The following is a 230,686-nucleotide window of genomic DNA, read 5'->3' as shown; positions in this document are numbered from 1 at the left end:
CATGATGCAAGATCACTTAGAAATATAACGAATATCATGTATTCAAAAGAAGATCTGATCTATAAGGCATTACAGGTTGAAGTGGCAAGAGAACATCGATACTGTCAAAAGGTTGAAGAATCATTTATACAGAAGCTGAATAAAAGCAAGCCTAAGAATTTAAGCCAGTTGAAATCTCTCTGGTACAACGGAGAAACAAGAAGAAGTCACTCCCACTATGATAACAGCAGGTATCATGCGTTGAATCTTCATAGTGTCTTTCAGAAGGGAACGATTGAATTCAGACTGTTCAATGGAACACTTCATGCAGGAGAAATCAAATCGTATATCCAGTTTTGTCTTGCTATTTCTCATCAGGCATTGACTCAAACAAAAGCGAGCAGAAGAAAAACACATTCATCAAATGAGAAGTATACATTCAGAACATGGCTGTTAAGACTAGGACTCATTGGGGATGAATTCAAAACTGCAAGGCATCATCTTTTAAAAAACTTAGATGGCTGTATTGCATGGAAAGATCCTCAACAAGCACTTGCACAGAAAGAAAGACTGAAAGCACAAAGAGAACTTGTACTGGAAAATCCTGTTCAAAATATTGAAAATACTGAAGAACTGGAACATGAAGGTATGTCCATGCAACAGCAGATGTAGAGAGGAGGTATCGTTATGAAAAAGTATTATATAGCTTATGGAAGCAATCTTAATCTTGAACAGATGAAAATGAGATGTCCAGATTCCAAACTCATAGGAACAGGGATGCTGAATAATTATCAATTGCTGTTTAGAAGCAACAATAGACATAATGCAGTTGCGACTGTAGAACCATGTCTTGGAGAAAAAGTTCCTGTTGGTATATTTGAAATATCAGAAAGGGATGAAAAATATTTAGATATCTATGAGGGATTTCCAAATCTTTATACGAAAAAACATATGACGATTCATAGTCAAAATATCAAAGATGAAGCTATGGTCTATGTAATGAATGATGGCTTTGATTACGGAATACCAAGCCAGTATTATCTCAATATCATTAGACAGGGATATAAAGACTGTCATTTGGATATGAAGTATCTTGATAACGCTGTTAAGGAAATCAGTGAAATTGTTGAAGAAATGGAAATCAAAGAGAAGTATCCATTAGGATATAAGGATATCAGACCATAATGAGTGTTAAATTAGCGAAACTTCTAGCAGTATTTGTTGGAAATAAGGATAGTACCATAGGAAAAATAGGAAAGGGTGCTGTGATAGCCATTATATCACTTTTTGTTGCAATCACTGTGCTTATAGGTGCAATCTTTTCTGATGGGATCAATTTTAATCAGAATATCGTCACTGATTTATTTGAAGGAAATCCCATCACAGAATTTCAGGGAGAACAGGCTCAATTCATCAATGATGTTCAACATGGACTATCACTGATTGATACAAAAATGAATGAAACCAATCAGACATTTACAAATGGAGCAACCCTCAACGCCTATCAGGTTAAAGGATATTTTATAGGATTGATGTTTTCCAAACAGAAGATGAACTTCGATGAAAATAAGGGAACGCTTTGGGTGAAGAGCTTTACGATAGAATCCAATGAAAATGAAGTTAAAAAAATTGTACCTACTTCTGTGAACTCGACGATCTATTCTCATTTGGAATCCAATTTATCAATGACCCTAAATGATGATACAAGAGAAGCAATGGAAAGAGTCTATGGTGGACTGATAGGAAATAATGGTGGAACAGTGACAACATTATCTAAAGAAGAAATGGATAAACTGTTAAAAAGTCTTCCTGAAGGAACAAGTGAATTAAGAAAGAATATTGTTTTACAGGCTGGCGATGCAGTTGGGAAAATTCCATATTACTGGGGTGGGGCTGCAAGCTGTGCAGGATATGAAGGCAATCACTTTGGTACAGTTATAACACCAGATTATAAAGGAAGAAACAGAAAAGGACTGGACTGTTCGCACTTTGTGGACTGGGTCTACTGGACAGTGATGAACAACAATCTAGGGAATACCAATACAACTGGTCAGATCAAAATGTGTAAAAAAATATCAGCAGGAGAATTATTACCTGGTGATCTGGCATTCCTTATGGATAGGCAGGGCAATACAACTCATGTAGGAATTTATGCAGGAAGAAATGAAAAAGGTGAGATGGTATGGATACATGAAAATTCACATGACAATAATGTTGCAGTTAATACTGTGTCTTATTGGAGTGGATATTACAGATTAAATATAATGGAAGGAAGATAAATAATGACAGATAAACAATTAGAAAAATATATGAGAGGAACATATCTTGGTGTTGTAAAAGGAAATTATGATACCTATTGCCGATTGAATTCAAAGGAAATCAATAACTTTGTTCAGAATGCTGGGAAATATGCAGATCTGGTTATTATAAAGTTAAGAAGCAATGAAATCATGTTTGATACGAAAGGACAGTTCATTCATCAAATTCTTCCTGAACTTTCTGAAACTGCAAGAACCAGTTATGAAGGACAGAAGATTATCAATCAGATTGCTTCAAAGCTGAATGAGATGATTGATGATTCAATAGAGGAAAAACCAATCAAAAAGGTTGAAAGATTTATAAAAGAAGCCTTTGGTCAGGAAATGATTGAAAATGATATAGTGGATTCACTCAAAGAATCAGAACAAAATGTTTCTTTTCAAGGTCATATCTTTTAGGTGTTGAAGATGGAAAAAGAAAAATTAAAGCTCACTGGAATATTAGAAGAAAGATTCCAGCATTATGATGAAGTGCTGGAAAATGGATGTAATGATCCCTTATGGGCTGATGGAGTCAATCTTAATCTGATAAGAAATCATATCATTATCGCCAAAAGAAACATAGAAGAAGTATTTTCAGTAGAAGATTATCCAGATGTTTATTACAGAATGACACCCAAGAAAATAGATGATGATTACATGGCAAAACCAGATAAAATACGAGAAAAGGCAAAAGAAGTATTAGATATGTTCAATAGCTACTTCTATCTGGAAGAACTCAAAAATGCCAGTTATTATCTTGATAAAAATCAATTGCTGGAAACTGGAATAGGAAGTGTACTATGTTTAATACAGTATCTGGATGAGGCTATAAAGGAAGATGATCTTGTTGGCATGAGAAGATTATCCAAAAATTCAGATTATAAAATGAAGGAATTTGAGAAAGCCTATGAAAATCTACGTGAAATCAATATGGAAGAAGAAAGACAAATTTCGCTGTTTGAAATGATGATGTAGAAGCAAAAAGAAAGAAGGTGCAAAAATGAATGAGAAACAAATTCAAAGGATCAAAGAACAGTATCCTCAGGGAACAAGAATAGAACTTAATCACATGGATGATCCTTATCATCCTGTGCCAGAAGGAACATTAGGGACTGTCAAGCATGTTGATGATGCTGGTCAGATCCATGTCAAATGGGACAATGGAAGAGGTTTAGCCATTATTCCAGAGGTAGATCACTTCAGTATTGTTAAAGAAAATAACAAGAATGAAATGATTGAAGTTATAGTTGTTGAACCAGACAAACATCCTAGAGTTGAAAGAATCACTAATGATTTAACAACTATGCAGACAATTGTAGGTGGAGATATCGAAGAAATCGGTTTAGATGATCATACTGTTCTTGTCTGTAACGAGGAAGGAAAACTTATTAATTTAAAGGCAAATAGGTGTGTTGGTCATGATATCATTGCTGGCACATTTTTTATTGCAGGAGATGATGGTGGAGAAGAACTCATCTCATTGAACGAAGAACAAATCAAAGAATATACTGAAAAATTTTATGAAATTGAGGAACATACTCAAGAAGAAATGCAAAGAAAAATGAGATTTGAATTTTACAGTTACTGATAAAAAGGAGAAAAATAAAATGAAATATATAGAAATCAAATTAAAATATCCAGATTCAAGAATCAGAGCATTACGTTCTGTTCTTGCGAAAAAGAATACAACATTAGAAACTGAAATGATGGAAGCATTATATCAGTTATATAAGAAAAATGTGAAACCAGAAGTAAGAGATTTCATTGAAGAAATGGAAGAACAGGAAAATGGTTCATTTAAAAAGCCAAAGCCAGCTAAAAATAATGTAACAGGCAATGGCAATGATTAGCACTGTTTGCGCATAATTCAAAACGTGTGCGATTTTTATGGGAAATGGGGATAACAATACCCTATTGAAAAGTATGAGGACGTGTGGCAACGTGTCAAAGAAATTGGTTAAAATACTGATTTTATTTCTACTTTGCCTGTGATATGAGAGTGGAAATTGGATGAAAAGTGCTTGTGCAGGTTAAAGCATCGGCGTCGCCGGCACCGAATGCAACCAACAATATCGGGCAATGCCCGCTATTTCTAGAGGTTTCCAGAAATTCAACTTTGACGTCATTATATTTAAAAGTGCGTTAAGTTCAGCGTCATTAAAAAAGAAACTCTTTATTTGTAAAGGAGTTTCAAGGTGGTCGTTATCAGCTCATTGAGTAAATTGTGCTGAAATATGTAGAATCATAAAATATAAAATGATATAATGCATGTGGAACAGCCATAACGGTAGGTGGTTATACCTTGGTCGTCTGACCGAAGGTACGTAATCCTTCGTTAACATAGATATCTATTCTAAAGAATAGAAATATGAAAAACGGAGGTGATTAACATGACATCTTATGAAACAGGTATGATAGTGTTAGGCATACTAACATTTACTGTGACTTTAATAGGTTTGATTGTTAAATTGCTTCTTGTCATTATTGATAAGGATAATAAAGCAAAAAAATAACTACCTCATGTGTCTGGTCAACTAGTGAGGTAGTTATTTCACTATTGTAAATCCAAGGCATAACCGCTTATCGGCTGTTCCTCTTTTCACTTACATTATAGTTTATGCTAAAGTGAAAGTCAACATACAATTTTTTATAAAAAAAGTAAAATGATGAGGTCAATTTCTGATAATGGATTGGCTTTTTTATTGGAGGAATGAATGGAAAAGAAACAAAGAACAACGATATGGCTCAGTCAAAATGTAATGAATGAATTAGATCAAATGAGTGAAAGAGCAGACTGCAGAAGTCGAAGTGAATTTATTGAAAAAGCCATCAAGTTCTATGATGGATATATAAGATCAGCAGATGAAAATCAATATCTTCCTATTGCACTTTCATCTGCAATGAATGGTATCATTCATACATCAGAAGATAGAATAGCTAAGGTTTTATATAAAAATACAGTTGAACTTTCCATGCTGATGAATATTTTGGCTGCGACTGCTGAGGTGGATGAAGATACATTAAAAAAGCTCAGAAAAAAATGTGCAAAAGAAGTCAATGGGACAAGAGGACAGATCACATTTGAAGATGCCTATAGATATCAGAAAAGTTAATTGCGAAAAGTCTGGATAAATGAAAATGGGTGTGGTAGTGTGTTGTGCTAAAGAGAGGAGAAGATGTTATGGAAAAGATTTTGGAATGTTTATGTTCACAATGGATGAACCATTCACCCAGTTTTTATGAAAGAAAAGAGGTTGAGGAACAGTATGAAAAGATGCTTGAAATTGAAAAGCAATTAGAAAAACATTTTCATGAAGATGATCTTGTTTTGATTAGGCAGGCACTAGACGAACAATCTAATTGTGATTCAATGCAGTCCTTCGATTACTTTGTTCAGGGAGTCAGATGTGGAGTTCAATTATATGATGAAATCAAGGAAGCTGATATCAATCAGCTATATGGTCTAAAGTATGGATGATATTTTAAGAACAATCTATATGGGAAATCTTATTCCTATGGATCACGTATGTCCTAATAGAGAACTCATCAAAAAAGATAGCGAAATGCTAGATGAAATGCATCAAAAAATCATTGAAGCATTAATAGAAAAATATGGAGAAAAGGAAGCAAAAGATATTGATGATGCATTTATAAGTGCAGGGTCTGGAGTCACTAATGAAGAAATGTACTGTTTTTTTAAACAGGGATTTTATATAGGCTATGATATTGCAATGGCTGTTATGAAAAGAGAATAATGTAGGTAAAGGATCATCTTCATGGTGGTTCTTTTTATTTGGGAGGTGCTAAAGATACCAAGAATTATTGTCAAGACTGGCTATATCAAAGGAAAAGCACATAAGGAATATTATGTTCAATATATTGCAACAAGAGAAGGTGTGGAAAAATACAAAAGTGATCATGGAGATAAGCCAGCAACTACAAAACAAAAACAACTGATCAGTCAGTTGATGAAAGATTATCCAGAAGCAAAGAAGATGTTTGAATATGATGATTATACTTCAAATCCCAACAGAGAAAATGCAAGTGAGTTGATTTCCTCTGTTATTGACAGCAACATCCATGATATAGCAACAAAAGAAAATTATGTTGATTATATTTCCCATAGACCACGTGTTGAAAAGCTGGGAGAACATGGTCTATTCAGTGATCACGGCTATGAAGTTCATTTAAAAGATGTTATTGATGAAGTAGGAAAACATGAAGGAAATGTATGGACACATATTATTTCTTTAAAGAGAGAAGATGCTTCAAGATTAGGATATGATCATGTACAAAACTGGATGAGTTTATGTCAAAGCAAAAGAAATGAACTGGCAGAAGCCATGAAAATTGATGTTAATCATCTCAAATGGTATGCTGCTTTTCATAATGAAGGACATCATCCACATATTCATATGATCGTTTATTCAACTGATGTTAAAGAAGGATTTGTCACAAAACAGGGTATTGAAAAAATAAGAGGGATATTTGCGAAAGAGATTTTTAAACAGGATCTGATACAGACCTATAGCGAACAAACAGAAATACGAAATGAACTTAAAAAATACAGCCAGGATATTGTGAAAAAGATGTTACAGGGAATAGAAGTCAGTCATATAGATAATGATTATATATTTCGTAAAATCATGGAATTAAAGACAAGTCTGGAAAATTATCATGGAAGACTTGCTTTTGCATATATTCCTAAAGAGTCCAAACAGATCATTAATGATATCTTGAGGGAGATGGAAAAAAATGAATATCTTCAACAGCTTTACGAGCAGTGGCTAATATATAAGCAGGATATCCATTCAACATATAAAGATGAACTGTTAGAGAGATTACCATTGCTTGAACAAAAAGAGTTCAGGAGCATCAAAAATATGATTTTGAAAGAAGTGATGTCTTTCCAAACGAATGAGATATTTGATTTTCAGGAAATTCAAGAAACAGAAGATGACAGTCAATTATTTAATGACAATGATATAGAAGATGTTGAGGATACAAACAATAAAGGTTCAACTGCAAATGGATTTATACTTGAGTGGACAAGTGATTATAAAAGTGCTGTTGAATACTTTTATGGAAATGGGAATCAGGAGCAGGATATCAAAAAAGCTGAAGAACTGTTGAAAATGGAGTGTCAACGAAATAATGTTCTTGCCTATGCATTGCTTGGAAAACTGTATGCAGTTAATCAAAAAGAAGAACTCTCAAATCAGTTTTATGAAAAATCTTTTAAAGGATTTGAAGAACTGCTAAATGAAGCAGTTGAAAATAAATTTGTAAAATCGTATTGCAGTTATAGAGTAGGTAAACATTACCTTTATGGAATGGGAACAGAAATTGATTATCAGAAAGCCTATGAATATTTTGAACAGAGTGATAATCCCTATGCTCAGTATTCACTGGGAGTTATGTATCAAAGAGGACTAGGTGTTGATCAAAATAATGAAAATGCATTTGATTATTTTAAACAGTCAGCAACAAATGGAAATGTTTATGGAAACTATGAACTTGCAAGACATTATGATTATGGAATCGGATGTGAAAAAGATGAATATTTAGCCAGTTGCCATTATAAAAAAGCCTATCATTCATTTCAAGAAATGATTGAAAAACAGGAAGATGATAATCTTCTCTATAGACTTGGAATGATGACATTGAAAGGAAAAGGATGTGAAAAAGACATTGATAAGGCAATCTCTTATCTTGAAAAGGCAGTCAGTCTTGAAAATGAGAATGCTAAATTACTGCTTGCACAAATTTATCTACAGGAAGATGACTATGAAAATATTCCTAGAGCCATGAAATGGCTGGAAGAATCAGATAATCAGCTTGCCTGCTATATCTTAGGAAAAGAATATAGCAGTGGAGAACATATAGAAAAGGATACCGAAAAAGCAATCCATTATCTTTCATTATGTGATGATAATGAGTATGCCTTTTATAAACTTTTTCAAATCTATGAAGAAACTCAAAATCATGATTTAAGTCTTCACTATTTAAAGATGGCTTGTGATAAACAATTTGAACCTGCACTTATCAAAATGGCTCAATTACTTATAGAAGGTCAAAAAATAGAAAAAGATATTGATAAAGCTATCAATTATCTAAAAACTGCAGAATCAAACAATAATCAGTTTGCTCAGTATATGCTAGGCAAACTTTTTTTATTTGGAAAAGATGTTGAACAGGATGAGAAACTTGCAGTTGAGTATCTTCAAAAATCTGCACAGCAGGGAAATGAATATGCTCAATACCTATTAGAACATATGAATGACTTTTATCATCAGCCACTGGCACTAATGGCATCAAGATTTTTTCATCATGTGAGTCGCATTTTTCAAAGTCAGATGCCAATTAACAATCATCCGCTTGCAGGAACAGAAAGAAAACTGAAGCAGAAGATCATGCAAAAGAAATTAGCAATGGGTCATAAACAGGATGACCACACATTAAACTAGGAGGATTTTATCAATGAAAAAGAAAAAATATAATTTTAAGGATATTCAAAAAATAGGTGATAATAGACAAAATTTATCAAAAAGAAGAAATACTGCCATCAAAAAGAGAATCAAGGAAAGGAACAGGTAGACAATGGAAAGATACAAAAGGTTTTCTGATGAACAGATTTCAGTTGCCAATCAGGTCAATCTTGTTGAATATTTAAGACAACAGGGAGAAACACTCACCAAATCTGGCAAGGATATGAGATGGAACAGATATACAAGTGTAACCATAAGAGGCAATCAGTATTATAAATGGAAAACACAGGAAGGTGGCTATCCCATTCAATTTTTAAAAGAGTTCTATGGTTATAATTTCAAGCAGGCGATGGAACTTCTTTTATCTTTTGCGAACGATACAGGAATGATAGTTGATGTTCATCCTGAAGAAGAAGTAAAAAAAGAATTTATCATGCCAGAAAGAAATGATTCAATGAGAAGAGTTTATGGCTATCTGTTAAATGGCAGATGTATTGATAAAGAGGTTTTGAATGCATTTGTACAGAAGGGATTGATCTATGAAGATGCAGTTTATCATAATGCAGTTTTTGTTGGATATGATGAAGAAGGTGTACCAAGACATGCACATAAAAGAAGTACACTGATCAATGGTGGATTCAGAGGAAATGTTGAAGGATCTGATCCAAGGTATACCTTTCATTATTTAGGACAAAGCAATCAAATTTATGTTTTTGAAGCACCGATAGATATGCTTTCTTATATTTCACTGCATAAAGAAAATTGGCAGGAGCATAGCTATATTGCATTGAATGGACTTGGAACACAGGGACTGGAACATCTGCTGGATACAAATGATTCCTTAAAGAAAGTGTTTCTTTGTTTTGATCATGACGAAGCAGGAATAGAAGGTGCCGAAAGAGTTTTGGATGTGCTTCACGATAGACAGATGATTGATGCATCTATTATTCAGCCAAAGAATAAAGACTTTAATGAAGATCTGAAAGAACTTCATGGCATTGAAGTTATCAAGGCGGTTGATAATCCTAAATATATGGAAATGTATACTGAAATTGAAAATTTAAAGAATTCACATTTTCAATTAACAGGACATGATGAAATCACACATACAACCATAGGCAATCAGTTTATGAAGGTCTATTATGCTTTCAATAAAAATGGAAAAAATGACTTTTATAATCTTAATAAACAGTCAGAAAAATTATTAAAGCTCGTTTTAACTATGGAACATCAGCTTTTATATAAAGATGTTCCTTTTACTAAAGAATCAAAGGTATGGGATACATTAAAAGATGATTATCGAGCTTATAAGGATAATGGAAATATTAATAAATCCATTCATAATGTTTTTAACAGCTTGAAAGATATTAAAACAGGATTAGATAATCATGAAAGTAATCAAATACTGGCAGATATTTATAGACAATGTTCCAGTGATCTATTGAATATGAAATTACAAATCAGAAGGGAGTTAGTCAGGAATATGGAAATGAAAGAAAAATTAGGACTAGAGGAAAGTCTAAGACCAGAAGCGAAGATGATAGGTGAAGATGGAAATGTTTTTAATTTAATGGGAATATGTTCAAATGCCTTAAAGAAAGCAGGATATCCAGAAAAGTCAAAAGAAATGTTTGATAGAGTGACATCATGTGGAAGCTATGATGAAGCCCTAGCAATTATGAATGAATATGTGATACCTACAGGAGATGAACAATCATTTGATGATGCTTTTGATATGGAAATGAAAGGTTATTAAAGGCAAATCAGTTTAATTTAGAGAGGAGGTCAATGTATGGATGATAAGATAACGTTTATATTTATAGGCTGTCTTTTTTTTATATTTATAGGATGTGCTGTTGTCTTTGGGAATAACTATAATCTTGATCGTATCAAGTCCAAAACAGTTGGAGATGGACAGCATGGAACTGCAAGTTTTGCGACTCAAAGAGAAATCAATAATACTTTTAAGAAAATTGATTTCAATGCGAATAAATGGCGAAATAGAATTAATCTGCCAAAGCATCAGGGATTGGTTGTTGGAACACAGATCAAATTCAATAAAACGACCTGTTATATTGATACTGATGATATTCATTTACTTATGATAGGTGCTGCTGGTGTTGGAAAGACAGCACATTTTTTATATCCCAATTTGGAATATGCCTGTGCTAGTGGGATTTCCTTTATTACAACTGATACAAAGGGGGATCTTTATAGAAATTATGGTGCAATCGCAAAAGACTATTATGGCTATCATGTCTCGGTCATTGATTTAAGAAATCCATTATTTTCTGATGGAAATAATATGCTCCATCTGGTTAATAAATATATGGATCTCTATAAGCAGGGTAGACATAATTTAAGTCTAAAAGCAAAGACAGAAAAGTATGCCAAGATCATTGCAAAGACAATTATATTCAGTGATGGAGAAAGTGCATCGAACTACGGTCAAAATAGTTTCTTTTATGATTCTGCAGAAGGACTACTGACAAGTGTGATTCTTATTATTTCTGAATTTTGTCCTGCAAGACAAAGACATATTGTGAGCGTATTTAAACTTGTTCAGGATTTACTGAAGCCATCAAAAATCAAAGGAAAATCTAGCTTTCAGGTCATGATGGATTTGTTGCCAGACAATCATAAAGCCAAATGGTTTGCAGGTTCTGCATTGAATACAGGAGAACAGGCTATGATGTCAGTATTATCAACAATCCTCTCAAGGCTGAATGCATTTATTGACAGTGAGATAGAACAGATACTCTGTTTTGAAACAGCTGTTGATATAGAGAAATTCTGTGCTGAAAAATCAGCCATTTTTTTAGTTATGCCAGAGGAAGATAATACGAAACACTTCCTTATCAGTTTATTTATTCAACAGTACTATAGAGAAATGCTGGCATATGCAGATGAACAGGGTGGACGATTAAAGAATAAGGTCATTATGTATCTAGATGAAATAGGAACAATACCAGCTATACAGTCAGCAGAAATGATGTTTTCAGCATCCAGATCAAGAAATATATCAATTGTTGCGATTATTCAATCACTTGCACAGCTGGAAAAGAACTATGGTAAAGAAGGGGCATCTATCATTATGGATAACTGTCAGGATACATTGTTTGGGGGATTTGCACCTAATTCAGAAACAGCAAAAGTCATGAGTGAAAACTTAGGATATAAGACTGTTTTAAGTGGCTCTGTCAGCAAGGGTAAAAATGATCCATCACAATCATTGCAGATGATTCAAAGACCGTTGATGACAACTGATGAGTTAAAATCAATGCCTAAGGGAAACTTCATACTTATGAAAACAGGAAAGAATCCCATGAAAACAAAGTTAAGACTTTATAAGAAATGGGGTATAGAGTTGAGTGGAGAATATAAAATGAGAATGAGAAATCATAGAGAAGTTGAATATGCGAGTATGTATGAAATTGAATCGATATTAAAAAGCAAGAATCAGAATATAGATAATATTATGCAACACATTGACTTCCAATCCATTAAAAGGGGAGGTGTTAAAGTTGAATAAAGACTATATGTATTTTTATACAAAAGTTTCAGGTGCAAATATTTCACCAACAGCAAGATCAGTTTATCGAGCATTACTTCAGTATGCGAACAGGAAAACATGGTCTTGCTTCCCTTCTGTCAATACCCTATCAAGAGATACAGGATTAAGTTCAAGAACAATAAGAAGATCTCTTCAAGTATTAGAAAAAGAAGAACTGATATTAAGAATTCATAGAACAAGAGAAAATAACGGAAATACAAGCAATATGTATTTTTTAAATTAATGTTTTTTGTAAGGATGACTATGTCCTTTTGAGGTCACTAGGATAGTGACATAATGTCATAACTGTAACTTTAAAATTGAAATATATATTTACAGAGAAAATATTTAAATACATCAAATAATTAGATTTATATATAGTATAATATTCTATTAGAGCTATTATTAAAAAATTCAAATATTGATTTTGCATTTATGTGTCATGTGTTTAATCAAATTAAATTATGAAATAATCTTCTTAATACAATAATTGAGATTATAGACAGTATAATTTCTGTAACAAATTGAGCATATGCTAAACCATAAAGAGGGAAGAATGAATTTAAAATAATTAATGATGGAATTTCTAAAATAATTTTTCGGGCAATTGCAAAGAAAAATGCATATTTTCCCATGCCAACAGCTTGAAAAATAGCTACAGATAAATAATCAAGGCACAAAAATGGTATGCCTAAACTAAAGCCTCTTAGTAATTGACTTCCATAAGTACTAATATCAGAACTATTCATGAATACACCAACAAAAGACTTAGCAAGGATAAATGAAACAGAAGAACATAATATTAAAAATATTAACATAACATTTCTTGTGTAATTAACAGCATTTTTCATTCTTTTATAATTTTTACTTGCATATGTATAACTGATTAATGGCATAATTTCTTGTGAGCCACCTAAGGCTATGTTGAGAGGTATAGAATTAATTTTTTGAGCAATGCTCATAGCTGCTACAGCAGTTGCTCCATAAATAACAGTAAAATTGTTTAATATTGTCATACTTGTCACATTTAATAAAGTTTGAATAGAAGCAGGTACGCCAATACTACATACACCATAATCAACTTTTTTATTTAATACCAAATCTTTTATAGAAATACTTGCAAACATTTTTTCTCTTTTTTTAAAGAGAATAATAAAGTAGAAAATACATGATGCACAATTTGATAAGAATGTTGCACATCCTGCTCCACTTGCTCCCATATTCAATCCCCATGGTAAAACAAAAATAGGATCAAGAATAATATTGAGAATACATCCCACTGCAACTCCTGCACTTGCGAGAACTGATTTGCCTTCTGCACGAATAATGTTTAACATGACTATATGTAAAATTGTTGGAAGGGCACCTAAAGTCACAGTCCAAAACATATAGATATTTGTAGCAAACTCTGTATTGACTTGGACTCCCATAAGTTCCATGATTGGCTGTTTGAAAATCGTATAAACAATGAAAAATAATAATCCTGAAAATAAAGTGCCATAAAAACCAAAAGCAGAACTTTGCTTAACTGTTTTATAATCTTTAGCATCTAGTGAACGACTCATCATACTTGCTGTACCAACACCAAGTAAATTACTAATGACATTAAATGCTAGCATTATTGGAGCTGCTAATGTAATTGCCGCATTTTGAATAGGATCAGCTAGCATCCCAACAAAAAATGTATCTGCCATATTATATATAATGACAGTTAGTGAACTTAAAATCATAGGAAGAGCTAGTTTTATGACTGATTTAGAAACAGGGATATATTCAAATAATTCTATTTTTTCTTCATTTTGCATTAATTTAACCTCCTTGTTATTATTTATTGTATTAATGTTGATTATTCATCATTTATCAATTATAATTTTTATGATATTTCTATCAATGGTCAGTTTTAGAATTTTGTAGATTATGCCACATTTAAAAAATAATATAGATTAAAGGAGTCAAAATGAAGAGAGAATCACAAAATGATTTGAGATATATTAAAACAGAATCACTTATTCAAAATACTTTTAAAGCAATGCTGTTAGAAATGGATTATTCACAAATAACAATTAGAAAATTAGTAGAACGTGCTCAAATCAATAGAAAAACCTTCTATTTACATTATCAAAATTTAGATGATTTACTTGTAAATCAACAAATTAGTATATTGTCAAATTTTTTTAAAACACTTCCAGATAAATGGAATGTAGATGATTTAGAAAAGTTTATTAGAAAATTGTTTTTATTTTTAGCAAATGCTAGTAATGTTGATAATAAGATTATGTCTATTCAAGGACATTTGACTTTTTGTAAAAGTCCGAGTGATTATATAAGGGAACAAATGTTTAATTATCTTAAATCTTATGATAACTTTTCAAAGTGTCAGGATTACGAGGCTAATATTTTTGTATCATATTTATATGGTAGTTTTATAATGATATATAGTCAATGGATCATTGATGGGAGGAAAATACCTGTGGAAAATATGATTCAATTTATAACAAAATTGATTTCAAAAGGATTATCTGAAAGTCAATTGCTTTTACAATAATTATAATAAATCAAATAATTTTATTAGAGGTTTTTTTAGAAGTTATAGGAGGGTGATTATGCATGAAAAAGAAAGATTTAATTTTATCATATATGCAAAGAACAGTTAGTGTTGCTGATAAAGAAAAGCTTTTTACAACTCAAGAATTAGTTGATCATTTTCATATGCAAAGAACGAACATATCATCTATACTTAATCAGTTGGTTAAGGACAATAAATTAGAAAAGATAGATGGAAGACCTGTATTATATAGATTAATAAATCTCAATCAATCAAATGAGAAATATGATTTAGTATTTCAAAAAATGATTGGTTGTAATGATAGTTTAAAAAATGCTATAAAGAAGGTAAAGTCAGAATTGATATATCCAGATAAAAAGCATATGTTTCTTTTTATTGGATCAAGTGGTGTTGGAAAAAGCTTTTTTGTTCAAACGTTATTTGAATATGTTAAAGAAAGAAAAATGGTTTCTAAAAAGGCTCAATTGCTCAAACTTAATTGTAAATATTATATGAACCATGAAAATGACTTGATAGATGTTATAAAAAGTGCTGCTTTATTAAAGCAGGTCGAAGATGGAATTATGTTTGTTGATAATGTTCATTTAATATCACGAGATAAACGAGCAATTATCTACGATTTAATAACATTACAATCAAAAGAAGGTCATTTTATTTTAGTTTTTTCATCAGATAAAAATGTAGATGAAGATTTTAGAAAAAATTATTTAGAATGTATGAATGTTATTATTGATATACCTGATCTAATGGATAGAAGTTTAAATGAACGATTTGACATTATGAAGAATACTTTACAAAAAGAATCACAAAAAATTGATAAAAATTTTATTATAGATGCTGAAGTATTATTGTGTTTACTACTATATCATTGTGAAAGAAACATTAAGCAATTCATAAACGATATCAAAGAAGGCTGTGCAAGTGCTTATTTAAGAGAAATAGATTATAATAATGAAAATATCCACTTATATTTATATGATTTCCCTAAATATATCAAAAAAGGATCTATTTTTTATAAAAGCCATGCAGCTGAATTGAGTGAATTTGTTTCGTATGATTATGTTTATTGTTTTACAAAAGAATCTGTTGAAAAAACAAAAGATGACTTTTTGTTAGAAAAACATCAAGATAAATATAGTTATTTAAAAGATATGACTTTTAATGAAAAATCATTTCAAAATTCAAAAATAAATGTATTTTTAAATAAATATAATAAAGAAATAAAAAGTAAGAACATAGATGAAACATCGTTAAGTAAAATTGTAAATAATGAGATCATCCAATTAGTAAAAGATTTTTTAGATTATGCATCACGTAAATTGGACCGTTTTTTTCCAGACTCAGTTTTTTATGGCTTGTGTTTACATTTACAATCTCTTGTAGAGCATCCAGAAGTTCGAAGTTATAGTGATGATTATATAGAACAAACAATAAAGGAAAACCAGAAAGAATATGTATTAAGTTTGCAACTTCTAGATACAATAGAAGAACAATTAAATGTACATATTGAACTAGAGGAAGCATCATTAATAACTATGTTTATTTGTGAAAAGAATCAAGCTATAGAAGATGATGGATTTCCTGTGTTTTTGATTGCCATGCATGGTAGTCAAACAGCATCCTCACTTGTTGATGTTGTTAAAACTCTTGTAAAGACAGACAAAGTTTATGCTTTTAACTTATCTTTAGATAAAGAAATTATAGATGCATATAATGAACTTAAAAATTTTATCAAACAAATTAATATGGGAAAAGGGATATTGATGATGTATGACATGGGATCATTAAAAACTATGGCTCAAGAAATCGCAGATGAAACTGGTATTAATATCCAATTTATTATATCTCCAACCACTTTAATTGCATTAGAATGTGCTAGAAAAATGGAAACAATTCATGATCTGGATTCAATTGTATTAAGTATGAAGGATAGTTACGAAAAATACTTTCCATCTATTGTCGATAATTATAAGAGGGAAATTAAAAAGGATATTATTATTACGTTATGTATGACAGGAGAAGGTGGAGCCTTACAAATAAAAAGATATTTGGAAAAAATCATTGAATTTCGTGATATTGATATTATACCTTTATCTATGAAGGATAAAAACCAGCTTATTTCACAGATTAACCACTTAAAGGAAGAACATAATATATTATATGTTATAGGAACGTTTAATCCGCATTTACATGGAGTTTCATTTATTTCTATTTCTCAATTATTTAATACACCTATTGAACAATTATCAGAATTATTTAGTGTGAATGGTAAGTTTTTACCAACAAAAAAGAGAATTAAATATTCATTGATATTTAAGAATATAGAGGAACAAATGCCTGATTTTGATATTGACTTATTGAAGGAAAATTTAATTCAAGCAATTCATAAAATTGATGTAAAATATCCTTTAAATCAAAATAAACGAATAGGTTTGATTATGCATATAAGTCATCTTATTTATCAATTGGTTCACCAACAAAATATTAAACAGATAAGAGATTATAACAAAATAATAATGGCAAATAAGAAAATATATAATTATCTTTGTGATGTTTTTTCAGATATAGAGAAAGTCTTTGAAATTAAATTCTCAGATTCAGATATCGCAATGATTATTAAAATGATTAAGGAAATCTAACTTTTAAAGTTGGATTTTTATTTTTAAGTGTATAAAGTGTATGTTTTTTAAATAGGCAGTTATAAAAAGAGTGAGGGTATTTTTAATGAGAAAAAGTAAACTTATTTTAGCAATATGTATCATAAATAAAGAGCAAAATCAAAAGTGTATAAATAAAGAAAATAGTGTATAAAAAGTTAAAAATCGATTCATTTGAAGTGATTTGAAAGAATACAAGATTCATTGTATATTGATATCGTTGAACAAGGAAAATACAAAGATCGATCAATTATTAGAATTTGTTTAATGATTTTATAAAAAAATGAGGTGAAACAATGGATGTAGAACAAATTGCTTTTACAATTATTGCACATGCTGGTGAAGCAAAATCATTAGCATATTCAGCATTAAGAGAAGCTGAAAAAAACAATTTTGAAAAGGCAGAAAATCTTATTAAAGAAGCACGAACTGAAATTAATCAATCTCATCAAAGTCAAACTGATCTTCTTACGAGTGAAGCAAACGGAGAAAAAACACCTATTAATGTTTTACTTATTCATTCTCAGGATCATCTTATGACGAGCATGTTAGCTATTGATTTTATTCAGGAACTTATCAAGATTTACAAAAAGACATTTGAAAAGGAGTAAAAAAATATGAAAATATTATTATGTTGTGCCAATGGACTTTCTACAAGCATATTGATGCAAAAAATGAGAAAATGGGGAAAAGAAAAAGGAATAGAGTTAGAGGTTATTGCAAAACCTTCAAGCGATATTGAAAATGTATATAAAGATTATGATTGTATTTTGGTAGGGCCACAAATTGCTTATCAATTGGAAGAAATTAAGGGTATTGCGGTAGGAAAACCTGTTGATAAAATTAATCCAGCTGATTATGGTTTAGGAAATGTTGAAAACATAATGAAGCAGGTTCATAAATTATTAGATAAATAGGAGGGGATAAAAATGGAAAAATTTATGAAATTTTTAAATGAAAAACTAACACCTCTTGCAAATTTCTTTGGTAGACAGCGTCATTTATTAGCTATGCAAAGAGGTTTCATGGCAATGATTAGTTTTATATTTATTGGTGCTGTATTCATGATTATTGCCAATCCACCAGTTACAGCGGATATGGTAGCGAATGGTGGGATATTATCCATCTTTTCAGGATGGGTTAATTTTGCAGCAAAATATAAAATGGTTATATTGATTCCATTTAATATGACAATGGGAATGTTAGGTGTTATTGCTGCTTTTGCAATTGCTTATAACTTAGCATCAAGTTACAAAATGTCAGCAATGAGCTCAGCATTAACATCAGCAATCATCTTTATGTTAACTGCTGCACCTGCTGGATATTATGCATTGGCAGATGGGTCAGTTGCATCTATGATGAAAACAACATATTTAGGATCACAAGGATTGTTTACAGCAATTGTTGTGGCAATAGTAACAGTGGAAGTAACAAGATTCTGTTTAAGCCATCATTTGACAATTCGTCTTCCTGAATCTGTACCACCATTTATTTCAGAAACTTTTAGTTTAATTATTCCAGGTGTCCTTAATACTATTATTTTCTTTGGTGGAAATTTATTGATTCAAGCATATGATCCAACAATGACACTACCAGCACTAATTGAATTTGTATTAGGTAAACCATTAGGTGGATTATGTAATACTTGGCCAGGTGCTATTGCTTTATGTATCATTAGTTCATTATTCTGGTGCTGTGGGCTTCATGGAACAATGATTTTGATGCCTTTTACAACAGCTATTGGTATGCAAGTTGCAACACGAAATATGGAATTAGTCGCAGCTGGTAAAGATATTATTTTCCAACCTGCAATGTTTGGTGATGCTGGAAATTTATTAGGGGGAGCAGGTAATACATTTAGTTTTGTTCTCTTATGTCTTTTATTAGCACATTCAAAACAATTAAAGGCTTTTGGAAAAGCAACAATTATTCCAAGTTTTTGCAGGATAAGTGAACCAGTATTATATGGCGCACCAATTGCCTTTAATCCTATTTTGATGATTCCATTTATTGTAGGAACATTGCTTAGTAATGCTTTATATACTATTTGTTGTATGACAGGATTAATTACACCAATTTATTTGCAAGTTGCTGGAACATTCCCGATTTTTATTAACAGTTTTATCAAATGTTTGGATTTTCGAATTATTATATTTGAAATTGTCCTTATTGCTATTCTTGCGGTTGTTTGGTATCCATTCTTTAAAATTTATGATAGTCAATTAGGTACAAAAGAAAAAATGAAAGAAGAAGAAATAGATAGTAATAACATTGAGGAGAGTATTGCTTAATGAAGAGGAAACAGTTGGGATTTCCTGATCACTTTCTATGGGGTGGAGCAACTGCAGCTAATCAATGTGAAGGTGCACATTTAGAGGATGGTAGAGGTTTAGGGCATATTGACCTTGTTCCTCAAGGAAGTGAAAGATGGAATGTTATGAGTGGAACATTAGATTCTTTACAACAAAAGCCTAATACGTATTATCCTAGTATGAAAGGTATAGATTTTTATCATCATTATAAAGAAGATATTGCGTTATTTGCAGAAATGGGATTTAAAGTATTTAGAATGTCTATTGATTGGGCAAGAATCTTCCCTCTTGGTATTGATGAAAAACCAAATGAAAAAGGTTTACAATTTTATGAAGATGTTTTTAATGAGTTACATCTTTATGGAATTGAGCCCCTAGTTACAATGACACATTATGATATCCCTTTAGAATTGGTTAAAAGATATAATGGATGGGAAAGTCGAGAAACCATAGAGTGTTTTAAAAAATATGTCAAAACCATTTTAACTAGATACAAGGGAATGGTGAAGTATTGGTTAACTTTTAATGAAATTAATTGTATTACATCTCTGCCATATTATGCAGCTGGTGTTGTTATTAGAAGTGAAGAGGAAAGACTGCAACAAATTTATACGGCAGTTCATCATGAACTTGTTGCCAGTGCATGGGCTGTAAAGATAGCTCATGAAATTGATAAAAACAATATGGTAGGATGTATGTTGGCAGCTGGAGTGACTTATCCATATCGTTGTGCTCCAGAGGATGTTTGGCTTGCTCATGCAAGTGGACGAGGAAAATTCTTCTTTTCTGATGTTCTTGTAAGAGGAGAGTATCCTGAATATAAGCTTAAAGAATTTGAAAGAATTGGGTTTGATATTCCATTTTTTAAAGAAGATAAGGAAGTGTTAAAAAATCATACAGTTGATTTTATATCTTTTTCTTACTATTCTTCACAGCTTGTTTGTGCAGATCAAAATGTGATTGCTGAAAAGGCTGAAGGGAATGTTTTTCCTACATTGAGAAATCCATATTTGAAAGAAAAGGATACAGCATGGAAGTGGCAAATTGATGCATTGGGGTTAAGAACAACACTTAATCAATTTTATGAACGTTATCAAAAACCTCTATTTATTGCTGAAAATGGGGTAGGTGGTATTGATACTTTAGAAAATGGTCGTGTGCATGATGAGTATCATATTCATTATCTTAGAGAACATATCAAGGCTATGAAGGATGCTATAACATTAGATGGTGTAGATTTAATGGGTTATACATCTTGGGGATGTATTGATTTGGTATCAGCTTCAACAGGTCAAATGAAAAAAAGGTATGGCTATATTTATGTTGATGCAGATGATTTAGGTCAAGGATCATATCAACGTTACAAAAAAGATTCATTTGAATGGTATAAAAAAGTTATTGCAACAAATGGTGAAGATTTAGATTAATATATATTTTTTCTCCCTTAATTAATCATCATTATATATTGAGCAAATAAAGTACATGCTTGCATGTACTTTATTATTTATGAAAGGAGTGTTATATTCATGAGTCGAAAAATTATCTTTTTTGATGCTGATGGAACAATTATTAATAAAACATTTATTTCATCTCAGACAGTAGCATCCGTTAATCAACTAAAAATGAATGGACATATTCCAGTCCTAGCTACTGGAAGGGCTAGAAAGTCTATTCAACAGATTGTAGATATATTGGATTTGAAATATTTGATTTGTTCTAGTGGAAATCATATTATCATAAATGATCAAGTTATTTTTCAAAACTATTTATCTTATAATGAATTGCAGGAAATTGTTTGTTATTTTGACCTGTTTGGACTAAGGTATACTTTGGAATGTGCAGATTTTAATTATATTCAAAAAGGAACCGAAGATTTACATTTAAAAAGAATGATGTTTTTAAATAGAGGAGAAATAGATATAGAAAATCTTAAAGAATCATTTCAACAAAACTATCGATTTATTAAAGATTTAAAGTCATTAAAAGTCCAAAAGATTCATTGGTATGAAGACCCAATAATGTATTATGAAAACCCTTCTCCACTAGATTATCAAAATATATTTGATTATTTTCATAATAAATATCAGGTTGTTCCTATAATGGGGAATCCTCTATCTATTCATGGTGAAATCAGTAAAAAAGGAGTATCTAAAAAATCAGGAATGGAGAAAGTGTTGGAGTATTTTCATGCAGATATCATAGATACATATGCAATTGGAGATGACTATAATGATCTTGAAATGCTTCAATATGCCAAGCATACCATTGCTATGGGACAGGCACCTAGAGAAATAAAAGAAGTTTGTGAATTTATCACAGATGATATTTATCATGAAGGATTTACAAAAGCAATGAATCATTATCAACTAATAAATGGGGATTAATCATGAATGTAGATATGAGTAAAAGGCAAGACTTGTTTGAAACAATGCCAATTATGAAGGCAATTATGATAATGTCCTTACCGATGGTTTTGAGTTCACTTGTTACGATATTATATAATCTTTCTGATACATTCTTTGTTGCAACATTGAATGATTCGTTGCAAACTGCTGCTGTGACTTTATCTGCTCCTATTTTACTTTCTTTTAATATTGTTAATAATTTATTTGGTGTTGGTAGTTCAAGTTTGATGAGTCGTATGCTAGGGATAAAAAAATTTGATATAGTCAAAAAAGTTTCAAATATTTGTTTTTATTGTTGTGTTGGGTGTGGGGTCATTTTTTCTCTGTTATTTATATTTTTTGAACATGAATTTTTAGTGATTTTAGGTGTAGATTTGCAAACTATGGCTGCTACACAAGAGTATATGTTTTGGACAGTAAAATTAGGTGCTACACCAGCAATATTAAACGTTGTAATGGCTTATTTAGTTCGTTCTGAAGGTGCCTCACTACAAGCAAGTATTGGAACGATGAGTGGGTGCTTTTTAAATATTATATTAGATCCGTTCTTTGTATTACCACAATATTTGAATATGGGAGTAGCTGGTGCTGGAATGGCAACATTTATATCTAATTGTATAGCTTGCTTGTATTTTATTGTTTTTATAATGCTTAAAAGAAAGCAGACATTTATTGATATTTCACTATTATCATTTCATTGGGATTGGAAAATAATTAAAGAAATCTTTGTTGTAGGAATACCAGCAGCTATCCAAAATTTATTAAGTGTTATAAGCATGACAGTACTTAATCATTTTACTGTTTTTTATGGTGTTGATGCTGTTTCTGCAATGGGTATATCACATAAAATTGTTATGATTCCACTACAAGTTGTTTTGGGGTTCTCTCAAGGAATTATGCCGCTTATAAGTTATAATTATGCTAATAGAAATGTTCAAAGAATGAGGAATGTATTATATGTATCGCTTAAATTTTCAATTTCAATACTAATTGTTTTGTGTATTATATTTATGATGTTTGCTTCATATCTTATGAGCATTTTTGTGGATATTCCTCATGTAATACAAATGGGAAGTGTATTAATCAGATTTTCGTGTGTACAACTTCCGTTTTTATGTATAGATTATGTTACTGTATGTGTTTTTCAAGCGTGTGGGTTAGGAGGTTATGCTCTCATTTTTGCCATATTAAGAAAAATAGTTTTGGAAATACCATTTCTTTATTTATGGGATTATCTTTATCCATTTTATGGTCTTAGCATTGCAACTCCAACAACAGAAGTGATTCTAGCCATAATAGCAATTATAAAGTTGAAAAAAATTTTAACAGAACAGACGAAAAGGCTATAAAAATTTTTAGAATTAAACATTTATTTAATAAAGTAAACAAGCCAAAATGTAAACAGAAAAAGGAACTGAGAAATCTAATAACTAAATTAGGGTCTTTTACAGTTCCTTTTGTGTTATTCAATACACTTTATACACTATAGTTTCTATTTTTTCCAGCAAATTTCACTTATAAATTTCATAAACGAAATTTGCCAAACTGACCAATCATGTGCTCCTGGAATATGTCCACCATCTATAACGTTTTCGACTTGATTTTGTTGATTCCATTCTAGAAAATTCTCATATTTAATTTTAACTCCATTTGGATTAGCTAAAATAGCTGTTGAACCTGTATCACATGTGCCAATAGTTGTATAAAATACAGGAATGTATTTTTTGCATTTTTGACTAATTGCTCGACTATCAAATCCTGAAAATGCGCCAAAGTATCCAAAATATTCAGGATAATCAAAATACATATATGTTGTAATCATTGCTCCCATAGATATACCACAAAAGGCACGATCACTTGCTTTTTTAGAAACATTATAGTTTTTTTCTATATAAGGTATAATATAATTGATAATATTATCTTCAACCATTCCAATTCTTTCATACATTTTCATAAAATCTAATTCATAGCTACTATTTTCCATTGTAACAACAATAACTTGTTCATTGAAATTGTCAATAATATGATGAATATTACCCATAGAAAACCAATCAGTTTCGTTTCCTGTATATCCATGACTAGCATAAATAACTTTATAAGGTTGAGTGTTTTCATTGTAATTTGAAGGTAAATATATTCCTAAATCTTGGTTTTTAGAAAGATTTCCTTCATATTTAACAAAAAATAATGAACCATTTTTCTTTTTTGATGGTAATACGTAATCTAAATATGGTGATTGAGACTGTTTCATTTTATCATAATATCCATAGACGATACTTTGCTTTAATGAAGCATTTTTATAATAACTTTGGTTATTCATTTTTGAAGGTGATGGATTAGCTGGATCATCAATTGTCTCCTGAGTATAATCCTGATAAGTGATAATATAACTGTAAGGAAATGCTCCACTTGTAATAGGTATATCGAGTCTATAAATAGATAATTCTGGATCATATATCATGTCTTCTATGTAGTTTCTTTGGAATGTTCCAGGGGCAAGACTTGAGGCATACATTCCATTCCTATATTCATGAGGTGTAAAAATATTGTCTTTATCATATAAATCCATATTTGGATCAATATAAAAAAATGGACCAGTAAGACTGACTTTTATAATATCTTGTGTAGGTTTATATATAAAAGTTGCAGTATATCCACTAGGTGAATGTGAATTTTTATATACAGAAACTCCTTCATTAATTTTTTTTGATAATTGATTCATTGTTATTCTCCTTTTTATTAGGAATATATTGGCCAATAATTCCTTAGTATTAATTTACATGAATTATCAAAAAATATAAAGGTATTATGGGAATCACTCAAATTGTAAAAATATACACTATACTATACAAAATATACAGTACTGAAGTTATTGAATAGGAACCCAGACTTTTAAATATCTATTTTTATTCTTATGAATTTTAGCTATTTGAGTCGCAAATATATCACCAGAAATCACAAGATGATGATCTTGGATATATTGTAATGCTGGGTTAAAAAGAGAATAATTAATGTTAAAATCTTCATTAATGATAATAATGGTACTGAGCGCTTTTTGTTTTTTGACATGAATCATATGCTTAACAGAAATATTTAGAAATTCTATCCAATCTTTACTAAAAGAAGTACCACCAATATAATTAGTCTTCTGATTGATAAAATCATCTTTTTTAATAAGAAGTGAAAAATCAGTAAATGCAAAATCTTCATGTACTGTAGATGTAAAATTTAAATATTTGTCTTTATCTTCAAAAAAGTGCTTAAAGTCATAAGATGCTGGAAATAAGTAGCATTCCTCTAATTCTTCAATAGATATTAAATGCGAATGATTGATGATAGAATGTAATTTATCTAACGTTTCATTATTTTTATGAATAAGTTTATAAAAATATAATGATTGTTTTTTATAGTATTCCTGCTTTTGTTCAAGAATAGAAACATATTGCGAAAGAGAATCAATATGTTTTATTTTATCTATTTCTTTGATAGAAAAATCTGCTGAACGATATTTTCTACATTCAGCAATTGTTTCAATATCAAAATCAGTATAATAACGATAATGTGTTTTATCATCAATACGAGGATGAATTAATCCCATGTTTTCATAATGTCTTAATGTTTCTCTGTTAATATTTAAAAAATTCATAACTTCTTTTGCACTATATTCCATATTTATCACCATTTCAAATTATAACATTCTTTTTTATTAATAACATTAATTTTATAAATATCTTGACTTCGTGGTTACCACCAACTTTATAATGAAGAAAAATAAGGAGGAATGAATAAATGGAAAAAAGGGTTGCATTAGTAACAGGTGGATTAAGTGGAATTGGAAAGGGAACGGTATTAGAATTATCTAAAAAAGGATATGATGTTGTTATATTTGATATTCAAGATGAAAAAGCAGATGCTGTTATTGAATTATGTAAGGAATTTAAAGGAAATGTAGTTTACAAACATTGTGATTTATTTAAATCTAATGAAATAAAAGAAGGTTTTGATTTTATCCAAGAAAAATTTGGACGTTTAGATTGTGCTTTTAATAATGCAGGATTTGGAATTTTATCTAAACCATTTGGTGAGGTTACAGAAAAAGAAATTGATATGGAATTAGGTATTTTAGTTAAGGCACATATGATGTGTATGATACATGAGTTAAGAATGATGAAAGAAAATGGTTATGGTAGAATCGTGAATACAACTTCTGGAGCAGGTTTAGTCTCTAGTCAAGGAATGGCATTATACTCAGCTTGTAAACACGCTATTAGTGGTCTTACAAAAGGGGTGGCATTAGATTATGCTACACAAAATATTACTGTTAATGCTATTGCACCAGGAACAATTGAAACAGAATTGATCTTGCCATATAAGGAAACAAAGCCAGATGAATATGCAATGTGGGCAAAAGCTAATCCAAGTGAAAGATTTGGACAACCGTATGATATTGCTAGAGTGGTTGTTTTCTTATTTGAGGAAGATTCAGATTTTATTAATGGTACTATTATACCAGTAGATAGTGGTTGTGTCGCTGGAACAAGACAATAATTATAACTAAAATTGATGAAATGATTTTTAAATACGTGTAAAAATGTCATTGTATAAAGGAATATATGTTAAATATGAGTCTAATTCATTGATAAATGAAAATAGTTGAGGAAGAATTGTAACCATAAGCTGAGTTAGAACTTGTAATCATTATTCCTTTTTTATGTTTTTCATTCTTTTTTGACATAAAATTTCTATGAGATAAATATATAGCATGATAACAAAGAGCAAGAAATTATTTCTTGATAAAAAGCATTTTAATCAGATATATAATTTTATAGTTTCCCTCTCAGATAAAACACTGAGAGGTTTTCTTTTGCAAAAGATTAGAAGTCCTCCGTTTCGTAAGTTTAATAACAAAATTTACAGAAACGGAGAGATGAGAGTGAAAAATGATTATAGTAAAAATTATTTTTGGAAAATTAGAAATTCTAAAACTCAACAATATAAATTTTATTTAAGACCACATGGAAAACTTGTAGAAGTTGATGAAGATGTATTTAAAGTTTGTTATAACAGCTATAAAAAAATAATAAGAGATAATGTCAAAGATAATCAAGCTAGACTTATAAGTTTAGATGCCAATATACGTAATGATGTTACATATTTAGATGTTGTTTCGGATGATAAAAGTATGAATATAGAGAATCAGTATAAAGTTTCAATGGTACTTAATGAAATTGATAAGTTAAGCCCTGATGATAAAGAACTCATTACCAATCTTCTTGTACAGGAGAAGACAGAAAGAGAACTAGCAAAACAGTTACATGTATCTCAAAGTACTATTCATAAAAGAAAAAATAATATTTTAAAGAAATTAAGAAAAAAATTGAATGATTAGGGTGTCAAAGTTAAAAATAATGTCCCGTTTAATAGTGAAAGGGAAGTTTAGTCAGCTTGAATTTCATAAAGAACTTTGACAATTAAATAAGTAGAATGAAGATACGTTGGTGTAGATGGAGCAGTACGCCGAGACCTTTAGCTAATGGATATCATTATAATCATAAATTTGATCTATTAGAACAACTAAGCAGCGATTGATGATAGATGTGATATCTAACATTTGATGAATTGCCATGAAGTCTACATGTATGATACTTCGTCTCAGACTCAGTCGAGCAGATGACAACTGTCACAGCTGTGAGATGGCGTCCCTTTGATTGGAGGAGGGAAGGTAGTGACCTATGGACTCTTTATTGGAGCGTCTTCATTCTATAACGAAAACTTTAGTATTGTGAATACGAAACGGAATATAACTTATTAGTAGATATAGTGGCACTTAGGGAATCCTTTCCCCTAATTTCCTAGGTGCCATCAATGTGCTAATAAAAAATAGTACAGGGAAGAAGGAAGAATATGAGTAAAAGCACATTAATTTTAACATCTGAAACTGAAACCATATTAAATGGTGAAAGTGAAGAAAAATATATGAAGTATGCAAAAGAGCATAACTTGGATATCGGTGGAGAAATGCATTATCCACTAATTATGTCATTTATAGCTCCTGAACAGATCGTTGATGCAGTTATGAAAGTTCATCCAGAGATTGTTATAGCTGATGATGTGGATTTCATTGTTGCAAATGCTTATCATGATGGTCGATTCATAAAAATGTTTGAAGATAAAGGAATAAGTGTTGTTAATTCTAAAATGCCTATAAGTCTTTCAGATCTTAATAGAATGATAGATGATGATATGTTGGAAGAATTGAAAGAAGCTGTTTATTATGTTATTGAAGAAACATTCAAAGAAAGAAAAGACAGGATTGCGATTATAACGAATGATTCATCAAGAGATGAATTTATGGATTTTGTAAAGAGGTTATCTGAGGAAAGTGAAAAGGTTTGTATCATTGAGATGCCTGCATTTGATTCAAGTATGAGCAAACATGTTGATTTCTGCATAAAAGATTCAGATGTTAATAAAGTCATTGTTTATGATGATGAACTTAAGATCAAGTCTATGGAACAATATTTATTTAAACTTCAAACAAAGGATCATATAGAAATCAGCTTTATGGAAGATTATGATATGGCTAATAATCAACCATTAAAACTTCAAGAGATGGTACTTAATTAGATCATTGTAAAAATTGTTAATTATTTAATAGATAAAAGAGAATTTATGTGGTAGTGTTGGTTGCTGAAAAGAGCATAATAAATATTAAAAGGATTGGAGGTAATGAAAAGTGGATAGTTTACAAATGCTTACACAAGCTCAATTAATGAAATTGCTTAATTGTTCAGAAAGCCATGTGACTTTTCTAAGGGAGATGGGAATTATTCCTGCAATTCGCACTGGAAGAAATTATATGTTTTCTCCTAGGGCAGTCAGTAATTTTTATATGGATTATGAGGGATTGGATGTAAGCAGTAGAATCAAGGCTATTCAAAGCAAGCAAATTGTTAATGCTCGAAAGAAAATTTGAATAGAAAGAGGATTTTGAATATGGCAATATCAAAAATACAAAATAAAAAATATGGAAACACTTTTCAAGTAGATATTAGATACAAGAATACACTTGGCATATCAAAAAGACATATTAAAAGTGGGTTTAAAACTTTTAATGAAGCTAAAAAATATGAAAGAGATTTTAAAGAACAACTAGAAGTTTTAATAGAGCAGGGAAAAAGTACGAATAAAACATTTAATGATATTTATTATGAGTATATGGAAATAGAGGGAGAGGTCAAATATGCAAGATCAACAAAAGTATACTATAATGTAACTCATGAAATGTATGTGAAAGATACGATTGGAAATGAAAATATGGGTTCGTTAAAATACATGAATCTACAACAATTTTTTAATAAAATGTCGGAGAAATATAATCCACCAACACTTAAGAATATAAAAAAGTTGTTTGCAGTGACATTTAAGTATGCTTTACGAGTAGGATATATTAGAGAGAATCCAATACCATATATTCAAATTCCAAAGTTACAGAATGAAAGAAGAGTTAAGGTGGAAATCATAAGTGATGAGAATTTGTCAAAGATTATTGATGCTTTACAGACTGTTAAAAGAACAAATCCGTATTCATCAGGAAAGAATGCTGAATTTACCTTTAAGTCATATGCTATGGCTTTGATTATAGGGAGATATACAGGGTTAAGAATCAGTGAAACCCTAGCACTTAAAAGGCAAGACTTTGATCTTGAAAATTGCTGTATGACAGTGAGAAGAAAGATTGAATATTCTGGTTTAAAAGCTAAAGATATACATACAACTCATCAGTTAAAATCAGCAAAAAGCAAAGGAACAGTAGAAATAAGCAAACTGTTATGTAGCTATCTTAAAAAATGGTTTGAAATAAATCCATTTGAATTTGTGATATGTGATGGGAAAGGTAATTTTATCAAACCAGAAACCTTAAATCATAGATTACGTGAGGTCTGTAAAGAACTTAATATTAATTTTCATTATCATATGTTAAGACATACTTATGCAACAGAATTAGTCATGTCAGGAGTTAATCCTGTTGTTGTAAAAGATTTAATGAGGCATAGTGATATCAGTACAACTTGGAGCATATATACACATCCTCAAAATGAGGATCAAAGAAAGGCATTAGATAATCTTTATATGGAGATGAAATGATGCTTTTTTATTTTTTTATGGTGGTAAAAGCTGATACACAGATGGAGGTAATATATGTCTATTAGAAAATTAAAAAGCAAAAAGTATGGATATATATATCAAGTAGATATGAGATATAAAGATCCATATGGAGTTACACAGCGTCATACAAAAAGTGGATTTAGAACGAAAAAAGAAGCTAGAAATTATGAAGCGAGTATTATTGAAAAATCAAATGCAAAGGTATTAATTCCTGAATCAAGGAAAAGGACATTAAATGATGTCTTTGATGAATATGTAGAAATTGAAGGTAAAATCAAATGGGCTCCAGCTACATTATATTATTATATTAAAACACATCAAACGTATGTAAAAGGCAATTTTGGGAATGTGCCAATTGAGTCAGTGAGTTATGTTTCACTTCAGGCACATATTAATGAATTATCACAAAGATACAACTATCCAACAGTCAAGAACATAAAAAAGGTTTATTCAGTCATATTTAAGCATGGAGTTAGAGCAGGGTATATATCAATAAATCCCGTTCCAAACATTCTTCTTCCTAATAAGCCAGAAAAGAAAGAGGGTGTAGAGATTATAAGTGATGATGATTTGAAACGGTTAATAGAAGAAATTATAAAAGCAAGTCCTAATCGATGCTTTGCGAAAAAAGCTCAATATAAATATAAATCATATGGTATTGCTTTGCTAATTGGTAGGTATACTGGTTTAAGGATAAGTGAAGTTATGGCACTAAAGAAGGAAGATTTTGATTTAGAAAGAAACCAACTAACAATACGCAGAAGAATAGAACATGCTGGATTAAAAAGAAAAGAAATATATCTAACAGAAAGATTGAAAACAAAAAGCAGTAAAGCTAGAGTAGAAATTTGTTCAATATTAAGTGAGTATTTAAAAAGCTGGTTTGTGGAAAATCCATATGATTTCGTTATTTGTGATGAACATGGAGATTTCATTTCGCCAGTAAATTTTCAAGAAAGGATAAGAGATACAGCAAAAAAGTTAGATATTAAATTTCATTATCATATGCTTAGGCATACTTATGCTACTGAGTTGATGGTGGCAGGAGTTAATCCAATAGTTGTAAGAGATTTATTAAGACATAGTACAGTAAATACAACATGGAATGTATATACACATCCTAGCCGTGATGATCAGAGAAAAGTATTGGATGATTTATATGATGATAATGTTGAGTTTATGGATAATGACATGAAAATTAGGTTTTGACATGTTTTGAAGAACATAAGCAGGAAAAATAAGAGATCGTTCTGTAATTTATCACTAAAATTGAGTAAGAGACTTATACTCCATTCTATGAAATTAATGGAATAACAAAGCTCTATTAAAATACAAACTATTTCTTTTTATTATATAAAATGATAAAATATCATATATAGACTAAAATAACATTGGTGAGGAGAATTTTATGGTCAATTTTAGAAATATAATGAATGAAAATCAATTAGAGAAAAAAATAAATCCTATTGAAGTATATGAAACGTTAGATAGAAAAAGTATTGCGGGTCCACTTAGAGTAGCTCAGGAATATATATTGAAGAAATGGTTTGAAAGCTATAAGGACAATAAGGATGTAATAATCAAATTACATACAGGGGGAGGGGAAAACATTAATAGGCTTGCTGATATTACAATCAAAAATTAATATGGGCAAAGGACCATGTCTATATGTTTGCCCAAACAAATATTTAGTCAATCAAGTTCATAGAGAGGCTGAAAAATTCGGAATACAACATGAAGTATTACTAGATGAAAGAGAGTTGCCTTCTTCTTTTCAATCAAGTGAAAAAATTTTAATAACTCATGCTCATAAAGTGTTTAATGGTAAATCTATTTTTGGAATAGGAAATCGATCATGTAAAGTTGGAACTATTATTTTGGATGATGCACATACATGCATAGATGTGATAAAAGATTCTTTTACAATTAAAATTTCAAGAAAAACTTATAATAAGCTATTTGATGATATTATTAATTTATTTGAAGAGGATTTGAGAGAGCAAGGAAAAGGAAGCTTTTTGGATTTGAAGGAGGAAGATTATAGTACTTTAATGGTGGTTCCTTATTGGGCATGGTATGATAAAAAATCAGAAGTATTATCTATTTTATCACAATATAAAGATGATTCGTGTATAAAATATAGCTGGGATTTAATTAAAGATTCTTTAGAAAAATATATTTGTTTTATAACTGGAAACAGAATAGAAATATCTCCATATAGTATTGATACAAAAAAGTTTGGATTATTTACTAATTCTAGCCATAGAATATTAATGTCAGCAACAACACAAGATGATGCCTTTTTTATTAAAGGATTAGATTTTAGTGTTGATGCAGTGAAAAATCCATTAATCAATAATAATCAAATTTGGTCAGGAGAAAAAATGTTGATTTTACCACAATTGGTTGATGATTCCTTAGATCAGAAGTTAGTGGTTACTAGGTTAATGAGAGCAAAACATGATGGATTTGGGATTGTTTCAATTGTTCCAAATACAAAAAAAGCAGATTATTATAGTAAACAAGGAGGTATTATTACTAATTCAAATAATATTTTTAAAGAAATTGATAAATTAAAAAAAGGAGAATTTAATAAAATATTAGTTGTAAATAATAGATATGATGGAATAGATCTTCCAGATGAAACTTGTAGAATCTTAATAATAGATTCTAAACCCTATTTTGAAAACTTATGTGATCGATATGAAGAATTATGTAGACCAGATAGTGATATTATTAATAAAAAAATTGCACAGCAAATAGAACAAGGATTAGGAAGAGGGGTGAGAGGCGAGAAAGATTTTTGTGTTATTCTTATTATTGGAAATGATATAGTTAAATTTATGAGGAGCATAGAAACAAGAAAATATTTCTCAGAGCAGACTAGGAAACAAATTGATATCGGATTGGATATTTCTGAATTAGCAAAGGATGATGTTAAAAATGGCGAAGAACCATTTAAGTCACTTGTTGGGCTAATCAATCAATGCTTAGGTAGAGTTGATGATTGGAAAATGTTTTATACAAGTAAAATGAATGGACTAAGTAAAAATGAACAATCATTAATAGATTATACAGTATTAGAAAAAGAAAGAAATATTGAGAAGTATTTTTTACAAGAGGAGTATGAAAAAGCATATGCTCTAACACAAGAATTTATTGATGAGAATACTGAAATGAATGATTGTGATAAAGGATGGTATTTACAACAGTTAGCTCGCTATTCTTATTATATTGATAAATCAAAATTTAATGATTTACAAAAAGCTGCATTTAAATTGAATAACGAATTATTGAAACCAAAGGTTGGTATATCTTATTCAAAAGTTTCTTATATAAACATTAATAGGACAACGAAGATTAAAGAATTTCTTAATGGCTTTAAGAGTTATGGTGAACTAGTTCTAACAATAAATGAGTTATTGGATAATTTATCTTTTGGTGTAAATAGTGATAAATTTGAAGCTTCATTACAGAAGATAGGTGAATTTATTGGCTTTATAAGCGAGAGACCAGATAAACAGATAAAAAAAGGTCCTGATAATTTATGGTGTTGTTCAAATAACGAATATATGATTTTTGAGTGTAAAAATGAGATTGAAGATAAAAGGTCTTCAATTAAAAAAAGTGAAGCAAGTCAAATGAATAGCCATTGTGGATGGTTTGATTCAGTTTACGGAAAAGATGTGAATGTATATAGGTTTATGATTATTCCAACAAAAAACCTTGAATATGCTGGTGATTTTACTCATAAAGTTAGAATAATTAGAAAAGGTAAGCTAAAAAAATTTAAGGGAGCAATTAAGGAATTTTTAAAGGAATTATCGCCATTTGAATTACATAATATAACTGATGAAAAAATACAAGAGCTAATAGATAATAATCAATTATATCCCCAAAATATTGAACAACTTTATTCTGATGATGTGTATCAAGAAATTAAATAAAAATGGATTAAAAATATAAAAATTGTATCTTTGAAAATATATTTGAATTTAGAGATGATTCATTTATAGATGCTAGATGACTTATCCTATTTTTTGAGGTATGTAAAACTGTTTCTATAGCCTTATATAAAATTCATTTAGTTAGTATATAACATTATATAAATATCGTATATTCTTCCGTGAAAACATAGCTATATGTATTTATAATTTGAAAAAAAATACCATAAAATCAAAGTGTTTTAAATTGATAGGTAATTAATTACTCACACCACAGATGAAGAATAAATAAAAACGTTGGTTTAATTATTGATTTTTTATAAAGTATTATTTATGTAAAGAAGGATATCGCATGGATATCCTTCTTGTGATTTAAAAGTTAATTTTCATGAATAATAGTTTAATTATATAACCAATTTTTTTCTAAAATCAGATGCACTATATAGAACCCTTACAATATTTACTACATCATTATCAATGATAAATATAACAACATATTTGTCAACTTGTAATGCCCTAAATCCTAAACTATGTTCAGGCTCAGAATCCAAAATTTTAATACGTGTTGGATAAACATCTAGTTTCTCTATTGCACCAGCAATTCTATTGTATTGCTGTAAAGCATTTTCAGGTGAACCGAGATTATTAGAAATATATTTATAAATCTCAGTCATATCATCAAAAGCTCGATCTGTTATTTTAATTTGATACTTCTTCATATTATAAAGATTCTCTAAATTTTGCAAATGCTTCTGAAGCGTCTTGGACTTTCCCAGCGTTAATATCATCTAAACCTTCTTGTAGTAATGCTCGAATTTCTTTTGCAGTCATTTCATCTGTATTCATAGATTTTGGTGCATTAGGAATTGCTATTGTAAATGGAATTCCTTGATTTAATGATATTTGTCTTAAATAAATATCAATCGCTGTTGACATAGACATTCCTAATTGAGAAAGAACTTCCTCAGCATTTTTCTTAACTTCAGGATTCACCCTTAAATTTAATGTCATTGTTTTTTCCATAATTATCATCTCCTTTAAGTAATTATAACGCATATGTCGTTACATTGCAATTGTATTCAAGCGACATTTATACTATACATGAATTACTTTATCAAACTGCATTCTCAAATAAGTATAGCCTTAATTAAATACAATAATTCCAATTTATATTATTCTGATGAATTTCATTCCCTTATATACTCTTATAGAATTACCTCTTTCGATCTGATTATGCTTTTGCCAATTCAAATAATGAATACTTTTATTAATAGATGAACTTGTTTCATCTATTTTTTCTAATAATCTAAGATATGCAATCTTTTTATTTTGCAACTGACTTCTTTGATCCATAGATACAGTAACAAGTCCTGTTGGAACATGAATGGCTCTTATAGCTGTAGATACCTTATTGACATTTTGTCCACCTTTTCCTGAACTTCTAAACACCTCATATCTGATATCATTAGTATTGTCAATTTTGATATCTTCTTTGATTATTGACACATCAATAAACCAGTTCTTTCTTTTATGATGAGGTCGATATGGACTTTGACATATCCATTGAACTGTTCCTTCTAAAAAAGATAAATCTTCTTCTGTATAGAAGATTGCACTCTTTAAACATTCTTCATTACTGTAATGGGTAGATACAACCTCTAATGATGAAAACTCCTTTAATAACTCTTTATACAACAAACAACAGACATATTCACACTCTTTAATTCCTTTGCCATGACCAGATGATATTTGTATTAACATTTATAAGTCACCAATGGCTTTAATCTTGCAACCAATTCAATTGTTTTATATTCTAAGAGTGTGTCAATGACATCTTCAATATCTTTATATGCTTCAGTTGCCTCTTCATAAAGAAGCTGATTATCACAGATAACCTGACTTTTTAGTTTTGTTGTTTTGAGTTCATCTTTTTTATATTTTGTTTCTAACCGTCCCTTACAGAGATTTCTAGCCCATTTACGCCCTGATCCATGCGAGATACTGAATAGTGTTTCTTGGGTTGGTATGCACTTCACAACGTAAGAATAAGAACCTCTTGATCCTGCTATAACAGCGTATTCACTTCTTGCACTAATTGATCCCTTATGATGATAAAAATATCCATCATCAAAGCCTAAATAATTATGCATACAATCAATAATCAGCTGATTATCATATTTAACTTCTATTTTGTCCATTAAAGCATTTGCAACACCAATTCTATTTTCTCTAGCATATTCCACTGCTTTTTGATGTAAAAAAAGATATTTTTTAAATTCTCTACTGCCTACAGTTAAACCCTCTAAAGAAGCATATTCTCGATAGATATTATCAGCTAATTTCCTTGATCCTGAATGTACCAACATAAAAAGATGATTTTGATTAAGATTAATCTTCTTAGCTTCTTCTTCTTTGTTGAATATCTTTTCAATTTTTTGATACTCTGCAAAATGATTACCCCCACCTATTGAGTACTTTCCAATGAGTTTAGTGTTAGATAATTTTTTCACATATTTCTCTGTATTAAACTTTTTAAGTTTAATGTTTGTATCAAACAGAGACATACCACAGCCTATATCATTACCAATTAAAAACGGATATATTACATCCTTTGATTTTACAGTCATACCAACAGGTACTTTGCTTTCATGCAAGTCTGGAAGTCCAACAACGTCTTCAACGCCATCAAAATGAGCTATCTTTTCAAGGTGTAGTATAGCTTCTTCTTCCATCCATAACTTGTTATTTCTTATTATTTTTATTCCCATTTTTCCTCCTGTGTCAATGATCACAAGAGTATAAGAAAACACAGTAGCTATTTACTGTGCCTATATTTAATCTTTACACTTGTGATTGACTACTTTTAATTTATTTATTCTGTTTTTATGATTATTGATTCTTTCCATAGCAATCACACCCTTTCTTGATGATTATACATTATCATATTTTATTTTTATCTACAAGATATATTTTTTCTTTCATATATCTATTGATAATATTGATATTATATAATTTAATATATAATGTCAATGATGGGTGGGTATAAGTAAAATATATTGTGTATTTTAATTTTTTAGTTAACATCAATCTTTTTAGGCTAACATTCTAGAAAAAGTACTAGGGAGTTATGTGCATAAAATATGCAATTATAAATATAATAAAATTATATTAACTACAACTTGATTATAGTGAAATGAACTGCTAAATATGATATAACATTAATAGAAAATGATCTTGAAAGAAGTGTCTTTGTATGAGTGAAGAAACGAGTAAAATCATAGATGAAGTCAATGCGACAATGCGCCTTGAGGGGATGCCTTTGACGGCTGATGACATGGAAATGCTTAGAAGGAGAATCAACTTTTGATTTTGAAAGACAACGTATTTTAAGGAGATTACTCTTTTAAATGGATAAATATATATATAGCTATGAGTACAGTTCTAATTATTGCTATCCAGGTTCTGATGTCTTAATTAATAAATTAAATATTAGAGATGAAATCTTGCTTAATAAGTATAAAAAGGAATTGTTTGCGATTCGTCAAGCTGAAATTACTATTAGCCCAATTAAAGGCGATTTAGATTGATAACATTTAAGAAGTATTCATAAATATTTTACATCAATTTCATGAGGGAATAGTCAATCACAAAGGCAGTTTTATTTGAAAAGAATATTCATAAAGTAGATTCTAGCAAGCAAAAAGATTATAATCATAAGTATGTAAAATATAGAATATAAAAAAACAACTTTTGACACTAGCTTCAAAGTTATAGATTGATTTGATGTCCTAAAGAACACCAGTAATAGTGACATTAAAAATGGGTAAGTATATTATCAACAAAAAAAATGAAAGAAGCACAATTAGTAGTTTACTTTTAGAATTTATGTCAATTTCAATTGTGGGTTGATTGTAAATATAGTAACATAGGGTAAGGATGTTGATTTCTTAAAGAATCATGAAGAGGGGCTATTATGGATGAACAGAAAATAGATTTTGAATATGATGTATCTGATGAGGTATGGAATGTTTATAAAAAAGTCTATACTAAAGAGAAATGGGATTTTTGGGGAAAGGTAGATCTTTATCATCCAAAATATGCAAAGAAGAGACGTTATGCTTATATAGATACTACGATAAATGATTATATTGAGTTTAATGAACATAGAACTTTTTCAATGAGTGGTGAAACTGATTTTAATTTTCATGAAAATGCAAATGGTCAAGCACAATATAATATATATCTAAAATACTTAATAAGAGACTTTAAAGATAAAGAACTTCTTAAATATACTCATGCTTTAAATAGATGCAAAAACAATCACCATTCTATTCAGAATTGTTCACTCATACCCTCTAAAGGAAATCTGCAAGGTGTCAAAGGCTCTATAGGCAAAGACAGATTAGATACATTTGTATATATATTAAGTTTATATTATAGTAAGGAAAAAATAGAAATTGTACTTAATAAATCAACTTATGAGAATTGTGAATCTTTAAGGCTCTATCTCAATCAATTTAAAAGTATTTATGATTATTGTAATAAAATCTATTTAATCTCAGAATCATTAACTCATAAATTAATAGAAAATGGTAAAAAAGCTATTACTTCTGGTAAAGATGTTGTAACGTATATGGAACTGGCAAATCAATTTTGGCAGGAAAAAGCAGAGTATTATGAAAATATGGGAGTCAATATAGATGTGATTGATATATATGAGAGGGAGAGATAAAATGATAAAGCAAGCTGAATTGAAACAATTAGAATTAGTTAAGTTTATAACTCTAAAGACAATAATAGATATTTATCCTCATTATTACCCTAAAGGTGCAGTTGACTTTTTTATTGAACATCATAATGAGAGTCATATATCTAAAGATATTGAATCTGGTCAAGTCTATATAGTTTTTGATGAACAAGATGATGCAGTTGGTACAGTAACAATTCATAAAAATGAAATCTGTCGCTTATTTGTCTTACCACAATATCAAAAGAGAGGGTTTGGGAGCCAACTGTTAAATTTCTCTGAAAATATGATATTGAAACAATATAATACGATTGTATTAGATGCATCATTACCAGCAAAAAGTATTTATTTAAAAAGACGATACACCATAGTTGAAACTTATTCTATTCGTACTTATAATAATGATTATTTATGTTATGATGTTATGATTAAAGAAATTGATAAATAAATTATTTAGGTGAAGTATCTTGGATAAAAGTCTTAATTTAAAACAATTGAAAGTTAAAAGCAGTCTTAACAAACATATGAAAACTTTCTTCAATTCATTGAGGTTTCCTTTAATGCTAAGTATATCCAAACAACATTTTAGGCATGTGATTTGTTATGATGCACTATTTATTCTTTTACATGCTGAAAGTTGATGTATGGTGAGAAAGTCAAAAAGAAGCACAATGACCTGATAGTATTATTAAGCAATTGACATGATCAGTAGAAAATATGAATTCAAATACTATATTTCCAACTTAGATAAAGAAGAATCAATTTAAAGATATCAAAAAACCGTGCAAACAAATATATAACTGAACTTGAATTAGAGATTATAAAAAATTCAACACGTCTTCTTTCTTTTAGTAAGCCTGTATATGTAAATGATAGAATTTTATGTTTTCTATCATCTAAAGACATGTAAAAAACTTTTGACATGTGAATAAGATGGGAATGTCAAAGACCTTTGATAGCAGGAAACCCTCTCATAGTTTAGAATAAAGTCAGGAGGAATACCATTATGAAAATTAGCAGCCAAATAAAAAAATACAGACTTGAGTCAAGTTTATCACAAGAAGAATTAGCTGATAAAATATTTGTGACAAGACAAACAATATCAAATTGGGAAAATGGAATTTCCTAAACAAAAGGATATTAAGGAATAACCTGTATTTACCTGCTTGCAAATGAATATAGGTATAAGAGAAATGTTGTAAATGTATTTTTATTATTCTATAATGAAACAAAAAGCAGGTGGGGAAATGGATATTAGAGTTTTAAATTATTTTTTAATGGTTGCAAGAGAAGAAAATATAACAAGAGCTTCACAACTTCTTCATATCACACAGCCTACGCTTTCAAGGCAGCTTATGCAGCTAGAGGAAGAATTGGGTGTCAAATTGTTTCAAAGGAGTAATCATAGTATATACTTAACAAATGACGGCTTATTATTTCGCCGTAGAGCACAGGAAATCGTGAATTTGGCAGATAAGGCACAGGCGGAATTAAAACAAGATACTGATGTATTATCAGGAAACATTGCAATTGGCTGTGGAGAAATGAGAAGTGCACAAGAAATCGCAAAACTTATCACTGATTTTCAAAACATATACCCTTTCGTACAATTTGAGTTATATAGCGGAAACAACGAAAATATTAAGGAACGTATGGAACAAGGTACTTTAGACTTGGGCTTGTTATTAGAACCAGTGAATGTCGTAAAGTATGATTTTATCCGTATGAGGACAAAGGAACAATGGGGCGTTCTCATTCATAAAGATAATCCCCTTTCTAAGAAACAGGTAATCTACCCTGGTGAATTAGTAGGCACAAAGGTTATAACAATACACCTTGATACGCCAGTTCATCATGAGTTGGCAAGTTGGTCAGGGGATTTTGCGAAAGAAATGGAATCATGTGCAAATTATAATCTATTGTATAATGCTGTAATTGTTGCCAAAGAGAAAAAAGGAGCAGTTATCTGTGTGAAGTTAGATAATTATTATGATGACATGAAGTTTATTCCTTTTGAACCTAAACTTGAATTAACTTCTGTACTTGCATGGAAAGACCGTCAATCATATTCTAAGGCAACAAATACCTTTATCAGTTTTATAAAAGACCGCTATAAACATAATTAAAATAGAAATTCAATATTTGTATTTCTGTTAATCCAACATAAGCATTAGACATATCAATGAATGAACTTTAAAATATAGGTGTAACAAGATAACCCGCTATCTTGGTGCACCTATTTTCTTTGAAAGGGGTGGAAAATTGAACCTTTACATGAGGGGTGAAAAATACAATACAATCCTTAATGATTTGGGGTTCACAAATGCAAAAATTGAATTATATATTAGACTTTCACATTTAGGCACTTCAACAAAAGAAAAACGAATACAGATAGTAAGCGAAAAACGTAGAAAAATTCTTGAAGAAATTCATGTAAAAGAAAATCAATTACAGGAAATAGATTTTTTACGGCATGAATTACAGAATGCGTAAATGAAAAGGAGTTGAAAAAAATGGAGTTTATCACTTTAAGCAATGGCGTAAAAATGCCTGCACTTGGATATGGAACATTCACAATGAGCAATGAGGAAACAGAGCGTTGCGTTTTGGAAGCAATTAAAACTGGATATAGACTGATTGATACAGCACAAGCATATTACAATGAAGAAGGTGTTGGTAATGCAATCATAAAATGTGGTGTACCTAGAGAAGAATTATTTATTACAACAAAGATTTGGATTGAAAATGCTGGATATGAAAAGGCAAAGGCTTCGCTTCATGAGTCTTTGAAAAAATTACAGATAGAATACATTGATTTAGTTCTTATTCATCAGGCGTTCAATGACTATTACGGAACATGGAAAGCCTTAGAGGAAGCATATAAATTAGGAAAAGTAAGGGCAATAGGAGTGTCTAATTTTTACCCCGACAGATTTATGGATTTAGCAACTTTCAGTGAAATTAAGCCTATGGTAAATCAATTAGAAACTCATGTTTTCCAACAGCATAAAAATGATAAAAAGTTTTTAGAGAGATATGGAACAAAATTGGAAGCATGGGCACCATTTGCCAGAGGCAGTCAAGGTATTTTTGAGAATGAAGTTTTAATGCAAATTGCAAAACAGCATAATAAAACAATCGGGCAAGTAGCATTACGTTTTCTAATTCAGAATGGAATAATCGCTATTCCTAAGTCGACTCATAAAAATAGAATGGAAGAAAACTTTAATATATTTGATTTTTCACTATCAGATGAAGAAATGAAAAAAATTGAAGAATTGGACTTGGGTGAAAATGTATTTATGAACCACGAAAATGCAGAGGATATTGATAAATTTTTCAAAATGTTTCATGTCGGGCAGAAATAAAAAGGAGAGATGAAAAATGAACTTCCGGAAATCAAAGAAATTATCGTAGAAAAAAGTAAAGGGTGGATTGGTCTAAGTGATGTTGTTACTATGACGATTGATGTAGAAAGTAAACAAGATTTTGACAAAGTTATTCAAAGTGTTGCTCATCAAAAGGTAAGTGCAACAGCACCAGACTTTTTCAGAACAGATAATTTTATATTAACACAAATAGAATATGAAAAGGAGTAGTGTAAAAATGAGTAAATCTTTAGTAGCGTATTTTAGTGCAAGTGGTGTAACCAAAAAAGTAGCAGAAAGATTAAATGAAGTTGTGCAGGGGAATTTGTTTGAAATCGTACCAGAACAACCTTACACAAGTGCTGATTTGAATTGGACAAATCCTAAAAGCCGTTCATCAGTAGAAATGAACGATAAATCGTTCAGACCAGCCGTTAAAAAAAAAATAAGTGATATGGGAGAATATGACATAATCTATTTAGGATTTCCTATCTGGTGGTATATTGCTCCTACAATCATCAATACTTTTCTTGAACAATACGATTTAAGGGATAAAACAATTATTCCATTTGCGACATCTGGAATGAGCGGAATGGGAAAAACAAACGATTATTTAGAAAATTCATGCAAGGGTGCTCGTTTGATGAAAGGGCAAAGATTTGACGAAAATGTTAGTGCAGATGAATTATCTGACTGGGTTAAAAAAATGAAATAAAAGGAGTAATGACTTATGCAAAATATATTAGTAGTATCTGGACACACAGACTTAAATAATTCTGTTGCAAATAAGGCAATATTAGAAAGGCTTGAAAATAAATTACCACAGGCTGAATTTGTCTATTTAGACAAACTTTATTCAGATTTTCAAATTGATGTTGAAGCAGAGCAAGAAAAACTTTTAAATGCAGATATAATTGTTTTGCAATTTCCTATTTTCTGGTATGCTATGCCTTCATTACTAAGTCGCTGGCTTGAAGAAACATTTCAGCATGGCTTTTCCCACGGTTCAACCGGTGATAAATTGAAAGGAAAGAAATTGATTGCTTCTTTTACGACTGGTGCTCCAGAATTTATGTATAGTTATGAAGGGGCACAGAAATATCCTATTGAAGATTTCCTCCCGCCGATAAAGGCAATGTGTAATTTGTGTGGATTGGATTACTTTGGATATGTCTATACAGGCGGAGTATCTTATCAAAATAGAAATGATACTGAAAAAATGGCTGAAATGAAAGAAAAAGCAGTTATGCATGCTGATAAATTATTGGAATTGTTAGAAACACTGTAACAAAAAAAGATCATATTTTTGAAAATTGGAAATTAATCAGAAAATAAAAGCTAAATATCCTGATTAGTTTTATATATAAGTAATTTTGTCATAAATATAAACTCTACCGATGGTTGATTGAATAATTAGAATTTTAATAGTAGTATAGGCTCAAGGAGTGAAAGATATGAGCAATATAGATAATGAAAAATGCGGATCCTTCATGATGGAGTTATGAAAAGAGAAAGGTTTGACACAAAAAGAATTTGGAGAAAAATTATGTGTATCAGACAAGATAATCAGCAAATGGGAGCTATCACGATATCCAATACTTGCAAAAGCTTTAGAATTGAGTTATGAGGAGTTATTAGATGGTTGAATTAGGTTTCAACACAAGAAAAGAAAAATATTACTTATGATAGTTGTCAATGGCTGGCAATTCTACATTTTAATTATCGAGATCTGGTAATTTTAAAAGTACATGTATAAATTTGTGAAAATAAAACATATATATTATTTAATCAAAGCATAAGTTATCTTCAATATACAACGATGATATGTATTATTATGATTTTTTGATTGAAATGGGGTTAGAAATCTTTGCTGCTAATTTGGATAATTATAATTTTGATTATGATTTAGAGGTTAAGAGTGATAATCTATTAAAAGTGGCTAAAGAATCACAATAACAATACTAAAAAAGTTTTAGTATATACTGATTTTTATTTTTGAGAAAATGCACATATTGATAATGATTGAATAAATAATAAAAAAATATCTAATTTTAGTTGATCAAAATATTGATTATGAAAAAATTTTTATATAGAATAAAAATGGAACTTTAAAAATTGCTCTAACTGGTGAAACAGCTATATTAGCAAACAAGTGCATTCACGTTTTTGAAATCGAGTATACTTGTAATAAATTTATGCTAAAGGTCAATGGTGAATTTAAATATATTTATGAAGTTGAAATCGATAGATAAAGTGTTTGAGTAATTTATGCTTAAACACTTTTTTGTTGAGAAGATGAGATAAACCTTGTATAATTAAGAAAATAATTACAGGGGGAAGTTAGAATGCGAGATTTAAGCAATATTAAAAATCTAATTATTAAAATAGGTTCATCATCATTATGTGATGATGAAGGGAATATTAATAAAGAGAAAATTTTAAATTTAATTCAACAAATAGCATATATTAAGCGTAAAGGGATAAGTATTACATTAGTCAGCAGTGGTGCTATTAATGCTGGAGTTCATGTAATGAATCTTGAATGTCGCCCGCAAACTATTCCTCAAAAGCAAGCTCTGGCAGCTATTGGACAGGCTTCATTAATGCAAATATATGAAGATTTATTTAGCTTATTTAATTTAAAATGTGCACAAATTTTATTAAATCATGATGATTTTGATGATCGTAAGCGGTTGATGAATTTTAACAATGCAATGCAGGCATTGATTGAATATGACGTAGTTCCAATTATTAATGAAAATGATACTTTAGCGGTCGAAGAAATTAAAGTTGGTGATAATGATACATTAGCATCACTGGTAGTACCGGCTGTTAATGCAGATATGGTTGTACTAGTCAGTGATATTGATGGATTATATGATGATAATCCACATACGAATAAGAATGCAAGATTGATTCGTAATGTCGATGGGATTACTAAAGAAATTGAAAGCATGGCAAAAGATGCTTCAAGCAAGGTTGGAACTGGAGGAATGATTACTAAGATTAGAGCAGCTAAAGTTTGTAATGACTTTGGCTGTGATATGGCTATTGTTAATGGTAACCAACCAAACGTTTTGATTGATCTGATTGAAGGAAAAGATGTGGGTACTTATTTTGATGGTAAACCTGGAAGACTCCTTAATTCTAGACAACATTGGATTATGTATCGAAGTATGCCAAAAGGAACAATCGTTGTTGATGAAGGTGCTAAAAAAGCATTAGTTACATGCCACTCAAGTTTGTTGCCTAAGGGAATTATTGAGGTAAGAGGAAATTTTTTAATTTCGCAGATTATTGATATTGTTGATGGTAATGATAGTCTGTTAGCACGTGGAATGGTAAATTACTCAAGTGATGAGATAAGATTGATTAAAGGATTGAACACTAGTGAAATCGAGGATGTTTTACATTATAAAGATTATGATGAAGTAGTTCACGCAAATAACCTGGTATTAGTAGAAGGAGTGAAAAATTAATGATAGAAGAACAATTAAAACAGGCTAAACTAGCTTGTCGAAAGATGCAAAATATTGATAAAGATACCAAAATAAAAGCTTTAGAAGCTATTAGTAAAAATTTGATTTCTAATATTGATTATATCGTGGCCGAAAATAAGAAGGATGTTGCTTGCGCCAAGGAAAACGGAATCAGTGAGGCAATGGTTGATCGACTTTTATTAACTAGGTCACGTATTGAAAGTATTGCTAATGATGTTTTAAAAGTAGCTGGATTACATGATTGCATTGGTGAAGTTGTTCGTGAGATAAAACGTCCAAATGGCTTAATCATTAAACAAGTTCGTATTCCCATTGGAACAGTAGCTACTATTTATGAATCTCGCCCTAATGTTACAGTTGACATAGCTGCTATTTGTATAAAGACAAATAATGTTTGTATTCTAAAAGGCGGAAAAGAAGCGATTAATTCTAATATTGCTCTAGTAAGGGTAATCAAAGAGGCAATCACAAATATTTTACCTGAAAATGTTGTTAATTTGATTGAGAAAACAGATCGTAGTGTTGTTACTGAAGTTATCACAGCCAATAATTATATAGATGTTGTCGTTCCTCGGGGAGGAGCAGGGTTGATTCAACATGTTGTAAATAATGCAACTGTCCCAGTAATTGAAACTGGTGCAGGAATTTGTCATCTATACATTGATCAAGAAGCTGATTTAGAAATGGCTGTTGAAGTTGCAGTTAATGCTAAAATTTCTCGTCCTTCAGTTTGTAATGCGATTGAAACTATTTTAGTTCATCAAGGTGTTGCAAATGAATTTTTAACGTTATTAAAACCAAGGTTTGATAAAATTAAGATATTTGGTGATGAAATAGTTTTAAAATATCTAGAAGGCAATAAGGCAACAACCAAGAATTATGCTACTGAATATGATGATTATATTTGTAATATTAAAGTTGTGAATGATATCAATGAAGCGATTGAGCATATCTATGATTATTCAACCAAACATTCTGAAAGTATTATTACTGATAATGAAGATACAGCTAGATATTTTATGGATTCTTTAGATTCTGCCTGTGTTTATCATAATGCTTCAACTCGTTTTACTGATGGTGGAGAATTTGGATTTGGCGCTGAAGTTGGAATTAGTACTCAAAAATTACATGCACGTGGCCCAATTGGACTGCAGGAAATGACATCAACAAAATATAAAATATTTGGGAATGGGCAAATAAGATAGATATAGGCAAATTAACTGTCTATATCTTTTTTATTTTTAGTTGAATCAGATTAGAATTTTGAAAGTTAGATAAATATTTTGATTGTATTAAAATTACTAATTTATCCAATAATAAATTAGTAAATAATTGAGGTAAATAAATGAATAAACAGTTCAAATTAATAATTAAGATATTATTGATGATAATATCAGGTCGTTATTATTATAGCATCTTAACTAATGAGTATTGTTATAAATTTGTTGATCAAAAAAAGATTCAAAATTTAAAGACTAATACCTTGGGGATAGGAACATATAATATAAAATCCTTAAATTATGGGAAAAATGATTTAAAAAGTTTTAATAAGGATATTATTGATTTAAAACTTGATATTATTTGTTTGCAAGAGGTAGATAAGAATTCTTTACGTTCAGGCAATTTTGACATGCTAAAAATCATGGCAAATTCTAGTGGATATTGTTATTATTATTTTTATCCTACCATGTAGATTTTAAGTGGTTACTATGGTTTGGGAATCTTAAGTAAATATTCTATAATAGAAGTTATGGCTCAACGATTACCAAATAGCATAATAAGGGAACCGCGTATCCTTACAAGAACAAAGCTCTATTTTAATGAGCAGATAATTAATATTTATAATACCCATTTAACTTATGCGGATAATCAATATCGTATTAAACAAATGGATTATGTAAAAAAGCATGTTGATTTTAACAGTTACAGCATCTTAGCTGGTGATTTTAATTCATTTAAAATGAACAATAAATTTAAAATGGAAGGGGTAAAGTGTATCAACGAGAATAAAAAATACAAGACTTTCTGCGAATTTGCAGCACCTGATAATATTTTTTATGCAGATTTTTTTGAATTAAAGAATTGTGGTTTGAAAAAATCATCATTTTCTGATCATGATTTATTGTATGGTGAGTTTTTTCTAAAGGGTTAGATTCAAGACGAATACATAATTGTTAATGTTTTGACATCGATTATAATTATCACTAAACTATAATTAAATTATATAAAAGTGAGGCTAAATTATGAATATTGATGAAAGAGTGAAAAAAGCATATGCTTTACATCATTCAGGTTATAACTGCGCTCAGGCAGTACTTGGGGCATATGTGGATTTATTTGATTTAGATATGGATAGGGCAATGACTATTGCTTATGGTTTTGGTGGCGGTGTCGGGATGACAAGAGAAATTTGCGGAACTTTAACTGGTGGGGCTATGGCTTTAGGACTTAAATATGGTAAAGGTGAAGCAGATGTTAAATAAAAAAAATTTGTTAATGAAAAAGTAGCAGCTTTGTGTAAAGAATTTGAAGATTCTCATGGATCAGTGGTTTGTGGAGAACTACTAGGATTATGGGAAACAAATAAAAAAGTTAATCGTGCTACTTGTGATGATTTAATTGCTGAAGTAGTAAGATTACTAGAAAAATATTTAGTTGATTAAGATGTCAAATTTGACATCTTTTTAAGTATGACGACTTGTCATACATTTAGGGTGAAAGTCCTTCGTGAACGTAGTTGTCGACGAATCGCATAGTGCATCGGAAATGTATTTGAGCCAAAGGACATATACACTAGGATCTAGGCATTAGAAAGTGAAAAGGAGAAGAGCATGCAAATTATGTCTAAATTATTAGAGGAAGTCTTATCTAAGAAAAATATGATACTTGTCTATAAAAGTACAAGTCGTGTGGATAATGTAGCCAATGATGAAATAAAAGATTATGTTAATTAAAACTAGAAAGACATCAAAAGACAAATCGAAACAAGGTTTTACAAACCACAACCTGTTAAAAGGGTTGAAATACCAAAGCCTAGTCATGGTGTTAGAAAACTTGGGTCAATCATGGTAGAGCAAGACAAATATCATACGCTATTAATTCGTGATAACTAAAACATGTGTTGTGCGTGCTGTAGCAAAAGAAAGGCTAGCACATAAAGACTAGTTAGTTGTTTGGATTATTATTTATTGAGATATAAATTGAAATTTAATTAAACTGCCGTATATGGAACCGTATGGACAGTGGTGTAAGAGAGGAAAATTATTTAAAATTTTTCGCTACTTGATTATAAAATAGTTGACAATGGTTAGTAGACTAACTATAATGGTTAGTGTACTAACGGAATAGTTAGTCATCTAACTAATGAAAGGAGGTACATCATGGAAGAGATAAGTTTTGATGATGTTGAAGAAGTAATTAATAATTTTCAAGGGTTAAATAAAACAATGCATTATATGATGATGGAAAAAACAGAAAAGTTTGATATATCACCGGATCAAACAAGGTTATTATTTATGTTGCAGAATCATCAAAACATTAATCAAAATGCTTTAGCAAAGAAGTTAAATATTACTAAAGCGACTTTATCAGTGAGATTGCAGCGCCTTGAAAAACTGGGTTATTTAACTAGAATACAAGATAAAAATGATAAACGTAATTATATTTTAAATATTACAAAAACTGGAGAGGTATTTATTGAGGCGGCAATCAAAATTATGAAAGAAAAAACAATGATTATGTTTGAAGGGGTTTCTAAGGAACAGATAACTGTTATTAATGATGTTATTAATATCATGAAAAAGAATATTGAAAAATGTAAAGGAGAAGAATAATGCTAAAATTAAAACATTATTTTAAAAAGTTTTGGGCACCAATTCTACTTTGTGTAGGATTATTATTCTTACAATCACAATCAGAATTAGCATTACCTGATTATATGTCGGATATCGTTTCGGTAGGAATTCAGGCTGGTGGCTTTGATAGTGCAGTAAGTGATGTTTTGAGTGAAGAAACATATAATCATTTATTAGTACTGATGGATGAAGAGGATCAGCAACAATTTATGGATGCATATAAATTAGTTGAACCCAGTAATCTTGATAAAGATACTTTAGATAAGTTTCCTAAAGCAAAAGGTCAAAATATCTATAAATTAAAAGATCTAAGTGAAAAAAAATTAGACCGTTTAGAGAGTATTTTAGTTAAACCAATGTTGATGGTAACATCAATTGATGGAATGGATAAAAATAGTAAAGAATATCAAGAACAGTTTGGGCAATTACCGCCAAATATGACACCTTACGATGCTTTAGCAATGATGGATAATACAACTAAAGCTAAAATGTTTAGTAAAATTGATAGTCAGATGGAAACGATGGGTGAATCAACTTTAAAAATTGCTGCCGGTAACGGTGTAAAAGCAGAATATTCTAGACTAGGTTGTGATACTGATAAGATTCAAAATGACTATATTTTATGGTCTGGGTTAAAAATGTTAGCAATTGCATTAGCTGGTACTGTATGTGCTGTTGCTTGTGGGTTCTTGGCTAGTAAGGTTGGGGCTGGTGTTTCGAGATTATTACGTCGTGATGTTTTTGAGAAAGTTGAAAGTTTTTCAAATGGAGAATTCAATAAGTTTTCAACTGCATCACTGATTACAAGAACAACGAATGATATTACCCAAGTACAAATGGTCGTAATTATGTTCATTCGAATAGTATGTTTTGCTCCAATGATGGGAATTGGGGCCTTGATCAAAGCTTTTAATAATACACCATCAATGACTTGGATTATTGGTTTAGTTTTATTGGTGATTTTTTGTTTGATTGGTGTTACTTTTGCAATTGTGATGCCAAAGTTTAAGATCGTACAATCATTAATTGACCGTTTAAATTTAACAATGCGGGAAAATCTTTCAGGTATGCTAGTAATTAGGGCATTTGGTAATGAAAAGCATAGTGAAGAAAGATTTGAAAAGGCTAATGGTGATCTAACAAATGTCAATTTGTTTGTCAATCGAACAATGGCTTCATTAATGCCGATTATGATGTTCATTTTTAATGTAGTAACATTATTGATTGTATATTATGGAGCAAAACAAATTGATTTAGGTAATATTGCAATCGGACAAATGATGGCTTTTATGCAGTATGCAATGCAAATTATTATGTCATTTTTGATGATTGCAATGATTTCAATTATGTTGCCACGGGCTAGTGTAGCAGCAGATCGTATTTATGAAGTTATTTCAATGGAACCTAAAATTGTTGATCCTAAGGAACCTAAAGCTTTTATTGAAAGTAAAAAAGGTTTAGTTGAATTCAATAATGTTACATTTAAATATCCTGGTGCTAATGAAGCAGTATTAGAAAATATTAGTTTTACTGCAAAACCTGGCGAAACTACAGCATTTATCGGTTCAACGGGATCCGGTAAAAGTACGTTAATCAATTTAATTCCTCGCTTTTATGAAGTAACTGAAGGTAATATTAAGATTGATGGTGTTGATATTCGTGATGTTAATCAACATGATTTAAGAGATAAAATTGGTTTAGTACCTCAAAAAGGATTATTATTCTCAGGAACCATTAGATCAAATTTAACTTATGGTGCACCTGAGGCTACAGACGATGAACTTGAAGAAGTAATTCGGGTAGCTCAGGCAAAAGAATTTATTGATAATAAAGAAGAAAGATTAGATAGTGAAATTTCACAAGGTGGAACAAATGTATCTGGCGGTCAAAAACAACGTTTAGCAATTGCTCGAGCTATTGCTAAAAATCCAGAAATCTTTATTTTTGATGATAGTTTTTCAGCTCTAGATTTCAAGACAGATGCTAAATTACGTCAAGAATTAGATAAGATGGTTAAGAAGACTAAAAATACAGTATTGATTGTCGGACAACGTATTGCTTCAATTATGGGAGCTGAACAAATCATTGTTTTAGATGAAGGTAAGATTGTTGGAAAAGGAACCCATGAAGAGTTAATGAAAAATTGCGATGTCTATCAAGAAATCGCATATTCACAATTATCAAAGGAGGAATTAGGACATGAGTAATCAACCAAAAAGAAATGGTCCTAAATTCGGACCTGGTGGTATGCACGGAATGCGTGGCGGTGAAAAAGCTAAAGATTTTAAAGGTACTTTAGGTAAATTATTTAAATATTTAAGACCGTATTATTTTCGTTTAGTTATAGTTGTGATTTTTGCTTCAGCATCAACGGTTTTTGCAATCGTAGGACCAAAGATTTTAGCTAAAGCAACAGATAAATTAAGTGAAGGTATCATGGCTAAAGTAGCTGGTACTGGTGGAATTGATTTTGATTATATTGGTCAAATTATTTTGATTTTAGTTGGATTGTATTTGATTAGTGCTTTATTTAGTTATATACAAGGTTTTATTACTTCAACTATTTCACAACGAGTTGCTTATGATTTAAGAACATCAATTTCTCAAAAGATGGATCGGATGCCATTAAGTTATTTTGATAAACATACTAGTGGTGATATTTTAAGCCGAGTAACAAATGATATCGATACAATCGCACAATCACTAAATCAAAGTATGTCACAGGTAATTACGTCGACAGTAACGGTAATTGGAATCTTTATCATGATGTTGACTATTTCACCAGTTATGACTTTGATCGCAGTTTGCGTATTACCAGTATCAATGGTTTTGATTGGTTTAGTAATGAAACGTTCACAAAAATATTTTGCGCGTCAACAAGCTGCTTTAGGTGATGTCAATGGTCATATTGAAGAAATGTATGGTGGTCATAATGTGGTTAAAGCATTTAATGGTGAAGCTGCTTCAGTAGAACAATTTAATGAGTATAATGATAATTTATATGAAAGTGCTTGGAAGTCACAATTCTTTTCGGGTTTGATGCAGCCAATCACAGGATTTGTTGGAAATGTTGGATACGTTGCGGTATGTTTATTAGGTGGTGTTCTTGCTGGTGGTGGTAGTATCACAATTGGTGATATTCAGGCCTTTATTCAATATGTAAGACAATTTAATCAACCAATAACACAATTAGCACAGACAATGAATATGTTACAAAGTACAGCAGCAGCGACTGAACGTGTTTTTGAATTTTTAGGTGAAGAAGAATTAGAACCAGAAACACCAAAAGTTACTGCTGATGAGGTGGCTAAAGTTGAAGGTTCTGTTACCTTTGCTGATGTTAATTTTGGATATTTAAAAGATCAAACGATTATTAATGATTTTAGTTTACATGTTCATGCGGGGCAAACTGTTGCAATTGTAGGACCGACTGGTGCTGGAAAAACAACGATCGTAAAATTATTAATGCGATTCTATGAATTAAATAGTGGTTCGATTCTTATTGATGGTAAAGATATTCGTGATTTTGGACGTCAGGATTTACGATCATTATTTGGAATGGTTTTACAAGATACTTGGTTGTTTAATGGAACAATTAAGGAAAACCTAATGTATGGAAAATTAGATGCAAGTGATGAAGAAGTCAAGGAGGCTTGTAAAGTCGCTTATGTTGATCATTTTGTACAAACATTAGAGAATGGATATGAAACAATGATCAATGAGGAATCATCTAACATTTCTCAAGGGCAAAAACAACTTTTAACAATTGCACGTGCTTTCTTAAAAGATCCAAAAATTTTGATTCTTGATGAAGCAACTTCTTCAGTAGATACAAGAACAGAAGTATTAATTCAAAAAGGAATGGAAAAGCTAATGGAGGGAAGAACAAGTTTTGTCATTGCCCATCGTTTATCAACAATTCGTGATGCTGACACAATTATTGTAATGAAAGATGGTGACATTGTAGAACTTGGAAATCATGATTCATTATTGGCTAAAGATGGCTTCTATGCCTCATTGTATCGTTCTCAATTCGAGGGATCAGATGAATAGAAACAGTTTAAACAACTGTTTCTTTTTTTGCTTTTAAAGCGGGAATTAGTTATAATTATAAGGAAATGGAAGTGATGATGATGAAGCAGCAAGCAATGTTTAAAAACATGTCAAATGAACCACTGGCAAATCGCCTAAGACCAACAACTTTGACTGAATATGTAGGACAGAGGCACTTAATTGGACCGGGAAAGATTTTGTACCAGCTAATCAATAGTGATGTTGTTCCCTCAATGGTTTTTTGGGGACCACCGGGAGTTGGGAAAACAACTTTAGCACGCATTATTGCAAATCAAACAAAAGCTAAGTTTATTAATTTTAGTGCGGTGACTAGCGGCATTAAAGATATACGGGCAGTTATGAAACAAGCACAGGAAGTTCAGGATCTAGGCGAAAAAACAATCGTCTTTGTAGATGAAATTCATCGCTTTAATAAAGCTCAACAAGATGCTTTTTTACCATATATTGAACAGGGGAGTATTATATTAATTGGGGCTACTACTGAAAATCCTTCATTTGAGATTAATTCTGCCTTATTATCAAGATGTAAAGTTTTTGTTTTAAAAGCACTAACAACCGATGATTTATTTGGTTTATTGCATTATGCGCTGATAAGTCCGAAAGGGTTTAAAGATCAAAATGTTATGATTGATGATGATTTATTATACATGATTGCTGGTTTTTCTAACGGTGACGCTCGAGTTGCTTTAAATACTTTAGAGATGGCAGTCTTAAATGGAGCAATTACTCATGATCGAATCGTAGTGGATAAAGAAACGATTGAACAATGTATCAATCAAAAATCTTTATTATATGATAAAAAAGGTGAAGAACATTATAATATTATTAGTGCTTTGCATAAATCAATGCGTAATAGTGATATTGATGCTTCAATTTATTGGATGTCACGAATGATTGAAGCTGGTGAAGATCCTCTATATGTAGCAAGGAGGCTGATTCGATTTGCTTCAGAGGATATTGGAATGGCTGATAGTCGTGCTTTGGAAATTGCAGTAGCAACATATCAAGCATGCCATTATAATGGCATGCCAGAATGTAATGTTAATTTAGCTCATTGTGTAACTTATATGGCCTTGGCACCTAAATCTAATGCGTTATATAAAGCGTATGAACGAGCAAAACATGACGCTTTGAATACAATTGCTGATCCCGTTCCTTTACAAATTCGCAATGCGCCAACTAAATTAATGAAAGAATTAAATTATGGTAAAGGTTATCAGTATGCGCATGATTATGATGATAAAATTACAAATATGCAGTGTTTACCAGATAATATTAAGGATCGTCGTTATTATTTTCCTACTAATCAAGGAACAGAGGCAAAGGTGATTAAACGGATGGAACAAATTGAATATTTACGAAAGCATCATAAGGATTAGGGATTAAATATGAAGGATGAATTAGGATTAGGATATTGTGGTCTTGTTTGTGGGCTGTGTAGTGAAAATGAAAGCTGTGTTGGTTGTAAAAAAGGTGGGTGTCCAGAAAAGGATTTTTGTAAAAATTATCAGTGCTGCACAAAGTCAGGATATGATAGTTGTTGCCAATGTCCTGATTTTCCTTGTCAGGATAGTATTTTACACAAGTTACGGATTAGAACATTTTGTAAATTTATTGGACAATATGGGGAAGAAAAATTAATTGTTTGTTTAAGGAAAAATGAGTCTAATGGAGTAATTTACCATTATCCTAACAGCCATTTAGGAGATTATGATTTAGAGAGTGAAGAAGCAATTTATCACTTGATTTTAAAAGGGAAATAAAATACTGCTTGTGATAATGGTGATATTTTATTATAATGATGAGGTATTTAAAGGAGAAGTTTCAATGATAAAAAACATAATTGGCGGAATCGCTGTTGGTATTGCTAACGTTATTCCAGGCGTTAGTGGTGGAACCATGATGGTAATTCTAGGTATCTTTAATCGCATGATGGATGCTATTAGTGGAATCTTTAAAAAAGAAAATCCTAATCGCAAAGAAGATATTATCTTTATTTTTCAGGTTTTGGTTGGCGCTGGAGTTGGAATAATTGGATTTGCGAAAATATTGGAAGTGTTATTTGAATATTATCCAACGCAGACGATTTATTGGTTTATTGGTTTGATTGCTTTTAGTATTCCTTTATTTTTAAAAGGGGAAATGAAAGGTGAAAAACTTGTAATTATCCCTTTTATTTGTGGTTTAGCAATTATCTTTGGGTTAGAATTTTTAAATCCTGGAGAAGGGAAAGTAGTTGTTAATCCTGATTTTCCTGCTCTAAGTGCTGGTTTGTTTGTTAAAATGATAATTATTGGTGCCGTATCAGGAGCAACTATGATTATGCCCGGTGTTAGCGGTAGTATGGTTTTATTAATTTTAGGAGAATATTATCTATTTAAGTCTTATCTAGCAAATGTTACTAGTTTTAGTCTGGATGTTATTATGCCGCTAGGATTTATGGCAATTGGTATTGCCGTAGGAATAGTTGTTAGTGCAAAATTATGTTCATATTTCACTAAAACTCATAAAGCTGGATTCTTGAGTTTGATTTTAGGATTGATCGTTGCTTCATCATTAGTATTGATTCCTTTTGATGTAAGTTATAATTTAAGTTTAGTTGTGACATCAATTATTGCAGTTATTTTTGGAGGAATCATTGTTCTTGGATTATCTAAGATTCAATAGTTAAAATATAAAAAAGAAGTTATTGATTGTAAAACCAATGACTTCTTTTTCTGTGTGTCGAGCATGGCATACATCTAGCTGGTGAAAGTCCAACCACGGGTATTTACCGCCAAGAGTAGTGAACCACAAGCCGTTAGTAGTGATGCTATGGGCGGAGGAAGTGGTGTGGCAAAATCTTCGAGGTTACGAAAAGAAATTTGATGAGGCTGAATGGTGGACAAGGTTGCAGAACAAACCAAGTCCAAAAGGTAAACGTAAAACCAAGACAGTAAATCAAAAACCTGTGAAGATAAAAAAGATGTATGCCTTACCTCGGGAGGCCTTGTGGACGATGAAGTCCAGTAAACTTTAAAAACAGTAATGATACCATCGATAGAAAAAGATTTATCACAAGAAATCAGATGAAGTCATAGCAGTCAGAAATGATGAAGGACTGAAACGTTTATAGAGTGTAAATCGCTATAAGTAATATTTGGATAGTCCGAAAGTGAGGATAGCAACTATTATTGATAAGGGGTTATTAGAATTCAAAAGCACTATTATCAAAGATTTTATTTTAGCATTTTGTGATAGTCAGTTTATTGCCAAATACGATTATTTAGAGATGCTAAGTCAGCTGATAGAAATTTTTTATTACTATTGAAGTGAAGTTGACGAGTGAGTGATATGTATATTGAATTCGATTTAGGAATAATTCAGCTAATAATTAACTTTTATTGCTTGTTTAGTCATTTTTGTTAGTTTATTTTGGTATTCAACTAGACCTTTGGTCTTAGGTGCTAGAAGGAAAATATGCAAGAAATAATTTTAATGATTAAAAGACTAGCAAAATGATTAAAATTAACTATAATATAGTTAATCATTAAGGAGGATAATTTCATGAATGTTGAAATAATTAATGTTGGGACAGAATTGTTATTAGGAGAAATTGTTAATACTAATGCAACTTATATTCAAAAAATGTGTAAAGACTTGGGGTTTAATGTTTACTATCAAACGACAGTTGGTGATAATCATGATCGTTTTAAAGAATGTCTAGATGTAGCTTTTAAACGTGGTGCTAATTGTGTAATTACGACTGGGGGATTAGGACCTACCCAAGATGATTTAACAAAAGAATTATCGGCAGAATATTTGGGTTTAGAATTATTATATAATGAAGAAGAAGCTAAAAAGGTAGAAGAAAAATGTCGATTTGTAACGGGATGGGGTGATATTCCGGAAAATAATTTTAAACAAGCTTTTTTTCCTAAAGATTGTTATATTTTAGAAAATGAAGTAGGGACAGCAAATGGCTGTGTAATGTCGAAAGATGAAAAGATAATTGTTAATTTGCCTGGTCCGCCTAAAGAAATGACTTATGTTGTTGATCATGTTTTAAAAGATTATTTAAGTCAATTTAAGCAGGATATTATTTACACATATGATTTTCTAACCATGGGAATAGGAGAAAGTCGGGTTGATGAGGTCTTAGCAGATTTAATTGATCACCAAGAAGAAGTTAGTATTGCTCTTTATGCTTCAGAAGAAACAGTGCGGGTTCGATTAGGTTGTAAAGCAAGCGATAAAGAAACTGCTGATAAAAAAATTGCTCCAATTAAGACAGAAATTGAAAAGATTTTAAAAGATTATATTATCAAAGAGAAGAATTTAAAAGAGGCCTTAGCAAACATAATGCCATCTTATTGGACAATTTATGAATGTGATAATTTTACGCTTAGAGATGATTTTAATCTTGGTCACAACCATACTGAAGATACAATGAATTTATTAATCGATTGCCGTGAACATCCTTTAGGATCAATTATTAAAGTAACGATTGATTATCAAGGACGAAAAGATGTTTTCGAAATACCTTTATTAAAAGATCCAACTTTATCATATAATAAGTTAGAATCAAAAATTATTGAGCGAGTTTATAAATTTTTAACTCAACCAGGTTATAATTAGGAGAATAAGATGCTAGAATTTAGATATGATACTCAACTATTGATTGAAGGTAAAAATCTCGATGAAGATGTTATCAATGATTACATTACTGAACATTTTAAAGGAGATTGTTTGTTAGCGGTTGGTGATGATGAGTTGATCAAGATTCATTTCCATACTAACGAACCGTGGCAAGTGTTGGAATATTGTGCATCACTTGGTGAAATCTATGATATCGTTGTTGAGGATATGGAACGTCAGTCAAGAGGGTTAAAAGGATAAATAAAAAACGTCACTAAATTAATCAGTGACGTTTTTAGATATGTAAAGTTGGATCATTAGCAATTAGTTCAATAAATTTGTTTGTAGCAACAGATTGAGTTCGTCGTTTTGGATAAGCATAACCGATACTGCGTTTAGGCAATGGTTGTGATGTTTTTATTTCATGAAGAATCCCTTGATCAAGTAATTCTTGGGAGAATTCTTTAATGACACAAGAAATTCCTAGTCCTGCTCTGGCAAAGTCCAACAATAAATTATGAGCTCCAAGTTCAATTGTTGGCTTTAATAATAGTCCCTTATTAGCAAAGTAATTATCGATACGATTACGGGTATTTGATGACTTTTCTAAAAGAATTAGGGGCTTATCAGCTAATTGATTGAAGGTGTAAATATGGTTATCAGGCTTTTTAGAAACAAAAATATCATGAACTTGGAAGCATTCTTTAATTACTAAAGAATCATCTTTGATGGGAAGATTTAAAAAACCGAGATCTATTTGATCAGATTTCAACAATTCACGGGTTTCTAGACTGGTTCGGTTGATTACTTTGATTTTAACCCCAGGATATAGTTGTTTGAATTTAACGATATAATTAGTTAAAAAATACTCACTAAAAGTATCACCGGCTCCAATAATTAATTGACCATCTTTTAATTCATGATAATTTGATAACTGGTTTTCTACTCCGGTAATCAATGCTAAAGCTTTGTCAATTTGCTGATGTAATAATTTACCCTCTTTAGTTAAACTAACACCTTTAGAATTGCGAATAAATAATTGAGTCTGTAGTTCTTTTTCAATACTGCTGATTGTTTGGGAAACTGCAGATTGAGAAATAAAAAGATTTCTAGCTGCGATTGAAAAAGATAGGGTCGTAGCAGCTTCATTGAATATTTTGTATTGTTCTAGTTTGATATACATATAAGTTCTCCTTATATCATAATTATAATATATTAATTTTACTAATAGCTAAGACTATAATATAATTATTCTGTAAACTAGTCAAACTATTATATTAATGTATATTTATTGATGCATTTTGTTAGTTTATTGTATATAATGTAATAGTAAATAAGAAAGGTGTGAATTTAATGGCTGGAGTTGTTGTAGTAGGAAGTCAATGGGGCGATGAGGGTAAAGGTAAAATTACTGATTACCTGGCTCAAAAAGCAGATATCGTTGCTAGATATCAAGGTGGTAATAATGCCGGGCATACAATTGAATTTAATGGTCAAAAGTTTGCTTTACGTTTGATTCCTTCAGGGATTTTTAGTGGTAATGATGTTATTTTAGGTAACGGAATGGTAATTAATCCTAAAGCTTTACTTGAAGAAATGAAATATTTAAATGATGCTAATATTAGCACTGATAAGATCATGATTAGTGATCGGGCTCATGTTATCTTACCTTATCATTTAGAAATCGATGAAATTCAAGAAACTAGGCGTGGAGCTAATAATATCGGAACGACTAAAAAAGGAATTGGACCTACATATGTCGACAAATATGAACGGGTGGGAATCCGTATGGGTGAATTCATTGATGAGGAATTATTTAAAGAAAGATTAGAAGAAGCTTTGGCTTCTAAAAAAGCGCAATATCCTGAACTTACATGTAGTGCCGAGGAAATCTTTGAAGAATATAAAGAATATGCTAAAATCATTGCACCAATGGTTTGTGATACTGGTGTTGTTTTAGATGAATGTTTTCAAACTGGTAAAAATGTATTATTTGAAGGGGCTCAAGGGACAATGTTAGATATTGACTATGGTACATACCCATTTGTTACTAGTTCACATCCCGGTGCTAATGGAGTAGCTGAAGGCTCTGGAATTGGCCCATTATATATTAATGAAGCAGTGGGAATTGTTAAGGCTTATACAACAAGAGTAGGTAGTGGGGCTTTCCCAACAGAAATTGAAGGTGAATTGGCTGATCAAATCCGTGAACGTGGCCATGAATATGGTACAGTAACAAAAAGAGCAAGAAGAATTGGATGGTTTGATGCTGTTGTTGTTAATCAATCAAGAAGAATGTCTTCATTGACGGGAATTAGTTTAATGTTATTAGATGTATTATCAGGGTTAAAGACATTAAAAATCTGTACAGCTTATGAATTAGATGGTAAAATCATCAAAGCATTACCTTCAACGATTAAACAGTTGAATAGGGTTAAACCTGTTTATGAAGAAATGCCAGGATGGGATGAAGATATTACTAAGGTTACTTCTTTTGAGGAATTACCTGAAAATTGTCAAAAGTATTTAAGAAGAATTGAAGAATTGATTAATTGTCCAATTGTAATTTTCTCTGTTGGTCCTGATAGAGAGCAAACAATTGTGTTAAGAGAAATTTTTAAATAGGAGGATAGCTAGTGAAAAATGAATTAGTAATTGTAATTGATTTTGGTGGTCAGTATAACCAATTAGTAGCACGTCGAGTACGTGAGTGTAATGTTTACTGTGAGATTTATTCTTATAAAGTAGATATTGAAAAGATTAAAGAGATGAATCCGAAAGGAATTATATTAACGGGTGGCCCTAATAGTTGTTATTTAGAAGATTCACCTACTTATCAAAAAGAATTATTTGAATTAGGGATACCGGTATTAGGTTTATGCTACGGGGCTCAGTTAATGCAGCATGTGTTAGGTGGTAAAGTAGAAAAAGCTGATGTTAGAGAATATGGTAAATCTCATTTAATTGTTAGTAAACAAGAATCTAAATTAATGAAAGATGTGTCGGTAGAGTCGATTTGCTGGATGAGTCATTTTGATTATATCTCAAAAATTGCTCCAGGTTTTGAAATTACATCTTACACTAAAGACTGTCCAGTTGCTTCATGTGAAGATGAAGATAAGAAGTTATATGCAATCCAATTCCATCCCGAAGTTTTACATACTGAATACGGAACAAAAATGTTATCTAACTTTGTTTTAGATGTATGTAATTGTAGTGGTGATTGGCGTATGGATTCGTTTGTTGAAGAACAAATTAAAGCGATTAGAGAAAAAGTTGGTAATGGTAAAGTATTATGTGCTTTATCTGGCGGAGTTGATTCATCAGTGGCAGCGGTATTATTATCTAAAGCAATAGGAAACCAATTAACTTGTGTTTTTGTTGATCATGGATTACTTCGTAAAAATGAAGGTGATGAAGTAGAAGCGGTATTTGGACCTGATGGTCAATATGACTTAAACTTTATTCGTGTAAACGTACAAGAAAGATATTATGAAAAGTTAAAGGGTGTTGAGGAACCTGAGGCCAAACGTAAAATTATCGGTGAAGAATTTATTCGTGTTTTTGAAGAAGAAGCTAAAAAGATTGGGACTGTTGATTTCTTAGTTCAGGGAACTATTTATCCTGATGTTGTTGAAAGTGGATTAGGTGGTGAATCAGCAGTAATCAAATCTCATCATAATGTTGGGGGCTTACCTGATGCAGTGGATTTCAAAGAAATCATTGAACCATTACGTGATCTTTTCAAAGATGAAGTTCGTAAAGTAGGTCTTGAATTAGGAATCCCTGAATACTTAGTATTTAGACAACCGTTCCCAGGGCCTGGACTTGGTATTCGGATCATTGGTGAAGTAACAGCAGAAAAAGTTAGAATCGTTCAAGATGCTGATGCAATTTACAGAGAAGAGATTGCAAAAGCAGGATTAGATCGTTCAATCGGTCAATACTTCGCTGCTCTTACAAATATGCGTTCAGTGGGGGTTATGGGTGATGAAAGAACTTATGATCATGCTATCGCGCTTAGAGCTGTTAACACAATTGATTTCATGACAGCAGAAGCTGCTCAAATTCCTTATGAAGTATTAAATAAGGTTATGTCTAGAATTATTAATGAAGTTCGTGGGGTAAATAGAGTAATGTATGATATTACTTCAAAACCACCAGGAACGATTGAGTTTGAATAGTAAATAGAATGTAAAAAAGCCTTTAAATAAAGGCTTTTTTTGTGTTTTCTGATACCGTTGGGTACATTTTGAGTACAAACTTAGAATGTGAACTACTCTACTCTAGTACTAATGGTATATTACTGGATAGATAAATATTTTGTTTTTAGTATAAACTTATTCTTTTTTAACACTTGAACAAGTTTTCTTTGTTTAAGTTGCTCTCATTTATCTTTTTATTTGTACAAACGATGATACATACATTTTCTAATTTCAATTCTTTAAATTTGTCCATGTCTATATCAATTAATTTTTGACCGGATTTTACTTTATCCCCTACTTTGACAACAGAATGGATAATGCTTTCATCTAATGTATTTGTTTCAAGCCCAAAATGGATTAAAATTTCAGAACCATTGATTAATCTTAAACCAACAGCATGGTTCATCGTAATTATAACTTCACCATTACATGGAGCTTTAATTTCTGTATCTTCAGTGATAATGGCTTTTCCTTCTCCGCACATACCTGTAGAAAAAACATCGTCATTTACTTCTTTAAGTTCAATCACTTTTCCGTTACATACTTTTTTTAAAGTGATTTCACCGCTAATAAATTTGTTATAGATAAATGGAACTAAGAAAGCGACAACAAAACCAACAGCTCCACATCCTAATAACGCGATTAAATCGTTTAAAATGTTCTCTCCTAAAAAAGATGGGATACTAAAGATATTTGGCCATACAAAAGCATATCCTTTTACATGTAGTAAGATTCCAAAAAAAGCAGCAATACCATTACCTAACATTGCACCAAACATAGAGACTTTATTTCGTACCATAACCCCATAAATAGCAGGTTCACTTATCCCAACAAAAGCTGTAAAAGCAGTTTGTCCAGCTATACTTTTTAGTTGTTTATCTTTTGTTGATAGTGCTGTTCCAAATGTAGAACCAGCTTCTGCTAGATTATGTAAAAATTCGATTGGAAGGATTACTGAAAAACCTTTCGTAGTCATTTCTAAAATCTCTACTGGTGTTAAAGACTGATGAAGTCCTGTTAATGTTAATACTGGCATTAAGAATCCAATGATAAGACCAGCAAAAGGACCTATAGTATTTAACATCCATGTAAATACATCTCCTAAAAGTACAGCTCCCCAGTTTCCTAGTGGTGCTAGAACCATGAATGTAACAATTACAGTCAATCCAAAAGATAGTAAAGGTACAATGATTAATCGGATTGAGTCAATTTTAATTAATTTGTTTAAGAATCTATCAATATAACTTAATAAAATTACTCCGAATAATGCTGGGAAAATTGTAGAGGAATATGTAAACATTGGCATATTCATTCCAAAAACTTGTAAGCTTTCGCCTTCAGCTACCATACTAACAAATTGTGGGTATATTAATGATGCTCCTACGCAAGCTCCCATCCACATATCAACATTAAATCTTTTTGCTGTTGAAATACCGATCAATACAGGTAAGAAGTAGAATGCAACATCTGCCATCATATTAAAGAAAATATAAGCACCTTCTGTACCGTTGCATAGACCTACCGTACTTAATAGTAATAAAGCTACTTTCAACATTCCTGCAGCACAAAATGCTGGAATGACTGGTGAAATAACACTTGTTAAAACATCTAATATTGTTTGGATTCCAAATTTTTTGTTTACGTTTTCTTGATTTTGGTTTGTTGTTTCTGTAATTCTAGCTAATTTTACAAAAATATCATATACTTCTTTTACTGCAGTTCCTATAATTATTTGGTGCTGATTACCTTGTAATGTATATCCTAAAACACCTTCTAATTTTTCAATAGCAGGAACATCTATTTTACTATTATCTTTTAAATTTAATCTCAAGCGTGTTACACAATGAGTTACATGTTCAACATTGTCACTTCCACCTATGTTTTCTATAATATTTTTTACAAATTGTTCTTTATTCATGATCTTTTTCCTCGCATTCATCAATATATTGTTTTAGCCAAGTAAATGAATCTTTCTTGATTCTTTTTCCTGAACCATTTCCTGAGTTATCAAGATCAACATAAATTACACCATAACGTTTATCCATTGTTAAAGGGCCACATGATACAATATCGATGATTCCCCACATTGTATACCCAAAACAATTAACACCATCTTCTTTGATTGCTAATTCCATTTGTTCGAAATGCTTTTTTAAATATTCAATTCTATACGTATCATGAACCGTTCCATCTTCTAACTTATCAAAAGCCCCAAGTCCGTTTTCAGCGACAAATAGAGGTAAATGATATCGATCATACATTCTATTTAAAGTCACTCTTAATCCAACTGGATCTATCGTCCAACCAAAATCACTTTTTTCCAAATATGGGTTTGCATATACTGAACCAGCCATGTTTCCCGTTGTAACTTCTAAACTTTCATCTACGCTTGCAAGCATTGATGCATAATATGAAAAACTTAAGAAATCAACTGTGTTATTTTTAAGAAGTTCAAAATCTTCAGCTTCCATTTGGATTGATACATTTAATTTTTTAAATAAGGATTGCATATATTCTGGATAGTATCCTCTAGCCATTACATCAAAATAGAACCAATTTGCATAACGAAGATCATGGATTTCTTGCATAATGTCATGTGGATTACATGTAGCTGGATAAATAGTAAATGCTGCAACCATTGCACCTATATTTTTCTTTTTAACAATTTTTTTTGATAATTCAACTACTTTTGCATTAGCAATAAATTGGTGGTGCAAACATTGAAAGATTGTCTGATCTATATTATCTTCATTTTCTTCGACAACGCTTATACCATCCCAGTGTGCAAATCTAGCAGCGTTTATTTCGTTAAATGGCAACCAATAATCTACAACATCTTTGAAATTGTCAAATAAGACTTTTACATAATTTAAAAAGAAATCTATTGTTTTTCTATTCTTCCATCCTCCATACTCTTTTACTAAATGTATAGGCATATCATAATGGTTGATTGTTGTAAAAATTTTAATATTATTTTCTTTTAACAAATTAAACATCGAACGATAATACTCGATTCCTTCTAAATTTGGTTCATTTTCATCACCATTAGGAAAAATACGAGACCAACAAATAGATGTTCTAAAGATTTTTAATCCTAATTCTTTGAAGAGTTTAATATCCTCAGGATATTTATTGTAAAAATCAATTCCTCTTCTTAGAGGATAATATTCAGTTCCTTGATCATTGATTGCTTTATCTAATTCAGCATTTGTAATATCTGATACATAAGCTCTGTGATTATAGATAGTATCAAAATCCCATGTTGAATCAAAAAAACGACAATCTTGAGTGTTTAATCCTTTTCCTCCTTGATTAAATCCCCCATCTGCTTGTGAACAAGCGATTGCTCCTCCTAAAAGAAAATTATTTGGTAATGACATACTGTTTTCCTCCTTTTATCTATGTCGTATCTACATAATAACATAGGATTATTTTTTATAAAATCTACTAATATAAAGAACACACTGTCAAATTTACATATTGTTTTTTTTCCATTCTTTAGGAGTACAATGGTTTTTTTCTTTGAATTTTTTGTAAAAATAGTTCAAATTATTAAAGCCGCATATTTCTGATATTTTATATACAGGTATATTCGAATTTAATAGATAATCTTCGGATACTTCTAATTGTCTATTTAGTTTAATCTCTGAAAAACTTTTTCCTAGTTTTTTAACGATTAAATTACTTAAATAATTATAATTATATCCATGTTCAGTAGCTAATTTATGTAAAGTGATTGTGTTAAATTCTTCCTGTACCCTTTGAAGTACATTTAAGATAATATCATCTTCTTTTTGTTCAAATCTTGATAAATTCTGATCATATATCTGATTAGCTAAATGTAAAAACAATATCTTAAAATATTCTTTACTAATTAACTCAAAATTAATTTCTCTATCTGAAAAGTATATATGTATAATAGTTTGGATAATCATTTCGATGTATGGATTACATTTTTTTATGATTAAAAATTGGTTTCTTTTACATGTTCTATTCATACTGTCAAATAAAAATGATAGAAATAGATTATTAGGGATTTCTCCATAGTTAATAAAAAGGGATTGATAGATTTTCTCTTTAATTGCAATATTGATAACTATATCATTTTTTCCTTTTGGTTCAGCACTATGAATAACGTTTTGTTCAAAGATTGCAAAATCTCCTTTTTCTAAAATTAACTCTTTGTCATTAACAAAATATTTACATTTTCCACTATATACATAGTTTAATTCCACGTATTTGTGTCTATGTTTGTATAATTCTGTATATCTGGTTTCTTTAATTACAACAAAATCATTAATTAAATCTTCTGAGAAATCAAATATATATATCTTATCATTATTGTGGAATTCATAATCCATGTTATTATACCTTTCACTTTTTTTATTTGGGTTATGAAGATGCCAAATTTCTTGAGGCGTATTAAGTTTTAAGAAAGAGTCTAGATCTTTAAAATACATATGTATGCTCCTATATTAATTCTAATATTTTAGAAGAGGTTTACGAAAAATAGGATTGATGGATTGTAAAATATATTAATTTTTTTAAAATATGATGGTTTTTTAGAAAATTATAGAATCCTTTATTTAACATAATTCGATCAGGAATATATTTATTTTTTGTTTTTTTCAACTATTTTTTGTAAATATTCTAATTGTTTCTTGGATTGTTCTTCTAGAGATAATTCAGGAAGCTTTTCTTTTGTTAAAGTAGCTTGATATTTCTCTTTGATAAGTTCTTTTTGATTTTGATAATATAAATCATCCATTAGATAGTTTTTATGCTTATTGTAGGCTTGGTTGATTTCGTTAATTGCTTCTACTAGTGTAGCATTTTCGGAATAAGAGTCATTTCCGTAAACTGTTAGCTGTGCGCAGTAACGATCGTCTTCGGTCTCTATATCATTATATGGACGTCTATTTACTTCGATTTCAAATCCGAGCTCATTAGTTTCTAATAATTCAAATAGAAAGTCGATGACATCATCTATGGATGTGATCGATTTTTTGTTGTTTGATATTTCGCATAACCAATCTAATGAAACATTACATCTTTTTGCAATAGTAACGAGGATATCTTGATTAGGTGTGTTCTTATTGTTTTCATAGGCTGATACAGAAGGCTGAGGAATTTCTAATAAATCAGCAAACTCTTTTTGTGTCATGTTCATATCTTTTCTTAATTGTTGTAATCTATTTCCGAAACTCATATTGTCTTCCACCTTTTTAAGTATTATTTATCATTATATCATAATTTCATATAAAAATAAGTATATATATAAAATATAAGCAAATTATATAAATATATAAAATAATTGTTGACAACTCCAACAGAACTCTTTACAATATGAAATATAAGATTCTCATATAAATATATAAAAAGATAATCACTGATGGGTCCCAAATATTAATCAATACATAAGAAAGCGAGGTGATTATCAATGGCAAAGAAAATCTTATTAAGAGCAGGAGATGTAGCTGAAATGTTAGATGTATCTATTAGTAAAGCATACAAAATCATTCACGAAGCGAATGAAAAACTAGAAAAAATGAACAAGCTTACTATTAGAGGTAGAATTCCTTTTGAATATTTAAATGATATTCTTTATTTCAGTGAGTCAAACGTGAATAAGGAGGATGATCAAAATGGCAACAGCGAAGAAGAATCCGATAACTAACAAATGGGACATTCAAATTCGATACAAAGATTCTTTTGGAAACATTAAGAAAACCACACGTAGAGGATTTGACACAAAAAAAGAAGCAGAAAGAGCAGCTTATGATTTTATCAAGAAACAAGAAAAAGATTTTAATATGTTATTTTCTGACTTCATCGACATTTATATGGACGACATGAAAAGTCGACTAAAAGAAAACACGGTCCGAACAAAACATTTTATTATTGATCTAAAAATCCTTCCTTATTTTGCGAATCTTAGAGTGAATGAAATTACTCCAGCAAAAGTTAGATCTTGGCAAAATGAAATGATAGCAAAAGGATATAAGGATACGTATTTGAAAACTATCAACAACCAACTAAGCGCTATCTTCAATTTTGCAGTTCAACTATATGGACTAAGTGAAAATCCAGTAAGAAAAGCCGGAGGAATGGGAAAGAGTCACTCTGAAGAGATGAAGTTTTGGACGAAAGATGAGTTTGTACGATTCTCAGAAAAAATTATGAATAAGCCAACATCTTACATCATCTTTAAAGTCTTTTATTGGACCGGTATGAGATTAGGGGAGTTATTAGCTTTAACTCCCTCTGATCTTCATTTGAATCAAAAGTATATTTCTATAAATAAATCTTATCAGCGAATAGGTAGTAGAGATGTCATTACTGATCCTAAAACGCCTAAAAGCAAGAGAAATATTACTATTCCTGATTTTTTGGTTGAAGATCTTAGGGAATATTTAGATATGTTATATTCTCCAGATCCTAATGAACGTGTATTTTGTGTGACTAAGTCTTTCTTAGAAAAGGAAATGAGCAGAGGAGCAAAAGAAGCGGGTTTAGAAAAAATTAGAATTCATGATCTTCGTCATTCCCATGCAGCTTTATTAATTGAGATGGGATTTCCAATTTTAGCAGTATCAAATAGACTAGGTCATGAAAAGATACAGACAACATTACAGGTGTATGGACATTTATACCCTAATAAGCAACAAATGATTGCTGATAAGCTTAATGAACGATTTGGAAAGGAGCAATAGAATGCCAGGATTAAACAAAAACAGAAAAAGACCAATAACATTGGTGTTTCGAGTTAGTTCAAATGAGGCTAAGCAAATAAATGAAAGAATTGCTATAAGTGGATTACCAAGAGGGAAGTACTTTATCAAGACATTTCTTGAACAAGAAATAACGATGAATGGTGGAAAATTTGAAAGCGATCGTCTAAGTTTAGAATTTAAAAGATTATATGAAAAAATATGTTCATTGAAACGTGATGAAGAGATTAATGATGTTTTAGAAGAATGTATTGCCTTGATGAAAGAGTTAAAGCCATATTTTCCTATAGTAGAAGGTCAAAAAGGTGAAGATGATATTCCAGAATTTGATGATCCATTTATTGATGTTGAAATCTTTTAGAGGTGACATGAGTGGATAAATTAGATTATGCAAAGAAATATCTTGGTTTAGGCCTATTGGTATTTCCATTACAAGAAAATACTAAAAGTGGACAAGTTATCACCTCTTGGTTGATAGAAGCTAGTAACGATGAAAAGAAAATCCATAGTTGGTGGAATCGTAATAAAGACTTTAACATTGGAGTAAGGACAGGGAATGGATTGATCGTAATCGATGTAGATCATAAAAACGATAAGAATGGTGAAGAAACAATCAAATCATATATAAATGATTTTCCACAAACATTTACTGTAAAAACGCCAAATAATGGATTCCATTTATATTATCGAGTAGATAAGGAAGTAGGATGTAAGGTTGGTTTATATAGCGGAATTGATATCCGAGGTGAACATGGATATGTTGTGGGGGCTGGGAGCAATCTTGGTGTTAAGAAATACGAGATATTAAAAGATATCCCAATTGCTATGGCAAATGAAGCAGTATATCAGTTTATAGAAAATGAAAAGCCAAAAATGAGAACAGTTTACATCTATGAAAAAGATAAGATCGTTGAAGGAACTAGGAATGACACTCTTTTTAAATTGGCAACTTCATTAAAAGGTAAGGGAGTTTCCCAAACAAAAGGATATTAAGGAATAACCTGTGTTTACCTGCTTGCAGAGAAAAGAATATTATTACTAAGCTAGAGATACCACATAAGTGTGTTGGTATCTCTTTTTCGTGTGTGGCGGGCATGCCACATATCTAGGGTGAAAATCCCTCGGGGCGTAGTTATCGACGAACCCAAGAGCGACTTGCAAGTTTCATATCGTGAGGTATGGGAGAGAGGAAGCAATAGCGAAATCGTGGCTTAACGGACAGGAAGTCTGAACATTAAATTCAGACGGCTGATAATAAGGCGGCATTAGCGGATGAGATGGCATGAAGCATCAAAGTCCAAAAGATAACCGTAACCTAATGGCGTAAATCAGATAAGTAAACGAGGAAAGATATGTGACTTACCCCGCGAGGTCTCATTGACTCAGTAGGCGAGACGTAGAACGACGGGCAGTCGAGGAGTAGTAACAACGAACAATGAGAAGTCAGCAGAGGTCATATTAGGTAGAGATACTGAAGGACTGAACGTTTTAATCGCACGAGCAAAATGTATGTTTCTTACAATAATCAGACAAGGATATGAGTGAAAACGTAAATGAGCAAATATCCAAAACACGTATGATGATTTGTAAGAAAGCGGAAAGGAAAGGAGTGCACAAAGTATGTCAGAACTATTAGAAAAGATACTGAACAGAGAAAATATGAACAAAGCCTATAAACGTGTAAAAGCGAACAAAGGAACAAGCGGAATTGATGAAATAACGATTGAGGATGCCTATGTTTATATAAAAGAAAACTGGGAAAGTATCAGAGCAGAAATCACAGAAAGGAAGTACAAACCACAGCCAGTAAAGCGAGTTGAAATACCAAAACCGAATGGAGGAACTAGAAATCTGGGGATACCAACGGTAATGGATAGAATCATCCAGCAGGCAATGGTACAAGTATTAAGCCCAATATGTGAAACGTTCTTTTCGGATTATAGTTATGGATTCAGACCAAATCGGAGTTGTGAGCAGGCCATAAATAAATTATTGGAATATATCAATGATGGATATGAATGGATAGTAGACATTGACTTAGAGAAATTCTTTGACAACGTGCCACAGGATAAATTGATGAGTTATGTACACATCATCATAAATGATGGAGATACAGAGTCGCTCATACGAAAATATCTTAAAGCAGGTATCATGATAAACGGAAAATATGAAAAGAGTGAAAAGGGAACACCACAGGGTGGAAACCTATCGCCATTATTAAGTAATATTATCCTAAATGAATTAGACAAAGAATTAGAAAGCAGAGGATTACACTTTACCAGATACGCAGACGACTGCGTGATAGCGGTAAAAAGTAGAGCCAGTGCGAACAGAGTGATGCATACAATCACAAAGTGGATTGAACACAAATTGGGACTGAAAGTGAATGCGACAAAGACGCATATCACAAGACCTAACAAATTAAAATATCTAGGCTTTGGATTTTATTATGATACAAAAGATAAGAAATATTGTGCAAGACCACACGCAAGTTCCATACAACGATTTAAGAGGAAACTGAAACAGCTAACAATCAGAAAGAACACAATGGCTTTAAATGAAAGGATAAGACAACTGAACCAAGTAATACGAGGATGGATAAACTATTATTCCATATGTAATATGAAAACACATATGATGAATATAGATAAACATCTTCGTACAAGACTTCGAGTAATTATATGGAAGCAGTGGAAAGTTCCCAGCAAGCGACAGTGGGGATTACAAAAGCTTGGGATTTCAAAAGATAGAGCAAGACAGACATCGTATATGGGAGACCATTATCAATGGGTAGTAACCAAGACATGTGTGATAAGAGCAATATCAAAAGAAAAACTAGCCCAAAAAGGACTAGTCAGTTGTTTAGACTACTATATAGAGAGACACGCTTTGAAAATAAAACGAACCGCCGTATACGGAACCGTACGTACGGTGGTGTGAGAGGGTGATTTATTTCACCCTACTCGATTGTCTTGAAACAACGGACTATTTCATTTCTGCTTGATTATCCTAAACTTATCTGCCTATGGTTTGTCAAGGGCTTGTTGCGTAAGCAATGCTTAGCACCCTTTACGAATCATAGACAGATAAGTAATTTTTCAAAAGCAGAAAAGAAATGACTCTGGAATAATATAGTGATATAATGAATAAAAAGCCTATGATATATGGTTTACATATGATGAATTAACTGGCAGAAAAGGGAGAAAAGAGATGCACGAACAGATAAAATTAGAATGTTATATAGAAGAATATAGAAATCAAAAAAATTTTTTATCAGCACGACTTAGGGATAAAAAAACAAATAAAAAAGTTGTTTTAGTTGGGGAAAATTTAGATAAAAATCATTTATTACGTTTTCTCTCACAAGCGAAACTTAATCAAGACATAATGCCTACGATATACGAACAAAATGGAGAAGATAAAATCATTGTTCAAGGTTATATAGTGTCAAATACAGAGGAAAACATAGAGATTTGTATTGATATTGCAAATGGTGGTTATATATTTGCTTAATAATTGGAAGGAGGTACTCTGCATATGAGTTCAGTCACACAAAGAATAACAAAAATAAAACAACCTAGAGGTGGATATATCAAACCCTCACAATTTAAACTACAAAAAATAGATGATGGTAAAATTTTAAATGAACACGAAAATATTCATGCTTCTGTAATTGGTATGGCTGTTGACTATTTAACTAGATTTATTATGGGAACTGATGTTGTAGAAGCGTTTAAAATATCTTGTATGGGAGCAAAGGTAGCAGAGGATATATTTAAACAAAAAAACACATTAAAAACTGCTCAAAAATTATTGATGGAAATTAAAGGATTAGATAATATTTCTATTATTAATGCGTGCAAAATGGTTACATATGATGTTTGGTATAGAAACCCTATGGTAGCAATGACGGCAAGAGGGGCTGAAGATACTAATCCTGATTTAGAAACCATTGAAAATATTAAAATAATGGTTGAAAGAAGTGTTAAATTTTGGGAAGAATTTGGTCCTATAATACAAGATGGTTTTACTTTTGAACCTAATGGTTATACGGATACAGTTGATACAGGAGATGGTGATTACTTAACTGTTGATACACTTTGGGATTTTAAAGTAAGTAAATCTAAACCTACTAACAAACACACTTTACAATTGTTAATGTATTGGATTATGGGGCAACATTCGGGTCAAAAAGTATATAAAAACATTACAAGATTAGGAATTTTCAACCCAAGGTTAAATTTTGTTTATACTTTAGACCTAGTAGATATAGCTCCTGAAATAATAGAGGAAATAGAACGAGATGTAATTTGCTATTGATTAATAATACACCGACGGAGTGATCCAGACACGGTGGCGGTCGTGAGACATATCGCCACGCCAGCCTGCTGGCGAGTGTCTGGTTCACTTTGTCGGTTATGCGAGCGAAGCGAGCTTTCTAAGCCCCCGTTATCTAACAAGGGGGGCACAAAAAACAAGAAACAATATACACTACTAAGCGGAAAACGCTGTATTTACAAGGTAAAATCGCTTTTAATAGGGTGTTAACTAAAAAGCACTCATTTAATACATAAAAATTGAATAAGACATAGGAAAGACAGTTGATTTCAAACGAGAAATTGATTGTCTTTTCTTTTGCGGAAATTTAAGTATAGGCAATTATCAAATATGGTAGTTGCCTTTTTTGATTGGAGGAATTGAAGAATGAATGATAAAAACTTTATAGAAGAATTAAGACAAAAGCGTGAAGAATATGGAGTAACACAAAGAAAACTTGCTGTTGCCTGTGGTATCAGTCGTACATATTTTAACCAGATAGAGAATGGGACTGTTGTTCCCTCTGCTGAACTAAAACAAACGATAGAAAAACAGATTGAGCGTTTCAATCCGCAAGAACCACTATTTCTGTTGATTGATTACTTCCGTGTCCGCTTTCCTACGACAGACGCATTAAAGATTATTCGTGAAGTATTACAACTAAAAGCCGATTATATGCTTTATGAAGATTTTGGAAAATACGGATATGAAAGCAAATATGTTTTAGGCGACATCAACATCATGTGTTCCATGCAAGAGCATTTAGGTGTTTTATTAGAACTAAAAGGCAGAGGGTGTCGGCAAATGGAAAGTTATCTATTGGCACAGGAACGCTCATGGTATGACTTTATGCTGGATTGTTTAACGGCAGGTGGTAAGATGAAACGACTTGACTTGGCAATCAATGATAAAGCAGGAATATTAGATATTCCAAAGTTAAAGGAAAAATACAAGGCTGGCGAATGTATCTCCTACTTTCGTATGCAGAAAGATTACAGCGGTACGGAAAAATGTGGTAGCGATTTACCAAAGAATACAGGAGAAACCTTATATCTCGGTTCAACCAGTAGTGAGTTATATATGTGTGCCTATCAGAAAAATTACGAGCAGTATGTCAAAAATGGCATAGAAGTTGAAGATACAGAAATCAAGAACCGTTTTGAAATACGCATGAAGAATGAACGAGCCTATTATGCGGTTGTAGATTTACTGACCTATCGGGACGCTGAACGCACCGCTTTTTCTATCATCAATCATTATGTCCGCTTTGTTGATAGAGAAGATGATAAACCGAAAAGTCAATGGGAAACAAATGATGATTGGGCATGGTTTATAGGGGAAAATAGAGAGCCGATACGATTAACGACTAAACCAGAACCTTATACTTTACAAAAGGCATTACATTGGTTACAAAGACAGGTTGCACCAACCATAAAAATGGTACAAGCATTAGACAGAGAAAATCATACAACGATACTGAAAGATATGATTGAGCAGGCAGAACTCAAAGATAAGCATAAACACTTATTACAATTAGAAAAATCAACCATAGAAGAACGCATAGATACCGCTGTCCCACAAGAGAATGACGGTATTTTTTAATTTCTTCAAAATATCTGCAACAAAACATCAACTTGTGTACAGATATGGTACGAGAAAAGGAAATCTAACTTTTTTTGAAAATAGGTCATCAAATCAAGGTTTCCATTCCCTATATGGAGTGAAAGAAGAAAAGTTTTGAAAAAATGTCGGAAATTCAAGATGAGTGGACAGTGTTATGTGAAAGAAGACAAAGTATCTTCAATTTGTATTCAAACAGGTATTAGCAGTTGAGTGTTGATGTGAAAAGAAGAAAATATTTTCATTCTCAACTTAACATTTGGTAGTTGTCGTTCCCTATATGGAGCAAACAAAATCTTTCATTTCATAGTTGGCAGTAACGGTATTGCATAGGTAGTTAGGGTGTGAAAAGAAATCTTTTCATCATCAACTTAGCAGAATGACAATTTCTTTCCCTATATGGTACAAGAAAAGAAAAAAGTTTTGAATATTGGTTACGCTTTTACTCTTTTCCAACGCGATATATAGGAAAGATGATTTTCTTCTTTCAATCGCTCTTTGACAACTGAATAAAGCAATTCAATACCTTTGACAGACAGCGAGCCGTTGAAACAGATACGCCATGACCTTTCTCCTGCAAAAGTGAGCGACAACCTATCTGTGTTCTTGTAAAAGATTTGTCCTCTTTTATCGCCATGACCTGTGCTGTCAGATAATGATACTCCCGTACAGCCACAGCTTGAGCGTTAAAAGCGTCGCACGCAATGGGTACGGCTACATAAGAACTATGCAGAGGTGGAAGTCCTGTGGGCTATGACAAAAGCCGTTGAATTGCTTAGAAAGATTTTACAGAAAGGGGGTATGTGTTATTGATAATGCTGTAAAAACAATTCAAAAGAAAAATAACAAGTGTGGCATTGGCAACAGAGGAAAGACAAAGATTGTTGTAAAAGAGCATTTCTCCGAAAAGGGAAAGACAATGGAAGAACTTCTAACTGATGTCATGTTGGAAAAAGCAAAGCAGACAATCGCATAAAATCGGTGCAGTTGTAAGAAATAGATTGAATGACAAAAAGTACCCGTGTTATACTTTACTTGCAAGCAGGTATTGTAAACACGGGTTAGTTATAAAGGAGGATAACTGACAATGAAACAACAGATTTACAATACTGCACTTTATCTTAGGTTAAGCCGAGATGATGAATTACAGGGCGAAAGTTCCAGCATTACCACACAAAGAAGTATGTTGCGTCTATATGCAAAAGAACATCATTTGAATGTGATTGATGAATATATTGATGACGGCTGGTCGGGAACAAATTTTGACAGACCGAGTTTTCAAAGAATGATTGAGGATATAGAGGCAGGAAAAATCAACTGTGTTGTAACAAAAGACTTATCACGACTTGGTAGAAATTATATTATGACAGGACAATATACAGAATTGTATTTTCCCAGCCATAATGTCCGTTACATAGCGATTGACGACGGTGTGGACAGCGAAAAAGGCGAAAGTGAGATTGCACCATTTAAGAACATCATCAATGAATGGGTGGCAAGAGATACGAGCCGTAAAGTGAAATCAGCCTTTAAGACGAAATTTGCAGAGGGTGCGTATTATGGGGCTTATGCTCCGTTAGGATATAAGAAACACCCCGACATCAAAGGGAAACTGTTGGTTGATGAGGAAACAAAATGGATTGTTGAAAAAATCTTCTCTCTAGCCTATCAAGGTTACGGTAGTGCCAAAATCACAAAAATACTGCGAGAAGAAAAAGTCCCGACAGCGTCTTGGTTGAATTTTACAAGGTACGGTACTTTTGCTCATATCTTTGAGGGAAAGCCCGAAAGCAAGCGTTATGAGTGGACGATTGCTCATGTAAAGGCGATATTGAAAAGTGAAGTCTATATCGGAAACAGCGTTCATAATCGACAATCAACCGTTTCTTTCAAAAGCAAGAAGAAAGTACGAAAGCCCGAAAGCGAATGGTTTCGAGTAGAAAACACGCACGAACCGATTATTGACAAGGAAGTGTTCTATCGTGTGCAGGAGCAGATAAAATCAAGGCGTAGACAGACAAAGGAAAAGGCAACGCCGATATTTGCAGGGCTTGTCAAGTGTGCGGATTGTGGCTGGTCTATGAGGTTTGCGACAAATAAGGCAAATAAAACACCGTATAGTTATTATTCTTGTAGTTTCTACGGACAGTTTGGCAAAGGTTATTGTTCTATGCACTATATCCGCTATGATGTGCTGTATCAAGCTGTATTGGAACGATTGCAGTATTGGGCTAAGGCAGTACAGCAGGACGAAGAAAAGGTATTGAACAAAATACAGAAAGTCGGCAATGCAGAGCGAATACGGGAAAAGAAGAAAAAGGCAAGTGCCTTGAAGAAAGCCGAGAACCGACAAAATGAGATTGACCGTTTATTTGCAAAAATGTATGAAGATAGAGCCTGTGAGAAGATAACGGAACGAAACTTCATCATGCTGTCGGGGAAATATCAAAAAGAGCAGATAGAACTTGAACAGCAGATAACCAACCTAAGAGAAGAATTAAGTAAAATGGAACAGGATATGATAGGTGCTGAAAAGTGGATTGAGTTAATCAAGGAGTATTCCGTACCAAAGGAACTGACAGCACCGTTATTAAATGCAATGATAGAAAAAATCCTTATTCACGAAGCAACAACGAATGAGGAGAACGAAAGAATACAGGAAATAGAGATATACTACCGATTTATTGGAAAAGTAGACTGATAAAGAGGGTTCATATCTTTAACTAAGGGAAACTGGAAAAAACTATCCTGACATTAATAGTATTGTTTTGTTGAGTACATTGTTTGGTATTTCTCTAGATATTCTAGTCAAAGGAGATTTAGAGGAAATGAAAGAACACATTAGAAATGAAGACATTCAAAGGTTTCATAAAGATGGCATTATTTTTACAATATTGCTCATTGTTACAATACTATCTGTTGTACCATTATTTTTCATGGTTAATAGTTATATTGGTATTGTATTATGGGTTATACTCTTTGCTGTAGCGATGTATTATGCATTGCGTGTTGAAAAGCAAAAGAAAGTATATGATATCCAAACTTATAAAGAAATTGTTGCTTTTGCAGATGGAAAACGTCTTGATGAAATCGAAAGAAATCGTGAATATGGCAAAAGACCATATCAGAAAGTGTTGTATGTTATAGCATCAGGTGTTATAGGATTTGTTATGACAATTGTATTGTTAATATTATTTGGCTATCTTTAATTCAAAAGGGCATTTCAAAATATGACTCTTGATTGATAATGAGTAAATGATTGAGCTATAAAAAATGAAGATAAAAATAAAGTTCCTAAATGTGTGGGAGATTTACATCTTCTTTTTTTATTATTTATACTTGTACACTCAACTGGATGATATCCTACTGATATTAGCCATTTTCACAAAGAATTCTATATTCCATTTGACTTGTTTTCTAGTTGTTGTATGTTTGTGTATCATGCAATTTCTTAATTGTTGCCTTGTATAACAATACAGCGATTGTTATTTTCTTACTTTCAATGATTGTTTATATTGTCTTTAAAGTGACAACTGGAGGAACATTTATTGAATGGATTTATTCAGCATTACAAGTTCCATTACAAGGTTTATCAGATTCATTACCAGGAGCTATTGGAACCGCATTGTTTATCTCACTTTTATGGTGGTTTGGTGTGCATGGACAAAGTGTTGTCAATGGGGTTGTGACATCTTTATTGACTGCGAATGCTCTTGCTAATAGTGAATTACTTCGTTCTTCAGGAGAACTTGTTGTTGGTCAGGGTGCACATATTGTCACACAACAATTTTTAGACAGTTTCTTGATTTTGTCAGGCTCAGGAATTACATTTGGTATTGTGGCAGCCATGTTATTTACAGCTAAGTCACAACAATATAAATCACTTGGAAAAGTTTCAATATTTCCAGCATTGTTCAATATTAATGAACCTGTTGTCTTTGGATTTCCAATAGTTATGAATCCAATTATGTTTATCCCATTTATTGTTGTCCCTGTTTTGGCAGCACTTATTGTCTATGGAGCAATTGCTATTGGATTCTTACAACCATTCTCAGGTGTTTTACTGCCATGGAGTACACCAATGGTTATTTCGGGATTACTTGTTGGAGGATGGCAAGGCGCAGTCGTTCAAATCGTTATCCTTGCAGTATCAGTTGCTGTATACTATCCATTTTTTAAGAAACAAGATAGTATGGCTTACCAAAAAGAACAAGCTGTTATTGAATAGATTGTTGTAAAGAACTAAGAGGCGCTCTTAGTTCTTTACTGTTTTAAAATAAAAGAGATATTTGTTTCATTTTGTGATGTATTCAGATAAAACGAAAGTGCTTTTTATTGTAAATGAAAGTCTTATGTGCTATTCTAATAGAAGAAAAGAGTGATAAAATGAATAAAAGACATTCAAAAATATTAGAATTATTAACAGAACATAAGAAAATGGAAGTCACAAAATTATCTGAATTGCTAGATGTTTCGCAGGTTACGATTAGGAAAGATTTGGTCTCATTAGAAAATAGTGGCATTATTATTAGAGAACATGGCTATGCGACATTAAATGATAGTGATGATATCAATAATCGTTTGGCATATCATTATGATAGTAAGCAAAGAATTGCACAAAAAGCAGTAGAAAGCATTCAAAATGGTGAAACTGTGATGATTGAATCTGGATCATGCTGCGCACTGGTGGCTTTAGAAATTGCGCAAACAAAAAAAGACGTCACTTTAATTACCAATTCTGCATTTATTGCTGATTATATTAGAAAGATAGGGACAGTTAAGATTATTTTACTTGGTGGGGAATACCAAAATGAATCACAAGTCATGGTTGGACCCATTACAAGAAAATGTGCTGAAGCGTTCTATGTTGATAAACTCTTTATAGGAACTGATGGATTTACGAAGGAAACTGGCTTTACAGGAAATGATTATATGAGAAGTGAAGCTGTCAGAGATATGGCAAAACAGGCTGATAAGGTTATTATTGTGACTGATTCAGTGAAATTCCATCAAAAAGGTGTTGTCAATTTATTAAGAACAGAAGATGTTGACTGTATTTATACAGATTCAGATGTTCCTAGTGAAGTTGAAGAATACCTCCTTGGAAAGAATATTGAAGTTTGTAAGGTGAATTCATGAGTTGTTTGTTCTGTGAAAGAAAAGAATTTGTTTTAGAAAATGATGCTGGCTATGCGATTTACGATGAAAATCCTGTAAGTCTTGGACATATGCTGATTATTCCAAAAAAACATGTGACTCATTTCTTTGAAGCAGATGAAAATTTGCGTATAAAATTATTTGAATTGGTTGACATTGCAAAACGTATGCTAGATAACCAATATCATCCTGATGGCTATAACATTGGAATGAACTGTGGTGAAATGGCTGGTCAATCTATCATGCATTTACATATTCATTTGATTCCAAGATATCAGGGGGATACAACTGATCCTAAAGGTGGTATTCGTGGTGTCATTCCAGAAAAAATGCACTATTAAAAAAGGAGCACTGCTCCTAGAAAAAACAATCAAGACCTTGTTCAAGAAAGATATTCTGGTAGTCTTGTAAGTCCTCCTTATGGAGGGCTTTTTTATTTTTAAGATGATAATCACGATTTAATAACTCATATTTCTTTTCACCAAATTGATGGAAAGGTAAAAGCTGAACACGTTTAGCACCAACAGACTGCAATAATTTGGCAAGTCCTTTGGCATCTTCTAATGAAGCATTGAAATCAGGAATGACAGGAATTCTTGGTAAAACTTCAATACCTTGATCAATTGCCCATTGAAGATTTTGTATAATTAATTCATTGTGCACGGCAGTACCTAAGAAATGCTGCTCACTATCATAGTGTTTGACATCAAATAATAAAAGATCAAAGAGCAAAGCTAAGTCCTGAAAGATTTGTGGTTGAATATATCCTGTTGTTTCAATTGCAACATGAATATCTTCATCCTTGAGCTTATTGACAAGGGCTTTGACAAAATCTGGCTGACTCATTCCTTCACCACCAGAAATTGTTACACCTCCATCTGATTCTTCATAAAAATCTTTATCTTGTAAACATGTTTTTACAATCTCATCAATTTCCTTATATTCGCCTTCATGTGTGAGAGCATCCTGAGGACAGGCATGGACACATGTTAAACAACCAACACATTTTTTAGCATCAACGAGAATACGATTATTTTGATGAGTGAGGGCACCATGTGGACAGACATGAACACATTGCTGACAATGAATACATTTGTCATAATCATATAAAATTTGAATATGGTCTAATTGTGATTCGGGGTTGGAACACCATTGACATTTTAATGGGCAGCCCTTTAAAAAAACAGTTGTCCTAATGCCAGGACCATCATGAATGCTAAACTTTTGTATATTGAAAATCATTCCTTTGTTCATAATTATAGCTCCTTTACCATAGTTATCATACCATTTTCATTTCATATTGTAAATAATATATTTCAAATGAAACTAAAATATAATTTCATTGAAATATATATTGACTTTAAAGTGAAAAGTGTTATGATATATGTGTAAATGAAATTAACGAAAGTTTCAAATGAAATAATGGAGGAAAAAGCTATGAAAAACGTAGAACATTTTGGTGATTTGACACCAAGGATGAATGAGTTTAGAGAGAAGGTCTTAGAAAAGAAGCCATATATTTGTGCTGAAAGAGCTTTATTAGTTACTGAAACTTATAAAGAACATCAAAATCAACCTGCTGTCATGAAACGTGCATTGATGTTAAAGAATATCTTAGAAAAGATGTCTATCTATATTGAGGATGAAACATTAATTGTAGGGAATCAAGCAGCTTCTAACAAAGATGCTCCAATCTTTCCTGAATATACATTGGAATTCGTTATCAATGAATTGGATTTGTTTGAAAAACGTGATGGAGATGTTTTCTATATCACTGAAAAAACAAAAGAAGATCTTCGTTCTATTGCTCCATTTTGGGAAAATAATAATTTAAGATCAAGAGGGGATGCCTTACTTCCTGATGAAGTCAAGGACATCATGTCTACTGGATTACTGGGAATGGAAGGAAAGCTCAATTCTGGAGATGCCCATTTGGCAGTTGATTACCAAACAGTATTACAGATTGGTTTGAAAGGGTATGAAGAAAGAGTTTTAAAACTAAAATCTGAATTAGATTTATGTAAACCTGAAAATATTGATAAATATGTTTTTTATAAAGCTGTCTTAATTGTTATTGAAGCAGTGAAAACATATGCTCATAGATTTAGCGTATTGGCAAAAGAATTGGCTGACAAGGCAGAAGGAACGAGAAAAGATGAATTGTTAGAGATTTCTAGAATCTGTGATAAGGTTCCTTATGAACCTGCTGAAACATTCTATGAAGCGATTCAATCGACTTGGTTTATTCAATTGATTTTACAAATTGAATCTAATGGTCATTCCTTATCATATGGTCGTTTTGATCAATATGTTTACCCATTTTTACAACATGATTTAGATAAAGGAATAATTACAGAAAATCAAGCAGTTGAATTATTAACAAACCTTTGGATTAAAACACTAACAATTAATAAAGTCCGTTCACAAGCTCATACATTCAGTAGTGCAGGAAGCCCAATGTATCAGAATGTCACAATTGGTGGACAGACATCTGATAAAAAATGTGCAGTGAATAAGTTATCATATCTGGTTTTGAGATCAGTTGCACAGACAAGACTTCCTCAACCAAACTTAACAGTCAGATATTATAATGGAATGCCTCAGGAATTCTTAGATGAAGCAGTTGAAGTCATGAAACTTGGAACAGGAATGCCGGCATTCAATAACGATGAAATCATTATTCCTTCATTTATTGATTTAGGTGTTAAAGAAGAAGATGCTTATAATTACTCTGCTATTGGATGCGTAGAAACAGCCGTGCCTGGGAAATGGGGATATCGTTGTACAGGAATGTCATACTTGAACTTTCCAAGAATCTTATTATGTGTGATGAATGATGGTATTGACTTAACAACAGGAAAGCGATTTGTTGAAGGTAGTGGACATTTTAAAGATATGAAGTCTTTTGAAGAATTACAGGCAGCCTGGGATAAAGCAATTAAGGAATTAACAAGAGTTTCTGTGATTGTGGAAAATGCTGTTGACTTGGCAGGTGAAAGAGAAATTCCAGATATCTTATGTTCAGCTTTAACACAGGATTGTATTGGACGAGGAAAGACTATCAAAGAAGGTGGAGCAATCTACGATTTCATTTCTGGTTTACAGATTGGAATTGCCAATATGGCAGACAGTCTAGCAGCTATTAAGAAATTGGTTTATGAAGAAAAGAAAATAACACCTGAACAGTTATGGAATGCTATGCAAGATGATTTTGAAGGTGAAGACAATCAAAGAATTCAAAAAATGCTGATCAATGATGTTCCTAAATACGGAAATGATGATGATTATGTTGACCAGTTGGTTGTTGATGCTTATAACTCATATATAGAAGAAATGAAGAAATATCCAAATACAAGATATCAAAGAGGACCTATTGGGGGTATCCGTTATGCGGGAACATCTTCAATATCTGCTAATGTAGGACAAGGATTAGGCACAATGGCAACACCAGATGGTCGTAAAGCCCGTACTCCACTTGCAGAAGGATGTTCACCAGCTCATGCAATGGATAAGAGTGGACCAACAGCGGTCTTTAAATCAGTATCAAAATTACCAACACATGAAATCACTGGTGGTGTCTTATTAAATCAAAAGGTGACACCTCAGATGTTATCAACAGATGAAAATAAAATGAAATTAGAGATGATGCTGAAAACATTCTTTAATCGTTTACATGGCTATCATGTACAATATAATGTTGTAGATAGAGAAACATTATTGGATGCTCAAGCTCATCCAGAAAAACATCGTGATTTAATTGTCAGAGTTGCTGGATATTCAGCATTCTTCAATGTGTTATCAAAAGCAACACAGGATGATATCATTGAAAGAACTGAACAAACTTTATAAGAGGAGAAAAAGAAAATGGAATTTATTATTGATACAGTTGATTTGGAAGAAATTAAGGATGCAGTCGAACATATGCCAATTGTTGGAGTCACAAGCAATCCTTCCATCGTGAAAAGAACAAGTCCAGAAAACTTCTTTGATCATATGCGAGCAATCAGAAGCATTATTGGAAAAGAAAGAAGTTTACATGTGCAGGTGATTTCTAAGGATTGTGAAACAATCGTGAAAGAAGCTCATCGTATCTTACAAGAAATTGATGATCAGGTCTATGTAAAGGTACCAGTTTCTTATGAAGGAATCAAAGCGATTAAAATCTTAAAAGCAGAAGGCATCCATGTGACAGCAACTGCTGTGTATGATTTGATGCAGGCTTATATGGCATTAGCAGCTGGAGCAGATTATATTGCGCCATATGTGAATCGTATTGGAAATTTAGGAAGTGATCCTATGGAACTGATCAATGAATTATCAAGTCGTATTGTCATGGATGGATACAAAACAAAGATTGTCGCAGCCAGCTTTAAAGGTGTTCAACAAGTGCGTGACTCATTTAATTATGGAGCCCATGCGATTACTGCACCGGTTGATGTTTTAAAAACAATCTTCAAGAATCCAAGTATTGAAAAAGCAGTAGATGATTTTAATAGTGACTGGTATGCCATGTATGGTGAAGGTACAGGAATTTGTGATTTATAGGAGAATGAGAAAATGACAAAAATAATAGGAAGTCCCACAAGATATATTCAAGGTAAGGGTGAATTAAAGAAACTTGCTGCTCATGCATCAAGTTTAGGGAAAAAGTTGTTTGTAATTGTAGATAAAAATATTCAGGATATTGTTAAACCTGATATTGAACTCAGTGTTAAAGCTCAGGATGTGGATATTCTCTTTGAAAGTTTTCAAGGTGAATGCTGCATGAGTGAAATCAATCGTATTATTGATATTGTGAAGACGAATGGTTGTGATGTAATTGTTGGTGTTGGTGGTGGAAAAACACATGATACATCTAAGGCTGTTGCTCATTATACAAAAAAACCAGTCGTGATTGTTCCTACCATTGCTTCAACAGATGCACCATGTTCTTCTTTATCTGTTATTTATAGTGATGAAGGAGTCTTTGATAAGTATTTATTCTTACCAACAAGTCCAAATATAGTCTTGGTTGACACAGAAGTTGTTTCTAAAGCTCCAGCTAGATTATTAATTGCTGGAATTGGTGATGCGATGGCAACATATTTTGAAGCGAGAGCCTGTTATCAAAGTGAAGCAGATAACTGTTTAGGTGGAAAATGTACAAAGGCTGCCATGTCACTTGCTCGTTTGTGTTATGAAACATTATTAGAAGATGGGAAAGCCGCAACTTTAGCAGTACAAGCCAAAGTCTGTACAAAGGCTGTTGAAAATATTATTGAAGCCAACACCTATTTAAGTGGAATAGGATTTGAATCTGGGCGCTCATGCAGTGCACAATGGTTTGACCGCTATTGCAGCAACACATCAGTTATATCATGGTGAAAAAGTTGCATTTGGAACATTGGTTCAATTGGTATTAGAAAATGCTCCAAGACAAGAAATTGAAGAAGTCCTAAAGTTATGTCATGAAGTTGGATTACCAACAACACTTGCTGACTTAAAAATTACTGAAGTGAAACCAGAAGAAATTATGGCAGTCGCTAAGTTAGTCTGTGCTCCTGGTGATACAATTGGGAATATGCCATTTGATGTGACACCAGAGGATGTTTATGCAGCGATTCTTGGCGCTGATGAATTAGGCAAATCATATCAATAGAGATCATAATGATCTCTATTTTTGCACATATGTGCAATCTGTTTTGAATATCAATATTTCATGAAGAAATATTGACTTATTATTCTGATTTTATTAATATAAAATTGCAAATGAAACATAATATAATTTCATACATAATATGTTTCTTGGCAACTACATTATGAAATATTTAAAAATATTCTACACAAACAATTTAAAGAGGCTTTTTATTGCCATAAACTCCAATCACAATATAAAAGCAAACTCTATATAAAATTCTTCTCTAGTTTTTACATAATGTAGTGTTTTATAAATGGAATGAAATAGTGATACATGATAAATGTATTCATGGTTTCATTCTTTTATTTTTGTAATAGACTAATTCTTTAAATGATTATTAGGAGGAGGTGAAAATATTTTGATAGTATAATTGAAATAATTTATTTAGAATGGAGTGAGAAAGGATATTATAATGATGTTTGAATGAGTATTTTTTAATAAGTATATCTTTTGAAATATATAATATTTATACTTTTTCTTTTATTTATGAGAAGAGTTGACTATGTTAAAGAAATCGCATATCTATGATTGTAAAATAAAAAATGATATAGCGTTTATTAATAATAAGATATATAGCTAGATAATATAATCTGATAGAATTAATAAAAACGATATCTTAAGACAGCATGATGTACTCAGTATTTAAATCCTTGTGGTTGTTGATGAATTGCTAAAAACAACTAACTTTCCTAATGTTTTCTGAAACCTTTGAGGAATAATATCTTTTGGAAAGAGATTTTTTAAGAGTAAAACAAAAATAATGAAGAATATTGAGAGAATAAAATCATAAAATAAATATGTTCATCTTGTATTCAAAAAATAAGCGTTTAATATATATAATAGAAAGAAAAGGAGGCAAACAAATGCTTCAAATAAAAAATATACACAAGGAATATAAAACTGGCAGTCTTGTTCAAAAAGCTCTTGATGGTGTAAGTTTAAACTTACGAGATAATGAGTTTGTAGCAATCCTAGGTCCAAGTGGATCAGGTAAGACAACACTTTTGAATATAATTGGTGGGCTTGATCGATATGATCAGGGAGATTTGGTTATTAATGGTATTTCAACAAAGAGATATAGAGATCGTGATTGGGATTCTTATCGTAATCATACGATAGGATTTGTTTTTCAGAGTTATAATTTAATCCCGCATCAAACTGTTTTGGCTAATGTTGAATTGGCTTTAACTATATCAGGTATTTCTAAGACAGAAAGAAAACAAAGAGCTGAAAAAGCTCTTGAGCAAGTTGGGTTAGGAAATCAGGGTCATAAGAAACCTAATCAGATGTCTGGTGGACAGATGCAGCGTGTAGCAATTGCTCGTGCTCTAGTGAATGATCCTGATATTTTACTCGCTGATGAACCTACAGGAGCATTAGATAGTGATACTAGTGTTCAAGTTATGGAGTTACTTAAGGAAGTTGCAAAAGATCGTTTGGTCGTTATGGTAACGCATAATCCTGAATTGGCTGAAACTTATGCAACCCGTATTGTAGAGTTACGTGATGGAACAATGCGTAGTGATACTGATCCTTATGAAGTAAGTGAACATGATTTAGAGAAGCCTAGACATGAGAATATGGGAAAATCTTCAATGTCTTTTTTGACTTCATTATTGCTTAGCTTTAACAATCTTCGTACAAAAAAAGCACGAACAATTTTAACTTCTTTTGCTGGCTCAATTGGGATTATTGGTATTGCATTGATACTTTCTTTATCTAATGGAGTCAATCAATATATTCAGTCTATTGAAGAAGAAACATTATCAGAATATCCCTTACAGATACAAAGTTCAGGTTTTGATATTACTTCAATGATGACAGATGGTCATCCTAAACAAAATAAAGACAAAGATGAAAACAAGATATATGTTTCACAAATGATTACCAATATGTTCTCAAAGATTGGGTCAAACGATTTAACATCATTAAAAGAATATCTTGATAGTGGAAAAAGTGATATTGAGAAAAACACAAATTCTATAGAATATAGTTATAATGTCTCTCCACAAATATATAGTAGTGATACAAAAAAAGTGAGACAGGTACACCCTGATAAATCATTCACCTCTTTAGGTCTTGGTTCATCAACAAGCTCAAATAGTTTAATGTCTTCTATGATGAGTACTGATACTTTTTATCAAATGCCAGGTAACAGTAATCTTTATGAAGATCAATACGATATAAAAGCAGGAAGATGGCCAAAAGCGTATAATGAATGTGTTTTGGTTTTATCAAAAAACGGAAATATAAACGATTTTATGTTATATACTTTAGGATTACGTGACTTTGAGGAATTAGATAAAATGATTCAACAGTTTTCAAAGGAAGAAGACGTAACAGTACCGGATAATGCACAGTCTTATTCTTATAATGATATACTGGGAGTTCAATTTAAACTTGTGAATGCAACTGATTATTATCAATATGATCAAAAATATAATGTTTATAAAGATAAAACTGAAGATCAAAAGTATATGAAAAACTTAGTTGAAAATGGAGAAGATATAAAAATTGTTGGAGTTGTTCAACCAACTGAATCGGCCTCTGCAACTATGCTTCAAACAGGAATAGGATATCCTGCAGCACTGACAACACATGTTATTGAACAGGCAAAATCAAGTGATATTGTCAAAAAACAATTGTCCAATCCTCATGTTGATGTTTTTACTGGTAAAGATTTTAGCAGTAAAGAAAACAATAAGCTAGATATGAATTCTTTATTTACAGTAGATGCCAATATGTTAAAGAAAGCATTTACTTTTGATCAAAGTAAATTATCTATGAATATGGATGATTTGGATTTAAGCCAAATAAAGATTGATACATCTTCATTACCTGCAATAGACGTGAATAGTATTTTTAAAGATATGAAGATTAACATTTCTCAAGAACAATTAGAAAGTTTAAGTCAAACTCTTATGGTGCAGTTTCAACAATATGCAAAAGAGAATGGACTCATTGATCCAACAAAAATGAATGAATATTTTATGGCGTATTTGCAAACTGAACAAGCTCAATCATTATTACAAGGTGAAATGGTTAAGATTTTCCAAGAAAGTGGATTAACACAACAATTTCAGACTCAGCTTGAAAAACAGATGCAAACAATTATGATCCAATATACTGCCACTTTGACAAAATCATTACAACAACAGATAAGTATTCAAATGAATAAACAAATGGGAAATCTTGCTAAGAATATGCAGGATGCAATAAATATTGATGCAAGTGTCTTTGCTAAGGCTATAAAAATGAATATGAATGAAGAAGAACTTTCAGAATTAATGATGTCATTAATGACAACTGAGGTTTCATCTTATGATGGAAATCTTAAGAATCTTGGATATGCAGATTTTAATAAACCAAGTGGAATCAATATTTATCCAAAGGATTTTGAAAGTAAACAAAAAGTCATTGATGCATTAGATCAGTATAATGAAGATATGAAGAAAGTCGATGAAGATAAAGTTATTTCTTATACAGATTATGTTGGAACACTTATGTCTTCTGTTACAGATATTATTAATGTCATTAGTTATGTTTTAATTGCCTTTGTTGCTATTTCACTTGTTGTATCTTCTATTATGATAGGTGTTATTACTTATATCAGTGTTCTTGAACGTAAAAAAGAAATTGGTATATTGCGTGCAATCGGAGCATCAAAGAAAAACATCTCACAAGTCTTTAATGCTGAAACATTTATCATTGGATTATTATCTGGCGTTCTAGGGATTGTGATTACTTTATTGTTGTTAATACCAAGTAATATGCTGATTCATGAAATTGCTGGTAATGTCAGTGTGAGTGCTTCTTTACCAATTGCTGGAGCTATTATTCTGATTGTCTTAAGTGTCATTCTAACACTTATAGGTGGATTAATACCAGCGAAAAAGGCTGCTTTAGAAGATCCTGTAACGGCATTACGTACTGAATAGAATAGAGATTATAAAACTTGTTTGATATTATTCAAATAAGTTTTTTCTATTATGAATTTTTCTTTACATGAATTCGGTTGTCGGTTTCATTGAGGTGTATTATAATAAGAAAGAAAGGAAAGATAAGAATGAAGAAAATCTGTTGTTTAAGTTCATTACTTTGTATCTTATTATTAAATGGGTGTATTCAGCCGAGTTTTAATGGTAGTCGTACTGGTAATCAAGATCAATTGATTATGGAATATAGTATTATGAATACTGAGGATTCTCAATTATTGACATTACAAGAAAATGATATTGTGGATGTACAAATAGTTAGTGATGCTGGTAAACTTTCTATCATCTTTCAAAAGAATGATGAGACTCCTATATATGAAGATAACGAAATATCTTCTTCTCAATCATTTCAAATTTTAATTAAAGAAGATGGAGACTATAAGGTAACTGTTAAAGGTTATAGAGCAAAAGGAAGTGTAAGTTTTATAAAAAGCTAAAGACGGAGGAAGTATGAAATGATATATACAGCACATTATAAATCTCCTATTGGAGAAATTTTACTAGCAAGTGATGGATATTCTTTGATTGGTTTATGGTTAGAAAATCAAAAATATTTTTTAGCAACTATCAAAGAAGAAACGATTGATAAGCCTGATTTAGAAGTTTTTATTCAAACACAGCTATGGCTAGATGATTATTTCGATAGAAGAAAACCTTCTATAAAAGAGTTGCCATTAGCACCTAGAGGGACACCATTTAGACAAGAGGTCTGGCAGATATTATGTCAAATCCCATATGGACAAGTTATTACATATGGACAGATTGCAAAGAAAATAGCAGAACGTCATCATAAACAAACAATGTCTGCACAAGCCATAGGCGGAGCTGTCGGACACAATCCTATTTCTATTATTATTCCTTGTCACCGTGTCGTTGGGACCAATGGAAGTTTAACTGGCTATGCAGGTGGCATTGATAAAAAAATAAAACTCCTAGAATTAGAAGGAGTAGATATGCATCATTTCTTTGTTCCTGGTGATGGAACAGCATTATAGTAAAGGTGGTCATTTAACATGTCAGAAAAATTAAATGAAGAATTTATCTTTCAAATTTTATCAATTGTTGAAGAAATACCTGAAGGATATGTTGCAACTTATGGTCAAATTGCCAAATTATCAGGCTATGATAAAAATGCTCGTCTGGTTGGAAAGGTTTTAAGTCTATCAGGATATTATGGGAAATATCCTTGTCATCGTGTTGTCAATAGTAGTGGCAGATGTGCCCCTTATTGGTTAGAACAAAAAGATTTACTGATGGATGAAGGTGTTACATTGAAATCCAATGGTTGTGTTGATCTAAAGAAACATCAATGGAGACTTAATGACTAAAGACACAATTGTGCCTTTTAAATAAAATATAAATCCTGACTAAGTCCTTGAAGTTTATGTAAATCTATAATACGAAATTGTCCTCTTTTTATTTTCGTTATATAACCTATTTGTATAAAGTCATTAAGAGTTCTTTGTAATTGTCGATAACTGCATCCTATCATTTCTGCAACTTGCACAAAGTTTTCCTCAATAATCATATCATGTTCACAACTGACGAGATATGATGCTAACCTATTTTCAACTGGATAGTTTATAGATATTGAAGAATTTTGATTAGAATTATAAAGTTTATGTGCAATAGTTTCAGCTAAATAACGCATAAAGATGAAATCATTTAAGATGAAATCTTGATAAAGTGATATTGATATACCTAAACATACACATTCTTCCATAGCATAAACATCATTAATAACATCACGATGATTAAGCAATTCTATTTCTCCAATAATGCTCATGCCTTGAGATATAGCAATCAAAACTGTTGCACCATTAGATGTTGTATGACATGATTTTGTTTTTCCATCTATCAAAATATAAAGTGTCTCTAATTTTTGTCCTTGATGTAATATACATTGTCCTTTTTCAAAACAATAAAAATCAAAACATTTAAGAAGTGTATGACTCATCATATTTTCATTATCCAATTTTTGAATATAAAATTCTTTACTTTTCATAAAAATCACCATCCTTAATATGACATATGTCATATGAAAAAGCAATATCATTTGTTTATAATACCATGAGGAGGGGATAACTTATGGAATTATTTTTATCTTTTTTAACAGGAATGATAGTGACAGTTATGAATGTCTTTAATGGTCAGTTATCAGATTATGTAGGTGTCTATTTATCAACAGTTCTTATTCATTTTATAGGTCTTATCACTTTTTTTGTGATAATGCTGATAAAAAAACAAAAAGTATCATTTCATCAGCATCTGCCATTGCTTTTCTACACAGGAGGAATGATAGGTGTATTAACAGTTATTTTTAATGTTATGTCTATTTCAACAATTGGCGCAGCATTAGTGACAGCATTGGGATTATTAGGTCAAATGATGACTTCATTAGTTTTGGAATATAAGGGATGGTTAGGCACTATAAAAAGAAAACTATCTTTTCAAAAGATGATGAGTTTAATTATCATTGTCATTGGAATAGGAGTTATGATGATATGATTGCAGTTATATGTGCAACTTGTGCTGGAATGACAATTGTTTTGAGTCGTTCAGTTAATGGTTACTTATCTCAAAAGGTTGGAGCTTATCAGAGTACATTTTTTAATTATTTTACAGGTTTATTCATGAGTCTTGTTTTTTTAATAATCTTAGGCTTTTCTCATATACAAGATTTTCAATCAACAGAACTTTTAGAAAATCCTGCTATGTTCATAGGAGGTATGATTGGTGTTTTTAATATTCTGATATTAAATAAAGTTGTTCCTAAAGTATCTCCTGTTGAATTAACTTTGATTACATTTGTATCTCAATTAATCAGTGGAATTCTTTTAGATTATTGTTTCTATGATATCTTTTCAATAAATAAATTACTAGGTTGTTTGATAGTTATCGTTGGATTATTTCTCTATCAGATGACAGATAAAGAATGATTAGCAATTCTAAAAGAATTGTTTTTTTATAAAATATATATATAAAATATAAAAAAACTAGAAAAAATATAAATTTATTCATGTGAATCTATTATAATCTGTATTGTCGATGGAGCAGAAATACGTATTTCAATAATCATATGAGGAGGATATATGGAAAAGTTAGAAAAGTTTTTACAGAAATTTATTGGACTTGTTGCTGAAAAAATGAGTAATAATGATGTTATTCAATCAGTCGCAGAAGGATTTATGAGAACTGGACCAGTTACATTTGGAGTCTGTATATTTGTTATTTTAGGGAATTTGCCTATTACAGGGTATTCAGAATGGTTAACGAGCGTTGGTTTGAAAACTCATTTTGATGCCATTTCAAATGCCAGTTTAAATGTTTTGGCTTTATATATTTCGTTTACTGTAGCTTATGCATTTGCTAAGAGAAAGGGAGATAATCCTTTATCTTGTGGAATCTTATCATTATTAAGTTTCTTATTAATTATTCCACAAACTGTTGTTGGTGCTGATGGCAAAGATATTGCTGCATTTGATGTCACTTATTTAAGTGGTACTGGTATTTTAGTTGCCTTAATATTTGCTATTGTTGTTGGATATATGTTTCATTTCTTATCTAGTAAAGGGTTAAAGTTTAAAATGCCTGAAGGTGTTCCACCTATGGTTAGTGAGTCTTTTGAACCTATCTTTGTTTCAATGATTATTGTTGCATTTGCATTTGCTGTAAGAGTAGGGTTTGGTTATACACCATATGGAAGTTTTGTCAATTTCTTTGATCAAACAATTGGTGGATTTATTATTAAAATTGGTTTATCTTTACCTACAATTTTCTTGTTATATTTTGCTGCTAACTTATTATGGTTCTTTGGAATTCATCCAAATACAGTCTACAGTGCATTCGTACCATTACAAATGACATTAATTATGACAAATATGGCTGATTTACAGGCGGGAAGACCATTAACATATTTAACACTTACACTTGTGAGTATGTTTGCATCCTTTGGCGGTAATGGAAATACAATTGGATTATGTTTATCAATGTTTACTGCTAAGAGTGAAAGATATAAAAAGATGTTAAAACTAGCATTTATTCCAAATTTATTTAATATTAATGAACCATTAATCTTTGGGATGCCAGTTATGTTAAATCCAGTATTCTTTATCCCTATGGTTTTCTGTAATGTTGTCATGGGATTAATTGGATTATTTGCTACTCAAGTCTTTACATTTACATATAATCCAGCGATGTCATTATTACCTTGGACAACACCTTTCTTTGTCAAAGCATTTATGGCTGGAGGAATTTCATTGCTTGTCATGGTATTGATTTTATTAGCCGTTAATACATTTATGTATTATCCATTCTTTAGAATGGCAGATAAGAAAGCTTGTGAAGAAGAAAGATTAGCAAAGGCTGGTGAACACATTGAGTCAGTTGAGTAAAGATTTCTTATGGGGTGGCGCTATTGCAGCTAATCAAGCTGAAGGCGCATATCTTGAAGGTGGAAAAGGACTATCTTTAATGGATGTAGCAACGGCTGGAAAAAAAGGAGTCTCTCGTCATTTTACTGATGGTATTCAAGATGGTACTTACTATCCTAACCATGGTGGAAATGATTTCTTCCATAAATATAAAGAAGACTTAGCTTTATTTGAGGAAATGGGATTCAAATGTTTTCGGACATCTATTGCATGGACAAGAATTTTCCCTCAGGGTGATGAAAATCAACCGAATGAAGAAGGTTTAAAATACTATGATGACTTATTTGATGAAATGATCAAAAGAGGTATGCAGCCAGTTGTCACGATTTCTCATTATGAAATGCCATTATATTTAGCACAAAAATATGGTGGTTGGGCGAATCGTCAACTTATTGATTTCTATTTAAATTTTTGTAAAGTCATATTTGAAAGATATAAAGGAAAAGTTAAATACTGGATGACCTTTAATGAAATCAATTCTGTGGTTTTTATGCCAGAAATTGCTGGGGTCTTAGATCGTACACAAGAAGATTTCAAACAAAGGAGCTATCAGGCTGCTCATCATCAGTTTTTAGCAAGTGCCAAAGCAGTACAATTAGGACATGCAATTGATCCTGAAAATAAAATTGGATGTATGGTTTTAACGCTTGTGAAATATTCATTAACTGCTAAACCGGAAGATGTTTTGTTGGCAGAAGAAAAGATGCGTTATGGAACATTTGCCTTTACAGATATTCAAGTAAGAGGACATTATCCAAATTATGTGAAGAAACATGTTGAAAGAGAAGGCATTAAAGTTCATTTGGAACCTGGTGATTTAGAAGAAATGAAAAAAGGTTGTGTAGACTATATTGGCTTTTCATACTATTCTTCATCAGCTGCAACAACTGATTCCAATGTAGAAACAACAGGTGGAAATCTTGTGTCTGGTGTAAAAAATCCATATTTACCAACAAGTGAATGGGGATGGCAAATAGATGCTAAGGGATTACGTTATATTTTAAATCGTTTTTATGAACGTTATGAAATTCCATTGTTCATTGTAGAGAATGGTTTAGGTTATAATGATCAGGTTGATGAAAATGGATATGTGGAAGATGATTATCGTATTGAATATCTAAGACAGCATATTATTGAGATGAAAAAAGCTATTTTAGAAGATGGTGTTGATATTATTGGATATACACCATGGGGATGTATTGATTTGGTTTCAGCTGGAACTGGTGAAATGAGTAAACGCTATGGTTTTATTTATGTTGATAGAGACGATTTAGGAAATGGTACATTAAAAAGAAGCAAAAAGAAATCTTTTGACTGGTATAAACAAGTTATTGCAAGTCAAGGTGAGGATTTATGAGAATAGCTGTCTTTGATGTAGGTGGTACTTTTATTAAGCATGCATTGATGATTGATGATGTGATGACTTCCCAAGATAAAGTATCTACACCATGTGATACACAAAAACATTTCTTAGAGACCATAAAAAGTGTTCTTCAGGAAATGGGGGAGGTAGAAGGCATTGCCTTCTCCTTACCTGGCGTTATTGATGTTGAAAGAAAGTATATTCATGCTGGTGGTAGTTTGACTTATAATAATCATACTGATATTCATGAGTGGGAGGATTATTTTCAATTACCTATTACAGTAGAAAATGATGCCAGATGTGCTGCTATTGCAGAATTAGAGTGTGGACATATGCAAGGCATTCAGCAAGGTTTGGTTTTAACATTTGGAACAGGTGTTGGTGGTGGGATTATCCTTAATGGTGAAATCTATAAAGGTCATCATTTGATTGCTGGAGAAGTCAGTGTGATTTATTCTAAAGATCCTAAACAATATCAGTCCAAAGGTTTATTTGGAGCGATTGGTAGTATTTATAATTTAGTTGACAAAATCGCAAAAGCAAAAAACAGTGAAACCCATGATGGAAAAGAAGTGTTTAACTGGATTGGAGCAGGTGACAAGATGAGTCAACAGATCTTTAAAGATTATTGTGATGAAGTTGTTTTAGAACTTCATAATATCCAATGTCTATTAGATCCTGAGCGTATTTGCATTGGTGGTGGCATTAGTGAAAATCCTTTATTCATTGCAGGCTTACAAAGAGCTTCAGATGAATTTTATCAAAGATTCCCTATTGCTTTTCCTCATGCTGAAATTGTCAAATGTCAATATTGTAATGATGCAAATATGTTAGGTGCATATTATCACTATAAGAAAACAACGATGAAAGTTTAATCTTTCATCGTTTAAGTATTTTTATATTGAGTAGGAGTTTTGCCTGTTCGCTCCTTAAAAACTTTATTGAAATGACTTTGACTTGAAAACTGTAAAATATCAGAAATTTCAGCTAATGTATAAGAAGAATTTTTAATTAAAAACTGTGCTTCTTGAACTTTCTTTTCATTGATATATTGTTTAATAGATTGACCAGTCACTTTTTTAAACTGTGTTGAGAGATAACTTGGATTCATGCCTGTTAATTGACTTAAATCATTTAATGTCATATTTTCATGAAGATGTTGAGAAATATAATTTTTACAAGACTTCACCCAATAAGGATTTTGAATATGTTTATATCGTTTGACTAAGTTTGTAAAATCAACAATAGCATCACTTATCATCTTATGGAGTTCCTGACCAGTACGACATTGATCTAGTTTATTAATATAAACATCACTTAATGTATATGCTTTAGCAATTGGAACACCAACATCAATAACACAGCGAGTAAACAAAGTCACAGCTGCAACTAATTTATATTTCATAGAGACAAGATGATTAGGTGCTAGTTCACGTCCATCTTTCATTTGCATTAATTCATTCATTAAAATACGAGCTTGTGTACTATTCTCCTGCTGAATAGAATTCATAATCTTCTTTTCATAAGAATAACTAAAATCATGTAAAGGATTTTCTCTAATCACAAAGATTTCATTTTGCATAGATTCCTCTTGTTTTAAAGGTAATGAACTTGATTTTTTATAATTCTTTTTAAGCACATTAGCATCTAATATTTCACCAGTAATGATCTGATAAACAAAAAGCAGGAAATCAACAGTTTTATAATGAACATAAGGTAAGCTAAAAAAATCATCAATAGTATATTGGGAAATCACATGATTTAAAAATGGATATTCTGATGGTTTGTCTTGAGGTGTAAGCTTCTTATTAAAGATTGGTCCAATACAAATATATGATATGTTTTCTAAAGAATAAGGAAAGAAAAGAAATGATGCATCATGATAAAAATGCATATATGTTTGATAGTCATTAATATGATTTTCTTGAATCATATCCTGAAAATAATGCTCTTCTAATTTTAGGAATGAATGAGGAGATTCTATAATCAAAAGTTCTTTTGATAATAAAAAGATGGGTAATTGAAAATGGTTATAGATAGGATTGAGTAATTGAATAAGTTCATGTTTTGTTTGTATCATAGAAATCATCCTTTCATTATTATTTTATAATGAAAAGATAGAAAAAGAAAATAAATTTTAGAAAAGAGGTAGAAATATGTTAAAAAAAGATTTTTTATGGGGTGGTGCAACTGCTGCCAATCAATTTGAAGGTGGTTATCAAGAAGGTGGTAGAGGATTGGCCACTTCTGATACAAAAACAAATGGCTCTTTAACGTGTAAGAGAAAACATAGTTTTCTTAATGAAAATAATGAGATTATTTATTTGCATGAAAGTGAATTGATTTCTCATCAGTATCAGGCAGCATTGGATCCGAATATGTATTATCCTAGTCATAAGGCAGTTGATTTTTATCACCATTATCAACAAGACATCGCACTCATGGCAGAAATGGGATTCAAATGTTATAGAATGTCAATATCTTGGACAAGAATTTTTCCTAATGGGAATGAATTCATACCAAATGAAGAGGGATTAAAATTCTATGATGATGTCTTTAATGAATGTTTAAAGTATGGAATACAACCAGTTGTGACTCTTAATCATTTTGATATGCCTGTATATTTGGCACAACATCAAGATGGATGGTTATCTAGAAATACAGTTGATTGTTTTTTGAGATATTGTCAAACAGTTTTTGAACGTTATAAAGGCAAGGTTAAATATTGGATGACATTTAATGAAATCAATTTACTCCGTGGATATGCAACATTAGGAATCCATGAAATGAATACACAAAAATATTATCAGGCTCTTCATCATCTTTTTATTGCCAGTGCAAAAGCTGTTCAATTAGGTCATCAAATTGATTCTGATAACCAAATTGGCATGATGTTAGCGAATATATTAACATATCCTGAAACTTGTAATCCCGCTGATATCGCTTTGGAATTAAATGTTTCACGTCGCTTGAAATATTTCTTTTCAGATGTCCAATGTCGAGGCTATTATCCATCATATATTCTTAAACAATGGGAAAAAGAAAATATTGAGATTATTAAGGAGTCACAAGATGATCAGATTTTAAAAGATGGCTGTGTTGATTATATTGGATTTAGTTATTATAATTCTGGTGTTGTGACAACGAGAGAAGATGCTGGAATGTCACTAGGAAATGGTGTCAATATGGCACAGAATCCTTATCTTAAAGAGAGTGAATGGAAATGGCCTATTGATCCCATTGGACTTCGTATTTCATTAAATATATTATGGGATCGCTATCAAAAACCATTGTTTATTGTTGAAAATGGGCTTGGAGCTCAAGATACAATAGATGAAGATGGATGTATTCATGATGAATATCGCATTCATTATATGCGTGATCATATAAGAGAAATGAAAAAGGCGGTTGAAGAAGATGGCGTTGATCTCATGGGTTATACGCCTTGGGGCTGTATTGATCTGGTTTCAGCTGGAACAGGTGAAATGAAAAAGAGATATGGTATGGTGTATGTTGATATGGATGATGAGGGAAAAGGAAGTTTAAAAAGAATTAGAAAAGATTCATTCTATTGGTATCAAAAAGTTATTCAAAGTCATGGTGAATGTTTGTAAAGAAGAGGGCACTCTTCTTTTTGTATAATTGTGATTTGTAAAATGGAATGATTTGTTTTAAAATATAAATAACTGAAATGATATAAGGAGATGATGTTATGAGACTTGCTATTGTATTGACTCCATGCAGAGTTAATAAGGAATAGAATGCATGGAGTAGAAATCTATCATATTAACTTTGCATCCAGGAAAATGAAACAATAAGGAGACAAGTAATATGAAAATAAATAAACAGATAGAAACAGTTTTATTAGGTTATGCAGAAGTTGATATCACACCAAACCATCCAGTTGAAATGGTTGGATTTGGTCGATTAGATGAAACTTCAAAAGGAATTCAGAGTCATCTTTATGCACAGGTTATGCTTTGGAATTATCAGGAAGATGTATGTTGCCTTATAACAATAGACCATATTGGATTTTCTAAGCATAATATCAGTGTTTTAAGAAAGAAAATAAGTCATCGATTTGGTTTTGCAGAAGAAAAAATTATGCTTTGTTTTTCACATACACATGGAGGACCTAATGATAGTCTTGAAGAAGAGTGGTCGTTGGATGTTCATTATCAAATTTGTCAAGCTATCCATCAGGCACAGACTGAATGGACTCCTGTCTATGGTGGGTGGGCTAACGCTTATAGTGATATTGGTTTGAATAGACGTAAGGATTCAAATTTTTTGGATCGACGTATTGGTATATTCAAAGTACAAGATACAGAGAAACACCATAATAAACTTATTTTATTAAGAGTGACAGCACATGCCAATGTATTGAAAGCAGATAATTATTTTATATCATCAGACTATTTTGGAGCAGTAAGAGAAACATTAAGTCAAAAGTATAAATGTCCAGTTGTGTTGATACAGGGTGCTGCTGGGAATGTTGCACCACGATATTTCTGTTCACAACTCAATCCACCTGATGCTTGTGATGATAGATTTATTCGTTCTGAAACTGCATTGCAAGATATGGCTAATGAGATATTAACTTGTGTTAAGCCAATGATTGCTCAAATATCAGTGCAGCCGATACAGCAAATTGGGATGTATACGCGTAGTATACTTCTGCATTCTGATGTACCCTCATTGAAGGAGGCTCAAAGTGTTGCACAAGAGGCTCAACAATATGCTGGTATTGATGGTCGATATTGGCTAGAAGAAGTGCAAAGGCTTAATAATGCTCATATTCATTACCAATCTGAAATGATAGAAGTTCAATATTTCTATCTAAATGAAGGATGTTTAAGCGGAGTTGCTAATGAAGTGATGTGCGAGTTCGCTTTAGAATGTATGCAAAAACTTCATAACGAATATTTTTACTTTAATGGTTATACAAATGGTTGTCTAGGTTATTTCCCTACAGAGGAAGAATTTGATCAGGGTGGATATGAGGTTTATTGGTCAATGCTCATCTTTTATATTTATCATGGTAGAGTTTATCCATTACAACGTGATTCAGCAACACAACTTATTCATTTTGTTATTAAAAATGCTTAAATCTGAAGGCTTTCATAGCCTTCTTTTTTGAAGATAAAAAAACCACCTATAAACTCAATATAAGTGGTTAATATATTATATTCTTTTATAGTTTTCTGGATTAATGAGGCTCGCTGCTTCTTGATCACAAATTACTGTAAAGTTTGGATGTAATTTTAAGATAGTAGCAGGAAGATCTTGATGAATAGGTTCATCTAAGAATCTTTTAAAAATCTCTGCTTTTTCTTTTCCATTAACAATCATAATCAAGTGGTGAACACGCATTAAACTTTTTGGTCCCATTGTTAGGGTAAATGGCTGACGAGGACGGTCTTTATATGACGGATTAACAGCTTGTTTTTCTTTGAAATCAATGCAATATGTATAACTGTCAAAAGGTGTACAACGAGGACAATTCCCACAGAAGTGGCCATCATAACCTAATCCTATAATCATAACATCTATCCCTCCAGCATGACGAATATCATTATCAAAATCTTGCCAATTATCTTGGTTCATAATATGAATACGTTCATTAGGAATGTGTGCTTCTTTAAAAAACAAATCCTGCATTTCATTCCAATTTGGACCATGTTCTTCATCTATATATGGATTTTCATCAAAGAGATAATACTGTATATCTTTAAACTTTTCTTGATCTTTAACATGAGGAATCATCATTTCATATAATATTTTTGGTGAGCGTCCAGATGTTAAAAAGATATTCACTCGTTTATCTTGCATCATGGCACCGAGTAAAATAAACATAGCACTTTCACTCATTTTCTGTTCATTTTCTTCAATAATTAATTTCATAAATAGTATTCTCCTTTATCTCGTTAATTTTAGTATACTAACTTTCTAATATGTTTTCAAGAAACTCCCATATCTCTTTGAAATAACCATCTTATCTTATTTTATATGGCTGGTTGACAAGAGAAAATATATAGATACATTTTTCATTATAAGTTATCTGTTTCTTATTGCAAATATACATACTGTTTGTTATAATAAAACCAGATGATGACTTTGAGCATGATATGGACGTTACAAGGTGTAAAAATTGGCATGACTGGAATAAACCAGTGTCTATAAAATGTTAGTGAGGTAAGGATTAGGGGGCCAATTCTTACTTTTTTGTTTATAAAGGAGGTATTTATATGGGATGCTATATTTATGTTGGAATTGCAACAAAAATCATTGTTGAAAAAAGAAGAGGTGGATATCGGGAAAGAATATTCTCAACAGATGAAATTCTTGATAAACTAGCAGGTCAGTTTAATTTAGATTTATATAATATTGCTGAAAATAGTCAAGTTGTTGGACTGGCATTAAAAGATAAGGTTATAGAGAGTTATTTATATGATTTTTTGTATGAACAGTCTTATGATTTGGAATGTGGAAAAGAAATAAGAGAGGAAATAGAAAAACTAAAAAATAAAGATGCTCATCAAATATTACAAATGTTTAAAGATTATGTCTTAGAGTATATCTATTATAATGATCAAGATTATACTCGAGAAACATATTTGGATTCAGATTTAAAGTTATACATAGAAGGTATTACTTATTTAAGTGATGGTAAGATTATGATAGAGTGTTATCAGGAGTTCTTGAGATACATCCATAGATTGATAAGAAAAGCAACAGATAATCCTATAAAAGATGCGACATATTTGACTATTGTATAATAGTCAAATATAGATAATATTCATCGTTTTTTGACATGGTTCTTACAAAGTTTAAGAACCATTTTTTTATATAATAGGAAAATAATGGTAAAAAGTTTGAAAAAATGCTTATCACAGAGAATTATTATCTGTATTTATGCTATAATGATGATACTCGTATAATGAAGGAGGGAAAAGCTGAATGGGGAAGAGTCATCTATTGATAGCAGGAAAAAACAAGGAATTATTAAAAGAGTTAGGTGATGCTTTAACAGATGATTTCTTAGTTCTTTATTGTGACCAGATTAAGAAAGCTAAAGAGATATTAAAAACAACATTATCATTATCTTTTATGATTGTGGATATAGACGATTTTGATGAAACTTTTGAGATTGCCCATTATGTAAAAAAATACCCTCGTTTAGCAACTTTACCTGTTTTTGTATTAGGCAAGGCAGATGCAAACTTAGAATCTAAATGCTTTCAATTAGGTGGAACTGATTATATCAAAAAACCTTATCAAATAGAGAAAATAGTGAACAGAGTCAAAAGCGTTTATCACATTTATGCTCATAATATTTATCGTGATTATTTTGAAAAAGATATTCTAACAAATGTTTATAATAAAGAATACTTTTTAAGTGAGGTTGAATATATTTTACAGGAAAATCCTGATAAAAAATATGATTTGATATGCTTTGATATCGATCGCTTTAAGTTAATTAATGATTTATATGGGACGGCTGGAGGAGATCGCCTATTACAGTATATAGCAAAAGTGTATTCTGATATATGTATGCAATATCACTGGATTATAGGGCGTTTGCATAATGATGTTTTTGTTATTTTGATGGAAAGAGGTTCAATGTCATATGAAGAACTTACAACCGCTGTTTCAAGGCAATTAGAATCAGTGTCAGTTAACGTTAAAATTGTTTTGAGCTTTGGAATATATCCAATTACAGATTGTCATTTATCCGCTAGTGTTATGTGTGATCGTGCACTTATGACCTCAAAAAGCATCAAGGGAAATTATGAAACAACATATAAAATATATCAGGATGTTTTAAGACAAAACATTATGGATGAACAGACGATTATTAATGAAATGGAGAATGCTTTGGTCAACCATGAGTTTGTGCCTTATTATCAACCTAAGTATAATATAGAAACAGGTAGTATTATTGGCTTTGAAGCATTAGTCAGATGGATTCATCCACAAAAAGGTATTATACCACCTAATCAATTTATACCTTTATTTGAATCTAACGGATTTATATCTCAAGTAGATTTTTGTATATGGGAACAGGTCTGTCAGGATTTACGTCGATTATTAGATAAAGGTTATTATGTTATGCCGATTTCTGTTAATGTATCAAGAATTGAATTGTATTTGAACATTAAGGAAAAACTTCTCTATTTATTAGATAAGTATAATGTCCCTATTGAACTTTTAAGACTTGAAATTACTGAGACAGCTTATACAAATAATCCAGAACAGTTGATTGAAGTTGTAGATAAGTTAAGAAAGCAAGGATTTAGCATTCTGATGGATGATTTTGGAAGTGGATACTCTTCTTTGAATATGTTAAAAGAAGTCCCTGTAGATGTTCTTAAAATAGATTTAAATTTTTTACAAGACCTTCAAACATCAGGGAAAAGTGAAAAAATACTGGAATCTGTTTTAATTATGTCTAGAAAATTAAGTTTATCCGTTATTGCTGAAGGTGTTGAAACAAAAGAACAAATAGATTTCCTGCGTTCAATAGGATGTTTAAGAGCACAAGGATATTATTACAGTCGTCCTGTCACACGACAAATGATGTTTGAGATTTATGAAGATCAATCTATAGCTAAAGGTGATACAAAAGATGAAATTGAAAGATTAATTAATATTGATGATGTCTTAAATAATATTCACAAAGTTGATGATATAGAGTGGTATAGAAGTGCAATTTTAAGGTTAGATGCCCAAATTTTTGAATTTGATTTTATTACAGGAAGCATGAGATACTATGATTCACGGCTTTCACCACAAACCGGTGAACTAAGCAAGATAGAAGTTCCTAATTATCTACAGCGTATACAAGATGGATACCATATTCATCCTGATGATGTTGAGAAAGTCATGTATATACTTTCAGGTCACAGTGATACAAAAGAAAGTATTCGAGCAAAACCATATTTTTCAGATGAAAGTTATCAATGGTATAGTGTTATTACCCATACTATTTATAATGATTATAACCAACCCATTATTGCAGTAGGGGTTATGCGTAATATATCAGAATATAAGTTAAATGAAGTTTCTTTGTTTGCTTTATCGCATATGGATACACATGACAAGCCACAAATAAGTATTAATGAAGTTTGGCAACATATCGGACAAGAAATGTTCTTTGATAGGATTTATTCAACAATACGCTATGAACAACCAACACATTTATATATGCATTACCAGCATGATTATCAATTAGAGACACCAACCTATCACCCATTGACTACTCAACAACAGCAGCAGTTAATGAGTTGTTATCAACAAAATGGTGGTATTATTATTTTACAAAAAGATGAAATTGAACAAAATCAAGAATGTTCTGCACTCAAAGAATATTTTTTGAATGGCTCTTATACAATTGTTTGTCTTCCTATTTTAAGACAGGGAGAATATGTTGGTGAGACTGTTTTGGTTTGTCATGAGAAAAGAAACTTAACCGAAAGTGAAAGAAATGTGCTTATAGAAATTGGTAAATATATAAATAGTTATATGGACTCCTATTTCTTTTCAATTCAATTGCAAGAAAAAAACGCATTATATAATGCGGTTGTAGAGAATATGTATAGTTCCATTCTGATGTTAGAGGTCACTCCAGATATGCAAACTCTTATTTATGCAAATAAGGCGTTTTATCAGTTATATGGATATGACGATGACTTACATATTCCTGATTTGGATGTCATGGAATTGCTTGTTGCAGAAGATAGACAAAAAGTCATTGATGCTTTGTTAGATTCTATCCATACAAAGGAAATTCGTACTTGTCTATATAGAGGAACTCATAGAGATGGACATATATTGAGTCTGGAAATGAGGACAAAGCATCTTGAGCAATCCTTAGAAGGTAAACATGTTGTTTTGGTTATTATTGATGATCGTTCTGCTCAAATTCATCATCAACAGGAAACAAGATTATCAGAGATGAAGTATAAGTTAGCATTTGAACAGACACATAGACGCTTATGGGATTATAATATAAAGACAAAGCAATTATATCGTTCTAAAGCAGTTCAAGAGGATACAGGGACACCTGAACTAATTGAAAATGTTCCTGAATATTTTGTTGAAAATAATTATATTCATCCTGATTATCATCAAGGATATCTAGATTTTTATAGAAAAATATCTCAAGGTGAAGATTGTGATTATTTATTTAAAGCATTGCATAAAGATGGTGTTTATAAATGGATGCATATTACTTATCATGTTCTTTTTGATGAATATGGGCAACCAGACCATGCGATTGGATTTGGTGAAGATGTTAATGAAGTTTATGCAAATAAAATCCGCATACAACAAGAACAATATTATGAAGCAATCATGTATGGGTCTAGATTGTATTATGATATTAATCTGAGTGAAAATAGCATTGTCTATAATGATCATAGAAACCTATTAGAGGATGTTAATGAATTTACATATACCCACTTTCTGGAATATATTACAGAAAAGGTTGTTTCTCCAAATGATCATCAAAAATTCTTACATGAATTTTCTAGAAAACAGTTGATGCATCTTTTTAAAGAAGGAAAAACTCTTTTATCAAGAGAATATGAATTAGGAACTGAGGAGAAACGTTGGTATGAAATCGATATTAATTTATACACACCAATAGATTCTACTGATATATGTGCTTTTATAACAACACGAGATATTGATGAAAGAAAACGTTATGAATTATCACTTGAATTCAATGTTAAACATGATGACCTGACAGGTGTTTATACTAGAAATGCAATTCAAAAATATGTTGAATCTATTATTAAGCAGAAACCAATTGCTGTAATGATGATTGATGTTAATGAATTCAAACTTATCAATGATACATTTGGACATACTTATGGTGATGATACTTTACGAAATATTGCTGATGTCTTATTACAAGTTGTCAATAATAGAGGTGTTGTTGGAAGAATGGGTGGAGATGAATTTATTGTTGTTATTGATGATTTCAAAGATCGTCAAGAAATTATTAATATGGCTAAACGTATTAATGATTCTATTCATCTCACGTATGTGGTGAATCAAGAAAAGCATACATTATCATGTTCAATTGGAATTGCCTGCTCAGATGATATCAATAACTCATTTAAAAGATTATATCGTCAAGCAGATGAAAATCTTTATAATATGAAAAAAAGAGTGAAAATATAACCAGATAGTTAAGTTTATCTGGTTATTTTGTATTTCATTGACGAGATAGAAGTTGTATAAGCAAATTGACTGCTAATTGAATATCATTTAGAGAGAGACCAGAATAATTAACAACTAATGTTTGAGATTCAAAAGGTTGTTCATAAAATTGGGAAAGGGTTGCAATATTTAAACCAATATTATGTGCTTTTTCAATAATTGCTACATCTGATAAAGAAGAATGATAGTGTAAAAGAAAATGAAGACCAGCATTTTCTTCAGTAATATTAATGTCTTGATGAATGACACTTTGTTGGAGTTGAGTTAAGAGCTCGTCTCTTATCATTTTATAAGAATTGCGCATACGATTAATATGTTTCTCAAAATAACCTTGCTTCATAAATTCAGCTAAAATTATTTGTTCAAAACTTGAGACACTACACGCTGAAAATGCAAATTTATTATGATAGAGTTGTACTAAATGTGGTGGTAATACCATATAACTCATACGAAATGATGGAGCAAGCGTTTTAGAAAATGTATTTAAATAAATGACTCGTTCATTTTGATCAATTTGATAAAGTGTTGATAAGGGTTTTCCACGTAATCGAAATTCACTATCATAATCATCTTCAATAATATAAGTATGTTGTTGAGTTGCCCATTTCAAGATTTCTAAACGTCTTTGAATAGGCATTGAAATGCCTGTAGGATAATGATGAGCAGGAGATATGTGAACAATTTGAGCTTGGCTTTTTTTGAGTTCATCAATATTTAAACCATCATGATCTAAAGAAATATACTGATAGTGAACATTATTTAATTGATAAACCTTAGCAATACTTCGATGGCCTGGATTTTCTAAAGCATAATGTTGGTCTCGTCCTAGCAATTGAATGACAATATTATATAAATATTCTGTACCTGCTCCAATGACAATTTGCGATGGCGAAACATTCATACCTGAAAATGCATGAAGATGTTCACAGATGGCTTCTCTAAGTTCAAGGCAACCTTGCTGATGTGCACGTATTAAGAGTTCAGAGTTCTGTGAATTTAAAACTTGTCTTGTTAATTTTGACCAGACTGAAAATGGAAAATTAGAGAGGGATATAGAATTCGTTCTCAAATCAATAAAATACTGAATTTGTGGTTTTTCCAAGATAGTTGGAACTGTTTGGGTTGGAATTTCAGGATATTCTATTGAATTCACAAAGTATCCTTTTTTTTCTATTGAATAAATATAACCTTCTATAAGCAATTGATTATAAGCATTTTCAATTGTAATGAGACTAACTTGTAGATGTTTTGCAAATACTCGTTTAGATGGCAATTTTTCATTTGCCTGTAATTTTTGTTGAATGATATCATTTTTAATACATTGGTAGAGATATTCATACATTGGAATACCTAATTCATGATTAAAATGGTAAGTTAGCATAATATCACCTCCAATTGATTATAACATAATCTGGTTATATAAAAAAATACAAAACTGAATATTTTCATATAACCAATAAAGGAGTATACTCAATTTCAAGAAGAGGGGGGGATTCAAAATGAATCATAAAGTATTAAAAATATTAATTATTGGTTTAATGGCAGCATTGTCATATATTGCATTTACATTTATGCAAATTAAAATTCCAACACCTGCGGGGATGACTTCATTTCATTTGGGTAATACATTTTGTGTTTTAGCTGCTTTATTACTTGGTGGATTGCCAGGAGGAGCGGCTGGTGCAATTGGTATGGGAATTGGCGATTTACTTGACCCAACATATGTTATTGTAGCACCAAAAACGATTATTTTAAAATTAGGGATTGGGATAATCACTGGATTGGTAGCGCATAAGGTTATGCATATTCAAAATAAAGAAGGAAAGGAGTTAAGAAGAGCTGTCTTCATTTCTGCTTTTTCTGGTATGTTATTTAATGTTATTGGTGAACCTATTTTTTCTTATTTCTATACAACAGTTATATTAGGAGCTCCTGATAAAGCAGCGAAAGCATTGGCATCATGGAATGCAATAACAACAGGGACGAATGCTATTATAGCAGTTATTGTTTCATCACTTGTTTATCTTGCAATTGCACCAAGACTTAAGAATAATGGAGTATTAAAAAAACTTTCACCTAAGGAATAGTGGTAATCTATTCCTTTTTATCATATAATATGTATATGCCGACATAGCTCTAACTGGTAGAGCAGGCCACTCGTAATGGTCAGGTTGCAGGTTCAAGTCCTGTTGTCGGCACCAGTTTCTAAATTGTTTTAAAGTTCCCATCGTTGAGGATTTTAAAACTTTTTTTGTTGACTGGATTGTATTTCAAACGTTAAAAGATTATACTAGAGCATAAGCACATATATAAATGAAACAGAAATATGAAGGAGAATTAATATGTTATTAATCATGGAATGCATAGTTGCCTGCATAATATTTACAATTATAATATTACCAGCACAATATCATAATCCGTTATCCCAATTTGCTTCTTATCCGACTGCAATAAAAAAAGAGTCTATAAATTACCTGAATATAAAGATTTTATGAGTCAAGTAGAGCATAAAAATTAGATACGTAAATTTATAGGTGCAATTCTCATATCTATCCTTTTATTTATAGTAGCATATCTTTCTGGAAATAAGACTTTTATTTCTGTATATAGACATGTTTTTATATTGTTTTTGACAGTGAATATATATGATTTAATTGTATTTGACTTAATTATATTTTGTCATAGTCAAAAACTAATGATTCCAGGTACTGAGGATATGATTAAAGAATACAGAAGTCCATGGCATCATATCAAAGGTGCAATAAAGGGAATAGTCATAGGGGCTTTTGTTGCACTATTATCAGCTAGCATAATTCAAATTTTATTATATTTAAGGTAGATAATAATGATATTGTAAAACAACAATATATGGAAATCATATTATTTACAGATAATTATTATATAAAAATAGTCTCATTTTAGAGTTTATCTGTTATGAAATGACTTATTCTTACAATCTTATTTTTATGAGAGTAGGTATAATTATAGAAACATAGATAAACAGTTAGGAGGAGTTACAAATGGCATCAAGTTTAGATTTTGTACATTATATTTGTCAGCAGATAGATGGTGCTGGAATGATTTCATATAGAAAAATGTTTGGAGAGTATGCAATATATTGTGATGGAAAGGTTATTGGTTTAATTTGTGATAATCAGTTCTTTGTTAAGAAGACGACTGCAGGAGAATTGATTTTCCCAAACTGTCAGGAGGCTTCACCCTATACAAATGCAAAGCCACATTTGGTTATTGATAGTATAGACAATAAAGAATTAATGACAACATTGATTAGAGTAACTTGTGATGAACTGCCTAATCCAAGGCCTAGAAAGAAGAAATAAGAGTCTTATTGTGAATTTTTACAATAGTAAGTGAATGTAATTTATTAACATTCAATTCATGTTTAAGGACTATAATGGACATGGTGATAAAAAATGGAAAGAATTGAGAAAAGAATTGTTGTTTTGTATCGATTACGTAAAGAACGTATCAATGAACTGTTAAAAGAGTATCATTTGTCTTATGAAGATTATGAGATAGTTTTAGCATTGCATTATGCTGAAGGTCTATCAATTGAAGACATAAAAAAAGAGACAAAAATTGATGAAAGATTAATAGAGAGTATTATTGATCATCTACAGAAAAAAAATTATCTTTATATAGAAAATAATCGTATTTATCTCACAGAAGCAACAAAAAAATTATATCCTCAATTAAAAAGAGTTGTCAAAAAAGGCAATGAAGAAATGATCCGTCAAATGAGTACAGATGAATACCATGAAATTATTGAAACATTAGATAAGATTATAGAAGTTTATGAGTAAAGTAGAAATACTTTACTTTTTATTTATGAAAATGAATACTAAATAAAATCATGATGAATATATTGAGAATAAGTGAGGTGGTATATCATGCATATAGATAAGAAGATATTTTTTATTTGTGTTTTTTTCTTTTTTTATTTAATTATTTTTTTGTTAAAATATCAAAAGAAACAAATATGCCATCACAATCAATATGACATGTTAGAACAATTTGATGATGTTATTATTGCTGAATATGATATATTGCAAGATAAACTCACCTTTTTGCCACAATCACAAAGAATGTTATTACTTGATCAATTAAGTTATTGTCATTTTTCTCAAAATTATAAAGAGACAAATATTGTGCTCCCCGATGATTGGAGGGTAATTGAAAATTTATTTGTCAATTTATCTGATGAGGAAGTTTATAAATGTGAAGTGAGAATGCAATTTCATGATGGTGTTTACAAGTGGTGTATGTTAGATATGCTTGTTAAACAACGTTATCATCAACCATATAAAATTATTTGTAAAATTACAGATATATCACAGCATAAAGCAAAATTAGAATCATTGGAAGCAAAGGCTATCAGAGATGCAATGACAGGACTATATCAAAAAAATACCTTCCAAGAAAAAGTATCAAAATTAATAGAATACAATGTAAAGGGTTGTTTTTTAATATTAGATTTAGATAATTTTAAAGAAATTAATGACACTTATGGACACGATGTTGGTGATCAGTGTCTTGTTGAGTTTGGTAGAATTTTAAAATCATGTTTTAGAAAAGAGGATATTATTAGCCGTTATGGTGGTGATGAGTTCGAAGTTTTTATGATGAATATTATCGATGCAGGTATTGTAGAAAAGAAAGCCTGTCAGATTATGCAAGCATTACAGTTATCAAAAGTTTTTGAAGATTTAAATATTACACTCACATGTAGCATTGGTGCTTTCATAGTTGATAGGTATACACCTTATTTAGAAGCTTTTGAAAGAGCGGATCTAGCACTATATTGTTCGAAATATCAAGGGAAGAATCAATGCAGAATAGATTGTTCTCCAAATAAAAAGCTATATCAATAATTGATTTAGCATACGACTTTATACAATGACTTGATTTGACATCCAAATGGCTTTACTGAATTTTCAATATAATTATCCATTGTTGAAGAGATAAGATAGTTGTCTTGATTATCTGCTTCTTTTTTATGTTTTTATACTATTTAATAAATAATTAAAGTCTAATAAAATAGATTCATAAATATCTTGTAACGAAACAGCAACCATTAAAGTTTCCTGAATTTGATTATGCTCTAAAAATTCTTGCATAAAAGCCAATGGTGATCCATCAATTATAAGTATGTTTTCAGCAATAGTTTGATTCATAGAGTTATAATATTCTTCTCATTTTGCATGAACATTAAAGAAATCTTTTCTTTTCACATACCAATGATAATTTTGTGATTTGTGATATTTAACAGCAAAGTCTGTTAATATTTAATTTAATTGTTTTCTATATTAGTTCTCCTTTGTTAGCTTTTACTCACTACATGTGGTATAATTTATACTCATTATATTAGCAAATTATTTGCTTAAAACTACTCAAAGATATGAATATTCTTTTCTTTTGTAATCAATTCATTTATACTTGATGAAGAGGTGAAAATATGGAACAAAAAATTGTGTTTTTAGATGTAGATGGAACTCTAACATTACCTAATGGTGAAGTGAGTGACAATGTCAAAAAATCTATTCAACAGGTACGCCAAAATGGTCATTATGTTTTTTTGTGCACAGGCAGAAATAAGGCAGGAGTTCAATCCTTAATGCCTATCGGCTTTGATGGTATTATCTGTAGTGCAGGTGGTTATATTGAGTATAATGGTAAGAAAATATATGAATCATGTTTGAAGGAAGAGGATGTTAAGGAAGCTAGAGAGGTCTTTGATAGAAATGGGATTATGTATAATTTAGAGACAACTCATATGACTTTTCAAAATGATGATATGAATGAAGCTTTTATCAAAATACATTTGAAAGATGATGATATGAATTCAGAGTTAACAAGACTATTGAACGAACAAAAAGATCGTTTTAATATTCATTCAATAGAAGAATATGAGGCGCATCCATTACCAGTTCAAAAGTTATGTTTTATGACATATAGTGAAGAAAGTTTGAAAGAACCAAGAACAATCTTATCTAAAAAGTATAATTTCATTGTTCATGAGTTTTTATCAACGCATATCATCAATGGTGAAATTATTATTAAAGGAACAAATAAAGGAAATGCAGTACGCTTTGTTGTTGAACATCTTGGCTTGTCAATGAAAAATACGATTTGCTTTGGTGACAGTATGAATGACTTAGAAATGATTGAGGTATGTGAACATAGTGTTGTTATGGGAAATGGTTCAGAAGTCTTAAAATCATTTGCAACAACAGTTTGTGAAAGTGTTCATGATGATGGTGTTTATCATGAAATGAAAAGATTAGGTTTATGTTCGTAAATATAAAAAAGAGTCTTTCGTTTAGAGAGACTCTTTGTATATATCAAATGAGCTTGCTATTAAGAGATAAAGAAAACCAGTTTGAACAAAGAAAATTGTATAGTCTAACATACCATGAACAAAAATCATAACTGTAAATGAGATAATTAATGCAACTAATGTCTTATCAATCTGTGTTTTCCATAATCGATATAAACGCTTAATATTTTCTATAATAAATGGCAGAATTGTGAGAATTCCAATAATTCCAAAACAAAGCAAAGGATCTAAATAGATACTATGGGCATGTTCAGTAGGATGACCATTATAAGCTTTGTATATATGCCAGTAAGTCATAGGCCCTTCACCAAAGAGAGGATGAGTTTTTATATTTGCTATAGCAACATCCCATATTCCCTGTCTTGTTCCAAAATAAGCAATAATGTTATCAACTCTAGGGAACTTTGAAGGGTTAAATACAAAATATACACAAGCTAAAATGACACCAGCCATTATAGCTAAACAAGCTTTATATTGTTTATCAATAATTAATATCACAAGAACACCAGCTGCAAGTGCAGGCCAAGCTGTACGACAGGCCGTTAAAAGTAACATAAATAAATTAATAGCAATGACTGCTAAATAATAACAAAACTTTTTATAGTTAACTTTAATATCTTTGATTTTTAATATTTTATAGAAAGTAATACAAACAAAAAATTCTATCATCATAGCATAATAGTTTGCATTAAAGAAAACAGAATTGATACGGTCTTGAGGTCGATTAAAAATAATAATTTCTAATTGATCTATATCAAACTTATTCAGGATTCCAATATACTCTATTAAACCATAAAGTGCTGCAAAAACACTTAAGACAATAATACAATTCATAATGAATTCAAATAATTCACCTGTAATATGCTGTCGGTAGTATAAAACAAAAGATAAAATAGCAAGGATTCCAAGACTGCAACCAGCCCCATAATAGTTTTGATAAAACAGCGATACAACAAAACTCAACCCACAAAAGTAAAGAATATATTGACTCTTTGCTGTTTTTCTATATGCGTCTTGTATTTCCCCTTTTAATAAAAGACGTATTGTTAAAAAGATGAGAACTGTTGCACACATATAAAAAGGTAAGAACATCGATAAAATCGCAACAATGATATATCTTTGATTATGTGTAAAATGTTCTTTTAAATAATCAATTCCAAAAATAAGCCACACCTCCCAAAACGCAACTCTATTTTACAACAAATAAGAAATTATGTATACTATAAAAAGCAAACATAACAAAAATGTAAGAAATGGAAAGAGGAAAAACATGTACAAATACCTATATATTTACAATTATTCACCCCATGAGCAACAATTATGTGAGATGGAATTTAGACGTCTGTTTAAAGAAAATATGACGTCTAAATATTATTTATCAAATACTTATTTTGATTATACAAGAAGTGTTTTTATCAAGGGGAGATTGAATATTATGTATTCATCTGATAACTTTGATAAAATTGTTGAATTCATTGAGGAAAGCCAAATGTGTTATTATGAATTCAAAGTTATTTATTTAAAGAATGATATAACACATGTTGATTATCAGGAATCTTTAGAAAAATGTAGACAGATTGCTCACCCTATTGATGGTTCAGTGAATATGCAAGAACCTAAGGTTATTTTTGCAATTACAAAATTACACAATCAATGGTATTTTGGGACATATGATGATGAACTTGTTTGGTCACATTGTTATGAAAAACCTCATTCTTATTCACATTCTTTAAATATTAGAGATGCAAGGACATTAGTTAATATTGCTGTTGGGCAAGAAACATCATTAAAACTGATAGATCCATGTTGTGGAGTTGGTACAGTTGTTTTAGAAGCTTTGAGTATGGGCATTGATATTGAGGGATATGATATTAATCGTGAAGTTTCTTATCAGGCAAGATGCAATTTGGAGCATTTTGGATATGATCCATCTGTTATTCAAAGAAAAGATATGAGAATAATTGAGAAACAATATGATGTTGTGATTATGGATATTCCTTATGGTGTTTATAGTCCTTTTTCATATGAACAACAATTAGATTTACTAAAAGGAGCATTTTCATTAGCACCATCACTTCTTTTGGTTTCTCATATACCAATGAATAAAGAATTAGAGACATTGGGCTATGAAATCTTAGATTGTGCAACAATTATAAAAGGAAGTTTTCAAAGATATATGACACTTTGTTGGAAAAAATAACAGATTTCGTTATAATGAAGATGAGGTGAGGGGAAATGAAACATATCTTTATGATGAAATATACAAAAAAACATCATGACTTTGAAAAAAGTATTCATGATATTATGAAGGACTATGACTATGAAATCGTTTATCGTAACTGTTTAGCAGATAGTCAAAAGTACATAAAAGAGTTTCCATGTCTAGCCCGCTTTTATATTGTTGGAGGAGATGGAACAGTTCATGGTTTTATCCAAGATTTAGTGGATAGTCAACATGAAGTTGTTGTGATTCCTCTAGGGACAGGGAATGATTTCTGTAGAACATTAACCACACAAAAGAATCCACAAGAACTGCTTAAAGAATCTTTAAAGTATAGTGCTCAAAAAATTGATGTTATTCAATTGAATGATTCTTACTTTATTAATGCTGCTTGCTTTGGACTTGATAGTGTGATCGCAAATCATGTTCATGATACACCACATATACCTTTTATCCCTGATTCAAAAAGTTATATTATCTCTATACTACAAAATACATTAAAATATGGCAATCATTCTGTGACTATATTTAGTGATAATCATTTGATTTATCAAGGAGAAATGATTCTTTGCACAGTTAATAATGCACAGTATTATGGTGGTGGGTTTCAAATTATACCTCACGCTGATATTCAAGATGGATATATGGATATTTGTGTTGTGGATAAGGTTCCTAAATGGAAAATTCCATATATGGTTGAAAGGTTAGTGAGACGTAAATTAGCTGGTCGTAAAGATGTTCATTATTTTCGTGTTAAGAATGCTAATGTTATATGTTCATATAACTGTAATGTTGATGGTGAAGAAGTCAGTTATGGACATTATCATTTTCTTATAAAACCAAGATCTTTAAATGTTGTGACATTTCAATAATAAAAACCAAGCCTAAGCTTGGTTTTCATATTCTTCTGAGAAGAAAACTTGGTGCCATAATGAGAAACAATAAACAGTCCAAATCTTCTTATAATAATCATGTTTTTGATTTTTGTGATCTTCTAACATAGAAATCAGTTTTTGATCATCAAAAAGTTCTTTAATAATTGGTGTTTGTAAACCATTAAAAACTTTTTGATAAAGATCTTCTTCTCTCATCCATTCTCTTAAAGGAACTGGGAAACCAAGTTTCTTTTTCTTATATGCTTCATTAGGAATAACTTTTTTAGCAGCTTGTCTTAATAAGACTTTTGTATTTTCCTTTGTAACCTTCTGATTATCTTTTAATTGACTTGCAACATGAAAGACTTCTTTATCTGTAAAAGGAACACGACTTTCAATGGAATGAGCCATTGTCATTTTATCACCTTTTTGTAAGATATCTTTAATAAACCATGTTTGCAAATCAACATTTTGTCTCTTTTGAATATTGGTTGCTTTTCCTAAGTTCTTGAATAAAGGAGCAACAATATCATCATGAGTATGTAGATGAGAAGTATCTCTTAATAAGTGTTTGCAATCCTGCTCAGAAAAAACAGGGTTGACACCAACATAATAATCTTCAATACGTTCACCATTTCTGATTAAGAAAGGGACACCTTTGATTGTTGGCAAATGTTTACAAATACGTGAAATGAAATGTCTAATAAAGAATGGAATCTTTCCATAAATACCACTATCAATATCACCACGATATGTATTATATCCACCAAAGAATTCATCTGCACCTTCTCCTGATAAGACAACCTTAACATCCTGGCTCGCAAGTTCACTTACAAAATAAAGCGCAACAGCAGCTGGATCAGCAGTTGGTTCATCCAGATGATACATCATCTTAGGTAAAATATTTAAATATTCTTCTTTATTAATAATTTTGCTTTTATTTTCAATACCTAATTGTTGTGCTAGATCTTGAGCATAACTAATCTCGTTATATCTTTCATCATTATATCCAACTGTGTATGTATGTTGAGGTCTTGCTAATGAAACAAGATATGATGAATCTATTCCACTACTAAGAAATGATCCTACTTCAACATCAGCAATTAAATGATGTTTTACTGAATCTTTCATAATCTGATCAATTGCCTGAATCATTTCTTGATCACTCTTATATTGATCTTTGAATTGTATAGAATAATAACGCTTTATTTCAACTTGTTTATCTTTATAAACTAAGTAATGACCTGGCAATAATTGTTTCACATTCTTAAAGAATGTTTGTTCACCAGCCACAAAGTTCATCTTTAGATAAATATCTAAAACATCTCTATTTAATTCTTTTTTAAAATCAGGATGATCTAAGAATCCCTTGATTTCACTGGCAAAAAGAAAATGTTCTTGATCAAAATAATAATAAAAAGGTTTAATACCAAAATGATCTCTTGCACAAAATAATTCATGAGTTGTTGTATCATATAAAGCAAAAGAGAACATTCCTCTTAAATGATTAACAATTTCATAATGATATTCTTCATAACCATGTAAAAGAACCTCAGTATCACTATTTGTTTTAAAGTGATGCCCTTTATTTTCTAGTTCTTTTTTTAGTTCTAAATAATTATATATTTCCCCATTAAAAACGACTACCAAATGTTCAGTCGCCATAGGTTGTGTTCCACCAGCTAAATCAATAATAGATAAACGACGATGACCTAAAGCAACATATTCATCAACAAATTGACCTTCGCCATCAGGTCCTCTATGTGCAATACGATCCATCATTTGTTTTAAAATTTCTGCTCCGTTTTCCTTCACAGGTGCAAATCCAACGATTCCACACATATATATCACATCCTTTGCTAAAGCATTATAACATTATTTTTTCTATTGGTGTTAATAAAATCGTAAAATAAATGAAAAAGAGTAGTCTTCTACCCTTTATCTAAATCCACATACATTTCTACATAGCCGCATGTCTTACAGAGTGATACTTTTAAAGGATATTCTATCTTTTTTAGATCTTCATTTTTTTGAACAACAACATAGTCACTAATAGGTTGTGCAGAATCCTTTAAATAACACTCTTCAGTCATTTCTTTATGACATCTTGGACATTTTCTCATCGCTAATCACCTCTATCTATTATTATACAGAAAAATATGTTCTAAAACAAATATCAATAACATATAATATAAATATTATTGTTGTGAGTTGATTTGTGATATTGTAAAATAAAAAGCATAAAACACTAATTTGGAGTTGAAGTTATGAAATTCATGATGATATATTTGATTATGATTAATATTCTTGCTTTCTTGATGATGAAACTGGATAAATATAAAGCAAGGAAACACGCATGGCGAGTTCCAGAGAAATCATTTTTTCTCTTAAGTATCATTGGGGGAAGTCTTGGGACATGGATAGGTATGTATATATGTCATCATAAAACAAGACAATGGTATTTTGTTGTTGGGATACCAATTATATTATTGCTTCAAATTTTATTGATTTTAAAAGTAAAAGGTGGTAGTCTTTAAGTAGTTATATGACTGACGGAAGTGGAATTGACCACAGGAAATATAATGCGAAGAGCCGACCGTCTGGGCAAAGAGTCCAGAGGTGTGGCTCTTTTCAATTTCATATGTTCAGGAGGAAAATAAAATGAGAGAATTAGAATTAAAGTATGGATGTAATCCCAATCAAAAACCAGCAAAGATTTATAACAAAAATGGTGAATTACCTATTCAAGTGTTAAATGGAAAAGCAGGATATATCAATTTACTAGATGCTTTTAATAGTTGGCAATTGGTTAAAGAGTTAAAAGAAGCAACTGGGTTGCCAAGTGCTGCAAGCTTTAAACATGTTTCACCAGCAGGAGCTGCTGTGTATGTTCCATTAGATGAAACATTAAAACAAATTTATTTTACTGATGGATTGGATTTGTCGCCAATTGCCACAGCATATGTACGAGCTCGAGGAAGTGATCGTATGTCTAGTTATGGTGATTTTGCAGCATTAAGTGATGAATGCGATGAGTCATGTGCTAGATATCTTTCTAGAGAAGTGAGTGACGGGGTTATTGCACCTTCATATACACCTGAAGCATTAGCTATCTTGAGTAAAAAGAAAAAGGGAAATTATCTGGTTATCCAAATAGATACTGATTATATCCCAGCAGATATTGAAACAAAAGATGTATATGGCATCACATTTGAACAAGGAAGAAATCATGTTCAAATAACTGAAGATTTATTTAATGATAGACCGACTCAAAACAAGGAATTATCTCAAGGTGCTATACGTGACTTACTGATTTCTATGATTACATTAAAATATACTCAATCGAATTCAGTATGTTATGTCAAAGATGGACAAGCTATTGGGATTGGAGCAGGACAGCAATCACGTATTCATTGTACAAGATTAGCAGGTAATAAGGCAGACAATTGGTATTTGCGCCAACATAAAAAGGTTTTAAGTCTGCCATTTCAAGAGAAAATTCGTAGAGCGGATCGTGACAACACCATCAATGTCTATATTTCAGATGATTATGAAGATGTATTGGCAGATGGAATTTGGCAAGAATTCTTTACCTGTCAGCCTGAACCATTGACAAAGGAAGAAAAGAAAATATGGTTAGCAACCTTAAAAGATGTTGCACTTGGATCAGATGCATTTTTCCCATTTGGAGACAATATTGAACGTGCTCATAAGAGTGGGGTCACATATGTTGCTCAAGCTGGTGGTAGTATCAGAGACGACCATGTCATTGCAACTTGTGATAAGTATAATATTGTTATGGCATTTACACATTTACGTTTATTTCATCATTAATTATATAAAGAGGATAACAGTTATATGTTATCTTTTCTTTAGCTTTCATAGTAGGAGAGAACTCAAAAAACAAATCACATGAAAAAACCTTTAATTTCCATTTTTTTAGACAAAATATGTGTTATAATGTTAAAAGGAGCGTGATAAGATGATAAAACTCGAAAATGTTACAAAAGTTTATAAAACCGGCGTAAGAGCTGTCAACAATATGAATGTTAATATTGGTCCAGGAGAATTTGTTTATGTCATTGGACCTACTGGTGCAGGAAAATCTACTTTTATTAAGTTATTATATAGAGAGGAAAAAGCTTCATCTGGTAAAGTTATTGTCGCAGGAGAAGATGTCTCTAAAATTAAAAATCGCAAGGTTCCTTATTTCAGAAGAAATATTGGAATTGTATTTCAAAACTTTAGACTTCTGCCTAAGAAAACAGTTTTTGAAAACATTGCCTTTACATTAGAAGTTACAGATACTCCTAGAGTGGAAATTAGAAAAAAGGTGAGAAGAACATTAGAACTTGTTGGACTAGAAGATAAAGCTAATGCTTTTCCTCATGAATTATCAGGTGGTCAGCAGCAGCGTGTAGCGATTGCAAGAGCAATTGTTAATAATCCAAAAGTTTTAATCGCTGATGAACCAACTGGTAACTTAGATCCAGATACATCTATTGAAATCATTGAATTATTAGAACGAATCAATGAAGTCAATCATACGACAATTTTAGTTGTTACACATGATAAAGAAATTGTTCAAAAATATAAAAAGAGAACAATCTTAATTGAAGATGGATGTATTAAGACAGATACAAGTACAGGAGGTTATGCAAATGGAATTCATTAGTTGTGTAAAAAACTTCCCCAAACATTGTAAAACAGCATTTCAAAATATTTGGCGTAATGGTGTCATGTCTGTATCTTCTGTTTTTGCTGTAACAATTACTTTGGTCTTGATTGCAGTTATTGGTATTATTGCAATTAATATTCAAGATATGACATTAAGTATTGAAGAAAGCCTTACAGTATATGTGAAAATTGATCGTGAATTAAAAGATGAAGATGCTAAAAAAATACAACCAGCAATTGAAAAAATTGCAGGTGTTAAGAAAGTAACATTCTCATCTAAAGATAATGAATTAAATAAAATGATGGAACAACAAAACGATAATGGAAAAGAGTTGTTTGAAACATATCGTAAAAATAATCCATTAGGGGCGGCCTATGTTGTTGAAGTCACAGATGCTAAACAAATTGATACTGTAGCTGATCAAATCAGAACTCTTAATAATGTCAATGAAGTTAACTCTGGTGGTGAATCAACATCATCATTAGTTAATAGTTTAGAAGCTGTTAGAAATGGTGGGGCAATCTTTGTTGTTGGATTAACTGTTATAGCTCTCTTTATGATTGCAAATACAATCAAAATTACAATTACATCTCGACAAACTGAAATTAGTATTATGCGTATGGTAGGAGCAAGTAACTGGTATATTCGTTTACCATACATGTTAGAAGGAATCTTTATTGGAATTTTAGGATCAATTATTCCAGTTCTGGTTATGTATTTTGGATATACAATGGTTTATAATGGAGCTGTTGGATTGTTACCTTCAATGTTAGCTTTGCGTGAACCTTTCCCATTTATTTGGCAATGTTCAGGTTTATTAGTTGCTCTTGGAAGTGGTGTTGGTTTAATTGGAAGTTTTGTTTCAGTTAGAAAATTCTTAAAATTTTAGATAAGTTTTAGATGAGTTATTTTAATGCTCATCTTTTTTTTACAATGAATTTCAAATTGTGACTTTCATGTGACTGTTTCTCCATATAATGGAAATAGAGTAGGGAGATGAACATTAATGAAAGTTATCAAGAAAGTATTTACATTCCTATTCATAGGAATAATTATTTTAGGAGAGTTTACTGATATAAAGGCTTATCAGATTGAACCTGTAACTTATCATATAAAGATGTATGGAACAATCTATAATGCGAAAGGTAAAGTTGTTGAAAAAAATGCTATGTTTGAAAGAAGTTATACTTTTAGTGAAAGTGTAAATTCGTATTTATATGGTGGTCAAAAGGATGATCCTACACGTTTTGACTTAGGTAAAAAACAAACAATTATTCTAAATTATGTTGAAGTAAATGGCAGATAAACAGAAGTGAAAATACATCCTGATAATCCATTACGTGCAAATCTAATTTATGATGATCTCTATTTTGATTATAATTCAAGTAATGCTTTGGCACCTGAAAATCTTTTTACAATTAGTTTGTTTAGGAAAATCCCAATTGTTGTGACTGCAAAGAGTATGACAGTCACATATGATGGTACTGAAAAAAAATTATCTGGTTTTGACATAACTGCTGGGAGTCTAAAAACTGGTCATAATGTTGTTGTACAACATGAATCGATTTTAGCAACTGAGTCTGGTAAATATATCTTGAATCTTGAAGAAGCAAAAGTTTATGATAAAACTGGAAATGATGTGAGTTATTTTTACAGTCTTTATTTGGAATCAGGATCATTAACTATTCATCCAGCACCTATGACAATAACAATAGATGATGTAGAAAAAAACATAGGAACAGATGATCCAGATTTCACAGCAACGGTTGAAGGAGAGATTGAGGGGCAACCTTTAAATTACACATTAACAAGAGAATCTGGTGAAGAATTAGGTGAATATCCCATTACTGCTCATTATGTTGAAAATAAAAATTACATAGTTAATATAGTAGAAGGAAAATTATCTATTATAGAAGCGATTGTTAATCAACCTGATGATGAGGAACCACCCTTATCTAATAATGAAGAGCCAGCAACTCCCGAAATCACTGGACCTATTGAAGTACCTGAAGCAGGAATTTCAGCAAACCTATCTCCAAATATAGAAGATTCTACAAGAGTGCCAGCCAATATAGTAACTCCTGTAGTTAATACGCCAGTACAAAATAATAACCAACAACAAGAAGAGAATAATGAAACAGAAGTTATCACGGTTAATGATAACAAGACACCTTTAGCAGGTATTGAAAATTCTTGGGCATTGATTAATTTGATTGCTGCAATGACAACTGTAATCTTAGGAATTGTTATTATTTTCTTGAAGAAAAATATGGAATCAAATCAAGAAGAAGGTCTAACATATCAAAAGCGTTATATATGGATGAAGTTATTAGGAATTGCTATTGCAATCATATCTGTTGTGATTTTTATACTTACAGAAGATATAGCTTTACCAATGGTTATGTTAGATAAATATACTGTTGTTATGGTTGTTATAGCAATCATTCAGTTTGTTGTTTTCTTTACGCATACAATTGTTAAGAAAAAAGTGAATAAACAAATCTCACAAGCATAGATAGACTGTCAGTTTGGCAGTCTTTTTATTGGATATATGTTTACATATTGTCATTATATTTAAAAATGATTTTACTTGAAATTTATTGAGAGATATACTGTATATAGTAGAAATGGAGGTTTTTTGATGAAAAAATTAATTCTTATAGGTGGAACAATGGGGGTTGGTAAAACAGCTACATCTTCATTGCTTAAACAAAAATTGAATCAAAGTGTCTTTTTAGATGGTGATTGGTGTTGGGATATGCATCCATTTGTTGTTAATAGAGAAACTAAAGCTATGGTTATGAATAATATTGTTTATCAATTAAATCAATTTATAAGTTGTAGTGAAATAGAAAATATTATATTCTGTTGGGTTATGCATGAACAATCAATTATTGATGAAATTCTTTCAAGAGTTGATATTAACCATTGTCATGTTTATACGTTTTCACTTATTTGTTCAGATGATACTTTAAAAGCACATCTTCAGACAGATATAGATGCAGGCATTCGTAGTCAGGATATAATAGAAAGAAGTTTAGAAAGGATGAAACTTTATAAACAACTGAATACAATTAAAATTGATATTTCTCATTCTACAATTGATGAGACTGCTGAAAAGATTTATAAAATTCTAAATGCAAAGTAAATAACTAATATTCCCTTTATTACTGTAATAACTGAGATTATAGGAATTTCATTCAAATAATAGGTCTTCATAATTTTCTTAGTAAGCAGATAATAATAAATATAATGAAGATAGAGCACATTAAGATAATGGTTTGACTTCAACATCTATTTTCCTTATAATAAGGGATATATAAAGGCAGGGAATAAACATGTTTACAAAAAAAGAGATTTTTAGTATTCCAAATATATTGTGTTATTTTAGAATTGGACTAGTTCCTATTTTTCTATATACATATTTTACAGCAGAAGGTAGTGAAGGTCATATGATATCAGCTGGAATACTTATTTTATCAAGTTTAAGTGATTTCTTTGATGGCTTTATAGCAAGAAAATATGATATGATTACTGAACTTGGAAAACTGATTGATCCTGTTGCCGATAAACTTACTCAATTTGTTGTTGCATGTACATTGATGTATACCTATCCTGCATATTCATGGCTTGTTGCTATTATTGTATTGAAGGATGGTATGTTGCTTTTTGTTGGTTGGTTTATTTATCGAAAAAAGGGAAAACATCTCGCTCAAGCTGAAATGCCAGGTAAAATTGCTACAGCAGTCTTCTTTGTCGTATCTATTCTATTAATTGCTTTCTATATTCCAGGAACAATGATTTCAACTGTTATGATTTATTCTACAGTTGTATTAATGATTATTGCTATGATTTATTATAGTCAGGGACTCTATCGTTTATATAAAGAAAATTAAGCAAGTTAAGACTTGCTTTTTTATTTCATATAAAATCTAAGAAAATAGATGATAAACATATATTTCTTTTTTTATTTCTTGTATAATGAATAGAGGTGATATTATGAGTAAACGTGATTTAAAACAATTATGTTATTTAGAAGCATTAGAAGATAATGTTGTTTCTGTTGAGATGATTTTGAATCGACTCAATCAGATTGAAAGTAAAAAGGGCGTTTTTGATGCTTATATTTTACAACATGATCGCTCAAGGACAATTCTAGATTTAGAGCTTTCTCTAGCAACACTCTGTGTTTTACTAAGGAAAATGGCTGAGAATCTTTTTATCGTGACTCCTGATGAACTTCGAAAAGATATGAATAGTATCATTCATTCAAATCGTTTTGAATATAATCGTTTGGAAGTTATTGTTTATTCTCAAAAAGGAAAAGAACATGTTGATTTAAATGCATTGTTAGCATTTTGTCATCATATTCTTTCAAGTGACAAACTTCGTAATTTATAAAGGTTATAATCTTCCTGGGTGATGTATATGAATCTAAGGAAAAATATTGGAATTATTATGATGATGTTGGGTGTTTTATTAACAATTAATCAAAGTGGGCAAGAAAATGAATTTTTAAAACAAGTCGAACTTGTGATTAAAAGTTATTGGCCACTCATTTTAAGTTTTATAGGGATTTATATGATTTCTACACCACGAAAAAGACGATAGCAACTTCAAAGTGCGCTATTGACTGAGTATAGTTGGTAGTATGCAACCAGTTGTACAGTTATGATAATACTGTCAAGATGACTGGAGGAGGAAATAATATTATGGCTTTTTCAAAACAACTTATTCATTTAAGAAATATACGGGGAATGTCGCAAGAAGAACTAGCTGCATTGATGGATGTAACAAGACAATCAGTATCTAAATGGGAAACAAATCAAACCTATCCTGATAGTGAGAAATTGATAAGATTAAGTGAAATCTTTGAAGTGAGTACTGATTATCTTTTAAAGGGAACAGAGACTGAAATAACAGATGGTCAATATAATTCTCAGGCAGGTGTTCAAATGTCAGCAGAAGTCAATGATATTTTAGATCATGTTTATCATATGAGTCGAATAAAAAGAATGATGATTGGTTTAAGTTTATTAGCTGTCATTATTTTCTTATGTATATCGTGTTTTTTAGTATGGAAGTAGGGATGTTCATGAGAGCATCTTTTTAAAATATCAGAATATTATGAAATGTTTTGTAAGATTATCAGATGAAAATCTTGAAATGAATGAATATGTGAAAAAATTAATCTTATAACTTTATTTTTAGGTTATAATTTTGTATAATGAGCGCATATGGAGGTATAGATAATGAAAAAGAGACCTGTGGTTTTATGTATTTTAGATGGTTATGGATTGACTGATCGTATTGATGGGAATGCTGTGAAATTAGCAAATACACCAAATTTAGATGATTTGATGGCAATGTATCCAACAACGACAATCAAAGCTTGTGGTAATGCAGTTGGGTTACCAGAAGGTCAAATGGGTAATAGTGAAGTGGGGCATTTAAATATTGGTGCTGGTAGAATTGTTTATCAATCATTAACTTTAATTAATAAAGCAGTTGAAGATGGAACATTCTATAAAAATGAAAAATTCTTAAAAGCAATTCAACATGCAAAAGACAATAACTCAAAATTACACATTTGGGGATTGTTATCAAATGGTGGGGTTCATTCATCAAATGAACATATCTATGCATTGTTAAAACTTGCTAAAGATCAAGGGTTAGAAAAAGTTTATGTTCATGCATTCTTAGATGGTAGAGATGTTGCACCAGATAGTGGTGCTGATTTTGTTCAAGAATTACAAGATAAAATTGATGAAATTGGTGTTGGAACAATTGCCAGTGTTTCTGGTAGATATTACGCAATGGATAGAGATAAGAGAATGGATCGTGTTGAACTTGCATATAATGCATTGGTTGCTAAAAGTGGTGAAACATATAGCAATCCAGTTCAATATGTTAAAGATTCTTATGCAAAAGATACATTTGATGAGTTTGTTTTGCCAGGATATAATCCTGCTGTTGATGGAGGAGTGAGTGATAATGATTCAATCATTTTTGCTAACTTCAGACCAGATAGAGCAATTCAAATGTCAAATGTCTTTACTGCAGATGTTTATGAAGACTTTAAACCTGCTGATAAGCCTAAAAATCTTGAATTTGTATGTATGATGAAATATGCAGATACTGTTCATGGTGAAGTTGCTTTTGCGTTACCGGATTTAACAAATACTTTAGGTGATTATTTATCATCTCAAGGTATGAAGCAATTAAGAATTGCAGAGACAGAAAAATATGCTCATGTTACATTCTTCTTTGATGGTGGTATTGATAAAGAAATCGAAGGAGCAACTCGTGTTTTAATTAATTCACCAAAGGTTGCAACTTATGATTTACAGCCAGAAATGAGTGCATATGAAGTGAAAGATGCATTAATTGCAGAATTAGATAAAGATATTCATGATGTTGTAATTGTGAACTTTGCAAACTGTGATATGGTCGGACATACTGGAATTATTCCTGCGGCTATTAAGGCAGTTAGTGTTGTTGATGAATGTGTTGGAGAAGTTTATGAAAAGGTTCTTGAACTTGGTGGGACAATGTTAATTACTGCTGATCATGGAAATAGTGAAAGATTATTGGATGAAGAAGATAATCCATTTACTGCTCATACAACAAATCCAGTACCATTAATTCTTACAAATACACACTTAGAATTAAAAGAAGGTGGAAAACTTGGAGATTTAGCGCCAACAATTCTTCAATTGTTAGGATTGCCAATTCCTGAAGAAATGACAGGTGAAAGCTTACTAGGATAAGAGAAATTCTTATCCTTTTCTTTTATCTTTGTTTATGGTATATTAAACAAAATGGAGTGATTCTATGAAAAAAATAATATGTTTTCTTTTGTCTATTCTTGTTTTATGGGGGTGTTCAAGCACAGATACAGCCTCAAAAATACAAATTCAAGGAATTGAAAATATTAATTATGAAAAGTTAACACAAAATTTAAATTCAAATGTTAAATTTATATTGTATATAGGAAGACCTGACTGTGGAGATTGTCAGGAATTTTATCCAATTTTAGAAGAGTATATTGAAAATCATGAAGGAAGCGGTATCTATTATCTAAATATTAAAGATTTTAGAGATCGTGCTAAAGCGGAGAGTGCAACTAAGGAAGAAAAAGATTTCTATGATAATCTTTACAAGGAATTACATTTTGATTGGACTCCAACCATTCATATTATTTCAAATGGAAAGTTTATAAAAACTTATCAGTATCTAGATGAAGATTATATAGAAATTAAGGATCGAGAGAAACAAAAAGCGAAAAGACAGGAGTTTTTAGATCAATTTCAAGTTTTTATGGATGATTATTTTAAGGAGGATTTATAATGAAAAAGTGCCCAAGATGTGGTCATGAAGTGAATAATAATGAAAAATATTGTCCCCATTGTGGATTAGATTTACAAGAAAGATATCGAGCTATTAAGCCTAAAAACAAGGCGATGACATATTTACTATATGTTATTATCTTCTTTTCATTTATCACGATTCCTCTTTTTTATAGTCGTTTATTGAATGCTATAGATAATGATGTAACACAGTTAAATGAAGAGAAAATTGAATTGCCAAAAATCGAAGATACCCAACCGACGTCTATATTAGCAGTTTATGATACACTTGCTGATTTTCAAAAACAATTTACAAATGTCAACACAATTGTTGATGCAATTTCTCAATATGAAGCATCACTTACTCAACGAGGTGATTATACATTTGATAAGACATATCATCTTGTTATTTTAAATAATTATGATATTTATTATACATTAACCTATACAACACAGATTAATGAAAATTTAAGTGTGACTATCCAACGACAATATGATCGTTCACATACTTATAATACTGAAGAAATCACTTTTAAACATACAGGAGCAACAACATTTAATGAATTGTTCTTGAATGAAGAAGAATTAAAAATCGTCAAAACTTTTACAGGTGAACAAAAAATTACTGATGAATTAATTGCAGATTTTTCAAAGCGTCAAGATGAATTTGATACTAAGAAAAAAACATTAGGTCATTATGGATTAGGTAACTACAATGGTCGTTCTTCATTTGTCGCTCATAGACAGGGTGAAAGTTATTACTCAGAATTGGTTTATAACCATGAAGTAAAAGATTATATTCATTAAACAGATGTTTCATCTGTTTTTTTCTTTTTTTATGTGCTATAATAATCTTGTCTAGACAAGACGGAGGAATCGCGATGAAAGAAAATCAATATCAGTATATAAAAATTAAAGATTATATACAGAAGAATATTCAAAAAGGAGTTTATAAGGATGATAGAATTGAGAGTGAAAATTGTTTGGCTAAGCAATTTCATGTTTCAAGGATGACTGTTAGGCAGGCTTTATTATCTTTGCAACAAGAAGGACTGATTTATACTGTACCTAAAAAAGGTGCGTATGTTCAAAAACAAAAATCCTTAAAGACGTTAGATGGATTACAGAGTTTTAGTGAAGATGTTTCACGTTTAGAAGGAGATATTTCTTCACAAATTATTCTTTGTCAAAAAGAAAAAACGGATGATATGAAATTGCAATCTTTAGGATTGTTAGATAAAAATCAGGAAGTTTGGCATATTGTGAGGGTACGTTATATGGATCGTGAGCCCATTGCTTATGAAGATGGTTATTATCATGGAGGTCTTGTTCCAGATATTTCAGTTCAAGTTTTACAACAGTCTTTATATGCTTATTTTGAAAATGAACTTCAATTAAATATTGCTTATTCACATCAACAGATTGATGCTTGCTTGGCTGAACAATTTGCTCATTACTTGGAAATTTCAAAAGAGCAACCATTGTTGAGAATCTTACAAACAACCTATCTTAAAGATGATGTATGTCTTGAATATGGATATACATATTATCGTGTAGATAAGTATAGCTTTAATCAAATAGCTTATAGAAAGAAGGGAGATTTATGAAAGAAATCGGTATTTCTGTTTATCCTGATTTTGATGATTTAGAAACAATTAAAAAGACATTGGATACTGCAAAAGAATTAGGATACAAAGATATTTTTACATCTATAGAACTTGGTGATTTAGGATTTGAAAATACAACAATTGGAATAAATGATAAATTTCAATTTTTATTTGAATATTGTCATCAGTTAGATTTAGAAATACATGTTGATATCAATGATAGAATGTTAAAACACATAGGTGGGGCACCTGATAATCTTAAACCAGTTTTCGACCTCAAGATAAAAGTATTACGTTTAGATAGTGGTTTTACGCATCAAGAAATAGCTTTGATGACCAAGAATCCTTATGGCATTATCATTGAAGAAAATGCTTCTATGCTACAATTTCCTAAAGAGAGAATAGAAACAATTGTTAGCGAAGGAAATATTCAGCAATATTATGCCTGCCATAACTTTTTTCCACTCAATGAAACAGGATTAAGATATGAAGATGCTTTAGCTTCAGCGAAACTGTTTAAAAGTTATGGGATCAAAGTAGGTATCTTTATTGGTTCATTATATTCTAGTCGTGATTTAAATGATGTGGGAGACTATATTGTCACAATAGAAGATCATAGATATAAACCATCATATATACAAGCTATGGAGTTATTTGTTCATCCAGAATTTGATTTTATTATTTTTGGTGATAGTCATCCACGTTTAGACGAATTACAAAAAGTGAGTCAAGTTGCTCAGTATGATTGTTTAGACTTTCTATCAACTCAATATGATATGAGTAGATTGGACAAAAATGATATCAAAGGATTATATTGTGTGGAAATACCTGTTTGGTTTGATATAGATTTAGATGAAGATATTAAAAAAAGATTGACTCATATGGTTTTCTTACCACGCTCAGATCAACCAGAATTGATGGTGCGTGGAACACAGTCAAGAGATATATGTGCTTGTACTCGTTATAATCCTTTGAAAAGAGAAGCATATTCGTTAGTAATGATAAATGAATTTGCAAATCGTTATAATGGTGAACTTCAAATTCCACTAACTGATTTACCAGCAGTGCGTTACGCAAATGTCATTGGTCAAGTGAAGCCATATGCTAGGAGGTTAGTTGAACTTATACAATATGGACAGGCTTTATTTGTTCTTAAGGAGGATTAATATGCAAGAACAATTCGCTCAAAAAATGATTGAAATTTTAAATTTATTTACAGAAACCCAATCAGAAAATATGAAGACTGTTGCGGACATAATTGTTGATAGAATTAAAGAGGGTGGAAGATTCTTTGTGTTTGGAACGGGTCATTCACATATGGTAGGTGAGGAGTTCTATGCGAGAGCAGGGGGGCTTGCTTGTGTTCAACTTATTGCTCCAATGGAATTGACGTTAGGAGAACACCCATTAAAGTCAACTCAAATTGAAAGAATTGCTGAATATGCACATGTGATTATGATGCAGTACGGATTCAAAGATAAAGATATTATTCTCATTTCGTCTAATTCAGGACGAAATGCTATGCCAGTTGAACTTGCTATGGCATGTCATGAATTGGGGATGTGCACAATTGCCTTTACCAATTTAAAACATTCTCAGGTTGTAACAAGTCGTCATAGTCGTGGTCTTAAACTCTATCAAGTTTGTGATTATGTTATTGATAATTGTGGTGTTGTTGGTGATGCTATGATGGAGGTGAAAGGTGTAAAAGGACAGATGGGGGCAAGTTCTAGTTTGATAGGAATGTTTATGGCTCAAACTTTATCCATGCTTATAGCTCAAAAACTTGCTGAAGTAGGAATTGAACCACCTGTTTTCCTTAGTGCTAATGTTGATGAAGGAGATGCTTGGAATCAAAAAATAATGTCTGAATATTATCATATTTAAGAAAAGCTAGCGTTGCTGGCTTTTCTTATACGGAAATATAATGACAAGTTATTATTTTTAAGTATAATAGTAATAAGTCAATAAGGGGGAAGTTATATGATAAAGATGTTATTTAGTGATATGGATGGGACAATTATAGATTTCAATGAAATGAAACATGAACATGATAAAGAGATGTTAGAAGAATTAAAGAAACAAGGTCATTTGATTGCTTTTAATACAGGTAGAAATTTTCAAGAAGCATATTATTGTATAGATCGTCATCACTTCCCATATGATTATTTAATTTTAAATAATGGTGCTCATATTGTAAATAAAGAGGGAAAAGAACTTTTTAAGAAAATTATTCCTCAGCATGTTGGTAGGAAAATTATAGAATATGCAATGAACTTTACAAACTTATTTGTTTTCTTTTATGATGGAAAAAGGACTTTAGGACATTGTAATGGTCAAACTTATGAACATTCATCAGGTGGAAATAGAGAAATTCATGATGTTTGTTTTCAAGAAGCATATCTTCAAGTAGATGAATTTGATATCATTGCAGTACATCAAGTGGATGAAGGTGATAGAGATATTTTAAAGATTCAAAAGTATATTCAAGATAACTTTAGTCAATATGCAGTTGGAACATTAAATACACATTATTTAGATATTACAGCAAGTGGCTGTAGTAAAGGCACTGGTATTACAGTTCTTAAAGAATTGTTGAACGAAAAGGTTGAGACATATTGTATTGGAGATTCATTTAATGATATTTCAATGTTTGAAGTCTCAGACCACGCATATACGTTTCAGCATGTTTCGTCCACTATTTATCAGCATGCTGATAAAAAAGTGAATTATGTTTATGATGTCATAGATGATATGTTAGGAGGAAAAAGAGAATGAGTTGGCAAGAAAAATTAAGAAATGTAGAACCATATCAGGCTGGAGAACAACCAAAGATCAAGAATTTGATTAAATTAAATACCAACGAAAATCCTTATCATCCAGGTGAAAAAGTGATTTCAGCAATCAGTGATTTTGATGCTGCTATCTTATCATTGTATCCTAATCCTGATGCTGATGATTTAAAACATAGTCTTGCTCAGTATCATGGTCTCAAAGATGAACAAGTCTTTTTAGGAAATGGTTCAGATGAAGTTTTGGCACTTATTTTCTTAACTTGTTTTAATGGTCAGGCTCCTGTTTTATTTCCAGATATCAGTTATTCATTTTATCCTGTATATTGCGAACTTTATGATTTGAATTATGAAATGATTCCATTAAATGAACATTTTGAAATTATCAAAGAAGATTATTATAAAGAAAATTCTGGGATTATTTTTCCTAATCCTAATGCACCTACAGGTCTTTTGGTTTCACTTGATTTTATAGAAGATATCTTAAAGCATAATCAAAACAGTATTGTCGTTGTTGATGAAGCTTATATTGATTTTGGAGGAGAAAGTGCAGTCACACTACTAGAAAAATACCCTCATCTGTTAATTACACAGACTTTTTCTAAATTTAGATCTCTAGCTGGTATTCGCTTAGGTGTTGCTTTAGGAAACCAAGAAATCATTGCAAAGCTATATGATGTTAAAAATTCTTTTAATTCTTATCCAATAGATAGCTTGGCACAAGTGATTGGAAAGGCAAGTATAGACGATAGTTTCTATATTAAGGACAATGCACGAAAAATTATAGAAACAAGAGAATATACAAAAAGAGAACTTAAGAATTTAGGTTTTGAGATGCCAGATTCTTATGCTAATTTTATTTTTATCAAACACCCTCAAAAAGATGCTGAAGAAATATTTAAAAAATTAAGAGAGAATGGCATTCTGGTACGTTATTTTAAAAAACCAAGAATTGACCAATATCTACGTGTTACAATTGGTACTCAAGAACAAATGGAAATATTTATTGAAAATATAAAAAAGATAATAGACTAAAAAAACAATGGGTAACCATTGTTTTTAGAATTCAGTTAATATTTTTTGAATTGCAATAATATCTTGTTCTGTTCCTTCATTTTCAATTTTATATAAATAAGGAACATTATATGCTTCACTAATTTTATTTCCAGATTGTGCAAAAGCTTCACCATAACCTGTATCACCGCTAGCAATAACTCCTTTAATATAAGATACATGATGCTCTAAGAAAGTTTCAACTTCTGCGGGGATATCACCATATCCATCAGTATATGTGAATAATAAGAAATCCTCATCCACTTTTTCATCACCACTCATAATACGAGTTGGATTATTTATATTTAATTTGTTCATCAAGATTTCAACATGACCAGTTCTTGACGCATATACTATTTTCATTTATTTCCTCCTTTTGTTAGTCAGTGCTAACTGTGATATAAAATATCATTTCTCTCTAAAAAAAGCAAGCCATTTGATAAAAAAGCTTACTTCCATAAATAGTCAAAATAGACTTTATTCTCTTTTTCCCAAGATGCTTCATTATGTTGTCCATTTTTTATAATGTTCAAGTGAAAGGAAGCACCCCTTAAGTAAAATTGTTTTTCAATTTCATTTAAATTGTTTTTCATTAATTCAATTCCCTTTTTCCCTCTGACTTCTTTTGTACCAAAACTCATATAGACTCGTGTATCAGAATCAATAAATGCTTCCTGCAACTCGTTTTTCAGCTGGGGCATGCACATTGAAATTGCTGAGGACAGACAAGCAGCTTTTGAAAAATATATATTGTACTTAATAACTGTATAAAGTGCCATGAGTCCACCCATTGAGCTTCCACCAATGCCGGTGCATTCACGAAATGGTATTGTACGGTAGTGTTCATCAATGAAAGGTTTTAATTCTTCAATAACCCAATCCATTAATATTTCTCCTTTACCATTGATATGACCAAAATAGGAATTGTCAAATGTATAAGGAGAAAACTCATTTAATCTTTCCTGTCCTTCATGATTACACTCAATTCCAACAATAATAAAAGGTTTATCATAATCATTTAGAAAGTCTTCAAGTCCCCATGACTTTCCATAAGTCGCATCATGATCTTGAAATAAATTATGTCCATCATACATATACATAACAGGATAATGAACTTGTGTTTCATAATAGTTATCTGGTAATGCAATATGAAGCGTTCGTTCTAATTGAAAAGGTGTTATATAAGTCGTTATCTTTTTAATCATAATATTCCTCATTTCCTTTTTCTTATATGATATACTTATAAAGTATGAAATATCAAGCATAATATTAACGTGTGGAGCATGAGTGTGTTATAATACAAAAAGGAGGTCATTATGAAAAAAGCTTTGGCTATTATATTTGATTTAGATGGAACATTATTAAATACTGATTTATTAATTCAAAAAACATTTGAACATGTTTTTGAAAAATATAAACCTGGATATACTTTAAGTAAGGAAGAGCACTTATCTTTTTTAGGACCTACATTAACAGCAACGTTTGAAAGATATTTTCCTGAAAATATGATTGAAGAACTCATTGAATATTATCGTGAGTATAATCATGCGCATCATGAGGACTATGTAACAATATATCCAACAGTAAAAGAAACTTTAGAAAGCTTGAAAAAGGATAATTATCCTTTAGCTGTTGTCACAACAAAATCAACACATGCAGCTTATCTAGGTTTAGAACTTTTTGATATAACAAAATATTTTGATATTGTTTTGGGTATGGAAGATGTTAAGAATGTAAAACCAGATCCTGAAGGAATTAAAAAGGCAATGGAGACTATGAAGTGTTCAAATGCCATATATGTTGGTGATAATCAAACAGATATTCAGGCAGGAAAAAATGCTGAAATTTATACAGCAGGCGTGAAGTGGTCACCAAAAGGAACAAGTGCTATGGAATCATTGCATCCAGATTTCATGATTGATCGTATGGATGATATATTAAAGTTAATAGAGAGGATTGATTAGAATGGTAGATTTAATTGTTATTGGAGCTGGACCATCTGGCTTGACAGCGGCTTTATATGCAACACGTGCAGGGGCAAGTGTAATTGTTTTAGATGGAGGGGCACCAGGTGGAAAATTAAACCTGACTGCTGAAATTGAAAATTATCCAGGTATGATGAAAAAAGGGCCTGAGTTAGCCTATTCAATGTATGAACAATGCTTGTCATTTGGGGCTAAGTATGAATATGGTGAAGTGACTCATATTGAAGATAAGGGAGAACATAAAATCGTTCATACTGCTGACCAGCAATATGATGGAAAATATGTCTTTATTGCAACTGGAACAAAAGAAAGAAAGATGAATATTCCTGGTGAAGATGAAATGAGTGGACGAGGTGTTTCTTATTGTGCTGTGTGTGATGGTCCATTCTTTAAAAATAAGACAGTATGTGTTGTTGGTGGTGGAAATTCAGCAATTGAAGAAGCTATTTATTTGAGTGATATTGTTAAGCAAGTTCATGTGATTGTGCGTCGTGATGTTTTAAGAGCAGATCAATATCTCATTGATAAATTAAAACAAAAAGAAAATATTGAAATGCATTATTTAAAGAAACCATCCTCAGTTAAATCACAAGATAATAAAGTGAGCGGTCTGGTTATAGAAGATTCAAATACAGGAGAGTTGTCTTTAATTCCTACAGATGGAATATTCCCATTTATAGGATTGGACCCAATTAGTGGTTTTGTAAAAGACTTAGAAATAGTTAATGAACGAGGATATATTGAAGTTGACGAAAATCAGGAAACGAGTGTGAAAGGTATTTTTGCAGGTGGAGATGTTACAGAGAAGAATTTACGTCAAGTGATTACAGCAGCAAATGATGGTGCAATTGCTGGACAATATATTGCATCATTATTAAAGTAGGAAGATGAGAATCTTCCTTTTGTGTTAAATGAAGGAAAGTTTAAAAAAAGGTACACTTATGATAGGAAATTTGATATAGTATTAACAAAGGAGGAAGAGGTATGGATAAAATAGAAGTTGTCATTGTTACAGGGATGTCAGGTGCAGGAAAAACTCAAGCTATGGCTATCTTTGAAAATATGGAGTATCGCTGCATAGATAATTATCCAGTAGCACTGTTAAAAGAATTTGGAGACTTATTGCGTACATCAACAAAGTATTCAAAAGTTGCTATGGCTGTTTCATTGGGAGATGCCATTCTTGCTGTCCGTGTTTTTTCAAATATGGATTGGGTTGATTTAACAGTAATCTTTTTAGATTGTGAAGATGAAGTTTTATTATCACGTTATAAACAAACAAGGCGTTCACATCCATTAATGATTGGAAATGTGGCTTCTTCCTTAACAGAGGCGATTCAGTTTGAACGTGAAATGGCTGATCCTATTAGTAAATTAGCCAATATTATTATCGATACAACATTACTGAAACCAATAAAATTACAAGATAAATTAGAAATCTACTTTCATAAAGGAAATCAAGATACATTCCGTGTTTCATTTGTATCATTTGGATACAAACATGGAGTTCCTAAAGATGCTGACCTTTTATTAGATGTTAGGTTCTTGCCAAACCCTTTCTATATTGAGGAGTTAAGAGCACAAACAGGAAATGATAAAGCTGTTTATGATTATGTTATGGAACAACCAGAAACACAGGAGTTTATAGAGAAAACAATTGTATATTATGATTATCTGTTAAAGAAATATGAAGAAGAAGGAAAAATGCAAATGATTATTGGAATTGGCTGTACTGGTGGACAACACCGCTCTGTAACATTAACCAATTATTTTGCTGATCATTATTCAAAATTCTATCAAGTTTATAAATGGCATCGTGATGCTGATCATTAGAAGGGGGAGTTATTGTGATATCATTTTCTAGAGTTGTAAAAGAAGAAATTGTTTTTAATGATTTTGATTCACATTGTGAAAAAGCAATTTTATGTGCAATGATTAAAATTATTGGTACGCTTTCTTTGAATCAATCTGGATTATCACTCACCTTACGCACGGAAAATGCGAAAATTGCTTCAAAATTGCACAAACTTTTAAAAGATCTCTATCAGCCTCATATTGAGTTTAGAGTGTCACGCAAAATGAAGTTGAAAAAGAATAATGTATACATTTTAATTGTTTCTAAAGCAAGAGAGATATTAGAAGATCTTCATTTGATGGAAGGTATTGGAATACAAAGTCTTCCTAATCTGGAACTTTTAAATACAGATGCACAAAGGCGGGCATATTTAGCTGGTGTTTTTTTAGCCTGTGGAAGTGTAAATAATCCGGATACATCTAATTATCATTTGGAAATGAGTGTGGCTGAAGAGGAATTTGCAGCTTTTCTTGAAGATCTTATGAACCAATATGAACTCAATGCAAAAATAATTAAACGTCGAAATAAATATATTGTCTATTTGAAATCAGCAGAAAAAATAGGTGATTTCTTAAGGGCGATTGGTGCTTCTCAATCTGTTATGGATTTTGAAATGACAAGAATAGATCGTTCGATGGCTAACACTGTTAATCGTTGGAATAATTGTGATATAGCCAATGAAATGAAAGCAATGAGTGCATCTACAGCACAAATTGAAGATATTGCTTATATTATTGATAAAGCAGGAGTAGAAATCTTGGATGATAAGACAAGAAAAGTTGCATTATTAAGATTAGAAAATCCTGAATTAACGCTTAATGAATTAGCTGATGTTTATTTACAGCAAACAGGGCGTACAATTAGTAAGTCTGGATTACATCATCGTTTTGCAAAGATTAAAGAAGAAGCACAAAAAATAAGGCAAATGGAGAATGATTGATATGGAAAATATTAATATAAAGTTTGGAAGAAGAGTAAAAGAATTACGTTTGATTCAAAATATTTCTCAAGAAGAACTTGCATTTCGATGTCAACTTTCTAAGAATTATGTATCAGATGTAGAAAGAGGAACAAGAAATGTCACATTAAAAGTTGTTGAAAAATTTGCACAAGGGTTAAAAGTGCCTGTTCACATTCTTTTTAGATGGCATGATGATATTGATGAATAAGTTCATTTGTTGTTTATATTTGTTGTATAAACTATGAAATGAAAAAAGGAGAATAATTATGGGATATAGTTTTATATATTTATTTTGTGTACTGGTTTTATTGATGTTAGCATTAAGATTCTTTTTACCATTTTTTATATATTTATTTCCAATATTAATTATTTTTTGGATTATAAAAGCTATCTTTAGATCAAGAAAACGTACTCATCAATCAAAAGAAGACCAAGCATATTATGAACAACATTCATCATATCAAAATCAACAAACAACATATCAAAATCATCAATCATCTGATCCAGATATTATTGATGTCGATTATAAAGTTGTAGATGAAGAGGATAATACCCAATAGAGTGTGAATTATGAAGGAGGCAGTATATGATTTGTCCTAGATGTAAAAGTGAAGTTAATGATGATATGAATTTTTGTCCACAGTGTGGTATGAAAATAGAACGATGTCCTCATTGTCATCAGCCAATAGTCAGTGGTGCAAAATTCTGTTCTCATTGTGGAAGCAGTGTTCTTAAGAATTATCAGGAAAGCCATATAGAAGGATATTATCGTCCTTTAAGCGATATTCCATATACAGAAAGTTATCATGAACCAGAAGAAAAAGTTGATTTTCAAGAAATTAAAGTGAATAAAAAGGTTAATAAAAATATTCTTGTGATTGCTGTATCTATTATGGTTGTTTTAACAGCTGTAGCATATGTTTATATTTATCATGGACCTAGTTTAAGTAATCATATAAGTGGTGGACAACAATCAACAGATCAACCTAAAGATTTACCTTTAGAGAAAATGGAGATTGGTGGAATGACATCTTTTGCAACTCATACAGGAAATATTAACCAAGAAGGTCATGTCTATCAAGATGAAGATATAATTTATGTTGTGAATGATCAAGGACACTTGGTGAGTATGGATAATAAACTTGAAAATAGAAAGACAATTATCAATGACGATTGTGATTATATTAATGTTGTAGGTAATACTATCTATTTTACAAATGATGATTCACAATTATGTAGTATTTCAACTGATGGAAAAGATAAGAAGGTTGTTTTGAATAAAGAAATTTATTATTTAATAATAAAAGACGATAAAGCATACTATCAAGCACAAGATGATGATTTAGAAAGAATTTATGTCTATGATTTAAAAACAAATAAAGAAACAAGATTAAATAATCGTAATGCTTATAACTTAAATGTTTTGGAAGATAAAATATATTATACAAGTACAGATGGTATCTATGTTGTTGGGTTAGATGGTAAGGGTGAAGAAAAAGTATTGAATGGAAAATATTATAATCTGATTTATCAGAATCAAAAACTTTATTTTTTATCTAAACAAGCAACAGGAAGTATTTCAGGAGCAAATATTAATGTTTATGATATTGCAACACGAAAGACAGAAGTTTTGATTGAAAACACAGGTGGTCTGATGAATATAACAGATGAGTATATTTTTTATACAAATAGTTCTCAAGTTATGAAATATAATTTGAAAACAAAGGAAAACACAAAGATTTATAGTAGTGGATTATGTGAGAGTATTCAGATTATTGGAGATAAGTTGATTTTAGAAGTTCAAAAAAATAGTTTTGAGAAAGATGAATATCTTATGATTATGGATTTTGATGGGCAAAATACACAAAAATTATTCTCATCACAAAATGGAGATTTCATTTAATGGTCATTGTTTTAATTGCAACGCGTTATCAGACAATATTGAATTGGATTCAAAATATTGCTTATCAAGAAATATCATCAATAGGTATTATGAAACAAAATGGTCCTAAGATTTATTTGTATGTAGATAGTCAATTATCTTTTCAAACTATTATCCGTTTGTTTAAACAGACTATCCAGAAGCAAGGTGGTGCTGCTTATGTTTATGAGTTTTATGGTATTTATAATGGAATGATTGATTATAATGCCTATATGTCTGAAACAGGAAAGCAAACTATGAAATATTATCAAAGCATAAAAAAAGATATTACGGATTTAGAAATATTGAATTATCAGCAAGCACACTCTTTATGAGTGTTGCTTTTTCTTTTTCTTAAGAAAAATATCGCTATGGACGTATTGGCATTCTGTGCTATAATAGTGCATATATTAAATATGAGGGATAATTATGCAGATTAAAGAAATTATAGAAGCGACAAATGGTCAACTTTTAAGTGGCGATATGGAATATGATGTGAATGGATTTACACAAGATACAAGAAAGATTGAAAGTGGTAATATGTATATTCCACTTGTTGGAGAGAATGCAGATGGTCATCAGTATATAGCACAGGCATTTAATTTGGGAGCAAGTTCAATTATAACTGCTCATAAGGTTCATTATCCAGATAAAAATGTAATTCTTGTTAAGGATACATTACAGGCTATGAGTGATATGGCTAAATATTTGAGAATGCATAGACAAGTAAAAGTCGTTGGAATTACAGGAAGTGTTGGAAAGACAAGTACAAAGGACATGATTTATTCAGTTGTGTCAACAAAATATAAAACATTAAAGACATTAGGGAATTATAATAATCATATTGGTCTCCCTTTAACAATTTTAAGACTTCAAAATGAAGAAGTCATGATTTTAGAAATGGGTATGAATCATCTTGGAGAAATTGAGCATTTAACTCAGATTGCTTTACCAGATGTCGCAGCAATTACGAACATTGGAACAGCTCATATTGGTGAACTTGGTTCTAGAGAAAAAATTCTTCAAGCAAAAATGGAGATTGTTAATGGACTGAAGTCAGATGGAACTCTTGTTATTAATGATGATAATGATATGCTTCATACAGTCAATGCAGAAAATTATCATATGATCAGAGTTGGACAAAATGAGGATTGCGATTTAAAAGCTATTGATGTAGAACTGAGATTAGAAGATTCTTATTTTGATATTGATTATCAAGGTCAGCGATATCATGTCCATGTTCCAGTTTCTGGTGAGCATTTTGTTTATAATGCTTTGATTGCTATAGCTATAGGTCTTTCTCTAGACATTGATATGAATTTATGTATTGCAGGTGTGGAACATTTTGAGTTAACTAAGAATAGAATGGATATGATTGAGCTAAAAGATAATATTAAAGTGATAGATGGAACATATAATGCCAATTTAGATTCAATGAAATCAAGTTTAGCCGTTTTAGCACAATATCCAAAAAGAAAAATTGCAGTCTTAGCAGATATGTTAGAACTAGGAGAATATGAACAGGCTTTACATGAAGAAGTTGGTAGTTATGTTGTTGAAAAAAATATTGATGAACTTCTTTGTGTTGGAGAAGCGAGTTGTTATATAGTGGAAAAGGCACAATCTTTAGGATTGAAAAATGCTTATCATTTTGAAGATAATCAGGCTTTAATGACTTATTTAGATGAAATGCTGGAACCAGAAGATACAATATTGATTAAAGGTTCTAATGGTATGCATTTAAAAGAAGTTGTTGAACATTTAAAGGAGAGAGTATAAGTGAAAAAATTATTAATCATTTGTGGAGGACAATCTACAGAACATATCATTTCAAGAATGTCTTGTACTTCTGTACTCAAGAATATAAACAAAGAAAAATATGATATAACTTTAGCTGGTATTGAAAAAGATGGAACATGGTATATTTTAAATCAGACACAAGATGATCTTGTTAATGATTCATGGTTAGAAGGTGCTGTAAAAGTAGAAGATGTCTATGGACTATTAAGACAGCAGGAAGTCGTTTATCCTGTTTTACATGGAATGTATGGGGAAGATGGAACGATTCAGGGATTGCTTGAACTTGCTGAGGTCCCTTATGTTGGATGTAAAGTTCTTGGGTCAAGTGTTGCTATGGATAAAATATATACAAAGAAAATTCTTGAAACAGTAGGAATTCCCCAAGTTAAATCTCTATATGTAAAGAAGCGTTATGATGGAACTTTGGTTGTTGTGGACAATACATTTGATGAATCAGCAGATATAGCTGACTCTGTTGAAAAAGAATTAAGATATCCATGTTTTATAAAAGCAAGTAATTCTGGTTCAAGTGTTGGATGCTATCGTGTAGATGAAGAAAAAGAACTAATGCCTAGACTTGAAGAAGCTGCACAATATGATAGAAAAATTGTTATTGAAGAATGTGTTGATTGTATTGAATTAGAAACAGCAGTTTTGGGAAATGATGATCCTATTGTTTCTCGTGTTGGGCAAATTATGCCTCATGGTGTATTCTATACTTTTGAATCTAAGTATGAAGATGAAGAAAGCAAAACATGTATACCAGCACTTGTTGATGAAAAAATTCAAGAGGAGATAAGAAACTATGCGTTAAAAGTTTTTAAAGCTATTGATGGTCATGGATTATCACGTGTAGACTTTTTCCTAGATAAGAAAACAAATAAAGTTTATCTCAATGAAATCAATACAATGCCAGGATTTACAAAGATTTCTATGTATCCTCAATTAATGGCAGACTTTGGTATAACATACAGTGATCTTATTGATAAATTAATTGAATTGGCTTTTGATAGATAGATGCCTTTTGGTATCTATTTTTTTAATGATTTACATCTTCTACATGTTACTCAATGTAATAAAATAGAGATGGAATTATAACTGTTAAGGTAAAATAATAATGAATTATGTACGATTATGTATATATTTTTAACGTTAATGTAAAAAGTTATTATACTATCTTGTTATTTTTTTTAAAAAGAAGTATCTTGAAATAAAGATATTGTGCTATAGAATTCAATTTTGATAGGAGGGATGATACCCATGAGTTAGTTTAAATAAAACAAATTAATAATATTATAAAATGTATTTTAAAGTCATGTAAATGGGTAACTATTCCATACAGTAGAAATGAAAAGAATTTTTATAAGTTGAAGGGAAGTCTATTGATGGATACCATTGCCAAACGTATTTTAACTGTATAAGTTTGCATACCATATTGTTTGTCTTCTATCTGTTAACATATCAAATATATAATTATTTCATGATATATATTCAAATGCTTGCACTTATAATATTATATTCTATAGTTCAATGAGTAATAGAATAGCAAACAATAGAGAATACAAAGAGTATAAGATTATCTCTATAATTATTCTTATATGAATAGTTTTCCTCATATTCTTACATATGTTATTCTAATAGTAATCTTATTAATGATAGCATGTATTAAAAAACATGAAGTTAAAATATATTAAGTCAATCTCATTTTTGGCGCTGATGGGAGTTGTTGGAGTAATAAGTGGAGCTTCAAGAGTAGGCTCGTATCAAGGTGATGAAATAAAAGAATTATTGAAGTTTAGAAAATACTAGGGAAAGGATATCAGAAATGATATAATAAGGGAAAGAAAATGAAAAGAATGAGAAAGATGATTACTATATTCTGTTTGTTATTTGTTATGTTGCTACCAATTACGACGAAAGCACAAAATTATTTTTATTCTGATTCATGGAATACATTAGAGTTTAAAGATGCGAATTCATCATCCAATAGAGTGACATATTCTACTAGATATAGTGCTAGACAAGCTTATTGCTATGTTATTGTTAGATATCATGGGCAATTTGTTTAGAATAATGGATTTCAAAATGCATATGTATCTAAAGCAACAACTGTAGATAATAATCATAAACATGAGTATTCAAGTAGTGTTAATCCGTATTAAAAAGCAAGTAAGCCTTGCTTTTTAATACTATTTATTATACTTGAAGAAATCTTAAATATATAATAAAAAGGGTGATAAAATGTATATGAAAAGAATAAAAACATTTATATTAATTATATTTTCATTGCTAATTATTTTATTAATTTATGATAAAGCAAACTCACAAGCAAAATTGTTTCATTCTTCAAAGGGTTTTAATCATAATATAATGCGATATGACATAAGTATTCCTGGAAATCTTTCTCATGAAGAAAAAGATGATTTATTAGCATTTATAATTCAACAAAGTCAACAAGAGAGTTTTATAGTTGAATATGATTTGTATGAAGACTTAGTAACTAAAAGTTATTTATCTAATAGTAAAGATAATTTTCTTAATGAAATTGAAATGAACAAAAAATATCAATTCTATTATATATTTGATTATCATCATGATACTATACAGTATTCAACACTTGATAAATTAGATGCTCATAATGATTTATATGGTAACTTATATATATATTCTTTTGGTGATGATAATATTGAAAAATTTATTTATAAGTTGCAAACTGAATTTTCTTATTTAACAGTAAGTGTTGATGAACATTATAACGAGAGTCTATTAAATCAAGAGGAAGCCTCACAAAAGTATATCTTACAAAGAGCATTTATAATTATTTCTCTCATGATTTTGTTATATATAACAATAGTATTTGTAGATATATCTAAAAAACAAAATTATATTTCAATATATAAGTTTCATGGAGATTCTTCTTTGTATATATATTGGAACTATTTAAAAAGAGAAACATCACTTTTTGGAGTTATATTTATATTTTTATATATGCTATCGATGATTATTCCTGTAACACTTGGTATAATGTTGAAAGTATATTTATCTACTAGTTTTATAATAATTTGTATTGTTTTTGTGATATGGTTACTTTTCTCTATAACATATGGTATTTTAATAAAGAATATTAAAATATATCAATCAATAAAGAAGAGTTATTCTTATCAATTTATTGTTGGGTTTCATTTTATTTTAAAAGGAGTCTTTGTATTTTTAAGTATATTGTTTCTATATCATTCTTTTACATATACATGTTCCATTATTGAAGAGTATACACATTCTCAAATATTATTAGATAAAGTCAATACGATGGTGAGATTAGAAAGTTATTCTACAAAAGTTTCAAGTAGTCCTGAAGAAATGATGGAATATTCAAGCAAAATTTCAAAAATCTTGGAGGAAAGCCATAAAGCTATTTCTATCAATGCATTGAGATATAATGATTCTATGAAGTTCTTGTTTGAAGAAGAAAATGTATATGATCCTTTATATTATTTAGAAAATGCAATCATTGTTAATCCTCATTATCTAGAAGTGGAAAATATATTGGATATCCATGGAAAACCGATTTATGAATCAAACCGTGATTATAAAGAAAAGCCAGTTATTTATGTCCCAGAATCAATGATGAATGATATTGGCGTAAAATCTATTCAAAAAAATCCTGATTTGAATTATTTTGAATTCATTCCAATTTTGGATAATCAAGAAGTCTATTCCTATCAGCCAGGATATATAAAAAGTAGAAACGGATTTATAAAAAATTCTTGTATTATTGTAGATGGATATATATCATTAGAATATTGTCTTATAGATGTAGGTACAGAGAATCTTGAGGAAGGATTCGAAAAATGGTGTCAAGAGAATCAAATTGATTCAGAGGGGATTAATGTAGAAAAAGTAGAAAATGATCTTATCATATACTTAGAACAGTTAAAGCATGAGTTAATGATATATGCAGTTGGATTTATTATAGGATGTATAGGATTAATTATTTTAATATATCAATTTCTTTCTATCTATTTAGATTATCATCTCCGAAAAATATTTATATTAACAATTCATGGAGAATCTGTATTTTATAAATATAGTGCATATTTTGAATATCAATTATACTTGTATACCTTGATGATATTTGTGTGTATTATTTTTAGATATAGTTATTTTATTCCTTTTTGTATAGTTGTTTTGTTTATTGATTATTTCATTGCTTATATGATTATGAAAAGGATTGATAAACAGGTTTATTTATTTGAAAGGAGTGGAGAATTATGAAAATAGTCGAAGTAAATCACCTAAAAAAAACTTTTCAGGATCATATTGTTTTCAACGATTTTCATCTCGTAATTGAGCAAGGGGAAATGATTTCAATTATGGGAGCATCTGGTTGTGGTAAAAGTACCCTTCTTTATATAATTGGAATGTTAGAAGATTATGATGAAGGTGAAGTGATATTATATGGTAAAGATATAAAAAAATATACACAAAAGGAAAGAAGAATGTTATATAAAAATAAAATTGGATTTCTTTTCCAAAACTATGCATTAATGGAAAATGAAACTGTAAAAGATAATCTGATTATACCAATACGTCATGAATCAAAACTAAGGCAAGAAGAGTTGATTACCAAGGTACTTGAACAAGTTGGACTTAGTGATAAATTGAGTCATAAAGTTCATACTCTTTCAGGTGGACAACAACAAAGAGTAGCAATAGCAAGATTGTTATTAAAAGAATGTGACTTGATTTTAGCAGATGAACCAACTGGGAATCTGGATGAAGAAAATAGTCAAAAGATTTATGAACTTCTAAGAAGATTAACACCAGATAAAACAATTGTTATTGTAACACATAATCCTCACCTCGCAGAAAAGTGTGATGTTCAAATAAAGTTATGATAAGACAGAAAAAATTAACTCATAGAAAGTATTGCTTATTAATTAAGAGGGGGGGAAGTTAATGAGAAAAATATTGGTAGCTCTTTGTTTTATTTCTATAATGATTGGAGGATGTTCTTCTCAAACCAATAAGAAAAATACTGAGTCGGATTCAACAAAAAATACAGTTAAAGAAAATATATTTGTAAATATTAGTGATTCAAAGACTCATTTTCCATTGTATGTAGGAGGGGCGTCTTCTAGCGTAGAAATAGATATTCCAATAACTAAAGAAATAGAAAAAAAGGTATTGGAAAATAATAAGTATGAGACACAATATTATATAGACTTCAAATTAAATGATTCTGATGATAAACAAATATTATCTGTAAAAGGTATAAGTTGGAATATTGGTGATGAAAATCCAGTCATTATTTTAGATGAATATGATGTATCAACTAAACAAATTAAAGATATTGAAGAAAATTTACAAAACGAGACTATTCGTACTTCAGTCAGTATTTACACAAATGATTATAATTCAGGAGTGTGGAAGTCACTTGCTGTTTTAAAAAAGAAGATTTAATTTAAATGTTATTTATATATAAATATACTAAAACCAATAATTAATAAGTTATATATAATGCAGATGTAAAAAACTGATATGTTGCCTTAAAAGGAAGAGATGTTCTATTTTAGCATGTTCATCTCTTTTTAATTTTGCTAAAATATAGCTATAATAAAGGAGCGATACCTAATGCTAGAACTTAAAGATATATGTGTCAATTATGAAAATCAAATGATATATCAACATGCTTATTTCAGTGCTAAACATAATGAATTAACTCTTGTTATAGGAAAGAGTGGAAGTGGTAAATCTACACTACATCAAATCATAACTTTCCAAGATAGAGGAAAATGTGAATATTATTATAATGATAAAAATATGACTATTTTATCAGATTGCCAGCAAAAAGATTTTATAAGAGATAAAATGGGAATTGTCAACCAAATTCCAACATTTATTGATGATTTAAGAATTGAGGATCATATTGCCCTTTGTCAATCTATGTTTAATGGATACAATATAGATAAATATATTGATCGTTTGGGTATCAGAGAAGTAATGAATGAATACCCACAACAATTATCGGGTGGAGAAAAGATTAGAGTTAGTATTTTATTAGCTATGCTCCATCAGCCTGAAATTCTTGTCTTTGATGAACCAACTGCATCATTAGATAAACATCATACTCAAATTATTGTTGAACTACTAAAAGAGTATGCTCATCAAGGTCATATTGTCATTATTTTTACTCATGATAATTTTATGAAAAATGAGGCTGATGTCATCTACCAAATAGATAACCATACTCTTAATTGTATCCAGTGTAAAAAAAATGTAAGTAAAATCAAAGAAGAACATTTTATTAGAGTTAATTCGAAACATTACTTACAATATATTTATCAAATGTTTCAACATAAAAGAATATTTAAAATATGCATGATTGGGTTTGTAGCATTTGCCATAGCACTCAGTTGTTTTTCAATATTATATGGTTATTCTGTAATAAACAAGTACCAAAATCAATTATCAACAATTAATAAAGCAGGAATATTATACAGAGCTAGTGATACAAATTATTATAGTCAACAATTACCTATTGGTAGTGAAGAATTACAAACAATTAAACAGAATACTCACATTGAGGGTATATGGCCTTATATTATAAATTATCATGTTGAATTAAAAAATAATGAAAATCAATTTGAAGTTTATCAGAATGGACAACTTCTTGCTAATAGAAATTTAAATGATGAGTATATTTATGGTGTTGCTACTTATAATGAAGAATATGAATATTCAGATAAGTATCTTTTAAATCAAATTGATGTTAATGAAGGGATATATATAGATTCATATTTTCTATATTATTTAATAACTGGTGAATATGATATTCCTCAAATTGATCAAAGTGAGTATAAAGAAATTATATCAAATATTGATGAGAAAACCGAAATAGTATTTTATGTCCCTATTCCTATTTATGTGAGAATGGAAAAAGATGCTCAAGATGTAATCTATAAAAATGTTAAGATGAAAATGAAAATCAAAGGTATTTATGATAAGCCAATAAATTTACAATTAGGCAAAGAAAATGATAATGATTTTTCATTGTTTTATCCATTAAGCATAGAAGAAAGATATAGAGAAGAGTTAAAGCTAGATACATTACTCATGCAAGATGGATTATTAGATTATGGTTCTGAGGTTGTCAATATGCCTTTTTACCCCACGTATTACCAATTTGTGGTAAATGATAAATATACTTTCTCAAAAGTTAAAGAAGAGATAGAATCTTTAGGGTATAAAGTAGATTCTGAATATTCTGATAAGGAAGTACAAGTAGAGATTGCTCAAAATATGAATCAAGGCGTTCTTTTAATATCAGGGTTAATTATATGTGTTGTTTTAATGTTATTATTTGGAGTGAAATTCAATCAGAAAAAAGAATATGTTGATTTTATAAAATTTTTTACAAACAGAGGATTAACATATAAAAAATCAAAGCAAATATTGAGTTTTTATTTTATGTATGAGGCATTTATATGTACAATACTATCTTGGATTTTGATGCTATTTATTGTTTTTGTTTATTATTATTTTGTTAACTCAGATATGTTTATAATTCATATGTCATTTTTTATTTTCTGTTTTGCTATGGCATTTATAATAGAAGTTGTTCTCCCGTTATTAATGATTGGTGGTGATAAAGGTGATTGAATTAAAGAATATTTTTATGAAGTTTTCAAAACGCTCTATCAAAATTGATAATCTTAAAATACCTGAGAATAAGATTACACTAATCAGAGGATTGAGTGGGAGTGGGAAATCTACTTTATTATATAAATTTGCATTAATTTCTAAAGAAAATGATTATGAATATATATATCATGAAAAAAATATAACAGCTCTTTCAGCGACACAGAAAGCATCTTTAAGAAGGTATAGTATAGGTTATGTTTTTCAGGATTTTTGCTTAATTGAGAATATGAGTATTTATGAATGTTATCAGTATTACTGTCATGTGTCAAATAGGAATGGAAATAAACGAGATTTATTAAAATTATTAAATCATGTTCACCTCAATAATTCATTGGAACAGAAAATCCATACATTATCTGGTGGAGAAAAACAGCGATTGGCTATTGCTTGTGCCTTGATAAAAAAACCAAGAATTCTTATTTTAGATGAGCCAACGAGTGCATTAGATGAAACTAATGAAAGAGAAATCTTTATGTTGTTGCAAGAAATATTGAAGCAGGATCAATGTACAATTATTATAGCAAGTCATAGTTATATTGCTAATGAATATGCTGATGAAATTTATGAATTGAATAATCAGGGTATTTCTGAAATTAGGAAAGCAGATGATATACCTTGTGATAGAGACTTTATAACTTATAAAAAAAATTGGTCATTTCTATGGTTTTATATTAAGCATAATCTTATAAATGAAAAGTTTATGAATTTTATAATGATTTTTATTTTATTAATAGGTTGTATAGGTGTTCTTGGAATTCAGCATACTCTCCAGCAATCTTTAGATAATGTTGATAAAAGAATTAATAAAATTGCAGATTATCAGATAATGATTGAAAGTCAGGATGTAGGGGAAAAGGTTGGAGTATATGATGAGGCGACTCCTATTGATGAAGATGTTATAAAAAATTTAGAACAGCAAGAAGGTGTTAGAAAAATATATCCTTATTATGATTTAAAAGTACAAGTTGATGATAAAACGATAGATGTATATCCTTTATATAAAGAAAATCGTTTAAATGGTAAATTATATCAGACTTTCCAAGATGAAAGACATTTATACCCCTCTTATCATAGCATATATAAAAATGTAGAATCCTTGAATAAAAATACCACATACTCTCAATTTATTTTTAATCATAAAGTCTATCTAAATAAATCTGTTAAGATAAGTGGCATTATGTCTATTGGAAGAATAACTGCTTATAGTAATGATTTAGATTATATGCTAATGGATTATAATGATATGGCTGAACTTGCAAAAAAAACTAATGTAGAACCAGTGAAAAGTGCTTATGTTATTTTTTGTGATAATATAAATACATTGGACGATATCATAACTTATGTTGCCAATGAATATTCTAATCTCCGCATTAATTCGAATTTCCAAGATACTCAATTACTGTTAAATATGAAATATGAAACAATGAGTATGTTTGAAATGGAAAAAATAGTGACTATTCTTTTGATATCTTTGGTATTTATCTATATTTGTTATTGGATGATGAAGAAAAGAGAAAAAGAATTAACAATTTTGATGACAAATGGTGTTATGCCTTTAGAAATGATATTTATATTAGGAGTAGATGTTATATTTAAAATACTCATATCATATATACTTACATTTTTATTAGTATATATTTTTAAAGGGAATATCCTTATTGACAGTATGGGTAATATATCTATTCTTTTATTTATAATGTTTAGTATTGTTGTTATAAGCACGGTAGCATTATCTATAGTTATAGTAAAAAAACTAAATCCTGAGAAAATATTTAGAAACTGATAATTAAATAAATAGGAGTAAGTATTATATTCGTGATTAGTTAATTAAATTGATACAACTCATATTTCAATAATTAAATATGATATGTTATACTGAAACTAAAGGAGGTTTTTTATGAAAAAGATAATTATATTGATATGTTTGTTTGTTATAACTGGGTGCACAAATGGAAAGAAACAAGAGAATGCAACGACACCACTATCAAACGAGAATGTCACATCTCAAACTGAAGAATTTAAAAATGATAATTATGTAAAGTTTCCTGAAGTGAAAAACATTGTTTCATATTTAAAAGTATCACCTCAAGAAGTGATGATTCTTAATCAAACGGATGCTAGGCTTGTTTTTGGCTTAGCTATTGATGAAGTAGATGCTCATGATGAATCAATTCCTTCGATTTATAATTATGTGAAAATGTTAGAAAAAGAGGGATATAGTGTAGAGCTGTATGATGGAACAATTTCTTCAACCTTTGTATTACAAAAGGATCATTACAAAATATCAATTACGACTATTTCAATGATTGATGAGTGGAAAGAAACTCATAAAGATGAAATGGATGTTGAAAAATTAAGTAATGAAAATTTAGTTTATGAAATAATTCAAAATAATCAATAAGTCTATTCATATAAATATGTATATATCTAATTTTAAGATAATTTAGTGAAAATCCAAAATATAATATATACAATTTTCCAAAACTAAAAATTCACAAACAAAAAACTGAAATTCTTATTGACTATAAATGGAAAAGAGTATATGATATATGCAACAACCCTATAGGAAATACAAAGATAGGAAATAGTAAATAATGATATGAAGCATAGAGAGACTTTGGTTGGTGAAAAAAGTCGAGAATACATTATTGAACTCATCCTTGAGTGGAGCACTGAAACAATAGGAGTAAGCTGCTACGGAACTTGCGACCGTTATCACGCTAGAGTATGAACTTATAAATAAGCGTACTTGATAAGGTTATTGTCGTGAGGCAATAATAAATATGAGGTGGAACCACGAAGTGAGTAACTCTCGTCCTCTATTATGAATTTCTTTCATGATGGAGACGAGATTTTTTATTATATAGGGAAGAGGGAGGCAGAACATGAACTATAAAAAGTATAAGAAGTTTGAAACAGTGAAGTTGAAAGATCGTACTTGGCCAGACAATGAAATTGTCAAAGCACCAATTTGGTGTTCTGTTGATTTACGTGATGGTAATCAAGCACTCATTACACCAATGAAAATCGAAGAAAAAGTAGAGATGTTTCAATTATTAGTTGATTTAGGGTTTAAGGAAATTGAAGTTGGTTTTCCATCTTCATCACAAATTGAATATGATTTCTTAAGATTATTGATTGATGAAAATTTAATTCCTGATGATGTGACTGTGCAGGTTTTAACACAGGCAAGAGAACATTTGATTAGAAGAACATTTGAATCATTAAAAGGATTAGATAAAGCCATTGTTCATATTTATAATTCAACTTCAATTCTACAAAGAGACGTTGTCTTTAGAAAAGGAAAAGAAGAAATTAAGAAAATTGCTGTTGAGGGAACAAAATTAGTCAAAGAATTATCTCAGGAATTTGAGGGAAAAGTTATCTTAGAATATTCACCAGAAAGTTTTACAGGAACAGAAGTAGACTATGCATTAGAAATTTGTGAAGCTGTCATGGATACATGGGGAGCAACACCTGATAATAAAGTTATCATTAATTTACCATCAACTGTTGAAATGGATACACCAAATGTTTATGCAGATCAAATTGAATGGATGTGTAAGAACTTTAAAGACAGAGAACGTGTTATTGTCAGTTTGCATCCACATAATGATAGAGGTTGTGGTGTAGCGACAACTGAGCTTGGATTATTGGCAGGAGCAGACAGAGTAGAAGGAACATTATTTGGAAATGGTGAGAGAACAGGAAATGTTGATGTGATTACTTTAGCATTGAATATGTATACTCATGGAATTGATCCAGAACTTGAATTAAGTCAAATGAATCATATCAAAGCAATCTATGAAAAAGATACAAAGATGGAAGTTCCACCACGTCATCCATATGCTGGACAACTTGTCTTTACAGCGTTCTCGGGTAGTCATCAAGATGCTATTAATAAAGGAATGCATGCTTATCACGAAAGAGGTCAAGAACTTTGGGAAGTTCCATACTTACCAATTGATCCAGCTGATTTAAATAGACAATATGAACCAATTGTTCGTATTAATTCACAATCAGGAAAAGGTGGGGTTGCATTTGTGATGGATACTGTCTTTGGTTATCAATTACCAAAAGCCTTACAAGCAGATTTTGCAAAAGCAATTCAAAATATTAGTGAAACAGAAGGTGAAGTCTCACCTGAAAGAATCTATGATACTTTCAAGAAAGAATATATTGATAATGAGACACCATATAAGTTTATTAAACAAAGATTAATTGATATCAGTGATGAAGGTGAATATGAAAGAAGAGCAGAAGTCACGATTGAAGATCGTGGAGTCATGAAAACTTTAGTTGGATATGGAAATGGTCCAATTGATGCTGTGAAGAATGCTTTTAACTCACAAGAGGATTTCTTGTATACTGAGTTAATTAATTATAGTGAACATGCTTTAACAGCTGGTTCTTCTGCTAAAGCTGCCGCTTATATTCAACTGCGACCTAAAGGCAGTGCAGTGTGTGAATATGGAGTCGGTGTTCATCCAGACATTACAACTGCAACAATTAAGGCAATGATTTCGGCAATGAACCGTATTCATAAATATATGAAAAAGGAAGGATAGATTATGGAAGAACTCATTTTATCAATTCTTGTTCATAACAGTTCGGGTGTTTTGACACGTGTCAGTGGATTGTTTGCTCGACGTGGTTATAACATTGATAGTTTAACTGTTGGACCAACAAGTACAGAGGGTGTTTCTCGTATGACTGTTGTCGCTCAAGGCGATCAGCAGATTCTAGAACAGATCGAGAAACAGTTAAGAAAGTTAGAAGATGTTATTGAAATATTTGCATTGCCACGTGTCTCTTCAGTATATCGTGAATTATTGATGGTGAAAGTAGAAGCAGATCAATCAACAAGAGCAGATATTGTTTCAATAGTAGATATCTTTAGAGCAAAAATTGTAGATGTATCACCTGATTCACTGGTTGTAGAAGTCACTGGTGATCACAGTAAGATTAATGGCTTATTAGCCATGTTAGATGGTTTCAATATCGTTGAGATTGTACGTACTGGTTTAGCTGGTATTTCAAGAGGTCTTAGTGATTTTGATATAAAAAAAGTAGAAAACAAATAGGGGGTCAAGAAAATGGCAAAAATTTATTATCAGTCAGATTGTGATTTATCTTTATTAGATAACAAAACAGTAGCAATCATTGGGTATGGTTCTCAAGGACATGCTCATGCATTAAACTTAAAGGAATCTGGAGTTAACGTTATTATCGGTTTATATGAAGGTTCTAAATCTTGGGCAAAAGCAGAAGCACAAGGATTTGAAGTTTACACTTCAGCTGAAGCTGCTAAGAAAGCAGATATCATCATGATTTTAATTAATGATGAGTTACAAGCAAAATTATACAAAGAATCAATTGAGCCAAACTTAGAAGAAGGAAACATGTTAATGTTTGCTCATGGTTTCAATATTCATTTTGGACAAATTGTTCCACCTAAGAATGTCGATGTCACTATGGTTGCGCCAAAAGGACCAGGACATACAGTTCGTAGTGAATATCAAGCTGGAAAAGGTGTTCCTTGTCTAGTTGCAGTAGAACAAGATGCAACAGGAAGAGCACAAGATATTGCATTAGCTTATTCATTAGGTATTGGTGGAGCAAGAGCTGGTGTACTAGAAACAACATTTAGAACAGAAACAGAAACTGATTTATTTGGTGAACAAGCTGTTTTATGTGGTGGTGTTTGTGCCTTAATGCAAGCTGGTTTTGAAACATTAGTAGAAGCTGGATATGATGAAAGAAATGCATATTTTGAATGTATTCATGAAATGAAATTGATTGTAGATTTAATTTATCAATCTGGATTTGAAGGTATGAGATATTCTATCTCTAATACAGCTGAATATGGTGATTATATTACTGGACCAAAAATTATCACTGAAGATACAAAGAAAGCAATGAAAAAAGTTTTATCTGATATTCAAGATGGAACTTTTGCTAAAGATTTCTTATTAGATATGTCTGAAGCTGGTGGACAAGCTCACTTTAAAGCTATGCGTAAATTAGCAACTGAACATATATCTGAAAAAACTGGTAAAGAAGTTAGAAAATTATATAGCTGGTCTGATGAAGACAAGTTAATTAATAACTAATCAATACACACACTTTTGTGTGTGTTCAGTAAAGAGTCTTAGACTCTTTAGTGATGACATACAAAGGATGAAGGGGGAAGTAATTATGTCGATGACAATGACACAAAAGATATTAGCTGATCATGCAGGTTTAAAACAAGTTGTAGCTGGTCAATTGATAGAAGCAAAATTAGATGTTGTAATGGCTAATGATATTACAGGACCAATGGCATTGCCTATTTTTAAACAAATGGCTAATGAAGTCTTTGATAAGGATAAAGTGATTTTGGTTCCAGATCATTTTACACCAAATAAAGATATTAAATCTGCTGAGAATTCAAAGGCAATTAGAGAATTCTCTTTAAATCAATGCTTAACACATCATATGGAACAAGGAAAATGTGGTGTTGAACATGCTATCTTACCTGAAAAAGGAATTGTTGTAGCAGGGGAATGTATTATTGGAGCAGATTCTCATACATGTACTTATGGAGCTTTAGGAGCATTTTCTACTGGTGTTGGAACAACTGATATTGCGACTGGTATGGCAACTGGCGAATTGTGGTTCAAGGTACCAAGTGCTATTCAATTTGTATTAAAAGGAAAATTACAACCTTATGTAAGTGGTAAAGATGTTATCTTACACATAATTGGTAAAATTGGTGTTGATGGAGCTTTATATAAATCAATGGAGTTTACAGGTGAAGGAGTTGCTGAACTTTCAATGGATGACCGTTTTACAATCTGTAATATGGCTATTGAGGCAGGAGCTAAAAATGGAATTTTCCCTGTTGATAATCAAACAAGAGATTATATGAAGAAACATTCAAAGAAAGAGTATAAAGAATATATAGCAGATAAAGATGCAGTTTATGATGAAGTGATTGAAATTGATTTGTCTTCAATTGTTCCTACTGTTGCATTTCCTCACTTACCAGGAAATGCACATACAATGGATGAAATCAATAATGAAGAGAAAATTATGATTGATCAAGTTGTCATTGGATCATGTACAAATGGAAGAATGAGTGATTTACGAAAAGCAGCTGCTATTCTAAAAGGAAAGCAGGTTGCTCATCATGTACGTGTGATGGTTGTTCCAGCAACACAAAAAATCTTTGTACAATGTATTCAAGAAGGATTGGCTGAAATCTTTGTTGAAGCAGGTTGTGCTTTTAATACACCAAGTTGCGGTCCTTGTATGGGTGGACATATGGGTGTTATGGCAAAAGGTGAAAAATGTGTTTCAACAACAAATCGTAATTTTGTAGGAAGAATGGGAGATACGCAGGCACTTATTTATTTGGCTTCTCCTGAAGTCGCAGCTGCAAGTGCAATTGCAGGATATATTGCAGATCCTAGAAAGGATGGGGAGTAACATGTTAGCACACGGTAAAGTCTTAAAATATGGTGATAATGTTGATACTGATGTTATTATTCCAGCAAGATATTTGAATTCGTTTGATGCAAAAGAATTAGCAAGTCATGCCATGATTGATATTGATCCGACCTTTGTAGAAAGAGTAGAGCCTGGTGATATTATGGTTGCTGGAAAAAACTTTGGTTGTGGATCGTCTCGTGAGCATGCGCCTTTAGCATTGAAGACAGCAGGTGTAAGTTGTGTTATTGCAAAATCGTTTGCAAGAATTTTCTATCGTAATTCTATTAATATTGGTTTTGCTATCTTAGAATGTGAAGAAGCAGCAAATGATATTGATGAAGGAAATGAAGTCGAAGTAGATTTTGATACAGGTAAAATTATAAATAAAACAAAGAATATAGAATATCAGGCACAGCCATTTCCAGAATTTTTACAAAAAATGATTCAAGCAAATGGTTTAGTAAACTATGTGAATGAAAAGAAGAAAGGATAAATGTATGGAAAAGAATATTGCAGTCATTAAAGGTGATGGAATTGGACCAGAGATTGTGAATGAAGCATTAAAAGTCTTAAATGCAATTTCAAGAAAATACAATCATACTTTTCATTATCGTGAGATTTTAATGGGAGGAGCTTCTATTGATGCATATGGGGTGCCATTAACAGATGAAGCCATTCAGGTGGCACAAAATAGTGATGCTGTCTTGTTGGGATCAATTGGTGGAGATACAAATACATCTCCATGGTATCAGTTAGAACCAGCACTTCGACCAGAAGCGGGATTATTAAAAATCAGAAAAGAATTAAATTTATTTGCAAATTTAAGACCCGCTTATCTATATGATGAATTAAAAGGGGCTTGTCCTTTAAAAGAAGAAATCACTGAAGGTGGTTTTGATATGATGATTATGCGTGAATTGACAGGTGGCTTGTATTTTGGAGCAAGAGAAACAAAAGAAGTCAATGGGCAAATGGTAGCACATGACAATTTAATATATAGTGAAAATGAAATCAGAAGAATTGCTATTCGTGGATTTGATATTGCCATGAAACGTAGAAAGAAAGTAACAAGCGTTGATAAAGCGAATGTTCTTGATACTTCTCGTTTATGGAGAAAAGTTGTGAATGAGGTTGCTAAGGATTATCCTAGTGTTGAAGTTGAACATATGTTAGTGGATAATTGTGCAATGCAATTGGTTAAGAATCCTCGTCAGTTTGATGTGATTTTAACAGAAAACATGTTTGGAGATATTTTAAGTGATGAAGCCAGTATGGTTACAGGGTCAATTGGAATGTTATCTAGTGCATCATTAAGAGATGATAAATTAGGAATGTATGAACCTAGCCATGGGAGTGCACCTGATATTGCAGGAAAAAATATTGCAAATCCAATTGCTACAATTCTTTCAGCCGCTATGATGTTAAGATATTCATTTGATATGGATCAAGAAGCAGAGGCTATTGAAAGAGCGATTGAAAAGGTTTTAAAGGATGGATATCGTACAATTGATATTATGTCTGATGGACAGACAAAGGTATCGTGTTCACAAATGGGTGATTTGATAGTTGAGAGACTATAGAGGGAGGAAAAGCATGAAAAGTGATAATGTCAAAACAGGTGTTGAAAGAGCACCTCATAGATCTTTATTTAATGCATTAGGAATGACAGAAGAAGAACTAGCTAGACCGTTAATTGGAGTTGTTAATTCTTATAATGAAATTGTTCCTGGACATATGAACTTAGATAAAATAGCCGAAGCAGTCAAGAAAGGAATTTATTTGGCAGGTGGAACACCAATTGAAGTTCCAGCTATTGCAGTTTGCGATGGGATTGCTATGAATCATACAGGAATGAAATATTCATTGGTTACAAGAGAGTTGATTTGTGACAGTACTGAATGTTTAGCTAATGCACATCAATTTGATGGATTGGTTATGATTCCTAATTGTGATAAAAATGTTCCTGGATTATTAATGGCAGCTGCTAGATTAAACATTCCAACAATTTTTGTAAGTGGCGGACCAATGTTAGCTGGTAGAAGATTAGATGGGAAACAAACTTGTTTATCAACTTTATTTGAAGCTGTTGGAGAATTTAATTCAGGTAAAATAACTGAAGCAAAATTAAAAGAATTTGAAGAAAAAGCCTGTCCTACTTGTGGATCATGTTCAGGTATGTATACTGCTAATTCTATGAATTGTTTAACAGAAGTTCTTGGAATGGGATTAAAAGGAAATGGAACAATTCCGGCTGTTTATAGTGAAAGAATTAGACTGGCAAAACATGCTGGAATGCAAATTATGGAATTGGTAGAAAAAGATATTAAACCAAGAGATATTATGACACCAAATGCTTTCTTGAATGCCTTAACTGTTGATATGGCTTTAGGATGTTCAACAAACTCAATGTTGCATTTACCAGCAATTGCTTATGAAGCAGGTGTTGATTTGAACTTAGAAATTGCCAATGAAATCAGCAAGAAAACACCTAACTTATGTCATTTAGCTCCTGCTGGAGATACATTTATGGAAGATTTGAATGAGGCTGGTGGGGTTTATGCAGTTATGAATGAATTAGATACTTTAGGCATTTTGCATACAGATGTTATGACATGTACAACAAAAACATTAAAAGAGAATATTGAGGGTTGTGTCAATCTTGACCCAAATATTATTAGACCTATTACTAATCCTTATAGCAAAACTGGTGGTATTGCAGTCTTAAAAGGGAACTTAGCACCAGATAGCTGTGTTGTAAAGAAATCAGCAGTGGCACCAGAAATGATGCAACATAAGGGACCGGCAAGAGTCTTTGATTGTGAGGAAGATGCAATTGCGGCTATTCGTGCAGGTAAAATTGTGGCTGGTGATGTCGTTGTGATTCGTTATGAAGGACCTCGTGGTGGTCCAGGAATGCGTGAAATGTTATCCCCTACAAGTGAAATCGCTGGGATGGGGTTAGATAAAGATGTTGCTTTGATTACTGATGGACGTTTCTCTGGTGCGACTCGTGGTGCATCAATTGGACATGTTTCTCCTGAAGCAGCAGTTGGAGGACCAATTGCTTTTGTTCAAGAGGGAGATATGATTGAGATTGATATTGAGAATAATAGTATTCAATTATTAGTCAGTGATGAGGAAATGGCAGAAAGAAAGAAAAACTGGGAACCTAAAATGCCTGAAGTGAAAGGATATTTGAAGAAATATGCTGCAATGGTTACTTCAGCAAACACTGGAGCAGTTTTAAAAGTTAAAGATTAAAGAAGAGGAGGAAAGATACTATGGAAATGAAAGGATCAGATATTGTTGTTGAATGCTTACTTGAACAAGGTGTTGATACTGTGTTTGGGTATCCTGGTGGAACAATTTTAGAAATCTATGATAGTCTATATAAATATCAGGATAAGATTAACCATATCTTGACTTCTCATGAACAAGGTGCATCTCATGCTGCTGATGGATATGCTCGTGCAACTGGTAAGGTAGGTGTTTGTCTAGCAACAAGTGGTCCAGGAGCAACAAATCTTGTCACTGGAATTGCAACTGCACAAATGGATTCGATTCCTCTTGTTGCAATTACAGCCAATCAGGCGGTTTCATTACTTGGAAAAGATAGCTTTCAAGAAGTTGATATTGCTGGAGTGACAATGCCAATTACTAAGCATAACTTTATTGTTAAGAAAATTGAGGATTTAGCTCCAACTATTCGTAAGGCATTTCAAATCGCTAAAGAAGGAAGACCTGGGGCTGTCCTCGTTGATATTACAAAAGATGTCACTATTAAAAAGGGTGATTATAAACCACAAGTTCCTGAAGTCATTGAAAGACGTAGTTATACTTATCCAACAGAGACAATCAAGAAAGCTATTCAGATGATTGAAAAGAGTGAAAGACCATTTGTGTTTGTTGGCGGTGGAGCTATTGCCGCTGGAGCATCTGAAGAACTTAAAGAATTTGTAGAAAAAATTGATGCACCTGTAGCTGATTCATTGATGGGAAAAGGGGCTTATGATGGAACTAACCCACGTTATACAGGAATGCTAGGGATGCATGGAACAAAAACGAGTAATTTAGGTGTTTCTCGATGTGACTTATTAATTGTTGTGGGGGCTAGGTTCAGTGATCGTGTCACTGGAAATACAGCCAAATTTGCAAGAAATGCTAAGATTATTCATATTGATGTTGATGCTGCAGAAATTAATAAGAATGTTGCAGTTGACTTGGGTATTGTTGGAGATGCTAAGAGTATTTTAGGGGCATTAAACTTATTGTTAGCACAACAAAATCATCCCCAATGGTTAAAAGAAATCAGAGGGTTAAAAGAACAATTCCCATTAACATATAATCCAGATATTTTAACAGGACCTTATGTTATTGAACAAATAGAAGCTATGACAGATAGTAATGCTATTATTTGTACAGAAGTTGGCCAAAATCAAATGTGGGCTGCTCAGTATTACCATTTTAGAAGACCTCGCCAATTGATTACAAGTGGTGGGTTAGGAACAATGGGATACGGTCTAGGGGCTTCTATGGGGGCAAAATATGGAAAGCCAGATCAAGTTGTTTTCAATATTGCTGGAGATGGATGTTTTAGAATGAATCTCAATGAATTGGCAACGGCATCTCGATATAATGTTCCAATCATTCAAGTTGTTTTAAATAATCATGTCTTAGGTATGGTTAGACAATGGCAAACACTATTCTATGATAAACGTTATTCTGCAACAATCTTAAATGATAAAGTTGATTTTTGTAAAGTTGCTGAAGGTTTAGGGTGTAAAGCTATTAGGGTGACAAAGAAAGAAGAAGTTTTACCTGCGATTCAAGAAGCCATTGATTATAATGGACCAATTGTTATTGAATGCATTATTCAAGAGGATGATAAAGTGTTCCCAATGGTTGCACCAGGAGCACCTATTGATGAAGTCTTTGATGAAAATGATATTAGTGAATAATTAAAAATAGCCTTGTAGACATAAATAATTGTCTATAAGGCTGTTTTGTTATTTTTTTCTTGTAATATTTTTGTATACTGGACGCAAATGAGATCTGAAATAATAATCAGAGGATAAGGATGACTTGCGAAATCATTTCGACTGTGATAACGGACATATGCGTCTATATAAGGGAGGGAGATACTAAAATTAGATGTTATCATATATATTTTAGGTTTCATTTTTAAATTCTTAAATGGTTTGGTTCGCTGAAAGACACGATCAAAATAAGTTCCGGACTCTGAGAAGATAATAATTAAAGTTTCTTCATCAGCATTATTGATATAATCAACTTGATCAATAAACTTGATACAAGTAAAAAGTATTTTACCATTTGTTTGTAAGTCATATTGTAGATTTAAAGCAACATTTTCAGATTGCATATATCCAAAAGCAGCAACTTTCTTATATGCGTGTATATCTTCTACCAAATGCTCAAGATCATTTTCAATATGACTATTATAAAGTGTTTTTAAATTATCTATAACACTCAAAATATAAGATTTACTTAAGGATTGAGCTTCAAAATCTTTAAAGTTGAATTTGCCTTTTGCATGTTCGTGTTCAATCGCAAATCTAGCTATTTGATTCTTTAAAGCATGAAAATCCCTTAAGCCAATATCACGGCAGAAACGTGAGATGCTGGAATTAGAAACATAGCAACTTTGGGCAAAATCAGTTAAAGTAAATTCCTCTAAATTATGAATATTTTCAATAATAAATTTTGCTATTTTATAATTATTAGAGTCTTTTGGTTCACTATTAATAGTAGATAATAGAATAATCATCAAATTAAACATAGTTTTTCCCTCTTTTCGACATATATATTATATATATCATGAAAGTTGGGAGAATACAATTTATTTCTTTATGACAAGAGTATTAGCTATCTTATCGTGGAATGCCTGTGACATTGGCTGAAAATATGCATAGCCAATAGAAACAATTGTAAGTGCATAGGCAATATATTTAAGTGGTGTTACAAAACTTGCTAAACCAAACAAAGGTAGTAATTTTCTTATGTATGTTGCAGTTATAATGATTCCACCTTCTAAAATAACAGCACCGAGTAATTCTCTTTTTAAAATAGTTTGTAATGTGAGTTCATTGGCATTTTGATCAATGACTTGTATTTTACATAGCTTCTTTCCTAATGTCTGACCTTTCCAAACAAAACTAGGAATGACAACATAATAGACAATACCAATGATAATTGCATAAATTCCAAGCAATAGTCCAATTTGAAAACTATATTCATTGAGTTCAAACATATAGGGTTGTAAGTAATCGTCTCCACGAAAATAAAAAGTGATAGGAATAACAGCAAGCATATTGGTAAGATACCAATCAATCACCATAGCAAAAAACCTACACATTCTCACTTCAATAATATCGTATTTATTTGTCATCATTGTTTTTTTCTTAGTCATATTTTTTACCTCATTTTTTATATAGTTAAGTATATCAATCTCCATATATAAGACCAAGGGATTTCCATGAAATAAAAAACTTTTCCAGATTTTGGAAAAGAGTTGATAAAAGGAAAACGAACGATGTTGTTTTCCTTATAAAAATTAAAGTCTCTTATAATCTTCCCTATTTAATAAAGAAGCAGCTTCTTTATCACAGATAACTGTAAAATTAGGATGAAGTTTTAAGACAGTTGCTGGCAATTCATCTGTAATCGGTGAATCTAAGACTTGTTTTAAAATTTCAGCTTTTTCTTTGCCTGTAACAATCATGACCAGATGTTTAACACGCATTAAACTTTTTGGACCCATTGTTAATGTAACAGGTAAATGTGGTTTGGCTGGATATGTAGGATTTGCAGCATTTTTTGTTGCACGGTCCATTGGATAAGTATAGCTATCCATTGGTGTACATCTTGGACAATTGCTACAGAAATGGCCATCAAATCCTAGTCCAATTAACATAACATCAATGCCACCAGCATCACGAATTTCCTGATCATATGTTTCCCAGTTTTCCATAGTTGTGGTATGAATTCTTTTGGCAGGAATATGGGCATCTTTAAAGAATAATTCTTGCATTTCTTCCCAGTTAGGGCCATAAGGTTTATCAAGATATGGGGCTTCATCAAATAAGTAATACTCAATATCTTTAAATTTTTCTTGATCCTTGACATAAGGAATCATCATCTTGTACAAATTGATTGGAGATTTCCCAGCAGTTAAAGAAATATTAACTCTCTTATCCTGCATCATTGTACCTAGTAAAATGTGCATAGCACTTTCACTCATTTTTTGTTCATTTTCTTCAATAATTAACTTCATAAACTTTTTCCTCCTTGATCTCGTTGTGTTTTTCACACATCTTTCACAAGAAGATAATACTCACACATGTCCCATTATAATTTTTTTTAGACTTGTGTCAAGAATATATTTTGATATTTAAATTTATGATTTTTCGAATAATTTAACACTAATTTATAAATATATAACAATTATAGATCATTATCAACTCATTTCCACATTGTGGAAATGTTTTCGACAATATGGAAAATAATTGAATTTGTAAGAGCCATAATTATATAATCAGGGTACAGATTCAGGAGGGAGGAATATTCATGAATTTCATGGAAAAATTCAATGAACTTGCAAATCGTACGCTTGTACCGATTGCAAATAAATTAGGGAATCAAAGACATCTGGCTGCTATTCGTGATGGAATGGTTGTTGCTATTCCGTTATCTATCTTAGGTGGTGTATGTTTAATTATTTCAACACCGCCATTTAAACCAGATACGTTACCTAATTGGGGATTTATTAGTGATTTGTTGTTAGGATGGTATAATTGGGCACAGGCTAACAAAGCGATGCTGCAATTACCATATAATATGACGATGGCTTTAATGGGGTTATTTGTAGCCTTTGCTATTGCATATCATTTGGCTAAGAGATATAAGATGCCAACATTAAATACTGCAATTGTTTCGACAGCTGTTTTTTTTATAGTGACATCACCAGCTGTATCTGCTGTCCCTACAAGTGCTATAAGCGAAGGATCAAATATGACTGATTTATTAGGTATGGCAGGTAATTATATACCAATGACATTCTTAGATGCGAAGGGAATATTTACAGCTATCATTGTTGCTATTGGCTGTGTTGAAATTATGCATTTTATGTTAGCTAAAAATATTCGTTTTAAGATGCCAGAAGGTGTTCCACCAGCGATTAGTTCTTCATTTGATGCAATTATGCCATTATTTGTCTGTGTTATTACATTCTATGCTATTTCGTTATTCATTCAAAATGTGAGTGGAGAATTGTTACCAAGTATGATTATGACACTTTTAGCACCAGCAATTTCAGGATTAGATTCTTTATTGGGAATTTGTTTAATTACAATTATTGCTCAGACATTCTGGTTCTTTGGATTACATGGTGCAAGCATTACACAACCAATTAGATTGCCTTTTATGCAAATGTATTTAGTTGCTAATATTACTGCATTTACTGCTGGTGAACCCATTGCCCATTTCTTTACACAACCATTTTGGTCATATGTGATAACACTGGGTGGCGGTGGAGCAACTTTAGGATTATGTATCTTACTGCTTCGTTCGAAATCAGTGGAATTAAAAACTTTGGGGAAACTTTCAATAGGACCAGCAATCTTTAATATTAATGAACCAATTATCTTTGGATTACCAATGGTGTTAAATCCATTAATGATGATACCGTTTATTTTTGTACCAGTTATTAATTCTATTATTGCTTATGCGTGTATGGCATTTCAGATTGTTGGAAAAGGTGTTATTGAAACACCATGGACAACTCCTGCACCATTAGGAGCTGCATTGGGATGTATGGATTTTAGAGCAGCTATTATGGTTATCGGATTAATTGTATTGGATATGTGTTTATATTATCCATTCTTTAAATTACTTGAAAAACAAAAATTAAGTGAAGAAAGCGGAGTTCAAACAACAGAAAACTAAATATAAGAAGATAAAACTCACACACACAAACTTCGTTTCATCATTTAATGATCTCTGATTATTATTTTATAATTAGAGATTTTTATATTTTATTATGATTTATAGTATTCTTTCGTTTTTCTTTAGAAATTATTAGACAAAATAATCATAAATTATCTATAACAATATGATAATATAATGTAAAGTTTATGTGAATAATTATGAGTTTTGAAAGAAATATGTTATGATAGAAAACAAAAGTAGGTGTAAGTGTGAGAAAAGTCAAAGGATTAACAAATGAACAAGTTCAAAATGAAATGAAATTAGGACATATGAATATATCTCCTAAGCCACTCGTAAAGAGTTATCGTCAAATTGTCATTGAACATGTTTTTAATTTATTTAATGCATACAATTTTGTAATAGCTGTTGCTTTAATTATGGTTCAAGCATGGTCTAGTTTATTTTTTGTCGTTATTGTAACTTCTAATACAGTCATTAGAATTTATCAGGAAATAAGATCAAGAAATATGGTAGCCAAACTTAATTTAATTATCTCACCAAAGACAAAAGTTTTAAGAGATGACCAAATTCAAGAAATAGATAATGAAGAAATAGTTCTTAGCGATGTTATTTATTTAGAAACAGGAAATCAAATATCTGCTGATTCTATAGTTTTAGATACAGCAGTAGAGGTTGATGAGTCATTACTTACTGGTGAAGTTGATCCTGTTTTAAAAAGAGTTGGAGATCATCTTTTGTCAGGGAGCTTTATTGTTTCAGGTGCTTGTCATGCTGAAGTAGAGCATGTCGGAATAGATAACTATGCAACAAAGATTGCTAATGAAGCAAGAAACCGTAAACCAGTGATTTCTGAACTTGTGACATTTTTTAATAAAGTCACAAAGTTTACAAGTTTTCTTGTTTTACCATTGAGTATATTGATGTTATATCAAGCATTAATTGTGCGTGATGAGTCAATGACAATGGCTATAGTTAATACTTCTACAGCATTGCTTGGGATGTTGCCAAAAGGATTGGTATTATTAACAAGTGTTTCAATGGCTGCTAGTATTGTTCGATTAGGGAAAAAAGAGGTTCTTGTTCAAGAAATGTTCAGTATTGAAACATTATCTCATGCTGATGTATTATGCTTGGATAAAACAGGGACATTAACACAAGGAAAAATGGAAGTTCAAGATCTCATTTTATTTGACCATAAATTACCTTATGATATTAATGATGTTATGTCTTCATTTGTTAGTGGTAGTCTTGATAACAATGCAACATTTCAAACATTGTCGAAATATTTCCAAGGAAATACAAAATATGACACCAAGGATAGAGTCTCTTTTTCTTCAGCTAGAAAATGGAGTGCTTCTTTCTTAGAGAACGTAGGAACAATAATTGTAGGGGCTCCAGAATTTATTATACCTGATTTGGTAATGCCACAAAGTGTTGAGGTGGCAAAACAAAAAGGTGCACGTGTTCTCCTTGTTGCTCATCATCCTGATTTTGAAACATTTCAAGATGATTTGAAAAACGCAATACCTATGGCAGCAATTGTGATTCTTGATCCATTAAGAGCAGATGCTAAAGAAACAATTGATTTCTTTAGAGAAAATGATGTTCTTATTAAAGTGATTTCAGGTGATAATCCAGTGACTGTGAGTGCGTTGGCAGCTCAAGCTGGTGTCGAAAATTCAAGCCATTATCTGGATGCAACAACATTACAAACAGATGAAGATATTGAAAATGCTATTATGAATTATAATGTTATTGGTCGAGCAACGCCTCATCAAAAACACAAAATGATATTAGCGCTTCAAAGCCATAAATTAAAAGTTGCGATGACTGGTGATGGAGTGAATGATGTCTTGGCATTGAAAGATGCAGATGTTTCTATTGCAATGGGATCGGGGTCAGATGCTGCTAAACAAATATCTCAATTTGTAGTCATTAATGGTGAATTATCTACAATGGTCGATGTTGTCAAAGAAGGACGTTTAGATACTAATAATGTGGAGCGTTCTGCTTCTATGTACTATTTAAAAACCATTTATACAATTTTGATTGCCATAGCAATGGTTTTATTGAATATGCCTTATCCATTTATTCCTTTTCAAATGACTTTATTAGATAACTTTGTAGAAGGTTTTCCATCATTTATGATTTTGTTTGAAAAGAATATTAGTAAACAAAAAGAATCAATTGCACGTCATACTTTACGTTATTCTGTTCCAAATGCGATGGCAGTTGTTTTGAGTGTTATTTGTATGAGTATCTTTTCTGATCAATTAGGATTAAATTTAAATGAATTGTTTACAATTCTTTATTTCTCAACTGCAATGATTGCTATCCACTTGATTTATCGTATTTATAGTCCAGTAAACTGGTACAGAGGTTTTGTATTGATTATTGATGTCATTGGATTTATTATTGCAACTCGTTTGTTCTGGGATTGGTTACAACTTGCGCCAATGACATGGGGATTATTCCAGTATATTTCTATCATTGTGATAGGTGGTATTATCTTATCAACAATCATCTCATACTTTATAAATCGTTATCTTGATAAAGATATAGCTGAAAGATGAAAATCATTCAGTTTTCTTTCATATGAGGAAAAAAAGAGTATAATAGAAAATAGAAATGGAGGTTTGATTATGAAAAGATTATTAAATTGTACAACAAGTGAAATGTTAAGTATGAACAAGGATGAATTAAAACAATCTATTCTTGCATGTGAAGGAAGAACTGTGATGACTGAAACAGTCTGCGCAATTCCACCTTTATTAGGAGATTTAACAAATGCTGAATTGGCTGTTTCTTTTGGAAGTGATATGGTCTTATTGAATGTCTTTGACTGCAATCATCCTACAATTATGGGTTTGCCAGAAACAGAGCAACCTGTTCAGTTATTAAAAAAACTAATAGGAAGACCTGTAGGTTGTAATCTAGAACCAATTGATAATGATGCTACTATGATGGAAGATAGATATGAAATATCTAGTGGACGTCATGCAACAAAAGAGACATTCATAAAAGCAAAAGAACTTGGTTTTGACTTTATTTGTTTAACAGGTAATCCTGGAACTGGAGTAAGTCATGCATCTATCGAAAAAGCAATATTATTAGCAAAAGAATATTTTGGTGGTCTCATTATTGCTGGAAAAATGCATTCTTCTGGAATTGATGAAGCATTGGTTGATTTGAAAAGTATTGAAGGATTTATTGAAGCGGGAGCAGATATTATCTTAATGCCAGCTGTGAATACAGTCCCTGGTTTAACTGAAAAAGAATTACATACAGCTTGTCAATTCATTAAATCTAAAGGTGCATTATCATTAAGTGCAATTGGAACATCTCAAGAAGGTAGTGATGAAGCAACCATTAGAGAGATTGCATTAATGAATAAGCGATGTGGTATTGATATTCAACATATTGGTGATGCGGGATGGTGTGGTATGGCTTTACCAGAAAATATTATGACATTATCTATTGCTATTAGAGGTAAACGTTGGACATATCATAAGATTGCATCTTCAGTCAATCGATAATATGGAAAGAGCACTTTATCACAAATTGATAGGTGCTTTTTTATAAAAACAAGAAAAAGATCTGCTAAAAAAACATATGGTTTTCTCAATTTTGACAATAAATGAGTTAATTTTCACTTCGATTATTTGAAAAAGTTTTTTTGGCATTTCTTTTTATGCATAAATGTTGCATAAAAAATAATGATGTGTTATTCTATATATGGTTAGCGAAGACTAACTTTGTGTGTATAAATGATTTTCTATCCTATGCCAACCACATAGGGTAGGAACTCTATTTAAGGAGGACGAAAGATGGATAAAATTAGTCGTATCTATGCAAGAGAAGTGTTAGATTCTCGTGGGAATCCAACAGTCGAAGTTGAAGTTAGCAGTGAATATGGAGCATTTGGTAGAGCCATTGTCCCTAGTGGTGCATCTACAGGTGTTCATGAAGCAGTGGAATTAAGAGATGGAGACCAAAATAGATATTTGGGGTTAGGAGTATCAAAAGCAGTTGATAATGTTAATGAAATTATTGCGAAAGAAATTGTAGGTAGAGATGTCACTGCCCAAAGAGAAATTGATGAAGCAATGATTGCCTTAGACGGGACTGCAAATAAAGGAAAATTAGGAGCAAATGCAATTCTTGGTGTTTCATTAGCAGTTGCAAGATGTGCAGCAGATAGTTTAAATGTCCCATTGTATAAATATATTGGTGGAGCTAATGCCCATGTTTTACCAACACCAATGATGAATATTATAAATGGTGGTGCACATGCAGATAATAATGTAGATTTCCAAGAATTTATGATTATGCCAGTAAGTGCAGGTTCATTTAAAGAGACAATTCGAATGGGAGCAGAAATTTTCCATGCTTTAAAGAAGGTCTTGAAGGCTAAAGGATTAAATACAGCAGTTGGTGATGAAGGTGGTTTTGCACCGAATTTAGCATCTAATGAAGAAGCAATTCAAACAATTCTAGAAGCTATTGAAAAAGCTGGATATCAACCAGGTACTGATGTGAAATTAGCAATGGACGTAGCCAGTTCAGAATTCTATAAAGATGGTATGTATACATTACCTGGTGAAAACAACAAATCTTTTACATCAAAAGAACTTGTTGATTTCTATGTTGAGTTATGTGAAAAGTATCCAATTATTTCAATAGAAGATGGATTGGATCAAGATGACTGGGAAGGATGGGATTATCTAACTGAGAAGTTAGGTGGTAAAGTTCAACTTGTTGGTGATGATTTCTTTGTCACAAATACAAAAAGATTACAACAAGGTATTGAAAGAGGTGTTGCGAATTCAATCTTAATTAAAGTGAATCAGATTGGAACATTAACTGAAACATTAGAAGCTATTGAAATGGCTCAAAAAGCTAATTATACAGCAGTTATTTCACATCGTTCTGGTGAAACAGAAGATACAACAATTGCTGATATTGCAGTTGCTACAAACGCTGGACAAATCAAAACTGGTTCTGCTTCAAGAACAGATCGTATTGCAAAATACAATCAATTATTAAGAATTGAAGATGAATTGTCAGCCCAAGGTCAATTTGCAGGGTTAGAGGCATTCTATCAATTGTCAAAGTCATAATCTAAAAGCCATCAATCTATGATGGCTTTTAAAAATACATATCATTTTGCACATTTAAAAAGGCTTGAAATCCTCCTGATATATAATAGGCTTGAAATCCTAATTGGGATAATTGACGAGAGAGTTCCTCAGTTCTTTTTCCACTATAACAAATCAAAACAATTGGTTTTGATTTGGAAAAAGTTAAGATATCTCTTAATAGTTGATCAGGTTGAATATTTAGAAAGTTTTTAATATGCAGTTGATTGTATTGGTGTGGATCTCTTATATCAATAAAAGTATAATCTTGATTTACAAGTTGATAAATCATTTCTGGTTCAATAGCATTATTCATAGAATCACCTAATTTAAAGTATTCATTATTTTGAAATATGTGATTTATAATAATAGTTGACTCTTCATAGAAACTCCATATAAATATGTTATTATGGCTACAGGTGATAGAGATGATGAAAAAAAAGAAATTAATAATGATACAACTGATGATGACTATACTTATTATATCGATATTGTTTAGTTTATGGATATTACATGTATTTGATATTTTTAGAGAATTGCAATTTATTTTAGCTTGTTTAATTGGTGTCATTGGGATCTGCAGTATTCTTCTTTCGCTTTATAAGTTATTGTCGAATCGTAAAGAACCTATCAAAGCATATCGAAGATAATCAGAATTTTACGAATTTTCTTTCTGACATTATTTAAAAAAGTATGATATAATGTAAGAAACTCAACGCGTTGTTTGCCCAAACGTAAATCCAGTTGGTGCAGGTAATGCGTTGTTTTATTATAAGGAGGATGATGAATGTATAAGATTAACGATATGGTGGTATATGGGAATGAAGGCGTATGTAAGATAACTGATTTAACAAAGCGCTCATTTGCAAATAAGGTTGTTGAATATTATGTATTAAAGCCTGTATATAATGAACATTCAATTGTATATATACCTATTGATAATGAAGAATTGGTATCTAAGATCAAGAGAATTCTTTCGGTTGAAGATATTCATGAATTAATTCGAACACTTCCTAATGAAGACTATTGCTGGATTGAAAATGATAATCAGCGAAAAGAAAAATATCGTGAGATTATAAAAAGTGGTAATCGTAAAGAATTGATGAAAATGATTCGAACACTCTATTTATATCAACAGGAGTTAAAGAAAGATGGTAAAAAAATTCATGCTGCTGATGATAAATTTTTTAAGGATGCAGAAAAAGTTCTATATGACGAATTTGCTTATGTATTAGATATTGAACAAGAAGATGTTGTTTCTTTTATTTGTGATCAATTTGAAGTTAATGAGGTATAGATGTATGTATGATCAAAATGATTATATTGTTTATCAAGATGGTATTGCTAGAGTTATAGAAGTAGAGAACAATCAAGTCATTATAGAAGATTATATAAGTCAGGAAATCAAAAATATAAATCACCATCATATTATCAGAAAGATTTGTTCTTTAGAAACTATTAAAGATATTTTAGAGAGAATAGAATTTATAAGAACAGTTTATGCTCCTCAAAAGAAAGTTTTAGAAGAACTCTATCAAGAGGCAATGATGAAATATGATGAACTTGAATGGGTAAAAGTTATTAAAAGTGTTTATGTAAGAGAGAAAATGAAGAAAGCATATTCTTTTGAAAGAGCGTATCGAATACAGGCAGAACACTTTTTAAATAGTGAGATTTCTATATTATTACAAATTCCTGAAGAAGAAGTGAATCAATATATTATCAATTCTATTCATGAAAATGGATAGAATGGAAACGTTATGTAAAGACAAAACATAACGTTTTTCTTCATATGAAAATGCGAAAAATAGCGATATAATGAAAGATAAGAGAAAGCCTTGATAAATGCTTCACATAAGCAAAGAAAGCGATTGAAAATCGTCAGTAAGAGTGTTATAATTCAACCATGGAGGAATGTGAAAAATGGATAAAAAAACAATTAAAGATATTGAAGTTGCTGGAAAAACTGTCTTAGTTCGTGTTGACTTCAATGTACCTAGAAACAAAGAAACAGGAGAAATTACAAACGACAACAGAATTGTTGCTGCTTTACCAACTCTAAAATATTTATTAGCAGAAGGACCAAAAGCAATTGTATTATTTTCTCATTTAGGGAAAGTAAAAACTGAAGAAGACAAAGCTAAAAATGATTTAGCTGTTGTTGCTCCTAGATTATCTGAATTATTAGGAGTTGATGTTAAATTCGTTAATTGTACTAGAGGAGCTGAACTTGAAAATGCAGTGAAAGAAGCTAATAATGGTCAAGTTATTTTAGTACAAAATACACGTTATGAAGCTGGTGAAAGTAAAAATGATCCAGAACTTGGAAAATACTGGGCATCTTTAGGTGATGTATTTGTTGAAGATGCATTTGGTTCTGTACATAGAGCTCATGCTTCTACAGCGGGAATTCCTGCTCACTTACCATCAGCAGCTGGTTTCTTAGTAGAAAAAGAAATCGCATATATTGGAAAAGCTGTAAGTAATCCAGAAAGACCTATGGTAGCGATCTTAGGTGGAGCTAAAGTTTCTGATAAAATTTTAGTTATTGAAAACTTATTAAAGATTGCTGACAAAGTTATTGTTGGTGGAGGTATGACTTATACTTTCATGAAAGCAATGGGACATAACATTGGTAATTCTTTAGTTGAAGAAGATCGTATTGAAGTTGCTAAAGAAATTATTGCTAAAGGTGGAGATAAATTAATCTTACCTGTTGATTCTGTTATCAATAATGCGTTTGCAGAGACAGGTGATATCAAAGTTTGTGGTGAAGATGTACCTGAAGGATATATGGGATTAGACATTGGACCTAAATCTGTTGAAAACATCAAAAATGCTTTAGCAGGTGCAAAAACAGTTATCTGGAATGGACCAATGGGTGTATTTGAAATGGAACCATTTGCAAAAGGAACAATTGCTGTATGTGAAGCATTAGCTAATTTAGATGATGCCAATACAATTATTGGTGGTGGAGATAGTGCTGCTGCTGTTATGCAATTAGGATATGCAGATAAAGTTTCTCACATTTCTACAGGTGGAGGAGCTTCATTAGAATACATGGAAGGTAAAGTTTTACCTGGTATTGCTGCTATTGATGATAAATAATTAGGGAGAATGAAAATGAGAAAACCAATTATCGTAGGAAACTGGAAAATGAATAAAACAATTGCAGATACAAAAGCGTTTGTTGCTGCAGTTGATAGTGCTTGTAATGATAATGCTGATTGGGGAATTGCTACTCCATATTTAGCTTTACAAGCTGCTAAAGAAGGTGCAAAAAATTTAATTATTGCAGCTGAAAACTGTCACTTTAAAGATAGTGGTGCTTATACTGGTGAAATCAGTGTTGAAATGTTGAAAGAAATCGGAATTGAATGGGTTATCTTAGGACATTCTGAAAGAAGACAATATTTTGGTGAAACTGATGAAACAGTCAATGCAAAAATGTTACAAGTTTTACACAATGATATGACTCCAATCGTATGTGTTGGTGAAACATTGGAAGAATATGAAGCTGGAACAACTAAAGATGTTGTCAAGACACAAACAGTTGCTGCTTTCAAAGATGTATGTCCAAACTGTGCTGGAAGAGTTGTTATTGCTTATGAACCAGTATGGGCTATTGGTACAGGTAAAACTGCAACGAATGAAATTGCACAAGATGTTTGTGCATATATTAGAAGCGTTGTTGCTGAATTATATGGTCAAGAAGTTGCTGATAAAGTAAGAATTCAATATGGTGGATCTGTGAAACCTGAAGGATTAAAAGAATTATTAGAACAACCTGACATTGATGGAGCATTGGTTGGTGGAGCTTCTTTAGTAGAAGATTCTTATAAAGCTATGATTGCTGCATTAGATTAATATAAAGATTCGGACTCATAACTTTTGTTATGAGTTTTTCTTTATTTTTAAATAGTTCTTGCAAGTTTGGATGAATTCATGGATACTAGGGAAGTAGAAACGAGGGTAATTATGAAATTTAAAGAATTGAATATTGATGGAAGAATACAAGATGCACTTGAAAAGTTAGGATATAGTGAAGCAACAGAAGTCCAGTCTGCAGTCATCCCAGAGTTAAAACAAGAACGTGATGTCATTGTCAAAGCAAAGACAGGAAGTGGGAAGACAGCAGCTTTTGCAATTCCGCTTTTAGATTCAGTTGTTTGGGAAGAGAATAAACCACAAGTACTGGTATTAACACCAACAAGAGAGCTTGCTATACAGGTAAAAGAAGATTTTGATAATATTGGCACTTATAAAAAAATAAAGACTTTAGCTATTTTTGGGAAACAGCCATATAAGTTTCAAACACAAGATTTAAAACAAAAAACACATGTTGTTGTAGCGACACCAGGTCGTATATTAGATCATTTACAGAGAGGAACATTTGATGCAAGTCATTTAAAATATCTAGTTTTAGATGAAGCGGATGAAATGCTAAATATGGGTTTTATTGAAACTGTTGAAAAAATTATTGAAAAATTACCAGTCAAAAGAACAACTTGTCTTTTTTCAGCAACCTTACCAGAAGAGATTAAAAAACTCGCAGCAAAATTTATGAAAAATCCAGTACAGGTCAATATAAAGCAATCTCAAGTCATTAATCAAAAGATAGAAACATATGCATATGAAGTCATGTCATATGAAAAAGCAGGTTTTCTTTTAAAGCTGATTGTTCATGAAAAGCCTTCAAGTGCTATTATTTTTTGTGAAACACAAGAAAGAGTTAATGAAGTTTATGATATGTTATATAAAAATGGTATATCTGTGCATAAAATACATGGAGGTATGTTACAAACTGATCGTCTTGAAAATATGAATGATTTTCGTTTAGGGAAAGTTCAATTTTTAGTTGCAACTGATGTAGCAGCAAGAGGAATTGATATTGAAAATATTTCTCATGTTATAAATTATGATTTACCTAGGGAAGCTCAAAATTATATTCATAGAATTGGCAGAACAGCAAGGATTGGGAAAGCAGGAATTGCTATTTCATTATTGAGTAAAGATGATTATAAACGTCGTATGTGTATTGAAGACTATACAGAGACATCATTTGATATAAAGGATAATGAATCTATTTTTAATACGGTTGTTAATTGTCAATCATTAAATGAACTAAAAAAGATGGTTGTTCAAAAGGAAAAGAAAAATAAAGTTTTACAGGAAGATATTATGAGACTTTATTTTAGTGTAGGTAAAAGAAAAAAGATAGCAGCAGGAAATTTGGTAGGAGCTATCTGTGCTCTTGAAGATGTTAATGGTGATGATATTGGAATTATCCAAGTTCAGGATATGTGTAGTTATGTAGATATTTTAAATGGTAAAGGTAAGAGTGTTGCTCAAAGACTCAACAATACACTTATTAAAGGACGGACAATGAAAGTAGAGATTGCTAATAGAAAAATGTAGGTAGGTTATATATTAAGAAAATCTTAAGAATTGTTTTGTTGACATTAATTTCCAAAATGTATACTATATGAGTATAAGTGGAGGGACAAATATGAAATTGAAGCGAATAATAGCATGTTTGTGCGCTGTGATGTTAGTTGGGTGTGGGAGTTCAGATAAACCATCTGGTTCATCAACACAAAAAGGTCTTTATGAAAATTTGGATGGTAAAGCAACACTAGGCGAAGTTATAAAGAAGATGAATAATGATGTTTCTTATGTAAAAAGTGATATTGATGAAAATGGAAATATTGTGAATAATGAAATCTATAAAATAGATAATCATTTATGTTTTGTTTCTAAATCTGTATTTGAAGAAGGTGCATATAATACATTATCTTATACAATAACGCAAGGAAATAATTTTCATTCACTTTATTTAGGTGATGATAATACATATAAATATGATATCATGAACGATTATTCTCATATTGTAGAAAAAATACATGTTGATTATTTAAATGATAAGAATTATGAAGTCTATAATGTAGAGAGAAAAGATGAAGATAATCAAATTGTTTTGACTATAAAATTAAAGATGACTGAAATAACTGGTGGTGGTATTGAAGAAACAGAAACACGATATGCAATCAGTCAAATAGTTATTAATAAGGATGGTTATATATCACAAGAAGAAATTACTTATTATACAAATGATCAATTTTCAGAAACTTCAGGAGATATCAAAACAATAAAGAATTCTGATTTTAATAGTAAGAATCAGAAAGATTTTGAAAAAGAAATTGATTTAATGAAATCATGCGATGGATTAACTGATCAAGAAGTCAAAGAAAAGTTAAATATAATAACAGAAGAAGCTTAGCTTCTTTTTTCATTAAATGAAAATATTTTAATGTTTTTGGAACGGAATTTCAATAAACAAAGTGATAATCAACATAATTTGACATCTTAATTCCAAAAAAGAAAAAAGACATACAAAAACCCTTTGAAAACCCTTACAATAAACTCACGTTAACAAACGAGAGGAGAGTATTTATGAGTTTAGGTGATAGACTTACTGAAAAATTATTGATTGTTGCTACAAAGATTACGAGTCAAAGACATATGTCAGCAATTAAGAATGCTTTCACTGCATTACTTCCAATTATTATTACTGGGGCATTCTGTACACTATTTTCCAATGTTGTATGTTCAACGACAACAACAGGTATTTCTTTAGCGAAGCTGCCAGGAATGGCTTGGTTAGAAGGCTTGACAGGAATGTTTACAGCAGCCAATTATGCCACTTTGAATTTTTTAACAATTGGGACTGTAGTTCTGATTGCAATTGAATTGGGTAAACAATTAAAACATAAAGAAATTATTGTTCCTATTATTGCATTAGCATCATATATCAGTTTATGTGATACATTTACAAATATCACTGTTGAAGGTATGGATGATTTAATCAATGTTGCTAATGTTATCCCAAAAGAATTTACTAATGCTCAAGGATTGTTTCTTGGAATGATTGTTGCAATGGTTTCTATAGAGATCTATTGTCGTTTAGCTGATTCAGGTAAGTTGAGTATTAAAATGCCTGACACAGTTCCAACAAATGTATCACAATCATTTAATGTTTTATTTCCAGGTGTTGTGACAATCTTACTGATTTCTGGTTTTGGCTTATTATTCCAAACTGTATTTGGGATCTCTGTATATAATGCGATTAGTGCTTGTATTCAAACACCATTACGTGGTGTTCTCACTGGGCTGCCAGGATATTTATTAATATTTGGTTTATCATGTGTATTCTGGGTTATTGGTATTCATGGAACACAAGTTTTAAAACCAGTATATCAAGCGACTATGTTAGAAGCTGTGGTTTCTAATACTGATGCGGTTCAAAACGGACAAGCACCACAATTTATTTTAAATGAGACATTTATTTCTTGTTTTACAACAATGGGTGGGGCTGGTATTACAATTGGTTTGGTTATTGCCTTATTATTTGCATCAAAGCGTGATGATTATAAAGCTATTGCAAAGTTATCTTTAGCACCAGGTTTATTTAATATTAATGAAACAATGACATTTGGTTTACCAATTGTATTGAACCCAATGTTTATGATTCCATTTATTTTAACACCAATTCTCACAGCATCATTTGCTTATGTTATGACAACAATTGGTTTTTGTGGAACAATGGTTTATGCAGTACCATGGACAACACCACCATTGCTGATTGCTTGGCTTGGATCAGGAGGAAGTATTGGTGCTGTCATTACACAAGCTATTTGTATTGTTATTTCTATAGTTGTTTATTTACCATTTGTATTTGCAACCAATAAACAGGCAAAAAGTGAAGCAGAAAAACAAGTTCAAATTCAGGAATAGAGGAAAAATGTTATGTCAAAAAGAGTAAAGAATAAATATGAAGGTTTAACTGCAAGACAAATCAATATTTTGAAGATGAAAGAACAACTCAATAAACCTGATCCAAATGCGATAAAACCATTTGAAAAATATAAAGTATTAACATACCTATTTAATCTTATTTTTCCTCCCTATGCTCTTTACCGCATCTGGAAAAAGGAATCACCCTTTTGCATAACAGAACGTGTTGGTCAAACAATGATTTGTGTTGTCTATATGCTTGCTCTTATTTCTATGCAATAATAAGAAACGATGGCAAAATAACTTTTAAAAGTTGATTTTGTTAAGTTTCTTTTTTTATTTTCTTTTGTACAAAACTTTTGGTTATTTGTGTTCTCCTCATGTCCTTTTTTGAATTCATTTATACCTATGATATTTCTTGAATTTGCTATCTTCTTTATTAACTGTTATATAATTATTTATCATGTGAATTTATTTTCTTAAAAAAGAAGAAAAATAGCAAAGAAATGATGAATATATAAGTAAGGGAATCTTTTTGGATGTTTACTTTAAGCAATTGTTGTGGTATATTGTTTATAGATACTATCTCTGCTTAAGATTCTCTATATCTTAATAGAGGAGGTTGACGATGTGTTCGTATGTGAAAGGAATACCGAATATCTGGATGCGATTTCCAGACTCAAGGTGATTGATGATGATTTCATGAGGATTGTCTTCAAGGATAAGGAGTGTCTGACTCAGTTTCTTGAGATTATCTTAGAAAGGCCTATTGAAATCATTGAATGGCATGTGCAGTATGATATCAATAATATTCTTGGAAGGTCTATCAGTATTGATGTCTTTGTCAAAACTGAAAATCATTATATCAATATTGAAGTGCAAAGAGATTATACTGGAGCCAATCCAAGACGGGCAAGATTTCATGGAAGTCTGATTGATGCCAGTACATCATATCCTAAAGAAGAATGGAAGGACTTGCCTCATATGATTATCATCTTCATAACAGAAGAGGATGTCCTAGGATATGGGTTACCAATCTATCATGTTCATAGAACAATAGATGAGAATAACCAGATATTTGATGATGGAAGTGAGATCATCTATATCAATGCAAGTATTCAGGAGGATAATGCCTTAGGGAGATTGATGCATGATTTTCTATGTAGTGAGACAAGTGATATGCATTATGAGTTTTTAAGGAAAAGAGTGAGTTATTTTAAAGAGACAGAAGGAGGGAGAAAAGAGATGTGTGAAATCTGGGAAGAGATTAAAAGAAAGGGTAAGCAAGAGGGTATTCAAGAGGGTATTATTGAAGGCGAGGCCAGAGGGAGGAGAGAAGAGAAGAGTGAGATGATACAAAAGATCATTGAAAAAGGGTATACACTAGAAGAAGCATTCGATTTATTTGATATACCAGAGGAGGAACAACCAGTATACATACAGAGAATGATTTCATAGTTAGTGGAGCTAATGTGATAATATTAGGAGGCTGATTTTACTCAGCTTCTTTTTTCATTTTCTTAAAATTTTAAACATCATTACAAAAACTTGATATACTTGTAACAAAGGAGAAGAGAGTTATGATTATAGATAAAATGTGTGCACTAAAGAATTTAACATCTCAAGAAAAGGCAGTCGTTGAGTATATTCTTGACAATCCGAAAGATTTATTAGATATGAATGTTAGTGAACTCGCTAAAGCCAGTTATACTTCATCATCTACAGTCATCCGATTATGTAAAAAGCTAGAAGTCAAAGGTTTTGCTGATCTTAAATTTATCTATGCTTCAGAATTTCCAGAAATGATGAAACAAAGAGAGATGGTTAAAACTAAGCCATTTGATGAATCATCATCCATAGACGATATTATTAATACTTTACCTTTTGTTTATTTAAAAACTATGGATTATACAAAAAGTATGTTATCAAGAAATACGATTATCAGAATTACAAACTTAATGAAACAAGCCAAAAGAATAGAAATATATGGAGATGGTGTTAATTATGATTTGGCAAAAATGATGGCTTTTCGATTTGAAAACGTACATAAGGACTGCTTTGTTTATAATGCTTCACATTGGGAACATATTAAATATTTAGAATATCAAAAGATTCCTACTTTAGGAATACTCTTATCTCATACAGGTAAAAATCCTATGGTCATAGACGCAGCTAAAAGATTAAAAGAAAGCGGTATTAAAACCCTTTCTATTTCCTGTAATAGTGATATGAGATTAGCGAATATTACAGATGAGAATATTCAAATCATGGATGGTAGAAATCAGCTAGAATTACAAACCACAACATATACAGTAGCAGTTCAATATGTATTAGATATTTGTATATCTTCGTTAATGTTACATCATATGGATACAATTGAAGAAGTCTATTCAAAATTAATGAATGCAAGAGCTGAATGGCAAAATGAAAAAATGAAATGAGAATACCAAAATTATATACAATGTGTTTCTAATTTTGGAGAGTTGTTCCAAAATGAAGACAAAGACAAGTAAATAATAAAAAATAAAGTATAATAGTGATAAATAAAGGAGGTCATGTTATGACAAGACAATTTCCAAAAGGATTTTTATGGGGTGGTGCTACTGCTGCTAATCAATATGAAGGTGGATGGAATGAAGGAGGAAAAGGGATGAGTGTCTCTGATTGTGCAAGACATCACTTAGATGTAGATGTACAGGATTATAAAGCACAGAATGCAGTAACTTCAAAAGATATTGAAGATGCTTTAAAATCAACTGATGATTCATTGTATCCAAAAAGACATGCATCTGATGGTTATCACCATTATAAAGAAGATATCAAAATGTTTGCTGAAATGGGATTTAAGGTTTATCGTATGTCAATTGCCTGGTCTAGAATCTTTCCTCATGGTGATGATACTGAACCTAATGAAGAAGGTTTAAAATTCTATGATGATGTTTTTGATGAATGTATCAAATATGGTATTGAGCCATTAGTAACAATGTCTCATTATGAACCGCCAATTCATCTCACGCTCAATTATGATGGATGGGCATCAAGAGAAGTGATTGATATGTTTGTCAGATATGTAGAGGTCATCTGTGAAAGATATAAAAACAAGGTCAAATACTGGTTGACATTTAATGAAGTCGACTCTATGATTAGACACCCATATACAACTGGAGGGCTTATAGAAGATAGATTCCCAGATAGAAACTTTACAGAAGTTATTTTTCAAGCAATGCATCATCAATTTGTAGCAAGTGCTCTTGCAACCAAGATCTGTCATGAGAAAATACCAGGATCAATGGTGGGATGTATGTTAACAAAACTCACATATTATCCATATACATGTAAACCAGAAGATGTCTTGCAAGCACAACAGGATATGCGTAGCACATATTGTTATAGTGATACACAAGTGTTTGGAGAATATCCAGCATATTTGTTGGCAAAGTTTAGAAATGAAGGCTTAAATATTCAGATGGAAAAAGATGATCTTAATATTATGAAGAAATATCCAGTAGACTTTGTGTCTTTTAGTTATTATATGTCATCTTGTTCAGCAAAAAGTGTAGAAGGTTTAGATACAGCAGTCGGTAATACAATAACTGCAGTTAAGAATCCATATTTACCAGCGAGTGATTGGGGTTGGCAAATTGATCCAATCGGACTGAGAATATCAATGGTAGATTTATATGACAGATATAGAAAACCATTGTTTATTGTTGAAAATGGATTAGGAGCTAAAGATGAACTAATTGATGGAACTGTTGACGATCAATATCGTATTAATTATTTTGATGTGCATTTTAAAGAAATGCTCAATGCTATTGAAATTGATGGTGTAGAATGTTTGGGATACACGTCATGGGGATGTATAGATATAGTCAGTGAATCAACAAAACAAATGAGTAAGAGATACGGTTTCATTTATGTAGATTGTGATGATTTAGGAAATGGAACATATAAACGCTATCCTAAGAAATCATTTTATTGGTATAAGAAAGTCATTGAAACAAATGGTGCTTGTTTATTTGAAAAGTAATAACAATGTTATTACTTTTTCAAATTAGGTGAATTCTATTATTGAATCAGTTGAATATACCCTGAAATAAATTTATACTGATTGGGTTGGAGGTTAATTATGGAACTAAGTTTTTTATTAATGCAACAAATTTGTCAGTTATTTATTATGATTTTTTTAGGTTTTATGTTAGTCAAAACAAAAACATTAAGTACACAGGATAGTAAAGTTATTTCAAAAGTTATTTTGTTTGTTGTTTCACCTTGTGCTATCCTCACATCTTTTATGATTGAATTTACACCAGATAAATTATTTGGTTTAGGACTGGCTTTATTAGGAGCTTTTATTGTCCATGTTATTTATATTCCTTTAACAGAGTTATTGAGTAAAATATTTGGGTTTGTTCCTATTGAAAAAGCGACTGTTATTTATTCGAATTCTGGTAATTTAATTATTCCTTTGGTGGGTGCTATTTTAGGGAAAGAATGGGTCTTGTATACAAGTGGATATATGATTGTTCAAACAATATTATTATGGACACATGCAAAAAGTCTAGTATGTAATGAGAGGCAGTATGATATAAAAAAGATTTTTTTAAATGTCAATGTGATTGCTATTATGATTGGAATTATTTTATTTTTATCTCAGTTTCAATTACCTGGATTGGTTGTGACAACTTTTGATAAAGTAGGAAGCATGATTGGACCACTTGCAATGATTGTTATTGGGATGTTAATTGGTGAAATGAATTTTAAAGATATCTTTAGTGAAAAGAGAACATATCTTATTTGTTTTATGCGATTGATTGTTTATCCATTTATCATTGTATTGGTCTTTCAGTTCACAGGATTATCAACAATTTCATCTGATGCAAATCAAATTTTCTTGATTACAATTTTAGCAGCAAGTGCACCTGCTGCTGCAACAATAACGCAATTTGCACAACTTTATAATAAACATCCTGGATATGCCAGTATTATGAATGTTATGAGTGTTATTTTTAGTATTGTGAGTATGCCTTTGATGGTGATGATTTATCAATTATTTTAGTTGTATTCTTTTCTTATTTTGTTACAATAATAAACACTGAGGTGTAATTATGAAGACATTAAAGAGAAAAGAACTCTTGTTTATAGGGTTAACATTATTTTCGATGTTTTTTGGGGCAGGAAATTTAATCTTTCCACCATTTTTAGGGGAGCAGGCAGGAGGACTCGCTTGGTTTGCGATGATCGGATTTATAATCAGTGCAGTTGGCTTACCAGTATTGGGTGTCATTGCTGTAGCTAAGGCTGGTGGGCTAAAGCCATTAGCTGGACGTGTACATCCAAAGTTTGCATTTGTCTTTACTTTGCTTATTTATTTATCAATTGGGCCCTGTTTAGCTATTCCTAGAACTGCTAGTACATCATTTGAGATGACAATTGTTCCTTTTATTGGAAATTATGGAAAAATTGCTCAATTTATTTATTCATTTGTATTTTTTGGTATAGCGTTGTATATGGCTTTAAACCCAGAAAAGTTATCAGATCGTTTAGGTAAGGTTTTATGTCCAATTCTCTTATGTTTAATTAGTATTATATTTATTGGGAGTTTTTTTGCAGGAACTTTCCAATATGGAACAAGCATTGAACCTTATACAAGTCATTCTTTGATACAAGGTTTTTTAGATGGTTATCAAACAATGGACACCATTGCTGCATTGAATTTTGGGATTATTATAGCCTTAAATATTCAAAGTAAAGGGATTCATGATTCAAAAACGATTGTTTCTTCAACAATGAAAGCTGGCTTGATTGCTGGGTTTTGTTTGACATTGGTTTATTGTGCTTTGTTGCATATTGGGGGATTGGCTGGTAATATCAATGGTTACCATTCAAATGGTGCACAAACATTGATGCAGTTTGTTGAATATTTGTTTAAGAATACAGGAGTTATTATCTTAGGTGCAACCTTCTTTATTGCTTGTTTAAATACTTGCATTGGTTTGATTTGTTGTTGTAGTGAATATTTTTATGAAATTATTCCTCAAATTAGTTATAAGAAATGGGCATTTCTCTTTGCTGGCTTGAGTATGATCATTTCAAATATTGGGTTAGATATGATTCTTCAAGTTTCTGTTCCTGTATTAAATTTTCTTTATCCATTATCAATTGTTTTAATCGTTTTAGCTTTTTTACACCCTTGGATTCATAAATATACATATGTTTATCAAATCACTATGTTATTGACTGGTATTGGAAGTATTCTTGGCTTATTACCTAGTTTGGGATTGAATTATCAATGGTTGCATTCTATACCATTGTATAATCAATCATTAGGATGGATTATTTTTTCTGCTGTTGGTTTATGTTTAAGTATCTGTGTGAATACTCAAAAAGAATAAGGAATCTTTTCATGATTCTCTTATATTCTTTAAAATACTCTATATTTATGATATACTATTTATATGTAAACACTTATGCTTTGGTTATGATGATAAGTCATTGATAAGAGTGATAAACAAGACCTTTGTTTCATAAAATGAGATAAATGTGTCTTTTTCTTTTGAAGGGAGGAAACGATGTTATTAAATATTATTTTATTGGTGGTTGGATTTATATTATTGATTAAAGGTGCTGATGTTTTTGTGGAAGGGGCATCCAAGGTTGCTGCTATGTTACATATTCCTCAAATAGTTATTGGGCTAACAATTGTGGCTTTTGGGACAAGTGCTCCAGAGGCAGCAGTCAGTATAGCATCGGCTTATAAAGGCACAGCTGGTATTGCGATTGGAAATATTATTGGAAGTAACATTGCAAATGTTTTATTAATCCTTGGTATTTCTGGCATGATTGGTGTCTTGGCAGTCAAAAAATCAACATTCTTTATTGAAACACCATTTGTCATTGTTATTACAATTGCTCTATTGTTCTTAGGATATCCGGATGGTAGTATTACAAAGGTGGATGGAGGTATCCTATGGATGTTCTTCCTATTGTTCTTATTTTATTTATATCGCCTCACAAAACGTGGTGATGATAGTGCTATAGATGATGTGCCAGAATTAGATGATAATGATCGTATGTGGAAACTGATTGTTTTGATTGTATTAGGTATTATTTGTGTTGTCATCGGGAGTCAGGTTACAGTTGATGCAGCGAGTTCAATAGCCCAATCATTTGGTGTCAGTGATCGCATTATTGGATTAACAATTGTCTCTATTGGAACTTCTTTACCAGAATTAGTAACATCTGTAAGTGCTTCTTTGAAAGGAAAAAATGATATTGCAATAGGAAATATTATTGGAAGTAATATTTTTAATATTTTATTTGTATTAGGGACAGCATCTCTAGTTGCTCCTCATGGTATTCCATTTGCATCGAATTTCTTATTAGATGGCTTGATTGCCATTGTAGCAATTGTTATGTTTATGATCTTTATTGGCAAAGATATGAAATTGAAAAAGTATGGTGCTTTTATAATGTTAATATCATATGTCTGTTATTTGGTATATATTTTGTAAAAAAATTCACGAGGGAAAGGGTTTACATTACATATGTAAGCCTTTTCCTTTTATTTTTTATATTCTCTTGCTTGTTTTTTCACAAGGAATATAGTATATTAACGATGTAAAATAAAATAAAATTTTTTGGAGGAAAAAAAATGGCAGAAAAAAAAGCTGTAAAAAAAGTTGAAGAACCAACTAATGAACAAATTGATCAACATGTTGATGAGTTAGTTCAAAAAGCATTAGTGGCTCTTGATAAGTTTGAATCTTTTGATCAAGATGCTGTTGACTACATCGTTGCAAAATGTTCTGTTGCTGGGTTAGACCAACATGGTGTATTAGCAGAAGCTGCAGTCAAAGAAACAGGTAGAGGTGTTTTTGAAGACAAAGCTGTAAAAAATTTATTCGCTTGCGAATATGTAACAAGTAATCTTCGTCATTTAAAAACTGTAGGAATTATCAATGAAGATCCTTTAACTGGTGTAACAGAAATCGCTGAACCAGTTGGTGTTATCTGTGGTATTGTACCAACAACAAACCCAACTTCTACAGTTATCTTCAAATCATTAATTTCTTTAAAAACAAGAAATCCAATTATCTTCTCATTCCATCCATCAGCATATGAATGTTCAGTTCAAGCTGCAAAAGTTGTAAGAGATGCTGCAATTGCTGCAGGTGCTCCTGAAGACTGTATTCAATGGTTAGGATTACGTTCTATGTACGCAACAACTGCATTGATGAATCATCCTGGAGTAGCAACTATCTTAGCTACTGGTGGTAATGCAATGGTAAAAGCTGCTTACTCTTGTGGTAAACCTGCTTTAGGTGTAGGTGCTGGTAACGTTCCTGCATATGTTGAAAAATCTTGTGTATTAAAAAGAGCTGTTAACGATATTGTCTTATCAAAATCATTTGATAATGGTATGATCTGTGCTTCTGAACAAGCTGCAATCGTTGACCAAGAAATTTACAAGGAATTTAAAGAAGAAATTACACGTTTCAAAGTTCACTTTGTAAACGCTGATGAAAAAGCAAAACTTGAAGCCTTTATGTTTGGATGTACTTCTTACACTGATAAAGTGAATGAAGCAAAATTAAATCCTAACGTTGTAGGTAAAGATGCAACTTGGATTGCTGAACAAGCTGGATTCAAAGTACCAGAAGATACTCAAATCATCTGTGCTGAATGTAAAGAAGTTGGTCCTAATGAACCATTAACAAGAGAAAAATTATCTCCAGTATTAGCAGTTTTAAAAGCAACTTCTACTGAAGATGGTATTGCAAAATCAGCAGCAATGGTTGAATTCAATGGTTTAGGGCACTCAGCTGCAATTCATACTCAAAATCATGATATTTCAGTTGAATTTGGTTTAAAATGTAAAGCAATTCGTGTTATTGAAAATGCACCATCTACATTTGGTGGTATTGGGTCTGTTTATAATGCATTTATTCCATCATTAACTTTAGGATGTGGTTCTTATGGACACAACTCAGTTTCTAATAACGTAAGTGCTGTAAACTTATTAAATATTAAGAGAATAGGGAGACGTAACAACAATATGCAATGGGTTAAACTTCCTCCAAAAATCTATTTTGAAAGAAATTCAATTAGATATTTAAGAGACATGAAAGTCATGGAAAAAGCTATGATTGTAACAGATAGAGGTATGTACAATCTTGGTTATGTAGATAAGATTGAAGATGTTATTAAAAGAAGACGTAACAAAGTTGATATGGAATTATACTTTGATGTAGAACCAGATCCAAGTATTGATACAGTTAATGAAGGTGTTGAAATCATGAGAAAATTCCAACCAGATGTTATTATTGCATTAGGTGGAGGATCTTCAATGGATGCTGCAAAGGTTATGTGGTTAATGTATGAACATCCAGAAGTGAACTTTGATGATATCAAACAAAAATTCATGGATATAAGAAAACGTGCATTTAAATTCCCTGAATTAGGTAAGAAAGCAAGATTGATTTGTATTCCAACAACATCAGGAACTGGATCTGAAGTGACTCCATTTGCAGTTATCACTGATAAACAAGCAAATAAAAAATATCCATTAACTGACTATTCATTAACTCCAACAGTTGCAATTATTGATCCAGAATTCGTAATGAGTTTACCTGCATCAATTGCTGCTGATACTGGAATTGACGTATTAACTCATGCAGTAGAAGCTTATGTTTCTATCTTAGCATCTGATTTCACTGATGGATGGGCAAAACAAGCTGTTAAATTAGTATTTGATTACTTAGAATTATCAGTAAAAGAAGGAAATAATCATCCAGAAGCAAGAGAAAAAATGCATAATGCAGCAACAATCGCTGGTATGGCATTCGCTAATGCATTCTTAGGTATGAACCACTCATTAGCTCATAAGATTGGTGGAGAATGGCATGTTCCTCATGGTCGTACTAATGGTATCTTATTACCACATGTGATTAGATATAATGGAACTATCCCAACAAAATTAAATATCTGGCCAAAGATTGAAAACTATAAAGCAGATATAAAATACATGGAATTAGCACAATTAATTGGATTAAAACCAAAAACTCCTGCTGAAGGTGTTGCTATGTTTGCTGATGCATGTGAAGAATTATGTGCAAAAGTTGGTGTTGCTTGCAACATTAAATCTCAAGGTATCGATAAAGCTGCTTGGGAAGAATCAGTTCATAGAATGGCTATGAATGCTTATGAAGATCAATGTACTCCAGCAAATCCAAGAATGCCAATGGTACATGATATGGAAGCCATCTTAAGAATGATCTATGATTATGAATCTAAGTTTGCTACTGAAACTCCAAAGAAATAATAAAAGATTTAAAGTACTACATTGATTTGTAGTACTTTTTTCTTGTCAATTTTGAAACATAAAATGATACGTGTACATGTACTCATTTCATAATATATAAGATTTTAAAGTGTTAAAAGCATTGATTTATTTTGATTATTCTTTTTCCGTATGTCCTTAATGTGTTTTAATGAAAATACAGTTACATGTTCGTAAGTATATACGTATTGGGTAAAATAAGGGATAACCAGTATAAAATAAAAATTTTCTTTTATATACTTTCTCTGCTCTTGTTATATAATGGAAAAAAGGAGAGGTTTCTTATGCAAGATGTTTATCAAATCATGATGACAGGTGGTTTATTAATTTCAATTGTATCTTTGATTGCATGGTGGTCTATTTTTAAAAAAGCAGGATATAAAGGTTGGTATGCAATTATTCCACTCTTCAATGTTTATATCTTTTGCAAATTAACACTGGGAAGTGGCTGGCTAGTTTTGACAATGCTTATTCCGATATTTAATATCTTTATTTTGATTTATATTCTTTTTAGACTATCAGTTGTTTTTCAACATGGATTATTATTTACATTAGGGTTGATATTTTTTTATCCTATTTTTATACTTATTCTTGCTTTTGGAAATTCAAAATACCATGGCTCAGCTGCTTGTTATTTTTAATGTAAATAAAAAGGGAAGTGATTTCTCACTTCTCTTTTTATAATGACTAGGGGTTATTTATTTTTCCAATCTTCATACATTTTTAAAGCTTGGTCTAAAACTTTAGCACCGTCCATCATACCATAAGTACGCATATCAATAACTTCAACAGGAACTTCACCTTTTGTTTGTTCTTTAATAGCATTCAAACGGAATCTAACTTGAGGACCAATTAATAAAACATCACATGGTTCATTTCCATATTCAGTTGTTAGTGCTGTTTCACTAACAGCCCAAATTTTACATTCAATACCTCTTTCATCAGCAGATTTTTGCATACGAGTTACAAGTAAACTAGTTGACATACCTGCACTACATGCTAACATGATTTTTAACATTTTGTTGTTTCCTCCTTGTCAATCATATTCTATATCTATATATATTATACACCGCATAAAAATAGAATGAAAGAATAATGAATAAACATTTATAAATTTATTGACTTATTTTCCTGTCTCCCTTAACATATGTTTATGGAAAAGATACTTAAGCGATTAAAATATGTTTTTTTGTTATGTATTGTCATTAGTTTTGGCATGCAGTTTATGTATATATTATCAATTGAATTAAAATTGACATTAATGCAAAAAGTAATATTAATTATGATTCAAACAACATCTATTGTTGGATATGTTTATTTTGATTCAAATTATCAAAATCAAGAAAAGAGGAAAAAAAGTTTTTTACAGATGCATTGGGTTTTATTTATTCTTTATTGTCTCAATTTGTTTTATATTTTGTTTCTAGATCCAGACTTTGGAAGAAAAGTTATGAAAGCAACATTAAGTTTTGAAGATTATTTTCAATATAATGTAAATTTAGACCCTTTTGAGACAATTCATCTCTTTATTAGAGGTTATCAAAAAGGTGTTGTAACTTTAGAAGCATTGTTAGGAAACCTATTAGGAAATATGCTTGTTTTTATGCCAATGGCTTATTTTTTACCTGTTTTATTTCCTAAACTAAGGAAAATAAGATGGTTTATCTTAACTATTATTATGATGGTTTTGAGTGTAGAGATTTTACAAGTTTATTTAAGAATTGGAAGTGGAGATATTGATGATTTCTTACTCAATGTTGCTGGAGCAACATTAATGTATTTTTTATTAAAGTGTTTTCCACTTTCTCATATATATTGTTTAGTTGGAAAGGAATAGTTTATGAAAAAGAAAGATATTATATTGATTATAGGATTGTTGGTTGTTATTGGAATTGGATATTTTATATTTGAAATGATGCAGGGAGAAAAAGATGTTATTGAAATCTATTATCATAATGAAGTTATAGAGAAAATTGATATTTCGATTGATAAAACTTATACATTTGATGGGGATTATGGAAAATTTTCTTTAGAAGTCAAAGATAAGAAATATCATGCAGTCAATGTTGAGTGTCCGAATCATGATTGTGAAAAGGTTGGTTGGGTAAGTGAAGGAAGTTCACGTTCTATTGTGTGTATACCAAATGATATTTATGTCATTCAGGCAGGAACAGAAGAACAATTTGAATGAAAAATAAATTCTATTTTTTTCTTATATTTTTATTAGGTTTACTATTTGTTTTTATTGGTATACTTGCTTTTTCTTTTTCATCATACTTTATGTATATGATTGTTGTATTTTTAGGATTATTTATTCTTGTGGATGCACTCTTTTGTTTAGTGAGATTATTTCAGGGAAATAAACACGATCTTATACAAACGTTTATGAGAATTGGATTTGGTTTAGGTTTTCTTTTGTTTCCGCAGTTACCATTATCCCTAGTTGTTGTATTATTTGCATTATATATTTGTATGACAGGCTTTTCTTATTTGATTACTTATTGTTATTATAGGAAAGAGAGGGTAAATGGTCGATTGGTTTTTTTAATCGCATCAGTGGTACTCTTAGTGGTAGGTATAACATTTATCTTATCACCAGGTATACATGCCATTGAGATGACTTATATTTTTGCAGTCTATACCATTTATTTAGGAATGAAGTATATTGGTAGGGCAATTCGTGAACTTTTATCAGAAGATCGTAAGAATACATTAAAGAGGCGTATAAGAGTATCTATGCCTAACTTTATTGCTGCTTTGTTACCAAGGTTATTTATTGAATATATTAATGAACAATTAGAGGTGAAAGATGAATCAATTCAATATAAAGGGAAATCTGATTTAGAGGTTTTGATTCATGTTAGTAAAGAGGGTTTTGGAGCAATTGGTCATGTTGATATCTGCTATCAAGGTGAAGTTATTGCTTATGGGGCTTATGATGAAGCTTCTACTCAATTATTTGGTGCTATTGGTGATGGTGTTCTCTTTACAGTTGAGAAAGAAACTTATATCACATTTTGTTGTCAGGATGATTCAACGAGCCATATTTTTGGCTATTCATTATATTTAGATGAAATTCAAAAACAGCGTATAGAAGAAACAATTTCTACATTCAAAGATAATTTAGTATCGTGGAATCCTCCTTGCCAATTGAATAAAGATGTAGATGATTATGCCAGTCGTTTATATAAAGCAACACAAGCTTCATTTTATAAATTTAAAAAAGGGCGTTTTAAATATTATTTTGTAATGACAAATAATTGTGTTTTACTAGCGGACCATATAATTGGGAAATCTGGTATAGATATTGTGAATATGAATGGTATTATAACTCCTGGAACTTATTTTAGTTATTTTGAAGAAGAGGCTAAAAAGGAGAATTCAAGAGTTTTGCTAAAAACATTATATAGATAAAGGTAAACTTAAAGGTTTATCTTTTTTATTGACAAAATTAAATATATGTAATATATTACTTATATAGGTAATGTGTTACCTATATGGAGGAAGCATGAAAAAAATATTATTAATTATCTTAGGAGTTATCGTTATTGTGGGTTGCATTATCTTTTGGATGTTTCAAAAGCAGACAGAAGATGTGCAAAATTTGGAATATGCTAATATTGTTATGAATGATGTTGTAGATGGAACATATGAAGGTCATATTGAAACAATGTTAATCAAAGTGAAAGTGAATGTAACTGTTGAAAATCATTCTCTGAAGAATATAGAAATCCTACAGCATGATAATGGTTTTGGAGAACCTGCTGAAGAGATTGTCAAAACAATGATACAGAAAAATAACTATCAAGTTGATGTAAAAAGTGGAGCAACATATTCAAGTGAAATTATTAAAAGTGCTGTAAGTCAGGCTTTACAAAAAGGAGTGCATAAAAATGGATAGAAATCAATTATTAGAAGGGATGGATAATGAGCGTATTTTGTTTGGTTTGTTTTTTGTGTTTGGAAACAGATTACAAGCAGCAGGTGATTCCTTTTATGATGAAATTACGTGTAAACAATTTTTCTTATTAATTTGTTTAAGTCTTTTCCAAGATGAAGAACCTACTGTTAATCAATTAGCAGAAGTGATGGGAAGTTCACATCAAAATGTTAAACAAATTATTAACAAACTGGAAGAAAAAGGGTTTCTTATAACTGTAAGTGATCAAACAGATAAGCGTAAAATGAGAATTAAACAAACCAATAAGATGAATGATTTGAAAGTTAAATATGAAAAGCAGGAAATGGCTTTTATGAAGCACTTATATAGTGGATTAACACCACAACAAATTGCTGATACAGTACAAGTTATAAAAATGATGGAAAATAATTTGATAAAAATTAAGGAGAATAAAGAATGAAAATAATTGTTGTTTATAAGAGTAAAACTGGTTTTTCTGAGCAATATGCCAAATGGATTCAAACCGCTTTAAACTGTGATATTATTCCCTTAAATCAATTGAAAACATTAGAAGGATATGATTTGGTTATTTATGGTGCAGGACTAATGGCTGGTAAAATGAATGGTTTAAAAGACTTTAAACCATATATTCAAGGTCAGAAAACAATTATTTATGCAACGGGAGCTATTTCAAAGGATGCAACAGAGATTGTTGACAAAATAAAGAATGATAATCTTTCCCAATTTGGAAAAGATGTCCCATTCTATTATTTTGAAGCTGGATTAGACTATGATAAATTAGGATTTTTCTCAAAGAAGATGTTAAAAATGATGTATAATTCATTGAAGAAAAAAACTGATAAAACAGCAGAAGAGATAGGCATGATGGAGGCTATAGCACATTCACATAATTATGCTAAGGAAAGTGATATTTTGCCACTTATAGAAACAGTAAAGCAGAGTTAATTTAACTCTGCTTTTCTTCTATATAATAATCAATTGCTATGCTTGATTCTCTCACAGCATGCATATGTTTTTTGACAACATCACAATGATAAGGATCATTTTGGTATGCATCTAATGCGTTTTCATCTGCTAAAAGTGTTTCTAATATAATATCGTAGGACCTTTCGCTATGTAAGAAATCAATACCAACTTGGATATCCTTTAACATCTCAACTTTTCCTTTCATTGACATTAAGATATCATATGTTTTTTGACAGTTTTCTAAACTGTTATCCTTTAATTTAAAACAAACAATATGTTTAATCATTTGAAACCCTCCTTCAATAAAAATATTATATATGATTTTTCATAACTATAAAAGATTATTCCTACTTTTTCACACAATGTCTTGATTATTTTCATAGATTACCTTCTTAAACTATAAATGTATAAAGGAGGAATTGGAATGGTAAAAAATGCATTGTTAAGCATTAAAAAGAATATTGGTAAAACAATATTATTATTTGTTTTAATGTGTGTAATTGCTAATCTTGTTATTTCAGGATTAGCAATTAAAAGTGCAACATCTAAATCTATGGATCAAGTGAGGACTTCTTTAGGCAGTGATGTGACTCTTTCTTATAATATGCAAAATATGATGAAGAATCGAGATAAAGGTGCAGCTATGGATGAGGCAATAAGTAGTATTACTATTGCCATGGCTGACCAATTAAAATCACTTCAGTATGTAAAGAGTTATAATTATACAGTGAGTGTTGGCGTGACAAGTGAGGATGTCGAACCAGTTGAGATGACGAAGACAGAAACATCGATATCTTCTAATACCAATCAGCAGAGGCCTAGTGGAAATAATCAAACTAATCAAGTGAGTCAACCTCGAATGATGGATGAAAATGATTTCACTGTTGTAGGGAATACAACGATGATAAATTTGTCTGATTTTGTTGATCAAAATTATATTTTAAAAAGTGGACGTCTTTTGAATGAGGATGATTCATCAACAACAAACTGTGTTATTGAATCTAATCTTGCAACAGATAACGATCTAAAGGTTGGTGATTCATTTATAGTGACAGCAACCAATAGTGATAATGAAGATATTGATGTTAAATTAACTATTGTAGGTATTTATGAGATTAAGACAACAAGTCAGTTAGGTGGAATGATGAGTAATCGTCAAAATCCTATCAATCAAATTTACACAGGTTTATTGACTGCTCAAAAATTAAATAATAGTACTACAGAAATGACCAGTGCGACTTATTATTTAGATGATCCTAAGCATATAGATGCCTTCAAAGAATTAGCTCAAACATCATCAGATATAGATTTTGAAACATATACATTGGATGCTAATGACCAAATTTATCAAAGAAGTATATCTTCATTAGAAAACATGGAACAGTTCGCTACAATATTTCTGTGGGTTGTTGTAGGTGCTGGAAGTGCAATTCTCTGTTTAATTTTAATATTAACTATGCGAGGACGTTTTTATGAATTTGGAGTCTTCCTGTCATTAGGGCAATCTAAAATAAAAATTATGCTACAACAATTATTAGAGGTCTTAATGATTGCAACAGTGGCTTTTGGATTGTCTTTAGGAACAGGAAAGATGGTTTCTAATGTGGTGAGTTCAATGTTGGAATCTAGTCAAAGTGAAAATAATCATATGATTATGGAAATACCAGGTGATAATTCTAATGGTGATGATCAAGGAGAAAATAATAACAAGAACTCAGGTAAACTGGATTTCTTTGGAACTGCTATGACATCATCAGCAAATACTGAGTTGGATGTCTCATTAACAGCATCAACAGTTATTCAACTTGCTGAAATTACAGGATTAATATGTTTAATATCTGTTGTCTTACCATCAATTTATATTCTAAGAATGTCACCAAGAGAAATATTAGTGAAGAAGGAGGGATAACATGGATAATGAAATAGTATTATCATTTGAAAATGTTTGTTATCACTATAAAGATGGCTCAAGCCAAGTTAACATTTTAAAAAATGCTTCATATCAATTTGAAAAAGGAAAGATATACGCTATTGTTGGGGCATCTGGTAGTGGGAAGACAACTTCACTTGTTTTAGCAGGTGGTTTAGATAGACCTAAGGCTGGTCATATCTTATATAAAGGTATAGATATTGAAAAAATAGGACTTACAAAATATCGAAAAAATAATGTTTCTATTGTTTTTCAGTCATACAATTTGATTACTTATATGAATGCAGTTCAAAATGTTATAAATGCTATGGAAATATCAGGTATAATAGTTCCTAACAAAAAAGAATATGCTTTAAATATTTTGAAGGAACTTGGTTTGAGCGAAGATGAAAGTCAACGTGATATTCGTAAATTATCGGGTGGGCAACAACAAAGAATTGCTATTGCACGTGCTATGGCTAAGGATGTTGATTTGATTCTATGTGATGAACCAACTGGGAATTTAGATGAGGAAACATCACGGGGCATTATACAAACATTTATGAATTTAGCTCACCAAAAAAATAAATGTGTTATTGTTGTTACACATTCAAAAGATTTTGCAGCCTGCTTAGATATTCAATTAAAAATTCATCAAGGACAGCTAGAAAAAATTTAAAAATATGAATATCTGTTCACAGAGAATTCATATGATTGGGTTATAGTATAAGTGTCTTAAGAAAAGACAAATAATACAAACTATAGGCGACCCCTCTCCCTAAACATATATTCGTCTATAATCAAAAAGAACGTCTCCCCACGTTCTTTTTTTGTTTTTGAATGTCATGTTATTAGTTAAAATGTATGCGATAGTTCATTAGCAACTGTTCTATATTCTTTTGGTGTCATACCATACATCGTATGAAACTTTTTATAAAAATAATTGATGTTATTACAACCTACTTTATAGATGATTTCATTAATAGTCAGTTGAGAGTTTGTAAGTAGAAATGCTCCTTCAGTTAATTGCTGTGATGTTTTTATTTCAATAAAAGACATCCCTGTTTTTTTCTTGAGAAGATTACTAAGATAATTAGGATTATAACCAAATCTTTTAGAAACATCTTCTAATTTACAATGTGTATAATTTTCTTCTATATAATTTAAAATAGGAATGAGGATATCTTGACTGGCTTTGTCATTATAGTTCGTGTCTTGGTCATCATAAAGAGTATTAATTAATTCAAGGAATATAGCTGAAACATAGGTTTGCATTAATTCGTTAAAACAGCGACTAGGACCAAAATATTCACAAAGTAAAAATTGGATAAGTGTATGAAACTTAAAATTGTTTTGAGTATTAAAAATAATATATTGATTATGATGACGATTTTTAGATATTGCGTTTAGTAAAAAGGTTGTGATAATTCCTTTTTGTGATAAACGGCTTAAAAAAACGCTATTAAAAAACTCTTTTTTAAAAACAATATTAATCACAATATCATTAGCAGATTTATAACTTGTTGCACTATGAACAACATTTGTATCAAGAATGCATAAGTCACCTTGATTCATGGTAACTTCTTTCCCATTAATAATAAAAGTACAAGTTCCTTCGTATATATAGTTTAATTCCATATCTTTATGATAATGAGGTGGGATAGTCGTATATCGTGATTCTTTAACAACACCAATTTGATCCGTTTTTAAAGTATTGGCAAAATCAAAATAATAACATTGCATATTTTGATAATTGTGAAGTGGTAAGTGAGCATAAAATGGACTTAGCTCACCAGGATGCTTTAAATGCCATTTTTCTCCTGAAGTATCAATATGTAAGAATTCATCTAAATCTTGAATATTCATAATCTCTCCTAACTGTGAAAATGATATAAATAATATAATAATGTGATATTTTCAAATACTATCTCTCTTGTTATAATAACATTGAAAACTAGCTAGTTCAATGAAAAGGAGAGAAAATATGAAAACAGGATTTAATAAAGATTTTTTATGGGGTGGAGCAATATCATGTTCGCAAGCTGATGGCGGTTTCCTAGATGGAGGAAAAGGTATTTCTACACAGGATCTACGCTATTTAGATCCATCTTGGAATCGTGAACAGGTTGAAGAAAAACACCACAAGTGTCCGTTTTCTAAAGCAGAATTTGAACAAGCTTTAAAAGACATGGATGTGACATATTATCCAAATCGTAGAGGGATTGATTTTTATCATCAATATAAACAAGATATTGATTTATTTCATAAAATGGGAATGAAAATATTTAGAACATCTATTTGTTGGTCACGAATTTTTCCTAATGGTGACGATTTAATGCCTAATCAAGAAGGTCTCAATTATTACAAAGATATGTTTGCTGAATGTCATAAAAAAGGTATAAAAGTTTTTGCAACAATTTTACACTATGATATTCCAGTTAATCTTGTTTTAAAATATGGTGGTTGGAAAAATCGTCAAACTATTCAATTTTATGTTCACTATGCTGAAACTTTGTTTAAAGAACTGGGGGATTTGGTTGATTATTGGTTACCTTTTAATGAATTTAATGCTGGTCGTTTTGCACCTTGGGATGGTGTTTGCTTAATTCAAGATGAAGAAGAAAATATGAATCAGGCTATATTCCAATGTTTGCATCACCAATTGATTGCGAATGCTATGACAGTCAAATTATGTCATGAAATGTTACCAGGAGTTATGATTGGTGGAATGATTGCGAGATTTGAAACTTATCCAGCCACATGTCGCCCAGAGGATGCTTTACAAGCATTGCAGGATGAACAGTATGGGAATTGGTTTTATACTGATGTTATGGTGCGTGGTGAATATCCTCAATATATGGAGAGATATTTTGATATGTTTGATATCCATATTAATATGGATATCAAAGATTCAGAGATTCTCAAATCAGGATTAGTAGATTTCCTATCATTTTCATATTATTTTTCACAAGTTTCAACGAGTGATCAGACTTGGGAAAAAACAGCTGGAAATTTGATTATGGCAAATAAAAATCCATATTTAAATACCAGTGAATGGGGCTGGCAAATGGACCCAATAGGATTAAGAGTGACGTTGAATAAGATGTATGATCGTTATCGATTGCCATTAATGATTGCTGAGAACGGTTTGGGAACAACTGATGTATTAGAAAGTGATGGAACTGTTCATGATTCTTATCGTATTGATTATCTGAAATCACATATTACTCAAATGAAGGAAGCAGTTATTGATGGAGTTGATATTATTGGTTATACGATGTGGGGAATTATTGACATTGTTTCTTGTGGGCCTTTAACTATTGATAAGCGTTATGGTGTTATTTATGTTGATTTGGATAATGGTGGACAAGGATCAGGGAAACGTTATTGTAAGGATAGTTTTTATTGGTATCAAAAATGTATAAAATCTAATGGGAAGGAACTGGACTAGACATATGACAAATAAAGAACTTGCAAAACAGATTGTTTCTTTTTTGGGTGGGTGTGATAATATTACAACTGCATTACATTGTGTAACAAGGTTAAGATTTAATCTCAAAAATAATGAATTGGCTGATATGAAAGCTATTGAGGATTTAGAGGGTGTTATTGGAACACAGATTAAAAATAATCAATATCAAATTATTATTGGACCAATGGTAGCCGATGTCTTTATTGAGATAGAACCTCTTTTAGGAGGTTTGAATGATAATGAAGTCAAAACAACAAAGACATTTGATATTCAGAAAATTCTTGATATCGTTACTGGTATCTTTTCTCCTATCTTACCAGCTTTAGTGGCAGGCGGTATGTTAAAAGGGATTATTGCTATGATTGATGGCTTTGGCTGGGTAGCTACTGATAGTGGAACTTTTGTGATACTGAATTTGATTTCAGATATTCCATTTTATTTCTTACCATTTTTATTGGCTATTTCTTCTGCTCGGAAATTAAAAGTGAATGAATACTTAGGAATCTGTGTTGCTGGAGCTTTGATGTATCCAACTTTTGTGGCAGCCGTTGATGCTGGAAGTAGCCCTTTTACATTCTTGGGTTTTGTTATTCCGGTTTTTAAGTATGCTGATTCTGTATTTCCAGTTATTTTAGGAGTTGGATTACTTGCCATGGTTTATCGTTTTATAGACAAATTTATTCCAAATGTTTTAAAAATGGTCATTGTTCCAACGGTGTCATTGCTTGTTACAATTCCTTTGACATATCTGATTTTGGCTCCAATTGGGGCGTATGGCGGTATTTATTTAGCTGATGGTATTGTATGGATGTTTGACACATTTGGTGTTTTGGCAGGATTCTTACTAGGCTTCTTTATGCCACTTATTGTCACATGTGGTATGCACCAGTCAACATCGCCGATTCAAATTACAAATATAACAACACTTGGCTATGATTACCTATTACCTATTTCATTCTGTCATAATATGGCTGAATCAGGAGCATCATTAGGAGCTGCCTTACATATGAAAGATAGCAAGATGAGAGCTGCTGCCCTCACGACAAGTTTCTCAGCATTTCTAGGAATTTCAGAACCTGCATTGTTTACAGTCAATATTGTAAATAAAACACCACTAATTGCGGCGATGGTAGCTAATGGTATTGGTGGAGCTCTTACAACTCTTTTAGGAGCCAAATGTTTTGCCTTTGTTATGCCAGGAATTACATCCTTACCAGTCTATGCAAATCCAGATGGAACAATTGCAAATTTATTGTTAATGTGTGTTTGTATTGTGAGCACTTTTATGATTGCTGCAGTGCTGAGTTATATTTTAGGAATGAGCAAAGCAAAGACAACTGATCTTGTTATAGAAATGCCTGTAAAAGGGAAAATGATATCTTTAGATCAGGTTGCTGATGAAACGTTTGCAAATGAAAAAATGGGAAAAGGTTATGCAATTATTCCAAATGATCAATATATCTATGCACCATGCGATGGTACAATTGTAGTGCTTGCTCAAACGAAGCATGCGCTTGGAATACAGACGAAACAAGGTGAAGAATTACTTATTCATATTGGTATTGATACAGTTGAATTAAATGGTCAGTATTTTGAAAGTTACGTTAAACAGGGGGATAAAGTCAAAAAAGGAGATCGATTAATGAAAGTTGATTTTAAAAGCATTGAGAAAGCCAACTATGATATAACGACTCTCATTATCTGTACAAATAGTCAGAATTATCAAAGCATAAGTATTGATAAAGAAAAAGAAACTATGATTATTAAGAAATAAATCACAAAAAAACCTATGATATGAAATAGGTTTTTTTAAATAATGTTAAAATGTTTTAATGCGTTTTTAATACCATCATCATTAATATCACTTGTTATATATGTGACTATATCAAAAAGTAATGGATTACTGTTCCCCATAGCAACAGAATCTTTTGTATATTTTAGCATAGCGATATCATTGGTAGAATCGCCAATGCTGATTGTGTTTTCTAGAGAGTTTCCAAGATAATCTGTAATGAATTGTATTCCACTTGCTTTTGAATAATCCAGTGGGATAATTTCTAAGAAATCAACATCTCTTTGAATGATTTCAAAATAAGGTGAAAGAGTTTCGCGATATGTATCAATTTTTGAGTCTTCATAATACCAAGCAGCATATTTATCAAACATAATCAAATCATTTTTTGAATATGTATAGACTGGGAAACCATTTTGTTCATATTGATGCTTGATATCTTTGATGAAAGAATGTTGACAGTTTTCAGGAAAGTAAACACCTTCCTTGCCTTCAAGAACTGCTTCAATTTTACATTCAAATGATGATTGAATGACAAGTCGTCTTTGTTCTTCACTGAGTTCAGTATGAAAGAGTTCTTGGTGATGATGCTCAATATAGGTTCCACAACCACAAATAAAACCATCAAAAGGTAAATCGGTGATAATTTTATCTATTGTAGAGCGTGGTCTGCCAGTATTGATGAAACATTGATGGCCATTTTGTTGAGCTTTTTTAATAGCATTGATTGCAGATAGTGGAACAGTATGAGTATGTTCATCTAAAATTGTTCCATCTATATCAAAGAATATAAGTTTTGTATCCATAATTTCCTCCATTCCTAAATATCATATCCATAAATTAGGAATAGGTCAAGTTTTAATAAAAGAAAAAACAATGTCGTATTGCGGAAAATATGACTATATGATATAATACAACACAACTATGAAGAGGGGATGATGTGAATGTATAAAATTATACGTAAAGAGAAACTAAATGATGTTGTTGAATTAATGGAGATTCATGCACCATTTGTAGCAAGAAAATGTGAGCCAGGTCAATTCATTATTTTACGAGTTGGTGAAGATGGTGAAAGAATCCCATTAACAATTGCTGATTTTGATCGTGAAAAAGAAACGATTACTATTATATATCAAATTGTTGGTTATTCTACGCAACAATTATCAAATTTAAATGAAGGTGATGAGTTAACAGATTTTGTTGGGCCACTAGGTGAACCAACAAAGTTACATCAATCAAAGCATGTTGTTGGTGTTGCAGGTGGGGTAGGAAGTGCACCACTATTTCCACAATTGAGAGCTTTGGCAGAAATGGGTGTTGATGTAGATGTTATTATTGGGGGTAGAGAAACTCAATATGTCTTATGGGCTGATGAATTTAAAAAGTTCTGTAAGAATGTCTATATTACAACTGATGATGGGTCTTTAGGACGTAAAGGATTTGTTACACAAGTCTTAGCTGACTTGATTGAAAAAGGTGAAGATATAGATGAAGTGATTGCGATTGGACCTGTACCAATGATGAAAGCAGTTGTGGGTGTTACAAAACCACATAACATCAAAACATCTGTTTCATTAAATCCGATTATGATTGATGGAACTGGTATGTGTGGATGTTGTCGTGTAAGTGTAGATGGAAAGATTAAATTTGCTTGTGTTGATGGACCTGATTTTGATGGTCTACAAGTTGATTTTGATGAATTGATTGCCCGTCAAAGAATGTTTAAAGAAGAAGAACATACTGTGAGTGAGAATGCAAACCGTATGTGTAACTTAATGGGAGGTGTAAAGTAATGCCAAATATGTCATTGGAAAAAGTAAAAATACCTGAACAAGAACCTGATGTAAGAAATAAGAATTTTGATGAGGTTTCATTAGGTTATACAAAAGAACAAGCAATGGAAGAAGCAACACGTTGTTTAAATTGTAGACATCAGCCATGCAAACAAGGATGCCCTGTGGGTGTTCCTATTCCTGAATTTATTTCAGAAGTGGCAAAAGGAAATTTTGAAGAAGCTTATGCCATTATTACTAAGGAAAATGCCTTACCAGCAATTTGTGGACGTGTTTGTCCACAGGAAAATCAATGTGAAGGGAAATGTGTACGTGCTATTAAAGGTGAATCAGTCGGTATAGGTCGTTTAGAAAGATTTGTAGCTGATTATCATCGTGATCATGGACAAAAAACAAACATAAAAATTGAGAAAAATGGTAAAAAGGTTGCTGTTGTAGGAAGTGGACCAGCAGGAATTACATGTGCTGGGGAATTAGCCAAAAGAGGTTATGATGTTACAGTATTTGAAGCATTGCATAAAACTGGGGGAGTTCTTTCTTATGGTATTCCTGAATTTCGTTTGCCTAAAGCTTTGGTTCAACAAGAAGTTGATGGAGTTGCACAAATGGGTGTTGATTTTCAAACCAATGTTGTTGTGGGAAGATCAATAACAATTGATGAATTACAAGAACAAGGATACGAAGCTATTTTCGTAGGAAGTGGGGCAGGATTACCACGTTTTCAGGGAATCCCAGGCGAAAACTTAAATGGTGTTTATGCTGCTAACGAGTTTTTAACACGTGTCAATTTGATGAAAGGGTATGAATTTCCAAATCATCCAACACCTGTTAAGATAAGTGATACAGTGTGTGTCATAGGAGCAGGAAATGTGGCGATGGATGCTGCAAGAACTGCTAAACGTTTAGGAGCTAAAGAGGTATATATTGTTTATCGTAGAGGTGCTGAGGAAGTACCTGCTCGTGCTGAAGAAGTTCATCATGCAAAAGAAGAAGGTATTATCTTTAAGTTATTAACAAATCCAGTGAAGATTGAAGGTGAAGATGGCTGGGTGAAATCAATGGAATGTGTAGAAATGGAACTTGGTGAACCTGATGATAGCGGTAGAAGAAGACCAGTTGTTAAAGAAGGGTCTAACTTTGTTATTGAAACAGGAACAGTTATTGTTTCCATTGGACAAAGTCCAAACCCATTGATTAGACAAACAACACCTGGTTTAGATACGCAAAAATGGGGCGGAATTATTGTTGAAGAAGAAACAATGAAAACGTCTAAAGATGGCGTTTATGCAGGTGGCGATGTTGTGACAGGGGCTGCAACTGTTATTTTGGCAATGGGTGCTGGAAAAACAGCTGCTCAAGCAATTGATGAGGCGTTAAAAAAAGAAGATAGATAATCTTCTTGTTATAAAGATTGGATAAGCTTATTCTTATGACTTTTATAAGAGTAAGCTTTTTGATTTATCCCCGATTTGTATTATATAAGTCGATATCCTATATTGTGTATTCTTACCAGTTATTTGTCATCAATGAAAAATCAGTCTTTATAGTTAAATATTTGATAGCGGATGAAAAAGAAATAATAATACTGTGGAAATGATTGACAATTTCAAGATATATGATATATTATAGTCATAATGTTATAACATTACAATAAAATTAACATTATGAGAGGATAAAAATATGAAATATACATTTCCAGAAAATTTTAAATGGGGTAGTGCAGTTTGGGCTCAAGGAACAGAAGGAGCATTTGATAAAGATGGGAAGGCACCAACAGTATGGGACGAATACTATCGTTTATCACCTGAACGTTTTTTTAATGAGGTTGGTCCAAGTGAAACATTAAATTGGTATGAGGATTATGAAAAGTATGCTCAATTGGCTCAGGATATTGGTCATAACAGTTTTAGAACATCTATCCTATGGGCAAGATTGTTACCTGATGGTAAAACTATCAATCAAAAAGCTGTCGAGTTTTATAGGAACATGTTTCAATCTTTTAAAAAAAGAGGGATGGAACTATCAATTGTTTTATATTGGTTTGATATGCCTTTAATGTTTGAAAAGCAAGGTGGGTTTACGAAACGTGATGTTATTGAACCGTTTGTTTATTATTGTCAAAAATGTTTTGAACTATTTAGTGATTATGTAGATATCTGGTATATATATAATGAACCAATTGTGGATGTGATGTTTAAGTATCAAAATGATATGTGCTATCCAAATTTATTAGATTGGAATTTAGCAAGCAATGCGATTTATCACATGGTTGTTGCTCATGCAAAGGTTGTAGATGTGTTTAAGAAAGGAAACTATCAAGGAAAAATAGGAACTGTATTGAATCATGGACATATTTATGCAAGGAGTCAGCATCCTGCAGATCTTTTAGCAAAGCATCGTGTGGAATTGATGATGCAATTGTCTTATGAGGAACCCTTGTTACTTGGTAAAGTTAATGAAGAATGGTTAGCCTTTGTAAAGGAATATGGTGCTCACATAGAAGTTCATGAAGAGGATGCTAGTTTCATAGCGAACAATACAATTTCTGTATTAGGTTTAAATATTTATAGTCCTGAAAGAGTGAAATGTCCTACTTATCAAAGAAATTCTGAAGCACCAATAACATTTGATTCATTTAGTGAACTCTATATTATGCATGGACGTCAAATGAATACTGATCGTGGCTGGGAGATTTATCCAAAGTGTCTTTATGATACATTAATATTGATGAAAGAAAAATATGGAAATCCAGAAATGAGAATTACAGAGAATGGTATGGGTATTCAGGATGAATATCGTTTTAGGAATAAAGAAGGACAAATCCAAGATGATTATCGTATTGATTATGTAAAGAAACATTTAAAATGGGCTCATAAAGCAATACAGGAAGGGGTTAATCTTGTAGGTTATAATATGTGGTCATTTATTGATTTGTGGTCACCATCGAATCAGTTTAAAAATTGTTATGGTTTTTATGAATATGATTTGAAATCTGGTGAAACAAAACGTAAAAAGAGTGCAGATTGGTTCGAATATGTAACTAAAGTTAACGGTTTTGAAGAATAATATATGAGAGTTTACAAAAATTGGTAATATAGTGTATAATAAAAAGAAGTTATAATGAAGAGAGGGAGTAACATGAAATTAAGTTTTCAAAGTGGACAAAAACCATTATGGAGTCAGCTTTATGATATCTTGGAATCGCGCATTCTTAATGGTGATTACAAAGAAGGTGAAGTTTTACCAAGTGAGATGGCTTTGATGGAAGAGTTTGAGGTTTCTAGAGTAACAGTACGTCAGGCTATGGACAAACTTATTAATGCTAAACTGATTTCCAGAAAAAGAGGGAAAGGCACTATTGTTTTAAAGCGTGAAAATACTGTAGCAACTTCTTTTCAATCTTCTTTTAATGGTGTGGAAGAAAAAAATAATGCAAATGATCGAAGAGTGATCAGCGTTGAATATGCTACACCTCCTATTGATGTTGCTTATTTCTTTGGAGTCTCAGTTAATCGACCAGTTTTGAAATTAACTCGTCAAACATATGTGGATGAAAAACCTGTGACTCATTATGAGTCTTATATCAATCCAATTGTTCCAGTAGATGATCAAACAGATTTTAGTGGATCTATGTATGCAAAACTTGAACAAGCAGGCTATCCAATTACACATGTTAAAGAGAAAATCACTGCTGCTCTTATGACTGCTAAAGAAAAAGAAATGTTTGGTGTTACAAGAAATGAGGCTCTTATGAATCGTATTCGTATGGGCAGTTCTGAAGATATACCAATTGAGTACACATATTCTAGATATGTTGCAAATGGATATGAACTTGTTATAGATTTGAAATAAAATAAGGTACTGAGTATCTTATTTTTTATTTTATGTTAGAATGTTATAACATTCTAACATAAAAGTATTGCATTCTTGATAAGTTGTGCTATAATAACATTGTAATGTTATAACATTTAGTAATGAGGAGGAGAGAAAGGTATGGATAAATTCCAAAGTAAGTTAGAAGGTATTTTAATGCCTATAGGTTCTAAGATTGCAAATAATAAGTACTTAAAGGTATTGCAAAAATCATTTATTGCTGTTATGCCATTGACTATTGCTGGGTCAATTGCATTAATTATTTCGTATTTCCCATTCATTGATTATGTTGTTCCTGCTGATGTTTTGAATGAGATTATTACTTTCTTGGATGCCATGTCAAGTGCAACATTAAGCATCGTTGCATTATTCTTGGCTGGTGTTATTGGTTATTATTATACAAGACAAGAAGAACATGAAGGTATTTTTGGAGCTATTGTTATGATTTGCTGTTTCTTAATTGTGACTCCTATGGGTTGGAATGAGGAAGGTGCATTTGCATATATTCCCATGACATGGTTAGGAGGACAAGGTTTATTAACTGCAATGATTGTCGGTTTTGGTGGAGGTGTTATTTATAATAAATTAATGAACTCTAAAATGACGATTAAATTGCCAGAGTCAGTACCACCAATGGTAGCTGAACCATTTAAAATGCTGATTCCAGCTTTAGCAACATTCTTAGTGTTTGCAGCAGTAAGGTATGGAATGTCATTTACTTCTTTTGGAGATGTACATACATTCTTCTTCAATGTTTTCCAAACACCATTGATGGCATTGGGAACAAGTTTGCCTGCTTCAATTATTATTGTTGTTTTTATTCAGGTTTTATGGTTTATGGGGTTACATGGACAAAATATTGCTGGTTCTGTTATGACGCCAATTTGGAATGCGGCCATGATTGCAAACTTAACTGCTGTACAGAGTGGACAATCACCTCAATACATTTTTACTGGTCAATTCTTTACAGGTTTCATTTGGATGCAATTTGTATCTTTGATTGTTGCTTGTTTAATCAGTGCCAAGAGTGAACAATTAAAAGCTGTGGGTAAATTATCAATTGGATCAGCATGCTTTAATATTTCTGAACCTATTGTGTTTGGGTCACCAGTTGTATTGAATTTTATGTTATTGATTCCATGGGTTGTGACAATGGCTGTCTTTGTGCTTGTGACTTGGGGATTCATGCAGTCAGGATTATGCCCTTATCCATTAGGTGCAGATATTCCTTGGACAACACCTCCATTGATTTCAGGTTGGTTGATTACTGGTTCACCAATGGGAGCAGTTGTACAAATTGTCAATGTTATTATTGGAACATTTATCTACTTACCATTTGTAAAAATGTATGATAAACAATTGGTAAAACAAGAACAAGTTGGACAAACTGAGGCTTAAATATGAAGTTTAATCCTGGATTTGATATTCAACCAACTTATGAACCATTGGGCTTTCAATATGGTCAAAATGTTTTTGGACCAGAAGTTGAAAATAGAAGTTTAGATGCTATAAGAAAGAATCTTATGGAGCCAACATGTGATGGTCCTGCAGTTGTTTACTCTATTGCGATGGATGTAGGAAATGATGACGATAAGCAAAATATGATTGAACGAAATCTATTGTATGGAGCAGTGACATATGCGAAAGGAACATTAGGAAAAGAGCCAATTCGTTCACAAGGGCACATTCATGCTGTATCACCATCTTGTGGAATGTCGACATGTGAAGTTTATGAAATTTGGAGTGGTGCTGCTTATATTTACATGCAGGAAACTGCTCAAGATCATCCTGGAAGATGCTTTGCGGTTTATGCAAAACCAGGTGATATTGTGATTGTCCCACCGGGATGGGCACATGCCACAATTGTTGCTGATATAACACAAAATCTCACTTTTGGAGCATGGTGTGTAAGAGATTATGGATTTGATTATGATGAAGTGAGAGCACATAAGGGGGTCGCCTGGTTCCCGATTGTGAATGAAAACAGAATTGATTTTATAGCAAATCAATTTTATCAGAAAAGTCAGCTAATTGTGAAAGAACCAAGAATATATGAAGAATTTGGTATTCGTAAAGGAATTCCGATTTATCAGCAATTTGTTGAAAATCCTGATTTATTCTTATTTGTATCACAGCCACAACTGGCAAAGGAAAAGTGGGAAAATTTTATTCCCTAGGAGGTATTTATGAAAGTCATTGAACCATCAGTGATACATCATATTCAAAATGGTGTATTAGAAGGTAAGGATATAGAGAGCTATACAAAAAGATATCATGAAGTGAATTATCTTTATGAAAAACAAAGAGAGGATGATCCTATTGTCTATGAAGTTTATTCATATTCAAAAGGAAAAGATATTTTAGGAAATCTGAATTGGGGCTTAACAGTGTTGAAACCTGTTTATTCACATAATGAATGTAATATGACAAAAGGACATTTCCATGTAAATAAAGATTGTGCAGAAATTTATTTTGGAATTGCAGGTGTAGGATTATTATTGTTGATGGATGAAGAAGGTCATACTTGGGCTGAAAAAGTTTATGAAGGGTCTTTACATCATATTGATGGGAGAATTGCTCATCGACTGGTCAATACAGGTGATGAAGATTTAAAAGTTGGTGCATGTTGGCCAACATCAGCTGGACATGATTATCACGCTATTGAAAAAAGAGAATTTGGATATCGTGTATATAAAAGAAATGGTCAAATTGAATTTGAAAAAAGATAGGAATGATGTGAAATGAATTATGATAAATATCCTGAAATAAAAATAAATGGTTTTGATGATCAAGTCTTTGCTGATGTTCAAGGTATTAAAAATGAATTAGAAAAATATAGTCAAGAATCTCAGTTTTGTATGACTGTAGAGTGTTATCCAGGAGTTGATGATGAAATCTTGGAAATGATTCAAGATATTTATGATCCAGAAATTGTGATAAGAAGTGAAGATATTTTCTATAATCAAGAAAAGTTGAGTCAGATGATGGCATCGCATTTGACTGAAGATCGTGTCCGTGGTGTTATGTATTATGGAAAGATGGAAGATTTTGTAGATCAGCAAAAGTGTATTGAAATGAAAAAAGTCCTGTCTTCAAAGCAAAGAATTTTAATTTATGGGGTTGGAGCAAGTTTAATATCTCAGGGTGATCTCTATATATATTGTGATATGGCAAGATGGGAAATCCAATGCCGTTATCGAGAAGGAATGCCAAACTTTAAACAAGATAATCAAGATGAAGATACTTTGAGAAAAATCAAAAGAGGGTTCTTCATTGAATGGCGTATTGCTGATAAGCAAAAAATGAAGATGTTTGATCATATAGATTATCTCATTGACAGCAATATCAAAAGGAATCCAAAAATGTTGACAGGTGAAGCGTTGAGATCAGGATTAAGGCAAATTGTAAAGCGTCCATTTCGATTAGTGCCTTATTTTGATCCTGGTGTCTGGGGTGGTCAATGGATGAAGGAAGTCTGTGGTTTAGATTCAAAACAAGATAACTTTGCGTGGAGTTTTGATGGTGTTCCAGAAGAGAACAGTCTTTATTTAAAATATAATCAGACACGTATTGAGATTCCTGCAATGGATTTGGTATTGTACCAGCCACGTGAGTTATTAGGTATGAAAACATATTGTCGTTTTGGAGCAGAGTTTCCTATACGTTTTGATTTTCTTGATACAATTGGTGGACAGAATTTGAGTCTTCAGGTGCATCCGCTGACTGAATATATAAAATCACATTTTGGGATGACTTATACTCAAGATGAAAGTTATTATATATTGGATTGTCAAGATGGTGGTGGTGTTTATTTAGGATTAAAGGATAATATTCAACCTCATGAAATGATTGATGATTTAAATAAAGCACAAAAGGGTGAAGGGTCTTTTGATGCAGATCGATATGTGAATTTCTTTGAAGCGAAAAAACATGATCATTATTTAATTCCAGCTGGGACAGTTCACTGTTCATCTTCTAACTGTATGGTTTTAGAAATTAGTGCAACACCATATATCTTCACATTTAAGTTGTGGGATTGGGATCGATTAGGATTAGACGGCCTCCCTCGTCCAATTCATATTGAGGATGGTGCAAAGAATATTCAATGGGATCGTACAACACAATGGGTTAAGGATAATCTTGTGAATAATATTCAGATTATTCATGAAGAAGATGATTATTTGGAAGAAAGAACTGGTTTGCATGAGTTAGAATTTATTGAAACAAGACGCTTCACTTCTTCAAAGAAAACATATCATCATTGTGAAGATGGTGTTCACATGTTGAACTTAGTTGAAGGGACACAGGCAGTTGTTGAAAGTCCAACTGATGCGTTTGAACCATTCATTGTCCATTATGCAGAAACATTCATTCTACCAAGTGAAGCAAAAGAATATACAATTAGACCATATGATAGTGAAGAAACAATTCGTTTTGTGAAAGCGTATGTCAGACAGTAATAAGATGAGTCTTCAAATAAAAAAATACTTCATGATTATTTTTAGTTTTATGATTGTCGGCATTGGTTTTGCTTTTACACTGAAGGCGAATGTAGGAGTTGGTGCATGGGATGCGTTAAGCGCATCCCTTAACTCTTTGACTGGGATTGAGGTTGGAACTTTAGGGATGATTTTAAATATTGTTTGTGTATTAGGACAAATCATTATCTTAAGAAAAGATTTTAAAATGATTCAATTCTTACAAATACCATTAAGTGTCTTACTTGGAATTGTTATCAATTATGTATTATATGATATTCTTATATTTCCATTTGAATCTTTTATAGGACGAATCATCATGTATATTATATCTACTGAAGTTTGTGTTGTTGGTGTTGCTTTCATTATGGTATTAGATGAAGTGACTTTTGCTTTAGAGGGATTTTGTGATGCTCTTACAAAAATGATTCCATTAAAGTTTCATGTGATAAGACAATGTGCTGATATTCTTTCGTTTGCAATTATTATTGTAATGACTCTTTTTACTGATATTCCTTGGTCTATAGGTATAGGAACAGTGATAGGAATGGTTATATTTGGACCAAGTTTAGGGATGTTCATGAAGTTGTTCAAAAGGATGCTGGTGAAAGAGGTAAGTATATAAAGGAGGAACTATGTTACACAAAAAATTAGTAAAGTTTGATAATGATTTTCTTTGGGGTGCGAGTACTTCAGCATATCAAGTAGAAGGTGCGAACCTTGTTGATGGGAAAGGACCATCGTGCCAAGATGTGAAGGAAGTGCCAGAAGGGACTTCTGATTTGACTGTTTGTGCTGATCATTATCATCATTTTAAAGAAGATATTGCTTTAATGGCAGAAATGGGATTTAAAACATATCGTTTTTCAATCTCTTGGTCTAGAGTTTTACCTCAAGGAACTGGAAAAATAAATCCTAAAGGAATAGAATTCTATAATCAATTAATAGATGAATGTTTAAAATACAATATTATTCCATTTGTGACAATGTTTCATTTTGATATGCCAGCAGCTCTTGATGAAAAAGGTGGTTGGAGTTGCCCTGAATCAGTAGAATGGTTTCTTGAATATGCTAGGGTCTTATTCAAAAACTTTGGTGATAGAGTTAAATATTGGTTAACAATCAATGAACAAAATATGTTGACTTTAGCGGGTCAGGTTATTGGAGCACTTCATTTACCAAAAGGATGTACAAATGAAATGAAGGAGATTTACCAACAAAATCATTATATGTTGGTAGCCCAAGCAAAAGTTATGTCTTTATGTCATGACATGAATCCAGATGCAAAAATTGGTCCAGCACTAAATATCTCGTTAGTGTACGCTGCAAGTTGCAGGCCAGAAGATGTTATAGCAGCCCAAAATTTTAATGCAATAAGAAACTGGTTATATTTAGATGCATCAGTCTATGGTGTCTATAACAACCTTGTGTGGGCTTATCTTCAAGAGAATGATGCGTGTCCAGAATTTGCCGATGGAGATGCGGAAGCTCTCAAAAATGGACATCCAGACTTTATTGGATTTAATTACTATAACACGGCAACATGCCAAGAAAGTGATGGAACAGAAACTGACAATCCAGTTGCTGATCAACAAACAACAGGAGGGGCAGCGGGATTATATCGTGCATACAGAAATGAATATTTAGAAATGACAGAATTTGGCTGGGAAATAGATCCTGTAGGTTTTAGAGGAACAATTCGTGAAATTTATTCTCGATATAGATTACCTATGATTGTCTGTGAGAATGGAATAGGAGCCTATGATCAATTGGTTGACGGGAGAGTTCATGATTCTTATCGTATTCAATATCTGAGAGAACATATTGAACAGATTCAATTAGCGATCAGTGATGGTTGTGAAATGATGGGATATTGTCCTTGGTCAGCGATTGATCTGATTTCAACACATGAGGGTATGGTGAAACGTTATGGATTTATCTATGTTGATAGAGAAGAATTTGATTTAAAACAATTAAAGCGTTATCGAAAGGATTCTTTTTATTGGTATAAGAAAGTCATAGCAACACATGGCCGAGATTTGACAGATCGTTTTGAAGTGGGATAGGAGAGGAAAATGATTTATTTGACATTAGATATTGGTGGGAGTGCCATAAAATATGGATTGATTGATGATTCTATGACATTTTTGGAAAAAGGAAGTATACCTGCGCCTACAGAAAATAAGGAACAATTTTTAGATTCTATATACTCATTTTATGAAAAGTATAAAGGGAGTATAAGTGGTATAGGTATCTCAATGCCAGGAGTCATTAATCCAGAGATTGGTTTTGCGAAAACAGGAGGAGCCTTTTCTTTTATTAAAGATATGAATCTTGTTGAGATATTGCAAGAAAGAATCCCTTTGCCAATAACAATCGGAAATGATGCCAAATGTGCAGCGTATGCAGAACTTGGTTTTGGATGTTTAAAGGGGATAAGTGATGCAGTAATGATTGTTCTTGGAACAGGGATAGGTGGATGTTTAATCATTGATGGAAAGGTTCATATTGGCAAATCATATGCTTCTGGTGAGTTTTCATGTGTAAGCACTGCAAAATACTGCACTCAATCGGAAGAAGATGAATGGTGTCATGAAAATGGGAGTTCTGGATTGCTTAAATCCGTACAAAAGTCACTGAATACAACACAGCAATATACTGGCAAGGAGATATTTGAAATGGCTAATAGAAACAATCCACAAGTCTTAAAAGGGATTGATGATTTTTGTAATAAGCTTGTTCGTCAAATATTTAATCTTCAAGCAATATTTGATCCGGAAATGATAGCTATTGGTGGAGGTATATCTAAACAACCAATATTACGAAAATATATAAATAAATATATTGAGAAAATGAATAGTTATTATCAAAATCATGACTACCCATTGAATAGACCAAAAGTTGTGATATGTCAACATGGTAATGATGCCAATCTTATAGGCGCACTCTTTCAACTTAAAAATATGATGAAGTTATATTATAAGGATGATACTGTTCTAGAAAGAAAATAATTGAGTTGAATGAAATGGGAAATGTCAGTTATAAAATGTATTGATGCAAAGAAGTAACAATATAAAGTTATTTCTTTTTTTTGATATAGTCATTTACTTATGTAGATTATTATATTTTTTATTAAATAAGTATATATTGTCAATTTTTTATGCTGTTTTTTTATAATCAGAACAGTGATTTATTGAATGATATTTCAAATTAAGATATAAAGGATTTTATTATTTTATATCCTTGTTTATAAAGAACATATTCTCTCATTGATATACAATAAAACAACATGTTTGGTATCATCATTATTTTTGCAATCATTCATTGAATAAATATTAGGTCTTTGTATATTTAGTAAATGTATTTAATGATTTAGTAAAAAGAATTGACTTTGTTTACTAATATGTTAAAATAAGAATATAAGAATAATGAAGGAGGGTTTATATGAATCATGAAATCAATAGATTGATTCATTTTGGGTTAGAGCATGGAATGATTCAAGAAGAAGATAAGGATTATACTGTTAATTTGTTATTGGATCTTTTTCAATTGGAAGATTTTGAATGGGAAGATATTTATGAAACTTTATCTGAATGTACACCTATTTTAGAGAATATGCTTGATTATGCTGTTGCAAAAAAATTTATTGAAAATAATATAACATCAAGGGATTTATTTGATACACGTATTATGAATTGTTTAATGCCTCGACCAAGTGAAGTTGTGAAAACATTTTATGAACGATATCAATTTCAACCACAGGCTGCGACAGATTATTATTATGGTTTATCCATTGCATCTAACTATATTAGAAAAAGTCGAACTGATAAGAATATTCGTTTTAAAAGATATTATAAATATGGCAATATTGAAATCACAATCAATCTTTCAAAGCCAGAAAAAGACCCTCAAGAGATTGCAAAAGCAAAACTTATCAAATCAAGTGGGTATCCAAGATGCTTGTTATGTAAAGAAAATGTTGGCTTCAAAGGTGATTTAAATCGAGCAGCTAGACAAACTCATAGAATTATTCCTGTTGAATTAGATCATTCACATTATTATTTACAATATTCACCATATGTTTATTACAATGAACATTGTATTGTTTTTAACCAAGAACATAAACCTATGGTTATTAATAAAGAAACATTTACACATTTGTTATCTTTTATAGAAATATTTCCACATTATATGCTAGGTTCAAATGCTGATTTGCCAATTGTTGGTGGTTCAATTTTGACTCATGATCATTTTCAGGGAGGGAGATACACTTTTCCAATTGAAGGTGCTGAGGTTATTCAAACAATCAAACTTCAAAATTACCCAACATTGACAATTGAAGTCATGAAATGGCCATTATCCACAATCAGAGTAACTTCATCAGATAAAGCTGCTATTGTTGATTTTTCAGAGACTGTTTTGAAACAATGGAAAATGTACTCACTTCCTTCTTTAGATATCATTTCTCATACTGGAGATATTCCACATAATACAGTCACACCGATTGCTCGTCGAAAGAATTCTGAATATCAAATGGATTTGGTATTACGTAACAATCGTACAAGCGAAAAGTATCCAGATGGTATATTCCATCCACATCAGAATTTGCATCATATAAAAAAAGAAAATATAGGTTTGATTGAAGTTATGGGATTAGCAATCTTACCGGCACGCCTCAAAGATGAGTTAGAATTATTAAGAGCCTGTCTTTTGCATCAATCTCATATCGAAGATTATGCTGTTTTAGAGAAACACCAATTATGGTATCAGGAACTTGAAGAAAGTTATGTAATCAATGAAGATAATGTTGATAATATTATTGCTGAATCATTAACACGAAAGTTTGTTAATGTTTTAGAAGATGCTGGTGTTTTTAAAATGAATGAAGAAGGTATTGATGCGTTTATAAGTTTTGTAAAATCATTTGACAAGAAGGAGGAATAAAAATGATTAGAATCATAGAAAGTTTAGATAATGGTATTGATCTCATTTCTATGCAAAATGATGAATTGGAAATTGTAGTTTCTAATTTTGGTTGTACAATTGTAAAGATTTTAATGAAAGATAAAGATGGTCATGTTGGAGATGTTGTTTTAGGTTATGATGATTTTAAAAGTTATCAGACACTTGATGCTTATTTGGGAGCGTTGGTAGGGAGAGTTGCAAATAGAATTGGAAAAGGGCATTTTTCTTTAAATAATGAAGAGTATACATTAGCTATTAACAATGGTCCTAATCATTTACATGGCGGTATAAAAGGATTTAGTTATCAAACTTTTGATTATGAAATAAGAGATGGATATACAATTATATTTCATTATTCTTCACCTGATGGTGAAGAAGGTTATCCTGGCGATTTAGAGTTGAAAGTTATTTACGAATTAAAAGATGATACACTTCATATTCGCTATCTAGCAACAACAAATAAGGATACACTGATTAATATCACTAATCATTCTTATTTTAACTTGTCTGCTAAGCAAGAAAATGTTTATAATCATTTATTACAAGTGAAAGCAGATCAATATGCATGCATTGATTCAGATGGTTTACCAACTGGAAAATTCCAACAAACAAAAGATACTGCTTTTGATTTTTTACAGCCAACGACAATAGGAGAGCAGATTATCAAAGATGATAAGCAGCTTCAATTAGGAAAAGGATTTGATCATCCATTTATTTTCAATACCCAACAAAATCAAGTCATATTAGAACATCCAGCAACTGGAAGACGTTTAACTGTTTCTACAACATTACCTGGAGCGCAGATTTATACAGCTAATTATTTAGATGGACGTTTAGGAAAATATGGTCAACATTATTATGAAAGAGATGCAGTTTGTATTGAAACGCAAAATTTACCAGATGCTATTCATATTGAAGAAAATCCGACAACATTATTAAAGAAAGGTGAAACTTATGATGAAATGACATCATATAAGTTTGAGGTTATAAAATCATGAAAAAGGCAAGTTTATTAATACAGGAGATACAGACTCATAAATATAATTCTATTTTTAAAGATGTTTATGTTGATGAGCATTTATTAAGTTATCAAAAAGAAAGATATGTTCAAGCAATTGAAAAATTTATTTCATTGTATGGTGATCAGGAAGTTGAAATTTATAGTACACCAGGGCGTAGTGAAGTTTGTGGAAATCATACAGATCATCAGCATGGTGAAGTTTTGGCTGCTGCAATTAATTTAGATATTATTGCTGTGGTTGCTCCAACTAAAGAGACAATTAAGGTGTTGTCTGATGACTATGATATTCAAGGTGTAAATATCAAGGATTTAGAAAAAAGAGATCAGGAAGTTGAAAGTTCAGAAGGTCTTATTCGAGGTGTATGTGCGAGATATCAGCAATTAGGATATAAGATTGGTGGATTTAATGCTTATATGACAAGTGATGTTTTACAGGGGTCTGGTTTGTCATCTTCAGCTGCTTTTGAAGTTGTTGTTGGGACAATACTTTCTGGACTGTATAATAATATGTCTATTAATCCAGTGACAATTGCACAAGTTGGTCAATATAGTGAGAATGTTTATTTTGGAAAGCCATGCGGTCTTATGGACCAGTGTGCCTGTTCAGTGGGAAGTCTTATTCATATTGACTTTCAGGATAATGAACATCCAATTGTGAATAAGATAGAAGTTGATTTTTCGGAATTTAAACACAGTTTATGTATTGTTGATGTTCATGCATCACATGCAGATCTGACAAATGACTATGCTTCTATTCCTTATGAAATGAAAAAGGTGGCTCAATATTTTGGGAAAGAGGTCTTGAGAGATGTTGAAGAAGCAGAGTTCTATAAAAAATTACCTGAAGTAAGAACCGCAATCAATGATAGAGCTGTTTTAAGAACGATTCATCTTTTTGAAGAGAATAAACGTGTAGAGAAAGCTGTATCAGCTTTAAATGATAGAGATTTTGATACTTTTAAAAAGACAATCAAAGCTTCTGGCGAAAGTTCTTTTAAGTATCTGCAAAATATTTATTCAAATCATAATACTGATCAACAAGCTGTTTCCATCGCATTGGCACTGTCAGAAGATATTTTAGGAGCAAATGGTGTATGCCGTATTCATGGTGGTGGATTTGCAGGAACAATTCAAGTTTTTGTTGAAGATGAATTTGTAGACACATATCAAAGAGAAATTGAGAAATATTTTGGTGAAGGATCATGCCACGTTTTGAAAGTCAGAAAGTATGGTGGAATGAAAGTTTTATAGTTAAAGAAGTGTAACTTCATAGTAGACGCTATGATATGCACTTTTTTCTTTTACATTTTCATAAGATTTTAGTACAATAAAAATATAAAGGAGGAATCAATATGTATTGTTATCAATGTGGAAAACAGGTTGAAGAAGATGTGAAATTCTGCCCTTATTGTGGTGCACAGCTCAATTCGCATGACCAAAATAATGGAAATGGATATAACCCTATTAATCAGAATTATCAAGGTTCATATCAAAAACCAGATGATGAATCAAGTTTTGGTTATGCACTGCTTTCTTTTTTTATTCCAGTTGTTGGGCTTGTCTTATATCTGGTATGGAGCAAAGAATATCCATTGCGTGCTAAATCTTGTATCAAAGGCTTTATTGCTAATATTGTTTTTTATGTTTTGATGTTTTGTTGTATCATGAGTGGAATTGTTGGTATTGCTTCTCAATATGATGATGAAGTTCATTGGAATCATAATGATTTTAACGCTGTTGTAGAAACAGTTTCTTATGAGTAGTCTTATTGATTTTATATATCAGAGGTTATCACAGTTTGGAAGTATACCTATGTGTAATGGTATAGCTGAACGTGCTCCTCATATTTTAGGCTTTTGTTTTCCTTTGTGTTATAGATGCACATTTATTGTTATTTTATTTATAATGACTTTGTATATTGCTTATAAACACAAAAAAACAATTCCTTTGTATGTTATTTTCCTTTGCATGTTACCAATGATTATTGATGGAAGTCTACAAACATTTTGGGGAATGATGAGTAACAATTTGAGAAGAGCATTAACAGGAGCTGTTTTCGGGTATGCCCTGGGAATGCTTGTCACAAAAGCATATATTTATATTGATAAAAAATAACTTGAAACAACTTTTGAATGTAAAAAAGTTGTTTTCTTTTACAAAAAATTATCATTTCTTATCATGATAAAAAAGACTAGTCGTCTATAATAAAATAGTGTATAATGACAATCGGAGGCGGTATAATGTATAAATTGTTAGAACCATATGGAAAATTAGTAGAATTTTTGGGAGAAGCTTTAGGTGAAAATGTAGAAATTGCATTACATGATTTGACTTCTCAAGAACAGGAAATAGTAGCAATATCAAACAGTCATATTTCTGGCAGAGAGGTTGGTGCTAAACTTTCTAATCTATCAATTCACTATTTGGAGACAAAACAATATAAAGATCATGATTTCGTAATGAACTATAAAACAACTGGTCCAGATGGAAAACTGTTACGATCAGCAACTTATTTTATAAAAGAAGAAGGGCATGAGGTTCCAGTAGGAATGTTGTGTATTAATGTGAATATTTCTGACTATGAATATTTAGAGTCTACATTAAAGAGAATTTTAGGAATTAAGGAATCTAAGGATGTTGAATTTAAATTAGATAATCCAATTGAGATTCTATCATCACCATTAGATGAAATGATTGATTTATACATAAAGGAATGCTTAGAACAAATGGGATTTCCAAGTTATTTCTTAGTTGAAAGATTGAATGTAGAAGAAAAGATTAAAGTTGTTAAATATTTACAAGATAAGGGTACATTTAAGGTAAAGGGAGCTATTGTTCTTGTTGCTGAAAAATTGGCTGTTAGTGAGCCAACAATTTATCGTTATTTAAAGAAAATGTAAGGGGGATTTTATGAAAGACATTGTTTTTGTAAGTGGGCACAAGAATCCAGATAGTGATTCTATCTGCAGTGCTATTGCTTATGCACATTTATTATTTGTAACTGGACGCTATAATGCTGTGCCGGTTAGACTTGGTGATGTTAATAAGGAAACTGAGTTTATTTTGAAGAGATTTGGTGTAGAGATACCTGTTTTGTTAAAGACTGTTAAACAAAAAGTTGAAGACTTGGATTATGATAAAGTAACTGTTTTTTCAAAGGAATTGACTTTAAAAACTGCTTGGGCCTTAATGAAACAACAAAATTTAAAAAGTGCACCTGTTTTAGATGACCATAGTCAATTGTTAGGGTTATTGTCTACATCTAATATTATTGAAGGATATATGGATGATTGGAATAGTGAAATTCTTAAAGAAGCCAATACACCAATTGAAAATGTTATTGATACATTAGATGCAAGTATTTTATATTTAGATAAATCCTTAAAAACAATTAAAGGTGAAGTACATATTGCTGCCATGACTGGAGAAGAAGCCATGAAACGCATTCATGAAAATGATGTTGTTATTGTTGGTGGAGATAGAGATGAAGCTGTTGAACATTTGATTGAAGGGAAAGTTTCTTTAATTATTCTAACAGGATTATTATCAATTGATGATGCTTTATTAAATAAATGTATGGAAGCTCATATTAGTGTTATTTCAACGCCATTTAATACATTTATGTCATCACAACAAATTATTCAATCTATTCCTGTTGAATATGTTATGCAAAAAGGTGGGTTAACAACATTTTCAACAGATGATACTTTAGATTATGTGAAAGAAGTGATGAGTGAAACACGTTATAGAAGTTATCCTGTTTTAGATTTTATGGGAAGAGTTGTAGGGTCAGTTTCCCGTTTCCAAGTCTTAAATGGAATGAGAAAAAAAGTGATTCAAGTTGATCATAATGAAAGAGGACAATCTATTGATGGAATTGAGGATGCAGAGATCTTAGAAATTATTGATCACCATAGAGTTGCAGATATTCAAACAATTGGACCTGTCATGTTTAGAGCAGAACCAGTTGGATGTACAGCAACGATTGTTGCTAAATGTTATAAGGAGCAAGGTATTGAAATACCTGCTGATATGGCTGGACTTATGCTAGGGGCTATTATAAGTGATACGCTTTTATTCAAATCTCCTACATGTACACCAACTGATACAAAGATGGCTAAAGAATTAGCAGCTATTGCTAATGTGGATATTAAAGACTTTGGAATGGACATGTTTAAAGCTGGAACTTCGTTGGTTGGAAAAACTGTTGAAGAGATTTTTAATCAAGATTATAAGAAGTTTAGTTTTGGAGATGTTTCTGTTGGAGTGGCTCAAGTCAACACAATGGATATTGAAGGATTTGCGCCATATAAGGCTGAAATGTTGGCATATATGGAAAAGGTTGCAGTGGATAATCATATGCAATTTGCTATGTTGTTATTAACTGATGTTATTAATGCTACAAGTGAAGTGTTTGTTGCTGGTCCACGTCCTGATTATGTCGAAACAGCATTCAAGATTGATTTGGTTGAACAACAGGCAAGTCTTCCAGGTGTTATTTCTAGAAAGAAACAAGTTGTTCCTGTAATCACTGATGTGTTAACACAATAGTATGTGAAGATGAAACATTTCATTTGTTTCATCTTTTTATTTTAAAATGACATTAGAATAGAGACGTGATAGAATAGACGTCATAAGGAGGTTGCTAAAGATGATAGGTATTTATTTTAGTGGAACAGGAAATACAAGATACTGTGTAGAAACATTTATGAGGAAATATAAGGATAATTCTGAAACATATTCAATAGAGGATGACAATATTGAGAGCTATATTTTAAAGAGTCACGAGATTGTTTTTGGCTATCCTGTACAATATAGTCAAATACCAAAGTATGTTAAAGATTTTATTGATAATCATGCTGATTTATGGAAAGGCAAACATATTTTTGTAATAGCAACAATGGGGCTTTTTAGTGGTGATGGCGCTGGGCTATTGGCACGCCAGTTAAAACAATATGGAGCTACTATTGTTGGGGGATTACATTTAAAAATGCCTGATTCGATTGGTGATGAAAAGGCATTAAAACGTCCGTTGGATGTGAATAAAGAACTTGTTATTTCGGCAACTCATAGGATTGAAGAGGCTGTTATGAATTTGAAGATGGGCCAACCTTCACAGGTTGGGTTAGGTTTTTTCTATCATTTGGCAGGCTTGTTTGGACAAAGATTATACTTCTATAATAAAACTAAAAAATATAATGATAAATTAAAAATAGACATATCAAAGTGTATAGGATGTGGAAAATGTGTTGAATTATGCCCAATGAAAAATATTGATTTAAAGGCTGGTGTTGCGACTTCTCATCATCAATGTACAATGTGTTATCGCTGCGTTAATAATTGTCCTACAATGGCATTGACAGTACTTGGGAAAACAGTTATAGAACAAAGTCGTATTGAGAAATATTTGTAAAATAAGGAGGATTATTCTATGAATGCAGAAGAGATATTACAATATTGCTTGGACAATCTTAAAGGAGTTGTCATGGTAGAAAGCTGGGGAGAAAGAGGAATTTATTATAATCCTGAAGGGCTTCTTCAAAGAGGGGTGTATATTTTAACGATTAAGGATAAAGATGGTCAAAATGATAAGGGTTCACAAATAAATAGAGAAGGTGTGTTTCGCGTTAATTTAGGGATTCGCAAGAAAACATTTATTGATTTGTTTGGAGCAACGCCTAAAAGACCAGCGGCTGGAGAGATGGTTGATATGAATTGTGATTTCACTTCGTTGAATCAAATCATGCCTCATCCTGTATATGCATGGATGAGTTGGATCTGTGTTCTTAATCCAACTCCAGAGACATTTGGAAAATTGAAACCATTGATACAAGAATCATATGAGTATGCAAAAGAAAAATATAAGAAGAGAAAATAAATTTACAGTCAATGAGGATTTATATAATAGAAAAAACTGCACTCATTGTTATTGATATGTAAAAAGAATCAATATAGTTATCACCCAAAACTTATAGATAAAATGAATTGAAAGATTCAAGAAAGTGTATAGAGATAAGAAGTGGTTATCTATATTAAAAATAAAGGAAGGCGAAAGAAACAATGCATCTGGATTTGTAGAAGGACTATTGGTTGTTTCTGATTATATTTTTGAGAAAGAGAAAGCAAGCTTGTTTCATAATCAAAAATTGTAAATTTATTAAAAGAAAACAATATACTCCATATTCAACTTGTTGCTATTGATGGAAATCAATGTGTTGACATCTTAGCAATTGAGGGTATTCGACTAGACTTCTCTATAGACTTTCTAACTTATTATATAGGTTTTAAATCTATAAATCAGTTTGAAATAACAAAGCAAAGATTGCTAAAATCGCATGTTTATATTATAGACAATAATGAGGAATAAGACTATGAATAAAAAAAGTTATCAAAAAGATATAGAAATCATTTTATCGCACAGATATGATAATGGTGATGATTTATGGACAACTGAAGATAAGAAATTATTAAAAGGTGCCCCATTTACTACCTTGGAGAGTGTGAACTTTTTGTTGGAATTAGGAGTATCACCTGAGGATGAGATTATGAAGAGAGTGGCTACTCTTATTTTGAGTGTATATAAAGAAGATGGTCGGTTTAAAATATCACCTTCAGGAGGAATCTATCCTTGTCATACTGCACTTGCTTTACAAACACTTTGTCATATGGGATATTCTCAAGACCAAAGAGTTCAGAACTCATTTCAATACTTTTTGAATACCCAAGAGGATGATGGGGGATGGAAATGTTATAAATATAGTTTTGGAAGAGGGGAAGAAACAAATTATTCTACACCTAATACAACACTTATTGTTTTAGATGCATTCCGTTTTACAAAGCATTTTAATGAAAATAAAGCACTAGATAAAGCTGTTCATTTTTTGTTAGAACATTGGGTAATAAGAAAACCAATTAGCCCCTGTCACTATGGGATTGGCAAACTTTTTATGCAAGTTGAGTATCCGTTTAGAGGATATAACCTTTTCCATTATGTTTATGTGTTATCGTTCTATAAGTCAGCCAGACATGATCCAAGGTTTTTAGAGGCTTTCCAAGTATTACAATCCAAATTATTAGATGGACAAATTGTAGTAGAACGTGTGGTTCCAAAATTAGCTAAATTATCTTTTTGTGAAAAAGGAAAGCCAAGTGCCTTAGCAACACAGCGTTATCAAGAAATATTAATGAATATAGGAGGAGATTGTCATGAGTAATATATATGATAATGAAGAGTTTTTTGAAGAATATGCGAAAATGGCGCGTAGTCAAAAAGGATTAGATGGGGCTGGTGAATGGCACCAGTTAAAAGTTATGTTTCCAGATTTAAAAGAAAAAACAGTATTAGATTTAGGTTGTGGATATGGATGGCATTGTCAATATGCTGTTGAATGTGGAGCTAAGCAAGTTTTAGGGATTGATTTAAGTGAGAAAATGATTCAAGAGGCACAAACGAGAAATAGAGATACACGTATTACATATAGGGTTTGTGGATTGGATACATATGAATATCCAGCGAATACATATGATTGTGTAGTTTCAAATCTGGTCTTACATTATGTTAAAGATTTAAGTCAGGTTTATAAGAATGTATATAAGACATTAAAAAAAGATGGTGTCTTTATTTTCAATATTGAACATCCTATATTTACAGGGAGTGTCAATCAGGAATGGATTTATGATGAACAAGGAAAACCATTATATTGGCCAATTGATCAATATTTCATGACAGGTGAACGCGTCACACACTTTTTAGGAAAAACGGTTACAAAGCAACATCATACATTGACACAAATTCTCATGGAACTCCTTAAAGCAGGTTTTCAAATTGAAGTTATTGAAGAAGCTAAGCCATCGTCAGATATGTTAGATATTCCTGGGATGAAAGATGAACTACGAAGACCAATGATGTTATTGGTGAAAGCGAAGAAGTAGATGATGAATATGTGAAGATCAAAAATATGATGAAGGCAGCGAACATTTCTATAATAACAATGAAAATGATAGAAGCTTTAATATTGTTGTGTAACTGAAATTTAGAAAGAGTTCGTACCGCTCTAAAAAGTATAATATATATAGTTTGGCAGTTTCTTATACAAGAGACTGCTTTTTACGTTTGCGTCTTGACAAATTGCATACAAGTGTATATACTGTACTTGTATGATAAGTACAGTATGGTGGTGAAAGTATGGAAATTATATTAAGCAATAGTTCGAACGAGCCTATATATCAACAAATTACTTCACAAATTAAAACAATGATTATAGATGGAACACTCAAAACAGGTGATTCAATGCCATCAATGCGAAATTTGGCCAAATCATTGCATGTCAGTGTAATTACAGCACAACATGCTTATGAAGATTTGCAGAAAGATGGTTTTATTGAAACAGTCGCAGGAAAAGGGACATTTGTATCTGCTCAAAATAAGGATTTTATTAAGGAAGAGCAGTTACGGATCATTGAAGAAAAAATTGAAGATATTGTGAAAATCGCTAAGATTTATGATGTTTCTTTAGAGAATATGATAAAAACATTAACAGTGATTTATGAGGAGGAATAAGTATGGATTATGCATTAGAAATTAATCATTTAACAAAAAGATATAAAGATTTTTGTGTAAAAGATATTTCGTTAAAGATTCCAAAAGGAACAATTATGGGATTAATTGGTGAAAATGGAGCTGGGAAATCTACAATTATTAATACTATTTTGAATATTGCTAAAAAAGATGAAGGTGATATTAAGATATTTAATAAGGATGTTTATCAATATGAAAGTGTTGTTAAAGAAGATATAGCAGTGATTTTTGATGAATGTCATTTTAATCCTAATATGAAACCAGATAAGATTGGAATAATGATGTCAAAGATTTATAAGAATTGGAATCAAGAAACATATTTAAAGTATTTAAATCAATTTCATTTATCTAAAGATAAAAAAATTAAAGAGTTCTCTAAAGGAATGAAAATGAAGTTGAGTTTTGCAGTTGCTTTTTCACATAATCCAAAACTTTTAATTTTAGATGAAGCAACAAGTGGATTGGATCCAGTTGTCAGAGAAGAAATATTAGATATTTTAAAAGATTATATAGTTAATGATGAAAATGCTGTTTTAATATCTTCACATATTACAAGTGATTTGGATAAAGTTGCGGATTATATTTCATTTGTACATGAAGGTGAACTGTTGTTTACTAAGACGTATGAAGATATTCAGGATAACTATGGAATATTAAGATGTGGCAAACAGATGTTTGAGATTTTAAATAAAGAAGATGTTATAGCATACAAAAAAGAGGAATTTGAATATCGTGTATTAATTCACAATAGACAGGATTTTATGAAAGTTCATACAGATGCCATTGTTGAGAAAGCTGATGTTGAAGACTTGATGCTATTTTATATAAGGGGGGAACGTGTTTTATGAGAGGAATTATTTATAAAGATTACTTGATTGCTTTTTTACCAAAGAATATTATTTCAATGTTAGCAAATATTATTGTTTCAATTGGAATTGTTATCTTTTTTCCTAATTATTATGGACTTGCTCTAACTGTTGCTTTAGCAATTCCTGTTTCTGGATCAGCTTTATTACAAATGACAATGGAGCAGGATGAACAATCTAACTTTGATAAAATGCAACTCACATTCCCAATGACAAAAAAACAAATTGTCCTATCTAAGTATATTGGTGGGTTAATGACTCAAAGTGTATTCTATTTGTTTTCGTTAGTAGTAACCTTATATTATTATTTCACTGGTGTTGCAGAGTTCATACCAGCTCTACAATTATGGATTTTAGGTATTATAGTAGGATTGATTTTCTTTGGTATTTGTTATACTGGATTTTATTTATTGGGAAATAAAAAAGGTTCTATTATGTATATGATATTTATGGTTGCTGCTGCTATTATTTATATTCTCAGTTTCTTTAATTTTGATGTTATGAGTATTGTGAACGTAAATCATAATATATTATTAATGATAGGAATAATTCTTGCTGTTATGACTCTCATAGGAAGTTATATACTTTCCGTGAAAATTTATACAAAAAGATATTCCTAGTAAAAAAGTTGGTTAACAGTGCTGATGACTATAAATTGGGTGTTTTTAAATTAATGCTAATGCCAAATAAAAAGAGGACGAATTTTTAATTCGTTCTCTTTTTATTTGGCATTAGCATGTTTAGTCCTTTTGAAGTATATTGTATTTAACCAATGCATTATATATACCATCGTGATCAATATCATCTGTTACATCACTGGCAACTTCCTTTAATTCTTGAGTTGCATTTCCCATAGCAATAGAAAGCCCAACGAATTCAAACATATCAATATCATTATGACCATCTCCAAATGCCATCGTTTCTTCAGGTTGAATATCATAATGTTTTAATACTTCACGAATGCCATTTTGTTTTCCACCTGTTTTAGGTATAATGTCTATAGCCAATTCATGCCAACGTGTTTTTTGACAATGAGGCATAATATCTAGGATGATATTTTCTTTTTGAGATGTTATATCATATGGAATAACTTGATAGATAGGATGTGAATAAGCGCGATTTATATCTTGAATATCAGGCAATGGTGTTGAAATGGCATCTTGAACAATTTGAACTGCATCATTATGATAATTAATATACATAAGTTCTTTTTCTACAAATATGCAAGGGAAAGGATGTTTATCAATGAGTTTTAAAATATTGTGAATATCATGAGAATGAATAGGTAAATCATAAATGATACCATCTCGATTATAGCAATATTGTCCATTGAGTGTAATGTATCCTTCAAATTCTAAGTCATGTATAGGTAAATCAACCATTTCAGATATATGACGACCAGTTGCAATAAAAGTATAAATTCCTTTTTCTTTTAGGTGCTGTAATGCAATTTGAGTGGAATATGGAACACTACGTGTTGTGTGAGATAATAATGTTCCATCAATATCAAAAAAGATAGCTTTAATCATTTTCGTTACCTCCGAATTATAGTATAATCATTATAGCATAAAGAAAGGGATATACGATGAAAAAATTAGCCCATAGAGGATATAGTGCTAAATATCCAGAAAATACAATGGAAGCTTTTATCAAAGCTTATGAACAAGGATTTGATGGTGTTGAAACAGATGTTCATTTAACTTTAGATGATGAACTTGTTTTGATTCATGATGAAAAAATAAATCGTACAAGTACTGGTAAAGGTTATGTTAAGGACCATACATTAAAAGAGTTGAGAAATTATAATTTTAATTATAAAGCTTATGGTGAATATCCTATACCGACTTTAAAAGAACTCTTAGAATTTATACAGGATAAAGAGTTTGTAGTCAATATTGAGTTAAAAACAGATGTTATTCATTATGATGGTATTGAAGCAAAAGTCTTAAAACTTGTCAAGGAATTAGGTGTTGAAGACAAAGTCTATTATTCATCATTTTATTTACCTACTCTATTAAAAATAAAAGAGTTAAATCCAGATGCTTATGTTGGATATTTAATGGAATTTAAATATAAAAAGAAATATCAAGAGTTGCTAGAAAACAATATTTTGGCATTCCATCCAAGATATACATTCTTGAATGAAAAAAGAGTTCAAGAGTTAAAACAACATAACAAGATTATTGCAACTTGGACAGTTCCAAATTTTAAAGAATATCAACGTTTAATTGACTTAGGAGTGGACATAATAATATCAAACGAATATTTCAAGTGAGGTAAAATTATGAAAACAACTGGTATGGTAAGAAGAATTGATGAATTAGGAAGAATTGTTATTCCAAAAGAAATTAGAAAGCAATTAATGATGCGAGAAGGAGAAAGTATCTCATTTGCATTGGAAGATGAGAAGATTATTTTAACAAAGTTCTCAATGTTAAATAAAATGGGTTCAGCAGTAGAACTTTTATTAGAAAGATTATACAAAAAGTATCATAACACTTTTTTGTTATGTGATAAGAAGAATATTATTGCATGTTCATCTAATGGGCTAGCAAAATATCAAAGAAAGCCAATTACAAAAGATTTTGCTTTAATGATTGAAAAAGAAGAAGATACTATTGAAACAATGTTGGAATTTGTGGATGATGTTGAAAAGGTGACAATTTTACCATTAAAAGGTACACAGGAAAATCTAGGTGCATTATTAATGTTGACAGATGAAACACCATATTATATGATTGATGAAACACTTCTTCAATTTGTGAAGGAGGTTATTGAGCAGGAGATGGAGACATGCGGTTAGATAAGTTTTTAAAAGTATCAAGAATTATCAAAAGAAGGACAGTGTCTAAAGAAATTAGTGAATCTTCACGTGTGAAGGTTAATGGCAAAATGGCTAAACCCTCTACAAAACTGAAGATTGG

General features: G+C 31.2%; 233 protein-coding genes, 1 tRNA gene, 1 pseudogene, 1 riboswitch and 1 other annotated feature (2 of these 237 only partly in view). Of the genes and pseudogenes, 203 read left to right on the top strand and 32 right to left on the bottom strand.

Annotation, left to right across the window (positions count from 1 at the left end; genetic code table 11):
- From GQF29_RS06045 to GQF29_RS05980, 15 genes are all read left to right on the top strand, one after another.
- A protein-coding gene (locus GQF29_RS06045) for an amidoligase family protein (RefSeq protein ID WP_008789383.1) crosses the window boundary here: on the top strand, positions 1-651 show its 3' portion. It extends 360 nt beyond the left edge of the window; the window shows 651 of its 1,011 coding nt (coding positions 361-1,011); its start codon lies beyond the left edge, outside the window; its stop codon occupies positions 649-651.
- A gap of 15 nt (positions 652-666) precedes the next feature.
- The gene (locus GQF29_RS06040) at positions 667-1,164 is read left to right on the top strand and encodes a gamma-glutamylcyclotransferase family protein (protein ID WP_008789384.1); all 498 of its coding nucleotides are present in this window, start codon (positions 667-669) and stop codon (positions 1,162-1,164) included.
- Positions 1,164-2,258: a C40 family peptidase gene (locus tag GQF29_RS06035; RefSeq protein WP_008789385.1), complete on the top strand. Its 1,095-nt coding sequence runs from the start codon at positions 1,164-1,166 to the stop codon at positions 2,256-2,258. The genes GQF29_RS06040 and GQF29_RS06035 overlap by 1 nt, the downstream gene beginning before the upstream one ends.
- Positions 2,259-2,261: 3 nt before the next feature.
- Positions 2,262-2,696, top strand: coding sequence for a hypothetical protein (locus GQF29_RS06030; RefSeq protein ID WP_008789386.1), 435 nt, complete (start codon positions 2,262-2,264; stop codon positions 2,694-2,696).
- 9 nt (positions 2,697-2,705) lie between these two features.
- On the top strand, positions 2,706-3,254 hold the full coding sequence (locus GQF29_RS06025) for a hypothetical protein (RefSeq protein WP_008789387.1): 549 nt from the start codon (positions 2,706-2,708) through the stop codon (positions 3,252-3,254).
- Positions 3,255-3,279: 25 nt separating this feature from the next.
- Positions 3,280-3,867, top strand: a complete 588-nt coding sequence (locus GQF29_RS06020) for a DUF3846 domain-containing protein (RefSeq protein WP_008789388.1) — start codon at positions 3,280-3,282, stop codon at positions 3,865-3,867.
- A gap of 19 nt (positions 3,868-3,886) precedes the next feature.
- On the top strand, positions 3,887-4,129 hold the full coding sequence (locus GQF29_RS06015) for a hypothetical protein (protein WP_008789389.1): 243 nt from the start codon (positions 3,887-3,889) through the stop codon (positions 4,127-4,129).
- A 540-nt stretch (positions 4,130-4,669) separates the two neighbouring features.
- Complete coding sequence (locus GQF29_RS18820) at positions 4,670-4,792, top strand: hypothetical protein (RefSeq protein ID WP_017144076.1); 123 nt, start codon at positions 4,670-4,672, stop codon at positions 4,790-4,792.
- 201 nt (positions 4,793-4,993) lie between these two features.
- A complete protein-coding gene (locus GQF29_RS06010; protein ID WP_008789390.1) occupies positions 4,994-5,392 on the top strand; it encodes a ribbon-helix-helix protein, CopG family in 399 nt (132 codons plus the stop codon).
- A 68-nt stretch (positions 5,393-5,460) separates the two neighbouring features.
- The gene (locus GQF29_RS06005) at positions 5,461-5,757 is read left to right on the top strand and encodes a DUF6809 family protein (protein ID WP_008789391.1); all 297 of its coding nucleotides are present in this window, start codon (positions 5,461-5,463) and stop codon (positions 5,755-5,757) included.
- The gene (locus GQF29_RS06000) at positions 5,750-6,034 is read left to right on the top strand and encodes a DUF6809 family protein (RefSeq protein ID WP_008789392.1); all 285 of its coding nucleotides are present in this window, start codon (positions 5,750-5,752) and stop codon (positions 6,032-6,034) included. The genes GQF29_RS06005 and GQF29_RS06000 overlap by 8 nt, the downstream gene beginning before the upstream one ends.
- 21 nt (positions 6,035-6,055) lie before the next feature.
- Positions 6,056-8,746 (top strand): MobP3 family relaxase, encoded by a 2,691-nt coding sequence (gene mobP3 / locus GQF29_RS05995; protein WP_008789393.1) that lies wholly within the window; start codon positions 6,056-6,058, stop codon positions 8,744-8,746.
- A 133-nt stretch (positions 8,747-8,879) separates the two neighbouring features.
- Entirely contained in the window at positions 8,880-10,523 is a 1,644-nt protein-coding gene (locus tag GQF29_RS05990) for a DUF3991 and toprim domain-containing protein (protein ID WP_008789394.1), read from the top strand.
- A gap of 36 nt (positions 10,524-10,559) precedes the next feature.
- Positions 10,560-12,299: a VirD4-like conjugal transfer protein, CD1115 family gene (locus GQF29_RS05985; RefSeq protein WP_008789395.1), complete on the top strand. Its 1,740-nt coding sequence runs from the start codon at positions 10,560-10,562 to the stop codon at positions 12,297-12,299.
- A complete protein-coding gene (locus GQF29_RS05980) occupies positions 12,292-12,564 on the top strand; it encodes a helix-turn-helix domain-containing protein (protein WP_008789396.1) in 273 nt (90 codons plus the stop codon). The genes GQF29_RS05985 and GQF29_RS05980 overlap by 8 nt, the downstream gene beginning before the upstream one ends.
- Positions 12,565-12,772: 208 nt before the next feature.
- Here the strand turns inward: GQF29_RS05980 and GQF29_RS05975 are convergent, their stop codons facing one another.
- Positions 12,773-14,125 (bottom strand): MATE family efflux transporter, encoded by a 1,353-nt coding sequence (locus GQF29_RS05975; protein WP_008789397.1) that lies wholly within the window; start codon positions 14,123-14,125, stop codon positions 12,773-12,775.
- A 152-nt stretch (positions 14,126-14,277) separates the two neighbouring features.
- On the opposite strand from GQF29_RS05975, the gene GQF29_RS05970 reads away from it, so the two are divergent.
- The 8 genes from GQF29_RS05970 (at position 14,278) to GQF29_RS05935 (ending at position 23,609) form a co-directional block, all read left to right on the top strand.
- Positions 14,278-14,865, top strand: coding sequence for a TetR/AcrR family transcriptional regulator (locus GQF29_RS05970; protein ID WP_008789398.1), 588 nt, complete (start codon positions 14,278-14,280; stop codon positions 14,863-14,865).
- Between the two features lie 62 nt (positions 14,866-14,927).
- Complete coding sequence (locus GQF29_RS05965; protein ID WP_160340762.1) at positions 14,928-17,525, top strand: PRD domain-containing protein; 2,598 nt, start codon at positions 14,928-14,930, stop codon at positions 17,523-17,525.
- 314 nt (positions 17,526-17,839) lie between these two features.
- Complete coding sequence (locus tag GQF29_RS05960; RefSeq protein WP_008789400.1) at positions 17,840-18,154, top strand: PTS lactose/cellobiose transporter subunit IIA; 315 nt, start codon at positions 17,840-17,842, stop codon at positions 18,152-18,154.
- A gap of 6 nt (positions 18,155-18,160) precedes the next feature.
- Complete coding sequence (locus GQF29_RS05955; protein WP_008789401.1) at positions 18,161-18,460, top strand: PTS sugar transporter subunit IIB; 300 nt, start codon at positions 18,161-18,163, stop codon at positions 18,458-18,460.
- A 12-nt stretch (positions 18,461-18,472) separates the two neighbouring features.
- Positions 18,473-19,834, top strand: coding sequence for a PTS sugar transporter subunit IIC (locus tag GQF29_RS05950; RefSeq protein WP_008789402.1), 1,362 nt, complete (start codon positions 18,473-18,475; stop codon positions 19,832-19,834).
- Complete coding sequence (locus GQF29_RS05945; protein WP_008789403.1) at positions 19,834-21,282, top strand: 6-phospho-beta-glucosidase; 1,449 nt, start codon at positions 19,834-19,836, stop codon at positions 21,280-21,282. Before GQF29_RS05950 ends, GQF29_RS05945 begins: the two co-directional genes overlap by 1 nt.
- Positions 21,283-21,381: 99 nt before the next feature.
- On the top strand, positions 21,382-22,239 hold the full coding sequence (locus tag GQF29_RS05940; protein ID WP_008789404.1) for an HAD hydrolase family protein: 858 nt from the start codon (positions 21,382-21,384) through the stop codon (positions 22,237-22,239).
- A 2-nt stretch (positions 22,240-22,241) separates the two neighbouring features.
- Positions 22,242-23,609: an MATE family efflux transporter gene (locus tag GQF29_RS05935; protein WP_008789405.1), complete on the top strand. Its 1,368-nt coding sequence runs from the start codon at positions 22,242-22,244 to the stop codon at positions 23,607-23,609.
- 143 nt (positions 23,610-23,752) lie between these two features.
- Here the strand turns inward: GQF29_RS05935 and GQF29_RS05930 are convergent, their stop codons facing one another.
- Together GQF29_RS05930 and GQF29_RS05925 are read right to left on the bottom strand one after the other, a co-directional pair.
- A complete protein-coding gene (locus GQF29_RS05930; protein ID WP_008789406.1) occupies positions 23,753-24,982 on the bottom strand; it encodes an alpha/beta hydrolase in 1,230 nt (409 codons plus the stop codon).
- A gap of 147 nt (positions 24,983-25,129) precedes the next feature.
- Positions 25,130-25,930 carry a MerR family transcriptional regulator gene (locus tag GQF29_RS05925; protein WP_008789407.1) on the bottom strand — a complete coding sequence of 267 codons (801 nt, stop codon included), beginning with the start codon at positions 25,928-25,930 and terminating at the stop codon, positions 25,130-25,132.
- A 119-nt stretch (positions 25,931-26,049) separates the two neighbouring features.
- Here GQF29_RS05925 and GQF29_RS05920 point away from each other — a divergent pair, with 119 nt between their 5' ends.
- The 8 genes from GQF29_RS05920 (at position 26,050) to GQF29_RS05890 (ending at position 34,376) form a co-directional block, all read left to right on the top strand.
- Positions 26,050-26,808 carry an SDR family NAD(P)-dependent oxidoreductase gene (locus GQF29_RS05920; RefSeq protein ID WP_008789408.1) on the top strand — a complete coding sequence of 253 codons (759 nt, stop codon included), beginning with the start codon at positions 26,050-26,052 and terminating at the stop codon, positions 26,806-26,808.
- A gap of 379 nt (positions 26,809-27,187) precedes the next feature.
- A complete protein-coding gene (locus GQF29_RS05915; RefSeq protein ID WP_008789409.1) occupies positions 27,188-27,649 on the top strand; it encodes a sigma-70 family RNA polymerase sigma factor in 462 nt (153 codons plus the stop codon).
- 515 nt (positions 27,650-28,164) lie between these two features.
- Positions 28,165-28,887 carry a hypothetical protein gene (locus GQF29_RS05910; RefSeq protein WP_008789410.1) on the top strand — a complete coding sequence of 241 codons (723 nt, stop codon included), beginning with the start codon at positions 28,165-28,167 and terminating at the stop codon, positions 28,885-28,887.
- Between the two features lie 109 nt (positions 28,888-28,996).
- Positions 28,997-29,236 carry a helix-turn-helix domain-containing protein gene (locus tag GQF29_RS05905; RefSeq protein ID WP_008789411.1) on the top strand — a complete coding sequence of 80 codons (240 nt, stop codon included), beginning with the start codon at positions 28,997-28,999 and terminating at the stop codon, positions 29,234-29,236.
- 20 nt (positions 29,237-29,256) lie between these two features.
- On the top strand, positions 29,257-30,408 hold the full coding sequence (locus tag GQF29_RS05900; RefSeq protein ID WP_008789412.1) for a site-specific integrase: 1,152 nt from the start codon (positions 29,257-29,259) through the stop codon (positions 30,406-30,408).
- 54 nt (positions 30,409-30,462) lie between these two features.
- The gene (locus tag GQF29_RS05895; protein WP_008789413.1) at positions 30,463-31,638 is read left to right on the top strand and encodes a site-specific integrase; all 1,176 of its coding nucleotides are present in this window, start codon (positions 30,463-30,465) and stop codon (positions 31,636-31,638) included.
- 199 nt (positions 31,639-31,837) lie between these two features.
- Positions 31,838-32,074, top strand: coding sequence for a hypothetical protein (locus tag GQF29_RS18360; protein WP_044927275.1), 237 nt, complete (start codon positions 31,838-31,840; stop codon positions 32,072-32,074).
- Positions 32,049-34,376 (top strand): DEAD/DEAH box helicase, encoded by a 2,328-nt coding sequence (locus GQF29_RS05890; protein ID WP_199805903.1) that lies wholly within the window; start codon positions 32,049-32,051, stop codon positions 34,374-34,376. The genes GQF29_RS18360 and GQF29_RS05890 overlap by 26 nt, the downstream gene beginning before the upstream one ends.
- Positions 34,377-34,777: 401 nt before the next feature.
- Here GQF29_RS05890 and GQF29_RS05885 read toward each other — a convergent pair whose 3' ends face one another.
- From GQF29_RS05885 to GQF29_RS05870, 4 genes are all read right to left on the bottom strand, one after another.
- Positions 34,778-35,092, bottom strand: a complete 315-nt coding sequence (locus tag GQF29_RS05885; protein ID WP_054689448.1) for a type II toxin-antitoxin system RelE/ParE family toxin — start codon at positions 35,090-35,092, stop codon at positions 34,778-34,780.
- 1 nt (position 35,093) lies between these two features.
- On the bottom strand, positions 35,094-35,396 hold the full coding sequence (locus GQF29_RS05880; protein ID WP_008789416.1) for a type II toxin-antitoxin system RelB/DinJ family antitoxin: 303 nt from the start codon (positions 35,394-35,396) through the stop codon (positions 35,094-35,096).
- 144 nt (positions 35,397-35,540) lie between these two features.
- Entirely contained in the window at positions 35,541-36,134 is a 594-nt protein-coding gene (gene prfH / locus GQF29_RS05875) for a peptide chain release factor H (RefSeq protein WP_054689447.1), read from the bottom strand.
- Positions 36,128-37,141: an RtcB family protein gene (locus GQF29_RS05870; RefSeq protein WP_054689445.1), complete on the bottom strand. Its 1,014-nt coding sequence runs from the start codon at positions 37,139-37,141 to the stop codon at positions 36,128-36,130. Before GQF29_RS05870 ends, prfH begins: the two co-directional genes overlap by 7 nt.
- A gap of 639 nt (positions 37,142-37,780) precedes the next feature.
- On the opposite strand from GQF29_RS05870, the gene GQF29_RS05865 reads away from it, so the two are divergent.
- The 26 genes and pseudogenes from GQF29_RS05865 (at position 37,781) to GQF29_RS05750 (ending at position 58,794) form a co-directional block, all read left to right on the top strand.
- Entirely contained in the window at positions 37,781-37,960 is a 180-nt protein-coding gene (locus tag GQF29_RS05865) for a hypothetical protein (RefSeq protein WP_054689443.1), read from the top strand.
- Positions 37,961-38,346: 386 nt separating this feature from the next.
- A complete protein-coding gene (locus GQF29_RS05860) occupies positions 38,347-39,105 on the top strand; it encodes a hypothetical protein (protein ID WP_236916395.1) in 759 nt (252 codons plus the stop codon).
- 1 nt (position 39,106) lies between these two features.
- Positions 39,107-39,568, top strand: coding sequence for a GNAT family N-acetyltransferase (locus GQF29_RS05855; protein WP_054689442.1), 462 nt, complete (start codon positions 39,107-39,109; stop codon positions 39,566-39,568).
- Between the two features lie 558 nt (positions 39,569-40,126).
- Positions 40,127-40,249: a helix-turn-helix transcriptional regulator gene (locus GQF29_RS05850; RefSeq protein ID WP_202086281.1), complete on the top strand. Its 123-nt coding sequence runs from the start codon at positions 40,127-40,129 to the stop codon at positions 40,247-40,249.
- Between the two features lie 118 nt (positions 40,250-40,367).
- The gene (locus tag GQF29_RS05845) at positions 40,368-41,246 is read left to right on the top strand and encodes a LysR family transcriptional regulator (RefSeq protein ID WP_008791645.1); all 879 of its coding nucleotides are present in this window, start codon (positions 40,368-40,370) and stop codon (positions 41,244-41,246) included.
- 136 nt (positions 41,247-41,382) lie between these two features.
- Entirely contained in the window at positions 41,383-41,613 is a 231-nt protein-coding gene (locus GQF29_RS05840; protein WP_226814607.1) for a hypothetical protein, read from the top strand.
- A 20-nt stretch (positions 41,614-41,633) separates the two neighbouring features.
- A complete protein-coding gene (locus tag GQF29_RS05835) occupies positions 41,634-42,488 on the top strand; it encodes an aldo/keto reductase (RefSeq protein ID WP_118232585.1) in 855 nt (284 codons plus the stop codon).
- 9 nt (positions 42,489-42,497) lie between these two features.
- Positions 42,498-42,719 carry a hypothetical protein gene (locus tag GQF29_RS05830; protein WP_226814606.1) on the top strand — a complete coding sequence of 74 codons (222 nt, stop codon included), beginning with the start codon at positions 42,498-42,500 and terminating at the stop codon, positions 42,717-42,719.
- 7 nt (positions 42,720-42,726) lie between these two features.
- Entirely contained in the window at positions 42,727-43,203 is a 477-nt protein-coding gene (locus GQF29_RS05825; RefSeq protein WP_160340761.1) for a flavodoxin, read from the top strand.
- A 15-nt stretch (positions 43,204-43,218) separates the two neighbouring features.
- Positions 43,219-43,776, top strand: coding sequence for an NAD(P)H-dependent oxidoreductase (locus tag GQF29_RS05820; protein WP_008791650.1), 558 nt, complete (start codon positions 43,219-43,221; stop codon positions 43,774-43,776).
- Between the two features lie 229 nt (positions 43,777-44,005).
- Positions 44,006-44,134 (top strand): helix-turn-helix domain-containing protein, encoded by a 129-nt coding sequence (locus GQF29_RS05815; protein ID WP_009009826.1) that lies wholly within the window; start codon positions 44,006-44,008, stop codon positions 44,132-44,134.
- Positions 44,135-44,312: 178 nt separating this feature from the next.
- Entirely contained in the window at positions 44,313-44,444 is a 132-nt protein-coding gene (locus GQF29_RS18815) for a hypothetical protein (protein WP_003537621.1), read from the top strand.
- A 389-nt stretch (positions 44,445-44,833) separates the two neighbouring features.
- On the top strand, positions 44,834-45,967 hold the full coding sequence (gene proB / locus GQF29_RS05810) for a glutamate 5-kinase (protein ID WP_008791651.1): 1,134 nt from the start codon (positions 44,834-44,836) through the stop codon (positions 45,965-45,967).
- Entirely contained in the window at positions 45,967-47,193 is a 1,227-nt protein-coding gene (locus GQF29_RS05805) for a glutamate-5-semialdehyde dehydrogenase (protein WP_003537629.1), read from the top strand. The genes proB and GQF29_RS05805 overlap by 1 nt, the downstream gene beginning before the upstream one ends.
- 140 nt (positions 47,194-47,333) lie before the next feature.
- A complete protein-coding gene (locus GQF29_RS18590) occupies positions 47,334-47,681 on the top strand; it encodes an endonuclease/exonuclease/phosphatase family protein (RefSeq protein ID WP_227158434.1) in 348 nt (115 codons plus the stop codon).
- Positions 47,682-47,702: 21 nt separating this feature from the next.
- A complete protein-coding gene (locus tag GQF29_RS18585) occupies positions 47,703-48,140 on the top strand; it encodes an endonuclease/exonuclease/phosphatase family protein (protein ID WP_227158435.1) in 438 nt (145 codons plus the stop codon).
- 91 nt (positions 48,141-48,231) lie between these two features.
- Positions 48,232-48,651, top strand: a pseudogene (locus GQF29_RS05795) (C-GCAxxG-C-C family protein).
- Between the two features lie 717 nt (positions 48,652-49,368).
- Positions 49,369-49,821, top strand: coding sequence for a MarR family winged helix-turn-helix transcriptional regulator (locus GQF29_RS05790; protein ID WP_160340760.1), 453 nt, complete (start codon positions 49,369-49,371; stop codon positions 49,819-49,821).
- A complete protein-coding gene (locus GQF29_RS05785; RefSeq protein WP_160340759.1) occupies positions 49,821-52,049 on the top strand; it encodes an ABC transporter ATP-binding protein in 2,229 nt (742 codons plus the stop codon). The genes GQF29_RS05790 and GQF29_RS05785 overlap by 1 nt, the downstream gene beginning before the upstream one ends.
- On the top strand, positions 52,042-53,895 hold the full coding sequence (locus GQF29_RS05780) for an ABC transporter ATP-binding protein (protein ID WP_160340758.1): 1,854 nt from the start codon (positions 52,042-52,044) through the stop codon (positions 53,893-53,895). Before GQF29_RS05785 ends, GQF29_RS05780 begins: the two co-directional genes overlap by 8 nt.
- 77 nt (positions 53,896-53,972) lie before the next feature.
- Positions 53,973-55,295, top strand: coding sequence for a replication-associated recombination protein A (locus GQF29_RS05775; RefSeq protein WP_345893081.1), 1,323 nt, complete (start codon positions 53,973-53,975; stop codon positions 55,293-55,295).
- Between the two features lie 9 nt (positions 55,296-55,304).
- Positions 55,305-55,679 (top strand): DUF3795 domain-containing protein, encoded by a 375-nt coding sequence (locus GQF29_RS05770; RefSeq protein ID WP_008791657.1) that lies wholly within the window; start codon positions 55,305-55,307, stop codon positions 55,677-55,679.
- A gap of 64 nt (positions 55,680-55,743) precedes the next feature.
- Positions 55,744-56,583 carry a DUF368 domain-containing protein gene (locus GQF29_RS05765; protein ID WP_008791658.1) on the top strand — a complete coding sequence of 280 codons (840 nt, stop codon included), beginning with the start codon at positions 55,744-55,746 and terminating at the stop codon, positions 56,581-56,583.
- A 487-nt stretch (positions 56,584-57,070) separates the two neighbouring features.
- Positions 57,071-57,226 (top strand): DUF6323 family protein, encoded by a 156-nt coding sequence (locus GQF29_RS05760; protein WP_003537648.1) that lies wholly within the window; start codon positions 57,071-57,073, stop codon positions 57,224-57,226.
- 236 nt (positions 57,227-57,462) lie between these two features.
- Positions 57,463-58,533, top strand: coding sequence for a competence/damage-inducible protein A (locus GQF29_RS05755; RefSeq protein WP_009300255.1), 1,071 nt, complete (start codon positions 57,463-57,465; stop codon positions 58,531-58,533).
- Positions 58,534-58,542: 9 nt separating this feature from the next.
- The gene (locus tag GQF29_RS05750; RefSeq protein ID WP_003537653.1) at positions 58,543-58,794 is read left to right on the top strand and encodes a hypothetical protein; all 252 of its coding nucleotides are present in this window, start codon (positions 58,543-58,545) and stop codon (positions 58,792-58,794) included.
- A gap of 34 nt (positions 58,795-58,828) precedes the next feature.
- Here GQF29_RS05750 and GQF29_RS05745 read toward each other — a convergent pair whose 3' ends face one another.
- Complete coding sequence (locus GQF29_RS05745; protein WP_008791660.1) at positions 58,829-59,716, bottom strand: LysR family transcriptional regulator; 888 nt, start codon at positions 59,714-59,716, stop codon at positions 58,829-58,831.
- Between the two features lie 170 nt (positions 59,717-59,886).
- Here GQF29_RS05745 and GQF29_RS05740 point away from each other — a divergent pair, with 170 nt between their 5' ends.
- Both GQF29_RS05740 and guaA read left to right on the top strand, forming a co-directional pair.
- Entirely contained in the window at positions 59,887-61,158 is a 1,272-nt protein-coding gene (locus GQF29_RS05740; RefSeq protein WP_008791661.1) for an adenylosuccinate synthase, read from the top strand.
- Positions 61,159-61,169: 11 nt separating this feature from the next.
- Positions 61,170-62,717, top strand: coding sequence for a glutamine-hydrolyzing GMP synthase (gene guaA, locus GQF29_RS05735; protein ID WP_160340757.1), 1,548 nt, complete (start codon positions 61,170-61,172; stop codon positions 62,715-62,717).
- Between the two features lie 166 nt (positions 62,718-62,883).
- On the opposite strand, the gene GQF29_RS05730 is transcribed toward guaA, so the two are convergent.
- The 4 genes from GQF29_RS05730 to GQF29_RS05715 form a co-directional block, all read right to left on the bottom strand.
- Positions 62,884-64,656, bottom strand: a complete 1,773-nt coding sequence (locus tag GQF29_RS05730; protein WP_160340756.1) for a PTS glucose transporter subunit IIA — start codon at positions 64,654-64,656, stop codon at positions 62,884-62,886.
- A complete protein-coding gene (locus GQF29_RS05725) occupies positions 64,649-66,118 on the bottom strand; it encodes a glycoside hydrolase family 1 protein (RefSeq protein ID WP_160340755.1) in 1,470 nt (489 codons plus the stop codon). The genes GQF29_RS05730 and GQF29_RS05725 overlap by 8 nt, the downstream gene beginning before the upstream one ends.
- Before the next feature lie 93 nt (positions 66,119-66,211).
- The gene (locus GQF29_RS05720; RefSeq protein ID WP_160340754.1) at positions 66,212-67,198 is read right to left on the bottom strand and encodes an AraC family transcriptional regulator; all 987 of its coding nucleotides are present in this window, start codon (positions 67,196-67,198) and stop codon (positions 66,212-66,214) included.
- A gap of 152 nt (positions 67,199-67,350) precedes the next feature.
- Positions 67,351-67,947 (bottom strand): helix-turn-helix domain-containing protein, encoded by a 597-nt coding sequence (locus GQF29_RS05715; RefSeq protein WP_054689415.1) that lies wholly within the window; start codon positions 67,945-67,947, stop codon positions 67,351-67,353.
- A 231-nt stretch (positions 67,948-68,178) separates the two neighbouring features.
- On the opposite strand from GQF29_RS05715, the gene GQF29_RS05710 reads away from it, so the two are divergent.
- The 14 genes from GQF29_RS05710 (at position 68,179) to GQF29_RS05640 (ending at position 80,904) form a co-directional block, all read left to right on the top strand.
- Positions 68,179-68,415 carry a hypothetical protein gene (locus tag GQF29_RS05710; protein ID WP_054690474.1) on the top strand — a complete coding sequence of 79 codons (237 nt, stop codon included), beginning with the start codon at positions 68,179-68,181 and terminating at the stop codon, positions 68,413-68,415.
- On the top strand, positions 68,384-69,451 hold the full coding sequence (locus tag GQF29_RS05705) for a site-specific integrase (RefSeq protein WP_160340753.1): 1,068 nt from the start codon (positions 68,384-68,386) through the stop codon (positions 69,449-69,451). The genes GQF29_RS05710 and GQF29_RS05705 overlap by 32 nt, the downstream gene beginning before the upstream one ends.
- A 1-nt stretch (position 69,452) precedes the next feature.
- Positions 69,453-69,830 (top strand): plasmid mobilization protein, encoded by a 378-nt coding sequence (locus tag GQF29_RS05700; protein WP_054690477.1) that lies wholly within the window; start codon positions 69,453-69,455, stop codon positions 69,828-69,830.
- An 11-nt stretch (positions 69,831-69,841) separates the two neighbouring features.
- Positions 69,842-70,462 carry a bifunctional DNA primase/polymerase gene (locus tag GQF29_RS05695; protein WP_336603411.1) on the top strand — a complete coding sequence of 207 codons (621 nt, stop codon included), beginning with the start codon at positions 69,842-69,844 and terminating at the stop codon, positions 70,460-70,462.
- A gap of 627 nt (positions 70,463-71,089) precedes the next feature.
- Positions 71,090-72,409, top strand: a complete 1,320-nt coding sequence (gene ltrA, locus GQF29_RS05690; protein ID WP_160340752.1) for a group II intron reverse transcriptase/maturase — start codon at positions 71,090-71,092, stop codon at positions 72,407-72,409.
- Positions 72,410-72,679: 270 nt separating this feature from the next.
- Complete coding sequence (locus GQF29_RS05685; RefSeq protein WP_160340751.1) at positions 72,680-72,982, top strand: hypothetical protein; 303 nt, start codon at positions 72,680-72,682, stop codon at positions 72,980-72,982.
- A 24-nt stretch (positions 72,983-73,006) separates the two neighbouring features.
- On the top strand, positions 73,007-73,789 hold the full coding sequence (locus GQF29_RS05680; RefSeq protein ID WP_160340750.1) for a hypothetical protein: 783 nt from the start codon (positions 73,007-73,009) through the stop codon (positions 73,787-73,789).
- A gap of 384 nt (positions 73,790-74,173) precedes the next feature.
- Entirely contained in the window at positions 74,174-75,388 is a 1,215-nt protein-coding gene (locus tag GQF29_RS05675) for a replication initiation factor domain-containing protein (protein ID WP_160340749.1), read from the top strand.
- 784 nt (positions 75,389-76,172) lie between these two features.
- Positions 76,173-76,382, top strand: coding sequence for a hypothetical protein (locus tag GQF29_RS05665; protein ID WP_008394616.1), 210 nt, complete (start codon positions 76,173-76,175; stop codon positions 76,380-76,382).
- Between the two features lie 111 nt (positions 76,383-76,493).
- Positions 76,494-78,107 carry a recombinase family protein gene (locus tag GQF29_RS05660; protein WP_008394611.1) on the top strand — a complete coding sequence of 538 codons (1,614 nt, stop codon included), beginning with the start codon at positions 76,494-76,496 and terminating at the stop codon, positions 78,105-78,107.
- A 127-nt stretch (positions 78,108-78,234) separates the two neighbouring features.
- Positions 78,235-78,615 carry a hypothetical protein gene (locus tag GQF29_RS05655; RefSeq protein ID WP_236916394.1) on the top strand — a complete coding sequence of 127 codons (381 nt, stop codon included), beginning with the start codon at positions 78,235-78,237 and terminating at the stop codon, positions 78,613-78,615.
- A gap of 254 nt (positions 78,616-78,869) precedes the next feature.
- Entirely contained in the window at positions 78,870-79,634 is a 765-nt protein-coding gene (locus tag GQF29_RS05650; protein WP_236916393.1) for a PTS sugar transporter subunit IIC, read from the top strand.
- A 158-nt stretch (positions 79,635-79,792) separates the two neighbouring features.
- Complete coding sequence (locus tag GQF29_RS05645) at positions 79,793-80,545, top strand: DeoR/GlpR family DNA-binding transcription regulator (RefSeq protein ID WP_202086279.1); 753 nt, start codon at positions 79,793-79,795, stop codon at positions 80,543-80,545.
- Positions 80,542-80,904 carry an HIT family protein gene (locus GQF29_RS05640; protein WP_160340747.1) on the top strand — a complete coding sequence of 121 codons (363 nt, stop codon included), beginning with the start codon at positions 80,542-80,544 and terminating at the stop codon, positions 80,902-80,904. The genes GQF29_RS05645 and GQF29_RS05640 overlap by 4 nt, the downstream gene beginning before the upstream one ends.
- A gap of 16 nt (positions 80,905-80,920) precedes the next feature.
- Here the strand turns inward: GQF29_RS05640 and GQF29_RS05635 are convergent, their stop codons facing one another.
- Positions 80,921-81,817 carry a glycyl-radical enzyme activating protein gene (locus tag GQF29_RS05635; protein WP_160340746.1) on the bottom strand — a complete coding sequence of 299 codons (897 nt, stop codon included), beginning with the start codon at positions 81,815-81,817 and terminating at the stop codon, positions 80,921-80,923.
- Positions 81,818-82,000: 183 nt separating this feature from the next.
- Between GQF29_RS05635 and GQF29_RS05630 the strand changes: the two genes are divergently transcribed.
- The 8 genes from GQF29_RS05630 (at position 82,001) to GQF29_RS05600 (ending at position 91,563) form a co-directional block, all read left to right on the top strand.
- Positions 82,001-84,412: a glycyl radical protein gene (locus GQF29_RS05630; protein WP_117769009.1), complete on the top strand. Its 2,412-nt coding sequence runs from the start codon at positions 82,001-82,003 to the stop codon at positions 84,410-84,412.
- 15 nt (positions 84,413-84,427) lie between these two features.
- Positions 84,428-85,108: a fructose-6-phosphate aldolase gene (locus GQF29_RS05625; protein ID WP_054689242.1), complete on the top strand. Its 681-nt coding sequence runs from the start codon at positions 84,428-84,430 to the stop codon at positions 85,106-85,108.
- Between the two features lie 12 nt (positions 85,109-85,120).
- Positions 85,121-85,927: a glycerol dehydrogenase gene (locus GQF29_RS05620; RefSeq protein ID WP_419715425.1), complete on the top strand. Its 807-nt coding sequence runs from the start codon at positions 85,121-85,123 to the stop codon at positions 85,925-85,927.
- Complete coding sequence (locus GQF29_RS19035; protein ID WP_419715424.1) at positions 85,875-86,201, top strand: dehydroquinate synthase/iron-containing alcohol dehydrogenase family protein; 327 nt, start codon at positions 85,875-85,877, stop codon at positions 86,199-86,201. The genes GQF29_RS05620 and GQF29_RS19035 overlap by 53 nt, the downstream gene beginning before the upstream one ends.
- Positions 86,202-87,103: 902 nt before the next feature.
- On the top strand, positions 87,104-90,178 hold the full coding sequence (locus GQF29_RS05615; protein ID WP_117769010.1) for an ABC transporter ATP-binding protein/permease: 3,075 nt from the start codon (positions 87,104-87,106) through the stop codon (positions 90,176-90,178).
- 128 nt (positions 90,179-90,306) lie between these two features.
- Positions 90,307-90,672: a hypothetical protein gene (locus tag GQF29_RS05610; protein ID WP_008790150.1), complete on the top strand. Its 366-nt coding sequence runs from the start codon at positions 90,307-90,309 to the stop codon at positions 90,670-90,672.
- Positions 90,673-90,690: 18 nt separating this feature from the next.
- Positions 90,691-91,230 carry a methylated-DNA--[protein]-cysteine S-methyltransferase gene (locus GQF29_RS05605; protein WP_054689239.1) on the top strand — a complete coding sequence of 180 codons (540 nt, stop codon included), beginning with the start codon at positions 90,691-90,693 and terminating at the stop codon, positions 91,228-91,230.
- Positions 91,231-91,248: 18 nt separating this feature from the next.
- Positions 91,249-91,563 (top strand): MGMT family protein, encoded by a 315-nt coding sequence (locus GQF29_RS05600; protein ID WP_008790148.1) that lies wholly within the window; start codon positions 91,249-91,251, stop codon positions 91,561-91,563.
- Between the two features lie 17 nt (positions 91,564-91,580).
- Here the strand turns inward: GQF29_RS05600 and GQF29_RS05595 are convergent, their stop codons facing one another.
- On the bottom strand, positions 91,581-92,240 hold the full coding sequence (locus tag GQF29_RS05595; protein ID WP_160340745.1) for a cyclic nucleotide-binding domain-containing protein: 660 nt from the start codon (positions 92,238-92,240) through the stop codon (positions 91,581-91,583).
- Positions 92,241-92,323: 83 nt separating this feature from the next.
- On the opposite strand from GQF29_RS05595, the gene GQF29_RS05590 reads away from it, so the two are divergent.
- The 5 genes from GQF29_RS05590 to GQF29_RS05570 all read left to right on the top strand — a co-directional run bounded on the left by GQF29_RS05590 (position 92,324) and on the right by GQF29_RS05570 (position 96,906).
- A complete protein-coding gene (locus GQF29_RS05590) occupies positions 92,324-92,743 on the top strand; it encodes a DMT family transporter (RefSeq protein WP_160340744.1) in 420 nt (139 codons plus the stop codon).
- Entirely contained in the window at positions 92,740-93,174 is a 435-nt protein-coding gene (locus GQF29_RS05585; protein ID WP_054689233.1) for a DMT family transporter, read from the top strand. Before GQF29_RS05590 ends, GQF29_RS05585 begins: the two co-directional genes overlap by 4 nt.
- Positions 93,175-93,327: 153 nt before the next feature.
- Positions 93,328-94,629 (top strand): PTS sugar transporter subunit IIC, encoded by a 1,302-nt coding sequence (locus GQF29_RS05580; protein WP_054325545.1) that lies wholly within the window; start codon positions 93,328-93,330, stop codon positions 94,627-94,629.
- Positions 94,613-96,025, top strand: a complete 1,413-nt coding sequence (locus GQF29_RS05575; protein WP_160340743.1) for a 6-phospho-beta-glucosidase — start codon at positions 94,613-94,615, stop codon at positions 96,023-96,025. Before GQF29_RS05580 ends, GQF29_RS05575 begins: the two co-directional genes overlap by 17 nt.
- Entirely contained in the window at positions 96,022-96,906 is an 885-nt protein-coding gene (locus GQF29_RS05570) for an ROK family protein (RefSeq protein WP_008790145.1), read from the top strand. Before GQF29_RS05575 ends, GQF29_RS05570 begins: the two co-directional genes overlap by 4 nt.
- Before the next feature lie 11 nt (positions 96,907-96,917).
- Here GQF29_RS05570 and GQF29_RS05565 read toward each other — a convergent pair whose 3' ends face one another.
- Complete coding sequence (locus tag GQF29_RS05565; protein WP_008790144.1) at positions 96,918-98,111, bottom strand: AraC family transcriptional regulator; 1,194 nt, start codon at positions 98,109-98,111, stop codon at positions 96,918-96,920.
- A gap of 76 nt (positions 98,112-98,187) precedes the next feature.
- On the opposite strand from GQF29_RS05565, the gene GQF29_RS05560 reads away from it, so the two are divergent.
- Both GQF29_RS05560 and GQF29_RS05555 read left to right on the top strand, forming a co-directional pair.
- Positions 98,188-99,645 (top strand): glycoside hydrolase family 1 protein, encoded by a 1,458-nt coding sequence (locus GQF29_RS05560; RefSeq protein WP_054689229.1) that lies wholly within the window; start codon positions 98,188-98,190, stop codon positions 99,643-99,645.
- A gap of 217 nt (positions 99,646-99,862) precedes the next feature.
- On the top strand, positions 99,863-101,140 hold the full coding sequence (locus GQF29_RS05555; RefSeq protein WP_008790142.1) for a hypothetical protein: 1,278 nt from the start codon (positions 99,863-99,865) through the stop codon (positions 101,138-101,140).
- Between the two features lie 75 nt (positions 101,141-101,215).
- On the opposite strand, the gene GQF29_RS05550 is transcribed toward GQF29_RS05555, so the two are convergent.
- Complete coding sequence (locus GQF29_RS05550; protein WP_008790141.1) at positions 101,216-101,935, bottom strand: 6-phosphogluconolactonase; 720 nt, start codon at positions 101,933-101,935, stop codon at positions 101,216-101,218.
- Between the two features lie 344 nt (positions 101,936-102,279).
- On the opposite strand from GQF29_RS05550, the gene GQF29_RS05545 reads away from it, so the two are divergent.
- Positions 102,280-102,810: a hypothetical protein gene (locus GQF29_RS05545; protein WP_008790140.1), complete on the top strand. Its 531-nt coding sequence runs from the start codon at positions 102,280-102,282 to the stop codon at positions 102,808-102,810.
- Between the two features lie 181 nt (positions 102,811-102,991).
- A complete protein-coding gene (locus GQF29_RS05540; RefSeq protein ID WP_008790139.1) occupies positions 102,992-107,221 on the top strand; it encodes an EAL domain-containing protein in 4,230 nt (1,409 codons plus the stop codon).
- Between the two features lie 34 nt (positions 107,222-107,255).
- On the opposite strand, the gene pdxR is transcribed toward GQF29_RS05540, so the two are convergent.
- Positions 107,256-108,641, bottom strand: coding sequence for a MocR-like pyridoxine biosynthesis transcription factor PdxR (gene pdxR, locus GQF29_RS05535; protein ID WP_008790138.1), 1,386 nt, complete (start codon positions 108,639-108,641; stop codon positions 107,256-107,258).
- 118 nt (positions 108,642-108,759) lie between these two features.
- Between pdxR and GQF29_RS05530 the strand changes: the two genes are divergently transcribed.
- The 5 genes from GQF29_RS05530 to GQF29_RS05510 all read left to right on the top strand — a co-directional run bounded on the left by GQF29_RS05530 (position 108,760) and on the right by GQF29_RS05510 (position 112,152).
- The gene (locus GQF29_RS05530; RefSeq protein WP_008790137.1) at positions 108,760-109,347 is read left to right on the top strand and encodes an ECF transporter S component; all 588 of its coding nucleotides are present in this window, start codon (positions 108,760-108,762) and stop codon (positions 109,345-109,347) included.
- Between the two features lie 37 nt (positions 109,348-109,384).
- Positions 109,385-109,461, top strand: a tRNA-Thr gene (locus tag GQF29_RS05525).
- Between the two features lie 819 nt (positions 109,462-110,280).
- The gene (locus tag GQF29_RS05520; protein WP_008790136.1) at positions 110,281-110,601 is read left to right on the top strand and encodes a TfoX/Sxy family protein; all 321 of its coding nucleotides are present in this window, start codon (positions 110,281-110,283) and stop codon (positions 110,599-110,601) included.
- A 93-nt stretch (positions 110,602-110,694) separates the two neighbouring features.
- Positions 110,695-111,084: a MarR family winged helix-turn-helix transcriptional regulator gene (locus GQF29_RS05515; protein WP_017144084.1), complete on the top strand. Its 390-nt coding sequence runs from the start codon at positions 110,695-110,697 to the stop codon at positions 111,082-111,084.
- An 87-nt stretch (positions 111,085-111,171) separates the two neighbouring features.
- The gene (locus GQF29_RS05510) at positions 111,172-112,152 is read left to right on the top strand and encodes a GGDEF domain-containing protein (RefSeq protein ID WP_117599019.1); all 981 of its coding nucleotides are present in this window, start codon (positions 111,172-111,174) and stop codon (positions 112,150-112,152) included.
- 123 nt (positions 112,153-112,275) lie between these two features.
- On the opposite strand, the gene GQF29_RS05505 is transcribed toward GQF29_RS05510, so the two are convergent.
- Positions 112,276-112,455: a ferritin family protein gene (locus GQF29_RS05505; protein WP_008790129.1), complete on the bottom strand. Its 180-nt coding sequence runs from the start codon at positions 112,453-112,455 to the stop codon at positions 112,276-112,278.
- 281 nt (positions 112,456-112,736) lie between these two features.
- Here GQF29_RS05505 and GQF29_RS05500 point away from each other — a divergent pair, with 281 nt between their 5' ends.
- Complete coding sequence (locus GQF29_RS05500) at positions 112,737-113,579, top strand: HAD family hydrolase (RefSeq protein WP_008790128.1); 843 nt, start codon at positions 112,737-112,739, stop codon at positions 113,577-113,579.
- A 21-nt stretch (positions 113,580-113,600) separates the two neighbouring features.
- Here GQF29_RS05500 and GQF29_RS18955 read toward each other — a convergent pair whose 3' ends face one another.
- Complete coding sequence (locus tag GQF29_RS18955) at positions 113,601-114,791, bottom strand: O-antigen ligase family protein (protein WP_008790127.1); 1,191 nt, start codon at positions 114,789-114,791, stop codon at positions 113,601-113,603.
- Between the two features lie 97 nt (positions 114,792-114,888).
- Between GQF29_RS18955 and GQF29_RS05490 the strand changes: the two genes are divergently transcribed.
- Both GQF29_RS05490 and GQF29_RS05485 read left to right on the top strand, forming a co-directional pair.
- Positions 114,889-115,818 carry a TRM11 family SAM-dependent methyltransferase gene (locus GQF29_RS05490; protein WP_017144087.1) on the top strand — a complete coding sequence of 310 codons (930 nt, stop codon included), beginning with the start codon at positions 114,889-114,891 and terminating at the stop codon, positions 115,816-115,818.
- 35 nt (positions 115,819-115,853) lie between these two features.
- The gene (locus GQF29_RS05485) at positions 115,854-116,711 is read left to right on the top strand and encodes a diacylglycerol/lipid kinase family protein (RefSeq protein WP_008790125.1); all 858 of its coding nucleotides are present in this window, start codon (positions 115,854-115,856) and stop codon (positions 116,709-116,711) included.
- A 12-nt stretch (positions 116,712-116,723) separates the two neighbouring features.
- On the opposite strand, the gene asnB is transcribed toward GQF29_RS05485, so the two are convergent.
- Complete coding sequence (gene asnB / locus GQF29_RS05480) at positions 116,724-118,556, bottom strand: asparagine synthase (glutamine-hydrolyzing) (protein WP_017144088.1); 1,833 nt, start codon at positions 118,554-118,556, stop codon at positions 116,724-116,726.
- A gap of 89 nt (positions 118,557-118,645) precedes the next feature.
- Complete coding sequence (locus GQF29_RS05475) at positions 118,646-118,837, bottom strand: hypothetical protein (protein WP_008790123.1); 192 nt, start codon at positions 118,835-118,837, stop codon at positions 118,646-118,648.
- 144 nt (positions 118,838-118,981) lie between these two features.
- Here GQF29_RS05475 and GQF29_RS05470 point away from each other — a divergent pair, with 144 nt between their 5' ends.
- From GQF29_RS05470 to hisC, 19 genes are all read left to right on the top strand, one after another.
- The gene (locus tag GQF29_RS05470; RefSeq protein WP_008790122.1) at positions 118,982-119,251 is read left to right on the top strand and encodes a DUF1294 domain-containing protein; all 270 of its coding nucleotides are present in this window, start codon (positions 118,982-118,984) and stop codon (positions 119,249-119,251) included.
- Positions 119,250-119,327: riboswitch (ZMP/ZTP riboswitch) on the top strand. (Overlaps the previous gene by 2 nt.)
- Positions 119,328-119,375: 48 nt before the next feature.
- On the top strand, positions 119,376-120,548 hold the full coding sequence (locus GQF29_RS05465) for a phosphoribosylaminoimidazolecarboxamide formyltransferase (RefSeq protein ID WP_008790121.1): 1,173 nt from the start codon (positions 119,376-119,378) through the stop codon (positions 120,546-120,548).
- 148 nt (positions 120,549-120,696) lie between these two features.
- Positions 120,697-121,389, top strand: coding sequence for a cell division ATP-binding protein FtsE (gene ftsE, locus GQF29_RS05460; protein ID WP_008790120.1), 693 nt, complete (start codon positions 120,697-120,699; stop codon positions 121,387-121,389).
- Positions 121,376-122,281 (top strand): permease-like cell division protein FtsX, encoded by a 906-nt coding sequence (ftsX, locus tag GQF29_RS05455; RefSeq protein WP_117599020.1) that lies wholly within the window; start codon positions 121,376-121,378, stop codon positions 122,279-122,281. Before ftsE ends, ftsX begins: the two co-directional genes overlap by 14 nt.
- A 117-nt stretch (positions 122,282-122,398) precedes the next feature.
- Positions 122,399-122,698: a hypothetical protein gene (locus GQF29_RS05450; RefSeq protein ID WP_008790118.1), complete on the top strand. Its 300-nt coding sequence runs from the start codon at positions 122,399-122,401 to the stop codon at positions 122,696-122,698.
- A gap of 6 nt (positions 122,699-122,704) precedes the next feature.
- Positions 122,705-123,907, top strand: coding sequence for an FILTED domain-containing surface protein (locus GQF29_RS05445; protein ID WP_008790117.1), 1,203 nt, complete (start codon positions 122,705-122,707; stop codon positions 123,905-123,907).
- 126 nt (positions 123,908-124,033) lie between these two features.
- The gene (locus tag GQF29_RS05440; protein WP_008790116.1) at positions 124,034-124,540 is read left to right on the top strand and encodes an AAA family ATPase; all 507 of its coding nucleotides are present in this window, start codon (positions 124,034-124,036) and stop codon (positions 124,538-124,540) included.
- Positions 124,541-124,730: 190 nt separating this feature from the next.
- Positions 124,731-125,288, top strand: coding sequence for a CDP-alcohol phosphatidyltransferase family protein (locus GQF29_RS05435; RefSeq protein ID WP_008790115.1), 558 nt, complete (start codon positions 124,731-124,733; stop codon positions 125,286-125,288).
- Positions 125,289-125,391: 103 nt separating this feature from the next.
- The gene (locus tag GQF29_RS05430; protein ID WP_008790114.1) at positions 125,392-125,793 is read left to right on the top strand and encodes a hypothetical protein; all 402 of its coding nucleotides are present in this window, start codon (positions 125,392-125,394) and stop codon (positions 125,791-125,793) included.
- A gap of 27 nt (positions 125,794-125,820) precedes the next feature.
- On the top strand, positions 125,821-126,003 hold the full coding sequence (locus GQF29_RS05425; RefSeq protein ID WP_017144089.1) for a hypothetical protein: 183 nt from the start codon (positions 125,821-125,823) through the stop codon (positions 126,001-126,003).
- Positions 126,004-126,104: 101 nt separating this feature from the next.
- Entirely contained in the window at positions 126,105-126,479 is a 375-nt protein-coding gene (locus GQF29_RS05420) for a helix-turn-helix domain-containing protein (protein ID WP_008790112.1), read from the top strand.
- Between the two features lie 165 nt (positions 126,480-126,644).
- Positions 126,645-128,162, top strand: a complete 1,518-nt coding sequence (gpmI, locus tag GQF29_RS05415; RefSeq protein ID WP_008790111.1) for a 2,3-bisphosphoglycerate-independent phosphoglycerate mutase — start codon at positions 126,645-126,647, stop codon at positions 128,160-128,162.
- Between the two features lie 64 nt (positions 128,163-128,226).
- The gene (locus GQF29_RS05410) at positions 128,227-128,742 is read left to right on the top strand and encodes a DUF6568 family protein (RefSeq protein WP_008790110.1); all 516 of its coding nucleotides are present in this window, start codon (positions 128,227-128,229) and stop codon (positions 128,740-128,742) included.
- Positions 128,742-129,548 carry a zinc ribbon domain-containing protein gene (locus GQF29_RS05405; RefSeq protein ID WP_008790109.1) on the top strand — a complete coding sequence of 269 codons (807 nt, stop codon included), beginning with the start codon at positions 128,742-128,744 and terminating at the stop codon, positions 129,546-129,548. Before GQF29_RS05410 ends, GQF29_RS05405 begins: the two co-directional genes overlap by 1 nt.
- Before the next feature lie 74 nt (positions 129,549-129,622).
- The gene (locus tag GQF29_RS05400) at positions 129,623-130,348 is read left to right on the top strand and encodes a GntR family transcriptional regulator (protein WP_008790108.1); all 726 of its coding nucleotides are present in this window, start codon (positions 129,623-129,625) and stop codon (positions 130,346-130,348) included.
- Entirely contained in the window at positions 130,345-131,514 is a 1,170-nt protein-coding gene (locus GQF29_RS05395; protein ID WP_008790107.1) for a MupG family TIM beta-alpha barrel fold protein, read from the top strand. The genes GQF29_RS05400 and GQF29_RS05395 overlap by 4 nt, the downstream gene beginning before the upstream one ends.
- Position 131,515: 1 nt before the next feature.
- Positions 131,516-132,235 (top strand): SIS domain-containing protein, encoded by a 720-nt coding sequence (locus GQF29_RS05390; RefSeq protein WP_008790106.1) that lies wholly within the window; start codon positions 131,516-131,518, stop codon positions 132,233-132,235.
- A gap of 96 nt (positions 132,236-132,331) precedes the next feature.
- Positions 132,332-133,126: an HAD-IIB family hydrolase gene (locus GQF29_RS05385; protein ID WP_008790105.1), complete on the top strand. Its 795-nt coding sequence runs from the start codon at positions 132,332-132,334 to the stop codon at positions 133,124-133,126.
- Positions 133,123-134,175, top strand: a complete 1,053-nt coding sequence (gene hisC, locus GQF29_RS05380) for a histidinol-phosphate transaminase (RefSeq protein WP_008790104.1) — start codon at positions 133,123-133,125, stop codon at positions 134,173-134,175. Before GQF29_RS05385 ends, hisC begins: the two co-directional genes overlap by 4 nt.
- Before the next feature lie 24 nt (positions 134,176-134,199).
- On the opposite strand, the gene nrdI is transcribed toward hisC, so the two are convergent.
- Together nrdI and GQF29_RS05370 are read right to left on the bottom strand one after the other, a co-directional pair.
- The gene (gene nrdI, locus GQF29_RS05375) at positions 134,200-134,556 is read right to left on the bottom strand and encodes a class Ib ribonucleoside-diphosphate reductase assembly flavoprotein NrdI (protein WP_008790103.1); all 357 of its coding nucleotides are present in this window, start codon (positions 134,554-134,556) and stop codon (positions 134,200-134,202) included.
- Between the two features lie 86 nt (positions 134,557-134,642).
- Complete coding sequence (locus tag GQF29_RS05370; protein WP_008790102.1) at positions 134,643-135,398, bottom strand: alpha/beta hydrolase; 756 nt, start codon at positions 135,396-135,398, stop codon at positions 134,643-134,645.
- A gap of 111 nt (positions 135,399-135,509) precedes the next feature.
- Here GQF29_RS05370 and ppaX point away from each other — a divergent pair, with 111 nt between their 5' ends.
- From ppaX to ilvB, 26 genes are all read left to right on the top strand, one after another.
- Positions 135,510-136,157, top strand: a complete 648-nt coding sequence (ppaX, locus tag GQF29_RS05365) for a pyrophosphatase PpaX (protein WP_008790101.1) — start codon at positions 135,510-135,512, stop codon at positions 136,155-136,157.
- Between the two features lies 1 nt (position 136,158).
- The gene (gene trxB, locus GQF29_RS05360) at positions 136,159-137,061 is read left to right on the top strand and encodes a thioredoxin-disulfide reductase (RefSeq protein WP_008790100.1); all 903 of its coding nucleotides are present in this window, start codon (positions 136,159-136,161) and stop codon (positions 137,059-137,061) included.
- A 101-nt stretch (positions 137,062-137,162) separates the two neighbouring features.
- A complete protein-coding gene (rapZ, locus tag GQF29_RS05355) occupies positions 137,163-138,011 on the top strand; it encodes an RNase adapter RapZ (protein ID WP_008790099.1) in 849 nt (282 codons plus the stop codon).
- A gap of 14 nt (positions 138,012-138,025) precedes the next feature.
- Positions 138,026-138,973, top strand: coding sequence for a DNA-binding protein WhiA (gene whiA / locus GQF29_RS05350; RefSeq protein ID WP_008790098.1), 948 nt, complete (start codon positions 138,026-138,028; stop codon positions 138,971-138,973).
- A gap of 1 nt (position 138,974) precedes the next feature.
- The gene (locus tag GQF29_RS05345; protein WP_008790097.1) at positions 138,975-139,202 is read left to right on the top strand and encodes a helix-turn-helix domain-containing protein; all 228 of its coding nucleotides are present in this window, start codon (positions 138,975-138,977) and stop codon (positions 139,200-139,202) included.
- A gap of 58 nt (positions 139,203-139,260) precedes the next feature.
- On the top strand, positions 139,261-139,554 hold the full coding sequence (locus GQF29_RS05340; protein ID WP_008790096.1) for a DUF4834 family protein: 294 nt from the start codon (positions 139,261-139,263) through the stop codon (positions 139,552-139,554).
- Positions 139,555-139,580: 26 nt separating this feature from the next.
- Positions 139,581-140,897: a DUF5050 domain-containing protein gene (locus GQF29_RS05335; protein ID WP_008790095.1), complete on the top strand. Its 1,317-nt coding sequence runs from the start codon at positions 139,581-139,583 to the stop codon at positions 140,895-140,897.
- Positions 140,897-141,250 (top strand): hypothetical protein, encoded by a 354-nt coding sequence (locus GQF29_RS05330; RefSeq protein WP_008790094.1) that lies wholly within the window; start codon positions 140,897-140,899, stop codon positions 141,248-141,250. The genes GQF29_RS05335 and GQF29_RS05330 overlap by 1 nt, the downstream gene beginning before the upstream one ends.
- Positions 141,251-141,344: 94 nt before the next feature.
- Positions 141,345-142,694, top strand: coding sequence for a UDP-N-acetylmuramoyl-tripeptide--D-alanyl-D-alanine ligase (locus tag GQF29_RS05325; RefSeq protein WP_008790093.1), 1,350 nt, complete (start codon positions 141,345-141,347; stop codon positions 142,692-142,694).
- On the top strand, positions 142,695-143,732 hold the full coding sequence (locus GQF29_RS05320) for a D-alanine--D-alanine ligase family protein (RefSeq protein WP_008790092.1): 1,038 nt from the start codon (positions 142,695-142,697) through the stop codon (positions 143,730-143,732). It abuts the gene before it with no gap.
- Positions 143,733-144,096: 364 nt separating this feature from the next.
- Positions 144,097-144,249, top strand: a complete 153-nt coding sequence (locus GQF29_RS19030; RefSeq protein WP_108912066.1) for an accessory gene regulator B family protein — start codon at positions 144,097-144,099, stop codon at positions 144,247-144,249.
- A 313-nt stretch (positions 144,250-144,562) separates the two neighbouring features.
- Positions 144,563-144,784, top strand: coding sequence for a hypothetical protein (locus GQF29_RS05310; protein ID WP_008790091.1), 222 nt, complete (start codon positions 144,563-144,565; stop codon positions 144,782-144,784).
- Positions 144,785-144,962: 178 nt separating this feature from the next.
- On the top strand, positions 144,963-146,987 hold the full coding sequence (locus GQF29_RS05305) for a hypothetical protein (protein ID WP_236916392.1): 2,025 nt from the start codon (positions 144,963-144,965) through the stop codon (positions 146,985-146,987).
- Positions 146,984-147,610, top strand: coding sequence for an ABC transporter ATP-binding protein (locus tag GQF29_RS05300; RefSeq protein ID WP_008790089.1), 627 nt, complete (start codon positions 146,984-146,986; stop codon positions 147,608-147,610). Before GQF29_RS05305 ends, GQF29_RS05300 begins: the two co-directional genes overlap by 4 nt.
- A gap of 61 nt (positions 147,611-147,671) precedes the next feature.
- Positions 147,672-148,175: a hypothetical protein gene (locus GQF29_RS05295; protein ID WP_008790088.1), complete on the top strand. Its 504-nt coding sequence runs from the start codon at positions 147,672-147,674 to the stop codon at positions 148,173-148,175.
- Between the two features lie 171 nt (positions 148,176-148,346).
- Positions 148,347-150,374: an ATP-binding cassette domain-containing protein gene (locus GQF29_RS05290; RefSeq protein WP_008790087.1), complete on the top strand. Its 2,028-nt coding sequence runs from the start codon at positions 148,347-148,349 to the stop codon at positions 150,372-150,374.
- Positions 150,367-152,199: an ABC transporter ATP-binding protein/permease gene (locus GQF29_RS05285; protein WP_008790086.1), complete on the top strand. Its 1,833-nt coding sequence runs from the start codon at positions 150,367-150,369 to the stop codon at positions 152,197-152,199. Before GQF29_RS05290 ends, GQF29_RS05285 begins: the two co-directional genes overlap by 8 nt.
- A gap of 114 nt (positions 152,200-152,313) precedes the next feature.
- Positions 152,314-152,817, top strand: a complete 504-nt coding sequence (locus GQF29_RS05280) for a hypothetical protein (RefSeq protein WP_008790085.1) — start codon at positions 152,314-152,316, stop codon at positions 152,815-152,817.
- A 164-nt stretch (positions 152,818-152,981) separates the two neighbouring features.
- Positions 152,982-153,239, top strand: a binding site (T-box leader).
- Positions 153,240-153,301: 62 nt separating this feature from the next.
- Positions 153,302-154,984 (top strand): 2-isopropylmalate synthase, encoded by a 1,683-nt coding sequence (gene leuA / locus GQF29_RS05275; protein ID WP_054689214.1) that lies wholly within the window; start codon positions 153,302-153,304, stop codon positions 154,982-154,984.
- Between the two features lie 3 nt (positions 154,985-154,987).
- Positions 154,988-155,500 carry an acetolactate synthase small subunit gene (gene ilvN / locus GQF29_RS05270; protein ID WP_008790083.1) on the top strand — a complete coding sequence of 171 codons (513 nt, stop codon included), beginning with the start codon at positions 154,988-154,990 and terminating at the stop codon, positions 155,498-155,500.
- A gap of 12 nt (positions 155,501-155,512) precedes the next feature.
- A complete protein-coding gene (ilvC, locus tag GQF29_RS05265; protein ID WP_008790082.1) occupies positions 155,513-156,529 on the top strand; it encodes a ketol-acid reductoisomerase in 1,017 nt (338 codons plus the stop codon).
- Between the two features lie 85 nt (positions 156,530-156,614).
- Complete coding sequence (gene leuC / locus GQF29_RS05260; protein ID WP_017144092.1) at positions 156,615-157,886, top strand: 3-isopropylmalate dehydratase large subunit; 1,272 nt, start codon at positions 156,615-156,617, stop codon at positions 157,884-157,886.
- 1 nt (position 157,887) lies between these two features.
- Positions 157,888-158,382 (top strand): 3-isopropylmalate dehydratase small subunit, encoded by a 495-nt coding sequence (gene leuD / locus GQF29_RS05255; RefSeq protein ID WP_008790080.1) that lies wholly within the window; start codon positions 157,888-157,890, stop codon positions 158,380-158,382.
- Positions 158,383-158,386: 4 nt separating this feature from the next.
- Positions 158,387-159,469: a 3-isopropylmalate dehydrogenase gene (leuB, locus tag GQF29_RS05250; protein ID WP_008790079.1), complete on the top strand. Its 1,083-nt coding sequence runs from the start codon at positions 158,387-158,389 to the stop codon at positions 159,467-159,469.
- A gap of 13 nt (positions 159,470-159,482) precedes the next feature.
- On the top strand, positions 159,483-161,150 hold the full coding sequence (gene ilvD / locus GQF29_RS05245) for a dihydroxy-acid dehydratase (protein ID WP_008790078.1): 1,668 nt from the start codon (positions 159,483-159,485) through the stop codon (positions 161,148-161,150).
- Between the two features lie 20 nt (positions 161,151-161,170).
- A complete protein-coding gene (ilvB, locus tag GQF29_RS05240) occupies positions 161,171-162,847 on the top strand; it encodes a biosynthetic-type acetolactate synthase large subunit (RefSeq protein WP_008790077.1) in 1,677 nt (558 codons plus the stop codon).
- A gap of 32 nt (positions 162,848-162,879) precedes the next feature.
- Here the strand turns inward: ilvB and GQF29_RS05235 are convergent, their stop codons facing one another.
- From GQF29_RS05235 to GQF29_RS05225, 3 genes are all read right to left on the bottom strand, one after another.
- Positions 162,880-163,686 (bottom strand): MurR/RpiR family transcriptional regulator, encoded by an 807-nt coding sequence (locus tag GQF29_RS05235; RefSeq protein WP_008790076.1) that lies wholly within the window; start codon positions 163,684-163,686, stop codon positions 162,880-162,882.
- Between the two features lie 60 nt (positions 163,687-163,746).
- The gene (locus tag GQF29_RS05230; RefSeq protein ID WP_008790075.1) at positions 163,747-164,316 is read right to left on the bottom strand and encodes an RDD family protein; all 570 of its coding nucleotides are present in this window, start codon (positions 164,314-164,316) and stop codon (positions 163,747-163,749) included.
- A 144-nt stretch (positions 164,317-164,460) separates the two neighbouring features.
- The gene (locus GQF29_RS05225) at positions 164,461-165,180 is read right to left on the bottom strand and encodes a 6-phosphogluconolactonase (protein ID WP_008790074.1); all 720 of its coding nucleotides are present in this window, start codon (positions 165,178-165,180) and stop codon (positions 164,461-164,463) included.
- A 293-nt stretch (positions 165,181-165,473) separates the two neighbouring features.
- Here GQF29_RS05225 and GQF29_RS05220 point away from each other — a divergent pair, with 293 nt between their 5' ends.
- From GQF29_RS05220 to eno, 4 genes are all read left to right on the top strand, one after another.
- Positions 165,474-166,850 carry a PTS sugar transporter subunit IIC gene (locus GQF29_RS05220; RefSeq protein ID WP_017144093.1) on the top strand — a complete coding sequence of 459 codons (1,377 nt, stop codon included), beginning with the start codon at positions 165,474-165,476 and terminating at the stop codon, positions 166,848-166,850.
- A gap of 251 nt (positions 166,851-167,101) precedes the next feature.
- Positions 167,102-169,426 carry an HAD-IC family P-type ATPase gene (locus tag GQF29_RS05215; RefSeq protein ID WP_117599064.1) on the top strand — a complete coding sequence of 775 codons (2,325 nt, stop codon included), beginning with the start codon at positions 167,102-167,104 and terminating at the stop codon, positions 169,424-169,426.
- 69 nt (positions 169,427-169,495) lie between these two features.
- Positions 169,496-170,389, top strand: a complete 894-nt coding sequence (locus GQF29_RS05210; RefSeq protein WP_054689206.1) for a DUF7916 family protein — start codon at positions 169,496-169,498, stop codon at positions 170,387-170,389.
- 291 nt (positions 170,390-170,680) lie between these two features.
- On the top strand, positions 170,681-171,973 hold the full coding sequence (eno, locus tag GQF29_RS05205) for a phosphopyruvate hydratase (RefSeq protein WP_008790070.1): 1,293 nt from the start codon (positions 170,681-170,683) through the stop codon (positions 171,971-171,973).
- A 28-nt stretch (positions 171,974-172,001) separates the two neighbouring features.
- On the opposite strand, the gene GQF29_RS05200 is transcribed toward eno, so the two are convergent.
- The gene (locus tag GQF29_RS05200; RefSeq protein ID WP_008790069.1) at positions 172,002-172,307 is read right to left on the bottom strand and encodes a rhodanese-like domain-containing protein; all 306 of its coding nucleotides are present in this window, start codon (positions 172,305-172,307) and stop codon (positions 172,002-172,004) included.
- Positions 172,308-172,422: 115 nt separating this feature from the next.
- Here GQF29_RS05200 and GQF29_RS05195 point away from each other — a divergent pair, with 115 nt between their 5' ends.
- The 17 genes from GQF29_RS05195 to GQF29_RS05115 all read left to right on the top strand — a co-directional run bounded on the left by GQF29_RS05195 (position 172,423) and on the right by GQF29_RS05115 (position 190,768).
- Positions 172,423-172,641 carry a hypothetical protein gene (locus tag GQF29_RS05195; protein ID WP_017144094.1) on the top strand — a complete coding sequence of 73 codons (219 nt, stop codon included), beginning with the start codon at positions 172,423-172,425 and terminating at the stop codon, positions 172,639-172,641.
- A gap of 137 nt (positions 172,642-172,778) precedes the next feature.
- The gene (locus GQF29_RS05190) at positions 172,779-173,288 is read left to right on the top strand and encodes a CarD family transcriptional regulator (protein ID WP_008790068.1); all 510 of its coding nucleotides are present in this window, start codon (positions 172,779-172,781) and stop codon (positions 173,286-173,288) included.
- A gap of 4 nt (positions 173,289-173,292) precedes the next feature.
- Positions 173,293-173,739 carry a hypothetical protein gene (locus tag GQF29_RS05185; RefSeq protein WP_008790067.1) on the top strand — a complete coding sequence of 149 codons (447 nt, stop codon included), beginning with the start codon at positions 173,293-173,295 and terminating at the stop codon, positions 173,737-173,739.
- Between the two features lie 175 nt (positions 173,740-173,914).
- Positions 173,915-175,099: a phosphoglycerate kinase gene (locus GQF29_RS05180; RefSeq protein WP_008790066.1), complete on the top strand. Its 1,185-nt coding sequence runs from the start codon at positions 173,915-173,917 to the stop codon at positions 175,097-175,099.
- Between the two features lie 15 nt (positions 175,100-175,114).
- A complete protein-coding gene (tpiA, locus tag GQF29_RS05175) occupies positions 175,115-175,858 on the top strand; it encodes a triose-phosphate isomerase (protein WP_008790065.1) in 744 nt (247 codons plus the stop codon).
- 111 nt (positions 175,859-175,969) lie between these two features.
- Positions 175,970-177,409, top strand: a complete 1,440-nt coding sequence (locus GQF29_RS05170) for a DEAD/DEAH box helicase (protein WP_008790064.1) — start codon at positions 175,970-175,972, stop codon at positions 177,407-177,409.
- Positions 177,410-177,500: 91 nt separating this feature from the next.
- Positions 177,501-178,271, top strand: coding sequence for a hypothetical protein (locus tag GQF29_RS05165; protein WP_008790063.1), 771 nt, complete (start codon positions 177,501-177,503; stop codon positions 178,269-178,271).
- A 173-nt stretch (positions 178,272-178,444) separates the two neighbouring features.
- The gene (locus GQF29_RS05160; RefSeq protein WP_008790062.1) at positions 178,445-179,785 is read left to right on the top strand and encodes a PTS sugar transporter subunit IIC; all 1,341 of its coding nucleotides are present in this window, start codon (positions 178,445-178,447) and stop codon (positions 179,783-179,785) included.
- A 12-nt stretch (positions 179,786-179,797) separates the two neighbouring features.
- Positions 179,798-180,067, top strand: coding sequence for a hypothetical protein (locus tag GQF29_RS05155; protein WP_008790061.1), 270 nt, complete (start codon positions 179,798-179,800; stop codon positions 180,065-180,067).
- A 348-nt stretch (positions 180,068-180,415) separates the two neighbouring features.
- The gene (locus GQF29_RS05150; protein WP_160340742.1) at positions 180,416-181,243 is read left to right on the top strand and encodes a PD-(D/E)XK nuclease family transposase; all 828 of its coding nucleotides are present in this window, start codon (positions 180,416-180,418) and stop codon (positions 181,241-181,243) included.
- Positions 181,244-181,365: 122 nt separating this feature from the next.
- Positions 181,366-182,226, top strand: a complete 861-nt coding sequence (locus tag GQF29_RS05145) for a MurR/RpiR family transcriptional regulator (RefSeq protein ID WP_008790059.1) — start codon at positions 181,366-181,368, stop codon at positions 182,224-182,226.
- Between the two features lie 119 nt (positions 182,227-182,345).
- Positions 182,346-183,815 (top strand): glycoside hydrolase family 1 protein, encoded by a 1,470-nt coding sequence (locus GQF29_RS05140; protein WP_008790058.1) that lies wholly within the window; start codon positions 182,346-182,348, stop codon positions 183,813-183,815.
- 99 nt (positions 183,816-183,914) lie between these two features.
- Positions 183,915-184,844, top strand: a complete 930-nt coding sequence (locus tag GQF29_RS05135) for an AEC family transporter (RefSeq protein ID WP_008790057.1) — start codon at positions 183,915-183,917, stop codon at positions 184,842-184,844.
- Between the two features lie 49 nt (positions 184,845-184,893).
- Positions 184,894-186,180: a branched-chain amino acid transport system II carrier protein gene (brnQ, locus tag GQF29_RS05130; RefSeq protein WP_008790056.1), complete on the top strand. Its 1,287-nt coding sequence runs from the start codon at positions 184,894-184,896 to the stop codon at positions 186,178-186,180.
- Positions 186,181-186,357: 177 nt separating this feature from the next.
- A complete protein-coding gene (locus tag GQF29_RS05125; protein ID WP_008790055.1) occupies positions 186,358-187,299 on the top strand; it encodes a calcium/sodium antiporter in 942 nt (313 codons plus the stop codon).
- Positions 187,300-187,439: 140 nt separating this feature from the next.
- Entirely contained in the window at positions 187,440-190,109 is a 2,670-nt protein-coding gene (gene adhE, locus GQF29_RS05120) for a bifunctional acetaldehyde-CoA/alcohol dehydrogenase (protein WP_008790054.1), read from the top strand.
- Between the two features lie 302 nt (positions 190,110-190,411).
- Positions 190,412-190,768 carry a DUF5684 domain-containing protein gene (locus tag GQF29_RS05115; protein ID WP_008790053.1) on the top strand — a complete coding sequence of 119 codons (357 nt, stop codon included), beginning with the start codon at positions 190,412-190,414 and terminating at the stop codon, positions 190,766-190,768.
- 53 nt (positions 190,769-190,821) lie between these two features.
- Here the strand turns inward: GQF29_RS05115 and GQF29_RS05110 are convergent, their stop codons facing one another.
- Positions 190,822-191,145 (bottom strand): PTS sugar transporter subunit IIB, encoded by a 324-nt coding sequence (locus tag GQF29_RS05110; RefSeq protein WP_008790052.1) that lies wholly within the window; start codon positions 191,143-191,145, stop codon positions 190,822-190,824.
- Positions 191,146-191,352: 207 nt separating this feature from the next.
- Here GQF29_RS05110 and GQF29_RS05105 point away from each other — a divergent pair, with 207 nt between their 5' ends.
- The 6 genes from GQF29_RS05105 to GQF29_RS05080 all read left to right on the top strand — a co-directional run bounded on the left by GQF29_RS05105 (position 191,353) and on the right by GQF29_RS05080 (position 194,994).
- Positions 191,353-191,964: a VanZ family protein gene (locus GQF29_RS05105; RefSeq protein ID WP_017144095.1), complete on the top strand. Its 612-nt coding sequence runs from the start codon at positions 191,353-191,355 to the stop codon at positions 191,962-191,964.
- A gap of 3 nt (positions 191,965-191,967) precedes the next feature.
- Positions 191,968-192,318: a NusG domain II-containing protein gene (locus tag GQF29_RS05100; RefSeq protein WP_008790050.1), complete on the top strand. Its 351-nt coding sequence runs from the start codon at positions 191,968-191,970 to the stop codon at positions 192,316-192,318.
- Positions 192,315-193,541, top strand: coding sequence for an HdeD family acid-resistance protein (locus GQF29_RS05095; RefSeq protein WP_008790049.1), 1,227 nt, complete (start codon positions 192,315-192,317; stop codon positions 193,539-193,541). Before GQF29_RS05100 ends, GQF29_RS05095 begins: the two co-directional genes overlap by 4 nt.
- A gap of 94 nt (positions 193,542-193,635) precedes the next feature.
- Positions 193,636-194,028, top strand: coding sequence for an FMN-binding protein (locus GQF29_RS05090; protein ID WP_054689326.1), 393 nt, complete (start codon positions 193,636-193,638; stop codon positions 194,026-194,028).
- Complete coding sequence (locus tag GQF29_RS05085; RefSeq protein WP_008790047.1) at positions 194,021-194,488, top strand: MarR family winged helix-turn-helix transcriptional regulator; 468 nt, start codon at positions 194,021-194,023, stop codon at positions 194,486-194,488. The genes GQF29_RS05090 and GQF29_RS05085 overlap by 8 nt, the downstream gene beginning before the upstream one ends.
- Complete coding sequence (locus GQF29_RS05080; RefSeq protein ID WP_008790046.1) at positions 194,485-194,994, top strand: flavodoxin domain-containing protein; 510 nt, start codon at positions 194,485-194,487, stop codon at positions 194,992-194,994. Before GQF29_RS05085 ends, GQF29_RS05080 begins: the two co-directional genes overlap by 4 nt.
- A 1-nt stretch (position 194,995) precedes the next feature.
- Here GQF29_RS05080 and GQF29_RS05075 read toward each other — a convergent pair whose 3' ends face one another.
- Positions 194,996-195,301: a Dabb family protein gene (locus tag GQF29_RS05075; protein ID WP_008790045.1), complete on the bottom strand. Its 306-nt coding sequence runs from the start codon at positions 195,299-195,301 to the stop codon at positions 194,996-194,998.
- A 138-nt stretch (positions 195,302-195,439) separates the two neighbouring features.
- Here GQF29_RS05075 and GQF29_RS05070 point away from each other — a divergent pair, with 138 nt between their 5' ends.
- Together GQF29_RS05070 and GQF29_RS05065 are read left to right on the top strand one after the other, a co-directional pair.
- Positions 195,440-196,924: an ABC transporter permease gene (locus GQF29_RS05070; RefSeq protein WP_117598888.1), complete on the top strand. Its 1,485-nt coding sequence runs from the start codon at positions 195,440-195,442 to the stop codon at positions 196,922-196,924.
- Position 196,925: 1 nt separating this feature from the next.
- Positions 196,926-197,603 carry an ABC transporter ATP-binding protein gene (locus GQF29_RS05065; RefSeq protein WP_054325543.1) on the top strand — a complete coding sequence of 226 codons (678 nt, stop codon included), beginning with the start codon at positions 196,926-196,928 and terminating at the stop codon, positions 197,601-197,603.
- Positions 197,604-197,779: 176 nt separating this feature from the next.
- On the opposite strand, the gene GQF29_RS05060 is transcribed toward GQF29_RS05065, so the two are convergent.
- The gene (locus GQF29_RS05060) at positions 197,780-198,790 is read right to left on the bottom strand and encodes an AraC family transcriptional regulator (protein ID WP_008790042.1); all 1,011 of its coding nucleotides are present in this window, start codon (positions 198,788-198,790) and stop codon (positions 197,780-197,782) included.
- Between the two features lie 118 nt (positions 198,791-198,908).
- On the opposite strand from GQF29_RS05060, the gene GQF29_RS05055 reads away from it, so the two are divergent.
- Positions 198,909-200,375, top strand: a complete 1,467-nt coding sequence (locus GQF29_RS05055) for a glycoside hydrolase family 1 protein (protein WP_008790041.1) — start codon at positions 198,909-198,911, stop codon at positions 200,373-200,375.
- 4 nt (positions 200,376-200,379) lie between these two features.
- A complete protein-coding gene (locus GQF29_RS05050) occupies positions 200,380-202,170 on the top strand; it encodes a glucose PTS transporter subunit IIA (protein ID WP_054325542.1) in 1,791 nt (596 codons plus the stop codon).
- Between the two features lie 35 nt (positions 202,171-202,205).
- On the opposite strand, the gene GQF29_RS05045 is transcribed toward GQF29_RS05050, so the two are convergent.
- Complete coding sequence (locus GQF29_RS05045; RefSeq protein WP_054325541.1) at positions 202,206-202,994, bottom strand: Cof-type HAD-IIB family hydrolase; 789 nt, start codon at positions 202,992-202,994, stop codon at positions 202,206-202,208.
- A gap of 138 nt (positions 202,995-203,132) precedes the next feature.
- Between GQF29_RS05045 and GQF29_RS05040 the strand changes: the two genes are divergently transcribed.
- The 26 genes from GQF29_RS05040 to GQF29_RS04915 all read left to right on the top strand — a co-directional run bounded on the left by GQF29_RS05040 (position 203,133) and on the right by GQF29_RS04915 (position 228,382).
- A complete protein-coding gene (locus GQF29_RS05040; RefSeq protein WP_008790038.1) occupies positions 203,133-203,981 on the top strand; it encodes a sulfide/dihydroorotate dehydrogenase-like FAD/NAD-binding protein in 849 nt (282 codons plus the stop codon).
- Complete coding sequence (gene gltA, locus GQF29_RS05035; protein ID WP_117598887.1) at positions 203,981-205,375, top strand: NADPH-dependent glutamate synthase; 1,395 nt, start codon at positions 203,981-203,983, stop codon at positions 205,373-205,375. The genes GQF29_RS05040 and gltA overlap by 1 nt, the downstream gene beginning before the upstream one ends.
- A gap of 286 nt (positions 205,376-205,661) precedes the next feature.
- Positions 205,662-207,047, top strand: coding sequence for a glycoside hydrolase family 1 protein (locus GQF29_RS05030; protein WP_054689320.1), 1,386 nt, complete (start codon positions 205,662-205,664; stop codon positions 207,045-207,047).
- Positions 207,048-207,119: 72 nt separating this feature from the next.
- Positions 207,120-207,833, top strand: a complete 714-nt coding sequence (locus tag GQF29_RS05025) for a GntR family transcriptional regulator (RefSeq protein ID WP_008790035.1) — start codon at positions 207,120-207,122, stop codon at positions 207,831-207,833.
- A 141-nt stretch (positions 207,834-207,974) separates the two neighbouring features.
- Complete coding sequence (locus GQF29_RS05020; RefSeq protein WP_008790034.1) at positions 207,975-209,252, top strand: PTS sugar transporter subunit IIC; 1,278 nt, start codon at positions 207,975-207,977, stop codon at positions 209,250-209,252.
- Positions 209,253-209,254: 2 nt separating this feature from the next.
- Complete coding sequence (locus GQF29_RS05015) at positions 209,255-210,031, top strand: glucose-6-phosphate isomerase family protein (protein WP_008790033.1); 777 nt, start codon at positions 209,255-209,257, stop codon at positions 210,029-210,031.
- Positions 210,032-210,040: 9 nt separating this feature from the next.
- Positions 210,041-210,583: a glucose-6-phosphate isomerase family protein gene (locus GQF29_RS05010; RefSeq protein ID WP_008790032.1), complete on the top strand. Its 543-nt coding sequence runs from the start codon at positions 210,041-210,043 to the stop codon at positions 210,581-210,583.
- Between the two features lie 12 nt (positions 210,584-210,595).
- Complete coding sequence (locus GQF29_RS05005) at positions 210,596-212,314, top strand: class I mannose-6-phosphate isomerase (protein WP_008790031.1); 1,719 nt, start codon at positions 210,596-210,598, stop codon at positions 212,312-212,314.
- Complete coding sequence (locus tag GQF29_RS05000) at positions 212,301-212,957, top strand: YczE/YyaS/YitT family protein (protein WP_008790030.1); 657 nt, start codon at positions 212,301-212,303, stop codon at positions 212,955-212,957. Before GQF29_RS05005 ends, GQF29_RS05000 begins: the two co-directional genes overlap by 14 nt.
- Before the next feature lie 10 nt (positions 212,958-212,967).
- A complete protein-coding gene (locus tag GQF29_RS04995; RefSeq protein ID WP_008790029.1) occupies positions 212,968-214,398 on the top strand; it encodes a glycoside hydrolase family 1 protein in 1,431 nt (476 codons plus the stop codon).
- A 9-nt stretch (positions 214,399-214,407) separates the two neighbouring features.
- Positions 214,408-215,343: an ROK family protein gene (locus GQF29_RS04990; protein WP_008790028.1), complete on the top strand. Its 936-nt coding sequence runs from the start codon at positions 214,408-214,410 to the stop codon at positions 215,341-215,343.
- Between the two features lie 433 nt (positions 215,344-215,776).
- Positions 215,777-217,276, top strand: coding sequence for a UDP-glucose--hexose-1-phosphate uridylyltransferase (locus tag GQF29_RS04985; protein ID WP_008790027.1), 1,500 nt, complete (start codon positions 215,777-215,779; stop codon positions 217,274-217,276).
- A gap of 2 nt (positions 217,277-217,278) precedes the next feature.
- The gene (locus tag GQF29_RS04980) at positions 217,279-218,295 is read left to right on the top strand and encodes an aldose epimerase family protein (RefSeq protein ID WP_008790026.1); all 1,017 of its coding nucleotides are present in this window, start codon (positions 217,279-217,281) and stop codon (positions 218,293-218,295) included.
- Positions 218,292-219,569 (top strand): galactokinase, encoded by a 1,278-nt coding sequence (locus GQF29_RS04975; RefSeq protein ID WP_054689313.1) that lies wholly within the window; start codon positions 218,292-218,294, stop codon positions 219,567-219,569. The genes GQF29_RS04980 and GQF29_RS04975 overlap by 4 nt, the downstream gene beginning before the upstream one ends.
- A 101-nt stretch (positions 219,570-219,670) precedes the next feature.
- On the top strand, positions 219,671-220,081 hold the full coding sequence (locus GQF29_RS04970; RefSeq protein ID WP_008790024.1) for a zinc-ribbon domain-containing protein: 411 nt from the start codon (positions 219,671-219,673) through the stop codon (positions 220,079-220,081).
- Between the two features lie 49 nt (positions 220,082-220,130).
- Positions 220,131-220,433 carry a DUF2085 domain-containing protein gene (locus GQF29_RS04965; protein ID WP_017144098.1) on the top strand — a complete coding sequence of 101 codons (303 nt, stop codon included), beginning with the start codon at positions 220,131-220,133 and terminating at the stop codon, positions 220,431-220,433.
- Between the two features lie 125 nt (positions 220,434-220,558).
- On the top strand, positions 220,559-221,218 hold the full coding sequence (locus tag GQF29_RS04960; protein ID WP_008790022.1) for a helix-turn-helix transcriptional regulator: 660 nt from the start codon (positions 220,559-220,561) through the stop codon (positions 221,216-221,218).
- 10 nt (positions 221,219-221,228) lie between these two features.
- Positions 221,229-222,869 (top strand): putative manganese-dependent inorganic diphosphatase, encoded by a 1,641-nt coding sequence (locus tag GQF29_RS04955; protein ID WP_008790021.1) that lies wholly within the window; start codon positions 221,229-221,231, stop codon positions 222,867-222,869.
- A 100-nt stretch (positions 222,870-222,969) separates the two neighbouring features.
- Positions 222,970-223,731 (top strand): EFR1 family ferrodoxin, encoded by a 762-nt coding sequence (locus GQF29_RS04950; RefSeq protein ID WP_008790020.1) that lies wholly within the window; start codon positions 222,970-222,972, stop codon positions 223,729-223,731.
- An 18-nt stretch (positions 223,732-223,749) separates the two neighbouring features.
- A complete protein-coding gene (locus GQF29_RS04945) occupies positions 223,750-224,196 on the top strand; it encodes a DUF6194 family protein (protein ID WP_008790019.1) in 447 nt (148 codons plus the stop codon).
- A 124-nt stretch (positions 224,197-224,320) separates the two neighbouring features.
- The gene (locus GQF29_RS04940) at positions 224,321-224,470 is read left to right on the top strand and encodes a hypothetical protein (protein ID WP_017144099.1); all 150 of its coding nucleotides are present in this window, start codon (positions 224,321-224,323) and stop codon (positions 224,468-224,470) included.
- A gap of 219 nt (positions 224,471-224,689) precedes the next feature.
- Positions 224,690-225,532, top strand: a complete 843-nt coding sequence (locus tag GQF29_RS04935) for a prenyltransferase/squalene oxidase repeat-containing protein (protein WP_017144100.1) — start codon at positions 224,690-224,692, stop codon at positions 225,530-225,532.
- Positions 225,525-226,250 (top strand): class I SAM-dependent methyltransferase, encoded by a 726-nt coding sequence (locus GQF29_RS04930; RefSeq protein ID WP_008790017.1) that lies wholly within the window; start codon positions 225,525-225,527, stop codon positions 226,248-226,250. The genes GQF29_RS04935 and GQF29_RS04930 overlap by 8 nt, the downstream gene beginning before the upstream one ends.
- Before the next feature lie 253 nt (positions 226,251-226,503).
- The gene (locus GQF29_RS04925) at positions 226,504-226,878 is read left to right on the top strand and encodes a GntR family transcriptional regulator (protein WP_008790016.1); all 375 of its coding nucleotides are present in this window, start codon (positions 226,504-226,506) and stop codon (positions 226,876-226,878) included.
- Between the two features lie 2 nt (positions 226,879-226,880).
- The gene (locus tag GQF29_RS04920; protein ID WP_008790015.1) at positions 226,881-227,744 is read left to right on the top strand and encodes an ABC transporter ATP-binding protein; all 864 of its coding nucleotides are present in this window, start codon (positions 226,881-226,883) and stop codon (positions 227,742-227,744) included.
- Positions 227,741-228,382 (top strand): ABC-2 transporter permease, encoded by a 642-nt coding sequence (locus GQF29_RS04915; protein WP_008790014.1) that lies wholly within the window; start codon positions 227,741-227,743, stop codon positions 228,380-228,382. The genes GQF29_RS04920 and GQF29_RS04915 overlap by 4 nt, the downstream gene beginning before the upstream one ends.
- A 120-nt stretch (positions 228,383-228,502) precedes the next feature.
- Here the strand turns inward: GQF29_RS04915 and GQF29_RS04910 are convergent, their stop codons facing one another.
- Positions 228,503-229,291: a Cof-type HAD-IIB family hydrolase gene (locus GQF29_RS04910; protein WP_008790013.1), complete on the bottom strand. Its 789-nt coding sequence runs from the start codon at positions 229,289-229,291 to the stop codon at positions 228,503-228,505.
- A gap of 56 nt (positions 229,292-229,347) precedes the next feature.
- Between GQF29_RS04910 and GQF29_RS04905 the strand changes: the two genes are divergently transcribed.
- The 3 genes in view from GQF29_RS04905 to GQF29_RS04895 are tightly spaced (at most 9 nt apart) and all read left to right on the top strand, a layout consistent with a single transcriptional unit that may run on beyond the window.
- A complete protein-coding gene (locus GQF29_RS04905; protein ID WP_008790012.1) occupies positions 229,348-230,037 on the top strand; it encodes a glycerophosphodiester phosphodiesterase in 690 nt (229 codons plus the stop codon).
- Positions 230,038-230,046: 9 nt separating this feature from the next.
- Positions 230,047-230,565: an AbrB/MazE/SpoVT family DNA-binding domain-containing protein gene (locus tag GQF29_RS04900; protein ID WP_008790011.1), complete on the top strand. Its 519-nt coding sequence runs from the start codon at positions 230,047-230,049 to the stop codon at positions 230,563-230,565.
- A protein-coding gene (locus GQF29_RS04895; protein WP_008790010.1) for an RNA-binding S4 domain-containing protein crosses the window boundary here: on the top strand, positions 230,556-230,686 show its beginning. Its footprint extends 142 nt past the window's final position; 131 of the gene's 273 nt are visible here — the first part of the coding sequence; its start codon is at positions 230,556-230,558; its stop codon lies beyond the right edge, outside the window. The genes GQF29_RS04900 and GQF29_RS04895 overlap by 10 nt, the downstream gene beginning before the upstream one ends.

The organism is Coprobacillus cateniformis (assembly GCF_009767585.1).
GTDB lineage: Bacteria > Bacillota_I > Bacilli_A > Erysipelotrichales > Coprobacillaceae > Coprobacillus > Coprobacillus cateniformis.
The sequence above is the reverse complement of the archived record's forward strand: the minus strand, read 5'-3'. Positions and strand labels throughout refer to the sequence as shown.

Coding starts and splice junctions, on each gene's coding strand:
- GQF29_RS06000 (WP_008789392.1), top strand. CDS start 5,750: ATGGATGATATTTTAAGAACAATCTATATGGGAAATCTTATTCCTATG.
- GQF29_RS04920 (WP_008790015.1), top strand. CDS start 226,881: ATGGATTATGCATTAGAAATTAATCATTTAACAAAAAGATATAAAGAT.
- GQF29_RS05515 (WP_017144084.1), top strand. CDS start 110,695: ATGGAAAGAATTGAGAAAAGAATTGTTGTTTTGTATCGATTACGTAAA.
- GQF29_RS05330 (WP_008790094.1), top strand. CDS start 140,897: ATGGTCATTGTTTTAATTGCAACGCGTTATCAGACAATATTGAATTGG.
- GQF29_RS05115 (WP_008790053.1), top strand. CDS start 190,412: ATGCAAGATGTTTATCAAATCATGATGACAGGTGGTTTATTAATTTCA.
- GQF29_RS04930 (WP_008790017.1), top strand. CDS start 225,525: ATGAGTAATATATATGATAATGAAGAGTTTTTTGAAGAATATGCGAAA.
- leuB (WP_008790079.1), top strand. CDS start 158,387: ATGGAAAAGAATATTGCAGTCATTAAAGGTGATGGAATTGGACCAGAG.
- GQF29_RS05055 (WP_008790041.1), top strand. CDS start 198,909: ATGAAAACAGGATTTAATAAAGATTTTTTATGGGGTGGAGCAATATCA.
- GQF29_RS05160 (WP_008790062.1), top strand. CDS start 178,445: ATGAGTTTAGGTGATAGACTTACTGAAAAATTATTGATTGTTGCTACA.
- GQF29_RS05030 (WP_054689320.1), top strand. CDS start 205,662: ATGAAATATACATTTCCAGAAAATTTTAAATGGGGTAGTGCAGTTTGG.
- GQF29_RS05100 (WP_008790050.1), top strand. CDS start 191,968: ATGAAAAAGAAAGATATTATATTGATTATAGGATTGTTGGTTGTTATT.
- GQF29_RS05140 (WP_008790058.1), top strand. CDS start 182,346: ATGACAAGACAATTTCCAAAAGGATTTTTATGGGGTGGTGCTACTGCT.
- GQF29_RS04975 (WP_054689313.1), top strand. CDS start 218,292: ATGAAAAAGGCAAGTTTATTAATACAGGAGATACAGACTCATAAATAT.
- GQF29_RS05925 (WP_008789407.1), bottom strand. CDS start 25,930: ATGGAATATAGTGCAAAAGAAGTTATGAATTTTTTAAATATTAACAGA.
- GQF29_RS04900 (WP_008790011.1), top strand. CDS start 230,047: ATGAAAACAACTGGTATGGTAAGAAGAATTGATGAATTAGGAAGAATT.
- GQF29_RS05340 (WP_008790096.1), top strand. CDS start 139,261: ATGGGATATAGTTTTATATATTTATTTTGTGTACTGGTTTTATTGATG.
- pdxR (WP_008790138.1), bottom strand. CDS start 108,641: ATGCTAACTTACCATTTTAATCATGAATTAGGTATTCCAATGTATGAA.
- GQF29_RS05730 (WP_160340756.1), bottom strand. CDS start 64,656: ATGAATAAAGAACAATTTGTAAAAAATATTATAGAAAACATAGGTGGA.
- GQF29_RS05620 (WP_419715425.1), top strand. CDS start 85,121: ATGACAAAAATAATAGGAAGTCCCACAAGATATATTCAAGGTAAGGGT.
- GQF29_RS05510 (WP_117599019.1), top strand. CDS start 111,172: ATGCATATAGATAAGAAGATATTTTTTATTTGTGTTTTTTTCTTTTTT.
- GQF29_RS05390 (WP_008790106.1), top strand. CDS start 131,516: ATGCAAGAACAATTCGCTCAAAAAATGATTGAAATTTTAAATTTATTT.
- GQF29_RS05550 (WP_008790141.1), bottom strand. CDS start 101,935: ATGAAATTAATTATTGAAGAAAATGAACAGAAAATGAGTGAAAGTGCT.
- GQF29_RS04945 (WP_008790019.1), top strand. CDS start 223,750: ATGAATGCAGAAGAGATATTACAATATTGCTTGGACAATCTTAAAGGA.
- GQF29_RS05570 (WP_008790145.1), top strand. CDS start 96,022: ATGAGAATAGCTGTCTTTGATGTAGGTGGTACTTTTATTAAGCATGCA.
- GQF29_RS05400 (WP_008790108.1), top strand. CDS start 129,623: ATGAAAGAAAATCAATATCAGTATATAAAAATTAAAGATTATATACAG.
- ilvN (WP_008790083.1), top strand. CDS start 154,988: ATGGAAGAACTCATTTTATCAATTCTTGTTCATAACAGTTCGGGTGTT.
- GQF29_RS05050 (WP_054325542.1), top strand. CDS start 200,380: ATGACAAATAAAGAACTTGCAAAACAGATTGTTTCTTTTTTGGGTGGG.
- GQF29_RS05060 (WP_008790042.1), bottom strand. CDS start 198,790: ATGAATATTCAAGATTTAGATGAATTCTTACATATTGATACTTCAGGA.
- GQF29_RS05185 (WP_008790067.1), top strand. CDS start 173,293: ATGTATGATCAAAATGATTATATTGTTTATCAAGATGGTATTGCTAGA.
- GQF29_RS05985 (WP_008789395.1), top strand. CDS start 10,560: ATGGATGATAAGATAACGTTTATATTTATAGGCTGTCTTTTTTTTATA.
- GQF29_RS05020 (WP_008790034.1), top strand. CDS start 207,975: ATGGATAAATTCCAAAGTAAGTTAGAAGGTATTTTAATGCCTATAGGT.
- GQF29_RS05785 (WP_160340759.1), top strand. CDS start 49,821: ATGCTAAAATTAAAACATTATTTTAAAAAGTTTTGGGCACCAATTCTA.
- tpiA (WP_008790065.1), top strand. CDS start 175,115: ATGAGAAAACCAATTATCGTAGGAAACTGGAAAATGAATAAAACAATT.
- GQF29_RS05435 (WP_008790115.1), top strand. CDS start 124,731: ATGTTTACAAAAAAAGAGATTTTTAGTATTCCAAATATATTGTGTTAT.
- GQF29_RS05540 (WP_008790139.1), top strand. CDS start 102,992: ATGGGGAAGAGTCATCTATTGATAGCAGGAAAAAACAAGGAATTATTA.
- GQF29_RS18360 (WP_044927275.1), top strand. CDS start 31,838: ATGGTCAATTTTAGAAATATAATGAATGAAAATCAATTAGAGAAAAAA.
- GQF29_RS05640 (WP_160340747.1), top strand. CDS start 80,542: ATGAGTTGTTTGTTCTGTGAAAGAAAAGAATTTGTTTTAGAAAATGAT.
- GQF29_RS05610 (WP_008790150.1), top strand. CDS start 90,307: ATGAAGAAAATCTGTTGTTTAAGTTCATTACTTTGTATCTTATTATTA.
- GQF29_RS05675 (WP_160340749.1), top strand. CDS start 74,174: ATGAATGATAAAAACTTTATAGAAGAATTAAGACAAAAGCGTGAAGAA.
- GQF29_RS05845 (WP_008791645.1), top strand. CDS start 40,368: ATGGATATTAGAGTTTTAAATTATTTTTTAATGGTTGCAAGAGAAGAA.
- GQF29_RS06020 (WP_008789388.1), top strand. CDS start 3,280: ATGAATGAGAAACAAATTCAAAGGATCAAAGAACAGTATCCTCAGGGA.
- GQF29_RS05720 (WP_160340754.1), bottom strand. CDS start 67,198: ATGTATTTTAAAGATCTAGACTCTTTCTTAAAACTTAATACGCCTCAA.
- GQF29_RS05820 (WP_008791650.1), top strand. CDS start 43,219: ATGCAAAATATATTAGTAGTATCTGGACACACAGACTTAAATAATTCT.
- GQF29_RS05780 (WP_160340758.1), top strand. CDS start 52,042: ATGAGTAATCAACCAAAAAGAAATGGTCCTAAATTCGGACCTGGTGGT.
- GQF29_RS04935 (WP_017144100.1), top strand. CDS start 224,690: ATGAATAAAAAAAGTTATCAAAAAGATATAGAAATCATTTTATCGCAC.
- GQF29_RS05770 (WP_008791657.1), top strand. CDS start 55,305: ATGAAGGATGAATTAGGATTAGGATATTGTGGTCTTGTTTGTGGGCTG.
- ilvC (WP_008790082.1), top strand. CDS start 155,513: ATGGCAAAAATTTATTATCAGTCAGATTGTGATTTATCTTTATTAGAT.
- GQF29_RS05470 (WP_008790122.1), top strand. CDS start 118,982: ATGAAATTCATGATGATATATTTGATTATGATTAATATTCTTGCTTTC.
- GQF29_RS05200 (WP_008790069.1), bottom strand. CDS start 172,307: ATGAATAATGCTATTGAACCAGAAATGATTTATCAACTTGTAAATCAA.
- GQF29_RS05505 (WP_008790129.1), bottom strand. CDS start 112,455: ATGAATCAAACTATTGCTGAAAACATACTTATAATTGATGGATCACCA.
- GQF29_RS04990 (WP_008790028.1), top strand. CDS start 214,408: ATGATTTATTTGACATTAGATATTGGTGGGAGTGCCATAAAATATGGA.
- GQF29_RS05045 (WP_054325541.1), bottom strand. CDS start 202,994: ATGGATACAAAACTTATATTCTTTGATATAGATGGAACAATTTTAGAT.
- GQF29_RS05290 (WP_008790087.1), top strand. CDS start 148,347: ATGCTAGAACTTAAAGATATATGTGTCAATTATGAAAATCAAATGATA.
- GQF29_RS05660 (WP_008394611.1), top strand. CDS start 76,494: ATGAAACAACAGATTTACAATACTGCACTTTATCTTAGGTTAAGCCGA.
- GQF29_RS05910 (WP_008789410.1), top strand. CDS start 28,165: ATGAGTAAAAGCACATTAATTTTAACATCTGAAACTGAAACCATATTA.
- GQF29_RS05755 (WP_009300255.1), top strand. CDS start 57,463: ATGAATGTTGAAATAATTAATGTTGGGACAGAATTGTTATTAGGAGAA.
- GQF29_RS05475 (WP_008790123.1), bottom strand. CDS start 118,837: ATGAGAAAATGTCCAAGATGTCATAAAGAAATGACTGAAGAGTGTTAT.
- GQF29_RS05855 (WP_054689442.1), top strand. CDS start 39,107: ATGATAAAGCAAGCTGAATTGAAACAATTAGAATTAGTTAAGTTTATA.
- GQF29_RS05305 (WP_236916392.1), top strand. CDS start 144,963: ATGAAAAGAATAAAAACATTTATATTAATTATATTTTCATTGCTAATT.
- GQF29_RS05805 (WP_003537629.1), top strand. CDS start 45,967: ATGATAGAAGAACAATTAAAACAGGCTAAACTAGCTTGTCGAAAGATG.
- GQF29_RS05295 (WP_008790088.1), top strand. CDS start 147,672: ATGAGAAAAATATTGGTAGCTCTTTGTTTTATTTCTATAATGATTGGA.
- GQF29_RS05880 (WP_008789416.1), bottom strand. CDS start 35,396: ATGGAAAAAACAATGACATTAAATTTAAGGGTGAATCCTGAAGTTAAG.
- ftsE (WP_008790120.1), top strand. CDS start 120,697: ATGATAAAACTCGAAAATGTTACAAAAGTTTATAAAACCGGCGTAAGA.
- GQF29_RS05740 (WP_008791661.1), top strand. CDS start 59,887: ATGGCTGGAGTTGTTGTAGTAGGAAGTCAATGGGGCGATGAGGGTAAA.
- GQF29_RS05195 (WP_017144094.1), top strand. CDS start 172,423: ATGAAAAAAAAGAAATTAATAATGATACAACTGATGATGACTATACTT.
- GQF29_RS06040 (WP_008789384.1), top strand. CDS start 667: ATGAAAAAGTATTATATAGCTTATGGAAGCAATCTTAATCTTGAACAG.
- GQF29_RS05395 (WP_008790107.1), top strand. CDS start 130,345: ATGAAAGAAATCGGTATTTCTGTTTATCCTGATTTTGATGATTTAGAA.
- GQF29_RS04985 (WP_008790027.1), top strand. CDS start 215,777: ATGAATCATGAAATCAATAGATTGATTCATTTTGGGTTAGAGCATGGA.
- GQF29_RS05790 (WP_160340760.1), top strand. CDS start 49,369: ATGGAAGAGATAAGTTTTGATGATGTTGAAGAAGTAATTAATAATTTT.
- GQF29_RS04965 (WP_017144098.1), top strand. CDS start 220,131: ATGTGTAATGGTATAGCTGAACGTGCTCCTCATATTTTAGGCTTTTGT.
- GQF29_RS04960 (WP_008790022.1), top strand. CDS start 220,559: ATGTATAAATTGTTAGAACCATATGGAAAATTAGTAGAATTTTTGGGA.
- GQF29_RS05335 (WP_008790095.1), top strand. CDS start 139,581: ATGATTTGTCCTAGATGTAAAAGTGAAGTTAATGATGATATGAATTTT.
- GQF29_RS05145 (WP_008790059.1), top strand. CDS start 181,366: ATGATTATAGATAAAATGTGTGCACTAAAGAATTTAACATCTCAAGAA.
- GQF29_RS05835 (WP_118232585.1), top strand. CDS start 41,634: ATGGAGTTTATCACTTTAAGCAATGGCGTAAAAATGCCTGCACTTGGA.
- GQF29_RS05965 (WP_160340762.1), top strand. CDS start 14,928: ATGAAAAAGAAAGATTTAATTTTATCATATATGCAAAGAACAGTTAGT.
- GQF29_RS05870 (WP_054689445.1), bottom strand. CDS start 37,141: ATGGGAATAAAAATAATAAGAAATAACAAGTTATGGATGGAAGAAGAA.
- GQF29_RS05630 (WP_117769009.1), top strand. CDS start 82,001: ATGAAAAACGTAGAACATTTTGGTGATTTGACACCAAGGATGAATGAG.
- rapZ (WP_008790099.1), top strand. CDS start 137,163: ATGGATAAAATAGAAGTTGTCATTGTTACAGGGATGTCAGGTGCAGGA.
- GQF29_RS06030 (WP_008789386.1), top strand. CDS start 2,262: ATGACAGATAAACAATTAGAAAAATATATGAGAGGAACATATCTTGGT.
- GQF29_RS05940 (WP_008789404.1), top strand. CDS start 21,382: ATGAGTCGAAAAATTATCTTTTTTGATGCTGATGGAACAATTATTAAT.
- GQF29_RS05010 (WP_008790032.1), top strand. CDS start 210,041: ATGAAAGTCATTGAACCATCAGTGATACATCATATTCAAAATGGTGTA.
- GQF29_RS05595 (WP_160340745.1), bottom strand. CDS start 92,240: ATGAAAAGTAAAGAATTTTATATTCAAAAATTGGATAATGAAAATATG.
- GQF29_RS05850 (WP_202086281.1), top strand. CDS start 40,127: ATGAAAATTAGCAGCCAAATAAAAAAATACAGACTTGAGTCAAGTTTA.
- GQF29_RS05075 (WP_008790045.1), bottom strand. CDS start 195,301: ATGATTAAACATATTGTTTGTTTTAAATTAAAGGATAACAGTTTAGAA.
- GQF29_RS05705 (WP_160340753.1), top strand. CDS start 68,384: ATGGCAACAGCGAAGAAGAATCCGATAACTAACAAATGGGACATTCAA.
- GQF29_RS05005 (WP_008790031.1), top strand. CDS start 210,596: ATGAATTATGATAAATATCCTGAAATAAAAATAAATGGTTTTGATGAT.
- GQF29_RS05520 (WP_008790136.1), top strand. CDS start 110,281: ATGGCATCAAGTTTAGATTTTGTACATTATATTTGTCAGCAGATAGAT.
- GQF29_RS05230 (WP_008790075.1), bottom strand. CDS start 164,316: ATGACTAAGAAAAAAACAATGATGACAAATAAATACGATATTATTGAA.
- leuC (WP_017144092.1), top strand. CDS start 156,615: ATGTCGATGACAATGACACAAAAGATATTAGCTGATCATGCAGGTTTA.
- GQF29_RS05080 (WP_008790046.1), top strand. CDS start 194,485: ATGAAAATAATTGTTGTTTATAAGAGTAAAACTGGTTTTTCTGAGCAA.
- GQF29_RS05960 (WP_008789400.1), top strand. CDS start 17,840: ATGGATGTAGAACAAATTGCTTTTACAATTATTGCACATGCTGGTGAA.
- GQF29_RS05170 (WP_008790064.1), top strand. CDS start 175,970: ATGAAATTTAAAGAATTGAATATTGATGGAAGAATACAAGATGCACTT.
- GQF29_RS05605 (WP_054689239.1), top strand. CDS start 90,691: ATGATATATACAGCACATTATAAATCTCCTATTGGAGAAATTTTACTA.
- GQF29_RS05485 (WP_008790125.1), top strand. CDS start 115,854: ATGAAACATATCTTTATGATGAAATATACAAAAAAACATCATGACTTT.
- asnB (WP_017144088.1), bottom strand. CDS start 118,556: ATGTGTGGAATCGTTGGATTTGCACCTGTGAAGGAAAACGGAGCAGAA.
- GQF29_RS05915 (WP_008789409.1), top strand. CDS start 27,188: ATGAGAGTGAAAAATGATTATAGTAAAAATTATTTTTGGAAAATTAGA.
- GQF29_RS05900 (WP_008789412.1), top strand. CDS start 29,257: ATGGCAATATCAAAAATACAAAATAAAAAATATGGAAACACTTTTCAA.
- gltA (WP_117598887.1), top strand. CDS start 203,981: ATGCCAAATATGTCATTGGAAAAAGTAAAAATACCTGAACAAGAACCT.
- GQF29_RS05560 (WP_054689229.1), top strand. CDS start 98,188: ATGTTAAAAAAAGATTTTTTATGGGGTGGTGCAACTGCTGCCAATCAA.
- nrdI (WP_008790103.1), bottom strand. CDS start 134,556: ATGAAAATAGTATATGCGTCAAGAACTGGTCATGTTGAAATCTTGATG.
- trxB (WP_008790100.1), top strand. CDS start 136,159: ATGGTAGATTTAATTGTTATTGGAGCTGGACCATCTGGCTTGACAGCG.
- GQF29_RS04970 (WP_008790024.1), top strand. CDS start 219,671: ATGTATTGTTATCAATGTGGAAAACAGGTTGAAGAAGATGTGAAATTC.
- ltrA (WP_160340752.1), top strand. CDS start 71,090: ATGTCAGAACTATTAGAAAAGATACTGAACAGAGAAAATATGAACAAA.
- GQF29_RS04910 (WP_008790013.1), bottom strand. CDS start 229,291: ATGATTAAAGCTATCTTTTTTGATATTGATGGAACATTATTATCTCAC.
- GQF29_RS06025 (WP_008789387.1), top strand. CDS start 2,706: ATGGAAAAAGAAAAATTAAAGCTCACTGGAATATTAGAAGAAAGATTC.
- GQF29_RS05765 (WP_008791658.1), top strand. CDS start 55,744: ATGATAAAAAACATAATTGGCGGAATCGCTGTTGGTATTGCTAACGTT.
- GQF29_RS05310 (WP_008790091.1), top strand. CDS start 144,563: ATGAAAAGAATGAGAAAGATGATTACTATATTCTGTTTGTTATTTGTT.
- GQF29_RS05065 (WP_054325543.1), top strand. CDS start 196,926: ATGGATAATGAAATAGTATTATCATTTGAAAATGTTTGTTATCACTAT.
- GQF29_RS05015 (WP_008790033.1), top strand. CDS start 209,255: ATGAAGTTTAATCCTGGATTTGATATTCAACCAACTTATGAACCATTG.
- GQF29_RS05945 (WP_008789403.1), top strand. CDS start 19,834: ATGAAGAGGAAACAGTTGGGATTTCCTGATCACTTTCTATGGGGTGGA.
- GQF29_RS05625 (WP_054689242.1), top strand. CDS start 84,428: ATGGAATTTATTATTGATACAGTTGATTTGGAAGAAATTAAGGATGCA.
- GQF29_RS05885 (WP_054689448.1), bottom strand. CDS start 35,092: ATGAAGAAGTATCAAATTAAAATAACAGATCGAGCTTTTGATGATATG.
- GQF29_RS05935 (WP_008789405.1), top strand. CDS start 22,242: ATGAATGTAGATATGAGTAAAAGGCAAGACTTGTTTGAAACAATGCCA.
- proB (WP_008791651.1), top strand. CDS start 44,834: ATGCGAGATTTAAGCAATATTAAAAATCTAATTATTAAAATAGGTTCA.
- GQF29_RS05345 (WP_008790097.1), top strand. CDS start 138,975: ATGGAAAATATTAATATAAAGTTTGGAAGAAGAGTAAAAGAATTACGT.
- GQF29_RS04925 (WP_008790016.1), top strand. CDS start 226,504: ATGGAAATTATATTAAGCAATAGTTCGAACGAGCCTATATATCAACAA.
- GQF29_RS04915 (WP_008790014.1), top strand. CDS start 227,741: ATGAGAGGAATTATTTATAAAGATTACTTGATTGCTTTTTTACCAAAG.
- GQF29_RS05645 (WP_202086279.1), top strand. CDS start 79,793: ATGAATAAAAGACATTCAAAAATATTAGAATTATTAACAGAACATAAG.
- GQF29_RS05465 (WP_008790121.1), top strand. CDS start 119,376: ATGAGAGAATTAGAATTAAAGTATGGATGTAATCCCAATCAAAAACCA.
- GQF29_RS05300 (WP_008790089.1), top strand. CDS start 146,984: ATGAAAATAGTCGAAGTAAATCACCTAAAAAAAACTTTTCAGGATCAT.
- GQF29_RS05420 (WP_008790112.1), top strand. CDS start 126,105: ATGGCTTTTTCAAAACAACTTATTCATTTAAGAAATATACGGGGAATG.
- gpmI (WP_008790111.1), top strand. CDS start 126,645: ATGAAAAAGAGACCTGTGGTTTTATGTATTTTAGATGGTTATGGATTG.
- ppaX (WP_008790101.1), top strand. CDS start 135,510: ATGAAAAAAGCTTTGGCTATTATATTTGATTTAGATGGAACATTATTA.
- GQF29_RS05860 (WP_236916395.1), top strand. CDS start 38,347: ATGGATGAACAGAAAATAGATTTTGAATATGATGTATCTGATGAGGTA.
- adhE (WP_008790054.1), top strand. CDS start 187,440: ATGGCAGAAAAAAAAGCTGTAAAAAAAGTTGAAGAACCAACTAATGAA.
- GQF29_RS04905 (WP_008790012.1), top strand. CDS start 229,348: ATGAAAAAATTAGCCCATAGAGGATATAGTGCTAAATATCCAGAAAAT.
- GQF29_RS18815 (WP_003537621.1), top strand. CDS start 44,313: ATGTATTATTATGATTTTTTGATTGAAATGGGGTTAGAAATCTTTGCT.
- GQF29_RS05990 (WP_008789394.1), top strand. CDS start 8,880: ATGGAAAGATACAAAAGGTTTTCTGATGAACAGATTTCAGTTGCCAAT.
- GQF29_RS04950 (WP_008790020.1), top strand. CDS start 222,970: ATGATAGGTATTTATTTTAGTGGAACAGGAAATACAAGATACTGTGTA.
- GQF29_RS05425 (WP_017144089.1), top strand. CDS start 125,821: ATGAATCTAAGGAAAAATATTGGAATTATTATGATGATGTTGGGTGTT.
- GQF29_RS05225 (WP_008790074.1), bottom strand. CDS start 165,180: ATGAAGTTAATTATTGAAGAAAATGAACAAAAAATGAGTGAAAGTGCT.
- GQF29_RS05590 (WP_160340744.1), top strand. CDS start 92,324: ATGGAATTATTTTTATCTTTTTTAACAGGAATGATAGTGACAGTTATG.
- GQF29_RS05775 (WP_345893081.1), top strand. CDS start 53,973: ATGATGAAGCAGCAAGCAATGTTTAAAAACATGTCAAATGAACCACTG.
- GQF29_RS05555 (WP_008790142.1), top strand. CDS start 99,863: ATGAAAATAAATAAACAGATAGAAACAGTTTTATTAGGTTATGCAGAA.
- GQF29_RS06035 (WP_008789385.1), top strand. CDS start 1,164: ATGAGTGTTAAATTAGCGAAACTTCTAGCAGTATTTGTTGGAAATAAG.
- GQF29_RS05110 (WP_008790052.1), bottom strand. CDS start 191,145: ATGTTAAAAATCATGTTAGCATGTAGTGCAGGTATGTCAACTAGTTTA.
- GQF29_RS05165 (WP_008790063.1), top strand. CDS start 177,501: ATGAAATTGAAGCGAATAATAGCATGTTTGTGCGCTGTGATGTTAGTT.
- GQF29_RS05220 (WP_017144093.1), top strand. CDS start 165,474: ATGAATTTCATGGAAAAATTCAATGAACTTGCAAATCGTACGCTTGTA.
- GQF29_RS05210 (WP_054689206.1), top strand. CDS start 169,496: ATGAAAAGATTATTAAATTGTACAACAAGTGAAATGTTAAGTATGAAC.
- GQF29_RS05090 (WP_054689326.1), top strand. CDS start 193,636: ATGAAAAAAATATTATTAATTATCTTAGGAGTTATCGTTATTGTGGGT.
- ilvB (WP_008790077.1), top strand. CDS start 161,171: ATGGAAATGAAAGGATCAGATATTGTTGTTGAATGCTTACTTGAACAA.
- GQF29_RS05405 (WP_008790109.1), top strand. CDS start 128,742: ATGAAAAAGTGCCCAAGATGTGGTCATGAAGTGAATAATAATGAAAAA.
- GQF29_RS05490 (WP_017144087.1), top strand. CDS start 114,889: ATGTACAAATACCTATATATTTACAATTATTCACCCCATGAGCAACAA.
- eno (WP_008790070.1), top strand. CDS start 170,681: ATGGATAAAATTAGTCGTATCTATGCAAGAGAAGTGTTAGATTCTCGT.
- GQF29_RS05635 (WP_160340746.1), bottom strand. CDS start 81,817: ATGAACAAAGGAATGATTTTCAATATACAAAAGTTTAGCATTCATGAT.
- GQF29_RS04980 (WP_008790026.1), top strand. CDS start 217,279: ATGATTAGAATCATAGAAAGTTTAGATAATGGTATTGATCTCATTTCT.
- GQF29_RS05530 (WP_008790137.1), top strand. CDS start 108,760: ATGAATCATAAAGTATTAAAAATATTAATTATTGGTTTAATGGCAGCA.
- GQF29_RS05180 (WP_008790066.1), top strand. CDS start 173,915: ATGGATAAAAAAACAATTAAAGATATTGAAGTTGCTGGAAAAACTGTC.
- GQF29_RS05000 (WP_008790030.1), top strand. CDS start 212,301: ATGTCAGACAGTAATAAGATGAGTCTTCAAATAAAAAAATACTTCATG.
- prfH (WP_054689447.1), bottom strand. CDS start 36,134: ATGTTAATACAAATATCATCTGGTCATGGCAAAGGAATTAAAGAGTGT.
- ilvD (WP_008790078.1), top strand. CDS start 159,483: ATGAAAAGTGATAATGTCAAAACAGGTGTTGAAAGAGCACCTCATAGA.
- GQF29_RS05565 (WP_008790144.1), bottom strand. CDS start 98,111: ATGATACAAACAAAACATGAACTTATTCAATTACTCAATCCTATCTAT.
- GQF29_RS05865 (WP_054689443.1), top strand. CDS start 37,781: ATGGATAAATATATATATAGCTATGAGTACAGTTCTAATTATTGCTAT.
- GQF29_RS05370 (WP_008790102.1), bottom strand. CDS start 135,398: ATGATTAAAAAGATAACGACTTATATAACACCTTTTCAATTAGAACGA.
- GQF29_RS05040 (WP_008790038.1), top strand. CDS start 203,133: ATGTATAAAATTATACGTAAAGAGAAACTAAATGATGTTGTTGAATTA.
- brnQ (WP_008790056.1), top strand. CDS start 184,894: ATGAAGACATTAAAGAGAAAAGAACTCTTGTTTATAGGGTTAACATTA.
- GQF29_RS05685 (WP_160340751.1), top strand. CDS start 72,680: ATGCACGAACAGATAAAATTAGAATGTTATATAGAAGAATATAGAAAT.
- GQF29_RS05385 (WP_008790105.1), top strand. CDS start 132,332: ATGATAAAGATGTTATTTAGTGATATGGATGGGACAATTATAGATTTC.
- GQF29_RS05430 (WP_008790114.1), top strand. CDS start 125,392: ATGAGTAAACGTGATTTAAAACAATTATGTTATTTAGAAGCATTAGAA.
- GQF29_RS05955 (WP_008789401.1), top strand. CDS start 18,161: ATGAAAATATTATTATGTTGTGCCAATGGACTTTCTACAAGCATATTG.
- GQF29_RS05155 (WP_008790061.1), top strand. CDS start 179,798: ATGTCAAAAAGAGTAAAGAATAAATATGAAGGTTTAACTGCAAGACAA.
- GQF29_RS05280 (WP_008790085.1), top strand. CDS start 152,314: ATGAAAAAGATAATTATATTGATATGTTTGTTTGTTATAACTGGGTGC.
- GQF29_RS05920 (WP_008789408.1), top strand. CDS start 26,050: ATGGAAAAAAGGGTTGCATTAGTAACAGGTGGATTAAGTGGAATTGGA.
- GQF29_RS05135 (WP_008790057.1), top strand. CDS start 183,915: ATGGAACTAAGTTTTTTATTAATGCAACAAATTTGTCAGTTATTTATT.
- GQF29_RS05975 (WP_008789397.1), bottom strand. CDS start 14,125: ATGCAAAATGAAGAAAAAATAGAATTATTTGAATATATCCCTGTTTCT.
- GQF29_RS05750 (WP_003537653.1), top strand. CDS start 58,543: ATGCTAGAATTTAGATATGATACTCAACTATTGATTGAAGGTAAAAAT.
- leuD (WP_008790080.1), top strand. CDS start 157,888: ATGTTAGCACACGGTAAAGTCTTAAAATATGGTGATAATGTTGATACT.
- GQF29_RS06005 (WP_008789391.1), top strand. CDS start 5,461: ATGGAAAAGATTTTGGAATGTTTATGTTCACAATGGATGAACCATTCA.
- GQF29_RS05105 (WP_017144095.1), top strand. CDS start 191,353: ATGTATATATTATCAATTGAATTAAAATTGACATTAATGCAAAAAGTA.
- GQF29_RS05895 (WP_008789413.1), top strand. CDS start 30,463: ATGTCTATTAGAAAATTAAAAAGCAAAAAGTATGGATATATATATCAA.
- GQF29_RS05830 (WP_226814606.1), top strand. CDS start 42,498: ATGAAAAATGAACTTCCGGAAATCAAAGAAATTATCGTAGAAAAAAGT.
- mobP3 (WP_008789393.1), top strand. CDS start 6,056: ATGGTGGTTCTTTTTATTTGGGAGGTGCTAAAGATACCAAGAATTATT.
- GQF29_RS05700 (WP_054690477.1), top strand. CDS start 69,453: ATGCCAGGATTAAACAAAAACAGAAAAAGACCAATAACATTGGTGTTT.
- hisC (WP_008790104.1), top strand. CDS start 133,123: ATGAGTTGGCAAGAAAAATTAAGAAATGTAGAACCATATCAGGCTGGA.
- GQF29_RS05600 (WP_008790148.1), top strand. CDS start 91,249: ATGTCAGAAAAATTAAATGAAGAATTTATCTTTCAAATTTTATCAATT.
- GQF29_RS18820 (WP_017144076.1), top strand. CDS start 4,670: ATGACATCTTATGAAACAGGTATGATAGTGTTAGGCATACTAACATTT.
- GQF29_RS05070 (WP_117598888.1), top strand. CDS start 195,440: ATGGTAAAAAATGCATTGTTAAGCATTAAAAAGAATATTGGTAAAACA.
- GQF29_RS05725 (WP_160340755.1), bottom strand. CDS start 66,118: ATGTCATTACCAAATAATTTTCTTTTAGGAGGAGCAATCGCTTGTTCA.
- GQF29_RS05930 (WP_008789406.1), bottom strand. CDS start 24,982: ATGAATCAATTATCAAAAAAAATTAATGAAGGAGTTTCTGTATATAAA.
- GQF29_RS05580 (WP_054325545.1), top strand. CDS start 93,328: ATGGAAAAGTTAGAAAAGTTTTTACAGAAATTTATTGGACTTGTTGCT.
- GQF29_RS05615 (WP_117769010.1), top strand. CDS start 87,104: ATGCTTCAAATAAAAAATATACACAAGGAATATAAAACTGGCAGTCTT.
- GQF29_RS05440 (WP_008790116.1), top strand. CDS start 124,034: ATGAAAAAATTAATTCTTATAGGTGGAACAATGGGGGTTGGTAAAACA.
- GQF29_RS05125 (WP_008790055.1), top strand. CDS start 186,358: ATGTTATTAAATATTATTTTATTGGTGGTTGGATTTATATTATTGATT.
- GQF29_RS05500 (WP_008790128.1), top strand. CDS start 112,737: ATGGAACAAAAAATTGTGTTTTTAGATGTAGATGGAACTCTAACATTA.
- GQF29_RS05655 (WP_236916394.1), top strand. CDS start 78,235: ATGAAAGAACACATTAGAAATGAAGACATTCAAAGGTTTCATAAAGAT.
- GQF29_RS05450 (WP_008790118.1), top strand. CDS start 122,399: ATGAAAGTTATCAAGAAAGTATTTACATTCCTATTCATAGGAATAATT.
- GQF29_RS05680 (WP_160340750.1), top strand. CDS start 73,007: ATGAGTTCAGTCACACAAAGAATAACAAAAATAAAACAACCTAGAGGT.
- GQF29_RS05235 (WP_008790076.1), bottom strand. CDS start 163,686: ATGTTTAATTTGATGATTATTCTATTATCTACTATTAATAGTGAACCA.
- GQF29_RS05545 (WP_008790140.1), top strand. CDS start 102,280: ATGGGATGCTATATTTATGTTGGAATTGCAACAAAAATCATTGTTGAA.
- GQF29_RS05950 (WP_008789402.1), top strand. CDS start 18,473: ATGGAAAAATTTATGAAATTTTTAAATGAAAAACTAACACCTCTTGCA.
- GQF29_RS05710 (WP_054690474.1), top strand. CDS start 68,179: ATGGCAAAGAAAATCTTATTAAGAGCAGGAGATGTAGCTGAAATGTTA.
- GQF29_RS05410 (WP_008790110.1), top strand. CDS start 128,227: ATGAAAAAAATAATATGTTTTCTTTTGTCTATTCTTGTTTTATGGGGG.
- GQF29_RS06015 (WP_008789389.1), top strand. CDS start 3,887: ATGAAATATATAGAAATCAAATTAAAATATCCAGATTCAAGAATCAGA.
- GQF29_RS05825 (WP_160340761.1), top strand. CDS start 42,727: ATGAGTAAATCTTTAGTAGCGTATTTTAGTGCAAGTGGTGTAACCAAA.
- GQF29_RS05085 (WP_008790047.1), top strand. CDS start 194,021: ATGGATAGAAATCAATTATTAGAAGGGATGGATAATGAGCGTATTTTG.
- GQF29_RS05025 (WP_008790035.1), top strand. CDS start 207,120: ATGAAATTAAGTTTTCAAAGTGGACAAAAACCATTATGGAGTCAGCTT.
- GQF29_RS05095 (WP_008790049.1), top strand. CDS start 192,315: ATGAAAAATAAATTCTATTTTTTTCTTATATTTTTATTAGGTTTACTA.
- GQF29_RS05190 (WP_008790068.1), top strand. CDS start 172,779: ATGTATAAGATTAACGATATGGTGGTATATGGGAATGAAGGCGTATGT.
- GQF29_RS05970 (WP_008789398.1), top strand. CDS start 14,278: ATGAAGAGAGAATCACAAAATGATTTGAGATATATTAAAACAGAATCA.
- ftsX (WP_117599020.1), top strand. CDS start 121,376: ATGGAATTCATTAGTTGTGTAAAAAACTTCCCCAAACATTGTAAAACA.
- GQF29_RS04955 (WP_008790021.1), top strand. CDS start 221,229: ATGAAAGACATTGTTTTTGTAAGTGGGCACAAGAATCCAGATAGTGAT.
- GQF29_RS18590 (WP_227158434.1), top strand. CDS start 47,334: ATGAATAAACAGTTCAAATTAATAATTAAGATATTATTGATGATAATA.
- GQF29_RS06010 (WP_008789390.1), top strand. CDS start 4,994: ATGGAAAAGAAACAAAGAACAACGATATGGCTCAGTCAAAATGTAATG.
- GQF29_RS05585 (WP_054689233.1), top strand. CDS start 92,740: ATGATTGCAGTTATATGTGCAACTTGTGCTGGAATGACAATTGTTTTG.
- GQF29_RS05325 (WP_008790093.1), top strand. CDS start 141,345: ATGCAGATTAAAGAAATTATAGAAGCGACAAATGGTCAACTTTTAAGT.
- GQF29_RS05745 (WP_008791660.1), bottom strand. CDS start 59,716: ATGTATATCAAACTAGAACAATACAAAATATTCAATGAAGCTGCTACG.
- GQF29_RS04995 (WP_008790029.1), top strand. CDS start 212,968: ATGTTACACAAAAAATTAGTAAAGTTTGATAATGATTTTCTTTGGGGT.
- leuA (WP_054689214.1), top strand. CDS start 153,302: ATGAACTATAAAAAGTATAAGAAGTTTGAAACAGTGAAGTTGAAAGAT.
- GQF29_RS05715 (WP_054689415.1), bottom strand. CDS start 67,947: ATGAGTTTCGGAAATAGATTACAACAATTAAGAAAAGATATGAACATG.